General features: G+C 70.2%; 205 protein-coding genes, 2 tRNA genes and 3 pseudogenes (2 of these 210 only partly in view). 126 read left to right on the top strand and 84 right to left on the bottom strand.

The window, feature by feature from the left end; translation table 11 throughout:
• Positions 1-2,909, top strand: partial view of an FxSxx-COOH system tetratricopeptide repeat protein gene (gene fxsT, locus OHU34_RS14275; protein WP_142266144.1) — the 3' portion only. Its footprint begins 103 nt before the window's first position; the window shows 2,909 of its 3,012 coding nt (coding positions 104-3,012); the start codon falls outside the window, past its left edge; its stop codon occupies positions 2,907-2,909.
• Between the two features lie 131 nt (positions 2,910-3,040).
• On the opposite strand, the gene OHU34_RS14270 is transcribed toward fxsT, so the two are convergent.
• From OHU34_RS14270 to OHU34_RS14255, 4 genes are all read right to left on the bottom strand, one after another.
• Positions 3,041-6,856 carry a multifunctional oxoglutarate decarboxylase/oxoglutarate dehydrogenase thiamine pyrophosphate-binding subunit/dihydrolipoyllysine-residue succinyltransferase subunit gene (locus tag OHU34_RS14270; RefSeq protein ID WP_405766655.1) on the bottom strand — a complete coding sequence of 1,272 codons (3,816 nt, stop codon included), beginning with the start codon at positions 6,854-6,856 and terminating at the stop codon, positions 3,041-3,043.
• 302 nt (positions 6,857-7,158) lie between these two features.
• Positions 7,159-8,262, bottom strand: a complete 1,104-nt coding sequence (locus OHU34_RS14265) for an ATP-binding protein (protein WP_020130721.1) — start codon at positions 8,260-8,262, stop codon at positions 7,159-7,161.
• On the bottom strand, positions 8,259-8,999 hold the full coding sequence (locus OHU34_RS14260; RefSeq protein WP_020130720.1) for a response regulator transcription factor: 741 nt from the start codon (positions 8,997-8,999) through the stop codon (positions 8,259-8,261). Before OHU34_RS14260 ends, OHU34_RS14265 begins: the two co-directional genes overlap by 4 nt.
• A 122-nt stretch (positions 9,000-9,121) precedes the next feature.
• Positions 9,122-9,808: a spermidine synthase gene (locus OHU34_RS14255; RefSeq protein ID WP_142266146.1), complete on the bottom strand. Its 687-nt coding sequence runs from the start codon at positions 9,806-9,808 to the stop codon at positions 9,122-9,124.
• Between the two features lie 215 nt (positions 9,809-10,023).
• Between OHU34_RS14255 and OHU34_RS14250 the strand changes: the two genes are divergently transcribed.
• On the top strand, positions 10,024-10,854 hold the full coding sequence (locus OHU34_RS14250; protein ID WP_405766653.1) for a rhomboid-like protein: 831 nt from the start codon (positions 10,024-10,026) through the stop codon (positions 10,852-10,854).
• A gap of 39 nt (positions 10,855-10,893) precedes the next feature.
• Here the strand turns inward: OHU34_RS14250 and OHU34_RS14245 are convergent, their stop codons facing one another.
• The gene (locus tag OHU34_RS14245) at positions 10,894-11,913 is read right to left on the bottom strand and encodes a DUF5954 family protein (RefSeq protein ID WP_142266148.1); all 1,020 of its coding nucleotides are present in this window, start codon (positions 11,911-11,913) and stop codon (positions 10,894-10,896) included.
• 131 nt (positions 11,914-12,044) lie between these two features.
• Entirely contained in the window at positions 12,045-12,701 is a 657-nt protein-coding gene (locus OHU34_RS14240; protein ID WP_405766652.1) for a GNAT family N-acetyltransferase, read from the bottom strand.
• Between the two features lie 191 nt (positions 12,702-12,892).
• On the opposite strand from OHU34_RS14240, the gene lon reads away from it, so the two are divergent.
• Both lon and OHU34_RS14230 read left to right on the top strand, forming a co-directional pair.
• On the top strand, positions 12,893-15,307 hold the full coding sequence (gene lon / locus OHU34_RS14235) for an endopeptidase La (RefSeq protein WP_142266150.1): 2,415 nt from the start codon (positions 12,893-12,895) through the stop codon (positions 15,305-15,307).
• A 168-nt stretch (positions 15,308-15,475) separates the two neighbouring features.
• Positions 15,476-15,976: a MarR family winged helix-turn-helix transcriptional regulator gene (locus tag OHU34_RS14230; protein WP_142266151.1), complete on the top strand. Its 501-nt coding sequence runs from the start codon at positions 15,476-15,478 to the stop codon at positions 15,974-15,976.
• A gap of 22 nt (positions 15,977-15,998) precedes the next feature.
• Here OHU34_RS14230 and OHU34_RS14225 read toward each other — a convergent pair whose 3' ends face one another.
• Positions 15,999-16,790, bottom strand: coding sequence for a hypothetical protein (locus OHU34_RS14225; protein ID WP_142266152.1), 792 nt, complete (start codon positions 16,788-16,790; stop codon positions 15,999-16,001).
• Between the two features lie 368 nt (positions 16,791-17,158).
• Here OHU34_RS14225 and OHU34_RS14220 point away from each other — a divergent pair, with 368 nt between their 5' ends.
• The 5 genes from OHU34_RS14220 to OHU34_RS14200 are packed head-to-tail and all read left to right on the top strand — an operon-like array spanning position 17,159 to position 22,815.
• Positions 17,159-19,984 (top strand): nitrate- and nitrite sensing domain-containing protein, encoded by a 2,826-nt coding sequence (locus OHU34_RS14220; RefSeq protein ID WP_405766648.1) that lies wholly within the window; start codon positions 17,159-17,161, stop codon positions 19,982-19,984.
• Positions 19,981-20,484, top strand: a complete 504-nt coding sequence (locus OHU34_RS14215) for a hypothetical protein (RefSeq protein WP_054239956.1) — start codon at positions 19,981-19,983, stop codon at positions 20,482-20,484. The genes OHU34_RS14220 and OHU34_RS14215 overlap by 4 nt, the downstream gene beginning before the upstream one ends.
• Entirely contained in the window at positions 20,481-20,912 is a 432-nt protein-coding gene (locus OHU34_RS14210; protein WP_142266154.1) for a DUF742 domain-containing protein, read from the top strand. The genes OHU34_RS14215 and OHU34_RS14210 overlap by 4 nt, the downstream gene beginning before the upstream one ends.
• Positions 20,893-21,537 carry an ATP/GTP-binding protein gene (locus tag OHU34_RS14205; RefSeq protein WP_054239954.1) on the top strand — a complete coding sequence of 215 codons (645 nt, stop codon included), beginning with the start codon at positions 20,893-20,895 and terminating at the stop codon, positions 21,535-21,537. The genes OHU34_RS14210 and OHU34_RS14205 overlap by 20 nt, the downstream gene beginning before the upstream one ends.
• A gap of 24 nt (positions 21,538-21,561) precedes the next feature.
• A complete protein-coding gene (locus OHU34_RS14200) occupies positions 21,562-22,815 on the top strand; it encodes a styrene monooxygenase/indole monooxygenase family protein (RefSeq protein ID WP_142266155.1) in 1,254 nt (417 codons plus the stop codon).
• Here the strand turns inward: OHU34_RS14200 and OHU34_RS14195 are convergent.
• From OHU34_RS14195 to OHU34_RS14180, 4 genes are all read right to left on the bottom strand, one after another.
• Positions 22,788-24,047 (bottom strand): NlpC/P60 family protein, encoded by a 1,260-nt coding sequence (locus OHU34_RS14195; protein WP_405766645.1) that lies wholly within the window; start codon positions 24,045-24,047, stop codon positions 22,788-22,790. The genes OHU34_RS14200 and OHU34_RS14195 overlap by 28 nt on opposite strands.
• Before the next feature lie 103 nt (positions 24,048-24,150).
• Entirely contained in the window at positions 24,151-24,501 is a 351-nt protein-coding gene (locus tag OHU34_RS14190; protein WP_405766643.1) for a hypothetical protein, read from the bottom strand.
• A 14-nt stretch (positions 24,502-24,515) separates the two neighbouring features.
• Complete coding sequence (locus OHU34_RS14185) at positions 24,516-25,166, bottom strand: TetR/AcrR family transcriptional regulator (RefSeq protein WP_142266157.1); 651 nt, start codon at positions 25,164-25,166, stop codon at positions 24,516-24,518.
• Between the two features lie 46 nt (positions 25,167-25,212).
• Complete coding sequence (locus OHU34_RS14180; RefSeq protein WP_230194684.1) at positions 25,213-26,151, bottom strand: diiron oxygenase; 939 nt, start codon at positions 26,149-26,151, stop codon at positions 25,213-25,215.
• Between the two features lie 119 nt (positions 26,152-26,270).
• On the opposite strand from OHU34_RS14180, the gene OHU34_RS14175 reads away from it, so the two are divergent.
• Both OHU34_RS14175 and OHU34_RS14170 read left to right on the top strand, forming a co-directional pair.
• Positions 26,271-27,185 carry an ADP-ribosylglycohydrolase family protein gene (locus tag OHU34_RS14175; protein WP_142266159.1) on the top strand — a complete coding sequence of 305 codons (915 nt, stop codon included), beginning with the start codon at positions 26,271-26,273 and terminating at the stop codon, positions 27,183-27,185.
• Positions 27,182-27,304 (top strand): hypothetical protein, encoded by a 123-nt coding sequence (locus tag OHU34_RS14170; protein ID WP_268827180.1) that lies wholly within the window; start codon positions 27,182-27,184, stop codon positions 27,302-27,304. The genes OHU34_RS14175 and OHU34_RS14170 overlap by 4 nt, the downstream gene beginning before the upstream one ends.
• A gap of 98 nt (positions 27,305-27,402) precedes the next feature.
• Here the strand turns inward: OHU34_RS14170 and OHU34_RS14165 are convergent, their stop codons facing one another.
• The 7 genes from OHU34_RS14165 to OHU34_RS14135 all read right to left on the bottom strand — a co-directional run bounded on the left by OHU34_RS14165 (position 27,403) and on the right by OHU34_RS14135 (position 34,669).
• Positions 27,403-27,933: a DUF3291 domain-containing protein gene (locus OHU34_RS14165; protein ID WP_142266160.1), complete on the bottom strand. Its 531-nt coding sequence runs from the start codon at positions 27,931-27,933 to the stop codon at positions 27,403-27,405.
• Between the two features lie 45 nt (positions 27,934-27,978).
• Positions 27,979-29,436, bottom strand: coding sequence for a penicillin-binding protein 2 (locus OHU34_RS14160; RefSeq protein WP_142266161.1), 1,458 nt, complete (start codon positions 29,434-29,436; stop codon positions 27,979-27,981).
• A complete protein-coding gene (locus OHU34_RS14155; RefSeq protein WP_230194681.1) occupies positions 29,433-31,004 on the bottom strand; it encodes an FtsW/RodA/SpoVE family cell cycle protein in 1,572 nt (523 codons plus the stop codon). Before OHU34_RS14155 ends, OHU34_RS14160 begins: the two co-directional genes overlap by 4 nt.
• A 62-nt stretch (positions 31,005-31,066) precedes the next feature.
• Positions 31,067-31,840 carry an SH3 domain-containing protein gene (locus tag OHU34_RS14150; protein ID WP_405766636.1) on the bottom strand — a complete coding sequence of 258 codons (774 nt, stop codon included), beginning with the start codon at positions 31,838-31,840 and terminating at the stop codon, positions 31,067-31,069.
• A 70-nt stretch (positions 31,841-31,910) separates the two neighbouring features.
• Positions 31,911-33,215, bottom strand: coding sequence for an ATP-binding protein (locus OHU34_RS14145; protein WP_142266163.1), 1,305 nt, complete (start codon positions 33,213-33,215; stop codon positions 31,911-31,913).
• Complete coding sequence (locus tag OHU34_RS14140) at positions 33,212-34,021, bottom strand: hypothetical protein (RefSeq protein WP_142266164.1); 810 nt, start codon at positions 34,019-34,021, stop codon at positions 33,212-33,214. Before OHU34_RS14140 ends, OHU34_RS14145 begins: the two co-directional genes overlap by 4 nt.
• Positions 34,022-34,159: 138 nt before the next feature.
• Positions 34,160-34,669 (bottom strand): dual specificity protein phosphatase family protein, encoded by a 510-nt coding sequence (locus OHU34_RS14135; protein ID WP_082412653.1) that lies wholly within the window; start codon positions 34,667-34,669, stop codon positions 34,160-34,162.
• Positions 34,670-34,809: 140 nt separating this feature from the next.
• On the opposite strand from OHU34_RS14135, the gene OHU34_RS14130 reads away from it, so the two are divergent.
• The gene (locus OHU34_RS14130) at positions 34,810-35,613 is read left to right on the top strand and encodes a nuclease-related domain-containing protein (RefSeq protein ID WP_142266165.1); all 804 of its coding nucleotides are present in this window, start codon (positions 34,810-34,812) and stop codon (positions 35,611-35,613) included.
• Positions 35,614-35,771: 158 nt separating this feature from the next.
• Here the strand turns inward: OHU34_RS14130 and ligD are convergent, their stop codons facing one another.
• Positions 35,772-36,653, bottom strand: coding sequence for a non-homologous end-joining DNA ligase (gene ligD, locus OHU34_RS14125; RefSeq protein ID WP_142266166.1), 882 nt, complete (start codon positions 36,651-36,653; stop codon positions 35,772-35,774).
• A gap of 46 nt (positions 36,654-36,699) precedes the next feature.
• Between ligD and OHU34_RS14120 the strand changes: the two genes are divergently transcribed.
• On the top strand, positions 36,700-37,869 hold the full coding sequence (locus OHU34_RS14120) for a Ku protein (RefSeq protein WP_405766632.1): 1,170 nt from the start codon (positions 36,700-36,702) through the stop codon (positions 37,867-37,869).
• A gap of 24 nt (positions 37,870-37,893) precedes the next feature.
• Here OHU34_RS14120 and OHU34_RS14115 read toward each other — a convergent pair whose 3' ends face one another.
• A complete protein-coding gene (locus OHU34_RS14115) occupies positions 37,894-39,417 on the bottom strand; it encodes an acyltransferase (protein ID WP_230194678.1) in 1,524 nt (507 codons plus the stop codon).
• A gap of 539 nt (positions 39,418-39,956) precedes the next feature.
• Between OHU34_RS14115 and OHU34_RS14110 the strand changes: the two genes are divergently transcribed.
• The 4 genes from OHU34_RS14110 (at position 39,957) to OHU34_RS14095 (ending at position 46,693) form a co-directional block, all read left to right on the top strand.
• A complete protein-coding gene (locus tag OHU34_RS14110; protein WP_142268062.1) occupies positions 39,957-41,072 on the top strand; it encodes a sugar MFS transporter in 1,116 nt (371 codons plus the stop codon).
• Between the two features lie 247 nt (positions 41,073-41,319).
• Positions 41,320-43,074, top strand: a complete 1,755-nt coding sequence (locus tag OHU34_RS14105; RefSeq protein WP_405766628.1) for a glycoside hydrolase family 35 protein — start codon at positions 41,320-41,322, stop codon at positions 43,072-43,074.
• Entirely contained in the window at positions 43,074-45,509 is a 2,436-nt protein-coding gene (locus OHU34_RS14100; RefSeq protein WP_142266169.1) for a beta-galactosidase, read from the top strand. Before OHU34_RS14105 ends, OHU34_RS14100 begins: the two co-directional genes overlap by 1 nt.
• 95 nt (positions 45,510-45,604) lie before the next feature.
• On the top strand, positions 45,605-46,693 hold the full coding sequence (locus tag OHU34_RS14095; protein WP_142266170.1) for a LacI family DNA-binding transcriptional regulator: 1,089 nt from the start codon (positions 45,605-45,607) through the stop codon (positions 46,691-46,693).
• Here the strand turns inward: OHU34_RS14095 and OHU34_RS14090 are convergent.
• The 4 genes from OHU34_RS14090 to OHU34_RS14075 all read right to left on the bottom strand — a co-directional run bounded on the left by OHU34_RS14090 (position 46,682) and on the right by OHU34_RS14075 (position 49,670).
• Positions 46,682-47,572 (bottom strand): ANTAR domain-containing protein, encoded by an 891-nt coding sequence (locus tag OHU34_RS14090; protein WP_230194676.1) that lies wholly within the window; start codon positions 47,570-47,572, stop codon positions 46,682-46,684. The two genes, OHU34_RS14095 and OHU34_RS14090, sit on opposite strands and share 12 nt — an antisense overlap.
• A gap of 157 nt (positions 47,573-47,729) precedes the next feature.
• A complete protein-coding gene (locus tag OHU34_RS14085; protein ID WP_142266172.1) occupies positions 47,730-47,942 on the bottom strand; it encodes a hypothetical protein in 213 nt (70 codons plus the stop codon).
• 248 nt (positions 47,943-48,190) lie between these two features.
• Positions 48,191-48,913: a transposase family protein gene (locus OHU34_RS14080; protein WP_405766624.1), complete on the bottom strand. Its 723-nt coding sequence runs from the start codon at positions 48,911-48,913 to the stop codon at positions 48,191-48,193.
• A 160-nt stretch (positions 48,914-49,073) separates the two neighbouring features.
• Entirely contained in the window at positions 49,074-49,670 is a 597-nt protein-coding gene (locus tag OHU34_RS14075) for an SMI1/KNR4 family protein (RefSeq protein WP_405766622.1), read from the bottom strand.
• 240 nt (positions 49,671-49,910) lie between these two features.
• Between OHU34_RS14075 and OHU34_RS14070 the strand changes: the two genes are divergently transcribed.
• Together OHU34_RS14070 and OHU34_RS14065 are read left to right on the top strand one after the other, a co-directional pair.
• Complete coding sequence (locus OHU34_RS14070) at positions 49,911-50,513, top strand: hypothetical protein (protein ID WP_405766620.1); 603 nt, start codon at positions 49,911-49,913, stop codon at positions 50,511-50,513.
• Between the two features lie 502 nt (positions 50,514-51,015).
• Positions 51,016-51,354, top strand: coding sequence for a hypothetical protein (locus OHU34_RS14065; protein WP_405766617.1), 339 nt, complete (start codon positions 51,016-51,018; stop codon positions 51,352-51,354).
• A gap of 80 nt (positions 51,355-51,434) precedes the next feature.
• Here OHU34_RS14065 and OHU34_RS14060 read toward each other — a convergent pair whose 3' ends face one another.
• The 3 genes from OHU34_RS14060 to OHU34_RS14050 all read right to left on the bottom strand — a co-directional run bounded on the left by OHU34_RS14060 (position 51,435) and on the right by OHU34_RS14050 (position 52,771).
• The gene (locus OHU34_RS14060) at positions 51,435-51,578 is read right to left on the bottom strand and encodes a hypothetical protein (RefSeq protein WP_405766615.1); all 144 of its coding nucleotides are present in this window, start codon (positions 51,576-51,578) and stop codon (positions 51,435-51,437) included.
• A 170-nt stretch (positions 51,579-51,748) separates the two neighbouring features.
• A complete protein-coding gene (locus OHU34_RS14055; RefSeq protein ID WP_142266175.1) occupies positions 51,749-52,111 on the bottom strand; it encodes a DoxX family protein in 363 nt (120 codons plus the stop codon).
• A gap of 165 nt (positions 52,112-52,276) precedes the next feature.
• Positions 52,277-52,771, bottom strand: coding sequence for a cupin domain-containing protein (locus tag OHU34_RS14050; protein WP_200839808.1), 495 nt, complete (start codon positions 52,769-52,771; stop codon positions 52,277-52,279).
• Between the two features lie 80 nt (positions 52,772-52,851).
• Here OHU34_RS14050 and OHU34_RS14045 point away from each other — a divergent pair, with 80 nt between their 5' ends.
• From OHU34_RS14045 to OHU34_RS14035, 3 genes are all read left to right on the top strand, one after another.
• A complete protein-coding gene (locus tag OHU34_RS14045; protein WP_405766611.1) occupies positions 52,852-53,703 on the top strand; it encodes a LysR family transcriptional regulator in 852 nt (283 codons plus the stop codon).
• Between the two features lie 263 nt (positions 53,704-53,966).
• A complete protein-coding gene (locus tag OHU34_RS14040; RefSeq protein ID WP_142266177.1) occupies positions 53,967-54,389 on the top strand; it encodes a hypothetical protein in 423 nt (140 codons plus the stop codon).
• 207 nt (positions 54,390-54,596) lie between these two features.
• Positions 54,597-54,749 carry a hypothetical protein gene (locus OHU34_RS14035; protein ID WP_230194671.1) on the top strand — a complete coding sequence of 51 codons (153 nt, stop codon included), beginning with the start codon at positions 54,597-54,599 and terminating at the stop codon, positions 54,747-54,749.
• A gap of 93 nt (positions 54,750-54,842) precedes the next feature.
• On the opposite strand, the gene OHU34_RS14030 is transcribed toward OHU34_RS14035, so the two are convergent.
• On the bottom strand, positions 54,843-55,220 hold the full coding sequence (locus tag OHU34_RS14030; protein ID WP_142266178.1) for a hypothetical protein: 378 nt from the start codon (positions 55,218-55,220) through the stop codon (positions 54,843-54,845).
• Positions 55,221-55,820: 600 nt separating this feature from the next.
• Here OHU34_RS14030 and OHU34_RS14025 point away from each other — a divergent pair.
• The 3 genes and pseudogenes from OHU34_RS14025 to OHU34_RS14015 form a co-directional block, all read left to right on the top strand.
• Positions 55,821-56,402: pseudogene (locus tag OHU34_RS14025) on the top strand (DUF1877 family protein).
• Positions 56,403-56,508: 106 nt separating this feature from the next.
• Positions 56,509-57,234: a hypothetical protein gene (locus OHU34_RS14020; protein ID WP_142266179.1), complete on the top strand. Its 726-nt coding sequence runs from the start codon at positions 56,509-56,511 to the stop codon at positions 57,232-57,234.
• A 54-nt stretch (positions 57,235-57,288) separates the two neighbouring features.
• Positions 57,289-57,375: pseudogene (locus tag OHU34_RS14015) on the top strand (IS5/IS1182 family transposase); the annotation flags it as partial.
• 140 nt (positions 57,376-57,515) lie between these two features.
• Here OHU34_RS14015 and OHU34_RS14010 read toward each other — a convergent pair.
• From OHU34_RS14010 to OHU34_RS14000, 3 genes are all read right to left on the bottom strand, one after another.
• Positions 57,516-57,574, bottom strand: a tRNA-Ser gene (locus OHU34_RS14010).
• A 214-nt stretch (positions 57,575-57,788) separates the two neighbouring features.
• Positions 57,789-59,141, bottom strand: a complete 1,353-nt coding sequence (locus tag OHU34_RS14005) for a hypothetical protein (protein ID WP_405766608.1) — start codon at positions 59,139-59,141, stop codon at positions 57,789-57,791.
• Positions 59,142-59,437: 296 nt separating this feature from the next.
• Positions 59,438-60,229 (bottom strand): hypothetical protein, encoded by a 792-nt coding sequence (locus tag OHU34_RS14000; RefSeq protein WP_405766605.1) that lies wholly within the window; start codon positions 60,227-60,229, stop codon positions 59,438-59,440.
• A 917-nt stretch (positions 60,230-61,146) separates the two neighbouring features.
• On the opposite strand from OHU34_RS14000, the gene OHU34_RS13995 reads away from it, so the two are divergent.
• From OHU34_RS13995 to OHU34_RS13985, 3 genes are all read left to right on the top strand, one after another.
• Positions 61,147-61,878 carry an adenylate/guanylate cyclase domain-containing protein gene (locus OHU34_RS13995; RefSeq protein ID WP_405766604.1) on the top strand — a complete coding sequence of 244 codons (732 nt, stop codon included), beginning with the start codon at positions 61,147-61,149 and terminating at the stop codon, positions 61,876-61,878.
• Positions 61,879-61,958: 80 nt separating this feature from the next.
• Entirely contained in the window at positions 61,959-62,465 is a 507-nt protein-coding gene (locus OHU34_RS13990; RefSeq protein WP_405766602.1) for a Pycsar system effector family protein, read from the top strand.
• A 12-nt stretch (positions 62,466-62,477) separates the two neighbouring features.
• Positions 62,478-63,206 (top strand): adenylate/guanylate cyclase domain-containing protein, encoded by a 729-nt coding sequence (locus OHU34_RS13985; protein WP_405766600.1) that lies wholly within the window; start codon positions 62,478-62,480, stop codon positions 63,204-63,206.
• Between the two features lie 214 nt (positions 63,207-63,420).
• Here OHU34_RS13985 and OHU34_RS13980 read toward each other — a convergent pair whose 3' ends face one another.
• Together OHU34_RS13980 and OHU34_RS13975 are read right to left on the bottom strand one after the other, a co-directional pair.
• Positions 63,421-63,678, bottom strand: coding sequence for a hypothetical protein (locus OHU34_RS13980; protein ID WP_405766598.1), 258 nt, complete (start codon positions 63,676-63,678; stop codon positions 63,421-63,423).
• The gene (locus OHU34_RS13975; RefSeq protein WP_405766596.1) at positions 63,675-64,787 is read right to left on the bottom strand and encodes a DUF1152 domain-containing protein; all 1,113 of its coding nucleotides are present in this window, start codon (positions 64,785-64,787) and stop codon (positions 63,675-63,677) included. Before OHU34_RS13975 ends, OHU34_RS13980 begins: the two co-directional genes overlap by 4 nt.
• Positions 64,788-64,868: 81 nt before the next feature.
• On the opposite strand from OHU34_RS13975, the gene OHU34_RS13970 reads away from it, so the two are divergent.
• The 3 genes from OHU34_RS13970 (at position 64,869) to OHU34_RS13960 (ending at position 67,143) form a co-directional block, all read left to right on the top strand.
• Complete coding sequence (locus OHU34_RS13970) at positions 64,869-65,609, top strand: GntR family transcriptional regulator (protein WP_189919728.1); 741 nt, start codon at positions 64,869-64,871, stop codon at positions 65,607-65,609.
• Between the two features lie 284 nt (positions 65,610-65,893).
• A complete protein-coding gene (locus OHU34_RS13965; RefSeq protein WP_057603433.1) occupies positions 65,894-66,331 on the top strand; it encodes an ATP-binding protein in 438 nt (145 codons plus the stop codon).
• Between the two features lie 83 nt (positions 66,332-66,414).
• Entirely contained in the window at positions 66,415-67,143 is a 729-nt protein-coding gene (locus tag OHU34_RS13960; RefSeq protein WP_405766593.1) for a GntR family transcriptional regulator, read from the top strand.
• 49 nt (positions 67,144-67,192) lie between these two features.
• Here the strand turns inward: OHU34_RS13960 and OHU34_RS13955 are convergent, their stop codons facing one another.
• Positions 67,193-67,408 carry a hypothetical protein gene (locus OHU34_RS13955; RefSeq protein WP_405766591.1) on the bottom strand — a complete coding sequence of 72 codons (216 nt, stop codon included), beginning with the start codon at positions 67,406-67,408 and terminating at the stop codon, positions 67,193-67,195.
• Positions 67,409-67,772: 364 nt separating this feature from the next.
• Here OHU34_RS13955 and OHU34_RS13950 point away from each other — a divergent pair, with 364 nt between their 5' ends.
• The 11 genes from OHU34_RS13950 to OHU34_RS13900 all read left to right on the top strand — a co-directional run bounded on the left by OHU34_RS13950 (position 67,773) and on the right by OHU34_RS13900 (position 74,978).
• A complete protein-coding gene (locus OHU34_RS13950; RefSeq protein ID WP_057603435.1) occupies positions 67,773-68,129 on the top strand; it encodes a hypothetical protein in 357 nt (118 codons plus the stop codon).
• A gap of 5 nt (positions 68,130-68,134) precedes the next feature.
• A complete protein-coding gene (locus tag OHU34_RS13945) occupies positions 68,135-69,520 on the top strand; it encodes an FtsK/SpoIIIE domain-containing protein (RefSeq protein ID WP_405766589.1) in 1,386 nt (461 codons plus the stop codon).
• 3 nt (positions 69,521-69,523) lie between these two features.
• Positions 69,524-70,159 carry a DUF2637 domain-containing protein gene (locus OHU34_RS13940; protein WP_405766586.1) on the top strand — a complete coding sequence of 212 codons (636 nt, stop codon included), beginning with the start codon at positions 69,524-69,526 and terminating at the stop codon, positions 70,157-70,159.
• A 19-nt stretch (positions 70,160-70,178) separates the two neighbouring features.
• Entirely contained in the window at positions 70,179-70,370 is a 192-nt protein-coding gene (locus OHU34_RS13935; protein ID WP_405766584.1) for a hypothetical protein, read from the top strand.
• On the top strand, positions 70,370-70,561 hold the full coding sequence (locus OHU34_RS13930) for a mobile element transfer protein (protein WP_230194639.1): 192 nt from the start codon (positions 70,370-70,372) through the stop codon (positions 70,559-70,561). The genes OHU34_RS13935 and OHU34_RS13930 overlap by 1 nt, the downstream gene beginning before the upstream one ends.
• A gap of 9 nt (positions 70,562-70,570) precedes the next feature.
• Positions 70,571-70,765 (top strand): hypothetical protein, encoded by a 195-nt coding sequence (locus tag OHU34_RS13925; RefSeq protein ID WP_405766581.1) that lies wholly within the window; start codon positions 70,571-70,573, stop codon positions 70,763-70,765.
• A 13-nt stretch (positions 70,766-70,778) separates the two neighbouring features.
• Positions 70,779-71,024: a SpdD protein gene (locus tag OHU34_RS13920; protein WP_230194638.1), complete on the top strand. Its 246-nt coding sequence runs from the start codon at positions 70,779-70,781 to the stop codon at positions 71,022-71,024.
• A 130-nt stretch (positions 71,025-71,154) separates the two neighbouring features.
• Entirely contained in the window at positions 71,155-72,477 is a 1,323-nt protein-coding gene (locus OHU34_RS13915; RefSeq protein WP_405766538.1) for a replication initiator, read from the top strand.
• Positions 72,477-72,647, top strand: a complete 171-nt coding sequence (locus OHU34_RS13910; RefSeq protein WP_060900682.1) for an AlpA family transcriptional regulator — start codon at positions 72,477-72,479, stop codon at positions 72,645-72,647. The genes OHU34_RS13915 and OHU34_RS13910 overlap by 1 nt, the downstream gene beginning before the upstream one ends.
• The gene (locus tag OHU34_RS13905) at positions 72,644-74,017 is read left to right on the top strand and encodes a tyrosine-type recombinase/integrase (RefSeq protein WP_405766535.1); all 1,374 of its coding nucleotides are present in this window, start codon (positions 72,644-72,646) and stop codon (positions 74,015-74,017) included. Before OHU34_RS13910 ends, OHU34_RS13905 begins: the two co-directional genes overlap by 4 nt.
• Before the next feature lie 73 nt (positions 74,018-74,090).
• On the top strand, positions 74,091-74,978 hold the full coding sequence (locus tag OHU34_RS13900; RefSeq protein WP_405766533.1) for a nuclease-related domain-containing protein: 888 nt from the start codon (positions 74,091-74,093) through the stop codon (positions 74,976-74,978).
• A gap of 55 nt (positions 74,979-75,033) precedes the next feature.
• Here OHU34_RS13900 and OHU34_RS13895 read toward each other — a convergent pair whose 3' ends face one another.
• A complete protein-coding gene (locus OHU34_RS13895; protein ID WP_405766530.1) occupies positions 75,034-75,774 on the bottom strand; it encodes a hypothetical protein in 741 nt (246 codons plus the stop codon).
• Between the two features lie 823 nt (positions 75,775-76,597).
• Complete coding sequence (locus OHU34_RS13890; RefSeq protein WP_405766528.1) at positions 76,598-77,893, bottom strand: hypothetical protein; 1,296 nt, start codon at positions 77,891-77,893, stop codon at positions 76,598-76,600.
• 222 nt (positions 77,894-78,115) lie between these two features.
• On the opposite strand from OHU34_RS13890, the gene OHU34_RS13885 reads away from it, so the two are divergent.
• Complete coding sequence (locus tag OHU34_RS13885) at positions 78,116-78,568, top strand: GntR family transcriptional regulator (RefSeq protein WP_405766526.1); 453 nt, start codon at positions 78,116-78,118, stop codon at positions 78,566-78,568.
• The gene (locus OHU34_RS13880) at positions 78,565-79,467 is read left to right on the top strand and encodes a phosphotransferase enzyme family protein (protein WP_405766524.1); all 903 of its coding nucleotides are present in this window, start codon (positions 78,565-78,567) and stop codon (positions 79,465-79,467) included. Before OHU34_RS13885 ends, OHU34_RS13880 begins: the two co-directional genes overlap by 4 nt.
• Positions 79,468-79,472: 5 nt before the next feature.
• On the opposite strand, the gene OHU34_RS13875 is transcribed toward OHU34_RS13880, so the two are convergent.
• The gene (locus OHU34_RS13875) at positions 79,473-80,846 is read right to left on the bottom strand and encodes a hypothetical protein (protein ID WP_405766522.1); all 1,374 of its coding nucleotides are present in this window, start codon (positions 80,844-80,846) and stop codon (positions 79,473-79,475) included.
• A 555-nt stretch (positions 80,847-81,401) separates the two neighbouring features.
• Here OHU34_RS13875 and OHU34_RS13870 point away from each other — a divergent pair.
• The 12 genes from OHU34_RS13870 (at position 81,402) to OHU34_RS13815 (ending at position 91,713) form a co-directional block, all read left to right on the top strand.
• On the top strand, positions 81,402-81,719 hold the full coding sequence (locus tag OHU34_RS13870; RefSeq protein ID WP_405766521.1) for a hypothetical protein: 318 nt from the start codon (positions 81,402-81,404) through the stop codon (positions 81,717-81,719).
• Entirely contained in the window at positions 81,716-82,369 is a 654-nt protein-coding gene (locus OHU34_RS13865) for a GGDEF domain-containing protein (protein WP_405766519.1), read from the top strand. The genes OHU34_RS13870 and OHU34_RS13865 overlap by 4 nt, the downstream gene beginning before the upstream one ends.
• The gene (locus OHU34_RS13860; RefSeq protein WP_405766517.1) at positions 82,366-83,265 is read left to right on the top strand and encodes a DUF2637 domain-containing protein; all 900 of its coding nucleotides are present in this window, start codon (positions 82,366-82,368) and stop codon (positions 83,263-83,265) included. The genes OHU34_RS13865 and OHU34_RS13860 overlap by 4 nt, the downstream gene beginning before the upstream one ends.
• The gene (locus OHU34_RS13855; protein WP_405766514.1) at positions 83,265-83,654 is read left to right on the top strand and encodes an RRQRL motif-containing zinc-binding protein; all 390 of its coding nucleotides are present in this window, start codon (positions 83,265-83,267) and stop codon (positions 83,652-83,654) included. The genes OHU34_RS13860 and OHU34_RS13855 overlap by 1 nt, the downstream gene beginning before the upstream one ends.
• Positions 83,655-83,754: 100 nt before the next feature.
• Positions 83,755-85,932, top strand: a complete 2,178-nt coding sequence (locus tag OHU34_RS13850) for a cell division protein FtsK (protein WP_405766512.1) — start codon at positions 83,755-83,757, stop codon at positions 85,930-85,932.
• A 140-nt stretch (positions 85,933-86,072) separates the two neighbouring features.
• Complete coding sequence (locus tag OHU34_RS13845) at positions 86,073-86,363, top strand: hypothetical protein (RefSeq protein WP_405766509.1); 291 nt, start codon at positions 86,073-86,075, stop codon at positions 86,361-86,363.
• A gap of 5 nt (positions 86,364-86,368) precedes the next feature.
• Complete coding sequence (locus OHU34_RS13840; RefSeq protein ID WP_403035036.1) at positions 86,369-86,557, top strand: hypothetical protein; 189 nt, start codon at positions 86,369-86,371, stop codon at positions 86,555-86,557.
• A gap of 11 nt (positions 86,558-86,568) precedes the next feature.
• The gene (locus tag OHU34_RS13835) at positions 86,569-87,171 is read left to right on the top strand and encodes a hypothetical protein (RefSeq protein WP_405766507.1); all 603 of its coding nucleotides are present in this window, start codon (positions 86,569-86,571) and stop codon (positions 87,169-87,171) included.
• An 85-nt stretch (positions 87,172-87,256) separates the two neighbouring features.
• Complete coding sequence (locus tag OHU34_RS13830; protein ID WP_405766504.1) at positions 87,257-88,183, top strand: bifunctional DNA primase/polymerase; 927 nt, start codon at positions 87,257-87,259, stop codon at positions 88,181-88,183.
• A complete protein-coding gene (locus tag OHU34_RS13825) occupies positions 88,180-89,730 on the top strand; it encodes a YfjI family protein (RefSeq protein ID WP_405766501.1) in 1,551 nt (516 codons plus the stop codon). Before OHU34_RS13830 ends, OHU34_RS13825 begins: the two co-directional genes overlap by 4 nt.
• A gap of 316 nt (positions 89,731-90,046) precedes the next feature.
• Positions 90,047-90,238, top strand: a complete 192-nt coding sequence (locus OHU34_RS13820; RefSeq protein WP_019889482.1) for an AlpA family transcriptional regulator — start codon at positions 90,047-90,049, stop codon at positions 90,236-90,238.
• The gene (locus tag OHU34_RS13815) at positions 90,235-91,713 is read left to right on the top strand and encodes a tyrosine-type recombinase/integrase (RefSeq protein ID WP_405766499.1); all 1,479 of its coding nucleotides are present in this window, start codon (positions 90,235-90,237) and stop codon (positions 91,711-91,713) included. Before OHU34_RS13820 ends, OHU34_RS13815 begins: the two co-directional genes overlap by 4 nt.
• 32 nt (positions 91,714-91,745) lie before the next feature.
• Here the strand turns inward: OHU34_RS13815 and OHU34_RS13810 are convergent, their stop codons facing one another.
• Both OHU34_RS13810 and OHU34_RS13805 read right to left on the bottom strand, forming a co-directional pair.
• The gene (locus OHU34_RS13810) at positions 91,746-92,417 is read right to left on the bottom strand and encodes a GNAT family N-acetyltransferase (protein ID WP_405766497.1); all 672 of its coding nucleotides are present in this window, start codon (positions 92,415-92,417) and stop codon (positions 91,746-91,748) included.
• A gap of 207 nt (positions 92,418-92,624) precedes the next feature.
• A tRNA-Arg gene (locus tag OHU34_RS13805) sits at positions 92,625-92,696 on the bottom strand.
• 114 nt (positions 92,697-92,810) lie between these two features.
• Between OHU34_RS13805 and OHU34_RS13800 the strand changes: the two genes are divergently transcribed.
• The 26 genes from OHU34_RS13800 to OHU34_RS13675 all read left to right on the top strand — a co-directional run bounded on the left by OHU34_RS13800 (position 92,811) and on the right by OHU34_RS13675 (position 121,337).
• Positions 92,811-93,353 carry a response regulator gene (locus OHU34_RS13800; RefSeq protein WP_405766494.1) on the top strand — a complete coding sequence of 181 codons (543 nt, stop codon included), beginning with the start codon at positions 92,811-92,813 and terminating at the stop codon, positions 93,351-93,353.
• 444 nt (positions 93,354-93,797) lie between these two features.
• Positions 93,798-94,895, top strand: a complete 1,098-nt coding sequence (gene nrtL / locus OHU34_RS13795) for an ArgS-related anticodon-binding protein NrtL (protein ID WP_405766492.1) — start codon at positions 93,798-93,800, stop codon at positions 94,893-94,895.
• A 15-nt stretch (positions 94,896-94,910) separates the two neighbouring features.
• Positions 94,911-96,302, top strand: a complete 1,392-nt coding sequence (gene lysA, locus OHU34_RS13790) for a diaminopimelate decarboxylase (protein ID WP_405766490.1) — start codon at positions 94,911-94,913, stop codon at positions 96,300-96,302.
• A gap of 282 nt (positions 96,303-96,584) precedes the next feature.
• Complete coding sequence (locus OHU34_RS13785) at positions 96,585-97,883, top strand: homoserine dehydrogenase (RefSeq protein ID WP_028807061.1); 1,299 nt, start codon at positions 96,585-96,587, stop codon at positions 97,881-97,883.
• Positions 97,884-97,889: 6 nt separating this feature from the next.
• A complete protein-coding gene (thrC, locus tag OHU34_RS13780; RefSeq protein WP_142266183.1) occupies positions 97,890-98,948 on the top strand; it encodes a threonine synthase in 1,059 nt (352 codons plus the stop codon).
• Between the two features lie 295 nt (positions 98,949-99,243).
• On the top strand, positions 99,244-100,188 hold the full coding sequence (gene thrB / locus OHU34_RS13775) for a homoserine kinase (RefSeq protein WP_142266184.1): 945 nt from the start codon (positions 99,244-99,246) through the stop codon (positions 100,186-100,188).
• A 405-nt stretch (positions 100,189-100,593) separates the two neighbouring features.
• A complete protein-coding gene (gene rho, locus OHU34_RS13770; protein ID WP_142266185.1) occupies positions 100,594-102,639 on the top strand; it encodes a transcription termination factor Rho in 2,046 nt (681 codons plus the stop codon).
• Positions 102,640-102,823: 184 nt separating this feature from the next.
• On the top strand, positions 102,824-104,629 hold the full coding sequence (locus OHU34_RS13765; RefSeq protein ID WP_200839812.1) for a trypsin-like serine protease: 1,806 nt from the start codon (positions 102,824-102,826) through the stop codon (positions 104,627-104,629).
• 169 nt (positions 104,630-104,798) lie between these two features.
• Positions 104,799-105,938, top strand: coding sequence for an LCP family protein (locus tag OHU34_RS13760; RefSeq protein WP_230194629.1), 1,140 nt, complete (start codon positions 104,799-104,801; stop codon positions 105,936-105,938).
• Between the two features lie 149 nt (positions 105,939-106,087).
• The gene (gene rpmE / locus OHU34_RS13755) at positions 106,088-106,312 is read left to right on the top strand and encodes a 50S ribosomal protein L31 (RefSeq protein ID WP_020131190.1); all 225 of its coding nucleotides are present in this window, start codon (positions 106,088-106,090) and stop codon (positions 106,310-106,312) included.
• 108 nt (positions 106,313-106,420) lie between these two features.
• Complete coding sequence (prfA, locus tag OHU34_RS13750) at positions 106,421-107,497, top strand: peptide chain release factor 1 (protein ID WP_020131189.1); 1,077 nt, start codon at positions 106,421-106,423, stop codon at positions 107,495-107,497.
• A gap of 45 nt (positions 107,498-107,542) precedes the next feature.
• Entirely contained in the window at positions 107,543-108,388 is an 846-nt protein-coding gene (gene prmC / locus OHU34_RS13745) for a peptide chain release factor N(5)-glutamine methyltransferase (protein WP_020131188.1), read from the top strand.
• A gap of 53 nt (positions 108,389-108,441) precedes the next feature.
• A complete protein-coding gene (locus OHU34_RS13740; RefSeq protein WP_142266188.1) occupies positions 108,442-109,089 on the top strand; it encodes an L-threonylcarbamoyladenylate synthase in 648 nt (215 codons plus the stop codon).
• Positions 109,086-109,763: a protein-tyrosine-phosphatase gene (locus OHU34_RS13735; protein ID WP_405766486.1), complete on the top strand. Its 678-nt coding sequence runs from the start codon at positions 109,086-109,088 to the stop codon at positions 109,761-109,763. The genes OHU34_RS13740 and OHU34_RS13735 overlap by 4 nt, the downstream gene beginning before the upstream one ends.
• 130 nt (positions 109,764-109,893) lie before the next feature.
• Positions 109,894-111,156: a serine hydroxymethyltransferase gene (gene glyA / locus OHU34_RS13730; protein WP_142266189.1), complete on the top strand. Its 1,263-nt coding sequence runs from the start codon at positions 109,894-109,896 to the stop codon at positions 111,154-111,156.
• 174 nt (positions 111,157-111,330) lie between these two features.
• Entirely contained in the window at positions 111,331-112,683 is a 1,353-nt protein-coding gene (locus tag OHU34_RS13725; RefSeq protein ID WP_230194628.1) for an MraY family glycosyltransferase, read from the top strand.
• Between the two features lie 304 nt (positions 112,684-112,987).
• Positions 112,988-113,401 carry a hypothetical protein gene (locus tag OHU34_RS13720; RefSeq protein WP_020131183.1) on the top strand — a complete coding sequence of 138 codons (414 nt, stop codon included), beginning with the start codon at positions 112,988-112,990 and terminating at the stop codon, positions 113,399-113,401.
• A 222-nt stretch (positions 113,402-113,623) separates the two neighbouring features.
• Entirely contained in the window at positions 113,624-114,433 is an 810-nt protein-coding gene (atpB, locus tag OHU34_RS13715; RefSeq protein ID WP_020131182.1) for a F0F1 ATP synthase subunit A, read from the top strand.
• A gap of 74 nt (positions 114,434-114,507) precedes the next feature.
• Positions 114,508-114,753 carry an ATP synthase subunit C gene (locus OHU34_RS13710; RefSeq protein ID WP_020131181.1) on the top strand — a complete coding sequence of 82 codons (246 nt, stop codon included), beginning with the start codon at positions 114,508-114,510 and terminating at the stop codon, positions 114,751-114,753.
• 45 nt (positions 114,754-114,798) lie between these two features.
• Positions 114,799-115,347, top strand: a complete 549-nt coding sequence (locus OHU34_RS13705) for a F0F1 ATP synthase subunit B (RefSeq protein WP_142268064.1) — start codon at positions 114,799-114,801, stop codon at positions 115,345-115,347.
• On the top strand, positions 115,344-116,165 hold the full coding sequence (locus OHU34_RS13700) for a F0F1 ATP synthase subunit delta (protein WP_142266191.1): 822 nt from the start codon (positions 115,344-115,346) through the stop codon (positions 116,163-116,165). The genes OHU34_RS13705 and OHU34_RS13700 overlap by 4 nt, the downstream gene beginning before the upstream one ends.
• Before the next feature lie 134 nt (positions 116,166-116,299).
• Positions 116,300-117,889 (top strand): F0F1 ATP synthase subunit alpha, encoded by a 1,590-nt coding sequence (gene atpA / locus OHU34_RS13695; protein ID WP_020131178.1) that lies wholly within the window; start codon positions 116,300-116,302, stop codon positions 117,887-117,889.
• A 21-nt stretch (positions 117,890-117,910) separates the two neighbouring features.
• Entirely contained in the window at positions 117,911-118,828 is a 918-nt protein-coding gene (locus tag OHU34_RS13690; RefSeq protein WP_057603460.1) for a F0F1 ATP synthase subunit gamma, read from the top strand.
• On the top strand, positions 118,828-120,264 hold the full coding sequence (gene atpD, locus OHU34_RS13685) for a F0F1 ATP synthase subunit beta (protein WP_054239902.1): 1,437 nt from the start codon (positions 118,828-118,830) through the stop codon (positions 120,262-120,264). The genes OHU34_RS13690 and atpD overlap by 1 nt, the downstream gene beginning before the upstream one ends.
• Positions 120,265-120,373: 109 nt before the next feature.
• On the top strand, positions 120,374-120,748 hold the full coding sequence (locus OHU34_RS13680; RefSeq protein ID WP_057584029.1) for a F0F1 ATP synthase subunit epsilon: 375 nt from the start codon (positions 120,374-120,376) through the stop codon (positions 120,746-120,748).
• 142 nt (positions 120,749-120,890) lie between these two features.
• Positions 120,891-121,337 (top strand): DUF2550 domain-containing protein, encoded by a 447-nt coding sequence (locus OHU34_RS13675; RefSeq protein ID WP_230194627.1) that lies wholly within the window; start codon positions 120,891-120,893, stop codon positions 121,335-121,337.
• An 87-nt stretch (positions 121,338-121,424) separates the two neighbouring features.
• Here OHU34_RS13675 and OHU34_RS13670 read toward each other — a convergent pair whose 3' ends face one another.
• The 3 genes from OHU34_RS13670 to OHU34_RS13660 all read right to left on the bottom strand — a co-directional run bounded on the left by OHU34_RS13670 (position 121,425) and on the right by OHU34_RS13660 (position 125,232).
• Positions 121,425-123,248 carry a glycoside hydrolase family 18 chitinase gene (locus tag OHU34_RS13670; RefSeq protein WP_230194626.1) on the bottom strand — a complete coding sequence of 608 codons (1,824 nt, stop codon included), beginning with the start codon at positions 123,246-123,248 and terminating at the stop codon, positions 121,425-121,427.
• A gap of 113 nt (positions 123,249-123,361) precedes the next feature.
• Entirely contained in the window at positions 123,362-124,042 is a 681-nt protein-coding gene (locus OHU34_RS13665) for a response regulator transcription factor (RefSeq protein ID WP_142266194.1), read from the bottom strand.
• Positions 124,039-125,232: a sensor histidine kinase gene (locus OHU34_RS13660; RefSeq protein ID WP_405766479.1), complete on the bottom strand. Its 1,194-nt coding sequence runs from the start codon at positions 125,230-125,232 to the stop codon at positions 124,039-124,041. The genes OHU34_RS13665 and OHU34_RS13660 overlap by 4 nt, the downstream gene beginning before the upstream one ends.
• Positions 125,233-125,385: 153 nt before the next feature.
• Between OHU34_RS13660 and OHU34_RS13655 the strand changes: the two genes are divergently transcribed.
• Positions 125,386-126,027, top strand: coding sequence for a hypothetical protein (locus OHU34_RS13655; RefSeq protein WP_405766477.1), 642 nt, complete (start codon positions 125,386-125,388; stop codon positions 126,025-126,027).
• Here the strand turns inward: OHU34_RS13655 and OHU34_RS13650 are convergent.
• Positions 126,024-126,596 carry a cob(I)yrinic acid a,c-diamide adenosyltransferase gene (locus tag OHU34_RS13650; RefSeq protein WP_020131169.1) on the bottom strand — a complete coding sequence of 191 codons (573 nt, stop codon included), beginning with the start codon at positions 126,594-126,596 and terminating at the stop codon, positions 126,024-126,026. The two genes, OHU34_RS13655 and OHU34_RS13650, sit on opposite strands and share 4 nt — an antisense overlap.
• 425 nt (positions 126,597-127,021) lie before the next feature.
• Here OHU34_RS13650 and OHU34_RS13645 point away from each other — a divergent pair, with 425 nt between their 5' ends.
• Positions 127,022-127,345 carry an STAS domain-containing protein gene (locus OHU34_RS13645; protein ID WP_020131168.1) on the top strand — a complete coding sequence of 108 codons (324 nt, stop codon included), beginning with the start codon at positions 127,022-127,024 and terminating at the stop codon, positions 127,343-127,345.
• 243 nt (positions 127,346-127,588) lie between these two features.
• Positions 127,589-130,087 (top strand): ATP-binding protein, encoded by a 2,499-nt coding sequence (locus OHU34_RS13640; RefSeq protein ID WP_405766475.1) that lies wholly within the window; start codon positions 127,589-127,591, stop codon positions 130,085-130,087.
• A gap of 83 nt (positions 130,088-130,170) precedes the next feature.
• Here OHU34_RS13640 and nucS read toward each other — a convergent pair whose 3' ends face one another.
• The gene (nucS, locus tag OHU34_RS13635) at positions 130,171-130,842 is read right to left on the bottom strand and encodes an endonuclease NucS (protein ID WP_020131166.1); all 672 of its coding nucleotides are present in this window, start codon (positions 130,840-130,842) and stop codon (positions 130,171-130,173) included.
• 264 nt (positions 130,843-131,106) lie between these two features.
• Here nucS and OHU34_RS13630 point away from each other — a divergent pair, with 264 nt between their 5' ends.
• Positions 131,107-131,499: an SCO5389 family protein gene (locus OHU34_RS13630; protein ID WP_020131165.1), complete on the top strand. Its 393-nt coding sequence runs from the start codon at positions 131,107-131,109 to the stop codon at positions 131,497-131,499.
• An 83-nt stretch (positions 131,500-131,582) separates the two neighbouring features.
• Here OHU34_RS13630 and OHU34_RS13625 read toward each other — a convergent pair whose 3' ends face one another.
• Entirely contained in the window at positions 131,583-132,611 is a 1,029-nt protein-coding gene (locus OHU34_RS13625; protein ID WP_362274762.1) for an LLM class flavin-dependent oxidoreductase, read from the bottom strand.
• Positions 132,612-132,833: 222 nt separating this feature from the next.
• Here OHU34_RS13625 and OHU34_RS13620 point away from each other — a divergent pair, with 222 nt between their 5' ends.
• Positions 132,834-133,166: an ATP/GTP-binding protein gene (locus OHU34_RS13620; RefSeq protein ID WP_081547014.1), complete on the top strand. Its 333-nt coding sequence runs from the start codon at positions 132,834-132,836 to the stop codon at positions 133,164-133,166.
• A 34-nt stretch (positions 133,167-133,200) separates the two neighbouring features.
• Here OHU34_RS13620 and OHU34_RS13615 read toward each other — a convergent pair whose 3' ends face one another.
• The 7 genes from OHU34_RS13615 to mce form a co-directional block, all read right to left on the bottom strand.
• Entirely contained in the window at positions 133,201-134,082 is an 882-nt protein-coding gene (locus tag OHU34_RS13615) for an ABC transporter permease subunit (protein ID WP_142266200.1), read from the bottom strand.
• Positions 134,079-135,380, bottom strand: a complete 1,302-nt coding sequence (locus tag OHU34_RS13610; RefSeq protein WP_142266201.1) for an ABC transporter ATP-binding protein — start codon at positions 135,378-135,380, stop codon at positions 134,079-134,081. The genes OHU34_RS13615 and OHU34_RS13610 overlap by 4 nt, the downstream gene beginning before the upstream one ends.
• Positions 135,381-135,490: 110 nt before the next feature.
• Entirely contained in the window at positions 135,491-136,261 is a 771-nt protein-coding gene (locus OHU34_RS13605) for an ABC transporter permease (protein WP_142268065.1), read from the bottom strand.
• A 2-nt stretch (positions 136,262-136,263) separates the two neighbouring features.
• A complete protein-coding gene (locus tag OHU34_RS13600; protein ID WP_230194619.1) occupies positions 136,264-137,241 on the bottom strand; it encodes an ABC transporter ATP-binding protein in 978 nt (325 codons plus the stop codon).
• An 85-nt stretch (positions 137,242-137,326) separates the two neighbouring features.
• Positions 137,327-138,265, bottom strand: a complete 939-nt coding sequence (locus OHU34_RS13595) for a cellulose-binding protein (protein WP_020131158.1) — start codon at positions 138,263-138,265, stop codon at positions 137,327-137,329.
• 183 nt (positions 138,266-138,448) lie between these two features.
• Complete coding sequence (gene scy, locus OHU34_RS13590; protein WP_142266203.1) at positions 138,449-142,330, bottom strand: polarized growth protein Scy; 3,882 nt, start codon at positions 142,328-142,330, stop codon at positions 138,449-138,451.
• A gap of 231 nt (positions 142,331-142,561) precedes the next feature.
• Positions 142,562-143,002, bottom strand: coding sequence for a methylmalonyl-CoA epimerase (gene mce, locus OHU34_RS13585; protein ID WP_057603473.1), 441 nt, complete (start codon positions 143,000-143,002; stop codon positions 142,562-142,564).
• Positions 143,003-143,154: 152 nt separating this feature from the next.
• On the opposite strand from mce, the gene OHU34_RS13580 reads away from it, so the two are divergent.
• The 3 genes from OHU34_RS13580 (at position 143,155) to OHU34_RS13570 (ending at position 146,934) form a co-directional block, all read left to right on the top strand.
• On the top strand, positions 143,155-144,366 hold the full coding sequence (locus OHU34_RS13580) for an acetyl-CoA C-acetyltransferase (protein ID WP_020131155.1): 1,212 nt from the start codon (positions 143,155-143,157) through the stop codon (positions 144,364-144,366).
• Positions 144,367-144,433: 67 nt separating this feature from the next.
• On the top strand, positions 144,434-145,390 hold the full coding sequence (gene meaB / locus OHU34_RS13575) for a methylmalonyl Co-A mutase-associated GTPase MeaB (RefSeq protein ID WP_054239889.1): 957 nt from the start codon (positions 144,434-144,436) through the stop codon (positions 145,388-145,390).
• Positions 145,391-145,707: 317 nt separating this feature from the next.
• The gene (locus OHU34_RS13570; RefSeq protein ID WP_142266204.1) at positions 145,708-146,934 is read left to right on the top strand and encodes an MFS transporter; all 1,227 of its coding nucleotides are present in this window, start codon (positions 145,708-145,710) and stop codon (positions 146,932-146,934) included.
• Between the two features lie 55 nt (positions 146,935-146,989).
• Here the strand turns inward: OHU34_RS13570 and OHU34_RS13565 are convergent, their stop codons facing one another.
• A complete protein-coding gene (locus OHU34_RS13565) occupies positions 146,990-147,577 on the bottom strand; it encodes a PepSY domain-containing protein (protein WP_405766471.1) in 588 nt (195 codons plus the stop codon).
• 130 nt (positions 147,578-147,707) lie between these two features.
• On the opposite strand from OHU34_RS13565, the gene OHU34_RS13560 reads away from it, so the two are divergent.
• Both OHU34_RS13560 and OHU34_RS13555 read left to right on the top strand, forming a co-directional pair.
• Complete coding sequence (locus OHU34_RS13560; RefSeq protein WP_142266206.1) at positions 147,708-148,397, top strand: response regulator transcription factor; 690 nt, start codon at positions 147,708-147,710, stop codon at positions 148,395-148,397.
• Entirely contained in the window at positions 148,394-149,896 is a 1,503-nt protein-coding gene (locus OHU34_RS13555; protein WP_405766469.1) for an ATP-binding protein, read from the top strand. Before OHU34_RS13560 ends, OHU34_RS13555 begins: the two co-directional genes overlap by 4 nt.
• Positions 149,897-149,959: 63 nt before the next feature.
• Here OHU34_RS13555 and OHU34_RS13550 read toward each other — a convergent pair whose 3' ends face one another.
• The 4 genes from OHU34_RS13550 to OHU34_RS13535 all read right to left on the bottom strand — a co-directional run bounded on the left by OHU34_RS13550 (position 149,960) and on the right by OHU34_RS13535 (position 152,622).
• Positions 149,960-150,436 carry a MarR family winged helix-turn-helix transcriptional regulator gene (locus OHU34_RS13550; RefSeq protein ID WP_142266208.1) on the bottom strand — a complete coding sequence of 159 codons (477 nt, stop codon included), beginning with the start codon at positions 150,434-150,436 and terminating at the stop codon, positions 149,960-149,962.
• A 92-nt stretch (positions 150,437-150,528) separates the two neighbouring features.
• Positions 150,529-151,335 carry an AIM24 family protein gene (locus OHU34_RS13545; RefSeq protein WP_108222053.1) on the bottom strand — a complete coding sequence of 269 codons (807 nt, stop codon included), beginning with the start codon at positions 151,333-151,335 and terminating at the stop codon, positions 150,529-150,531.
• Between the two features lie 2 nt (positions 151,336-151,337).
• Complete coding sequence (locus OHU34_RS13540; protein WP_142266209.1) at positions 151,338-151,988, bottom strand: AIM24 family protein; 651 nt, start codon at positions 151,986-151,988, stop codon at positions 151,338-151,340.
• Between the two features lies 1 nt (position 151,989).
• Positions 151,990-152,622 (bottom strand): AIM24 family protein, encoded by a 633-nt coding sequence (locus OHU34_RS13535; RefSeq protein ID WP_037736072.1) that lies wholly within the window; start codon positions 152,620-152,622, stop codon positions 151,990-151,992.
• A 170-nt stretch (positions 152,623-152,792) separates the two neighbouring features.
• Here OHU34_RS13535 and OHU34_RS13530 point away from each other — a divergent pair, with 170 nt between their 5' ends.
• From OHU34_RS13530 to OHU34_RS13520, 3 genes are all read left to right on the top strand, one after another.
• On the top strand, positions 152,793-153,137 hold the full coding sequence (locus OHU34_RS13530; protein ID WP_142266210.1) for a DUF3817 domain-containing protein: 345 nt from the start codon (positions 152,793-152,795) through the stop codon (positions 153,135-153,137).
• Positions 153,134-153,436: an MTH1187 family thiamine-binding protein gene (locus OHU34_RS13525; RefSeq protein WP_020131144.1), complete on the top strand. Its 303-nt coding sequence runs from the start codon at positions 153,134-153,136 to the stop codon at positions 153,434-153,436. Before OHU34_RS13530 ends, OHU34_RS13525 begins: the two co-directional genes overlap by 4 nt.
• 146 nt (positions 153,437-153,582) lie before the next feature.
• On the top strand, positions 153,583-154,584 hold the full coding sequence (locus tag OHU34_RS13520) for a matrixin family metalloprotease (protein WP_230194611.1): 1,002 nt from the start codon (positions 153,583-153,585) through the stop codon (positions 154,582-154,584).
• Here the strand turns inward: OHU34_RS13520 and OHU34_RS13515 are convergent.
• On the bottom strand, positions 154,578-155,564 hold the full coding sequence (locus tag OHU34_RS13515; protein ID WP_142266212.1) for a DUF5937 family protein: 987 nt from the start codon (positions 155,562-155,564) through the stop codon (positions 154,578-154,580). The two genes, OHU34_RS13520 and OHU34_RS13515, sit on opposite strands and share 7 nt — an antisense overlap.
• Positions 155,565-155,637: 73 nt before the next feature.
• Here OHU34_RS13515 and OHU34_RS13510 point away from each other — a divergent pair, with 73 nt between their 5' ends.
• The 4 genes from OHU34_RS13510 to OHU34_RS13495 all read left to right on the top strand — a co-directional run bounded on the left by OHU34_RS13510 (position 155,638) and on the right by OHU34_RS13495 (position 159,729).
• On the top strand, positions 155,638-156,930 hold the full coding sequence (locus tag OHU34_RS13510) for an MFS transporter (protein WP_405766463.1): 1,293 nt from the start codon (positions 155,638-155,640) through the stop codon (positions 156,928-156,930).
• An 11-nt stretch (positions 156,931-156,941) separates the two neighbouring features.
• The gene (locus OHU34_RS13505) at positions 156,942-157,451 is read left to right on the top strand and encodes a MarR family winged helix-turn-helix transcriptional regulator (protein ID WP_020131140.1); all 510 of its coding nucleotides are present in this window, start codon (positions 156,942-156,944) and stop codon (positions 157,449-157,451) included.
• Between the two features lie 63 nt (positions 157,452-157,514).
• On the top strand, positions 157,515-157,853 hold the full coding sequence (locus tag OHU34_RS13500; protein ID WP_020131139.1) for a DUF3817 domain-containing protein: 339 nt from the start codon (positions 157,515-157,517) through the stop codon (positions 157,851-157,853).
• 175 nt (positions 157,854-158,028) lie between these two features.
• Positions 158,029-159,729 carry a methylmalonyl-CoA mutase gene (locus OHU34_RS13495; protein ID WP_142266214.1) on the top strand — a complete coding sequence of 567 codons (1,701 nt, stop codon included), beginning with the start codon at positions 158,029-158,031 and terminating at the stop codon, positions 159,727-159,729.
• A 52-nt stretch (positions 159,730-159,781) separates the two neighbouring features.
• Here OHU34_RS13495 and OHU34_RS13490 read toward each other — a convergent pair whose 3' ends face one another.
• The gene (locus OHU34_RS13490; protein ID WP_405766460.1) at positions 159,782-160,450 is read right to left on the bottom strand and encodes a TetR/AcrR family transcriptional regulator; all 669 of its coding nucleotides are present in this window, start codon (positions 160,448-160,450) and stop codon (positions 159,782-159,784) included.
• A 239-nt stretch (positions 160,451-160,689) separates the two neighbouring features.
• Here OHU34_RS13490 and OHU34_RS13485 point away from each other — a divergent pair, with 239 nt between their 5' ends.
• The 4 genes from OHU34_RS13485 (at position 160,690) to OHU34_RS13470 (ending at position 165,049) form a co-directional block, all read left to right on the top strand.
• Positions 160,690-161,664, top strand: coding sequence for a tetratricopeptide repeat protein (locus OHU34_RS13485; RefSeq protein ID WP_142266216.1), 975 nt, complete (start codon positions 160,690-160,692; stop codon positions 161,662-161,664).
• A gap of 644 nt (positions 161,665-162,308) precedes the next feature.
• Complete coding sequence (locus tag OHU34_RS13480) at positions 162,309-162,941, top strand: DUF6230 family protein (protein WP_057603490.1); 633 nt, start codon at positions 162,309-162,311, stop codon at positions 162,939-162,941.
• 118 nt (positions 162,942-163,059) lie between these two features.
• Positions 163,060-163,698 (top strand): DUF6114 domain-containing protein, encoded by a 639-nt coding sequence (locus OHU34_RS13475; protein WP_142266217.1) that lies wholly within the window; start codon positions 163,060-163,062, stop codon positions 163,696-163,698.
• Positions 163,688-165,049, top strand: a complete 1,362-nt coding sequence (locus OHU34_RS13470) for a hypothetical protein (RefSeq protein ID WP_405766457.1) — start codon at positions 163,688-163,690, stop codon at positions 165,047-165,049. The genes OHU34_RS13475 and OHU34_RS13470 overlap by 11 nt, the downstream gene beginning before the upstream one ends.
• Positions 165,050-165,173: 124 nt before the next feature.
• Here the strand turns inward: OHU34_RS13470 and pyk are convergent, their stop codons facing one another.
• The 3 genes from pyk to pta form a co-directional block, all read right to left on the bottom strand.
• The gene (gene pyk, locus OHU34_RS13465; protein ID WP_142266219.1) at positions 165,174-166,604 is read right to left on the bottom strand and encodes a pyruvate kinase; all 1,431 of its coding nucleotides are present in this window, start codon (positions 166,602-166,604) and stop codon (positions 165,174-165,176) included.
• 89 nt (positions 166,605-166,693) lie between these two features.
• Positions 166,694-167,905 carry an acetate kinase gene (locus OHU34_RS13460; RefSeq protein ID WP_142266220.1) on the bottom strand — a complete coding sequence of 404 codons (1,212 nt, stop codon included), beginning with the start codon at positions 167,903-167,905 and terminating at the stop codon, positions 166,694-166,696.
• Positions 167,902-169,992: a phosphate acetyltransferase gene (gene pta / locus OHU34_RS13455; protein ID WP_405766453.1), complete on the bottom strand. Its 2,091-nt coding sequence runs from the start codon at positions 169,990-169,992 to the stop codon at positions 167,902-167,904. Before pta ends, OHU34_RS13460 begins: the two co-directional genes overlap by 4 nt.
• Before the next feature lie 190 nt (positions 169,993-170,182).
• On the opposite strand from pta, the gene OHU34_RS13450 reads away from it, so the two are divergent.
• Positions 170,183-171,208, top strand: a complete 1,026-nt coding sequence (locus tag OHU34_RS13450) for an ATP-dependent 6-phosphofructokinase (protein WP_142266222.1) — start codon at positions 170,183-170,185, stop codon at positions 171,206-171,208.
• 34 nt (positions 171,209-171,242) lie between these two features.
• Here OHU34_RS13450 and OHU34_RS13445 read toward each other — a convergent pair whose 3' ends face one another.
• A complete protein-coding gene (locus OHU34_RS13445) occupies positions 171,243-171,872 on the bottom strand; it encodes an XRE family transcriptional regulator (RefSeq protein ID WP_405772249.1) in 630 nt (209 codons plus the stop codon).
• Between the two features lie 175 nt (positions 171,873-172,047).
• Entirely contained in the window at positions 172,048-172,908 is an 861-nt protein-coding gene (locus OHU34_RS13440; protein WP_405766451.1) for a 5'-methylthioadenosine/S-adenosylhomocysteine nucleosidase, read from the bottom strand.
• A gap of 45 nt (positions 172,909-172,953) precedes the next feature.
• Here OHU34_RS13440 and OHU34_RS13435 point away from each other — a divergent pair, with 45 nt between their 5' ends.
• Positions 172,954-173,499: a hypothetical protein gene (locus tag OHU34_RS13435; RefSeq protein WP_405766449.1), complete on the top strand. Its 546-nt coding sequence runs from the start codon at positions 172,954-172,956 to the stop codon at positions 173,497-173,499.
• 119 nt (positions 173,500-173,618) lie between these two features.
• On the opposite strand, the gene OHU34_RS13430 is transcribed toward OHU34_RS13435, so the two are convergent.
• The gene (locus tag OHU34_RS13430; RefSeq protein ID WP_020131125.1) at positions 173,619-174,314 is read right to left on the bottom strand and encodes a response regulator; all 696 of its coding nucleotides are present in this window, start codon (positions 174,312-174,314) and stop codon (positions 173,619-173,621) included.
• Positions 174,311-175,957 (bottom strand): sensor histidine kinase, encoded by a 1,647-nt coding sequence (locus tag OHU34_RS13425; RefSeq protein ID WP_230194606.1) that lies wholly within the window; start codon positions 175,955-175,957, stop codon positions 174,311-174,313. Before OHU34_RS13425 ends, OHU34_RS13430 begins: the two co-directional genes overlap by 4 nt.
• 122 nt (positions 175,958-176,079) lie before the next feature.
• Here OHU34_RS13425 and OHU34_RS13420 point away from each other — a divergent pair, with 122 nt between their 5' ends.
• Entirely contained in the window at positions 176,080-177,513 is a 1,434-nt protein-coding gene (locus OHU34_RS13420; RefSeq protein WP_052183852.1) for a cation:dicarboxylate symporter family transporter, read from the top strand.
• Between the two features lie 157 nt (positions 177,514-177,670).
• Here OHU34_RS13420 and OHU34_RS13415 read toward each other — a convergent pair whose 3' ends face one another.
• Together OHU34_RS13415 and OHU34_RS13410 are read right to left on the bottom strand one after the other, a co-directional pair.
• On the bottom strand, positions 177,671-178,582 hold the full coding sequence (locus OHU34_RS13415; protein WP_142266227.1) for an aldo/keto reductase: 912 nt from the start codon (positions 178,580-178,582) through the stop codon (positions 177,671-177,673).
• 1 nt (position 178,583) lies between these two features.
• Entirely contained in the window at positions 178,584-179,534 is a 951-nt protein-coding gene (locus tag OHU34_RS13410; RefSeq protein ID WP_142266228.1) for an NAD-dependent epimerase/dehydratase family protein, read from the bottom strand.
• A 117-nt stretch (positions 179,535-179,651) separates the two neighbouring features.
• Here OHU34_RS13410 and OHU34_RS13405 point away from each other — a divergent pair, with 117 nt between their 5' ends.
• The 4 genes from OHU34_RS13405 to OHU34_RS13390 all read left to right on the top strand — a co-directional run bounded on the left by OHU34_RS13405 (position 179,652) and on the right by OHU34_RS13390 (position 183,308).
• On the top strand, positions 179,652-180,095 hold the full coding sequence (locus tag OHU34_RS13405; protein ID WP_020131120.1) for an Lrp/AsnC family transcriptional regulator: 444 nt from the start codon (positions 179,652-179,654) through the stop codon (positions 180,093-180,095).
• 29 nt (positions 180,096-180,124) lie between these two features.
• Positions 180,125-180,553 (top strand): MerR family transcriptional regulator, encoded by a 429-nt coding sequence (locus tag OHU34_RS13400; RefSeq protein WP_020131119.1) that lies wholly within the window; start codon positions 180,125-180,127, stop codon positions 180,551-180,553.
• A complete protein-coding gene (locus tag OHU34_RS13395; RefSeq protein WP_020131118.1) occupies positions 180,550-180,882 on the top strand; it encodes a co-chaperone YbbN in 333 nt (110 codons plus the stop codon). Before OHU34_RS13400 ends, OHU34_RS13395 begins: the two co-directional genes overlap by 4 nt.
• Positions 180,883-181,025: 143 nt before the next feature.
• Complete coding sequence (locus tag OHU34_RS13390) at positions 181,026-183,308, top strand: AAA family ATPase (protein WP_142266229.1); 2,283 nt, start codon at positions 181,026-181,028, stop codon at positions 183,306-183,308.
• 176 nt (positions 183,309-183,484) lie between these two features.
• Here OHU34_RS13390 and glgB read toward each other — a convergent pair whose 3' ends face one another.
• The 5 genes from glgB to OHU34_RS13365 all read right to left on the bottom strand — a co-directional run bounded on the left by glgB (position 183,485) and on the right by OHU34_RS13365 (position 192,799).
• A complete protein-coding gene (gene glgB, locus OHU34_RS13385; protein WP_405766445.1) occupies positions 183,485-186,004 on the bottom strand; it encodes a 1,4-alpha-glucan branching enzyme in 2,520 nt (839 codons plus the stop codon).
• Positions 186,005-186,017: 13 nt separating this feature from the next.
• The gene (locus OHU34_RS13380; RefSeq protein WP_200839815.1) at positions 186,018-187,397 is read right to left on the bottom strand and encodes a maltokinase N-terminal cap-like domain-containing protein; all 1,380 of its coding nucleotides are present in this window, start codon (positions 187,395-187,397) and stop codon (positions 186,018-186,020) included.
• A 109-nt stretch (positions 187,398-187,506) separates the two neighbouring features.
• Positions 187,507-189,225: a maltose alpha-D-glucosyltransferase gene (gene treS / locus OHU34_RS13375; protein WP_142266231.1), complete on the bottom strand. Its 1,719-nt coding sequence runs from the start codon at positions 189,223-189,225 to the stop codon at positions 187,507-187,509.
• Positions 189,222-191,396 (bottom strand): alpha-1,4-glucan--maltose-1-phosphate maltosyltransferase, encoded by a 2,175-nt coding sequence (locus tag OHU34_RS13370; RefSeq protein WP_405766441.1) that lies wholly within the window; start codon positions 191,394-191,396, stop codon positions 189,222-189,224. Before OHU34_RS13370 ends, treS begins: the two co-directional genes overlap by 4 nt.
• Positions 191,397-191,587: 191 nt before the next feature.
• Entirely contained in the window at positions 191,588-192,799 is a 1,212-nt protein-coding gene (locus OHU34_RS13365) for a S8 family peptidase (protein ID WP_142266232.1), read from the bottom strand.
• Between the two features lie 279 nt (positions 192,800-193,078).
• Here OHU34_RS13365 and OHU34_RS13360 point away from each other — a divergent pair, with 279 nt between their 5' ends.
• The 5 genes from OHU34_RS13360 to OHU34_RS13340 all read left to right on the top strand — a co-directional run bounded on the left by OHU34_RS13360 (position 193,079) and on the right by OHU34_RS13340 (position 201,960).
• Entirely contained in the window at positions 193,079-195,703 is a 2,625-nt protein-coding gene (locus OHU34_RS13360) for a glycosyltransferase family 1 protein (RefSeq protein ID WP_142266233.1), read from the top strand.
• A gap of 200 nt (positions 195,704-195,903) precedes the next feature.
• Positions 195,904-197,355: a hypothetical protein gene (locus OHU34_RS13355; RefSeq protein WP_142266234.1), complete on the top strand. Its 1,452-nt coding sequence runs from the start codon at positions 195,904-195,906 to the stop codon at positions 197,353-197,355.
• 111 nt (positions 197,356-197,466) lie between these two features.
• Positions 197,467-198,753, top strand: a complete 1,287-nt coding sequence (locus OHU34_RS13350; RefSeq protein WP_142268069.1) for a MoxR family ATPase — start codon at positions 197,467-197,469, stop codon at positions 198,751-198,753.
• Complete coding sequence (locus OHU34_RS13345; RefSeq protein ID WP_230194595.1) at positions 198,750-200,042, top strand: DUF2201 family putative metallopeptidase; 1,293 nt, start codon at positions 198,750-198,752, stop codon at positions 200,040-200,042. The genes OHU34_RS13350 and OHU34_RS13345 overlap by 4 nt, the downstream gene beginning before the upstream one ends.
• Before the next feature lie 748 nt (positions 200,043-200,790).
• Positions 200,791-201,960 carry a hypothetical protein gene (locus OHU34_RS13340; RefSeq protein WP_405766437.1) on the top strand — a complete coding sequence of 390 codons (1,170 nt, stop codon included), beginning with the start codon at positions 200,791-200,793 and terminating at the stop codon, positions 201,958-201,960.
• Positions 201,961-202,065: 105 nt separating this feature from the next.
• Here the strand turns inward: OHU34_RS13340 and OHU34_RS13335 are convergent, their stop codons facing one another.
• The 8 genes from OHU34_RS13335 to glgX all read right to left on the bottom strand — a co-directional run bounded on the left by OHU34_RS13335 (position 202,066) and on the right by glgX (position 217,032).
• Positions 202,066-202,584: a DUF1990 domain-containing protein gene (locus tag OHU34_RS13335; protein WP_054239850.1), complete on the bottom strand. Its 519-nt coding sequence runs from the start codon at positions 202,582-202,584 to the stop codon at positions 202,066-202,068.
• A gap of 72 nt (positions 202,585-202,656) precedes the next feature.
• Positions 202,657-204,321, bottom strand: a complete 1,665-nt coding sequence (locus OHU34_RS13330; RefSeq protein WP_142266236.1) for a M4 family metallopeptidase — start codon at positions 204,319-204,321, stop codon at positions 202,657-202,659.
• 319 nt (positions 204,322-204,640) lie between these two features.
• Positions 204,641-206,692 carry a M4 family metallopeptidase gene (locus OHU34_RS13325; protein ID WP_372481699.1) on the bottom strand — a complete coding sequence of 684 codons (2,052 nt, stop codon included), beginning with the start codon at positions 206,690-206,692 and terminating at the stop codon, positions 204,641-204,643.
• Positions 206,693-207,045: 353 nt separating this feature from the next.
• Positions 207,046-208,812: an ABC transporter ATP-binding protein gene (locus OHU34_RS13320; protein WP_405772246.1), complete on the bottom strand. Its 1,767-nt coding sequence runs from the start codon at positions 208,810-208,812 to the stop codon at positions 207,046-207,048.
• Between the two features lie 2 nt (positions 208,813-208,814).
• Complete coding sequence (locus OHU34_RS13315) at positions 208,815-210,716, bottom strand: ABC transporter transmembrane domain-containing protein (RefSeq protein WP_405766435.1); 1,902 nt, start codon at positions 210,714-210,716, stop codon at positions 208,815-208,817.
• Between the two features lie 40 nt (positions 210,717-210,756).
• Entirely contained in the window at positions 210,757-212,616 is a 1,860-nt protein-coding gene (locus tag OHU34_RS13310; RefSeq protein WP_142266239.1) for an ABC transporter ATP-binding protein, read from the bottom strand.
• Complete coding sequence (locus OHU34_RS13305) at positions 212,613-214,430, bottom strand: ABC transporter ATP-binding protein (protein WP_142266240.1); 1,818 nt, start codon at positions 214,428-214,430, stop codon at positions 212,613-212,615. Before OHU34_RS13305 ends, OHU34_RS13310 begins: the two co-directional genes overlap by 4 nt.
• Before the next feature lie 370 nt (positions 214,431-214,800).
• Entirely contained in the window at positions 214,801-217,032 is a 2,232-nt protein-coding gene (gene glgX, locus OHU34_RS13300; RefSeq protein ID WP_142266241.1) for a glycogen debranching protein GlgX, read from the bottom strand.
• Positions 217,033-217,185: 153 nt separating this feature from the next.
• On the opposite strand from glgX, the gene OHU34_RS13295 reads away from it, so the two are divergent.
• The 7 genes from OHU34_RS13295 (at position 217,186) to OHU34_RS13265 (ending at position 224,495) form a co-directional block, all read left to right on the top strand.
• Complete coding sequence (locus tag OHU34_RS13295; RefSeq protein WP_142266242.1) at positions 217,186-218,430, top strand: Ig-like domain-containing protein; 1,245 nt, start codon at positions 217,186-217,188, stop codon at positions 218,428-218,430.
• A 170-nt stretch (positions 218,431-218,600) separates the two neighbouring features.
• Positions 218,601-219,854 (top strand): Ig-like domain-containing protein, encoded by a 1,254-nt coding sequence (locus OHU34_RS13290; RefSeq protein WP_028807100.1) that lies wholly within the window; start codon positions 218,601-218,603, stop codon positions 219,852-219,854.
• A gap of 129 nt (positions 219,855-219,983) precedes the next feature.
• The gene (locus tag OHU34_RS13285; RefSeq protein WP_020131373.1) at positions 219,984-220,751 is read left to right on the top strand and encodes an enoyl-CoA hydratase/isomerase family protein; all 768 of its coding nucleotides are present in this window, start codon (positions 219,984-219,986) and stop codon (positions 220,749-220,751) included.
• 288 nt (positions 220,752-221,039) lie between these two features.
• Positions 221,040-221,543: an ATP-binding protein gene (locus OHU34_RS13280; protein ID WP_142266243.1), complete on the top strand. Its 504-nt coding sequence runs from the start codon at positions 221,040-221,042 to the stop codon at positions 221,541-221,543.
• Positions 221,544-221,777: 234 nt separating this feature from the next.
• Positions 221,778-222,602, top strand: a complete 825-nt coding sequence (locus OHU34_RS13275; protein WP_142266244.1) for a polysaccharide deacetylase family protein — start codon at positions 221,778-221,780, stop codon at positions 222,600-222,602.
• Positions 222,602-223,798 (top strand): hypothetical protein, encoded by a 1,197-nt coding sequence (locus OHU34_RS13270; RefSeq protein WP_142266245.1) that lies wholly within the window; start codon positions 222,602-222,604, stop codon positions 223,796-223,798. The genes OHU34_RS13275 and OHU34_RS13270 overlap by 1 nt, the downstream gene beginning before the upstream one ends.
• 79 nt (positions 223,799-223,877) lie before the next feature.
• A complete protein-coding gene (locus tag OHU34_RS13265; protein WP_054239984.1) occupies positions 223,878-224,495 on the top strand; it encodes an ADP-ribosyltransferase in 618 nt (205 codons plus the stop codon).
• On the opposite strand, the gene OHU34_RS13260 is transcribed toward OHU34_RS13265, so the two are convergent.
• Complete coding sequence (locus OHU34_RS13260; protein ID WP_142266246.1) at positions 224,452-225,150, bottom strand: GNAT family N-acetyltransferase; 699 nt, start codon at positions 225,148-225,150, stop codon at positions 224,452-224,454. The two genes, OHU34_RS13265 and OHU34_RS13260, sit on opposite strands and share 44 nt — an antisense overlap.
• Positions 225,151-225,211: 61 nt before the next feature.
• Between OHU34_RS13260 and OHU34_RS13255 the strand changes: the two genes are divergently transcribed.
• From OHU34_RS13255 to OHU34_RS13240, 4 genes and pseudogenes are all read left to right on the top strand, one after another.
• Positions 225,212-226,126, top strand: a complete 915-nt coding sequence (locus tag OHU34_RS13255; RefSeq protein ID WP_405766426.1) for a MerR family transcriptional regulator — start codon at positions 225,212-225,214, stop codon at positions 226,124-226,126.
• Between the two features lie 62 nt (positions 226,127-226,188).
• Positions 226,189-226,401, top strand: coding sequence for an EF-hand domain-containing protein (locus OHU34_RS13250; protein WP_142268072.1), 213 nt, complete (start codon positions 226,189-226,191; stop codon positions 226,399-226,401).
• Between the two features lie 46 nt (positions 226,402-226,447).
• Positions 226,448-226,674 (top strand): annotated as a pseudogene (locus OHU34_RS13245) (GntR family transcriptional regulator); the annotation flags it as partial.
• Positions 226,675-226,748: 74 nt separating this feature from the next.
• Positions 226,749-227,459 (top strand): NADPH-dependent F420 reductase, encoded by a 711-nt coding sequence (locus OHU34_RS13240; protein WP_372481697.1) that lies wholly within the window; start codon positions 226,749-226,751, stop codon positions 227,457-227,459.
• Positions 227,460-227,498: 39 nt separating this feature from the next.
• On the opposite strand, the gene OHU34_RS13235 is transcribed toward OHU34_RS13240, so the two are convergent.
• Positions 227,499-228,041 carry an MOSC domain-containing protein gene (locus OHU34_RS13235; RefSeq protein WP_142266249.1) on the bottom strand — a complete coding sequence of 181 codons (543 nt, stop codon included), beginning with the start codon at positions 228,039-228,041 and terminating at the stop codon, positions 227,499-227,501.
• A 38-nt stretch (positions 228,042-228,079) separates the two neighbouring features.
• Positions 228,080-229,032, bottom strand: the 3' portion of a protein-coding gene (locus OHU34_RS13230; RefSeq protein ID WP_020131384.1) for an L-serine ammonia-lyase. 415 nt of this gene lie beyond the right edge of the window; only the last 953 of its 1,368 coding nucleotides appear in the window; the start codon falls outside the window, past its right edge; it ends in the stop codon at positions 228,080-228,082.

The raw sequence follows: 229,032 nt of genomic DNA, 5'->3' as shown, positions 1-229,032 counted from the left end.
TCGGCGACCGGCTGGAGCGCCGGGGGCTGCGCGTGGTGTTCCAGCGATGGGACTCGCCCGCGGATGTCCCGCTCGTGGACCTGCTGCGTCACCTGAAGATGGCCGAGGGCCGGATCCTCGTGCTCGTCAGCGAGTGGTACTTCCAACTGGGCCCGCGCACCCGCGAGGAGTGGAACGCGGCGCTGGGAGAGGTCGTGGGCCCCGACCCGTCCCGGTTCGCGGCCGTCTCCGTCACCACGGCGTCCGTGCCCACCGCCGCCGCGGTACTCGCCCCGGTCGAACTGATCAACGTGGGCGCCGACGAGGCCGAGCGGCGCCTGCTGGACCGGCTCGGCCTGCCCGCCGGACCGCTCCCGCAGACGGCAGCGGTCGAGCGCCGCGCGCCGCGCTTCCCCGCGTCCATGCCCGAGGTGTGGGGCGGGGTGCCGCGCCGCAACACGCGCTTCACCGGCCGCGAGTCCCTCCTCAACGACGCCTATCACCAGCTGCAGGGCGCGGCGCCGGGGGCGGGCGTGGTGACGTTCCACGGCATGTCGGGAGTGGGCAAGACCCAGCTCGCCGCCGAGTACGTCTACCGCTTCGGCTCCGAGTACGACGTCGTCTGGTGGGTCAACGCCGAGAAACGGGTCACCTACCGACGGCTGCTGGCCGAACTGGCCCCCAAACTGGGCCTGCGGACCGGGCAGGAGTACGGCGAGCGGCTGCGCGCGGTGCGGGACTCGCTGCGCCGGGGCGACCCCTTCGCCCGCTGGCTGCTGATCCTGGACGGCGCCGACGAGCCCGACCAGATCTGGGACCTGGTGCCCACCGGCCCCGGGCACGTGATCATCACCTCGCGCAACCCCGAGTGGAGCGAGCACAACAGCATGCTGCTGGAAGTGCCGGTGTACGCGCGTGACGAGTCGGTGGCGTTCATCCGCCGCCGCGCGCCGCGTCTCGCCGAGCCGGAGGCGGACCTGCTCGCGGAGGCGCTGGAGGACCTGCCGTTGCTGCTGGACCAGACGGCGGGCTGGCTCAACGACTCCGACCTGTCGGTCCAGGAGTACATCGGACTGCTGGAAGGCGGCATCGACCAGGACGTCGTGAAGGTCTCGGCGGACTTCCCGCTCGCCTTCCAGACCGCCTGGTCGATACTGCTGAACAAACTCCGCGAGACCGTCCCCGAGTCCGTCGACCTCCTGCGGCTGTGCACCTTCTTCGCGCCCGGCTTCATCCCCGTACGCCTCCTCAAGGAGATGCCGAGCGGCGACCTGCCCGAACAGATCGCCAGGCTGCTCAACGACCCGCTGCTGTGGAACAAGGCGATCAGTCAGCTCCGCCAGTACTCCGTGGTGCGCCTGGAGTCCCACGAGACCCTCGGCGACGAGGTGGTCTCCTCCGGTGAGTCTCTCTACCTGCACCGCATGGTCCACCAGATCGTCCAGAAGGACATGCCGGACGCGGACCGGGCCGAGTTCATCGATGTCGTGCGCCGGGCGCTGGCCGCGGCCGATCCGCGTCGGCCCACCGACACCCGCCTGTGGCAGCGGTACGCCGACATCGTGCCGCACCTGAAGTACGCGGACGTCCTCAACAGCCGGGACTCGGGTGTCCAGGGCCTGGTCCTCAACTGTCTGCGCTACATGTACTTCTCCGGCGAGTACGCGGCCGGCATCAAGCTCGGCGAACGCGCCATGGAGTCCTGGCGTTCGCTTCTCGGCGAGAGCCACCCGAGGATCTGGGAACTGACGTTCCACTACGTCAACGTGCTGCGCGCCGGCGGTGAGTACGCGCGCACCGAGGCCCTCAACCGCGCGGCCGTCGACCAGCTGCGGGAGGAACGGGGAGCGCAGGACCTGGAGCACCTGCGCTTCGCCAGCGGTCTCGCCGCCGACCTGCGCGGCCTGGGCCGCTACGAAGAGGCGCTCGAACTGTCCCGATGGAGCCAGCTGGCCTACCACGAGCTCCTCGGCGAACAGGACTCACGCACCCTCAACGCGCGCAACAACGTGGCCGTCTCGCTGCGTCTGCTCGGCGCGTACCCGGAGGCGCTGGACATCGACCGGCAGGTCATGGAGGCGCGGCGCCTGGTGCTGAAGGGGCGTCACCCGTGGACGCTCGACTCGCAGATCTCCTACTCCATCGACCTGCGGCTGCTGGGCCGCTACACCGAGGCCGAATCGATCCAGGCGCAGAGCGTCCGCGACAACGCGATCGTGATGGGGGACAGCAACCCGCAGACCCTGAAGGCCGAGTACAACCTCGCGCTGTGCCACTACCGCAACGGCGATCGCGCGCGGGCAGGCGAGCTCTTCAGCACCGTTCTGGACAACGGCGAGCGGGTCATGGGCGAGACGCACCCGTGGACCCTCATGTTCGGCTGTGCCCAGAGCTGCTTCGCCCGGGAGCACGGCGACATCGACCAGGCCCGGGAACTCAGCGAAGCCGTCGTCGCGCGCTACGAGGTGATGCTCGCCGACGACCATCCCTTCGTGGCCGGAGCCCGCGCCAACCAGGCGCTCATCCTGCGCAACGTGGGCGAACGGGAGCATGCCCACGTCCTCCTCGAACAGGCGCTGGCCGCCATGACGGAAGCGGTCGGGGAGAACCATCCCTGGAGTCTGGGGTGCGCCCTCAACGCCTCCGCCCTGCGCAACCTCGTCGGCGACACGGAGAGCGCGGCAGCGCTCAGCAGGGACACGGCGACCCGGGCCGCCGAGCTGCTCGGGCGCACGCACCCGCTCACCCTGTCGGCCCGCATCGCGTACGCGGCCGATCTGCGCGGACTGCGGGACCGGCGCCAGGCGGAGAAGGTCGAGCAGGAAGCCCTGTCGGATCTCGAGGCGACGCTGGGTAAGCAGCACGTGCACACCATCTCGGCACGCTCCCGCAACCGGCCGTACTGGGACTTCGAACCCCAGACGACCTGACCCCGGACGACCGGCCGACGGCCCGGACGAACGGCGAAGGGCCCGCCCCCGAAACCTCGGGGGCGGGCCCTTCGCCGTCGGACGGTCGTCCGACAGGTTCGTCGGACGGGTTCGTCAGGCGGTTCGCAGGCTCAGGCCTCGAACACCTCACGCACCAGCTGCTCCTGCTCCGCCTGGTGTCGCTTGGCGGAGCCGACCGCCGGGGACGAGCCGTGCGGGCGCGAGATGCGGCGCAGGCGCTCGCCGTGCGGCACGTCCGCGCCGACCGCGAGGTCCAGGTGGTCGATCAGGTTCAGGGCGATGAACGGCCAGGCGCCCTGGTTGGCCGGCTCCTCCTGGGTCCAGAGGTACTTCTCGGCGTTGGGGTACTTGTTGACCTCCGCCTGGACCTCGGCACCCGGCAGCGGGTACAGCCGCTCGAGGCGGATGATCGCCGTGTCCGTGACGCCGCGCTTCTGACGCTCGGCCTCCAGGTCGTAGTAGACCTTGCCGGCGCAGAAGACGACCTTCTTCACGGCCGCCGGGTCGGTGATCGTCGTGTCGCCGATGACCGGGCGGAACTGGCCGCTCGTGAACTCCTCCGCCTTCGACGCGGCGGCCTTGAGGCGCAGCATCGACTTCGGGGTGAAGACGACCAGCGGCTTGTGGTGCGGGTTGTGCACCTGCCACCGCAGGAGGTGGAAGTAGTTCGACGGGAGCGTGGGCATCGCGACCGTCATGTTGTTCTGGGCGCAGAGCTGGAGGAAGCGCTCGACGCGGGCCGAGGAGTGGTCCGGGCCCTGGCCCTCGTAGCCGTGGGGGAGGAGGAGCGTGACGCCGCTCGTCTGACCCCACTTCTGCTCGGCCGCCGAGATGTACTCGTCGACCACGGTCTGCGCGCCGTTGACGAAGTCGCCGAACTGCGCCTCCCACATCACGAGCGCGTCGGGGCGGGCCAGCGAGTAGCCGTACTCGAAGCCCATCACCGCGTACTCGGAGAGGAGGGAGTTGTAGACGTTGTAGCGCGCCTGCTCGTCGTTGAGGTACTGGAGCGGGGTGTGCTCCTCGCCCGTCTCGCGGTCGATGAGCACCGCGTGGCGCTGGCCGAAGGTGCCGCGCTGCGAGTCCTGGCCGGACAGCCGGACCGGGGTGCCCTCCAGCAGCAACGAGCCGACGGCCAGCGTCTCGCCCATGCCCCAGTCGATGGTGCCGTCCTCGACCATCGACGCGCGGCGCTGGAGCTGCGGCAGCAGGCGCGGGTGGACGTGGAAGTAGTCCGGGATGTTGACCTGGGACTCGGCGATGCGCTTGACGACCTCGGCGGAGACGGCGGTGTTCACCGCCACGGGGAAGTTGTCCTGCGGCTCGTGGGCGTCGCCGGCGGCGGGCTGCGCGGTGGCCTCGCGGACCTCCGTGAAGACCTTCTCCAGCTGGCCCTGGTAGTCCTGGAGCGCCTGCTCGGCCTCTTCCAGGGTGATGTCGCCGCGACCGATGAGGGACTCGGTGTACAGCTTGCGCACCGAGCGCTTCTTGTCGATCAGGTCGTACATCAGCGGCTGGGTGAAGGCCGGGTTGTCCGACTCGTTGTGACCGCGGCGGCGGTAGCAGATGAGGTCGATCACCACGTCCTTGTTGAACGCCTGACGGAACTCGAAGGCCAGCCGCGCGACGCGGACGACGGCCTCGGGGTCGTCGCCGTTCACGTGGAAGATCGGGGCCTCGATCATGCGCGCCACGTCCGTGGCGTACATCGAGGAGCGCGAGGACTCCGGGGCGGCGGTGAAGCCGACCTGGTTGTTGATGACGATGTGGACCGTGCCGCCCGTGCGGTAACCGCGCAGCTGCGACATGTTCAGGGTCTCGGCCACCACGCCCTGGCCCGCGAAGGCCGCGTCACCGTGCAGGGCGACCGGCAGGACGGTGAAGTCCGTGCCGCCCTTGTTGATGATGTCCTGCTTGGCGCGGGCGATGCCCTCGATGACCGGGTCGACCGTCTCCAGGTGGGACGGGTTCGCGGCCAGCGAGACCTTGATCTGCTCGCCGTCCAGGCCCGTGAAGGTCCCCTCGGCGCCCAGGTGGTACTTCACGTCGCCGGAGCCGTGCATCGACTTCGGGTCGAGGTTGCCCTCGAACTCACGGAAGATCTGCGCGTACGACTTGCCGACGATGTTCGCGAGGACGTTCAGACGGCCGCGGTGGGCCATGCCGATGACGACCTCGTCCAGCCGCGACTCGGCCGCGCTGTCCAGCACCGCGTCGAGCAGCGGGATGACGGACTCGCCGCCCTCCAGGGAGAAGCGCTTCTGGCCGACGTACTTCGTCTGGAGGAAGGTCTCGAAGGCCTCCGCCGCGTTCAGCCGGCGCAGGATGCGCAGCTGCTCCTCGCGCTCCGGCTTGCTGTGCGCGCGCTCGATGCGGTCCTGGATCCAGCGGCGCTGCTTCGGGTCCTGGATGTGCATGAACTCGACGCCGGTGGTGCGGCAGTACGAGTCGCGCAGCACGCCCAGGATGTCGCGCAGCTTCATCAGGGACTTGCCGGCGAAGCCGCCGACCGCGAACTCGCGCTCGAGGTCCCACAGGGTGAGGCCGTGCTCGGTGATGTCCAGGTCGGGGTGCTTGCGCTGGCGGTACTCCAGCGGGTCGGTGTCGGCCATGACGTGGCCGCGGACCCGGTAGGAGTGGATGAGCTCGAAGACCCGGGCGGCCTTGGTGACGTCGTCGTCGTGGCTGGCGTCGATGTCCTTGAGCCAGCGGACCGGCTCGTAGGGGATGCGCAGCGCCTCGAAGATCTCGTCGTAGAAGCCGTTCTCCCCGAGGAGGGAGTTGGCGACGACGCGGAGGAACTCGCCGGAGGCGGCGCCCTGGATGACCCGGTGGTCGTAGGTCGACGTGAGCGTCATGACCTTCGAGATGCCGAGCTTGTTCAGGGTGTCCTGGCTGGTGCCCTGGAACTCCGCCGGGTAGTCCATCGAGCCGACGCCCATGATCACCGACTGGCCGGGCATCAGACGCGGCACGGAGTGCACGGTGCCGAGACCGCCGGGGTTGGTCAGGGAGACCGTGACGCCGGTGAAGTCGTCCATCGTCAGCTTGCCGTCGCGGGCGCGGCGGACGATGTCCTCGTAGGCCTGCCAGAACTCGAAGAAGTTCAGCGTCTCGGCCTTCTTGATGCCGGCCACGACGAGCTGGCGGTCGCCGTTGGGCTTCACCAGGTCGATGGCCAGGCCGAAGTTGACGTGCGGCGGCTTGACGAGGGTGGGCTTCCCGTCCTTCTCCGCGTAGTGCCAGTTCATCGACGGCATGGCCTTGATGGCCTGCACCATCGCGAAGCCGATCAGGTGCGTGAAGGAGATCTTCCCGCCCCGGGCGCGCTTGAGGTGGTTGTTGATGACGATGCGGTTGTCGAACAGCAGCTTCACCGGGACCGCGCGCACGGACGTGGCCGTGGGCAGCTCCAGCGAGGCGTTCATGTTCTTGGCGACCGCGGCGGCAGGGCCGCGCAGCGTCACGAACTCCGGACCCTGCGCCGGCGCGGCCGGGGCCGCAGCCGAGGCGGGCGCGGGCTTCGCGGCGGCCGGCTTGGCGGCCGGGGCCGCCTTCACCGGAGCCGGAGCAGCGGTCGCGGGCTTCGGGGCGGCGGCCGGCGCGGGAGCCGGCGCGGCGGGCGCCGCAGCAGCGGGCGCCGCCTGGGCCGGAGCGGCCGGTGCGGCGGGCGCCGGGGGCGTGGTGGTCGCTGCGGCCCCCGCGGCCGCAGTACCCGCCGGAGCCGAGGGAGTGGCGGCCCCCGGCTTGTAGTCGGCGAAGAAGTCCCACCAGGCACGGTCTACCGAGTTCGGGTCCTGGAGGTACTGCTGATAGATCTCATCGACGAGCCACTCGTTCGGGCCGAACGCGGCAGCGGGATTCTTGCCCGCTTGGTCTGCGTCGGTCGAGATGCTCGATGCGTTACTGGGGGACTGTGGCGACACGGCGGCAACCGCCCTCTTCCGCTTCACAAGGTGATGGACAGCGGGAATAAAGGCTACGCCCCCTGGAGGGGGAAGGTCAGGCCGGGCCGGTGCATCGTCGCGTAAGTCACATCGGAAAGAGCGTTTCACGGCTGTAAATGGCGGGAAACAAGCGCGGTTGCGCGTCAAAAGGGGTGCGTTGATGCAGGTCGCGCACGCTGAGCGTGCGGACCCGTGCCGACCTGGGACGGTCCGCTGCCTGATCACACGTGTCCGACTGCGCGGACGTCGGTGGATCTTGTGGCTCCGGTTCGAACTTTACGTCAACTTGGGACGGAAAACTCTCCCGGAAGGGTGACAAGAATCCGGCAGCCCCGCTCGGATTCGGCCACTCCGATCCGGCCGCCGTGAAGATCGACCGCCCAGCGGGCGATCGCCAGCCCCAGCCCGGTACCGCCGTCGCTGCCCGGCCCGTGCGGCCGGCGGACGGCTCCCCGGTTGAACCGCTCGAACACCCGGCGCCACTCCGAGCGCGGAATGCCGGGCCCCTCGTCCAGGACCTCGAGCTCCAGCGACTCCGGCAGCGGCCCGCGCCGCGCCTTCACCGTCACCCGTCCGTGCGGCGGGCTGTGCTTGACCGCGTTGTCGATCAGGTTCGCGACGACCTGGTGGATCCGCTCCGGATCCGCGTGTGCGGTCAGCTCCGGAGGGGACACGTCCAGGTGCAGATGGACGTCGGTGCGCGTGTGGTTGCCGCCCGAGCCCATCGTGGCGCGCGCCGAGGCGACCATGTTGGCCTCCTTCAGCACCCCGGACAGGTACGGCCACACCTCGAAGCGCCGCTTGCGCAGCGGGACGACGCCGTTGTCCAGGCGGGACAGGTCCAGCAGCGTCTCCACCAGCCGCCCGAGGCGCTCCGTCTGCTTCAGGGCGGTGCGCATCGTCTCGGGGTCCGCCTCGGCGATGCCGTCGACGACGTTCTCCAGGACGGCACGCAGGCCGGCGATGGGCGTGCGCAGCTCGTGCGAGACGTTGGCCACCAGCTCCTTGCGCTGCCGGTCCTGCGCCTCCAGCTCGTCCGCCATGACGTTGATCGTCTGGGCCAGGTCGCCCAGCTCGTCGCGGCGGTTCTCGCTCACCCGGCGGGTGTAGTCGCCGTGCGAGATGGACCGGGCCACCGTGTTCATCTCGTCCAGCGGCGCGGTGAGTGAATGCGCCACGAACTGCGTGATCAGCAGTGTGGCGATCATCGAGAAGACCGTGATGAAGCGCAGCTCCGTCTTGGTGTGCACCGCGATCACCGACAGGCCGGTGGTGATCAGCACCGAGACGACGACCAGCGCACCCAGCTTGGTCTTGATCGAGAACGGCCGTACCCGGCCCCAGGGCTCCCCGGGGCTTCTCGGCCCGTCCGGCCCGGAACTCATGGCGTCGGGGTCTCCAGCGCGTAGCCCACGCCGTGCACCGTGCGGATCCGCTCCGCGCCGATCTTCCGCCGCAGCGCCTTGATGTGGCTGTCGACGGTACGGGTGCCGGAGGCGTCCGCCCAGTCCCAGACCTCCGCGAGGAGCTGCTCACGGGAGAGCACCGCGCGCGGGGTGTTCGCCAGGCAGACCAGCAGGTCGAACTCGGTGGGCGTGAGGTGCACGTCCTCCGAGCGCACCCGCACCCGGCGCTGCGCGTGGTCGATCTCCAGCTCGCCGAGCCGCAGGATCCCGCTGCGCGGAGTCGTCGCCGCGATCGCGGCCCGCTCCACCCGGCGCAGCAGCACATGCACGCGTGCCGCCAGCTCCCGCATCGAGAACGGCTTGGTCATGTAGTCGTCGGCGCCCACGCCGAGCCCGACCAGCATGTCGGTCTCGTCGTCGCGCGCGGTGAGCATCATGACCGGCACCGGGCGGGAGGCCTGCACACGACGGCAGACCTCCAGACCGTCGAAGCCGGGCAGCATGATGTCGAGGATCAGCAGGTCGGGCTGCCAGGCCTCTGCCGTGTCGACGGCCGCCGGGCCGTCGCCCGCCGTTTGCACGAGGAATCCCTCGGCGCGCAGGCGGGCCGCGATGGCGTCGACGATCGTCGGGTCGTCCTCGACCACCAGGACGCGCCGCTGCGCGCCCGGCGTCGCCGTCGCCGTGCTGTTGTGTGCGGTGTGTGTCTGCTCCATCGCCCGCCCCTGAGTGTGCTTTCCGGAACCAGTGGGGTGATCCCATGTCTGCGCATGACTGCGGTTGACGCGTAAATGATCGGCGTCAGGGGTGCAGCGTACGGGGAGTCACCACGGCTTTGCTATCCAGGTCGGACGGCAAGATGTACGACGTCCGGCACGCCTCGGGCAACCGGGATCTCTTCGGTACGCACCTGTTGGAACCCGGCATTCCCCATGGTTCCCTCGAATTCCGGAGAGGGTCGGGCGGACCACACGGCCAGTACCCCACCGGGTCTCAACACCCGTGCGCAGCTTGCGAGTCCGGCCGTGGAATAGAGGCTGTCGTTGCCCTCGGTGACGGTCCAGTCGGGCCCGTTGTCGATGTCGAGACATACCGCGTCGAACGTGTCGCATGTCTCATTGACGTAGTCGAGCAGATCCGCTTCGACGATCTTCGACCGGGGGTCGGCGAGCGCGTCCCCGGAGAGGGCGGCCAGCGGGCCGTCGAGGTGCCAGTCGATGACGGCGCGCTCGCGCTCCACGACGGTGACGGCGCCCCAGCGGGGATCGGCGGCGGCATGCGCGAGGGAGAAGCCGACGCCGAGGCCGCCGATCAGCAGATCGGGCGAGAGGCGGCCGTCCAGCGCGTTCAGCGCGGCGTCGACCAGGAGCCGCTCCGAGCGGCCGTCCGAGGTGTCCATCAGGAAGCAGCCGTTCGCGATGATCTGGAGCAACTCCCCGTGCCGGCGCAGGACGACCTCACCGTAGGGGCCCTCGCGACGGTCCAGCACTTCGGGCGCGTCGGGGATGTCGTACGGGATGGGCATCGGCCCATCCTGGCACTTCCCTGACGGTTTGTTGAGGGATTTCCGTGGGCGGCGGATGAGATTGACGTACAGCCGTTCGGAAGGGGTTCGGAGTCGCTGCTGAGCGGCTTCGGGGCGGGTGGGAACCGGCTGGGGAAAGTCTCGGAGCTTGCTGTGAATCGGCTCGGGCGTGGTGTCGGTCACAGACAGCGGACCGGCGCGGCGCGAAAGGTGGGGTGGAACGGAAGGAGCGCCGCACGGTGGAACGCACGGCCGCACCCACGAGCCCGCCGCTGCCCGACGTCCGCGGGCTGCTGGACGGCATCCCGGGCCAGCGCCCGCCGCCTCGCGGCCGGCCGCCCGCCGAGCCGCCCGCCGAGGCGGCCCCCCGCCGCCGGTACCGGGTCCCCGTCCCGTTCACCCTCTCGTACGCGGCCGTCCTCGCCGGCACCTCCTTTCTCACCGCGCACGTCGGCCCCTCCCTCGTGCACGCCCTGCACCAGGGCTCCAGTACCGATGTCGCGCATCTGGTCCGGACACCCGTGCTGGTGCTGGTGGCCAGCGCTCTCTGGGTGGCGGGCGGCCTCGCCTCCCCCTTCACGCTGGGCTTCCTGGCCGTCCTGACGACGCTGGAGCGGCGCATAGGCGGCGTCCGTACGGCCGTCGTCTTCCTGTTCGGGCATGTCCTGGCCACCCTCGCGACCGAGGTGCCGGTTGGCCTGGCCGTGCTCGTGGGCCGCCTGCCCGAGAGTTCGCTGCACCGCCTCGACTACGGCATCAGCTTCGGTGTCGCCGCGAGTGTGGGCGCCCTGGCGGGGCTGCTCGGGCCGTGGCTGCGCTGGCCGCTGCTCGCCGCCTTCGGCGGGATGCTGCTCCAGGAGCTGATCGCCTTCACCGACCCGATGACGAACTGGGGACACCTGATCGCGCTGGGGATAGGTGTCGGCACCTGGCCGTGGCTCCGCCGCCTGCCGCGGTCCCGGCCGCTTCGCCCGGCGCCGACCGTCAGCCCGGCGCTGACCGTCATTCCGGCCGCTGACGGTCACTCCGGTCACTCCGGCCGCTGACGGTCACCGCGGCCGTCGGTCGGTGCCGGTCGCTGCCGGTCAGTCGTCGTACTGGACCGTGCCGTCCGTGTGCAGGGTCGGGTGGAGCTTCATCGGGCCGTACTCGTCGAGGTCCGACGGGCGGGGCGGCTCGGGGCCGTCGGGCCCCAGGCGGACCATCCGCTCGACGCGGCAGATCCGGAACAGGCGGTCCTCCACGCTGGCCTCGTCGGCCCGGCCGGCCGCCCGGAACGTCTCCGCGGCCCGCGCGTACAGGGCCTTCTTGTGTTCGTCGAAGCGGTAGAGCATCGCCCAGACGCGGGCCATCCCCTCGTACAGCGAGCGGCGCGCCTCGTGCGGGGTCGCCGCCAGGGACCCGCACGGGGTCCAGTCGGACCCGTCGCGTTCGGCCACCGAGAAGCCGACCGGCAGCCGCACCACGTCCGGGTGCGTCCGGGCCGCCCACTCGGAGTCCGCGCGCACATCGGGAGGGAAGCGGTCACCCGTGTACGTGAAGTCGCGCAGGCCCAGCCGGAGGGCGCCCGCCATCGGGCCCTCGTCCCGGTCCGGGTCCAGGACGTACCCCACGTCCGGCGACGGGGCGGTGCCCGGGTCCTCCCACGACGGGCTCACCGGCTCCAGGTCGGTGGGCCGGGGCGGCTCCAGGCCGTCGTCGCCGGTCCGGGCGAACTCGTCGCCGCGCACCACCCGGTAGCGCACGCCCAGCGCCTCCACCTCGTCGGCCGGGGCCCGCTCCAGCACGGCCACGGCCGCCAGCAGCTCGCGCCGGGCGGCCGGGTCGTCGGTGTCGTCCTTCGCCCTGAACCACAGGTGCGAGTTGAGCCCGTCCCGGGCCTGCTGGGGCATGCCGTCCACCACCGGCTTCAGCAGCCGCCAGCCCGGCTCGGCGGCCGTCCGGTCCCGTGCGGCGACACCGAAGACGGGTCCGCGCAGCGCGATCTGCGGATAGCGGCGCGAGGCCTCGACGGCGTCGGCCTCCGTCACCCAGGCGACGGGGTCGTCACGGCGGACCAGGTCGGCGTGGAGGGCGTCGAGACGTCGCTTCCAGTCATCGGTCATACGCGCATTGTGGTCGGGTCGGCGGGCGACTTCGGGGTGAATGCCGGAAGTGGGCGGGGTACGGAGAGGGGGCGCGAGGGGCGTGCCCCGTCGTGCGGCGGCGAAGGGTGCGCCCTCCCGGCCGCCGGACGTCACCCCCGTGCGTCTCCCGTGAACTTCGCGCTGGTCAGCGATGACTCGACGCGCCAACCCAGTGACTCGTACAGTGCCCGCCCCTGCGGTGTGGCTCCCAGTACCCCGGTCCGGGCGCCCTGCGTGAGCGCCGCGTGCTGCAGAATCCGCATGACGAGGGCGCCGAGCCCCCGGCGGCGGTGGCCGGGGGAGGTCTCGATCCGGTCGACGACCGCCGTGCCGCCGGTCGGGGCGATCTGGCCGCGTGCGGCCAGAGAGCCGTCCGGTGCGACGATCATGGTGCGGGTCACGCCGCCGCGCGACCAGGTGCGGGTCCGGTAGCCGTCGGGGGCGGAACCCGGCGCGACGTCGGGGAGCGCGGCGGTCATCAGGAAGCCGGGCTCGGGGTCGATCCACCAGCCGAACCCCAGCCAGGGCCCGACCGCCGCGGGTTCGGCGAACACCTTCAGCCACACGCCGGTCCCGGTCACCGCGCCCGCCACCTTCCGGACGGCCGGCTCCGACACCGCGCTGTCCGTCGAGCCGAACACGTGCCGACTGACGTGCTGGACCCCCGTTCCCACGTCGACGGTCCAGCCCCACGGCTCGGCCACGGGGGGAGCCGCCCCGCGGGACACGACCCACCCGTCCACCCATGCCTGGACGAAACCATCCACAGGAACCCCCCCGAGAGTGGCTCGGTAAGAGCCGTACGGCTTGTTGAACCATTACCTCCGACCGTAAGGGCGAAGTCGCCCACCGTGGCAGTCGTGATCGCCCACAGCGAACGGGTCGCCTCCCGGGGAACATTCGGAGACTCACGTGCATTGAGTCGGCATAGCTCAACTTGACTGCCTAAGGGGAGATCATGGCATCGACGTCCGCTCCGCTCACCCTGCCTGTGCTGCCTCTCGACGACGAGGTCGTGCTCCCCGGCATGGTGGTTCCGCTGGACCTCAACGACACCGACGTACGCGCCGCTGTGGAGGCCGCCCAGGCCGCCGCCCGTTCAACACCGGGCAAGCCCCAGGTACTCCTGGTGCCGCGCCTCGACGGGACCTACGCGAGCACCGGTGTGCTCGGCACCGTCGAGCAGGTCGGCCGGCTGGCCGACGGCGATCCGGGCGCGCTGATCCGCGGCCGCGGCCGCGTGCAGATCGGTGCCGGCACGACGGGGCCCGGCGCGGCGCTGTGGGTCGAGGGGACGAGGGTCGACCAGACCGTCCCCGAGCCGCTGCCCGGGCACGTCGCCGAACTCGTCAAGGAGTACAAGGCGCTCGCCACCGCCTGGCTGCGCAAGCGCGCCGCCTGGCAGGTCGTCGACCGCGTCCAGGCCATCGACGACGTCTCCGCGCTCGCCGACAACTCCGGTTACTCGCCGTTCCTGACCACCGAACAGAAGGTGGAGCTCCTGGAGACCGCCGACCCGGTGGCCCGTCTGAAGCTCGCCACCCAGCAGCTGCGCGACCACCTCGCCGAGCAGGACGTCGCCGAGACCATCGCCAAGGACGTCCAGGAGGGCGTCGACAAGCAGCAGCGCGAGTTCCTGCTGCGGCGCCAGCTCGAGGCCGTGCGCAAGGAGCTGCGCGAGCTCAACGGCGAGCAGGAGGGCGAGGAGTCCGACGACTACCGCGCCCGTGTCGAGGCCGCCGACCTGCCCGAGAAGGTCCGCGAGGCGGCCCTCAAGGAGGTCGACAAGCTGGAGCGGTCCAGCGACCAGTCGCCGGAGGGCTCCTGGATCCGCACCTGGCTGGACACCGTCCTCGAACTGCCGTGGAACGAGCGCACCGAGGACCGGTACGACATCCAGGGCGCCCGCGCCGTCCTCGACGCCGAGCACGCCGGTCTGGACGACGTGAAGGAGCGGATCACCGAATACCTCGCGGTGCGCAAGCGGCGCGGCGAGCGCGGCCTGGGTGTCGTGGGCGGGCGGCGCGGCGGTGCCGTGCTCGCGCTCGTCGGCCCGCCCGGCGTCGGCAAGACCAGCCTCGGCGAGTCCGTCGCCCACGCCATGGGCCGCAAGTTCGTCCGCGTCGCCCTCGGCGGCGTCCGCGACGAGGCCGAGATCCGCGGCCACCGCCGTACCTACGTCGGCGCGCTGCCCGGCCGGATCGTGCGGGCGATCAAGGAGGCCGGGTCGCTGAACCCGGTGGTGCTCCTCGACGAGATCGACAAGGTGGGATCCGACTTCCGGGGCGACCCGGCGGCCGCCCTGCTGGAGGTCCTGGACCCGGCGCAGAACCACACGTTCCGCGACCACTACCTGGAGGTGGAGCTCGACCTGTCGGACGTGGTCTTCCTCGCCACCGCCAACGTGCTCGAAGCCATCCCGGAGGCCCTGCTCGACCGTATGGAGCTGGTCCGCCTCGACGGCTACACCGAGGACGAGAAGGTCGTCATCGCCCGCGACCACCTGCTCCCGCGCCAGCTGGAGCGGGCGGGCCTGGACAAGGACGAGGTGGCCCTCGACGAGAGCGCGCTGCGCAAGCTCGCCGGCGAGTACACCCGCGAGGCGGGGGTGCGCACCCTGGAGCGGTCCATCGCGCGGCTGCTGCGCAAGGTCGCGGCCCAGCACGAACTGGGCGAGCGGAAGCTGCCGTTCACCATCGGGGACGAGGATCTGCGCGCTCTGATCGGCCGGCCGCACCACGTGCCCGAGTCCGCCCAGGACCCGGCCGAGCGCCGGACCGCGGTGCCCGGTGTCGCGACCGGTCTCGCGGTCACCGGCGCCGGCGGAGACGTCCTCTTCGTCGAGGCGTCGCTGGCCGACCCGGAGACCGGCGCGGCGGGCCTGACCCTGACCGGTCAGCTCGGCGACGTGATGAAGGAGTCGGCGCAGATCGCGCTCAGCTTCCTGCGCAGCCACGGCGCCGAACTGGAGCTGCCGGTGGGCGACCTGAAGGACCGGGGCGTGCACATCCACTTCCCGGCGGGCGCGGTCCCGAAGGACGGCCCGAGCGCGGGCGTCACGATGACGACGGCCCTCGCCTCCCTGCTGTCCGGCCGGCTCGTCCGCACGGACGTGGCCATGACCGGCGAGGTCTCCCTGACCGGCCGGGTCCTGCCGATCGGCGGCGTGAAGCAGAAGCTGCTCGCCGCGCACCGGGCGGGCGTCACCACCGTCGTCATCCCCAAGCGCAACGAGCCCGACCTGGACGACGTCCCGGCGGAGGTGCTGGACAAGCTCGACGTCCACGCCGTCACGGACGTCCGCCAGGTCCTGGAACTGGCGCTCGCGCCCGCCACGAACGGCGCGGCGCCGGAGGTTCCGGTCGCGGCGTGACGGACGCGTCCGGAGAAGGGAAGGCCCGGGTCCCGTGAGGGAGGCCCGGGCCTTCCCGGTTCCGCCGCGGACCCGCAACGGGGTCCTGGGAAGCGCAGCCGGTCCCTGCCTGCGAAATACTCAAGAACTGCGCCGATGGCGGCGACCGGCGAGATCAGGGGTGCTGACGTGCACGAGGACACAAACGGCGACGGACGCGACAGCGGGTCCGACACGTCGTCGCGCGGTGTGGAGCAGGGCGACCGGGAGTTCCTGTCCCTGGAGCGGGAGCTCACGGTGCTGCTGCGCCGCGCCCGCGCCAACCAGGGGGAGATGGCCCGTGAGGTCCACCCGGACCTGGAGTCCGCCGCCTACGGGCTCCTCGTCCGGCTGGAGGAGTGCGGCCGCCAGCGCGCCACGGAACTCGCCGGCTACATCGGTGTCGGCAAGGCCACCATGTCCCGCCAGCTGCGTGCCCTCGAGCAACTCGGGCTGGTCGCCCGCGCGCCGGACCCGGCGGACGGCCGCGCCTGGCTCGTCGACCTCACCGAGGAGGGCCGCACCCGGGTGAGGCGGGTCCGCGAGGCCCGCCGCGAGCGGTACGTCACGCACTTCTCGGACTGGGACCGCGGAGAGGTCTCGGAGCTGGCCCGGCTGCTCCACCAGCTGAACCGGGGGATGGAGAAGTAGCGCCGAGGGCACGGCCCGCCCGTCAGAGCTCCACACACACCACCGTCGCGTCGTCGTGCGTCTTCGCCCGGCCCAGCAGCGCCCGGCCGGCGGCGTCGTCCGCCCGCTCCAGCGCCCGCACCCGCTCCACCAGCGCCTGCGCGCCCTCCTCGCGGACGAGGCCGAACAGGTCCGTCCAGTCGCCCTCCCGGAAGAGCTCCGCCCAGCGGGCGGCCCCGTCCGACAGCGCGGCCAGCGAGCGGACCTCCGCGCGCGGCGCGCTCGCGGTGACCGCGCGGGCGGCCACCCCGGGGTCGGCCGCGGCCGTGAAGAACCCGCCCTCCTGGTTGCGGAGCGTGCCGTCGACGACCTCGGCGCTCCGCAGCAGGGCGCGCGGCAGACGGGCCAGCCGGTCGTCGCGGACGGGGGTGACCGTGCCGTCCGGGGCGGTCAGCAGCAACGTCGCGTCGCACAGGACCAGGTATTCGACGGTCCGCGGTGACCAACGCGCGAGGACCACGGTGGCCTGCGGGGTGCGCGGGTGAGAAAGGTCACAGGTTTCCGCATGGGCCCCGGCGGTACGCGCGATGGCAAGGGCGAGCGCCTCGGCCAGGGGAACATCCGGGAGTGAAACGGTCAGTTCGGTCAGGGCGCCGCCGAGTCGCGCGGTGAACCAGGGGACCGAATGCAGACAGCCGGCGCCGTCCGGGGGCGGTGTCACCCCGTCCAGCAGGACGAGCGAACCGCCCTGTCCGGAGGCGGGAAGTCCGATGCTCGCGAAGTCCTCGTTGGGGCGGGCCCGGTCGCCGGCCTCCGACACAAGTTCCGTACGCATTCGGACAGTCTGCACGACCCCTTCACAGCCTTCGCGAAAGGCTGGCATCGCACCCCGAACTTACGTACCACCGCAGGTCAGGCGCCTGGTTTGGGTAGGAATGAAGCACTCCGGGAATACGTGGCGGCGAATACTGTCAAAGCCCGCCGCCCACGTCCAACCGGCCTGCCGGGCAAGGCCGCTGCACGCGCCAGAGGAACTTGCCCGCCAACTCTCTCCCGATGTTCACTCCTTCGGGTGGCGGGGCAAGCGATGCGAGGCCCCTGCCCACCGGCACTGGGAGGGTCGGAAACCGTACCGGACGTACGCGCCAGTTGACGGGGCGTCACATCCGGCCCATGGCACACGAGTCAGGAATGCGAGCACCGGTGCAGAAGACGCGGCCTCGGCGTACAGGCAGGCAGACGGCCTCCGAGGGGGGCGCGGAGCGCACCCCTGTCGGCAAGGGCCGTCCCACCCATGTACGCAACCGGCTGATCGTCGCGGTGGCCGTCGTGGCCGCCGCCGTCGCCGGGGCGGGCGCCCCCTCGATCCTCGCCGCCTCAGGGCAGCTGAAGGACTCCCAGGACCTGGTCACTCTGGCCGAACAGACCCAGGACGCCCTGGCTCTCGCCCAGTCCCTGGCGGACGAGCGCGACGAGGTCACCGCCTACGTGGCGGCCGGCCGGGTGAAGTCCAAGGCGCCCTCGGCCCAGGGCAGCGCCCGGGTGGACCGGCAGGCGGGCGAGCTGACCGCCGAGACGGACGTCTCCGCGGCGCTGCGCGAGGCCCTCGCCTCCGTGCCGTCCGTGCGCCAGTCGGCCCTCACCGGCAAGAGCACCGCGCTCCAGGCGCACGAGGCGTACTCCCGGGCCATCGCCGCCCTCCACGTGCTCGTCGACCGGCTGGCGGAGGAGATGCCGCCCCGCGCGGGCTCCGGCGCGTACGCCCTCGCCGAGCTCGACACCGTCGTCCAGCAGGCCTCCGCGACCCGGGGGCTGCTGCTCGCGGCGCTGAACGTGCCGACCAGCACCGAGACCGAATACGACCCCGTCACCGGCCGGTCGGTCACCGAGAAGGTCTCCTCGGACGCCGACACCAAGCAGCGCGACGCGCTCACCGCCGCCGCGCAGCAGGCCCGGCTGCGCTCCGACGCGGCCCTCGCCGACTTCCGGGAGGGCGCGTCGCAGGAGACGGTGGCCTCGTACGACTCCACGGTCACCGGCGGCGACGTCGACACCGCCGAGGCCTACCTCGCCGCCCTCACCGACCAGCCGAAGCTGAGCGGCGACGAACTCGACACCAGCGTCAAGAAGCTCGACGCCGCGCTCTCCGCCCGGGTCGACCTGATGCGCGGGGTCGAGTCCTCGCTGTACGGGCACCGCGCCGAGGACCTGGCCCGGATGCGGGACGACGACGTCACCGACCTGGAGCTGCGCGTCACCCTCCTCGGGGCCCTGATGCTGCTGACGGTCGTCGTCGCCACGGGCATGGCACGCAGCCTCACCCGCCCGCTGTCCGTCCTGCGCCGGGGATCGGCGCGACTGGCGGGGGCCGAGCACCCGGCGGCGGAGGAACCGGTCCGGTTCACCGGCCGCAACGACGAGTTCGCCCAGGTCGTCCGCTCCGTCAACGCCCTGCACGAGCACGCCGTGGCGCTCCACGAGCGCGTCGGCACCCTGGAGTCCGATCGCAAGCACCTCGTCGGGCAGCGCCAGCGGATGGCCGACGCCCGCGAGGAACTGCGCACCGAACTCGCCGACTCCGCGGCCCAGCTGGACGGCCTGCGGGACAGCATCGGCGGCACGTTCGTCAACCTCGCCCTGCGCACTCTGGGCCTCGTCGAACGCCAACTGGCGGTCATCGAGGGGCTGGAGGAGCGCGAGCAGGACCCCGACCGGCTGGCCACGCTCTTCAAGCTCGACCACTTCGCCACGGTCATGCGCCGCCACAGCGAGAACCTGCTGGTCCTGGCCGGTACGGAACACGTCCAGCAGCACGCGGGCCCGATCCCGCTGGTGGACGTGGTCCGCGCGGCGGTCAGCGAGATCGAGCGGTACGAGAGGGTACGCATCTCCGCGCTCCCGCCGCACGCGCACGTGGCGGGATTCGCCGCGGACGACCTCTCCCACCTGCTGGCCGAACTCATGGAGAACGCCACCTCGTTCTCCCCGCCGGACCTGCCCGTCGAGGTCTCCGGCTGGCTCCTGGAGAACGGCGAGGTCATGCTCTCCGTCCAGGACGAGGGCATCGGCGTGGCCGAGGACCGGATGAGCCGCCTCAACGCCCGCCTCGCCGAGTTCGACCCGCAGACGCCGTACGACCAGGAAGGCGAGGAGGGCCTCGGCCTCGGCCTGTACGTGGTGGCCCGGCTCGCCCACCGGCACGGGGCGCGGGTGCGGCTGCGCGAGCAGAAGCAGGGCGGGGTGGCGGCGGTCGTCGTCCTGCCGACCGCGCTGCTCGCCGCGGCCCCGGCCGCCGCGATCCCGGTGACGAACCCGGCGGCCACCCCCCAGTCCTTCTCGCTGCCGGGCGCCGACGCCGAAGCCAACTCCAATGTCCTGCCGGGCCGTAAGCCCGCGGACCCGCTGGTCGCGCTGGCCGAGAGGGCGGTACGACAGGCGGAGACCCCGGCCGGGACGCCCACGCCCACGCCGACTCCGGCGGAACTCCCGGCCGAGACGCCCGCCGAGACGACGATGGAACTGCTGCTGCCGAGCCCGCAGGGCGAGGACGCGGCGGACGCCGGGGAGACCGACGGGGCGGGGGAGACCGACGGGGCTGGGGAGCAGAGCGCCGCCGTCATCGCCCCCGAGCCGGCCACCGCCGACCGCGCGGACATCCCGCCGGGCCCACCCGTACCCGACGAAGCGCGTTCCGCGGGCGAGGCCGAGGCCGAACACGCCCGCACACCGGACGCCCCGGAAGAGCTCGTCACGGACAAGGGCCTCCCGAAGCGCACTCCCAAGATCACCGCACCCACCCAAGCCCCGCGCCAGCGGACCGGTTCCGTCGACGCGGACGCCCTCCGCCGCCGTCTGGGCGGTTTCCGCCGGGGAGCGGAGGCCGGCTACCGCGACGTGGAAGCCGAAATCGCCGAACGGACGGGCCAGAACCAGGTCCCGTCCCCCGAAGCAACTCGAAAAACAACTCAAGAAGCACGCGCACACGCCGAAGAAAGCACGGGGGGCACAGTCGAGGAGGCAAGCAGTTGACCGCGCCCAGTACCTTCGGACTGAGCAGTGAAGCCCGTAACCTGCACTGGCTGTTGACCAACCTCGTGGAGGAAGTACCCGGCATCCAGTCCGTCGCCGTCGTCTCCTCGGACGGGCTGCTCCTGCTGTCCTCCGACCCGGGCCGCAACCTGGAGGCCCGCGAGGCCCGTGAGGCGAAACCCTCCGGCCCGCGCGGCTCCTCCGCCGATCTCGCCACCATCGTCTCCGGCATCGGCAGCCTCACCATCGGCGCCGCCAAGCTCATGGCCTTCGGCGGGGTCAGGCACACCATGGTCGCCATGGACGAGGGCAGCCTCTTCGTCATGTCGATCAGCGACGGCTCGCTCCTCGGCGTGCACGGCTCCGCCGACTGCGACATGAGCGTGGTGGCGTACCACATGGCCCTCTTCGTGGGCCGTGCCGGACACGTCCTGACCCCGGAACTGCGCAGCGAGCTACGGCAGTCACTGGAGTCCGAGGAGACGGGGGGCGTCCGATGAGCGCCGTCCCGAAGCAGCCCCGCGGTGACCGGCAGCAGCTCCCCGTGCGGGGCGGCGACCGCAAGCCGGCCCGGGTGCGCCCCTACTCGCTCACCGGCGGCCGTACCCGCTTCGGGCACGTCCTGCTGGTCGAGACCTTCGTGGCGGCCCTCGACGCCCCCGAAGAACGCAAGGAACTGACGAACGGGTCCCTCAAGTCCACGGTCATGCCGGAACTGCGGGCCATCGTCGAACTGTGCCGCCGTATGCGCACGGTGGCCGAGATCGCCGCGCTGCTGAAGATGCCGCTCGGCGTGGTCCGGGTGCTCCTCAGCGACCTCGCGGACCAGGGAAAGATCCGTGTGTACGGCACCGGTACCGCTCACGGTACGGGCCGTCCCGACCGCGCTCTGCTGGAAAGGGTGCTGAGTGGACTCCGTCGTCTCTGACGCCGCTCGTGGCGTCTCCCCCTTCGTCGAGGCAGAACCCGACGAGCCCCTGCAGCCCTGGCAGACGGACCGCACCCGTGCCCCCATCGCCACGAAGATCGTGGTGGCGGGCGGTTTCGGCGTCGGCAAGACCACCCTGGTGGGCACCGTCTCGGAGATCGAGCCCCTCCAGACGGAGGCGCTGATGACCGAGGCCAGCGAGGGGACCGACGACCTCACCGGCACCCCGGAGAAGGTCACCACGACGGTCGCCATGGACTACGGCCGGCTCACCCTCGACGACGACCTGGTGCTCTACCTGTTCGGTACGCCGGGTCAGCAGCGGTTCTGGTTCATGTGGGACGACCTGGTGCGCGGCGCGATCGGCGCGGTCGTGCTGGCCGACACCCGCCGGCTGAAGGACTGCTTCCCCGCGCTGGACTACTTCGAGAGCTGCGGGCTGCCCTACGTCGTCGCCGTCAACCACTTCGACGGCAGCGAGGCGTTCGAGCCGGCGGACGTGCGGGAGGCGCTGACGATCCCCGCGCACATACCTGTCATGATCATGGATGCGCGGCGCCGGATCTCGGTGATCGAGACCCTCCTGGCCCTGGTGGGCCACGCGCTCGACGAAACCCCCGAGTAAGGCCCTTCAAGGAGAGTCCCCCGCATGCGGAAGATACTCGTCGTCGGAGCCGGCCAGTCCGGTCTCCAGCTCGCCCTCGGCCTCCAGTCGCACGGGTACGAGGTCACCCTGATGTCGAACCGGACGGCGGACGAGATCCGCTCCGGCCGGGTCATGTCGACGCAGTGCATGTTCCACACCGCCCTCCAGCACGAGCGCGACCTACAGCTGAACTTCTGGGAGCAGCAGGCCCCGAAGATCGGCGGGCTCGGCGTCTCGGTGGCGGCCCCCGGTTCGCACGACCCGGGCCCGACACAGCGCGCGATCGACTGGCTGGGCAGGCTCGACGGGTACGCGCAGTCGGTCGACCAGCGGGTGAAGATGGCCGGCTGGATGGAGACGTTCGCCCAGCGCGGCGGCCAGCTGGTGATCCACGGCGCGGCGGTCTCGGACCTCGACTACTTCTCCCGCGCCTACGACCTGGTCATGGTCTCGGCCGGCAAGGGCGAGCTCGTCCAGATGTTCGGCCGCGACCCGGAGCGCTCCCCCTACAGCGAGCCGCAGCGCGCCCTCGCCGTCGCCTACGTGCACGGACTGGGCCCGCGCCCGGAGCACCCGGACCTGGACGCGGTCCGCTGCAACCTCGTCCCCGGCGTCGGCGAACTGTTCGTCATGCCGACGCTCACCACCTCCGGTCGCGCGGACATCCTGTTCTGGGAGGGCATACCCGGCGGCCCGCTGGACGTCTTCAAGGGCGTCAAGGACCCGGCCGAGCACCTCTCCCTGACCCTGGAGCTCATGGAGAAGTTCACGCCCTGGGAGTACGCGCGGGCCACCAAGGTCGAACTGACCGACGCCGGCGGCACCCTGGCCGGCCGCTACGCGCCCACCGTCCGCAACCCCGTCGGCCGCCTCCCCGGCGGCGGTCTGGTGCTCGGCGTCGCCGACGTCGTCGTCGCCAACGACCCGATCACCGGGCAGGGCTCCAACTCGGCGTCCAAGTGCGCGGCCGCGTACCTCTCCTCGATCCTCGAGCGCGGCGAGAAGGAGTTCGACGAGGAGTGGATGCGCGCCACCTTCGACCGGTACTGGGACACCGCCCAGCACGTCACCAAGTGGACCAACGCGATGCTGGCCCCGCCGCCGGAGCACATCATCAACCTGCTGGGCGCGGCCGGGCAGCTGCCTCCCGTGGCTGATCGTTTCGCCAACGCCTTCAACGACCCGGCCGACTTCGAGAACTTCTTCTACGAGCCCGAGAAGACCGCGGCCTACCTGGGTTCGGTCGCGGGGGCCTGAGCAGAGGCCTGAGCAGAGGCCCGAGCGGGGCTCTTGACGGGAGCCCGAGCGGGAGCGGGCGGCGCGTCCGGGCGTACGGCTCCGAGGACCGGTTGGGCCGCGATCTCGGTGATCTTGACCTGCTCGCCGGTTCGCGGCGCCTGGACCACCTTGCCCGCGCCCAGATACATCGCGACATGGGTGGCCTCGGGGAAGTAGATCACCAGGTCGCCGGGGCGCAGCCGGGTCAGCGGGATCCTCGGCAGGCGCGCCCACTGCTCCTCGCTGGTCCGCGGGATCGGTGTCCCGGCGTGCCCCCAGGCTTCGGACGTCAGGCCCGAGCAGTCGTACGACCTCGGGCCTTCCGCGCCCCACTCGTACGGCTTCCCGATCTGCCGTACGGCGTACCGCACGGCCTTCTCGCCCTCCTTCGACGGCTTGCGGTCCTCGTCGAGCGCGCCGGAGGCCATGAGCTTCTCCTGCGCCCGCGCCACGCTGTCCCGTTCCAGTTCGGCGAGGGCGGTGAGTTGCTCGGCGGTGAGGGAGGCGAGGAGTTCCTCGACGTCGGCCAGGCGCCGGGTCACGTCGTCACGCTCCTTCTTCCGGCGTTCGGTGAGGGTGAGCTGTTCGTCGAGTGCGGCGCGGGCCTTGCGGGCCAGCCCGTCGGCCAGACGTTCGCCGCTCGCCAGCCGTCCGACCGTCCCGGCCCGTTCGCGCGCCAACTGGCCGATCAGATGCCCCTGGTCGAGGGCGTGCTGCGGATCGCGGGCGAGCAGCAGGCGTACGTACGGGGAGATGTCGGTGCTGCCCTGGTACTGCTGGCGGGCCAGCCGTCCGGCGGCGCCCCGGCTCCGGTGCAGGGAGAGCCGGGCCTTCACCAGGGCGGCGTCCAGCCGCCCGGTCTCGGCCCGCCGCCGCTTCAGCTGTTCCTCGGTGGCGTTGAAGGCCTCGGTGGCCCGTTCGGCCTCCTGGTACAGCCGCTGAAGCTCCGTCAGCAGTTCGGCGACGGTCCGTTCTTCGTCGTCCGGGTCGTCCGGGTCGTCCGACTCGGCCGCCGACGGTTCCTCCGGGTCCGGTGTCTCCGGTTTCCCCGGCTTCCCCGGTGTTTCCGGCTTCGCCGGTGTCGTCACCGTCCGTTCGCCGGGCTCCGGGGGCTCCGGTGCCGCCACGGCGAGCCCGGGGCCCAGGACGGCCTGTACGGCGAGCGCGGCCGTCGCGACCGTACAGGCCGGACGCAGCAGTCTTCCTGACACGCCATCACCTCCGCTGCGGGGTGGCCCCTCCATCCCGTAGGGCGAGCATCAGGCGCGCGTGCGCGGCCCGCGCGCTGGAGGTGCGCGGTTCGGCGCAACGGGGTCACTCGTCGGCGTCGTCCCGCCGTCCGCCCGGCGTGGCGTCGGGCGTGGCGCCGGACGTGGTGCCGGGTTTCGACCACGGCCACTTCAGTCCGCCCGGGCCGCCGCTCCACCTGCCCGCGCCCTTGTCGCCCTCGGTGGCGAACTCGTACTTCCAGCCCTGGGGCAGTCCGAGCTTCCTGCTGTGGCCGCGCGGCACGCGCCGGTAGACCAGGACGGTGGGCGGGCCGCCGGCCGCGTCGGGGACGGGGATGCGGTACGTCTTCGGCGGGTGTCCGGTGGGGCCCAGCAGCACGGGCAGCACCCGGCCGTCCATGGGGCCGCCCTCGAAGGGGGTGTCTTGGCTCTTCACCGCACCAGTGTCGATCAGGTCTCGGCCGCGAGCGCATCCCGGACCAGTTCGGCGGTCTGCGCGTCCCGCGCCGCGGTCACCGTGAGGACGGCGACGAACTGGTCCACCAGCCAGTCCCGCAGCTCGTCGGCGGGCGGCTGCTTGTCCTCGTCGAGCCAGATGAGGGAGGCCGCCTCGACCGCGGTGATCCACATCCGTACGGTCATCCGGAGCCGCGGCCCGGGATCCGGGACCCCCAGGTGGCTGTAGATGTGCTCGGCGGCGGCCCGCCGTACGCCGTCGACGATGGCGGTCGTCCGGGACGTCTCGACGACGCTGCCGCCCTGGAGCAGGGCACTGAAGCCGGCGTCGTGACGGCCGACGAACGTCAGGTAGCGGTCGAGGGCGCGGGCGAGGCGGGGGAGCAGCGGGCCGTCGTGGGGCTCGTCGAAGCAGTGGTGCAGCTCCTCGGCGGCGGAGCGCAGGGCCGCCTCGTAGAGCTGCTGCTTGCCGCCGGGGAAGTACCGGTAGACGAGCGGCCGGGACACCCCGGCGGCCTCCGCCACGTCGTCCAGCGAGACGTCCTCGGGGACGCGGTGCGCGAAGAGCGAGAGCGCGGCCTCGAGCAGCTGGCTGCGGCGCTCCTCGACGCTGAGGCGACGGTAGGCGGGGGCGGCGGGGGTCATGACGTGCAGCGTAATCGCCCTCCCCCGCCCCGTGCCCGCCGCCGGGTCACGCCAGCAGTCCGGACGACCTCCACAGCCGCCGCCCGACGCCCCGCAGCACCCCGATGTCGTCCAGGAAGTCCGTCAGCTTCTTCGATCCCGTCTGCATGACCTCCCGCCGGTGCCCGCTCGCCCGCACCTGCGCCACGGCCTCCCGCCGGTCCAGGCCCACGTTCGTGTAGACGTCCGGATTCACGAACGCCACGGAGAACACCCGCGCGAACTCGCCCGACGTGACCCTGGTGAACTCCTGGGACCACTTCGGCGCCGTCATCATCTGGCGGCGCAGCTCCTCACGGGCGTAGCGCACGTGCCGGGCCTCCTCCACGACGTGGATCCGGGTGACGCCCCGGACCAGCGGCTGGACCCGCTCGTCGGGGAAGGTCAGCCGCTGCATCCAGTCGAGGACCTCCTCGCCGAGCAGGGTCGCGGTGAAGGAGCCGGGGGTCGTGGAGATCGTCTTGAACAGCCGGCCCAGGTTCTGGTGGGCGCGGCTCACCGGGTAGTAGGGCGTCCCGCCCTGGGTGATCAGCCGGGCGAACATCTTCGAGTGCCGGCACTCGTCCTCGATCTCGGTCAGCGCGTACCGCACGTGCGCGCTCGTCGCCGCCTTGTCGTAGATGTGCCGGACGAGCAGCTGCATGAGGATCAGCTCGAACCAGATCCCGAGCGAGGCGAGCGCGGCGGCCTCGTGCCGGGACAGCAGGATCCGCTGTTCCTCGCTCATCCGCCGCCACATCGGCGTGTCGTACAGCGACACCAGCTCCGGCGGCCAGAACCACTTGCCCTCCTCGAAGGGGGCGTCCCAGTCCAGCTCCTTGTCGGGGTCGAACGAGTGCTTGGCGGAGGACGCGAGCAGCCGCTCGGCCACCTGCTCCCGGTCCTTGAGCAGGCCCAGCGCGTCCCGCAGCCCTTCCAGCGCGTCGGCATCGGTGAGGGTCGTCATGGCTCTTATGAGACTGCTTGTCAGCAAGGCCGTCAATCCCTCACGCACCATTTATTGATCCGGGTCCCGAACGGGTGTCTGCGAGAATCGGCCCCCACGAGCCCTTGGGGGGAACCGACTTGAGCTCCGCGCACGGAAACGACGCCGACCGCGCCGCCGCCCGCCGCAGTCTGGAGGGCCTGGCCCTCGGGGACGCGTTCGGGGAGCGCTGGTTCCCGCTCTTCCGGGATCCCCGGCAGGCGTACGAGGAGGTCCGCGCCCGCCGGATGCCCGAGGAACCGGACTGGCACTGGACCGACGACACGGCGATGGCTCTCGGCCTCGTCCGGGTGCTCGACCGGTACGGGGAGGTGCGGCAGCGGGAACTCGCCCTCGCCTTCGCGCTCGGTTTCGACGCCGACCCGGCCCGCGGCTACGGCCACGGCATGCACCAGCTGCTGCCGCGACTGCTCCAGGAACCCGACCGATGGCCCGAGTTCAGCCGCGAGCTCTTCGGCGGTGAGGGCAGCCTCGGCAACGGGTCCGCGATGCGGGTGGCGCCGCTGGGCGCCTGGTTCCGCTCCAGTCTTCGCCGGGTCGTCGAGCAGGCCACCCGCTCCGCCGAGGTCACCCACGCCCACCCGGAGGGCATCGCGGGCGCGGTCGCCGTGGCGGTGGCGGCGGCGCTCTCCACACGTCGGCAGTTGAGCATCGCCGCGGTGGCCGAGCTGACCCCGGACAGCGCCACCCGCGACGGCCTCGTCCGCGCCGCCGAACTCCCCTTCACCACCGAGCCGTGGAAGGCCTCCGACCTCCTCGGCAACGGTCAGCGCATCCGCGCCGACGACACCGTGCCCTTCGCCGTCTGGTGCGCCGCCCGCCATCCCGACGATCTCGTCGCCGCGCTGTGGGCCACCGCCGAGGGCTTCGGCGACGTCGACACCACCTGCGCCATCACCGGCGGCATCGTGGCCGCCCGCACCGGTGTCGACGCCGTCCCCGCACCGTGGCTGGAGCGCCGGGAACCCCTGCCCGGGACGGCGGGGCACGGATGACCGCGGAGGTGCTTCCCGCCTACGTCGGGGACGTCGACGGCAACGAGATCGACTGCGGCCACAACAGGCCCCGGCCCGGCGGCCCGTTCCGGATCGCGCTTCCCTGGTCCTGGTTCTAGTCCCCAGTCCCCAGTCCCTGGCCCCTCGGCCGGGCCGAAGGCGGCGGGGGAGCGGCCGGTCCGATCGGCTGGTCCGCCCGACGGGACCGGCCGACCGGCTAGACCGAGCAGCCCAGGTCCTCCGGTACCGAGAACGTCGTCGGCTCCGCGCCCTGTGCCGGGAAGGCCGTGCGCAGGCCGAAGGCATACGGGGTCGGGCCGTTCGCGCGCAGATGGAGGAGGCGGGACTCGGCCTCCGCGACGGTCGGGCGGTGGCCCGCCGGGACCCACCACAGGGCCGTCATCGCCTCCGCCACCCGCTCGAACCACTCCCGGCGGCGCGAGAGCAGCTCGCGGTGCTGCCCCTGGTACATGAACGTGGTCAGGGCGTCGATGTCCCGCCACACCGTCATGTTGATGATCAGCCAGGAGTCCCCGAAGACCTGGATGTCGGTCGCGTCGCCCCCGTCGGACTGGAGCCGCCAGACATAGCCGTCCGCCGCCTCCGCGGTGGCGTTGACCGGGTCGAGGGCGTCCACGAAGTCCTTCAACTCCGGTGAGTCCAAAGGAAACTTGAGGCGCGAGATGTTGACCTGGGCGAGTTCGAAAGCGGCGGTACCGGTGACGTTCTCAGCGCTCGTGTCAGTCATGAGCGAACCGTAGGACGCCCCTGTGCGGTCCCGGTACCCCCCGTCTCACGACTTGAGCACCGCCTCCATCACCGCCCGGGCGATCGGCGCCGCCATCCCGCCCCCGGTGATGTCCCCGCGGCGGGCCGACCCGTCCTCGACCACCACCGCGACCGCCACGCTCGGCTCCATGTCCCGCTCGCCCCGCGCCCAGGAGACGAACCAGGCGTACGGGATCCCGGCGTTGCCGAGACCGTGCTGGGCGGTGCCGGTCTTGCCGCCGACGACCGCGCCGGGGATCGCGGCGTTCGTGCCGGTGCCCTCCCGCACCACGTCCACCATCAGCTCCCGCATCAACCGCGCCGTCGAGGGGTGCATCGCCTGGCGGGACGGGCGGGAACCGGCCGTGGCCACCGTGGCCCCGCCGCGCCGTGTCGTCCGCTCCACCAGGTACGGCGTGCGCACCTGCCCTCCGTCGGCCACGGCCGCCGACACCATCGCCATCTGCAGCGGGGTCGCCCGGGTGTTGAACTGGCCGATCGAGGACAGCGCCAGCTGCGCCTGGTCGAGCGAGGTGTCGAAGGTGCTCGGCGCGACGGCGAACGGGATCCGCACGTCCGCGTCGTTGAAACCGAACGCCTGCGCCGTCCGGGTCATCCGGGCCAGGCCCGTGTCCACGCCGAGCTTCGCGAACACCGTGTTGCACGACCACTCGAAGGCGTCCCGCAGCGGCGCGTCCTCGCAGCCGGGGCCCTCGTTCGTCAGGCCCGTCGTCGTCCCGGGCAGCCGGTAGGGGGCGGGGGAGTCGGTGGCCGCGTCGAGGTCGGTGATCACCCCCGCGTCCAGTGCCGCCGCCGCGGTGACCACCTTGAACGTCGATCCCGGCGGATACGTCTGGCGCGCCGCCCGGTTCAGCATCGGCTTGTCCGGATCGCCGTTCAGCCGCACCCAGGCCCGTTCGGCCGCGGCGTCGTTCCCGGACAGCACGGCGGGGTCGTACGAGGGACTGGACACCAGCGCCAGGACCCGCCCCGTCGACGGCTCCACCGCCGCCACCGCGCCCTTGCGCCCGCCCAGCCCCTCGTACGCGGCCTGCTGGGCCCGGCGGTTCAGGGTCGTCACCACGTTGCCGCCGGGCGGCCGGCCGTGCGTGACGTCGTTCCACAGCGGGAACGGCGAGAGCATCGGATCGGCCCCCGAGAGCACGTCGTCCCCGGTGTGCTCCAGGAACGTCGTCCCGTACACCTGCGAGGCGAAGCCGGTCACCGGCGCGTACAGCGGCCCGTCGCGGTAGGTGCGCTCGTAGCGCAGCTGCTCACCGGTGTCCCGGGAGCCGGTCACGGGGGTGCCGTCGACCAGGATGTCGCCGCGCGGCTGGGCGTAACGGGCGATGGAGTCGCGCCGGTTGGCCGGGTTGTCGTCGTACCTGCCGGACTGGACGACCTGCACGCGCAGGGCGTTGACCAGGAGCGCCACCAGCAGCAGGGCGCAGAACGCGGCGGCGTGCCGGATGTGCCGGGTCAACCGGGCCTCCGTGGGTCCTCGTCGTGGAGTGGGGCGGGGGGAGAGGCGAGAGGTAGGGCGTGGGGTGGGTCGTGGGGTGTGGGGTGCGGTGTGCCGTGCGGGGTTTGGCGCGGCGCGTCGTGGGCGGCGTGGCGCGGCCGCCTCGCGGAGTCGCTCACCCGGATCAGCAGCGCCACGATCGCCCAGTTGGTCACGACCGAGGAGCCGCCCTGCGCCAGGAACGGCATCGCCATGCCGGTCAGCGGGATCAGCCCGGTCACCCCGCCCGCGATCACGAACACCTGGAGCGCCACGATCGAGGCGAGGCCGGTCGCCAGCAGCCGGCCGAAGGGGTCGCGCAGGGAGAGGCCTGCCCGGTAGCCGCGCTCCACCAGCAGGCCGTAGAGGAGGAAGAGGGCCGACAGGCCCACCAGGCCCAGTTCCTCGCCCGCCGTCGCCAGGATGAAGTCCGACTTCGCGGCGAAGCCGATGAGGACGGAGTGGCCGAGGCCGAGCCCGGTGCCGGACATCCCGCCGGCCGCGAAGGAGAACAGCGACTGCGCGAGCTGGTTGGGACCCTCACCGGCCTCGATCGTCGCGAACGGGTGCAGCCAGTCCTCGACCCTGCTGTGCACATGCGGCTCCAGGCGGCCGACGGCGACCGCGCCGAGCGAGGCGAGCAGCAGCCCGACGGCGATCCAGCCGGTGCGGCCGGTGGCGACGTAGAGCATGACGACGAACAGCCCGAAGAACAGCAGCGACGTGCCGAGGTCCCGCTCCAGCACCAGCACGCCGACGCTCAGCAGCCAGATCGTGACGATCGGACCGAGGACGCGCCCGGTGGGCAGCTGGAGCCGTTCGAAACGCCAGATCTTGCGGCCCGCGTACGCCAGCGCCGTGCGGTTGGCCGCCAGGTACGAGGCGAAGAACACCGCCAGCAGCACCTTCGCGAACTCGCCCGGCTGGATGGAGAACCCGGCGATCCGGATCCAGATACGGGCGCCGTTCACGGCCGGGAAGAGGATCGGCAGTGCGAGGAGGGCGAGGGCTGCGACCACACAGACGTACGCGTACCGCTGGAGCAGACGGTGGTCGCGCAGCGCGGCGACGACCATGATGAACAGGGCCACCCCGAGCGTGGACCACACCAGTTGGGTGGGTGCCGCCCGGTCGCCCGGCGTCTCCAGGTCGAGCCGGTAGATCAGCACCAGGCCCATCCCGTTGAGCAGTACCGCGATGGGCAGGAGCAGCGGGTCGGCGCAGGGGGCGCGCAGCCGCACCGCGAGGTGCGCCAGCAGGGCGAGCACGCCGAGCCCGGCGCCGTAACCGGCGGCGCCGGGCGGGACGGTGCCGTCCTTCGCGAGGCCGACAGCGCAGTAGCCGTACACGGAGAGCAGCACGGCCAGGACGATGAGGGAGAGTTCGACGCCTCGGCGCCGGGGGAGGAGCGCCGCGGGGGCGGGCGCGTCGGCCGCCGCCACGGTGGTTCCGGCGCTGGCGGTGCCCGCACCGGCTCCTGCTCCTGTCCCTGTTTCCGCCCCGGCTCCCGTCTCCGCTCCCGTCCCTGGTCCGACTCCGGCTTTCGTCATGCCCGGAACCTACCCAAATATGACCCCTTGTGGGCCTTGGATGCTTTCGTGTCAGTGGCGGATCAGCACCAGCGAGGTGCCGTCCCGATGGTGTCGATGTAGCGCGCCGAGCCCCAGGCCCAGGTGCCGTCCGTGAGCAGGTACCAGAGGGAGTTGCCCTGGACGTTCTGGCCCGGGGTCTTGCAGAAGATCGAGACGATCTCGCCGCGATGGGCCACACGGATCACCTGGCTGGCTCGGGTGGGCGCGCTGCGCAGGAGCAGTTCGCTCGCGGTGACGCGCCCGCGGTAGCGGCGGGAGTCGTTGTGGTTGCCGTTGCCCGACTGCCAGTCACCCCCGTCGGACTGCCAGTTGGTGTCGCTGCCGCCGGACTGCCAGTCACCCCCGCCGGACTGCCAGCTTCCGTTCTGGTTGCCTTGGCCGCCGCCTTGGTTCTGGTTGCCTTGGCCGCCGCCGTGGTTCTGGTTGCCTTGGCCGCCGCCTTGGTTCTGGTTGCCCTGGCCTCCACCGCCGGCCTGGTTGCCTTGGCCGCCGCCTTGGTTCTGGTTGCCTTGGCCGCCGCCTTGGTTCTGGTTGCCCTGGCCTCCACCGCCGGCCTGGTTGCCTTGGCCGCCGCCCTGGTTCTGGTTGCCCTGGCCGCCACCGCCGCCCTGGTTCTGGTTCCCTTGGCCCTCTCCCCCGCCCTGGTTCTGCCAGTCGGACGAGCCGTCGTCCTGGGTGGTGAGGCTGTCGCCGTCCCAGTCGTCGGCGATGGCCGGGGCGACGGCCGCGGTGGCGGCGAGGGTGCCGGCTGCGGTGAGTATGGCGAGGCGGGTGAGAGCGGTGCGCAGGGGCATGGCGATACCTCCATGAAGAGGGTGAAGCTGACTAATCGCCACATTAGGATCGGTTCGCGCGTGTCGCCCGTCACGCTGCGCCATCGGGGAGGCCGCTCCTGGCCGGAGGCGTCTGAGGGAGCGTCAGTGTCGCCACCGCGCCACCGTCCGGCGCGTTGGTGAACGTCAGCCGAGCGCCCAGCACCTCCGCCTGTCCGACCGCGATCGTCAGCCCGAGCCCGTGCCCCTTCGCCCCGCCCTCGGTACGGAATCGCTGCGGCCCGTGCGTGAGGAGGTACTCCGGATAGCCGTCCCCGTGGTCCCGAACGGTGACCACGGGCCCGTCCACCGACAGCACGACGGGCGACCGCCCGTGCCGGTGAGCGTTGGCGAGCAGGTTCCCCAGCACCCGCTCGAGGCGCCGCCGGTCGGTCTCCACGCGCGCGTCCCGGACGACCGTCACCTCGGTGCCGGTCGCCGAGGCCCCGGAGGTGCCCGAAGCCTCCGCCGTCCGCACCACGCGGGCCGCCAGCGCGCCCAGCTCCTCGTCGTCCAGCTCCAGCCGCTCCCGCCCGGTGTCCAGGCGGGAGATCTCCAGCAGGTCCTCCGTCAGCGTGCGCAGCGCCGCCACCCGGTCGCGGACCAGCTCCGTCGGCCGCCCCGGCGGCAGCAGCTCCGCCGCCGCGTGCAGCCCGGTCAGCGGAGTGCGCAGCTCGTGCGCCACGTCGGCGGTGAACCGCTGCTCGCTCAGCAGCTTGCCCTGGAGCGAGGACGCCATGGAGTCCAGCGCGACGGCGACGGCCCCCACCTCGTCCTGCGGCCGGCCCGGTTCCTTCGTGCGGGGGTCGTCCACGCGCGCGTCCAGGTCGCCGGCGGTGATCCGCCTGGCCACCTGCGCGGTGGTGTGCAGCCGCCGGGTCACCCGGGTGACCGCTACGGCGCCGACCAGCAGCGTCGCGCCGATGGCCAGGATCGACGACCACAGGATCGCGGTGTCGAGGGCCTCGATGGTGCGAGCGCTCTGCGAGTAGTCGACCGGGACCGCGAGGGCCCGCGCACCGTCGACGGGACCGGCCGCCCACATCGTCGCGCGCCCCTGGTGGTCGGCGACCATCGTGCCGCGCTCGCCGGCCAGCGCCAGGGCCCGCAGCGAAGCGGGCAGGCCCGGCGGATCGAGGCTCGCGCCCCACTCGAGGGTGTCCCCGGCCTCGAACGCCGCCGTCGCGTCCTTCAGCCGGGAGAGCGCGAGGTCACGGGCCTGTCCGGCGGTCTGGTTCGTCACCGAGACATGCACGAGTACGCCCAGCAGTGCGGCCAGCGCACAGCACATCACCGTGATGAAGACGGCGGCCTTCGCGGCGAGCGTGCCGGCCCACGAGGGGAACGCGAGCCTCATCGGCCGCTCGCCGAAGAAGAGACGGAAGAGGAGGCGGCCGGGGACGGGGTCGGGGATGCGGAAGCGGTCGAGGTCGGCGACGCGGAGGGGTGGGGTGAGTACTTCCGGCCCCCGGTGCGCAGCATCTCGTCGTGCGTGAGCAGCATCGCCCGCTGCTGCTGGTCCCATGTCCACTGGAGCCGGTACTCGTAGCCCGCGACCTCCGACGGGGCCCGGATGATCACGGACCGTCCGGCCAGTTCGACCCCGCTCACGGCGTCCTCGTAGGCCATGACCTGGACGAGTCTGTCCTTGCGCACGGTGTACACGCGAACGGCGGTCAGATTGCCGGGCAGCTGCCGGAAGCCCAGTGTCAGGTCGTCGTGGCCGTCGCCGGTGAGGTCCCGGTAGTACGCCTTGAGCACCGGGCACCGGCTCCCCGCCGCCCCGCTCCTGCCGCAGTCGGCCATCCGGCGGGCCGTCTCGGCGTACGTTCCCTGGGCGTAGTCGCCCGGATGCGTGGTGATCTCCTCGCGGACGACCGCGACCGGGTCCACCTTGCGGATGTCGCCGCCGGGCACCTTGATGGTCTTCACCACCTCGGTGTCCACCTCGCCGATGTCGAAGGCGGGACTGGAGGCGGGGGTCAGATCCGGCCAGAGCTTGTCCGGGCTGATCGCGGTCGGTGTCGCCCCGGCGCCCTGAAGCTCACCCGCGTCACCGCAGCCCACCGCGACCGAGGCCAGCATGACGACGGTGGCGGCGGCGAGCGCCCGCCGGGCGGGACGGGAGAGGCGGAAGGGGCGGGAGGGACAACGGCGGGGCACGGGACTCCTGTGACTCCTCTGGAGATACGACGGTGTCAGGCCCGTACACCTTATTCGTATGGAAGTCCGTTTTGCGTACTGGTGGGCCGGGGATGGCGAAGCATTGGAGGTGCCGGGGTCCTGACCATGGCGAAACGATTATTCGGCCAGTTCCTCCAAAAGCCTGGCCGTCGGCAGCCCCGCCCGCAGGTACTCCACGAACAACTCGTTGTGCAGGGCCCACGGTGAGCGCCGCGACCGTATCAGCCGGATCGCCTCCTCGGCCGAGTGCCCCCGGCGTACGAGTGTGTGGGCGATGACCAGGCCGGAGCGGTTGTAGCCGCTGTAGCAGCGGACGAGGACCGTCCGGCCGTCGTCCATCGCGTCCTCCGCGGCCCGCGCCAGCCGGATCACCCCGGCGAGCTGGGTCCCGTCCAGCGGACCGTCCGGAATCGGCCACACGTGATGCTGCACCCCGGGGTCGGGCCCATGTCCCTGCCGGGCCCGTGTCAACGTCTGGACGAGATCGAACTCGCCCCGCACCACGGCGAGTTCCAGTTCGCCGGAGCGTCCCCGGAACTCGTGTCCGCCCATCCACAGGCCGGGCACGATCTCGCTCCACGGACGGTCCGGAGGCGGTACGTCGAGTTGCTTCCTGCGGGTTCGCAACGGCGCCTCCCCAAACGCGCTGCCCGGTAACGGCGCCTCTCCAGACCGCTGCTCAGTGCCTGCCCAACTCCCCTCGAAGGTAACCGCCTTCTTGCCCCCGGAGCGCCCCTCCTGTTCCCATGGTCGTGGGGTGATGGTGCATGAACGGACTGCGCGTCATACCGACCTGGCGGCATGGCCAGGAGCGGCTCTACGTATGCCTCACGGACGGCAGGAACATCGCCTGGTACGACCGTGAGGCGGCCAGGGTCAACCTGATCGGGGAGAGCCGCAGAGAGGACGTCCTGGAGGCCCTCGGCCCCTTCATCACCGGCCCGGTCACGGTCGGCCCGCCCCCGGTCCCCACACCCGCGGAGCTGGCCCGGCTCTCCCTCCACCCGGACGACGACCTGGCCCCCAACCGCCCCGGCGAGGCGCTCCTGATCGACCTGGACCGCGATCCGGATACCGCCCACCGCCTCCGAGCCGATCCGCGCCGCCGCGCCCTGGCGGCCGAGCAGACCGTCGGCGTGGCCCTGGACCGCCTGGACGGCGCCGGCTGGCACACGCTGCACTCGCTGCCCCTGCCCGGCGGGGACCGCGTCCACCACCTGGCCATCGGCCCGGCCGGCCTGTTCGCGGTCCACACGCTGTACGCCCGTAAGCAGCGGGTCCGGATCTCCGACCCCCTGGTCGGCCTGGGCCGCCGGGACCCGCAGCCGCTGCTGCACCGGGTACGTGCCGACGCCGACCGCGCGTCCTACGCCCTGACGGCCGAGGTCCGCCCGGTACTGGCCCTGGTCGGCCCGACCGGCGTCTCCGTCACCGTCCCGCCGCGCGAGGTCCGCGTCCTGACCGACACCGAGCTCGCCGACCTGACCCGCCTCGGGGGCGTGCTGAAGCCGGCGGACGTGGAAGCCCTGCACGCGATGGCCCGCGACCGGGGGACGTGGGCGAGGGTGTGAATCGGCCTCGCGAGAGCTGCCGGTGATCCCTGTCGGCCCGTCCGCGCTTGAGGACGAGGCCCGTTCAGGGCCGAAGCGGGGGTCTGAGGGCGGCAGCCCCCGGAGACGGGACGGGACCGAGCGGCGGGAGCGAGGAAAGCGCGGGCCCGAGGGTCCGATCACGGCACCGCCCCCGCTCGCCCCGCATCGAGCAGCGGCGCCAGCAGATCCCCGAAGTCCTGAACCCGCGGAGCGATGTCGGAGGCCGTGAACGTGAGCGTCCCGGCGGACCGGCACTCCTCGACCTCCTCCCAGGTGACCGGCGCCGACACGGTCGGCTCGGCCCGCGCCCGCAAGGTGTACGGCGTCGCGGTCGTCTTCCGCGCCGCGTTCTGACTCCAGTCCACGAACACCTTCCCCGGCCGCAGGCTCCGCGTCATCCGGTGCAGAACCAGCCGGGGCATCGCCCGCTCCGCCTCCACGGCCAGCCGCTTCGCGTACTCCGTGACCCGTTCGGAGGAGGCACCCCGCACCGCCGCCAGCAGATGCAGCCCCTTCGATCCGGACGTCTTCGGCAACGCCTCGATCCCGTCCGCCGCGAGCCGCTCCCGCAGCCACACCGCGACCTCGCAGCACTCGACGACGGTCGCGGGAGCGCCGGGATCGAGGTCGAGGACGAGCCGGTCGGCGGTCTGAGGATCCTGGATCACCCACTGGGGCGTGTGGAACTCCGTGACGAGGTTCGCCGCCCAGACCAGACTCGCCAGATCCTGTACGACCACCATCCGGGCGGGCCCCTCCGACCGGGGCACCTCGGCGGTGGTGACCCATTCGGGCGTCCCCGGCGGCACGTTCTTGGCGAAGAAGATCTGCCCGTCGGGCCCGTCCGGGTAGCGCAGGAAGGACAGCGGCCGGTCGCGCAGATGGGGGAGCAGGGCGTCGGCGACGGTCGCGTAGTAGTGCAGCACCTCGCCCTTGGTGAAGCCGGTCGCCGGATACAGCACCTTCTCCAGATTGCTGAGCGCGAGCCGTCTCCCCTCCACCTCCGTGATCGGCGTCATACGATGAGAATCACATGAAACCGTCACATAAGGCTCATCCGGGAGGGTGCTGCACGTGAGATCCATTTGGAACGGCGCCATCTCCTTCGGCCTCGTCAGCATCCCGATCAAGCTGGTGAACGCCACCGAGAGCCACTCGATCTCCTTCCGCCAGATCCACACGGAGGACGGCGGCCGCATCCGCTACCGCAAGGTCTGCGAGCTGGAGGACCGCGAGGTGAGCTCGGCGGAGATCGGCAAGGGGTACGAGGACGCGGACGGCACGATCATCCCGATCACCGACGAGGACCTGTCCCATCTTCCGCTCCCGACCGCCAAGACCATCGAGATCGTGGCCTTCGTCCCGGCCGACCGGATCGACCCGCTCCAGATGGACGCCGCCTACTACCTCCAGGCGGGCGGCGCCCCGGCGGCCAAGCCGTACACGCTGCTCCGGGAGGCCCTGAAGCGCAGCCACAAGGTGGCGATCGCGAAGTACGCCCTGCGCGGCCGCGAGCGGCTCGGCATGCTCCGCGTGGTCGGCGAGGCGATCGCCATGCACGGTCTGCTCTGGCCGGACGAGGTCCGCGCGCCGGAAGGCGTCGCCCCGGACACCTCGGTCACCGTCCGCGACAAGGAACTCGACCTCGCGGACGCCCTGATGGACACCCTCGGCGAGGTCGATCTGGAGGACCTGCACGACGAGTACCGCGAGGCGGTGGAGGAGGTCGTGGCGGCGAAGGCGGCCGGCGAGACACCCCCCGAGGCCCCGTCCGCGCCGTCCAGCGGCAAGGTGCTGGACCTGATGGCGGCCCTGGAGAAGAGCGTGCGGGCGGCGAAGCAGTCGCGCGGCGAGGGGCCGGAGCAGGCCGCTTCGGGGCGGGAGACGGAGGAGACGGGGCAGGAGAAGGACCGGGAGCCGGAGTCGGGGGCCGAGGTCAGACACCTTTCGCAGCGCAGGTCGGCCCGTGCCGCGCCCAAGGGGACGGGTGGCAAGAAGTCGACCTCGACGGCGACGGCGAAGAAGACCACCGCGGCGCCGAGGAAGTCGACGTCGAAGACGGCGAGGTCGACGCAGCCGGCGAAGAAGGCAACGGCGAAGAGCACGGCGGCGACGAAGAGCACGGCCAAGAAGGCCGCCGCGAAGAAGACGACGGACAAGGGGACGACGGCGAAGGGGGCGACGAAGAAGTCGGCTGCGAAGAAGACGACGACGGCCCGCAAACGCACGGCCTGACCCCGTCCGAAGCCCACCCCCATCTCACCTGCGGGTCTCCCTTTCGGCAGGGGATCGCCCAAGCCGGGCAGCCTCTTCCGGCACCCTTCGCCCCCGGCGGACCCGCCCCGACGGCTGTGCCTGCCCCGACCGCCCCGACCGCCTTGCTCGCCCTGTCTCCTGGGCCTCGACGCCGCCGTCGTTGTCGTCCGCGTCGCTTCCGTCGCTTCTGCTGTCCCCGTCGTCCCGGCGGGGGAGGGCCGCGCACAGTGTGACCACGCCCAGCGTCAGCCCCACGGCCGGCCACACCGGGAATTCGCCGCCGTAGGCGAACCCGTGCCCCGCGAAATACGTCAGCGCCCAGACGCTCACGCCGAGCCCGGCCCACATCCGCCAGGCCGCCGCCCCCCGGATCCCCGCGCCGGGCCGCACGCGCACCTCCACGGAGGCCAACGCCCGCTCCACCGGCCGCAACGCCCGCACCACCCCCACCAGGACGACGCCCAGCACCAGCAGCCACGGCACCCGCAATGCCCACCATCCCGTCGAGCCGTAGCGGGGTTCGGGGGCGAGGCCGGTCAGGTAGAAGGCGGCGGCGACGATCAGCACCGGCAGCATGTGCCAGAGGTAGAGCGCCATGCTGCCGGCCCCCAGTACCCGCACCGCCCGCCGCACCCGGGCCCGCTCCAGCACCCGTCGCACGACCGGTGCGATCAGCAGCGCCACCCCGACCTGAGCCAGGCTCCACGCCAGCATGGCCGCCGACGGGGGATTGGTGTTGCTCAGTTCCTCCCCGGTCACCAGGATCAGGCTGACGGGAAACGGACCGGGCCCGACGAGCAGGGCGAACCCCGCCCCGCCCCCCACCGCCATGGCCACCGCCCGTCCCCGCGCCCGCGGCGCCGTCCCCCCGTCGCCGTCGCCGCCCAGCAGCCCGTCCCGCCAGCAGAGGCCGAGTTGGTACACGACGCCCCACACGAGCAGGTAGTTGAGCGCCCCGATCGCCTCGACGGCCGAGCCGCGTGAGGACGCGTCGCCCGCCGCCACGAGCATGCCGACACCGAGCCCCACCACACCCATGCCCACAGGGACGCGCAGGCCCCACCGTTCATGAAGGGAGTACAGCACCGGAGTCAGGGCGCTGAGCAGCAGATACACCGGCAGGAACCAGAACTGCATGGCCATCGCCCACCCCACCAGCGCGAGGGTGGCGCGGTCCACGCCGAGCGCGGAGCACACCCCGACGGCGAGCAGCACGAGGCCGCTGTACACGGCCGTGGGCAGCAGCAGTCGCACGGCGCGCTGCCCCACCCATCCCGCGGCGCTCCCGCCGGCGGCCCGGGCCCGCGCCCAGGAGCCTGCGGCGGCATGTCCACCGGCGAGGAAGAACAACGGCATGATCTGGAAGCCCAGGGTCAGCCACTGCGTCCAGGGCACGGTCGCGAGCAGCTCCGGGGCGGTGATCTCGCCGTCCGGATGCCGGATCAGCCCGGTGATCAGCCAGTGGCCCAGCACGACGAGCAGGATCGCCCACGCCCGCAGGAAGTCGACATACCGGTCTCGGCTCATACGTCGCATGCTGCCCGCCCCCCAACTTCCTTGCGGCGACTAGTCCTTGTCGCAACCAAGCCGTACCCGGGACGACACCGGCCGGCCCGCTCCCACCCGAAGTGGCGCTCGGGCAGCCGCCGTCCGCGCCGCGTCCGCGAGCCCCGGCGGCGCTTCGACCCCGCACCCATGCTGACAGCCACCACCGACAACGGCCGGAGACCCGGAGCCCAAGAGCACCGACTACGCGTCAGGCATCTTGACGCTCCGCATGTTACCGGTAACATATTTTGTCGTCGGAGCACCAACCGCCCGCCCACGCAGAGGTGGGCCGTCCGCCCTCGGGAGTCCGTGTGACCGACCACCCCACGGCGCAGCGCGCCCCGACCGGCCCGCCCACGCCGGACTCCACCGTCGGCACGCCCCATGGCCCGACCGACGACAGGACCCACGTCACCGGTACCAGCGTCGGCACCAGTACCGCCCCCGCCCCCGCCCCGGCCCCTGTCTCCGCCCCCGTCTTCACCCCGTCCGCCGTGGTCGCCTCCTGCGTCGGCTTCATGCTCATCGGCGCTCTCCAGGCGTTCTACGGCCCCGCGATCCCGGGCCTGCGCGAGGAGTTCGGGCTCTCGCCCTCCGCGGCGGGCCTCGGGCTCAGCGCGCACTTCGTCGGTGGGGTCGCGGGAGTCCTCCTCTTCGACCGGCTGTACGGCCGTATCGGCAACCGGCGGATCCTGGCCGCCTCGTACCTGCTGATGGCCGTCGGTTCGGCAGGCTTCGCGATCGCGCCGAACTGGCCGCTCGCCCTCACCGCCGCGCTCCTCGCGGGGTTCGGCTTCGGCGGAATCGACTACGGCCTCAACCAGCTCTTCGCGGTCGGCTTCGGCCGGCGTTCGACCGCGATGCTGAACGTCCTCAACGCCCACTTCGGCATCGGCGCGATCCTCGGCCCGGTCCTGATCGCGGTGGTGGGCGCAGAGCACTACCCCGTCGTCTTCCTGGTCTTCGCGCTCGCCAACCTGCCCCTGTTGTTCTGTCTGCGCGGCGTACGCGACAGCCCGTCACGGTCACCGCAACCCCCGGGGCGCCCCACGTCCACCGGGGCGTCCACGCCCGCCGGCCGCGCCCTGCGGTCCGTCCTCGCCGTCTTCGTCACCCTCTACGTCCTGCACGTCGGCATCGAAGCCGGTGTCGGCGGCTGGGAACCCACGCACCTGGAGACCGTCGGGCACGGCGCCGGCGTCGCGGCCACCGCGACCTCCGTGTACTGGCTGATGATGACCGTCGGCCGATTCGTGGTCGCACCGATCGCGCTGCGCTTCTCCGCCCAGACCATCATCACGGTCTCCTGCGCGGGCATGACCGGCTGCCTTCTGCTGGCGGCCGTTCCGGACCTGGCGCCCTTCGCCTACGCAGGCGTGGGCCTTTTCATCGCACCGATCTTCCCCACCGGACTGCCCTGGCTGCACCGGGCCGCCCCGCACGCCCGCCGGGCCGGCGCGGTCGTCATCGCCGCGTCCATGATGGGCGGCGTCGCGGCGGGCCCGGCACTCGGCAAGGTCATCGAGTGGTCCGGCGTCCGAGCAGTCCCGCTCCTCCTCGCCGCCGTCTCCGCCGTCTGCCTCGCTGCCACCCTCTGGCTGACCCGAGCGACCCGTCCGAAGCCCGCGTGGTGACCGCCCCGCCGCTCCCGGCCGCCACGCGGCATCGCCGGCCCGGGGCGGCCGAGCCCGTCGCCGACCCGCGGGCATCCCGACGCACACCCACGCGCCCGCACGTCCGCCCCGACGAGGGGGCACCCCGAAGCACAAGCACGAGACCGATCACGAGACCGCGACCGAGAGACCGCGACCGAGACCGAGACCGAGCACGAGTACGTGCACGAGACCGCACCCGCACGTCCGTTTCGACGAAGGGACCCGCATGCCAGCCCTGACCACGACCTCCGACGGTTTCCTGCTCGACGGCGAACCGTTCCGTATCCTCTCCGGCGCTCTGCACTACTTCCGCGTCCACCCCGACCAGTGGACCGACCGGCTGCGCAAGGCCCGCCTCATGGGCCTGAACACCGTCGAGACGTACATCCCGTGGAACTTCCATCAGCCCGAACCCGGCACCCTCGTCCTCGACGGACTCCTCGACCTGCCCCGCTTCCTGCGGCTGGCCGCCGCGGAGGGCCTGCGCGTCCTCCTCCGCCCCGGCCCCTTCATCTGCGCCGAGTGGGACGGCGGCGGTCTGCCGCACTGGCTCACCACCGACCCCGACATCCGCCTGCGCACCAGCGACCCCCGCTTCACGGACGCCGTCGACCGCTACCTGGACCTCCTCCTCCCACCCCTCCTGCCGCACATGGCGGCGTCGGGCGGCCCGGTCATCGCCGTACAGGTGGAGAACGAGTACGGCGCCTACGGCGACGACATCGCCTACCTCAAGCACCTCGAGCACTCGCTCCGCTCGCGCGGCGTCGAGGAGCTCCTCTTCACCTGCGACCAGACCGACGGCGACCACCTCAAGAACGGCGTGCTGCCCGGCGTCCTCGCCACCGGCACGTTCGGCAGCCGCGTGGACCAGTCCCTCCGGCGGCTCCGCGAGGCACAGCCCGAAGGCCCCCTGATGTGCGGGGAGTTCTGGATCGGCTGGTTCGACCACTGGGGCGGTCAGCACCACGGAAGGGACGCCGAGGACGCCGCCGCCGACCTCGACCGGATCCTCTCGGCGGGCGCCTCCGTCAACATCTACATGTTCCACGGCGGCACCAACTTCGGTTACACCAACGGCGCCAACCACCACCACGCCTACGTGCCCACGGTCACCTCCTACGACTACGACGCCCCGCTCACCGAGAGCGGCGACCCCGGCCCGAAGTACCACGCCTTCCGTGAGGTCATCGCCCGCCACGCCCCGGTCCCGGACGAGCCGGTGCCCGCCCCGTCGCCCAAACTCCCCCCGACCACGGTCCGGTTGACCCACCGCGCCCCGCTCCTCCCGCTCGCCGACCGCCCCGTGCACGCCACGGACCCCCGCTCCGCCGACGAGCTGAACCAACGCTCCGGGTACACCCTGTACCGGACCACCGTCCCCGCCCCCGGGGCCGGCCTCCTGCACTTCGCCGGCGGAGTGGGGGACCGCGCCCAGGTCTTCCTGGACGGCGCCCCCGCGGGTGTCCTCGAACGCGAGCGCTACGACGAGACGCTGCCCGTCCACGTCCCCCGCCCCGACGCCGTACTCGAGGTGCTCGTGGAGAACATGGGCCGGGTCAACTACGGCCCCCGCATCGGCGTCCCCAAGGGCCTGCTGGGCCCGGTCACGCTCGACGGCACACCCCTGCACGGCTGGGACTCCCACGCACTGCCCCTGGACGACGTACCGGTCACCGCCGTGTTCACCCCGGCCGAGAACCCCACCTCCGCCGAACCCGCCCTGCACCGCGGCACGTTCGAGGTGCGGACCCCCGCCGACACCTTCCTCTCCCTCCCCGGCTGGACGAAGGGCCAGGCCTGGGTCAACGGGTTCCACCTCGGCCGCTACTGGAGCCGCGGCCCGCAGCGCACCCTCTACGTCCCGGCCCCCGCCCTGCGCCCCGGCGTCAACGAACTGGTCGTCCTCGAACTGCACGGCACCACCACCCTCGATGCCCACCTCACCGACACCCCCGACCTCGGCCCGGAGCGGTCCTGATGCGGCACCGGGTGAGCGTTCCGCCTCCCTCCGGGCCCCCGCTCCGAGGCCACCTCCCCTTCGTCGACGCCCCCACCGCGCCCGACCCCGTCGAGGTGACCAGCCGCTGGCTGACCCGGGGCGGCCGCCCCTGGTTCCCCGTCTCGGGGGAGTTCCACTACTCCCGGTACCCGGCCCGGGAGTGGGAGGAGGAGCTGCTGAAGATGAAGGCGGGCGGGGTCACGGCCGTCGCCTCGTACGTCATCTGGATCCACCACGAGGAGACCGAGGGCCGCGTCCGCTTCGACGCCGACCGCGACCTGCGCCGCTTCGCCCGGCTCTGCGCCCGCCACGGCCTGGACTTCATCCCCCGCATCGGCCCGTGGTCGCACGCGGAGGTCCGGGGCGGCGGCCTCCCCGACTGGGTACTCGCCCGCACCGCGGCCCCCCGCACCGACGACCCGGCGTACCTGAGCGCCGTCCGCCCCTGGTGGGAGGCGATCGCGTCGCAACTGCACGGCCTGGACCGCGCGCACGGCGGCCCGATCGTCGCGATCCAGATCGAGAACGAGCTCTACGACCGGCCCGGCCACCTCCGCACGCTGAAGCGCATGGCCCAGGAGGCCGGCCTCAGCGCCCCCCTCTGGACCTCGACGGCATGGGGCGGAGTCCACCTCCCCGACGACGAACTGCTGCCCCTCTACGGCGGCTACCCGGAGGCCTTCTGGACCGAGGCCGACGGCGGCTGGCCCGACACCTGCCGCAAACACTTCTTCTTCACCCACCAGCGCGACGACGAGGGCATCGGCGCCGACCTGCGCCCGACGACCGTACGCGGCACGGATCCCGACACCCACGCGGACCGATTCCCCTGGGCCACCTGCGAGTTGGGCGGTGGCATGGCCGTCGCCTACCACCGCCGTCCGCGGGTCGACGCCGCCGACATCGGCGCCCTCGGCCTCACGAAGATCGGCTGCGGTTCGGTCTGGCAGGGCTACTACATGTTCCACGGCGGCACGAACCCGGCGGGGGAGCGGACGACCCTCCAGGAGTCCCACGCCACCGCCTACCCCAACGACCTCCCGGTCCTGACCTACGACTTCCAGGCCCCCCTCGGCGAATACGGCCAGTACCGCCCCTCGTACGACGAACTGCGCCTCCAGCATCTGCTGTTGGCGGACTTCGGCGAGGTGATCGCCCCCATGCGGTCGGTACTGCCGGACGGCCGTCCGCGAGGCCAGCACGACCGCGACACCCTGCGCTGGGCGGTCCGCGGCGACGGGCGCACCTCGGGCTTCCTCTTCGTCACCAACCACCAGCCGCACGAGCCGCTCCCGGACCACCCGGACACCAGCTTCACGATCGGCTTCGCCGAGGCCCCGCCGCTCACCCTCCCCAGCACCCCCGTCATCGTCCCCACGGGCGCCTACTTCTGCTGGCCGCTGCGCCTGGACGTGACGGGCCTGCGTCTGGACTGGGCCACCGCCCAGCCCGTCTGCACGATCCCGGACGACGACGGCCGTACGGTCCTGGTCCTGGCGGCGACGGACGGTATCGCGCCCGAACTGGCCCTGGACGCAAGGACGGTGAGGTCCGTCGCCACCCCGCCCGGTACGAACGTCGCGACCGTGACCGACGGCGACCGCATCCTGATCACCGGCCTGCGCCCCGGCACGGACGCCCTGGTCGAGACGGAGACCCCGGCCGGCGACCGGGTCGCCCTCCTGGTACTGGACGCGACCACCGCCCGCACCGCCTACCGGGGCGAGGCCTGGGGCGCGCAGCGGCTCGTCCTGTGCCCCGAGGGCGTGGTCTTCGACGCGCCGAACGGCGAGGTACGCATCCACCCCCGCACCTCCCAGGACGAGGGGTCCCGCGCCCGCACGGCCGTCCCTTCGGTCTCCCTCTCCGTCCTCCCGGCCCCACACCGCACGCCGACGACACCCGGTGCCACCGTGAAGGAGAGCCAGGACGGCGCCCTGACCCGCTACACACTCGTCCCCGACGAGGACCCGCCCGCCGTCCCGGCCGTCACCCTCACCGCGCTCCGCCCGGCGGGCCCGGCACCGACCCCGGAGACGGGCGTACTGGGCCGGGCGAGTGCCCCCGCCGACGAGCACTACGACACGAAGGCGGCCGTCTACCGCGTCGACGTACCGGCGGCCCGCGCCGGCACCCCGACCTCGCCCGGATCCGACCTGCTGCGCCTGCACTGGACCGGCGACGTGGCCCGCGCCTACGTGGGGGACACCCTGGTCGCCGACCAGTTCTTCACGGGCCGCCCGTGGGACATCGCGCTCGACCGACTCCCGCCCGGTGAGCCGCTCACCCTGAGAATCCTGCCGCTCGCCGCCGACGCGGCGGTCCAGCTGCCCGTCACCCCGTCGGCCGGTGTCGCCGAGCTACGGCACGCCGAACGGATCACGACCCGCACCTGGCGGCTCGGCACGACCTGACCCGCGCTTCCTCGTCCGCCCGGCCTATCCTGTGGGTCCGCCGGGCGGCCCAGCGCGACTGGCCCCGGACCAGTCCCGAGGAAGAAGCCCCCACCATGACCCGAAGCGCCGCCGACGGCCCGGCCGGCCCGGTGCCCAGGGGACGCAGCAGACGCAACTTCGCGGGCTCACGTCCGGTCATGGACGACGTTGCGAAACTGGCCGGAGTCTCCAAACAGACGGTCTCCCGGGTGCTCAACGACCACCCGGCCGTCCGCGCCGAGACCAGGGAGGCGGTCCGGGCGGCCATGCGCACCCTCGGCTACCGCCCCAGCAGCAGCGCCCGCTCACTGGCCAGCGGCCGCACCCGCATGCTCGGCGTGATCTCCTTCGACGCGGCCCGCTACGGCCCCGCCTCCACCCTGACCGCCATCAACACGGCGGCGCAGGAGGCCGGTTACCTGGTGAGCTCGATCGCGCTGGACACCGCGGACCGGGACACGGTGGTACGGGCCGCGGACCGGCTGTCGGCGGAGGGCGCGGACGGCGTGATCGCGATCGCCCCCCAGGTCCGGGTGGCCCGCGCGCTCGCCGAGGCCCATCTGGACACCCCCCTGGTCGTCATGGACAACGACCTGGGTGACGGCACCCCGATGGTCACCTCGGACGCCCGCACCGGTGCCCGCAAGGCCACACGGCACCTGCTCTCCCTCGGCCACCCCACGGTCCACCACCTGGCGGGCCCGGCGGGCTGGACCTCGGCGGACCGCCGGGCGGAGAGCTGGCGCACCACCCTCGAGGCGGCCGGAGCCGAGGTGCACACCCCTGTCTTCGGCGACTGGAGCGCGGACTCGGGCTACGACCTGGGCCGCGAACTGGCGAAGGACCCGTCCGTCACCGCGATCTTCGTGTCGAACGACCAGATGGCCCTCGGCGTCCTGCGCGCCCTGTACGAGGCGGGCCGCCGGGTCCCGGAGGACGTCAGCGTCGTCGGCTACGACGACATCCCCGAGGCCGCCCACTTCCTTCCCCCGCTGACCACGATCCGTACGGACTTCACGGACATCGGCACGATCTCCCTCCGCATCCTGCTGAACCGCATCGACAGCCCGTCGACCCCCGGAAGCCCGCTCACGCTCGTCCCCGTCGACCTGTGCGTCCGCCACAGCACCGCCGGCCCACGCCGACCGGGATCACGGGGCTGACCGGGTTCCATCGCCCGGGCCCCGCAAGGCCGCGGCGTGGAGATGCTCCAGGGCGTCCAGCACGACGGTGTTCCAGTGCCAGGCCAGCCACCGGCCGACATCGCTTCCGGTCTGCCGGAGCGCGGCCAGCTCGGCATGGGTGAAACCGGTCAGCGGCCGCTCGTGATGGGAGGACACCATTCCCAGCGGCACACCCAGCCGGTTCACCAGCGGAACACTGTGCGCGGCCCGACTGCCGGCCTGCAGGATGGCGTGCCGGGAGGCCTCGTCGAACACCGGAGCCGACTCCACGTCCCGCACGGTGACCTGCCGACGCTGGACGGCCGCCTGCGAGCAGGAGGTGGTCGGGGAGTCGACGAAGGCGAAGAAGTCGCTGAAGTACCTGTTCAGGCCGGTGTGCCGGACCATTCGGAGCCGACCTCGCTCGCTCAGCTGGACATTGCCCATGGGCGTCTGGGTGATCGACAGCACCCGTTGCAGGGTCGCCGCGACGACGGCGCCCTGGCTGGTGCCGTTGCCACGCTCCACCGGGAGCCCGGGAAGCGCGGGCGGGCCGCGCCGCACCCGGCCGGGGAACCACAGCTCGGCGTCGGCATCGGGCGCCGGTGTGCGTACGACGGCGTCGGCGAGCGTCGAGAGCTTGATGTTGAACTGCTGGGAGGCGTTCTTCATCAGCGCGAACGCCTCATCGGTGGAGCCGAGACCGTAGCGGTCGAGCAACACCCCTTCGGCACGGGCGACCCCGGCACGGCCGTACAGGCGGTTGCGCAGATCGAGATCGTCCTGCCGCCACCGCGGTGCGCTTCCCTGTCGGTACCCGGAGCCGGGCACATCGGCCGCCGAGCCTCCTTCGGCAGGGTGCCGGGACAACTGGCTCATACCAAGGGCTCCCATCCGGGTGAGTCCGAGCGACGGACGACAGTGAACCCGGCGGGCGTTTCCCCGGCCGACCGGGGGCGTATCTCCTTACCGGGCACTGCCAACGCCTAACCGGAAGGCTGCCGAGTAAACCCGCGTAAACCCGTCGGCTTTCACGTCACAGGGGATGCGGGGCGGTGTGCGGGCCGGGCGGCGTGGTGAGCGCGTAGGCGGCGACCGGCCCGGCCACACCGAGTACGCAATCCGGATAGATCGACGTGGATTCCGAGATCCCGTTCCCGGCGATGATCAGAATGACTCCGGTCACGAGAATAATTGCCAGGAATCCCATGTAGTGATCGTGAAGCACGGCCCGAAAGCTGATGCGCACGCATCCTCACCTCTTCCCGTCCTGTCCTGCCTGCGGTGAGGGCCATTCGATCAGTCCCCTTGGCGGCCGTCCACGGATTCCGGGATGTCCCGATCGACACGGCACCCGAGCGCATTCCGTACGTACGATGCCGAACGCGGGCTGTCCGCCGCCCGAAAAGACGCCGCTCCCGACCGAAGTGCAACGACGCGCAGCAAATTCCAGCGAGGTCCGGTGAACTCCGGTGAACCACTGAGCTCTTTCCATCTTCACTCTGAGCTGGCCAGATGCAGGCAGAGGACAGCCTGAACGAGACGCGTGATGCGGGTGGTCGAGCACCGGAGCTTGCGGAGGAGTCGCCAGGACTTGAGGGTGGCGACGGCCTGCTCGACGAGGGCTCGGATCTTTGCGTGGGACCGGTTGACGGCCTGCTGGCTGGTGGAAAGCATCTCCCACCTGCCGCGGCAGGGAACGCGAACTGTGCCTCCGGCGCCCTGGTAGCCCTTGTCGGCCCAGCAGGGGACGCCGGCCTGGGCAAGCGCTTCGACGATGCCGTGCTCGCGGGCCGCGCGGACATCGTGGACGGCCCCAGGCAGTGCCGGAGACGCCCACAGCAGGCGGCCGAAGGGATCGGCGATGACCTGCACATTCATTCCGTGTTTCTTGTGCTTGCCAGAGTAGAAGGGCCGGTCGACGGCGATCCGGTCGATGGGCAGCAGCGTTCCGTCAAGCAGGACGAACGCCTTCATCGAGGCCGTCCGGACCGCCTCGGCGAGTGTCGGAGCCAGTTCAGCCAGGAGGTCGACGGCCTCGGTGATGTAACGGTAGGCGGTGGTGGTGCCGACACCGAACCCGGCCCCGAGCTGGGCGTAGGGGTGGCCGTTGCGGAGATGGGCGAGGGTGAGCAGAGCCTGCCGGCGTTCTCTCAGGTGGGCGGCGAGGAAGCGAAGGGTAGAGCTGGACACGTCCAGCCCGGACGGATAGACAAGCACACGAAGCCTCTGGTGGAGAGGGATTTCTTGGTCGAGAACCCACCTACCAGGGGCTCCGCCTGCCTGTCAGGCCAACTGCTGTAACTGAGCGCCCCAACTGACGAGGTCCGTCGCTTGAAGCGCTACGTGCTGTCCAGGAAGTCGTCCGGGGCCGCTCCGTTTAGAACGGCTCGAAGCTCGGCTGGACGGGGCCAATCTCTCCGGCGGCGACCAGTTCTTCAAGGTCCTCCGGCTCCAGGTACTCCAGGGCTTCCGGGTCGATGCCGTGGTAGCGGTCCACGTCGAGCAGCCGCCGCACGAACGCGAGCGCGAAGGTCGAGAACGGGCCGTCGAAGGTCTCGCAGCCCTCTTCATGGACCATCGTGACGACCTTCCACCGGTCCGGGTCTGGGCCGCAAGGCAGGAAGAAGTGCTCGTCACCATTGTGGTCGTACCCCCACGAAATCAGTCCACCGGGTTCGGGGTGAAAGGGGTACGGGACATGCTCGGAGTCCCCAACGCTCAAGGCTCTGTCTCGACGCTCAGTGAACGTCTGGTGCGTCTTGCGCATGCGCTCCAGCAACGGGCTTGATCCATGCGGGTGGAAGACAACGAGCTCACCGGAGATGGACCCGCTGCCGTAGGCATTGAGGAACGACTTGAAGTCGCTGGGCAAAGCAGAGCCTACGTATTGCTCGACTTCGTTCCAGTCGTTCGGATTCGGTTGCCGGCCGACGGGTTCGCCCAGCAGGGCCTGCAACTCATCCAACGAGGACATGCACTGCTCCAAGACTGGTCAGCGGGGATCTGCGCCGCCAACTTAGCCGCGCCCAGCCGATGGGTCGAGTGGCTCAAGGACACCTCGGCTGTCCCATCATCAGCAGCTCAAGCCACTGCTCGACACCTCGAGCGCTCACCCGCCAAGTCAGGCACTCATTACAACTGCCCAGCCCGGCGGCAGGTTGGAAAAGGCTCACTGCACCTTTCCGAAGCGTTCCGGAAAACCGCCCGGACGGAGATGGGGTTCGACCCGAACCCTCCCGCCTTCTACACGGCCGTAGCCGATCACATTCGCGCGGCCCGATCCGAGATCCGCCTCACCTACGTACGGCTCCACCCGCCCACCCACTGGGGATCCACGGAACCCGCCTCGTGCTACGACACGGTATTGCAGTGGGCCAGGGACAATTCCGCCGAGTGCGCGAGCGTAAGGCGCATCATCGGCGTCCCCGAACGCAGGGGCGTACCGGAAGCGACCTACTTCGAGTGGCCGAGGCAACACCAGGAGGAGGTCAAGGATCTCTATACCTACGAGGCACGCGTCATGCCGTGGAGTGCTTCCTGCGCCTGGTACAACACGGGCCTCATCGACGACACGGTCACCTTTCTCTCCTTCTCCGGCGCGGGTCGCCGGCAACTCACGGGATTCAGCGTCGAAAATCCCCAGTTCCTGGCGTATTTCGCGGACAGTTCCGACCAGGCCTGGGGTGCCTTGGAACCCCTGGACACCTACGTGACCAGGCACTCCGCACCGACCCCGCACCCCGCCGGGCCCCCACCCGCCGAGGCCCGAAGGCCCGACCCGACCGCACCAGAGCCACCACCGCACAAGGGGCATTGAGTTCCCGGGCGGGCGGCAGGACGACGGCGCGCGCGCAGGGCGCGAGCCGTGGCGGGCGCCGCCGGACGATCACCGGTCCGACCACCCTGAGCACACCCCTGTGCCGGTCCGTCCCCTACGAACGGCATCGCCGTGTTCTGGCCCTTGTTCGGATGCGGTAGGCCCCGGTCGGTACGCCATGGGCGAGGCAGTAGGGCGTCAGGGCGATGACGCCGGTTCCTCGGCCGGTCGTCGGGGAGCTTGGCGCGGACGAGTCGTTCGATCGCGGCCACGTCGGCGCGGGACAGCGCCGGTTCGCCGCCCGGCTCGGCGAGCACGGTCAGCGCCCGCGCCCGCCGCCGGCCCGGCCCTCGCTCCCGGATGCGCTGGAGCAGCGCAACGACGTGCTCGCCTTGCTGTATCAGGGCGTCCTGCGCCTGCTGGGCGGCCTTCCGTCTCCATCGCCATCATCGGCAGGGTCTGGAGTGCGTGTGACATCGGCGTCAACGCACCGGCCAACAGAATGACGTTGCTGCTGCCGGCCCCTGCCGACGGGATCGACGGCCTGGCGCTCAAGCCGTCCTGGGCGGCACGACTACGGCAAGTCATCACAGAGGGCGTGGACCAGCTCTTCAAAGCCGGCGACTTCCACTTCGGCCGCTCCCAGGACTCGTCGGTCGATCTCGACCATGCGCTCTTGGGCCTCGATCGCCGCAGCGTCCGGATGCGATTCCGCCTTCAAGTGGGAGAGCTTCGCTACGTCCTCCGTCAGGTCTCTCTGAAGGCGATTCTTTCGCTGCTCTGCTTGCTTGAGTTTGGCCTTTGCTGCCTGGCACTGTTCGTGAGGCATGGTGCTCCCTAGCCGTGCGACGTTGCTTCAGCCTTGCGGGTCGGCAGTCAAGGTGCATGTCAGCTTGGCCCAAGTGGGTCGCCGGCTGTGGGTCACCGTTCGATGCGTCCGCGAATGGCGAGGACCCCGCGGGCGAGGAGGGTGGGTTCGAGGCGGCGGGAGGTCATCTTGAGGGCGATACGGTCGGTGTCGGCCTCCACACGGGAGGCCGACGCCGACGCACAGCCCTGACCCATCGCCGTGCAAGGCACGTGGTGGCTTTGTCCACGAGTGGCGACAGCAGGTGCACGCGTCGCCGAGCAGCACCGATGGCGGCGTGTTCGATGCCCAGGTGAAAGGGCGGCGGCCGGCGGCCATGCGGCGCCCTGGCTCCCCGGCGCATCCACCGGTCGAGAACCGTGTTCGGTCACAGCCAGGTGGTGGCCAGCCAGCCGGCCGCGGCCGCGGTGGCGATGAGCCCGATGTTGAGTGTGATCCGGCGGTCCTCGCCGGTCAGGTGGACGGCGATCGCACCGATCTGCAGGAGCGCCAACCCGATGGTCGCCGCCAGTGCCGGCCAGGGTGCGATGCCGGTCAGCGGCGGCAGGATCAGCCCGGTCGCGCCGAGTATCTCGACCGCCCCCAGCGCCCTGACGGCGGGCAGGGGCATGCGATCGACCCAGGCCATCATCGGGCGGAGTTGATCCGGGCTACGGAACACCTTCATCCCGCCCGCGTAGAGGTAGAAGAGGGCGAGCAGTCCGGCGACGATCCAATACGCGATGTTCATGATTCCCGTCCACGGTCACCGGCTTGCAGATGACCCGTCGATTCCCAGGGCAACCCCTGGACAAGGCCCGAGCCATTGTCTGAGCGACCCGGAAGTTGAAAGGGGGGAGCGCCCCGGCTGCGCTGGTCAGGTGAAGGACGGCCGGGTCGTGTCATCCCGCCGGCTTCAGGTGAAGTCGGCGGCGGGCTCGGTCGCGTAGCGGCCCATCGCGTGGGCGCCGGCCTCCGGCGTCAGTGGCCGGCCGCCGGCGATCACGTTCTGGAGGTCGCGGAAGTACTGCACGTACAGGTCGGGGGTGAACGTGCTGAGCATGACGGCGGGTTGGCCGGTGATGTTGGCGAAGGTGTGAGGGGCGCCGGGCGGGACCATCACGAGCGCGCCCTTGGTGGCGTCGTAGTCCTTGTCCCCGACGGTGAACCGCACCGTGCCGGAGACGATGTAGAAGCCCTCGTCGTGCTGGGCGTGACGGTGCTGCGGCGGTCCGGGGGTGTGCGGGGCGAGGACGGACTCGGCGATTCCGAGGCGGTGCCCGGTATGGCTGCCGTCTTCGAGGACGCGCATGCGCGTGGTGCCCAGGACGATCGTCTCACCGTCGCCGGGACCGACCACCGATACGGCGGGGTCGGCCTGCGGTGCGCTGGTCTTCGCTTCTTCGGTCATGCTCCGAGTGCACCGCCAGGGCCCCGCGACTGTCCAAGACCCATTCCGCACCGCCGATACCGCGTGGGTATCGTCGCAGCGTGGAGCTACGTACCCTGCGCTACTTCGTGGCGGTCGCCGAGGAACTCCACTTCGGCCGGGCCGCCACTCGACTGCACATGAGCCAGCCGCCGCTGAGCCGGGCGATCAAGCAGTTGGAGACCGAGGTCGGCGCCCCGCTGCTCACCCGCTCGCCCGTCGGCGTCACACTCACCCCGGTGGGCGCAGTGCTGCTCGACGAGGCGCGGGCCCTGCTCGACCAGGCCGACCGCCTCCGCGTTCGCGTGAGCGCGGCGGCCGGCCTCGCGACCCTCACCGTCGGCATCCTGGGCGACAGCACCGACCCGGGAGCGACCAGGCTGGCCGCCGCCTACCGTCGACGCCACCCGGGCATCGGCATCCGCATCCGCGACACCGACCTGACCGACCCGACCTGCGGGCTGCGCGCCGGACTGGTCGACGTCGCCCTGACCCGGGCGCCGTTCGACGAGACCGCCCTGACGGTGCGTGAGCTGCGTACCGATCCGGTGGGCGTGGTCCTGCGCGCCGATGATCCGCTGGCCCGCCGCGACCGGCTGCAGCTGGCCGACCTGGGCGAACGCCACTGGTTCCGGTTCCCGCGGGGAACCGACCCGATCTGGCAGTCGTACTGGAACGGCGGCGAGCCGCGCGAGGGCCCGGTGGTGCGCGTCGTCCAGGAATGCCTGCAGGCCGTGCTGTGGAACGGCACGGTCGGCCTGGCTCCGCTCGGGCACGACCTGCCCGCAGAGCTGGCCGCGGTCCCGCTGACCGACATGGCGCCAAGCCGAGTGGTGGCGGTGTGGAACGAGGGTGACACCAACCCGTTGATCCGATCGTTCATCGAGATCGCGACAGCCGCGTACCGCGATTGAGAACATCTGCTGCCCGTTCTCCGGAACGCCACGGATGCAGTTCCGCCGCAGAGGGCACCCGAGCCCGAAGCTCGGCCGATGCTGCCGCCTCTGACGTCGGCGGACGACCTGGCGCCGCCAACCTTCCCGGTGCGTCCCTCCATGAGCGTGGTCCGAGTGCTTGAGCCTCCCGGAGGTGATCATCGTCGCGAGGGGGTGCCCTGTCAGTGCCGTCTCTTATGCTCCGCTCTTGATCAAGCAGTTCGGATGGAGAGGAGACGCGGATGGGCGGCAACGCATGGAGTCACACGGGCCCGTATCAGCGTGATCTGGCGGCCGCGTTTCGGCAGGCTCAGGAAGACGAACTGGCCCGGGACAACCACGGTTTCGAGGGCCGGTCCGTTGAAGAACTGTGGCGCGCCCCGGAGTGGCAGGAGTACATATTCACCGGTGGCACGGCCACCGTGCTGGACTTCCCTCTCATGATCGAGGCCGCGGACACCGACGACGGTCCGTTCATGCGACCGCTGACGGAGGATGAGGTGCGTGCGTGGGCTCCCCACGCCCGGCCCACCTACGAGGAATGGGACGCCGCTCTCGATTCCGAGCGGTTGGACTTCCCAGGCCGCGCCCAGGGGAACTGCACGGTGCTCTACCGCGACGGCAGGCCCGAGCAAATCGGCTACTGGGGAGTCACCGCCGACTAGGGGGCCGGTGCCACTTTGCGATGCGGCCCTCGCACTCGCCCCGCGGCCACATCGCTCTGCGGCGCTCACCAGGCGTGAAGCTTCGAGATCCGATCCATGCCTCGCCCACGGACCCCGGCACAAAGCCGCCTGTTTGCAGGGTCGGCCGCAGTACCCCAGGTCTCCGTCACGCCAGAGACGTCAACCACGGAGAAGGTTGCCTCCCGCGTGAGAACCGGCGCCCCGTCCCGGGCGACGGCCGCCCTGAGGCGCCTGGCCATCGGCGCACTCCGACTCGCCGGCCGCACCGACATCGCCGGTGGCCTTCGCTACCGCGCCCCCAACCCCGCCTACTTGCTCACCACTCTGGACATCACGTGATCGAACCGGGTGAAATCGCGAGAACGACGCACCCCTGCCCGTCGTCCGGCCAGCGGGCGCGATCAGGCGCGCCTGCTGGCCTTTCCAGCGAACTCAGCAGGTGGACCTGCTGGAGATCTTTATTCCGGTGACGCTGTAGGCGTTGGCAAACACGGTCGAGTTGTTCGGCGGAAGGCAGATCGAGGTGCCGTCCTGGAGCCGCAGGTACACCACGTCGTCGTTCCGGGTGTTCATGACCCCGTAGTGCGGCCGCGGCGTGACGGCCTGGTAGGTACTGGTGACGTCCTTGTACTTCGAGATCGGCGTGCCGGCGAGCAGGGCGTTGTTGTCCACGTAGAAGCAGACGTAGGGGTACGGACAGCCGTGGGTGGGGGCCTCCGCATGGGCTGCGGATGCGCCGGTCACGGAGATGGCCGCGACGGCCACGCTCACCCCCGCGAAGCTTGCGGCCTTCCGAATGACGGACTTCATCAAACCTCCAAAAACTCGGTCAATTGTTCGATCCTGCCCGTGAGTGGCGGCGGGCATGACAAGGCACGAGCGTAGCCGGGGCAGACGTAGGCTGCTGTCGCGAACTCCCCATGCCCCCAAGGCGCTTGCGGACGGCCACGCCTGGGCCCGGCCGACGCAGCTCCGCCACTCGCTGCGGATGCTGCAACCGGCTGTACGGAAGATCTTCTGGTCGATGTGCACGTCCAGGAAGAACTTGACGGCCGGACGGGGGTGTTGGTGCACGCCCCCGTCCGGCGTCGTGGATGTCAGCCATGGATGTCAGAAGCCTTCTGATCCGTAGCTCTGAAGAGATCGATCAGTGGAGGTCATACAGGTTGCCCGGAAGCCCATGACGGCCGGTGCGGGGCGCTGCCAGTTGCTGGGGTTGCTGTACTTCGCTGCTGTACCGCAACTCCTTGCCACCGTCCCGTTGTCAGTCCCCCTTGCTAGCTTGCCTGGCGGAGTGAGACCGGTCAGAGAACCTTCGAGGTCCGCGGTCAAGGGGGGTGGGCACAAAGGTCCCCGGGAGCCACCTCGGGACCATGTTGCAGGCCATAGACCCCACCCCCCTGCACCCCCCTGCTCCGCTTCCTGCTGGCGCGCGCCGAGTTCCCCGTGAACGTGATCCATGGCGAGGAGCCGTTCACCGAGGATGAGGACTGGGGGTACGGGCCTCCGGTGTGCCTGCGGCCTGAGCGGGTCCGGCTCGCTGCGGAAGCTCTGCGGGTTACGAGCTAGACCCAGCTCATCAGTGGCGTGGACCCTGCTGAACTGACCAACGCCGAGGTGTATCCGCTCGGATGGAGTGAGCCCGGATCGCTGGAGCGGGGGCGTCCTTGGTACGACGGTCGCACAGAGTTCTTCGAGGCTGCTGCCAGGGCGGACGACGCGATGCTCGGCTGGCTGGGCTGCCAGCTCGCGTTGACGAGACCGCCCCTCCCACCACTCACCTCAGCTCCCATCCCGCCTGCCGTCGACCCACACACCGTGGAGCGGGCGTGGTTCAGGGCGTCAAGGTTCCCCACCACAGCAAACATGATCAACGATCACGGCCTCGACGTGCCACCGCCAACCGTGCACGAGGTCACAGCGGCTGTCCCGCAAATGATCTTTGAGTGTGTCACGGGCCCCATCGGTGGTCCCTCCGGCCGACGAGGATGAGTGGGGGCGGCGTATGTCAATGCCTGCTCCGGCCGAACGAGTTGCTGTTTGCCCTGACGGGCGAGCCCCGGTGCCGTGCGCGTGAGACGTGGTGCACGCTGCTGGCATGCCTGACGATGAGGCGCCCCGCACCCCTCCAGACTCCCTGCTGCAGGTGATCGACAACCTGGCGCGGTTCCATCGGGAGCATGAGAAGTACTACTCCCAGGCACCACTGCGGCAGGCGGGAGAGCTTCAGGCTCGATCTCGGGCTCTGAAGTCGCTGGCCGACCGGTGGAGCGACGTCGAAGCCGGTGAGCAGACGTCGGCGATCGCGTTCGCGGGCGCGGAGGACCTGAATGCTCCAGGGCTCGTAGCGGAGTCGGGGATCCTCTTCATGGAAGGGGAGGAGGAGCCTGCCGAACTCCGGAGGCTGAGGAACGAAGTCCACCTGCTTGCCGATGACACCGAGCAGGGCGGCGCTTGGCTGGCCCAGGCGATGGAGCAGGCGTGGGAGATCGCGGGAAGCCTGGCCGCCTATCCGGCCCTTGCCGACCTGTTGGGGGAGCGACACCGGATCATCGCCAATGACTGGCAGTCGGCGGGTCTGCAGGTTCTGGTCGCGCGGCTGTTGCGCCGCGCCCTCGACCTGCTGGCCCGGGTCGACTTCTCTCCGGCGGCGCTTCGGGCCGACCTGCGAGGCGAGCGAAAGGCCCCCGCCTACCTCTATTCGGCTTCTGAGCTGTTCGACCGCGCGGCCGATCTGATGACAGAGTCGGCGACGCTTGTGCATGAAAACGAGAGGCGCTGGCGCATGTTCCGTGCCCGGGTTCGCGAATTGCAGTCCGAGTAGGACGACGAGTGCAGGAGTGGCCCCACCACGCGGGATGATCTTCATGCGACAGGTGTGATCACGGCTTCGGAGCCGTCCTGGATAACCCCGTTCGCGGGGCTGAGCCCGCGCTGCATCGGCAAACCGCTGACCACGCTGCGGGATGCCCGAAGATTCTGTCCACGAATAGTCCAGAGACCGCGTCATAGGGTCGCTGTGGGCTGCATCTGCCTGCACATACGCCAAGACCCCGTCCTCAGCGAAAGCGCTGGTGGCGGGGTCTTTGGGCACCTCCTTCAAGGTGCCCCCGGCAGGATTCGAACCTGCGCACACGGCTCCGGAGGCCGCTTGGTACTCGGGCAACGCAGCAGGTCAGGGCATGGCTGTGGCAGATCAAGTCTGAACGAGTCCACGGATAGTCCACGGCTTGGGTGAGCATCGCATTGGCGGAGGCGGGCTCAGGGGGTAACGCGGCGACTCCCTGCCTCGTGGGATGCGGTGGCATTGGCCAGGTCCGCCAGCGAGCGGGACTGGCATGGCTGGCCACTCCGCGCTCTTTGTCTGAACTGCTGACACTAGTGGTGGTCTCGACGAACTTCGTCTGCGGCTTGTTGCGCGGCTTCGGCTTCAATGGTCCGGCCGGCGCCGGCCATTTGGTTGGCTAGTGCTCCCAAATCCCGTCCGGCACGCATCACATCCGCACCCGCCAGTCGTGCGTACTGCCGGTATCCCGTGATCGTCTCCGGCACCAGGGCGACGGCCTGATCCAGCTGGTGATCGTCCAGCAGTCGGGCGATCAGATTGTGCCGAGCCTCAGTAAACGCGATCTCGTAGATCAGTCGGTCGGACTCGCCTGGAGTGAATGTCCGGTACACTTCCGCCGCCGCCTGCTGACTTTTTACCGCTTCAATGGTCCGGCCGGCGCCGGCCATTTGGTTGGCTAGTGCTCCCAAATCCCGTCCGGCACGCATCACATCCGCACCCGCCAGTCGTGCGTACTGCCGGTATCCCGTGATCGTCTCCGGCACCAGGGCGACGGCCTGATCCAGCTGGTGATCGTCCAGCAGTCGGGCGATCAGATTGTGCCGAGCCTCAGTAAACGCGATCTCGTAGATCAGTCGGTCGGACTCGCCTGGAGTGAATGTCCGGTACACTTCCGCCGCCGCCTGCTGACTTTTTACCGCTTCAATGGTCCGGCCGGCGCCGGCCATTTGGTTGGCTAGTGCTCCCAAATCCCGTCCGGCACGCATCACATCCGCACCCGCCAGTCGTGCGTACTGCCGGTATCCCGTGATCGTCTCCGGCACCAGGGCGACGGCCTGATCCAGCTGGTGATCGTCCAGCAGTCGGGCGATCAGATTGTGCCGAGCCTCAGTAAACGCGATCTCGTAGATCAGTCGGTCGGACTCGCCTGGAGTGAATGTCCGGTACACTTCCGCCGCCGCCTGCTGACTTTTTACCGCTTCAATGGTCCGGCCGGCGCCGGCCATTTGGTTGGCTAGTGCTCCCAAATCCCGTCCGGCACGCATCACATCCGCACCCGCCAGTCGTGCGTACTGCCGGTATCCCGCGATCGTCTCCGGCACCAGGGCGACGGCCTGATCCAGCTGGTGATCGTCCAGCAGTCGGGCGATCAGATTGTGCCGAGCCTCAGCAAGCCCTACCTGCTTGTCGACGGTCTGCTTTGCGGGCGGGCTGACGGCGGGTGTCGGGGGGCTGGTCAGGGTGGGGGGTTCGTAGCACAGCACCCAACTGCTGATCTCGGCGTAGACGCCGGCGTAAACCTGAAGGAACGCGTCGGCAACGTCAACGCTGACTATCCAGCGGCCATGGTCATCGATCGCTGACTCGGCGACGATGGCGTCGACAGCCACGTGAAAGGAGGTGTTGTCGTCGGTGAAGGCACCCACCTCCGGACCGATTTGCATCATGTGCAACGTGGCCGTGCTTGAGTGAAGGACGCGTCGCTGTTCGGGTCGCCTCGGATCGTAATTAGCGAGAGTCAGGACAGTGGGTATGTCAAGCCGCCTCCTACTGAGATCTCCAGAGGCCCACGCCGAGCGAGTGACCCACGCGTTGCCGCGGACAACTGCGAGGGTGTTAAAGGGAGGGGGCCCTGCAACCGGGATGCGAACCACTGGCTGCCAGTCAATCAGCGGATATTGGTAGGGCAGAATCGGGTAAATTTGATCCCACGTCGGAGGGATGACTGGGATGGGGCTGTTCATGCCGGGCCGTGAAAGGACTCAGCGGTGAAGTCGACACCGGTGCGGGTGGGCTGCGCGACGGTCAGGGTCACGAGGTCTCCATTCGGCGTCGTAGGCCCCACGGATATGTCGGGACCTTGAAGCCCGCTCTGAGCCACGGTCACCTTCAGCTGCCGACCTTTGGGTGGTTCGGCAATCCTGTAGTGCACCTGGCAGAAGTCCTCGGCGATAATGACGGACAGAACCTCCCCGGGAGTGACGGGCGTCAGATGCTCGATCTCTCCACCGAATCCACCGGGTACCGGAGTGATTGTCCGTTCGTTCGCCAGCACGGAGAACACCCCGGATACCCCGGCGGGGCTCGCTGACGCCGGTCGGAACATCGATGTCGGCCAGCTGATAGTTCCAGTGATCTCGGTAACTACCACCCGAGTCGTCAACACGACCTGGTATGCGAAGCGGTTCAGCGTCGACGGCTCGCCCATCAAGGCAAGATTGGTAACCAAGACGAGCTGCCCGGTTTCGTTGACCTCCAAGTGGGCTTGGTCCGTAGCGAAAGCCCATGCCGTGTCGTCGTTGCCGATGCTTGCGAGTCCGACGTGAACGGTCGACTGCTCCATCGCCTCTGCTGGTTCGCGCAATTGCAGTCGGCAGACTTCCCGGTGAGTGTTGTCGTCTTTAAGCCCCCATTCCGGCCGTGCGATCCCGGAGATCACAACGAGATGCCGCCCGCCGACGCCGAGGTCAGCCTGCAGCACTGCATGGCCCGCAACGTGGGCGGGCTGGAGAACGTCAAGTTCCATGGGCATGGCTACCGCCTTCGGCGGAGTGACGAATTGGCCGCTTAGCAGCTGCGACGCTGGCTGTTGCTTCACCTCAGCAGGTCGCACTGACCCGAAGCCCTGGGGCTGCTGAATGACTACCGAGCAGGCTCCTAAATATACCTTTTCGGGATATCTCTCGCCATCTACCTGTCAGCGCGCTCGAAGGGCTGCGCTTGCAGCCGACCCGGTGCGAGTGGCGCGTCTCGACCCGGGAGCAGGCACTCGGCCTCATCAGAGGCAAGCCACTCGGCAGCCAGGAGTATCCAAGCGCGGACCCCGTCCAGCGGGTGTTGCTCGACCGATTCAACAGGCGCGTTCGAAGGTCTACATGCACCCGGCAGCGGCCTCGACGACTATGCCCGGCAGCGCGCTGCAAGTCTGAGGACAACGACGCGGGGGCCGGCATCGTGCTAGGAAACGTAGCCAGAAGCCGACCACCGCTTTAGGAGAGAGGCGGGGGCGTAGGGCCAGTGACCTGGGGCTTCGATGACTGGTGTGACACCCAGTAACTCAACCGCTAGACACTCTCGTTGACCGTGGCTGACCCCTGCATCTGGCACGGCAGTGGCACGAACCTCAGCCGACGACAGCCAGCCACGACGGCGGGTGCGTCGAGCTACCAGGCGCGCGTGTGCCTCGCTGCACCCCCACCGGCCACGGCCACGCTACCGGCTTGTGTCGTCGGTCAGGCTAGTCCGGGACGGCCGGCCCGTGAGTCCAGCGTGCGACTCCTCAACCTCTAGGGCTCGGAGTAGGCGCTAATCACGCATATCGAGGCCGATTGTCATAACCCGCTGCTAGCGTCTGTTTGAGGTACAGGACAAGCTAAGAAGCCTATTTAGGGAAGCCAACCCTAACCTGCGCCATCCGGTGCGGATCATCCGATTAAGTAATCATGGGCGGTGGATATGGACAGTAACTTCAAGCCTTACGATCACGTAGCGAGTGCTTCTCGAATTCGCCAGATATTGAATCAGTCGGATGTGAATTACAGCGAGGTGGATTCACTTCCCGATCGAGACCGACTTACATATTCGAACGGATTCTACGCTTACTGTTCAGCTTTGTTTGTTGATATTCGGGAATCTTCGAAGCTTCCTTCAAAATACAGGCGACCGACACTTGCTCGGCTCTACCGGGCTTATGTGAGTGAGGTTGTGGCCATCATGAACAGTGATCCGTACTGTCGTGAAGTAAACATCGTTGGCGATGGAGCCTGGGCTGTTTATAACACGCCGAGCGCTCGAGACATCAACGACGTGTTCCGTATCGCGTACACCATCAACTCGATGATTCAAGTGCTCAACTACGAATTGCAGCGAAGAAGCATCAACTCAATTTCGGTGGGTCTCGGCATGTCGTACGGACGCGCTCTTATGATCAAAGCCGGATACAGTGGTAGTGGTTTGCATGATGTAGTTTACATGGGTGACGTGGTTAACCATTCAGCTAAACTTGCAGCTCACGGAAATAAGACTCACTCGGATGAGCCAGTAATGGTCTCCGAATTGTTCTATGAGAACCTCACGGAGGACAACAAAAAGCTTCTGCGTTGGAATAGTCAACGCGGATGCTGGCATGGGTATGTAGTGAATTCGAGCATGGAGTCGTGGTTCGAGCAAAACTGTAAATAGATAATGTTCTGACTCATTGCGGAGGTGTTCCGTTGTCGAGATTTGGTCGGTTCGGCGGCAGGCAGACTGTGACACCAGAATTGATCACCAACCCGGATCAGGCTTGGAAAGCTCTCTCGTTGGTGGTTGATTGGATCAAGCATGCGGAAACTAAGGCGGCTTCAACTATCGCGGCTTCCGGAGTTGTCGCGACTATTTTGTACAACCTCATCAAGGATGAGAAAAAGCTAGGCTGCCTGGACTCGGCCTGCGTGATTACGTGTGCCTTCTTTGCTGCGGTTGCAGCTACTTGTGCAGGTATTGCACTACGGCCACGATTGCGATCTCAGGAAGAACCGACGAGCTCTCTCTACTACCACCATATTGCGCGGAAGCACGTGCGCCAGTTGGGGAGTGCACCGTATGTTGAGCAATTGAAGGCTTTGACGGCAGATTCTGAGTTGCTTGTGGCTGAAATTGCAGCACAGATTTGGGCTAATGCGCACGTTGCGCGAGATAAGTACCGCTGGGGGAATTACGGCTTGATGAGTCTTCTCCTAGCGCTCCCCGCGCTTGCCGCTACGGCAGTGGTGCTCTATGTGAAATAGAAAGCAGGAGAGATGGATAGCAATCACAAGCCCTATAACTACGTCTCTAGCTTTTCGCGCATTGACGATATCTTGTCAGCACCTGCCGGAAACTATGAAGAAACACACGAACTTCCTGACAGAGACAAGCTGACCTACAGCAACGGCTTTTACGCTCAATGTACCGCCGTGTTCGCCGATATTCGCAAGTCATCGAGCTTGCCGGAAAAGTACAAGCGACCGAAGTTGGCCAAACTGTATCGGGCCTACATTTCCGAGATGGTGGCAATCATGAACGGAAGTGAGCAAGCTAGGGAGGTTAATATTGTTGGTGACGGCGTGTGGGCCGTATTCAACACACCCAATAAGAGTCATATTGACGACGTCTTCGCAATGATTGCGCGCTGCAACAGTCTGATCAAGGTGCTTAACTACAAGCTAGCTAAAGCAGGTTACAGTGATCCCATTGCGGTCGGAATCGGGGCGGCTTACGGTAGAGCTCTGATGATTAAGGCTGGCTATAGTGGTAGCGGGATCTCCGACATTGTCTATATGGGAGACGTGGTGAATAAGGCGGCTAAGCTTGCGGCGAAGGGTAGCTCTGGCTTCATGGTGCCACCCATCATGCTCGACGAGAATTTCCAATGCAATTTGAAAGAGGAAAACAAAAAGCTAGTGGAGCGCAGTTGGAACTATGAGTGCTACACCGCCGATGTCGTTAATGTGGCTATGGAAGACTGGTATAAGGAAAACTGCAAGTGAAACGCCCCAAGAGGGCTCCATGGAGCAATAGAGGTAACTGCCCTCTGTCGTAACATGCTAATTTGCAAAGGAAAGAGGCCGCTTGCTATGGGCGCGGCACGGGCGCCGGCCGGGCTGGAGCGGGGCGGAGACAGGAGCGCAGGCCCGGCCGGGGGCCGGGCCGCGCGCGGGGAGCGGAGCGAGCCGCACTTGAACCCGTGAAGAAGGTTGTAACTCAGGCTCCTGGTGGGCCTGACGGGTCCTCGGTGGCTTGAGCTTCCTTGGTCATCGCAAGGCTTCGGGATTCCGCGGCTGCTCGCTGGAGTGCCTCGGCTACCTGGTCGGCGTCGTCGGCTGAGAGCTGGATTTCTTGCGTCCAGAGGATCGACAACCTGATGTTGCCGGTCGCCAGATTCAGGGCCACGTCGGTTTCCGCCCCGGTGCCGGTGGCGTCCCGTGCATCCAGGCTGAGATCGCTCCTGAAGACGCTCATCGTGGTCGTGTCTCGTCCTCAACGGCTGACAGCTCCCAGAGGGGCGCTGCGTATCGCTCCGGTCGCCTATGGATGAGCAGGGCCCGGAGGTCTTCGCGCTGGCTGCCGGGCATGCCCAAAGCTTCGGTGAGCCGGCGGAACGTGGTGTGGGTGACTCCGCGGCTTCGAGCCTCGTTCTCGAACTCGTCGAGCTGGGGCATCACAATGTCAGGATCGAGCTTCACCGTTGGCTGGTCCTTGAGCCAGGTGGCCTTGTTGCGCTCGTAGTCGATTTCCGAGTAGCCGCAGACCTCGCGGCTGTGCGCCTCGAGCTCGTCCAGGGTTGTGGTCGAGAGGATGGCGCGGGCCAGCTCGTTGCGGTGCAGGGCGTCGTCCAGGTCGATTTCGTGGACCGTCGGGCCGGCGTCCGTGAGTGGGATGGGCAGTCCGGCGTCCCGCACTTCGCAGACGCCGCGTATCCCTCGGGCTGTTGCGGCGAGCATCCCGGTTGCCTCGGACGGGTGCCACTCCAGGACTGCGCTGATCGACTCAGTGTCCTTCGCGGTGAAGGTGTGGACGAGGGGGCCAACCAGGCTGCGTACCTCGTCAAGTGGAAGTTCACCGTCCAGGCCGGGGCCTGCGACCAGGAGCCGCACGGGGGCGTTCACCTGGCAGCACGCGGCCAGAGTCAGAGCGTCGGCAAGCGGGCTCTTGAGCGTGGGCTCATCGCCTCGCGCGAGGATGTCACCTCCCACGTCCAGGAGGTCGATTGAGTCCGGCCTCAAGTGACTGATCAGCTCTTGGAGTTGGCGCGTGACGCCTTGGACGCCGTGATGCGGATCGATCAGGGCGAAGGTGTGCGGGAGCTCTGCGGCGAGCCGAGGGAGTGTGGAGCCTGCTGGAGCGATCGGGCGGGCTTCGGCCGGCACCGACCAGACAGACGGGGTGAGTGGTTCGAGTCCCGTGAAGTCGGCGGGGCCGCGGGGGCCTGGGATCGGGTCGACCAACAGGCGGTCCCACGCGTAGGTGAGGATCACCGCCTGGTCGTCGTCGCCGTACAAGGCGGCGTCAAGCATTGCGGAGGCGACCGCGTCGCCCCCTCCTCCTGCTGCGACGATCAACCGCGTCATGTGCGCAACATTACGGGTTCGGGGTCTGGCCACTCACCCTATAGTGGCTAGAGGCCATAGCCACTTGGACGAGGAGGGGACATGCCTCAGATCGAAGAGGCGCAACCGAAGTATCTCCAGATCGCTCACTACATCCGCGATCAGATCCTTCGAGGCGACCTCAGGCCGGGCGACGAGGTGCCCTCGGAGAGGCAGCTTGCGACGAACTGGAAGGTGTCCAGGCCGACGGCCGCGCGGTCGTTGGAGGCGCTGAGCAACCAGGGGCTCGTCGAGAAGCGGCAGGGCTCTGGCACGTACGTGCGCAGCCTCGAAGTGAACCGTCGGGCAAGGGAGTTGTATGGGCGGGCGCGGCAGACGGGGAAGATCTACACCCCTGGTGAGTACGCGGTCATCACCTCGGCCGGCTGGTTGGATGCTCCGGATCACGTCGCTGAGGCGCTGGGCCTGGTGAAGGATCGGCGGGCCGTGCACCGTCGGCGCGTGACGAACAACCAGGACGGGCCCATCACCCTGTCCACCTCGTGGTTCGCGCCTGACGTCGGGCAGCGGGCGCCCAAGCTCTTGGAGCCGGAGCGGATCCAGGAGGGCACCCTGATGTACGTCGAGAACATGACGGGGCGGCAGGGGAGTTACGCGGAAGACCGGATGTGCGCCCGGCAGGCGACGGATGAGGAGTCGGCAGACCTGCAACTGGACTCTGGATCAGCGGTCTTGATTGTGCACCACGTCGTCTTCGACCTCCAGGACCGGCCATTGGAGTTCGCCGAAGCCACGTACCCGCCGCAGCGCTGGGCGTTCGAGCAGGGCTACCCCCTCACCTGAGCGCACTTGATGGATCGTCATTTGGCAGTTTCGCTTGCGCAGCGTGAGTGGCTAATGCCACTATCCATTAAGTGGCTAAGGCCACTTCATGAAGGGGGCACGTTGTGACGGGTCAGCGGCCGGAGCAAGGCGCGCACTTAGCTTGCCGAGGATGCCGTGGGCGGGGCTGGAAACGCGTCAGCTCGCGCACGGCCCTGGCGCTGTCCACCGTCAACGACCGTGCCCGTGCCGCATCGAAACGGCGCTGCCTCGACTGTGACGGCAGCGGCAAGGAGTGAGCACGGATGGCCTTTACGATCGATCGCTATCCCTCTGAGGACTCGCCGCGACTCGGGGCGATGACCCTGTATCCCGTCGCCGAGTCCGTGCACCTGGCCAGGCGTTGGTTCCGGAAGTTCATCGCCCCGTACAACCCGGCCTGTTCGGTCGACGACTGCGTACTGATGATCTCGGAACTCGTGACCAACGCCATCGTCTACGGGCGGTCGGATGAGGTGTGGCGTGTCCGGGTGGAGTGGTTCCGGGACGGGGCCTCGCTCAAGGTCGAGGTGCACAATGCCGGCTTCCCGGCCAGGGTGAGGCTGCGGCAGCCTGACGCTGTCGACGCGCACGGGCGCGGACTGCTCCTCGTCGACTCCATCGCTGAGTCCTGGCACTCGGGGCCCAGTCGCTTCGGCGGGACGGTCGTCTCCTTCGTGATGGCCGATGCCTGGCCGACCTGAAGGGGGAGCCGGGTTCTTTTCTATATGCACTGTCGCTAGTCTGGTTGACCAGTTGACTTGGCCAATCCTGACGGGCGGCGTGCATGGCGTATGAAGTAGAGGCGCCGAAGTACGTACGCCTCGCGCAGACGATCCAGCAGCGCATCGAGGACGGCACGTACCCGCCGGGCACGAAGGTCCCCAGTGAAAATCAGCTGGTCCAGGCGTTCGGAATGTCCCGCCCTACCGTCGTGCGCGCCCTTGAGCTGCTGAAACGAGACGGTTGGATCGAGTCCCGGCAGGGCTACGGCACCATCGTGCGCGGACGGCCGGCCGACGTCGAGCAGAAGGAACGCCGCGGGCGCGAAGTGCTGGAGCGGGATGAGTCGCGGACTCCTGGACGCCTGGTTCTAGTGGGCCAGGTGCCGGTTCCGGCGCGTGTCGCCTCCGTGCTCGGGCTACCCAAGCGGGCCAAGGTCCTGATGCGCCGATTCCTGGTCGAGGTGGATGGCGAGGCTGTTGAACTCGCGTCCTCGTACTTCCCGCCTGGCCTCGTCGAAGGCACTGAGCTCGGGAACTCCGAACCGCTGGGCGTCGGCGTCCGAGAACACCTTGAGGGCCGGAAGAAGGTCCGATTCGACCATGTGACGGAGCGCGTCTCGGCCCGGATGCCGGATGCCGGTGAGGCCGAGCTCCTCGGCCTGCCTGATGGCGTGCCCGTCCTCAGCGTCCTGGTCGTCGCCCGCGACGCGTCCGGCCAGGCTTTGCAGGTCTCTGACGTGCTGCTTCCTGCTGATGGGCAGGAACTCGAAGATACCTACCGACTCGGCTGAGCTGTCCGGATGCGCGGGCCACATGTGCTGCGTAGTGCGGTGGCTCGTCTCAGGTGCGTCGGCTGGCGAGCCGGTAGACCACGTATGTGAAGCCGAGGATGACGTCGACGGCCGCCCATAGGCCGATGGTGAGGCCCACGCCGATTGTTGTTCCGACCTCGCTCGCGTCCTCGCACAGTTTCAGGGCGTCGCCTGTCCGGCTTCGGCAGTCTTCGGGGGTGCCGCTGGCGGTCGAAGCACCCGTGATCACCCAGATCAGGAACAAGAGCTGGACGGCAAGGAAGAGCCACAGGAAGACGCGTCGTCGCTTCTTCGGCTGAGGTGGCGTCCCGCCCTGGTAGGGACTGCTTGGCGGGGGCCCCTGTGGCGGTGTCGGCCAAGCGTTCGGTGGCGGTGTGGACCCTTGCGAGTTGCGTGGATCCCATTGCTGTGGATCTTGTGCACGGCGTCGTCGGCCCATGTCCCGCCCTCCTCTGTGCCGGCTGGCTTCATGGTGCGCTCGCGGTGCTGGTGACGCTCGTTGACGGGCACGGGAATCACTTGACAAGTCAACCTGGCATCTCTAACTTCGAACTTGCTAAGTCAACTTGTCAGGTGGCGAGTTGGTCGACTCCAAAGGAGAAATCTCTGTGCGTGTGATCCGCGTTGACGCCTCGACCGCGACGATCCTGCTCACCGAAGCGCCGGCACCGAAGGTGCGTGACCGGCAGACCGGTGAGATTGCCAAGGACGCCGTGAGCGGTGAGGCGCTGATGACCGTCGGCGTCGTCTTCATCGACGAGGGGGACTCGTCGCTCATCCAGGTCACAGTTCCCGAAAGCGGTGTGACGGAGGGCTTGACCGTCGGCGCTCCGGTGTCCCTGCCGGGGCTCATCGCCCGGCCGTGGGAGAGCGTGTTCAACGGCCAGCAGCGGCACGGCATCGCCTACCGCGCCACCGCGATCGCGCCGGGTGCCTTCCCGGTCCCGGTCGCTCAGGCGGGCTGATCGTCGTGACGGACCTGATCACGTTGGCCGAGCTGGGTGCACCGCTCGCTGCGATAGGCGGCGCGGCCTACGTCCGGCACGCCAACCCGGCCGCGTACTGGTCCACGGTCGGGCTGCCGGTCTCGGTGGCCCGGCTGCTGGCCTCGTACTCCTCGACCATGGACGCCTGCGGCCTGACTGTCGCGCCGTCCCGGTTGCGGGTGCTGGCCATCAAGGCGACCAGCCGACGGGAGATCCGTCCGGTCCCGCCTCGGCGGGGCATCATCCGGCCCACTACGACCGGCCTGCGCGTCCGGCTCCGCCTCGCTCCGGGGCAGGAACCCGCCGACGTCGCCGCCTCGGCGGAACGGCTCCGCCATGCCTGGGGCGTCCACGGCGTGTACGTGAAGGACGTCAAGCCCGGTGTCGTCGAACTGCGGCTCATCGGCTTCGACGTCCTGCGCAAGGTCCGGATGCCCCGACGGATTGAGGGCGGGTTCCTCAAGGTGCCGGTGGCGCTGCGGGAGGACGCCACGGCGTTCTTACGTGACTACCGCGCCGTTCCGCATGAACTCGTCCTCGGCGCAACGCTGTCGGGCAAGTCCATGTACCTGCGGAACCTGATCACCGGGCTTGCCCGGCAGTCCGTCGCCCTGGTCGGCGTCGACTGCAAGCGGGGCGTGGAGCTGGCTCCGTTCGCTTCCCGCTTTGCCGCGCTGGCGACCGATCCGGGAGAGGCCGCCGAGCTGCTCCCGGTCCTGGTCAAGGAAATGGAGGACCGATACGACCTGATCAAGGCTCGACAGGGGATCGCCCCCGGCATGCCCGACGAGGAGATCACCTCCGACATCTGGGGCCTGCCCGAGAGCGAACGCCCGGTACCCGTCGTGCTGTTCGTCGACGAGGTGGCCGAGCTCTTCCTCGTCGCGACCCGCAAGGACGAGGAACGCCGAGACGAGATGGTCACCCACCTCATCCGCCTCGCCCAGCTGGGCCGCGCGGCCGGCATCTACCTGGAGGTCTGCGGGCAGCGCTTCGGCGCCGAACTGGGCAAGGGCGCGACCATGCTGCGGGCCCAGCTCACCGGCCGTGTCTGCCACCGCGTCAACGACGAAGCCTCGGCCAAGATGGCCCTCGGCGACATCGCCCCCGAAGCGGTCGATGCCTCCTGCGCCATCCCTGCCGAGCTGCCGGGCCTGGCCGTGGCCGGTGACACCTCAGGCGGCTGGTCCCGCATCCGTACTCCGTACCTCTCCCTCGCCGCCGCTGCGGCCACCTGCCGGGACACGGCTCACCTCGCTCCGGACGTTGCGGCGCTCACGCCGTTCCGGCCGTACGTCCCGCCCGTAGTCCTCGACAGCCCCCAACCGGTACCCACCGCGCATCTCGCCTCCTCCACGCCGGAGGACTGAGCGATGCGCACCCACCGCATCCGCATCGACCCCGTCTTGGTCCAAGCGGCCATCGCCGCCGCGCTCTCCTTCGCCCACCTGCACGACCTCGCTGCGGCGGCCGGACAGGACGGCTGGAAGGCGTGGGCCTACCCGATCAGCGTTGACCTGCTCCTCGTCGCGGCCTGGCGACGGCTGCGCTCCGGTGCGGCGAAAGCCGCCGGCTGGTGCTGGTTCGTCGTCGCCCTGGTCGCGTCGCTGGGCGCGAACGTCGCCACGGCCGGCCTGCTCGACCTCGGGGACGTCCCGGCTTGGCTGCGCATCCTCGTCGCCGGGTGGCCCGCGGTTGCCTTCCTCGGAGGAACGCTCCTCGCGCACGGTGCCCCGGCCCCGGACCGCGACGAGGTGCCGGCCCCGGATCAGGACGAGGTGCCGGCCACGCCAGTCACGAATACCGCCCCTGCGCTGCCCGCCGCCGACCCACAACAGGCCGCACCGCCCTCCGCCGCCCCTGTCCCGCCCGCGCTCGTCGCCCTCGCTCGCAAGGTCGCCGACGACCACCGGACCCGGACCGGGACGGACATCGACACCCCGACCCTTCGCACTCGGCTCGGTGTACCGCTCCCGCTCGCCGAAGCCATCGCCGCCCAACTCGCCTGACTCCGGAGGACTTTCCACCTTGCGTCCGTCCACGCTCCGCGCGCTTAAGCGTGCCGCCGAGCTGACCCGACAGAACCGCCTCACCGAAGCCGTGCTCATCGCCGAACCGGTGATTCTCACCGCCGACAGCTACGAGGGCGACGAGATCTTGCGCTGGCTTGCCGACCACGTCGCCGACTTCACCGGCGAGAACCCTGTGGAGCTCCCCTGATGCCCGCCAACCGCCGCTTCCGCAACGTCGTCCGCATCGGACCCGTCCAGGTCGGCACCGCCTACGACGGCCGCGGGCGCGAGAAGCACACCGCCGTCTGCACCGCCCCGCGCTGCGGCTTCTCCAACGACTTCGACACCCGCGCCGCCGCCGAGCTCGCTGCCCGCACCCACCGCTGCCGCGTCCGCTGAGGAGATCCCGTGACCGTCTCGCTCCCGCTCGTCTTCGTCCTGGGCGTCATCGCCTGGGCCGCGATCAAGTTCCTGGGAGTCCGCATGTGGGTCGCCATCGTGATCGCCCTGTTCGGCTTCTGGCTCTCGCACACCTTCCTCGCCCCCGCCATCGGGTCCGGCACCCGCTCCGGGGTCGGCGTCGTCAACGGCGACAACCGCTGAAAGGAGCTCCGTCATGTTCCGCCCCAAGCTGCCCGACGTTCCTGTTCCGCCGTCGGCCTTGACTCACCACGAGCAGCATCACGACCCGGCGCCCAGGGCCGGCCGCTCGCTCAGCCCCTACGCGGGCCCGGTGGCCGCTGTCCTGGTCGGCGGTGTCGTCCTCACCGCGCTCCTGGCGGCGGTCGCCATCACGGCCATCTCCGTGGCCATCTCTGCCGTGGTCCTGCGCTCGCTCCTGAACAACGCCAACAGGCGCTGACCGGCCGCCGGGGCGGCAAACGCCGCCAAGCATCCCGCCGCCCCGGGGCCGTCCCTCCCAACCGCCGAAACAGCCGAAAGGAACACCCATCATTACCCGGCAGACTCCGCCCCCGCTGGCGGAACTCTCCATGCTGGCCTCTCTCGGCACCATGCCTGAGCTGGCCCGCCAACTCTCCGGCCTGGGCGGCTGCACCCACCCTGTCCGCCTCGACGGCCACCGCACCGAATACGCCGTCGCCACGACAACCGGAGAGATCGGCCGCACCCTGCACCACCTCGACTCGACCGCCCTCCCGGCCGGCCAACTCCTCGTCCGCTGCAACAACCGCCGCGCGACCCGATGCCCGGCCTGCGCCGAGACCTACCGCCGCGACACCTACCACCTGATCACCGCCGGACTACGCGGCGGCAAAGGCACCTCGCACCAGGTCGCCACCCACCCGCGCGATTTCGCCACCTTCACCGCACCCGGCTTCGGCCCCGTCCACAACCGCCGCACCGACGGACGCCCCTGCCGCTGCGGTGCCCACCACGACGAGAACGACAACTCGTTAGGCACGCCCCTCGACCCGGACCGGTACGACTACGAAGCAGCCGTGCTCTGGAACGCCCACGCCGGGCACCTCTGGCGGCGCTTCTCCATCTACCTCCGCCGGGAGACGGCCAAGCGCGCCGGCCTCACCCAACGCACCTTCCGCGACCACGCACGCGTCTCCTTTGCGAAGGTCGCCGAGTATCAGAAGCGCGGTGCAGTGCACTTCCACGCGGTCATCCGCATCGACGGCCCGGAAGGCGGCGACACGGCACCGCCCACCTGGGCGACGGCAGAGCTCCTGACGGACGCCATCCAGGCCGCAGCCACCGCCGCTCGCGTCGAGGGCCCGACCGTCGACGGACGCGCACACGCCTTCGCCTTCGGCCGCCAACTCGACGTCCGCACGATCCGATCCGCCGACTTCGACGACGGCCAGGAGCTCACCGAACGAGCCGTAGCGTCCTACATCGCGAAGTACGCGACCAAGGGTGCCGAGACGGCGACCGGCACGCTCGACCGCCCACTCAAATTCCTCGCCGAACTCGCCCAAGCGCGCATCTCAGACCACGCCCGACGCATGATCCGCGTCGCCTGGTCCCTCGGCGCACGCCCTGAACTCGCCGAGCTCCGACTACGGGCATGGGCTCACATGCTCGGCTTTCGCGGCCACTTCTCCACCAAGTCCCGCCGCTACTCGACCACTCTCGGCGCACTCCGCGACGCCCGCGCCGAATGGCGACGCGCACAAGCTGCTCCGGCCGTCGAGGCAGAGCCCACGGAATCGACCCTCGTCCTCGGCCACTGGGTGTTCGCCGGAACAGGTCTCTCCCGCGCCGAAGCCTGGCTGGCTGCATCCCTCGAACCCGCCCCCGGAACGGAAGGAGAACCGACGTGGACGCCCGTCGAGACGAGCTGATGACCGTTCGCCAGGTCCTGGACGAGCTGGGCGGCGTCTCTCGCCGGACGTTCTACCGCTGGCGGGAGCTGGGATACGGGCCGGCCGCGTTCAAGCTGCCCAACGGAGAGCTCCGGGTGTGGCGGAGCGACTTCACCACGTGGCTTCGACAGCTGGAGGCAGCGGCGTGAAGTCCCTTGACGTGAAGGTCTGGGCGGTTCGCAAGCGGGACACCAAAACGCCCTCGTACGGTGTCCGCTGGTCCGTTGCCGGCAACGTGCTCTCGGAGTCATTCCGCACGAAGGCGCTCGCCGACCACTTCCGCACGAAGCTCATGCGAGCGATGCGCGACGGTGAAGAGTTCGACACCGAGTCGGGCCTTCCGGCCTCGCTGGAAGAGAAGAAGTCGGCCGTGTCCTGGTACGCCTTCGCCCTCAGATACCTCGCCATGAAGTGGCCCCATGCCGCCCCCAATACGAGGGACGGCATCAATGAATCCCTCACCAGCGTGACGCTGGAGCTCCTCGACGAGCGTGCCGGACGGCCGTCCGATGAGGTGATCCGCAAAGCATTGCGCAACTGGGCCTTCGTGTTGCCGGGGCCCGACGATCGGGAAGTCCCGGACGACGTGCGGAACGTTCTGCACTGGGTGTCCAAGGCCTCCCGACCGCTCGCCGATCTTGCTGAGCCCGCCACGGCCCGCGCGGTCCTCGACTCGCTGAAGCTCAAGCTCGACGGTACGGCGGCAGCGGCAGAGACCGTGCGGCGCAAGCGTCGGACGCTCGTCAATGCCGCGAACTACGCGGTCGACCTGGGGGAGCTGCGCGAGAACCCCATCACTGCGGTTCGCTGGCAGAAACCGAAGGTGTCCAATCAGGTGGACCCGCGCGTAGTCGCCAACCCGGAGCAGGCTCGCAACCTCCTGGCGGCCGTCTCCTACGTGGGCGGATACCGACGTGCCCGCGGCCGTCGTCTCGTGGGTCTGTTCGCCGCGATGTACTTCGGTGGCCTCCGGCCGGCTGAAGCGGTCGGCCTCGCGGAGACGGACCTGATCCTCCCCGAACAGGGCTGGGGCTCGGCGGTGCTTCACCGAACGCGCCCGTCGGTCGGCAAGCAGTGGACCGATTCTGGGGAGACCCACGATGACCGCGGGCTGAAGAACCGGCCGACCGAGGACGTCCGGCGGGTACCTATTCCGCCTCACCTCGTCGCCGTGTTCCGTGAGCACCTGGCCACCTTTGGTACGGCGGACGACGGGCGCCTCTTCTTCAGCGAGAAGGGCTCGGTCGTCCCGTCCTCCACCTACTACCGCGTCTGGCAAGAGGCCCGGCTCCTCGCGCTCCCGCCGGCCGCCGCCTCCTCGCCGCTCGCGAGTCGGCCGTACGACCTCCGTCACTCCGCACTGTCCACGTGGCTCAACGCCGGCGTCGACCCGACCGAGGTCGCTGAGCGCGCCGGCAACAGCGTCGAGGTGCTGCTGACCCGCTACGCGAAGTGCCTCGACGGACGGCAGGACGTCGCCAACCGGCGTATCGAGGACCTTCTGCGCGAGTACGAGTGAGACACCCTGCACCCCACCGAGGCCCCGGGCATCTTGTCCGGGGCCTCTCTCGTTTTGAGCGCTACCTGCTGCGATGCTTCGAGCCGAGAGCGGACGAGGGGGGCTCGTGGAGCTGAGGGTGACGCGCTGGAAGCGGTACGGACAGGATCGTCTGTACGCGAACCTGCCGGATGGCACCGCGGTTGGCTGGGCGGACGTTAGGACGGGGGACATCACGGTCCTGGTCGCCGAGTATCGCGACGACGTGGTTGCCGTGCTGACACGCCACTTACGGAACGACTCCGAGTCGGTCATGCCGCAGGGGGCACCTGAGGCTGAAATGCGCCCCATGCTGCCGCCGTTGACGTCGGCCGACGACCTGTCCACCAACCGCCCTGGTGAGTCCCTCCGGGACCTGCTCGACAAATCCGGGGTGGGTCTGATTGAGCGGCTCGTCTCACAGCTCTTGCGGCGTCGCACAGAGTGGGACTCCTGGCGCAAGGGACTGGCGGGGGAGAGGAGAGTGGGAGCCGAGCTGAACCGTTTGGTGCGTCACGGCTGGCGGGTCCTGCATTCCATCCCCCTGGCCGACAAGGTGGACGTCGATCACTTGCTGGTCGGGCCCGGCGGCGTGTTCAGCATCAACACCAAGCACCACCACAAAAAGGCTGTATGGGTCGGCGACGATTCCGTGAAGGTCAATCGCGGAAAGTCGGCGCCCTACGCGCGCAAGAGCCGGGCGGAAGCGAAGCGAGTAGCTCGAGTGCTTGAGCGCTATTGCAACTTTCCCGTACCGGTGGAGCCCGTGCTCGTCTTCGTCGGCGTGACCGATCTGAAGGTGGTTGCCACACAGCTCAGCGTGCGCGTGTACCAGGAGCGTCAGGTGGCGGCACTGGCGCCACTCTCCGGGGTGCTGACGGCCGAGCAGGTCGAGCAGGTGTACAGCGTCGCTCGCCATCGACAGGCTTGGAGCCAGGCCTGAGCCGCCCGTCTCAACGAGGTGTCAGTCATACCTGGGGGGGAGTGGTTCACCTGTTTCAGCGTGTTGCAATGGCATCTGCGACGCTGAAGACAGCGTCGCACTCGGCGCATTGCGCCTTGCCGAAAAGATAAGTCAACTTGCCCGCGACATCGGCCTGGTTGTCGGCGAGCGCGCGACTGTGCAGTTTTTGGGCAAGGCCCTCCAGCGCTGAGGAGTCTGCAGGCTGAAGAGGGATCTTCTTTGCCGCGGTCTCGTTCATGTACATGCTGTCTGTGGTCGAGAAGAAGCCGTACTCACCGAAGGCTATGAAGTTCTCGGCGCCACACGCGGGGCAGGGCACTTCGTACTCGTCATCGTTCAGGCCGTCGAGTTGTTCGCCCCAAACCGCGACATCTTCGAAGCCGAGTAGTGCGGCGAGCAAGTAGACATAAGTTCCGGGGTCATCGCTGAGGCTCGGATCCCGAAGAGCTTCCTCAGTCAGTCGCAGCAGATCGGACATCTCCGAGGCGTAGGCCACGTGGGGATCTTGCTCGCCGTATGGCTGGTCAGTACTGGCCGCGATGGCGCCGGCCAGCAAGAGTGGTTGCTGTCTGTCCGCAGGCGACCACTGGCGCGCCATGTCTCGTAGAGCCGGCAAGGCCGCGTGGCTTGCTGAGTAGACGGTGCCCTGATGGCACAGTCGGGACCAGAGCTCGGTCCAGTCTGAATCGTTCGGGGCTTGGCTCACCGCTTCGAGCAGACCGGGAATGTCTTCTGCCGTGCCGTAGGCGTGGTTGAGCTGCGACCAGTCCGTCATGCCAGCGATCTAAGCAGTCGGGCGCCGCAGACTTCACGGCTGGGGGCGTGCTAGTCGCCTGTCGTCGGAAGTAGTCGGCGACCTGCGGCGATGCTCCAAGATCCCGTCCACGCCTCGTCCACAGACCTCGACATAGGGCGGCTTCGGGCTGCATTTGCCTGCACATACGCCAAGACCCCGTCCTCAGCGAAAGCGCTGGTGGCGGGGTCTTGGGGCACCTAATCCAAGGTGCCCCCGGCAGGATTCGAACCTGCGCACACGGCTCCGGAGGGCGTGATCAGCTAGTGCTGCATTGCACGCCTGACCTGCGGAAACGAGACACCAAGATCACGCAAACGGGACTTTCACTCGTCGCTCACTCGGAGGCCTTCTGTGAGACGGACAACGACGAAGGGCCCCACCGCGAACGGTGGGGCCCTTCCACATCGTGCCCGATGAGGTACTGGCACCGGATACGAGCGAACGGTTCAGGCCGAGGCCGCGGCTCAGACGCGAGGGACGACGCCGACGAATTCCTCGCCCTTGTGATTGCCCACAATGAAGGCGAAGCCGTGGCCAGCCGCGCAAGTGAGGTCGACCCGTACGTATCCGCCTCGGGTGCCAAGGGGGCTGTCGTAGTCGTCTCTGTCAGGCTGGACGGTTACCGCCCCGTGGTCACCTCCGTCGGCCGCCCGTTCGACCTCACAGATTCCACAGGCGGGGCACATGAGCTTCCACTGAAGGTTCCACGAGCCGGGGGCACTGTCCGTGGGTACGAGGGTGCCCGCGTGGGACATTGGCATGGCATCTCCCTGAAGCTGGGTCTCTATTGGCGTCCGGATAGTCACAAAACTTTTCCCTGAGCAATTACGATCTGCTCTGCCGTGAATCGCATCAGGGGAATTTCGCGGGCCAACTCCTCGTCATGCGCGAAGGGTGCATACTTTGGCAGTTCTCCTTCTTTGGCGTGCACCAGGGCATTCCTGACTTTGTAAATCCTTTTGGCGATTGCGCCACGCGCCGCCTCTTCGTCATTCCCGCGAATGCTCACTTTGCTTGCGCCAGCAAAAGGTACGTCACTGGTTGCGTAGTGGTTGACCAAGTCGGCGTCGTAGGCATCGAGGTCGGCTACGAGGCGAGGGATGCTGACGAATCTATCGAGCACCAATTGCAGTGCCCGCTGTTCGTTCACCCCGCCGTCGTCCTTGATTTGGCCCTTAACTTTGGTGACGATCTTGACGATGGACTGAATATCCTTGTTCCGGCGAGCAGAGAAAGACGGGTCGGTAATACCCGACCGCACCTGGTTTATCAAATCCTCATTGAACACCTTCTCGAAAAAATGCTCAGCGATGTGATAGTAGGCCAGGTATTCCAATAGCGGGATTTCTGCGGCGACGCCCATGAGGTAGTGGTGCACCAGGTCCGCGTCGTAGGTCTGTCTGGGTGCGTCAAGAGAACCGTTTTGACTCCTCCGTACCCGCTGGATAGCTTGCGGCCGAAACATTGCTTCTAGTCCGATACGAGCTGCCGCATCCGTGTTGTAAGCGGCATGGAAAAGGAATGAATTGGCGAGTGTCTCAAAGTCCGCACGGGATTTGACGGCTGTGATTTGCAACGTAGTGGCGCGGAGACCTTCGGCGATGACATCAAAGAGTGTGTCGCCTTCGACCGGACTCAGTGCCACGCGGCCGTTGCCTGCTTGGCGTATCCTGTTCAGTATCATCCTGGATCTCCCGGAAGTCAGGAGAACCGGATTTTGTGCAAACTTACACAATAGATAGGCGGCGAATTCTCGGGAGGGCCTACCGACTTTAAAAGTGACGGGGTTGTCGCCCTGTCCCTCAAATGTCTTGTCTTCGAAAAATCTATCGAAAGCGCCGACCTGATCGAGCGAAACCAGGGAAAACTCGGCTTCGTTTTCCCACTGGAACGAGCTTTCGGTCTTCGATTTTGCGCTGTTAAGACGAGTCGCGATTTCGCTTATTTCGATACTGCTTGCGCCATTGATTGTCCCGCCGTCGGCTAGCGGGATGGGGTCCCGCAGGGTGAAGTCACCGTTTACCGCCCCATCGCTGCGGAATACTCGTCGAAGCCCCTCCGTGATGGATGCTTCGTTTATGACTGGTTGTCCGCTCATGTCTACCCTTTTGTATGCTCGTAAAAGCGTTCCTCTTTGCGCCCCTTCTGTAGAAGCATTGTGACTAGCGGAAAGCCCGCGTGGCGGGAGATTGAGGAAAGTCGAACATCAGTGCGTATCTTGGAGGGCGGTTTGGATGCCCTACTAGCTGACAGCACGTCCGTGGGAAGCTGGAGTGAGGCGCCACCGGGACGCCAGCGAGGTCGAGGTAGGGGAGGCGAAGTGCCGCAGGGCAGTCCGCGAGGTACGTACCTGGAGGTCTCGGAATCTCTCCGCGAGAAGATCAGGAGGGGAGAGATCGCCGAGGTACTGCCTTCTCAGGCGGCACTCGTGAGCGAGTACAGCGTGAGCCGCAGCACTATTGAACGGGCCCTTGCCGCGCTCAGAGCTGAGGGCGCCATCGAGTCGGTACAGGGTGCCGGGTGGTTCGTGGCGGGGACCGGTGACCGCCGGCCGTTGGTCGAGAAGGTGACCGACCTGTTGCGGGCCGACGGGGTGAGGGTCGGCGATCGCTTCCCTACCGAGAAGGAGCTGTGCGAGCGCTTCGGAGCGTCGCGGACTGCCGTCCGTTCCGCCATCGCGCAAATGGAGGGGCAAGGGCTCATCGGCAAGGGTGCGGGGCGAGGCCGGGAAGTCCGCATGCTGCCTGTTGGACGGGGGACTCAGACGGCATGACGACGACCGAGCGTACCGAGTTCGATGCGGACGCGGCAGGTGCCATTCTGCGTAAGGCATGCGAGGCCGCCGACGTGGACCCAGACGGAATTGAGATGCTGCGATTCGGGGACCATGCGGTATTCCGAATCGACGGCGGCCGGATTATCTCACGGGTGGGCCGGAGCCCCGATCGCCTTCCCTCCGTCCAAAGGGAAGTGGCCGTGGCGGAATGGCTCGCGGCTGAGGGATACCCGGCGGCACGTCTCGTCACAGAGGCCGAACAGCCGGTCGTCGTTCAGGGGCATCCTGTGACATTTTGGGAAGGTCTCGCCAACGGAGAAAACTACGCAAGTACGGGCGAGATGGGTGACCTGTTGCGGCGGCTTCATAAACTGGATTCGCCACCTTTTCCTCTCCCACCCCTTCAGCCCTTCGACAGGGTCGCGCAGCGTTTGAAGCGTGCCGCCATCCCGGACACAACCCGCGCATTTCTTCGGTCCATGGCTGACGACTTGGAAGCCGAGTACGGCCGTATCCGCTTCGCGCTTCCGACGGGTCATCTACACGGTGACTTCAACGTCGGCAACGTTCTGCGTGACACGGCCGGCCACCCCAAGGTCATCGACCTGGACGGCTTCGTCACAGGCCCGCGAGAGTGGGACCTCATGCAGACCGCTATGTACTACGACAGCTTCGGTTGGCACACAGAAGCCGAATACGCCGATTTCGTCGATGGGTACGGGTTCGACGTGAGGGGATGGTCCGGGTATACCGTCCTCCGCAGCGTCCGCGAGCTGCTGATGGTTACGTGGCTTTCGCAGAATGCTGGTACCGACCCGCGCGCGGCGGATGAAATTGAGAAGCGAGTGGAAAGTCTCCGGTCGGGTGGCTCTCGCCGAGGTTGGGCGCCTTTCTAGGCGCGTCAGCCGACCTGTTGCCAGAGGCGGAATCCACGGGCCTGTTCCTCGAATTCGCGGAACTCCGTGGCCCGCCTCATTCCGTCCGTGACCCGCTCCTGGAACTCCCGCACGTACTGAACGCAGCGCGCAGACTTCAAACCCTCGCCGAGTCGTAGCGCGTTCAGACCGATAGTGAATCCTTGGCTGATTTCCCCTTGGTTGATGTACGCCTCAGCCTGAACCATCGTTGCGAAGAAGTCGCTTCGGTTGTTCAGGCCGTCGCCGAAGATGGAGCCCGCGCCCCGTTCCGTGGCTTCGACGGAGCGCCCCAGATCGCGGAAGCAGTGGCCTATCTCGGCTGCAAGTTCCACTTCGTCGAAGTACGAGATGTACGGCGGATCGCTGTCTGAGGTCCGTTGGCCAAGCCGGAGTTCTGCCTCCGCAAGGGCTAGGTCGCAACCTCGTTCATCCCCGAGACGGGCGAGGGCCCGTGCCTCCATCGCGCGGAACTGTGCTGCCATCGTCGGTCCCAGGATGCCGGCGGGCCCCGTGTACGCGGCACGGGCGAGCGTCGCCGCGTCCTGGTATCGCCCCAGGAAGGTGGCCTGATGGCTCATCGCCGACAGGACGCTTCCGCCGAGAAGCCTGTCACCGGCTGCTTGCGTCATGCGAAGCGCTTGGATGAGGTACCGCTGAGCGATGCCGTGAAGGCCGCTGTCGTAGGACATCCAACCGGCGAGTAGGAGCGCTTCGGCCACAGCCGAATGCAGTTCCTTGCCCACGTCGTCGGAGTACTTCCCGTCAAGCATCGGGCGGACGTCCGTGTGCAGGTACTGAATCAGGGCCCGGCGGGCGTGGCCGCCGCCGAACTTCCCGTCAAGCATGCTGAACGCCTCGGCTGTCGAGCGCACCATGTCCACGTCCACGGCGCCGATCGCACGGTTGCCTGTCCGCGTCAGTTCACCGTCCGGAGGGGCGACGATCCAGCGTAGGGAAGCGGCGTTCCAGGCTGCGGAGTCCGGCTGTGCCCGTACCAGCGCCTGAGCGTCGGCGAGATCGGCACGCCAAAGGTCGGCCACGGTCTTGGCTGTGGTCTCCGGCTTGTCCGCGAACTCAAGGCCCAGATCCGTCTGCACGGCGGACACCGCCGCGTTGCCCATCCCGATGTCGTCGATCGTGAGTTGGCGCCCCAGCTTGCGCCCGATGGCGTCGGCGATGAACCGGGGCATGTTGCCGCGGGGTATGGAGCCCTTGAGCCACCTGGTGACGTACGTGTGGTCACAGGTGATGACCTCACCTGACCTAGCGGCGGCGGCCACCACCGCGCGGGCAAGCGACTTGTGTGAGAGGTCGGCTTCCTGCATGAGCGCGGCTAGTCCGGCGTTCTGGTCTGCCATCGAACCCCCAGAGGACGGCCGTAGTGCCAGCTTGACTCAACGTCACTCTACGCAGGTCAGGGCCGGGCTGTAGAGGTATTACACGTAGAAGTGCACGAGTGCACCCCCAAGTGCACGCTCCCGAAGTTCCGGCTGGTTGGCGACAGTTGAACCACCACCGCACGGAACAGGTCGGCGGGTCCGAGTCAAAAACTACGGGTTGACGGCGCGGAATCCTTCTGCCAACGTGAGTGGTAGGTAATACACACCACGCATTGCGGTGTGGCGGTGCCGCATCAGCCGGAAGACCTGGGAAGGCGACGTTGTCGCACGCCAACGGGCTGGGAGCGGTCGTTCCTTGAGAACTGAACAGCGTGCCAAGAACGAGTGATTTTGGCTGCTGATGGCTCCTCTGTGGAGGCGTCAGCAGCAATGACCGCTCGTCTTCGACGAGCGGTCGCCGTAGCCCGGATTCCTAGGGTTCACGGCTCGCTCAGCACATTCCTGCCGGGGCGGTCGCCTCTCGCCAAAGACCGAGGCTGCCCCGGCTCCCTTCGCCATTCAGGAGAGATCCAAATGCGTACGTACATCGGCAACCATCAGGTACTGAACCCCGCCGAGTTCGAGGAACTGGCGCTCGGCTTCGACGAACTGCCGCTCGGTATCGAGCGCGACCTGTTCCGCGGTCCGCTCGCCCCGGAGTCGCCCGAGGAGCGGGCGGCCCGTCTGGACGTGGCCCGTGAGGTCATCGCGGACCTGGCCCGGCAGGGCGAGGGCGGTGACGAGGTCGCCGCGTGGGACGCGCTGTACGCCGACGCGCTGACCCGCACCGTGCCGTTCCTGCGTGCCGCTCGCACCGCCGGCCGTTCGGCTGGAACGGAGGAAGCGGCATGAGCCACACCCTTACCGCCCTGGCCGCAGCCCTCCCGCTCGCGTCCGGCTGGTCCATCCATAGTCTGTGGATGCGTCGCCGGATCGAGGCGGCCCGCCGCGACCCGCTGACTGGCCTTTGGACCCGCGACGCGTTCACCGAGCGCGCCGAGCGCCGCCTCTCGTTGCGGCCTGGCGCGGTCTATCTCATCGACCTCAACGGGTTCAAGCAGATCAACGACACGCACGGGCACGCCGCCGGGGACTCCGTCATCCGCTCCACCGGCAAGCGCCTGCGCGAGTGGGCCGTGAACAACTCCGCTGTCGTGGGGCGCCTGGGCGGCGACGAGTTCGCCGTGATCGCAGCCGTCTACAGCCTCGATCACCTCACCCGCACGCTCAACGCCCTCACCGAGGAGCTGGAGCAGCCGGTCGAGGCGGTGGGGCACACGCTTGAGATCACCGCGTCGATCGGAGCGGTCGGCTTCGACCCGCGCACGGACGTGGCGGAGCTCTCGGAGTTGCTGCGGCTGGCGGATGAGCAGATGTACCGGGCCAAGCGCACCGGCGCCCCGTGGCTGACCGCGCTGAGCCTTGAGAAAGAGTGCGCCACAGTCAATGGCCGCCGTGCCGGCCGCCGTGGCACGGCGAACGGAACGGGGGCAGCAGCATGAACCGCTTCGCGAAAACCCTGCTGGTCGCTGCTCTGGTCGGCGTGGTCGGCATGGCCTTCCGCGTCTCGTGGAACGCACAGCGGGACGTGGCCCGGACGGTAGGCGCGGACGGCACGGCTGCGCTGCTCTACCCGTTCGTGGTCGATGGCCTAATGGCCCTCGCCCTGGTCGCCACCCTCGTGCTCACCGGCAAGGACAAGACGTTCGCCCTGCGGGTGCTGGCCGGTTACACGGTCGCCTCGCTGGTTCTCAACTACGTGCACGGCCTGGTTCCCGCACTGCACGGCGGGGGCGAGCGGATGCAGTTGGCCGACTGGGACCCCGCCAACTGGGTCCTTGTACTGCTGGCCACCTCGCTGCCGGTCGGGTCGATTTTCTTCGGCTCGGACCTCGTGGCGAAGGTTCTGCACCACCGAACCGCCCCGGTCACAGATCAGGATGAATCAGAGCATCCCACAACAAACCGGTTGGGGTCTGACCTGCACGAGTCGACCCCCGAGGCACCGCCTGCGGTGCCCGAACTTCCGGTCCCCGAGTCGGCCGGTCCCGTACCGGCGACCGAGCCGGTAGCGGCGGTTGATTCGGCTCCGGTAGTCGAGCCGGTGGAGCCCGCCGAGTCGGTTCCGGTGAAGGCTGTCGCCGCTGTGGAGTCGGCTCCGCGTCGGGCGACCGGTCGGGTACCGCAGTCGGCTCGCACGCCCCGACCGACCCGCACCCCGGACGAACTCCTTGCCGAGGCCCGGTCGGTCACGGCCGACTGGTCGGATGGTGAGCTGACGGCCGAGGCGATCCGCAAGGCGGTCCGTACATCGTCGGCCAACGGCCGCACGCTGCGGGACGCGCTCAAGGCGGAGCGCGCTGAGCCGGATGACGGTGCTGAGGCGACGGCCGCGTAATGGGGGCCAGCCGCTTCTACGACCCCACCGGCGCCCGCTACGGAGTGCCTACGTTTCCGTGGCGGATGGCTCCGGACGGGATGGTGACCCGCCGACAGCTCCGTACCAAGGGGCTGCGGCCCGGCGGGCAGGACGTCGCCGCTCAGGTCCTGTGGTACTCGCGCCGCTACTCGCGCAAGGGCACGAGCCCGATCCGTGTCGCCTACCTGTACCGCGTCGACCTGGCCAAGACGGTCCGGCCGATGACGCCGGCCAAGTGGGCCGCGCTCGCCAAGGCGAACGCCGCCCGCCGGGTCTGTCCCGAGTGCCGTACCGATGCCGGATACCGCATCCCGACTTCGCTCGGCATGTGCGTGAGCTGCGCGGACGCACCCCGGCTCGCTGCCTGACCTCCCACAACTCCCGCTCAGCGGGGGCCCGGACGGCTCGCCTGCCAAAGCACCGTCCGGGCCCTTTCCCACCCCACTCGACAAGAGGGAGCAGACCCCCGTGTCTGAGAACACCGTCACTGGCCAGCCCGAAGAGCCCGAGCGTCCCGACGCCGAGGTCTTCGACATCACCACCAAACGACCCGCTGCCGCCCCGGCCCCGGAACCGGCCGAAGCGCCCGTTCCCACCCCGCCGGCCGAAACGGACGACGACGAAGACGAGTCGCCCCGACTGCGGCCGGTCGACTCGCTCAACCTGCCCGCCCCAGGCATCACGAACTACAAGCGACTGCCGATCCTGCCGAGCTGGCTGACGTCCAAGCCGGGGTTCGTCTCCACCACCCAGCGCGCGGCCAGCAACGCGTTCTACTCCACCGCCTTCCACGGCATCCGCACCCCCTGGTACGCGCTGCAGCTCGGGCTGAACGCCCCGCGCGGTGCGGCCCGTCTGGTCCGCGACACCAACCGGTGGATGTGGGACGCCGAGGCTGCCCCGCTACGCGCCTACGAGGTCTACAAGGAGAACACCGCCGAGTACCTGAAGCTGTCGCGTCAGCGGGACAGCCGGGTTCGGCTGCGGGTGTTCGTCACGACAGTCGCGCTCGTCTTCGGTACGGCGTTCGCGCTGACCATGTACGTGATGGCCCCGGGCTGGCTCGCGGTGCTGGCGTCGGCTGCGGTGCTGGTCGCCGGTTTCTGGGGAGCTCCCAAAGACCAGCCCGTCATCGGGCCCGCGGTGCTCAAGACCGAGATCCAGAAGCTCACCGGGGCCATCGTGCTGCGCGCGCTGGACAACATCGGCAACCCGAGGCTGACGGCCGCCATCAAGAAGGGCGGTGACATGAACGGGATGCGCTTCACCAGCGAGATCACCCGGGACGGCCCCGGATATCGCGCTGACCTGGACCTTCCTTGGGGTGTCACCCCGGAGGACATCATGGAGGCGCGTAAGCCGCTGGCGTCCGGGCTACGCCGCAAGGTCGGATGCGTGTGGCCATCGGCGGACCCCACCGAGCACGAGGGGCGGCTGATCCTGTGGGTGGGCGACAAGCCCATGAACGAGACGACCAAGCCCGCGTGGCCGCTGCTGAAGTCCGGGCAGGTGGACCTGTTCAAGCCGGTCGTGTTCGGCAACGACCAGCGCATGGGCGACGTGGCCGTGACCCTGATGTTCGCCTCCGTCGTCGTCGGCTCCATCCCGCGCATGGGCAAGACGTTCCTGATGCGCCTGTTCCTGCTCATCGCAGCCCTCGACCCGCGCGCGGAGCTGTACGCGTTCGACTTCAAGGGCACCGGCGACTTCGGCGCCCTGGAACCGGTCTGCCACCGCTACCGGGCCGGTGACGAGGACGAAGACATCCTGTACGTCCTGGAATCGCTGCGGGAGCTGCGGGCGGAGCTGCGCAGGCGAGCGAAGGTCATCAAGTCCCTGCCGCGCTCGCGCTGCCCGGAATCGAAGGTCACCCCGGCCCTGGCCAACGACAAGTCCCTCGGCCTGCACCCGATCGTCGCCGGATTCGACGAGTGCCAAGTCCCCTTCGAACACGAGAAGTACGGCAAGGAAATCGAAGAGATCGCCACCGACCTCGGCAAACGCGGCCCCGCCCTGGGCATGGTGACCCTGTTCGGCACCCAGCGCCCCGACGCGAAGTCGCTGCCCACCGGCATCTCAGCCAACGCCGTGCTGCGGTTCTGCCTCAAGGTCATGGGCCAGCCCGCCAACGACATGGTCCTCGGTACCTCGATGTACAAGGCCGGATACCGGGCCACCATGTTCTCCCGCACCGACCGCGGTATCTGCTGGATGGCCGGTGAGGGCGATGACCCGCGCATCGTCGCCTCAGCGTTCGTCGATGCACTCGGAGCCGAACAGGTCGTCGTGCGGGCCCGCAAGATGCGCGAGGAGTACGGCAACGTCACCGGCCACGCGATCGGCCAGGAACCGGAGAGCGGTGAGGCCGCCTTCGATCTGCTGGCCGACATCCTCAGGGTCGTTCCGGCCGACGAGGACAAGGTGTGGAACGAGAAGGTTGCCGCGCGCCTGGCCACGCTGCGCCCGGAGGTCTACGGCGGCTGGAAGGCCGAGACGGTCACCTCGAACCTCAAGCCCCATGGCGTCACCGCGCAGGACGTATGGGGCACGAGCGACAAGGGCAAGGGCACCACCCGCCGGGGCATCGCCCGAGCCGACGTCACCACGGCCATTACTGTGCGTGACGAAAAGCGGTCCGAGGGCTGACGCGCACCGCTGCTAGACCTAGCAGTCATCGCTGCTAGGTCTAGCAGCTCCACTAGCAGCCCAAACCGGCCCTCATCAGCGATCTCGCACCTAGCATCCCACCTGCGGAAACGCCGAAAACCCTGCCTGGAAGGCACCCCATGACCCTCACCCTCCTTGCTAGCACCTGCCTGCTCATCGTCACTCTCGGTTACGCGAGCCTGTGTGCGGGCAGCCCGTTCGGCAACTGCCGCAAGTGCCGCGGCTTCGGCTTCGCGATGAAGACCGACCGCAAAGGCCGCCTCATGCGCGGCAAGCCGTGCCGCCGCTGCAAGGGCCACGGCAAGCGCATACGGATTGGCCGCCACCTCTACAACCTGTGGCTGCGCCTGTACCGCGACGGCACCGATACCACCAAGAAGCCCGCCTTCAAGCCCGCCTCGAAGGGATAACCCCGATGGCCATCACCGTCTCGCTCGTCGCCCTGTTCGGACTCGTCCTGTTCTTCCTGCTGCGCTCCAAGACCCTCGGCTACGGCTCCGCGTTCATCGCCATGATGTTCGGCTTCTACCTCGCCTCCACCGGCGCCTCCAAGCCGATGAACGACCTCACCACCGCCGTCGTCAACGCCATCGGCAACCTGTAGAGGAGCTGGCCATGAACGAACCGATCATCGCCCGGCACTGGCTCGCCATCGTCGCGCCCAAAGCTGCCCCCGCCATCGCCACCTCCACCGTGCTCACCCTCGGTCGGATCTGGAACGCCAACGGCGCCGAACACTCCGTAGGCAACGCCGCCCTCATGGTCGTGCTCGCCACCGGGGCCGCGACCGCCGGCGCTTTCGCGTCGGCCGGTCGCGGCGGTGACCCCGTCATCGCCGGAACCGCGTTCGCCGCCTCCGGCGGGCTCGCCCTGGCCGGGGTCGCCGGATACGCGGACGGCCTCTCGCTGCCGCTGCTGCTGTGGGCCCTGGCCACCGCCGTCGCCTACGGGCTCGCGGCCCGCTACTGGCGCACCGACCGCCGCGCCACCCTCGCCCATCACCGGCACACCGCCGAACGGCGCGAGGAACACGGCCACATCGAACGCGTCGAAGCCCTGCGCGCCGGAGCACAGATCGAGGTCGCCCGCTCCGGCGCGGCCTACGCCGAACAGCTCGCCACCGCACTCGTCACCCGCGCCGCACTGCCCGGCTTCAACCCGAAGGCGCTCACCGACGCGGGCCTGCCCGAACTGCCCGCAGTCACCGAGCACGAGTAGCTATGCCCGGGGCGGTCGCCTCTCGCCAAAGACCGCGACCGCCCCGGTTCCTCTGTCCCTTCGCAGAAACAGGAGAACCCTCAGCATGACACCAACCTTCGCCTCGGCGCTGCTGCGCGCAGCCCTGGCCGCCGCTGAGCGCGGCTGGCCCGTCTTCCCCCTGCGCCCCGGCGACAAGCGGCCCGCCGGACACCCCGAACGCAACTGCCCGGCCACCGGCCGGTGCGCGGACGGGCACCGCACCCCGGAACAGCGCGCCACCCTCAACCCCGAGCACATCTCCCAGTGCTGGCAGGCGGCCCCCTACAACGTCGGCATCGCCACCGGCCCCGCAGGGCTCGTGGTCGTAGACCTCGACATCCCCAAGGACGACAACGACACCGCACCGCCCGAATGGGCGGGCATGGCCGATGGCCTGGACGTGTTCGCCACGCTGTGTGAGCGCGCTGGCGAGCCGCTGCCGACCGAGACGTACACGGTGCGCACCCGCCGTGGCGGACAGCACCTGTACTTCACCGCACCTGCCGAAAAGCGGCTACGCAGCACGGCGGACGTGCTGGGGTGGAAGGTCGACACCCGGGCCTGGGGCGGGTACGTGGTTGCGGCCGGCAGTGTCGTGGGAGGAGCGCCGTACGAGATCATTCACGACGCGCCCACGGCCCCCCTCCCTGCGTGGCTTGGTGACCTGCTCACCCCCAAGCCCGCACCGGCCCCGATGCCGCTGGCGGAGCTGTCGGCCCGGATGCGCAACGCCACCTCCTACACCACCGCAGCACTGCGCGGGGAGCTGGAAAAGGTGCTGTCCGCCCGTCAGGGCGGTCGTAATCGTGCGGTGTACTTCGCCGCCTACGCCCTCGCACGGATGATCCGCAACGGCGATCTCACCGAGGCCGCCGTCACCGGCGAACTCATGAGCGCCGGGCAGTCCATCGGCCTGCCCACCGGAGAGTGCCGCACCGCGATCCGCTCCGGACTCGTCCGCGGCGGCGCACTGGAGGCGAGCGCGGCATGAGCACACAGCCCGTGGACAACTCGGAACTGTGGGCCGGATTCGAAGCCCTGGACGCACAGCAGGCAGCCGCCGCGCCCTGGGAGGAGCCGATCCCGCTCACCGCACGCCGGGAACTGCCCGCCTTCCCCACCGAGGTCTTCCCGGCCTGGCTCGGAGACTTCGTGAGGGCGGTGGCGGAGGAGACACAGACGCCCGTGGACATGGCCGCCTCCCTCGCGCTCGCGGTGCTGTCGACCGCTGCCGGGGGCCGCGCCGTGGTCCACGTCCGGGGCCGCTGGCGTGAGCCCACCAACGCGTTCGTGGTCGTCGCCCTGCCGCCGGGCAACCGGAAGTCGGCCGTGTTCTCCCTGATGACCAACCCGCTCTACAAGTCGGAAGCGCTGCTGTCCGCCGCATCGGCCAGCACCATCATCGAAGCCGAGATCACAGCGAAGCTCGCCAAGGAGGTCGCTGACAGTGCCGCTGCCAAGGCGGCCCGCGCGGACGCCGACAAGCGAGACCAGCTCGTTGCGGAGGCCATCAGCCTCGCGCAGACCGCCGAATCGCTCACCGTGCCCGCCAAGCCCCGCCTGCTGGCCGACGACGCGACGCCGGAGGTGATTGCCTCGCTGCTGGCCGAACAGGGCGGCAGGCTGGCCGTGATGAGCGCTGAGGGCGGCATCTTCGACATCATCGCCGGACGCTACTCCGGCACCCCCAACATGGAAGTCTTCCTGCGAGGGCAGGCAGGCGACCGGCTGCGCGTGGACCGCCGGGGGCGTGAGGAGTTCATCGAGGCGCCCGCGCTGACCATGGGTCTGACGGTGCAGCCGTCCGTCCTGGAAGACATCGGTCGCATCAAAGGAGCAGGGGACCGAGGCCTGTTGGCCCGGTTCCTGTACTCGCTGCCCACCTCCCTCGTGGGGCATCGCAAGATCCTGCCCGACACCATCCCCGACGAGGTGGCCGACACCTACGAGGAACGCGTCATCGCGCTGACCATGTCCCTCGCGGACTGGACAGACCCGGCAGTTCTTCAGCTCTCACCCGAGGCGAACGATGCGCTGGTCGCCTACGAGAAGCGGCAGGAACCGCGACTGCGCAAGCGCGGCGGGGACCTCGGGCACATCGGCAACTGGGCCGCGAAACTGGGGGGCGCGACCTGCCGCCTCGCTGGGCTGCTCCACCTCGCCACGCACACCGAGAACGGGCACACCCAGCCCATCACCGCCGACACCATGCGCGACGCGGTGAAGCTCTCGGACTACTTCACCGGCCACGCCCTGGCGGTCTTCGACCTCATGGGCGCCGACCACACCGCCAACCGCGCCCGCATCGTCTACGAGCTGCTGCGCGCCAACCAGTGGACCGAGGTCAGCAAGCGCGAGGTCATGACGAAGCTCTCCCGCTCGGAGTTCCCCACCGTGGCGGACCTCGACCCCGCGCTGAACCTGTTGGAAGACCACGGATACATCCGGGTCCAGCCCGTTCACCGCTCCGGGGGACGCGGCCGACCACCCTCGCCGCGCTACCTCATCCACCCGCAGCTCAGCGAACCCACCGTCTGACCCCGCCACAGAAACCACAGAATCACAGAAATAACCCCGCACCGCCCCTGACCTGCACGAACACAGTCAGGGACGGCAGGGAGGTGGCTGCCACAGAAACCCGCAGAAGAACCACACAAATACGAGCCCACCCCGGCCCGCTTATTTCTGTGGGACTTCCCGCGCTTTCTGTGGCAGCCCGCCCAACCACGCCCGGACCGCTGTTTTCCCAGGTCAGAGCACCCGCCCCGGCTTTCTGTGTATTTCGTGGTTTCTGTGGCGGGCCCTCAGGCGCTCCGCTCCCCATCTGCCTTGCTCTCTCGCCCAAGGAGGAGTCGTGGCCAAGCCCCGCGACGAGAAGTTGACCATCCCCGAAGTCATCGAAGAGATCGGCGTACCACGCTCCACGTTCTACCGCTGGCGGCAGCTCAGGAAGGGTCCCAAGGCCATCAAGCTCCCGAACGGCTCGGTGCGCATTCGTCGCTCGGAACTGGACCGCTGGATGGAGACACTGGAGGAATCCGCGTGAACCACCGCAGGGCCAGCGAGACCCCGGGCGCCCGCAACAGCGGGCGCCCGTCCGGGCCTGAGGCACCAGCCGCCACACTTTCCACCGACGTACGGGTGTGGAAGGTCAACAAGGTGAGGAGCAAGAGGGCGCCGTACCAGCTCCGTTGGACGGTCGCGGGCAAGGTGAAGGCGGCCAGCTTCACCACGGTCGCGCTCGCTGAAAGTCGCCGCTCGGAGTTGTGGCAAGCCATGCGGAAGGGCGAGGCGTTCGACGTAGACACCGGCCTGCCAGAGTCTGAACTCCGGGCCGCAGCGGCGAAGGAGAACACCAAGCCCGACCCGTCATGGTGGGACTTCTGCCGCGAATACATGGCGGCACGGTGGCGCACCACAGCAGCGAAGACGCGTGAAGGCATCGCCGACAGCCTGGCCACGGTGGCACTTGCCATGATGGGCGACGGAGCGAAGGCACCGACACCTGAGGAAGTGCGGCTGGCCGTGCGCTGGGCTGTCGTACCGGCCCACAGCGGCGAAGAGCCCCCGCCCGACCTCGTGGCTGCCTGTACGTGGCTCTCCAACCGCTCGCTTCCGCTGTCCTCGCTGACGGACCCGAGAATTCTCCGGGACGTCCAGTACCGGCTCTCCTTCAAGTTGGACGGCACCCCAGCGGCAGGGGAGACGTACAAGCGCCGCCGCCGCGGCTTCAACACCGCTATGGAGCACGCGATCGAGGCGGGTTACTTGGATGAAAACCCGCTTGCCAACGTGAAGCGGGTCGGATCCACGGGCGGTGACGTGGTGGATCCTCGGATTCTGGTCAACGCGGCTCAGGGGACTTCACTTCTCACGGCCGTCTCGTACGTGGGGTCCGTGCACCGCAATCGCGGCCGTCGACTGGTCGCGTTCTTCGGCTGCCAGCTCTACGCCGCAATGAGGCCGGCGGAAGCGGTCGGGTTGCGAGAGAAGGACTGCTATTTGCCCGAGACGGGGTGGGGGACACTCACCCTTCGGGAAACCCGTCCGGTGTCCGGCAAGAAGTGGACCGATTCGGGGCAGCGTCACGACAAGCGAGGGCTCAAGTCGCGTGAGGTCAAAGCTGACCGGCCTGTCCCTATACCGCCGCTGCTGGTTGCGATGCTCCGGGAGCACATCACCGAGTTCGGCACAGCCAAGGACGGCAGGCTTTTTGCCAACGAGCGCGGTGGCGTGCTGGGTACGTCCAGCTACTGGAGGGTGTGGCAGGAAGCAAGGCACATCGCACTCCCACCGGACAAGGCGGATTCCCCGCTTGCGCATCGGCCTTACGACCTCAGACATACGTGCATCACGAATTGGCTGAACGCAGGTGTGCCTGTTGCAGAAGTTGCGCGTCGTGCGGGCAACTCGCCGGAGGTGATCCACCGCCGGTACGAGGGTTGCATTGACGGTCACGAGGCGCTGAACAATCAGAAGATTGAGGAAGCGATGGGATGGAGAGACGGGATGTCCCAATGAGTGTTTGAAGTCGATGGAGGGCGTAAGTGCCCCTATTGGAAATCGCGGATCGCCTGCTCGATTAGGCGCTCCCCTTCTGCTGCTGAGACGGCAGAAAAGTTCACTACCTTCACTCCTGAGCTTACGGCTTTCCAGATAGCGCTTGCGCCATTGTGCGGTTCGAGCGGGCACATTAGCTGTTCGCTGAAAACCATCACAACTAGGCCGCCGGGCTTCCCGATCTCGAAGCCAGCCTCACGGTAATAGTCCCGCAGGTGCGTTTGCTTTGCGGTGAACTCTCCAGAAAGACAGCGGTACCCAGCTGACGTGTAGCGTTGCTCGGCTTCCGCTAGGAGGCGGTGCCCCAAGCGCTGCCCTCGCGCATCACGATGTACTGCAAGGTTGATGAATTCTGCGTGGGCGCCGAGCATCGCTTCAGCCTGAGGCTGTTCCCGGACTTCTGGCTTGCTGAATATGTCACCTGCGGTCAACGCGCCTACGAGGAGTCCGTCTCGCTCTGCGACCAGCTGCACCCACAGCCCAGGAGGTGACGTGCGAGGGTGGTCGATGCGCGACACCACGTCAGCCGTGCCCTCTCCGCCAATGTAGCGATCAAGGAGATGCCGCACCCGTTGCCCCTCGCCCGGAGCTGCGTCGCGAATGGTGATCTCTCCAGTGGGTTGGCGGCTGGCCAATGCCGCCTTACGTCGTGCTGCTTGTCCCATGGGCGCATCCTGCCGCAAACCAGGCCCCTGGGTGATGAGATCGGTACGCGTGGTGCAGGAGAAGGAGGCAGTGGGAAACTCACTCGCCACTCACTCGGGATCAGTGACAGACAACGACAAAGAGCCGGACTCAGTGGGACTGGGTCCGGCTCTTTATGCGTGGCACTCGTGCAGGTCAGCGACTTGATCGCGCTGGTAGCTGCGAAGTGCCCCCGGCAGGATTCGAACCTGCGCACACGGCTCCGGAGGCCGTTGCTCTATCCCCTGAGCTACGGGGGCGTGTCGGTCGTGAGGTGTTGCTCGCGGCGACGGGTAGAACACTACCAGCTCGCTCGGGGTGTTCATGAACGGGTTTCTGCGGGTCCGGGGCGGGGTGTGGGTCGCCCGCACGGGGTGGAAGTGGGGAAAACCCGGACGCGGTGGCCGGTCCGGACCTACTCTCGAGTTGTGCCAGGCGCGTCGGGCCGGGTGCTTGTTGTGGACGACAACAAGGTCATCCGGCAGCTGATCAGGGTCAATCTCGAGCTGGAGGGCATCGAGGTCGTGACCGCGGGCGATGGTGTCGAGTGTCTGGATGTCGTTCATCAGGTGCAGCCGGATCTTGTGACGCTCGATGTCGTCATGCCCCGGTTGGACGGGTTGCGTACCGCCGCTCGGTTGCGTGCCGATCCACGTACGCGTGATCTCCCCCTTGTCGTCATCAGTGCCTGTACGCAGTACGAGGTCGAAGCCGGTCTCGAGGTCGGCGTCGACGCGTTCCTCGCCAAGCCCTTCGACCCTGCCGAACTCGTTTCAGTCGTACGGGAGTTGATGGAGCGTAGGGAAGGTCCGGGTCTGGAGCGGGGGATCGGGACCGTGCGTGTGGCAGAGGAAGGCGTAGGCGCGGGGAAGGGTGTAGGACCGGGGCCGGGCACTGCGGGCTCAGGGGCCGAGTAGAGCCGTTCTGTCGGCCTGGCTGGCATCAGCGCATCAGGCGCATCAGGCGCATCAGGCGCATCAGCGCTTCGGTGCTTCCGTGCTTCGGTGCATCAGCGCGTTGGTAGGTCAGTTCCGGTGTCCGTCCTCCCGGTCTGCACGGTCCCCGTGGCTCTGCCCCCCGAAGGTGCGAAGGCGCGAAGGCCCGAAGGTGCGAAGGCGCCAAGGCCCGAACCCGTTCACCAGCTCGCCCGGACCATTGCCCATTAGCGGTCCGCACGGCCCCACAGTCGGCACCCCGCTCCTTCCATCCCTTCCACGCCCAGCACCCCGCCCCCTCCGAGCCCGAGGCCCCGCCCTCACCGCAGCCAGGGCCCCGCCGCCCCCATCCCCTCCCCGTCCACATCCCGGACCTCTGGTAAACCGGGTCGCCTACCCACCCCCCTCCTCCCCTACGCTTGTCCCGTGACCCCCGTCGAGCTCTCTCGTACCGTGCTGTGCGCGGTGCGTCGTGCTGTCGATGACGGGGAGCTGAGTGTGGTCGTACCCCCGCAGGCCGTGGTCACCGTTCCGGGGCCCGGTGGCTGTGGGGACTACGCGACCAACATCGCCCTCCAGCTCGCGCGGCCGGCCGGGCAGCCGCCGCAGCGGGTCGCCGAGGTTCTCCGGCCGTATCTTCTCGGTGCCGCCGGGGTCAGTGACGTCGTCGTCACCGGGCCCGGGTTTCTCAATATCAGCCTGCAGGCGGCGCAGGCGGCGCAGGGGTCGGTCGCGCTCGTCAGCGAGATCCTGCGGAGCCAGAGCCAGAGCCAGAGCCAGAGCCAGGGCCGGAGCGGGGTTGGGTTCGGGTACGTCGATCGGCCCACCGGGCAGGTCGTGCAGCTGCACGCCGCTCATGAGATCCGTGCCGTCGTCGTCATGGACGTCGTGGCCCGTGTGCTGCGTTCGCAGGGCGCCCTCGTCCGTACCAGCTGTGTGGCGCGTCCCGAGCGGGAGTGGACCGAGGTGCTCGGGGTCGAGGTCGACGCGTACGGCACGCCCGACGCGCCGGCTCCGCTCGAGGTCAACGTGCGTCCCGTCCCCGCCGCCCCGGCCGATCCCGTGTCGCTCGGTCGCGACGCCGGTCGTTGGGCCCTGCTCCACCCCGCCGTTCATGACCGGCCCCGCGTCACGTCCGAGTATCTGTCCCAGCGGGAGGGCAACCCGCTCTTCCGGGTCCGTTACGCCCATGCCCGTACCCGGGCGCTCAGCCGTAACGCCGCCGACCTGGGTTTCGACGCCCACCCCGGAGTCGTCCAGGACGTACGCGCACTCGAGATCGCCCTCGCCGACCATCCCCGCATTCTGGCCGCGACGGCGACACAGCATGCTCCCGACCGTCTCGCCCGGCATCTCCTCGCCGTCGCCGACGCCGTCACCCCTCTTCTCCCCACCGTCCTGCCCCGTGGTGAGGAGAAACCCTCGGCCGCCCATCGTGCCCGGCTCGCGCTTGCCGAAGCCGCCGGGACGGTGCTGGCCGGCGGCCTGTCCCTGCTCGGCATCGACGCACCCGACCATCTCTGAAAGAGCACGCCAAAGATGAGCCGTTCCGCCCACCCCGCCGGGCCCCGTCACGCCGACGTCTTTCCGGAGGGGCACTACTCCGCCCCGCCCGCCGATCTCAACGCCCTGCACCCGAAGGTCTGGGCGCACACCGTCACCCGTAACACCGACGGTGTGCTGACCGTGGGCGGTCTCGACGTCGCCGCCCTCGCCGAGGAGCACGGCACCCCCGCCTACATCCTCGACGAGGCCGACTTCCGCGAGCGGGCCCGTGCCTGGCGTACCGCCTTCGGGGCCGACGCCGACGTCTTCTACGCAGGCAAGGCGTTCCTGTCCCGGGCCGTCGTGCGGTGGCTGCACGAGGAGGGGCTCAACCTCGACGTCTGTTCGGGCGGCGAGCTCGCCACCGCCCTCTCCGCCGGCATGCCCGCCGATCGCATCGCGTTCCACGGCAACAACAAGTCCGTCGACGAAATTCACCGGGCCATCGACGCCGGGGTCGGCCGTATCGTTCTCGACTCCTTCCAGGAGATCGTGCGCGTCGCCCATGTCGCGCAGGCCCTCGGTAAGCGGCAGCGGGTGCAGATTCGTATCACCGTCGGCGTCGAGGCCCATACGCACGAGTTCATCGCCACCGCGCACGAGGACCAGAAGTTCGGGATTCCGCTCGCGGGCGGACAGGCGGCGGAAGCCGTCCGGCGCGCCCTTCAGCTCGACGGGCTCGAACTCATCGGGCTGCACTCCCACATCGGGTCGCAGATCTTCGACATGTCCGGCTTCGAGGTCGCCGCCCACCGGGTCGTCGGACTGCTCAAGGACATCCGTGACGAGCACGGCGTCGAGCTGCCGGAGATCGACCTCGGTGGTGGGCTCGGGATCGCGTACACCAGCGACGACGATCCCCGCGAGCCCCACGAGATCGCCAAGGCGCTCACCGAGATCGTCACCCGTGAGTGTGAGGGCGCGCGCCTGCGCACTCCTCGTATCTCCGTCGAGCCGGGGCGCGCCATCGTCGGTCCGACCGCCTTCACCCTCTACGAGGTCGGCACCATCAAGCCCCTCGACGGGCTGCGTACGTACGTCTCCGTCGACGGCGGCATGTCGGACAACATCCGTACCGCGCTGTACGACGCGGAGTACAGCGTCGCGCTGGTCTCCCGGACCTCCGACGCCGAGCCGATGCTCGCGCGGGTCGTCGGCAAGCACTGCGAGAGCGGCGACATCGTCGTGAAGGACGCGTTCCTGCCCTCCGACCTGGCACCGGGCGACCTGATCGCCGTGCCCGCCACGGGCGCGTACTGCCGGTCCATGGCCAGCAACTACAACCATGTGCTGCGGCCGCCCGTGGTCGCCGTGCGCGAAGGGGAGTCGCGTGTCATCGTGCGGCGGGAGACCGAGGAGGACCTGCTGCGACTCGACGTCGGCTGAGAGCAGCCGGAAACAGCCGGGAACGGATGGGAACAGCCGGGAACGGCTGCAGACAGGGGACGGAACGCACGGCCGGGCGGCGGTTACGACCACTGCGGAAACGACTGCCGGAAACGGTCGGCATACGCCGAGGAAAAGGGCGGAAGATCTCCTGTCTGCCACCCCTGTGAAAATGAAATAGATGTCTCACGATCCGGACCAGGGATAGAAACTCCGGTCCGGTGAGTGAGACTGGGGCAACCGGAAACAACGGTAGACGGTATGAGGAAACGAGGTCGGATGATGCGTACGCGTCCGCTGAAGGTGGCGCTGCTGGGCTGTGGAGTGGTCGGCTCAGAGGTGGCGCGCATCATGACGACGCACGCCGACGACCTCGCCGCGCGGATCGGGGCCCCGGTGGAACTCGCCGGTGTGGCCGTTCGGCGGCCCTCCCGGGTCCGCGAGGGCATCGACCCCGCCCTCGTCACCACCGACGCCACCGCCCTCGTCAAGCGCGGCGACATCGACGTCGTCGTCGAGGTCATCGGGGGCATCGAGCCCGCTCGTACGCTCATCACCACCGCTTTCGAGTACGGCGCCTCCGTCGTCTCCGCGAACAAGGCGCTCCTCGCGCAGGACGGTGCCGCGCTGCACGCGGCCGCCGAGGAGCACGGCGAGGACCTCTACTACGAGGCCTCCGTCGCCGGTGCCATCCCGCTGATCCGGCCGCTGCGCGAGTCCCTCGCCGGTGACAAGGTCAACCGGGTGCTCGGGATCGTCAACGGCACCACCAACTTCATCCTCGACAAGATGGACTCCACCGGCGCCGGGTATCAGGAGGCCCTCGACGAGGCCACCGCCCTGGGATACGCCGAGGCCGACCCCACGGCCGATGTCGAGGCGTTCGACGCCGCCGCCAAGGCGGCCATCCTCGCCGGGATCGCCTTCCACACGCGCGTGCGCCTCGACGACGTCTACCGCGAGGGCATGACCGAGGTGACCGCGTCCGACTTCGCCTCCGCCAGGGAGATGGGCTGCACCATCAAGCTGCTCGCCATCTGTGAGCGGGCCGCGGACGGCGGGTCGGTCACCGCGCGCGTGCACCCCGCGATGATTCCGCTGAGCCACCCGCTGGCCTCCGTGCGCGGCGCCTACAACGCCGTGTTCGTGGAGTCGGACGCGGCCGGGCAGCTCATGTTCTACGGTCCCGGCGCCGGCGGTGCTCCCACCGCCTCCGCCGTGCTCGGCGACCTCGTCGCCGTCTGCCGCAACCGGCTCAGCGGGGCAACGGGGCCCGGCGAGTCGGCGTATGCCGCCCTGCCGGTGTCGCCGATGGGCGACGTCGTCACGCGCTACCACATCAGTCTGGACGTCGCCGACAAACCGGGTGTTCTCGCCCAGGTGGCGACCGTGTTCGCCGAGCACGGGGTGTCCATCGATACGGTGCGCCAGCAAGGGCGACAGGACAGCGACGGCGAGGCCTCTCTCGTCGTCGTCACCCACCGCGCGTCCGACGCCTCCCTCACCGGGACCGTCGAGGCGCTGCGCAAGCTCGACACCGTGCGGGGTGTCGCCAGCATCATGCGGGTTGAAGGAGAGTAACCAGCAATGACCCACCAGTGGCGCGGAATCATCGAGGAGTACCGGGACCGGCTGCCGGTTTCCGACAGCACGCCCGTCGTGACGCTCCGTGAGGGCGGCACGCCCCTCGTGCCCGCGCAGGTGCTCTCCGAGCGCACGGGCTGCGAGGTCCACCTGAAGGTGGAGGGAGCCAACCCCACCGGGTCCTTCAAGGACCGCGGCATGACCATGGCCATCACGCGGGCCAAGGAGGAGGGCGCGCAGGCCGTCATCTGCGCCTCCACCGGCAACACCTCCGCGTCCGCCGCCGCGTACGCGGTGCGGGCCGGCATGGTCTGCGCCGTCCTCGTCCCGCAGGGCAAGATCGCGATCGGCAAGATGGGCCAGGCCCTCGTCCACGGCGCGAAGATCCTCCAGGTCGACGGCAACTTCGACGACTGCCTCACGCTCGCCCGTGCGCTCAGCGACAACTACCCGGTGGCGCTGGTCAATTCGGTGAACCCGGTGCGTATCGAGGGCCAGAAGACGGCCGCGTTCGAGATCGTGGACATGCTCGGCGACGCCCCCGACATCCACGTCCTGCCGGTCGGCAACGCGGGCAACATCACCGCGTACTGGAAGGGGTACCAGGAGTACGCCGCCGACAAGATCGCCGTACGGACCCCCCGTATGTGGGGATTCCAGGCGTCGGGCAGTGCCCCGATCGTGCGCGGCGAGGTCGTCAAGGACCCGTCGACCATCGCCACCGCGATCCGCATCGGCAACCCGGCCTCCTGGAAGTTCGCGCTGGCCGCGCAGGAGGAGTCCGGCGGCTTCATCGACGAGGTGACGGACCGTGAGATCCTGCGCGCCTACCGGCTGTTGGCCGCACAGGAGGGCGTCTTCGTGGAGCCCGCGTCCGCCGCGTCCGTGGCCGGTCTGCTGAAGGCCGCCGAGCAGGGCAAGGTCGACCCGGGGCAGAAGATCGTGTGCACCGTCACCGGCAACGGCCTGAAGGACCCCGACTGGGCCGTCGCCGGCGCCCCGCAGCCGGTCACCGTCCCGGTCGACGCGGTGACGGCGGCCGAGCGCCTCGGCCTCGCGTAGACGGACCGTGCGTCGCCCGTGGGTCACTCGCGGGCGACGCGCAGAGGGCTTTCCCGCGCAGGGGTGCACAGGGGGCTTACGACACGCATCGTGCGCCGCCCGTGCGCCCTATGTCGCCACGGAACCTTCCTTCGATAGGCTGTACTGAATCCGCCCGCCGCATATGCCGCAGTGCCGCGTTGTCGCCGTGTCGTTGCCGCGTCGTCTCCGCGGACTCCAGGGTTCTCCGTACAGGTCTCCCGTACATATCGAATGTCATTCGACAGTCCCGCAGCTCAAGGAGAGTCATCGCGAGATGGCCGGTCCCGCCTTCCGTGCCGCCCCCGTCCGGGTGCGCGTTCCCGCCACCAGCGCCAACCTCGGCCCGGGCTTCGACGCCTTCGGCCTCGCGCTGGGGCTCTATGACGACGTCGTCGTCCGGGTGGCCGACTCCGGGCTGCACATCGACATCGCGGGGGAGGGCAGCGAGACGCTGCCGCGCGACGAGAAGCACCTGCTCGTCCGTTCCCTGCGCACCGCCTTCGACGTCCTGGGCGGCCAGCCGCGCGGCCTGGAGATCGTCTGCGCCAACCGCATCCCGCACGGCCGCGGACTCGGTTCCTCCTCCGCCGCGATCTGCGCCGGAATCGTCGCCGCGCGCGCGGTGACCATAGGCGGCGAGAGCAAGCTCGACGACGCGGCCCTGCTCGAGCTCGCGACCGAGATCGAGGGTCACCCGGACAACGTGGCGGCCTGTCTGCTGGGCGGGTTCAGCCTGTCCTGGATGGAGGCGGGCGCCGCGCGGGCGATCAGGATGGAGCCCGCCGATTCCATCGTTCCGGTGGTTTTCGTGCCCGGGAAGCCGGTTCTCACCGAGACCGCGCGCGGTCTGCTCCCGCGCTCCGTCCCGCATGTCGACGCCGCCGCCAACGCGGGGCGGGCCGCACTGCTCGTCGAGGCCCTCACCCGGCGCCCCGAACTGCTGTTGCCCGCCACCGAGGACCGTCTGCACCAGGAGTACCGCGCACCGGCGATGCCCGAGAGCGCGGCACTGGTGGAAAGGCTGCGCGCCGACGGGATTCCCGCCGTCATCTCCGGCGCCGGACCCACCGTGATGGCGCTGGCCGACGCGGGCACGGCCGACAAGATCGAGGCCTCGGCCGGCGCGGACTGGGCCGCGAACCGCCTGGCCCTGGACCTGAAGGGCGCGTGCGTACTGCCGCTCGCACCCGCTGGTGAAAGCCACTCCGGCGACATTTAGGCGCACGGTTGCCGGATTTCGAGAGGGGGAATGTTTGTTGGATCCGGTAGTGTTAACCTCAAGTCTGCACCCGACCCCACCATGGCGAGGTGCTTCGTGTCCCCCTTCGGGACAGACATTCTTCCGGGAGCTCCCCAAGCCGCACTGCGTTCCGTACGTCGTACCTGGGCAGTACGCAGTACAGCGACGCTGAGTGGTCCACAGGGCACGCTCCGGAATTGGTGCGACCACGCCGCGTGACACTGAGTGTCATGGCTCGTCGCGGTAGCGCCGTCACCAGCAAATTCTCTTCCGCCGCTTTGGCGGACCACCGCCCCGGCTTCGCCACAGCAAGGACCGAAGTCGGACAGCACAACCGGTCGCCGAGCCAGACAGGCCGACGTCCGCTCCAGGGAAGGACCCTTCGTGAGCGACACCACCGATCTGATGGGCGCACGTGTCGAGGAGACCGCTGCCGCGCCCGCCACGGACGCCTCCGCGCCTGCCACCGGTGCCGGCTCCCGGCGGCGCCGCGGTACCGGCCTCGAGGGCATGGTGCTGGCCGAGCTTCAGCAGGTCGCATCCGGCCTCGGCATCAGGGGCACGGCGCGTATGCGCAAGAGCCAGCTGATCGAGGTCATCAAGGAGGCGCAGGCGGGAGGCGGAGCAGCCGCTCCCAAGGCCGCGACGACCCCCGCGGGGGACGCCGCCGAGACCAAGCCCAAGCGCCGCGCCACCTCCAAGGCGCGCACCGGCGACGAGGCCGCCGAGAAGAAGGCGGACACCGCCCAGGCCGAGGCCCCCGCCGAGAAGGCCGTGGCCCAGCAGCAGATCGAGATCCCCGGTCAGCCGGCCAGCAACGACGCGCCCACCGAGCGCCGTCGTCGTCGCGCCACCGCCGACGCGGGCAGCCCGGAGACGGTCGTCGCCGAGGCGAAGGCCGCCCCGAAGGCCGAGGCGTCCGCCCCGGCGCAGAGCGAGTCCCAGGCGCAGCCGCAGGGCGACGCCGACGGTGGCGAGGGCCGCCGCCGCGACCGCCGTGAGCGCGGCCGCGACCGCGGTGAGCGTGGCGACCGAGGCGACCGCGGCGACCGCAGCGACCGTCGCAAGGGCGACGACCAGCAGGGTGGCGGCCAGCAGCAGCGGGGTGGCCAGCAGCAGGGTCAGCAGCAGGGCGGTGGCCGTCAGGACCGCCAGCAGCGCGACAACGGCCCCCAGGACGACGACGAGTTCGGCGATGGCCGGCGTGGCCGTCGCGGCCGCTACCGCGACCGCCGTGGCCGTCGTGGGCGTGACGAGATCGGCGCCGCCGAGCCGCAGGTCGCCGACGACGACGTCCTGATTCCCGTCGCGGGCATCCTGGACATCCTTGACAACTACGCGTTCATCCGTACGTCGGGCTACCTGCCGGGTCCCAACGACGTGTACGTCTCGCTCGCCCAGGTCCGCAAGAACGGTCTGCGCAAGGGCGACCACGTCACCGGCGCGGTCCGTCAGCCCAAGGACGGCGAGCGCCGCGAGAAGTTCAACGCGCTGGTCCGGCTGGACTCCACCAACGGCATGGCGCCCGATTCCGGGCGCGGGCGACCGGAGTTCAACAAGCTGACCCCGCTCTACCCGCAGGACCGGCTCCGTCTGGAGACGGACCCGGGCGTGCTGACGACCCGCATCATCGACCTCGTGTCGCCGATCGGCAAGGGCCAGCGCGGTCTGATCGTGGCCCCGCCGAAGACCGGCAAGACCATGATCATGCAGGCGATCGCCAACGCGATCACGCACAACAACCCCGAGTGCCACCTGATGGTCGTCCTGGTGGACGAGCGTCCGGAAGAGGTCACCGACATGCAGCGGTCGGTGAAGGGCGAGGTCATCTCCTCGACCTTCGACCGCCCGGCCGAGGACCACACCACGGTCGCCGAGCTCGCCATCGAGCGCGCCAAGCGTCTGGTGGAGCTGGGCCACGACGTGGTCGTGCTGCTCGACTCGATCACGCGTCTGGGCCGTGCGTACAACCTCGCCGCCCCGGCCTCCGGCCGCATCCTGTCCGGTGGTGTCGACTCGACCGCGCTGTACCCGCCGAAGCGCTTCTTCGGTGCGGCCCGCAACATCGAGGACGGCGGCTCGCTGACCATCCTCGCCACCGCTCTGGTGGACACCGGGTCCCGCATGGACGAGGTGATCTTCGAGGAGTTCAAGGGCACCGGCAACATGGAGCTCAAGCTCGACCGGAAGCTCGCCGACAAGCGCATCTTCCCGGCGGTGGACGTCGACGCGTCCGGTACCCGTAAGGAAGAGATCCTGCTCGGCAACGAGGAGCTCGCCGTCACCTGGAAGCTGCGCCGGGTGCTGCACGCGCTCGACCAGCAGCAGGCGATCGAGCTGCTCCTCGACAAGATGAAGCAGACGAAGTCGAACGGCGAGTTCCTGATGCAGATCCAGAAGACGACGCCGTCGACGGGCAACAACGACTGACGACCGACGTCCGACGGCTGACGTAGTTCCGCCGAAGACCGACCGAGGGCCACCCCCCCCGCACGGGGGGTGGCCCTCGGTCGTGTCGTACCCGCGGGATACGATCTCGCCCTTCACACAATTCTCAGATTTCGAACTGCTTCGCAATCACTGATCCCGAGGGGGGACTTGAGTGGGTACACCCATGTCAGGGGGCGGTCGCCACAGACGCCGGATACGGATCGCGCTGCCCGTCGCCGCGGCCGGGCTGGCCGCCGCCGTCGCCGGAGCGCTGTTCCTGTCCTCGGCCGAGGCCGCCGAGGCGCCGCCGTCGCGGGCGCACGGTACGACGCTGTCGACCGAGCGACTCGAGAAGCTCGCCGCCGTGGCGGTCGCCGGTGACGACATCCCGGGCGAGACCTCCAAGGCGTCCCAGAGCGCGAGCGACAGCGCGAGCAGCAGCGCCACCAAGGTCGACCCGAAGATCATCGGCGGTACGACCACGACCATCACCACCGCGCCGTGGATGGCCCAGCTCTGGTACGGCGACGACCGGGGCACCACCACGACCAGCGACGACATCGGCTTCTTCTGCGGTGGCTCGGTCATCTCGCCGACGAAGATCCTCACCGCCGCGCACTGCGTCAAGGGCTACAACTGGAACGCCCACGGCTTCGTCGTCACCGGCAGCACGCAGCTGCTGTCCGACGACGGTGACCTGCACGGCGGCACCGCCACCGGCGTCTGGCGTCAGTGGAACCACGCGTCGTACAGCGCCACCACCCTCGACAACGACATCGCCGTGCTGACCCTGCCGAACCCGGTCAAGGCCACGCCGATCCGGATGACGACCAACACGGACAGCGCCTCGTACGCCACCGGCACCAAGGCGACGCTGTACGGGTGGGGCCGCACCACCTCCACCACGCAGGACATCTCCGAGACGCTGAAGACGGCCGAGCTGCCGATCCAGTCGAACACCACCTGCTCGGGCTACTACGGGGCCGAGTACCTCAAGGGCCACATGATCTGCGCGGGCACGCCCGCGACCGGCAGCGACACGGGTACCACCACCGCCTGCAACGGCGACTCCGGCGGCCCGCTGATCGTCAAGAACGCGGCCGGCGAGAACCGCATCGTGGGCGTCGTCTCCTGGGGCGTGAAGGACTGCGTCGAGAGCGGCGCGTACAGCGTCTTCAGCAAGATCTCCACGTACGCCGCCAGCGCCTACCCGCGCGTCGACGACACCAATCTCAACGGTGACCACCTCGCCGACCTCTGGGTGCGCAACGCGTCGACCAAGGTCGCGCGCGACCTGTACTCCAAGGGCACCTCGCTCGCCGGAGGTGACTCCTGGGGTTCCATGAGCGCCTACAACCTCGTCGTCCAGACCGACCTCGACCGGGACGGTTACCAGGACCTGATCCTGCGCCGCGCCTCGGACGGCGACGTCTTCTGGAAGCACTGGGTGCCGTCCAGCGGGACCTGGGCGACCAAGCTGATCGGCGACAACTGGAAGACCCGCACCCAGATCGTCGCTCCCGGCGACGTCACGGGCGACTACCTTCCGGACCTGGTCGCCGTGGACTCGGTCGGCGCGCTCTGGGTCTACCCCGGCAAGGGCAACGGCACCTTCGCCGCGCCCGTCAAGAACGGCACGGGCTGGAACGCCTACAACGTCGTGCGCGGTCACGGCGACTTCAGCTTCGACGGCAAGACGGACCTGATCGCCCGCGACAAGGCCACCGGCGCGGTCTACCTCTACAAGGGCAACGGCACCGCCACGAGCGCCTTCGCGGCCCGTATCAAGGTCGCCACCTGGAGCAACACCACGTACAACGTCATCGCCGCCGTCGGCGACGTCAACGGCGACGGACTCGCCGACCTGCTGGCCCGCACTCCGGCAGGCACCCTGTACCTGTACAAGGGCACCGGAAAGGCCACCAGTGCGATCTTTGCCACAAGGGTCTCACTCGGGACGTCTTTCAAGCAGTACGACCTGTTCGGCTGAGTCCGGCCGAACCCGCAGGTGAGCGGGGGTAGACCTCGCTCACCCGGGTCACGCGGCGTGCCCGGTCCCTCACGGACCGGGCATGTCGCGTTGTGCAACCCTGTCCCGAGTTTCCCCGTCTGACCTGGCGGAGTGACGATGGTGAGGTTGCACGAGAACAGAGGAGCACATGTCCGCCGAGAGCACGCCGGAGCCCGGAACCCCGGGTGAGACCGGCACGACGAGCGGGGCGGCCGACCGCAACGGTCCGCGCCACCGCAGGCAGCGTGGCCGGCGCAAGGGGGTGCTGATCGCCGCGTGGACCGCCGCGGGCATCCTCGTGCTGGGCGGTACCGGTGTCGGCTACCTCTACTTCAAGCTCAACGGCAACATCAAGAGCGTCGACATCGACCAGGCCCTGGGCACCGACCGGCCCACCAAGGTCGACAACGGCTCCGAGAACATCCTCGTGCTCGGCTCGGACACCCGCTCCGGCTCCAACAAGAAGCTCGGCGGCGGCACGGACGACGGCAGCGCCCGCTCCGACACCGCGATGATCATCCACGTGTACGAGGGCCACAAGAAGGCCAGCGTGGTCTCCATACCGCGCGACACGCTCATAGACCGCCCCTCCTGCACCGACACGAGCGGTGCCACGCACGACGCCGCGTCCGACGTGATGTTCAACTCGGCGTACTCGACCGGTGGTGCCGCCTGCGCGGTGAAGACGGTCGAGTCGATCAGCGGCGTCCGTATGGACCACTACCTGGAAGTCGACTTCTCCGGCTTCGAGAAGCTCATCGACGAACTCGGCGGCGTCGAGGTCACCACGACCAAGGCCATCGACGACCCGGACAGCCACCTGAACCTCAAGGCCGGCACGCACACGCTCACCGGCGAGCAGGCCCTCGGCCTGGTCCGTACCCGGCACGGCGTCGGCGACGGCTCCGACCTCGGCCGCATCCAGCTCCAGCAGGCCTTCATCAAGGCCCTGGTCAACCAGGTCAAGCACGTCGGACTGTTCACCAGCGGCACCAAGCTGTACGACCTCGCCGACACCGCGACCAGGGCCGTCACGGCCGACTCCCGGCTCGGCTCGCTGAACTCCCTGATGTCCTTCGCGAACGGGCTCAAGGGCATCAGCGCGGACAACATGAACATGGTCACGATGCCGGTCCGGTACGACCCGTCCAACCTCAACCGGGTCATCGTCGCCGAGGCGAAGGCCGAGCAGGTCTGGACGGCCCTGAAGAACGACCGGCCCATCCCGAAGGCCGCCACCGAGGGCACCGCCACGGGCGAGGCGGCGGGGGTCGTGACGTCGTCCTGACGGCCTTCGCGCACCCAGGGGAATAGATCCCCCCGCCCCCCGGTTTTGGGGGATGCGGCCAGTCCTGGCAGACTGGTACGTCGGCTCCGGTTCACGTTGGTCGTATCCCGCGACGACGACCCGGCGCCCTCCCGAAACTAGGAGACACCTTGAAGCGCGAAATCCACCCCGAGTACGTCGAGACGCAGGTCAGCTGCACCTGTGGCGCCTCGTTCACCACCCGCAGCACGATCGAGAGCGGTTCCATCCGCGCCGACGTCTGCTCCGAGTGCCACCCGTTCTACACGGGCAAGCAGAAGATCCTCGACACCGGTGGCCGTGTGGCCCGCTTCGAGGCCCGCTTCGGCAAGGCTCCCGCCGGCTCCAAGAAGTAGCGAGCCCCTCTTCGCCGGTCCACGGCAGTGTCCCCGCCCAGGGGCACGCCGGGACCGGCGTTTTTGGTCGCCCGCCCTTCCCCCACGCACGTCATTCAGGAGCGCATCATGTTCGAGGCCGTCGAGGAGCTGCTCGGAGAGCACGCCGACCTGGAGAAGAAGCTCGCCGACCCGTCGGTCCACTCCGACCAGGCCAACGCGCGCAAGCTGAACAAGCGCTACGCCGAGCTGACGCCCATCGTCGGCACGTACCGCTCCTGGAAGCAGACCGGCGACGATGTCGAGACCGCGCGCGAGTTCGCCTCCGCCGACCCGGACTTCGCCGCCGAGGTCAAGGAGCTGGAGAAGCAGCGCGAGGAGCTCACGGAGAAGCTGCGGCTGCTGCTCGTGCCCCGGGACCCGTCCGACGACAAGGACGTCATCCTCGAGATCAAGGCGGGCGCGGGCGGCGACGAGTCGGCCCTGTTCGCCGGCGACCTGCTGCGCATGTACCTGCGGTACGCCGAGCGCGTCGGCTGGAAGACCGAGATCATCGATGCGACCGAGTCCGAGCTGGGCGGCTACAAGGACGTCCAGGTCGCGGTGAAGACCAAGGGCGGACAGGGCGCCACCGAGCCCGGGCAGGGCGTCTGGGCGCGCATGAAGTACGAAGGCGGCGTGCACCGGGTGCAGCGGGTCCCCGCGACCGAGTCCCAGGGGCGGATCCACACCTCCGCCGCCGGTGTGCTCGTGACGCCCGAGGCCGAGGAGGTCGACGTCGAGATCAACGCGAACGACCTCCGCATCGACGTCTACCGGTCCTCCGGACCCGGCGGGCAGTCCGTCAACACCACCGACTCCGCCGTGCGCATCACGCACATTCCCACCGGAGTCGTCGCCTCCTGCCAGAACGAGAAGAGCCAGTTGCAGAACAAGGAGCAGGCGATGCGTATCCTGCGCTCCAGGCTGCTCGCAGCGGCGCAGGAGGAAGCGGAGCGGGAGGCCGCCGACGCCCGTCGCAGCCAGGTCCGCACCGTCGACCGCTCCGAGAAGATCCGCACGTACAACTTCCCGGAGAACCGCATCTCGGACCACCGCGTCGGATTCAAGTCGTACAACCTGGACCAGGTCCTGGACGGCGACCTCGACGCGGTGATCCAGGCCTGCGTCGACGCGGACTCGGCCGCCAAGCTCGCAGCCGCGTAAGCGTTGTAGGACGTACGCACGACGAGTACGACACGGAGGACTTGCGTGAACCTGCTGCTCGCAGAGGTGGCCCAGGCCACCCAGCGGCTGGCCGACGCCGGCGTGCCCTCGCCGCGCAACGACGCGGAGGAGCTCGCCGCGTTCGTGCACGGCGTGAAGCGCGGTGAACTCCACTCCGTGAAGAACTCCGACTTCGACGCCCGCTACTGGGAGACCATCGCCCGGCGGGAGCAGCGCGAGCCGCTCCAGCACATCACCGGGCGGGCCTTCTTCCGGTACCTGGAGCTCCAGGTCGGCCCCGGAGTCTTCGTACCGCGCCCCGAGACCGAGTCCGTGGTCGGCTGGGCCATAGACGCGGTACGCGCCATGGACGTCGTCGAGCCCCGCATCGTCGACCTGTGCACCGGCAGCGGCGCCATCGCGCTCGCCCTCGCCCAGGAGGTGCCGCGCTCGCGTGTGCACGCCGTGGAGCTGTCCGAGGACGCCCTGCGCTGGACGCGCAAGAACATGGAGGGGTCCAGGGTCGACCTGCGTCAGGGAGACGCCCTGGACGCCTTCCGTGACCTCGACGGCCAGGTCGACCTCGTCATCTCGAACCCCCCGTACATCCCGCTCACCGAATGGGAGTACGTGGCGCCCGAGGCGCGCGACTACGACCCCGAACTCGCCCTGTTCTCCGGGGAGGACGGCCTCGACCTGATCCGCGGCATCGAGCGCACCGCGCACCGGCTGCTGCGTCCCGGCGGTGTCGTCGTCATCGAGCACGCCGACACCCAGGGCGGCCAGGTGCCGTGGATCTTCACCGAGGAGCGGGGCTGGGCCGACGCGGCCGACCACCCCGACCTCAACAAGCGCCCGCGTTTCGCGACCGCCCGCCGGGCGACGCCGTGAGCACCCCCCACACTTTCGACCCGCAGCAGTACGTGTACGAGGAGGCCCGCTAGATGGCACGGCGATACGACACCAACGACGCGACCGACCGTGTGACCGGTCTGCGCGAGGCCGCGTCCGCCGTCCGCCGTGGCGAGCTCGTGGTCCTCCCGACCGACACGGTGTACGGCATCGGCGCCGACGCGTTCTCCTCGGAGGCCGTCGCCGACCTGCTGGCGGCCAAGGGCCGGGGCCGCAACATGCCCACCCCTGTCCTCATCGGCTCCCCGAACACGCTGCACGGGCTCGTCACGGACTTCTCCGAGATGGCCTGGGAACTGGTCGACGCGTTCTGGCCGGGCGCGCTGACGCTCGTCGCCAAGCACCAGCCGTCCCTCCAGTGGGACCTGGGCGACACCCGCGGCACGGTCGCCGTCCGTATGCCGCTGCACCCGGTCGCCATCGAGCTGCTGACGGAGGTCGGTCCCATGGCGGTGTCGTCGGCGAACCTCACCGGGCACCCGGCGCCGGAGAACTGCGACTACGCCCAGGAGATGCTCGGCGACTCCGTCTCCGTCTACCTCGACGGCGGCCCGACCCCCGGCAACGTCCCCTCCTCGATCGTCGACGTCAGCCGAGAGGTGCCGCTGCTGCTGCGTGAGGGCGCGATCTCCGCGGACGAGCTGCGCAAGGTCGTACCCGACCTCGAGGTGGCGAATTGACAGCCCCTGACGCGGGGCGTGGCATAGGCAACGGGGAACGTGCCGCGGAACAGACGACGACGTTCGGATTTCCGCGCGACAGCTTCCGCATCCTCCACGTCAGCACCGGCAACGTCTGCCGCTCGCCGATCACCGAGCGGCTGACCCGGCATTTCGTGTCGCAGCGGCTCGGGGTGCTGGGCCGCGGGCTGATCGTGGAGAGCGCGGGCACCTGGGGTCATGAGGGCGCGTCCATGGAGGCCAACGCGGAGACCGTGCTGGCCGACTTCGGCGCGGACGCCACCGGGTTCACCGGCCGCGAGCTCCTCGACGAGCACGTCATCATGGCCGACCTGGTCCTGACGGCGACCCGCGACCACCGTGCCCAGGTCATCTCCATGGGCCACTCGGCGGGCCTGCGCACCTTCACCCTGAAGGAGTTCACCCGCCTGGTGAACGCCATCGACCCGGCCACCCTGCCGCCGCTGGACGAAGGCGTGGTGATGCGCGCCCGGGCCCTGGTCCGCGCGGCGGCGGCGCTACGCGGGTGGCTTCTCGCCCCGACCCTCGAGGCGGACGAGGTCTACGACCCGTACGGGGCACCCCTGCCGTTCTTCCGCTCGATCGGCGACGAGATACACCAGGCCCTGGATCCGGTGGTCACAGCGCTCACCGGGGTGCCCACACGCGCCTGAAGGCGGCCGGCGATCGGCCTCCGGTCGGCACCGCTCTCACCGGGGTTCGCGCGAGGGCGTAGCGGCCGCGCGCGCCCCCGAGCCCGGGCCTACATTGGACGTACGTCACCGTCGACGCCCGGAGCGCATCATGTCGGTCACCCGTGTCCCCGAGGCCGATGTCCTGCGCCGGCAGGACCCCGAGCTGGCCGAGATCCTGCTCGGGGAAGCGGAGCGGCAGGCGTCGACGCTCCAGTTGATCGCCGCCGAGAACTTCACCTCGCCCGCCGTGCTGGCCGCGCTCGGCTCGCCGCTCACCAACAAGTACGCGGAGGGCTATCCCGGGGCCAGGCACCACGGCGGCTGCGAGATCGTCGACCTCGCCGAGCGGATCGCCGTGGACCGGGCCAGGACGCTGTTCGATGCCGAACACGCCAACGTCCAGGCCCACTCGGGTTCCTCCGCGATGCTGGCGGCCTACGCCGCCCTGCTCCGGCCCGGCGACACCGTCCTGGCGCTGGGCCTGCCCGACGGCGGCCATCTCACGCACGGGTCGCCGGCCAACTTCTCCGGCCGCTGGTTCGACTTCATCCCCTACGGGGTGGACGCGGAGACCGGGCTCGTCGATCACGAGCAGGTCCGCACGCTGGCCCGGGGACACCGGCCCAAGGCGATCGTGTGCGGGTCCACCTCCTACCCCCGCCACATCGACTATGCCTTCTTCCGCGAGGTCGCCGACGAGACGGGCGCGTATCTGATCGCCGACGCCGCCCATCCCATCGGGCTCGTCGCCGGGGGAGCGGCGCCCAGTCCGGTGCCGTACGCGGACATCGTCTGCGCGACCACGCACAAGGTGCTGCGCGGGCCGCGCGGCGGGATGCTCCTGTGCGGCGGTGAGCTCGCCGAGCGGGTGGACCGGGCGGTCTTCCCGTTCACCCAGGGCGGCGCGCAGATGCACACCATCGCCGCGAAGGCGGTCGCGTTCGGCGAGGCGGCAACCCCGGCGTTCGGCGTGTACGCCCATCAGGTGGTCGCCAACGCGAGGGTTCTCGCGGCGGCCCTGGCGGCGGAGGGGCTGACCGTCACCACCGGCGGGACCGACACCCACCTCATCACCGCCGACCCGGCACCGCTGGGTGTCGAAGGGCGCACCGCGCGCGGGCTGCTCGCGGCCGCCGGGATGGTGCTGGACTGCTGCGCACTCCCGCATGCCTCGGGCACCGATGTCATTGCCGCGCACGCCCGTGGCCTGCGCCTGGGCACTGCGGCGCTGACCACGCAGGGCATGGGGGAGGAGGAGATGGGGCGGGTCGCCGCACTGCTGGCGGGGGTGCTGCGGGACGAGGTCGAGAGCAGGAAGGCCCGCGAGGAGGTGCGCGAGCTGGCGCTGGCCTTCCCGCCGTATCCGGGCTGAAACGGGGTAGGCGCCTCGCGTACACGCCCTCGTGCGCACCCCCCGTGCGTCCCCGCGCACAGCCTCACGTGAAACCATCGTCACTACCCGGTTGTCCTTACACATATGCGCCGTGCGGTAGTCGATCGCTAGGGTGTGGGACTGAGATGGCCAGCGAGACCTGTGGGGAAGCCCGTGCGTGAATACCTGCTGACGCTCTGCATCACGGCCGCGGTGACGTATCTGCTGACAGGGCCGGTACGGAAGTTCGCGATCGTGGCCGGAGCGATGCCGGAGATCAGGGCCCGTGACGTGCACCGGGAACCCACTCCGCGACTCGGCGGGATCGCCATGTTCTTCGGCCTGTGCGCCGGTCTGCTGGTCGCCGACCATCTCACCAACCTCAACGAGGTCTTCGAGAAGTCGAACGAGCCGCGCGCCCTGCTCTCGGGGGCGGCGCTGATCTGGCTGATCGGCGTCCTGGACGACAAGTTCGAGATCGACGCCCTGATCAAGCTGGGCGGCCAGATGATCGCCGCCGGCGTCATGGTCATGCAGGGTCTGACGATCCTGTGGCTGCCGGTGCCGCTGGTCGGCACGGTCGCGCTGACCCAGTGGCAGGGCACCCTGCTGACGGTCGCGCTGGTGGTCATCACGATCAACGCGGTCAACTTCGTGGACGGCCTCGACGGCCTGGCGGCGGGCATGGTGTGCATCGCCTCGGCGGCGTTCTTCATGTACGCCTACCGCATCTGGTACTCCTACGGCATCGAGGCCGCCGCGCCGGCGACGCTCTTCGCGGCGATCCTGATGGGCATGTGCCTGGGCTTCCTGCCGCACAACATGCATCCCGCGCGGATCTTCATGGGCGACTCCGGCTCGATGCTGATCGGGCTGGTGCTTGCGGCGGGCGCGATCTCCGTGACGGGTCAGGTCGACCCGGACATCATGCGGCTGTTCTCCGGTTCCGAGCGCAACGCGGTGCACCAGATGGTGCCGGTCTACATCCCGCTGCTGATGCCGCTGACGATCATCGCCATCCCGGCGGCCGACCTGATCCTGGCGATCGTGCGCCGTACCTGGCGCGGTCAGTCGCCGTTCGCCGCGGACCGGGGGCATCTGCACCACCGGCTGCTGGAGATCGGCCACTCGCACAGCCGCGCGGTGCTGATCATGTACTTCTGGTCCGCGCTGATCGCGTTCGGCGCGCTCACCTACTCCGTCAACGCGGCTTCCATGTGGATCGTCCTCGGCGTCGTGATCCTCAGTGCGATCGGTCTGGCGCTGCTCCTGCTGCCGCGCTTCCGGCCGCGCACCCCGCGCTGGGCCGAGGCCTTCGTGCCGCCGCGTTACCGGCGGCGGAGCGGCCCCCCGGCCGAGGCGCAGGAGGCCCAGGCGCAGGACCCGGAGGCGGCGGCCGGGCAGTACGGGCCGGCCGGTGCCGAGCAGCCCGCCGTCGACGCGCAGAGCCCTGTGACGGTGGGGGTGGCAGGGGCGAACGGGGCCACCGCGATCGGTGGCCGGGGCAGCTCCAAGGTAAGAATCTGACTAGAGCATTGCCAAGTCGTGGGAGAACCGGTACAGGGCAAAGTACCCCAATACCAGACAAGCCCTCCCAGTTTCTGCACAGACGCGCACTGTCACTCTCATGTGTGACAGCGGGCACACCTGCCAGGTAAAGACCTCATCAAATAGTTTGTGATACGGTTCACGAGAACCCCCCGGACAGAGCCGAAGGACCGCACTACGACGGTTCATTGGAGTGAGGTGGCGTGAGGTCTCTCGCCCCTCGGGCCGGGACTACGCTCGTCCATGACGACACCCTGCCCCCCTTGAATGCGGAGTTGCCGCCATGCAGTCCAACGACGTACGAACACTCCTGCACTGTGCCCTGCCCACCGCAACCGCGGGTGTGGCGGGAGTCGCGGTGAGTGCCGCCGTTGCCGGCGGCAAGGGAGCGCTCGGCGCCGTGTTCGGTGCGGCTCTCGTCCTGCTGTTCATGGGTGGCGGTCTGGTGGTGCTGCTGCGCACCGCGCGCCAGCTTCCCCATCTGTTCCAGTCGATGGGGCTGTTGCTCTACACCACCCAGATCCTGCTGCTGATGATCGTGCTGATCATGTTCAAGGGGACCTCGGTCTTCAACCCGAAATGCTTCGCCTTCACGCTGCTGGCGGCCACCCTGGTGTGGATCGCCGCCCAGGTGGTCTCGCACATGAAGGCCAAGGTCCTCTACGTCGAGCCGGATTCCGCTCGGGCGTCGTCGTGACCTGTAGGGCCGGTGTAAAGGGACTTCCGCTCTTTTGCTATGGTCTCGCCACAACTGCGGCAGAGCTGGCGCGGGCGGCAGTCGAGCCTGTGACGTCTCACGGTTCGGAGCCCAGTCGCCGCCCCCACATCCGCAAGTCCAGTCCAGTGCCGTCCCGCGGTCGCAGGCCGCGCCGACACATCGAGGTTGCCGTACCCATGCGCCACGCTGAAGGAGCTCGCGGTGAGTAACGCCAAGACGCTCGCCTTCGAGACCGACTGTCATATTTTCGACGGGTGCGGTTTCCCGACCCCCGGCCTGCACTCGTTCCTCTTCGAACCGCTCTTCACCGTCGGCGGCATCGAATTCAACAAGCCGATGCTGCTCTCGCTGGTGAGCACCGTCATCGTCATCGGATTCTTCTGGGCGGCCTTCAACAAGCCGAAGCTGATCCCCGGCAAGCTCCAGATGGTCGGCGAGGCGGGTTACGACTTCGTCCGTCGTGGCGTCGTCTACGAGACGATCGGCAAGCGCGAGGGCGAGAAGTACGTCCCGCTGATGTTCTCGCTGTTCTTCTTCATCTGGATCATGAACCTGTGGTCGATCGTCCCGATCGCGCAGTTCCCGGCCACCGCGGTCATCGCGTTCCCGGTCGGTCTCGCGGCTCTCGTCTACATCGTGTGGATGAGCGTGACGTTCAAGCGCCACGGTTTCATCGGTGGTTGGAAGAACATCACGGGCTACGACCCGTCGCTCGGCCCGGTGTTCCCGATGGTCATGTTCTTCGAGTTCCTGTCGAACGTGTTCATCCGGCCGTTCACCCACGCCGTCCGGCTCTTCGCCAACATGTTCGCCGGGCACGTCCTGATCCTGATCTTCACGATCGGGACCTGGTACCTGCTCAACGGCATCGGCATCGCCTACTCGGCGGTCTCGTTCCTGATGGTCATCGTGATGACGGTCTTCGAGCTGTTCATCCAGGCCCTTCAGGCCTACGTCTTCATCCTCCTGTCCTGCAGCTACATCCAGGGCGCGCTCGCCAAGCACCACTGAGCACCTGATCAACATCCCCTGAACTTCCGGTGGCCAACCCCCACCGGCCTGTGTAAAGAGAAGGAAGTTACGGCATGTCCGCTCTCGACACCCTCGCCGCGGTCGAAATCAAGGGCAACCTCGCTGCCATCGGCTACGGTCTCGCGGCCATCGGCCCCGGCGTCGGCGTTGGCATCATCTTCGGTAACGGCACCCAGGCGCTGGCTCGCCAGCCCGAGGCCGCCGGCCTGATCCGTCAGAACCAGATCCTCGGCTTCGTCCTCTGTGAGGCGCTCGCCCTGATCGGTCTGGTCATGGGCTTCGTCTACCCGACGTCCTGATCCGGTCTACGCCGACGAGAGAATTCCACGGAAGGAACTGATGTGATCTCGCCCTTGCTGCAAATCGCGGCTGAGGAGGAGGCCCAGAATCCTCTGATCCCGGAGATCCCCGAGCTCGTCATCGGTCTGATCGCGTTCGCGATCGTGTTCTTCGTCCTGGGCAAGAAGCTCCTTCCGAACATCAACAAGGTTCTGGAAGAGCGTCGCGAAGCCATCGAGGGCGGGATCGAACAGGCCGAGATTGCTCGCACCGAGGCCCAGAGCGTCCTGGAGCAGTACAAGGCCCAGCTCGCCGAGGCCCGTCACGAGGCCGCGCGGCTGCGCCAGGAGGCGCAGGAGCAGGGCGCCGCACTCATCACCGAGATGCGTGCGGAAGGCCAGCGCCAGCGCGAGGAGATCGTCGCCGCCGGGCACAGCCAGATCGAGGCGGACCGCAAGGCCGCCGCGTCCGCGCTGCGTCAGGACGTCGGCAAGCTCGCCACCGAACTGGCCGGCAAGCTCGTCGGGGAGTCCCTCGACGACCACGCCCGCCAGAGCCGCGTCATCGACCGCTTCCTCGACGACCTCGAGGAGAAGGCCGAGGCGTCTCGATGACCGCACACGGAGCGAGCCGCGAGGCATTCGCAGCAGCCCGTGAGCGTCTCGACGCGCTGACGGACTCCACGTCCGTGGACGCGGCGCAGCTCGCCGACGAGCTGGCGGCAGTCACCGCGCTGCTCGACCGCGAGGTCTCGCTGCGTCGGGTCCTCACCGACCCGGCGCAGGCCGGCGAGGCCAAGGCCGAGCTGGTCCAGCGCCTGCTCGGCGCCCAGATCAGCGGTGCCACCGCCGACCTGGTGTCCGGCACGGTGCGTTCCCGCTGGTCGCAGTCCCGCGACCTGGTGGACGTGCTGGAGGAGCTGGCGAACATCGCCGACCTCACCGCCGCGCAGAAGGCCGGCACGCTCGACAACGTCGAGGACGAGCTGTTCCGCTTCGGACGGATCGTCTCCTCGAACACCGAGCTGCGCGCCGCACTGACCAACCGGAAGGCCACCGCCTCGGCGAAGAGCGAGCTGCTGCGCAGCCTGCTCGGCGGCCGGGCCGACGCGGCCACCGAGCGACTGGTGACGCGCCTCGTGACCGCGCCCCGGGGACGTAGCCTGGAAGCGGGCCTCGAGTCCCTGTCCCGGCTCGCCGCGGAGCGCCGGGACCGCATGGTCGCCGTCGTCACCTCGGCGGTACCGCTGAGCGACCCGCAGAAGCAGCGCCTCGGCGCCGCCCTCGCCAAGCTCTACGGCCGCCCGATGCACCTCAACCTCGACGTGGACCCCGCGGTCCTCGGCGGGATCCGGGTGCAGGTCGGTGACGAAGTGATCAACGGCTCCCTCGCGGACCGCATCGAGGACGTCGCCCGCCGCATGGCGAACTAGCAGCAACTCAAGACCGCAGTACGAACTGATGGCGGCCCTGGTTGGGCCGTGCAGAGGATTCACCTCTTTCAGGGGGGAGTCCCCATCCCCCCAAAGTGAAACTTCGGGCCCAACAAGGAGAGCAGGGAACCCAGATGGCGGAGCTCACGATCCGGCCGGAGGAGATCCGGGATGCGCTGGAGAACTTTGTCCAGTCGTACAAGCCGGACGCGGCCTCGCGCGAGGAGGTCGGTACGGTCACCCTTGCCGGCGACGGCATCGCGAAGGTCGAGGGCCTTCCCTCGGCCATGGCCAACGAACTGCTGAAGTTCGAGGACGGCACCCTCGGCCTCGCGCTCAACCTCGAAGAGCGCGAGATCGGTACCGTCATCCTCGGCGAGTTCAGCGGCGTCGAGGAGGGCCAGCCGGTCACCCGCACGGGAGAGGTCCTGTCCGTCGCCGTCGGCGAGGGCTACCTCGGCCGTGTCGTCGACCCGCTCGGCAACCCGATCGACGGCCTCGGCGAGATCGAGACGTCCGGCCGCCGTGCCCTGGAGCTCCAGGCTCCGGGTGTCATGGCCCGTAAGTCGGTCCACGAGCCGATGGAGACCGGCTACAAGGCCGTCGACGCCATGACCCCGGTCGGCCGTGGTCAGCGTCAGCTGATCATCGGTGACCGCCAGACCGGCAAGACCGCCCTGGCCGTCGACACGATCATCAACCAGCGCGACAACTGGCGCTCCGGTGACGTGAAGAAGCAGGTCCGCTGCGTCTACGTCGCCATCGGCCAGAAGGGCTCGACCATCGCCTCCGTGCGTGGCGCCCTCGAAGAGGCCGGCGCGCTGGAGTACACGACCATCGTCGCCGCCCCGGCGTCCGACCCGGCCGGCTTCAAGTACCTGGCGCCGTACACCGGTTCGGCCATCGGTCAGCAGTGGATGTACGAGGGCAAGCACGTCCTCATCATCTTCGACGACCTCTCGAAGCAGGCCGACGCCTACCGCGCCGTGTCGCTGCTGCTGCGCCGCCCGCCGGGCCGTGAGGCCTACCCGGGCGACGTCTTCTACCTGCACTCCCGTCTGCTGGAGCGCTGCGCGAAGCTCTCCGACGACTTGGGCGCCGGCTCGATGACCGGTCTGCCGATCGTCGAGACGAAGGCCAACGACGTCTCGGCGTTCATCCCGACCAACGTCATCTCCATCACCGACGGCCAGTGCTTCCTGGAGTCGGACCTGTTCAACGCCGGTCAGCGCCCCGCGCTGAACGTCGGTATCTCCGTCTCCCGAGTCGGTGGTTCCGCGCAGCACAAGGCGATGAAGCAGGTTTCCGGCCGTCTGCGCCTCGACCTCGCCCAGTACCGTGAGCTGGAGGCGTTCGCCGCCTTCGGTTCCGACCTGGACGCCGCGTCGAAGTCCCAGCTGGAGCGCGGTCAGCGACTGGTCGAGCTGCTCAAGCAGGCTCAGTACCAGCCCATGCCGACCGAGGACCAGGTCGTCTCCGTGTGGGCCGGTACCACCGGCAAGATGGACGACGTTCCGGTCGCCGACGTCCGCCGCTTCGAGAAGGAGCTCCTGGAGTACCTGCACCGCAAGGAGCAGGGCCTCATGACCTCCATCAAGGAGGGCGGCAAGATGTCGGACGACACCCTCATCGCCATTGCCGACGCGATCGCCGAGTTCAAGAAGCAGTTCGAGACCTCGGACGGCAAGCTTCTCGGCGAGGACGCCCCGGCCGCGGCCAAGTGACGTAAGGAAGGGACCTGACTCATGGGAGCCCAGCTCCGGGTCTACAAGCGTCGCATCCGATCCGTCACCGCGACCAAGAAGATCACCAAGGCGATGGAGATGATCGCCGCCTCGCGTGTCGTCAAGGCACAGCGCAAGGTGGCGGCCTCCACGCCGTACGCGACCGAGCTCACCCGCGCGGTCACGGCGGTCGGTACCGGCTCGAACACGAAGCACCCGCTGACCACGCAGGCCGAGACGGTCGTGCGGTCCGCGGTGCTGCTCCTGACGAGCGACCGTGGTCTCGCCGGTGCCTTCAACTCCAACGCCATCAAGGCCGCGGAGCAGCTGACGGCACGCCTCGAGGCCGAGGGCAAGCAGGTCGACACGTACATCGTCGGCCGGCGTGGTCTCGCGCACTACAACTTCCGTGAGCGCAAGGTCGCGGAATCGTGGTCGGGCTTCACGGACGAGCCGACGTACGCGGACGCCAAGAAGGTCGCGGGTCCGCTGATCGAGGCGATCGAGAAGGACACGGCCGAGGGTGGCGTGGACGAACTCCACATCGTCTTCACCGAGTTCGTCTCGATGATGACGCAGACGGCGCTCGATGACCGTCTGCTGCCGCTCAGCCTCGACGAGGTTGCCAAGGAGTCGGCGCCGAAGGGCGAGATCCTTCCGCTGTACGACTTCGAGCCCTCGGCGGAGGACGTCCTCGACGCCCTTCTGCCGCGGTACGTGGAGAGCCGCGTCTACAACGCTCTCCTCCAGTCGGCAGCCTCGAAGCACGCCGCCACGCGGCGCGCGATGAAGTCGGCCACCGACAACGCAGGAGAGCTCATCGAGACGCTCTCCCGCCTTGCCAACGCGGCCCGCCAGGCCGAAATCACCCAGGAAATCAGCGAGATCGTCGGTGGCTCCGCAGCCCTGGCCGACGCGACCGCGGGGAGTGACAGGTAATGACGACGACAGTTGAGACGGCCGTTGCCACGGGCCGCGTCGCCCGGGTCATCGGCCCGGTCGTCGACGTGGAATTCCCCGTCGACGCCATGCCGGAGATCTACAACGCCCTTCACGTCGAGGTGGCCGACCCGGCCCTCGCCGGCGAGAAGAAGACGCTGACCCTGGAGGTCGCCCAGCACCTGGGTGACGGCCTGGTCCGCACGATCTCCATGCAGCCCACCGACGGTCTGGTCCGCCAGGCCGCCGTCACCGACACCGGAACGGGCATCACCGTCCCGGTCGGCGACTTCACCAAGGGCAAGGTGTTCAACACCCTCGGTGAGGTGCTGAACACCGACGAGACCTACGACGGTGAGCGCTGGACCATCCACCGCAAGGCGCCGAACTTCGACGAACTCGAGTCGAAGACCGAGATGTTCGAGACCGGCGTCAAGGTCATCGACCTGCTGACCCCGTACGTCAAGGGCGGCAAGATCGGTCTGTTCGGTGGTGCCGGCGTCGGCAAGACGGTGCTCATCCAGGAGATGATCTACCGCGTCGCCAACAACCACGACGGTGTCTCCGTGTTCGCCGGTGTCGGTGAGCGCACTCGTGAGGGCAACGACCTCATCGAGGAGATGGCGGAGTCGGGCGTCATCGACAAGACCGCCCTGGTCTTCGGCCAGATGGACGAGCCCCCGGGCACCCGTCTGCGCGTGGCCCTGGCCGGTCTGACCATGGCGGAGTACTTCCGCGATGTGCAGAAGCAGGACGTGCTGTTCTTCATCGACAACATCTTCCGCTTCACCCAGGCCGGTTCCGAGGTCTCGACCCTGCTCGGCCGGATGCCCTCCGCGGTGGGCTACCAGCCGAACCTGGCCGACGAGATGGGTCTCCTCCAGGAGCGCATCACCTCGACCCGTGGTCACTCGATCACCTCGATGCAGGCGATCTACGTCCCCGCGGACGACCTGACCGACCCGGCCCCGGCCACCACGTTCGCCCACCTCGACGCGACGACGGTTCTCTCCCGTCCGATCTCCGAGAAGGGCATCTACCCGGCCGTGGACCCGCTGGACTCCACGTCCCGCATCCTGGACCCCCGCTACATCGCGGCGGACCACTACAACACCGCGATGCGCGTCAAGACGGTCCTGCAGAAGTACAAGGACCTCCAGGACATCATCGCGATCCTCGGTATCGACGAGCTGGGCGAGGAGGACAAGCTCACCGTCCACCGTGCCCGTCGCGTGGAGCGCTTCCTGTCCCAGAACACCCACGTCGCCAAGCAGTTCACCGGCGTCGACGGGTCGGACGTCCCGCTGGACGAGTCGATCACCGCGTTCAACGCGATCATCGACGGCGAGTACGACCACTTCCCGGAGCAGGCGTTCTTCCTGTGCGGTGGCATTGAGGACCTCAAGGCCAACGCCAAGGAGCTCGGCGTCTCCTGAGCCTCGTGCTCTTGAAGAGGGGCGGGTGCGTCCCGCCCCTCTTCGTACGCCCATTAGACTTGTAACCAACACCCGGCAGATCCGCCGGGTGGTGACCCGAGGAGCCACCTTGGCTGCTGAGCTGCACGTCGCGCTGGTCGCGGCCGACCGAGAGGTCTGGTCCGGCGAGGCCACTCTGGTCGTCGCGCGCACCACGTCGGGCGACATCGGCGTCATGCCCGGTCACCAGCCGCTGCTCGGTGTGCTGGAGTCGGGCCCGGTGACCATCCGTACGAGTGATGGTGGAACGGTCGTCGCCGCGGTGCACGGCGGTTTCATCTCGTTCGCGGACAACAAGCTGTCGCTGCTGGCCGAGATCGCCGAGCTTTCGGACGAGATCGACGTCCAGCGCGTGGAGCGGGAACTCGAGCGCGCGAAGGCGGAGGGCGATGCCGCCGCCGAGCGTCGCGCGGACGTACGACTGCGTGCGGCGGCCTCGCGCTGAGCCAGCGTGTAACCGCTTGACGTCACTCAGCCGCGGTCGGCACCGGAGCAATCCGGAGCCGACCGCGGCTGAGGCAGATATGGATGTTTTTTCCGTTCCGTTACCTATTTTCGGTACCTAGGAGACGAGGAGGTCGGTGTCGATGGTCCTCGCTCTGACTGTGTGCGGAATCGTCGTGGCCCTGGTGGCGCTGGGATTGTTCGTCTTCGGCCTGCGCCGCAGACTCATCCAGCGGTCCGGCGGCACCTTCGACTGTTCCCTGCGCTGGGACGTCTCCGAGAATCCGGACACGAGCGGAAAGGGCTGGAGCTACGGGGTCGCCCGCTACAACGGCGACCGCATCGAGTGGTACCGCGTCTTCTCGTACGCCTACCGCCCGCGCCGGGTTCTGGAGCGCGGCTCGATCGAGGTGGCCGGCCGCCGTCTTCCCGAGGGCGAGGAGGAGCTGGCGCTGCTGTCCGACGCGGTGATCCTCACCTGTGTGCACCGGGGCACGCGTCTCGAACTCGCGATGAGCGAGGACGCGCTGACCGGTTTTCTCGCCTGGCTGGAAGCAGCCCCGCCCGGACAGCGAGTGAATGTGGCGTAGCCGCATTCACTCGCTGGGTGGGGGTCCCCCGGACGAAGTCTGGGGGAGCGTCAATGTCGCTCAGCTACACGAACAGTTCTGCGACGGCTACGACAGTCCGCTGTTGATGGCGCTCACCAGCTCGCCGTTGCTGGTGTCTCCGCTGAACTCCCAGAAGAACGCGCCGCCCAGACCCTGGTTCTTGGCCCAGGTCATCTTGCCGGCGATGGTGGCCGGGGTGTCGTAGGACCACCAGTTGCTGCCGCACTTCGCGTACGCCGTGCCGGCGATGGTGCCGGTGGCCGGGCAGGACGTCTTGAGGACCTTGTAGTCCTCGATGCCCTGCTCGTACGTACCGGCCGCCGGGCCCGTGGCCGTGCCGCCCGGGGCGTCCTGGGTGACACCGGTCCAGCCGCGGCCGTAGAAGCCGATGCCGATGAGCAGCTTGCTCGCGGGTACGCCCTTCGCCTTGAACTTGGCCATCGCGTCGGCCGTGGTGAATCCGGCCTGCGGGATGCCGCTGTACGAGGTGAGCGGGGAGTGCGGGGCCGTCGGGCCCTGGGCCGCCCAGGCGCCGAAGAAGTCGTACGTCATCACGTTGTACCAGTCGACGTACGCCGCCGCGCCCGCGTAGTCGGCCGCGTCGATCTTGCCGCCGGAGGAGCCGTCGGCGGTGGTGGCCGCGGTGACCAGGTTGCCCGTGCCGAACTTGGCGCGCAGGGCCTGCATCAGGTTCTTGTAGGCCGCCGCCCCGCTGGTGTCACAGGACAGGCCGCAGGCGTTCGGGTACTCCCAGTCGATGTCGATGCCGTCGAAGACGTCGGCCCAGCGCGGGTCCTCGACCAGGTTGTAGCAGGACTGCGCGAACGCGGCCGGGTTGGCCGCGGCCTGGGCGAAGCCGCCGGACCAGGTCCAGCCGCCGAAGGACCACAGCACCTTGATGTTCGGGTACTTGGCCTTCAGCTGGCGCAGCTGGTTGAAGTTGCCGCGCAGCGGCTGGTCCCAGGTGTCGGCGACGCCGCTGACCGACTGGTCCGCGGTGAAGGCCTTGTCGTAGTCGGCGTAGGAGTCGCCGATCGCGCACTGGCCGCCTGTGACGTTGCCGAAGGCGTAGTTGATGTGCGTGATCTTCGCGGCCGAACCGGACGTCACCAGGTTCTTGACGTTGTAGTTGCGGCCGTAGATGCCCCACTCGGTGAAGTAGCCGAGCTTGACCTTGGAGCCGGTGGTCGGGGGAGTGGTGCCGCCGCCGGTGGTGTGGACCGCGACCGCGCCGCTGACCGGGCCGGTCTGGTCGGCGGTGTCACGGGCCTGGACGGTGTAGGAGTAGTCGGTGCCGGCCGTCAGACCGGTGTCCGTGTACGAGGTCGTCGTGACCGTGGCGACCTTGGCGCCGTCGCGCAGGACGTCGTAGTTCTTGACGCCCTTGTCGTCGGTGGCGGCGGACCAGGTCAGTTTCACCGAGGTATCGGTGAGGGCGGAGGCGGTCGGGGTGCCCGGGGCGGACGGGGAGGCGTCGCCCGGGACCGTCGTGCCGTCGCAACTGTCGCCGTTGAGCTTGCAGTTGGACGGGGAGCCGGCGCCCGCGCCGTTGAAGCCGAAGGAGACGGAGGCGCCTGCGGCGAGGGCGCCGTTCCAGGACTTGTTCTTGGCGGTCCAGTGGGTGCCGGAGGACGTGACGTCGGCGTCCCAGGCGGAGGTGACGGAGGTGCCGGAGGGGAAGTCCCACTCGACCGTCCATGAACTGATGGCGGTGGTGCCGGTGTTCTTCACCGTCCACCTGCCCTCGAAGCCGGTGCCCCAGTCCGATGCCTTGGTATAGGTGGCGGTGGCGGTCGTGGCGGCCTGAGCGGGGCTCGCGAGGCCGACCAGGCCGGCCAGCGGGAGCAGCAGCGTCGCGAATCCTGCCGCGGCTCTGTGTCTGAAGCGCATCCTGCGCCTCCTCGGGGGGAGTCGGGGGGCGTGACTGAGCCTTCACGCCCACGGTGCCGCGAGAATAGAAAGGTCTGGACCACAGGTCAATAGGTCTGGACCACTGCGGCCCGCTAAACCTCCGGAGCCCCTTCGGATCCCGCCCGGATCCCCAACTCCTGTGCCAGCACCGCCGCTTGCACCCGACTGCGCAGCTCCAGCTTCCCCAGCAGTCGGCTGACGTGCGTCTTCACCGTCGCCTCCGCCATGTCGAGGCGCCCGGCGATGCCCGCGTTGGACATCCCCTCGCCCAGACAGGCCAGCACCTCGCGCTCGCGCCGGGTCAGGGCGTCCAGGACGGCGGGGTCCGCCTTCGGCGCCCGCACCGGCTTCGCGGCGAACTCGGCGATGAGCCGGCGGGTCACCGCGGGAGCGATCAGGCCCTCCCCGGCGGCCACCGTACGGACCGCCGCCAGGAGGTCCCCGGCCTCCGTGTTCTTCAGCAGGAACCCCGCCGCACCCGCCCGCAGCGCCCCGAACACGTACTCGTCGAGGTCGAAGGTGGTCAGCACCAGCACGTCGGCGAGCCCCTCCTCGACGACCTTCCGGGTCGCCGACACCCCGTCGAGACGCGGCATCTGAACATCCATCAGGACCACGTCGGGCCGCAACTCCCGGGCCAGCGCCACCGCCTGCTCCCCGTCCGCCGCCTCGCCCACCACCTCGATGTCGGACGCGCTGCCCAGGATCAGGACGAGCCCGGCGCGTACGGCGGACTGGTCCTCGGCGACGAGGACCCGGACGGCGGAGCTCATACGGGCTCTCCTTCGGTGAGGGGGAACGTGGCACGCACCGTCCAGCACGAGTCCTCGGGCCCGGCGTCGAACGTGCCGTCCAGCAGCGCGGCCCGCTCCCGCATGCCGACGAGCCCGGCGCCGGAGCCGGGCGCGCGGGGGCCGTCCCGATGGCCGTACGGACTCCGCACCCGCACGTCGAGCACCCTGTCGCGCCGGACGAGGGCGACGGTCACCCGGCCCGGACCGGCGTGCTTCAGCGCATTGGTCAGCGACTCCTGGACGATCCGGTAGGCGGCGAGTTCGACGGGGGCCGGCACCGCACCGGGCTCGGAGTCGAGGGCGACGTCGAGACCATTGGCGCGGGCATTCTCGACGAGAGCCTCCAGGCCGTCCAGGGTGGGGGCCGCGGCGGGCTCGCGGTCCCCGCTGCCGTCGCGCAGGATCCCGATCAGCCGCCGCATCTCCGCCAGCCCCTCGACGCTGTTCTCGCGGATGACGGACAGCGCCTGCCTGGAGGTGTCCGGGTCGTCGATCGAGAGAGCCGCCGTCGAGTGGATCGCGATCGCGGACAGGTGGTTGGCGACCATGTCGTGCAACTCCCGTGCCATCCGCGCCCGTTCGGTCGTGACCGCCTGGGTACGGTCCATCTCGGCCAGCAGCGCGGTCTGTTCGGCCCGTAGCCGGGCCGCCTCGGCCGCGTCGCGGTGGTTGCGCACGATCCAGCCGGTGGCGGCGGGCGCGTAGGCCACGATGCCGACCACCACCCCGATCAGCAGAGCCTCCGGCACCCGCCACACCGCGAAGGGCACCAGCGTCCCGGCCACCGTCAGCAGTCCGGTGATCCACTGGATCCGGCGGGCCGACGCGAGCGGGCCGTACAGGACGGCCGCGTACATCAGGTCGGTGTACATCAGCACCGTGAACAGGTTGCCCTGGGTCAGGGTGTCCAGGACGATCGCGGCCGTGCCGGTCAGCAGGGCCGTGCGCGGCGCGACCCGGCGCAGCACCTCGCAGCCGGCCATCACGCAGAGCGGCACCAGGACCGGCCAGGGGCCGTCGAGGAGCGTGATCGGATCGTCGGACGGCCGGGTCCCCAGACCGATGGCGACCAGCAGCAGCCCGCCGAGCAGCCCGCCGACCGCGATGTACACGTCGAAGCGGTGCGGGCGGCGCGGACGGCGCAGGCGGTGCGGGTCTCGGACGGCCATGCCTTCCATCCAACACGCCTCGCCTCCCGTCCGCCTGCTTCTCGGGAACGGTCCCGAACTGCATCTTTCGATGTACCGCGAGTTCGTCACCGCCGACGACGAGACGCGCTCTCCCGGCCGGGAGCCTGGAAGGGTGAGCGAGAGGAGCGAACCGTGATCGTCGGACTGATCATCGCCTGCGAGGTGGCCTTCTGGGTGCTGCTGGCCGCCGGACTGGCCTTCCGGTACGTGTTCCGGATGCCGCGGCTGGGGCTGGCCCTGCTGCTGTGCGAGCCACTGCTGGAGGTCGTGCTGTTCGTGGTGACCGCGATCGACCTCAAGAACGGTGCCGAGCCGGACTGGCGGCACGGCCTCGCCGCGGTCTACATCGGCTTCACCGTGGGCCTCGGCCACTCCACCGTCAGGTGGGCGGACGCCCGGGTCGCCCACCGGTTCGCCGGCGGCCCGCCGCCCGTGCGGCCGCCGAAGTACGGCAGGGCCCGCGCCGTCCACGAATGGAAGGTCGCGGGCCGCTGGACCCTCGCCGCACTGGTCGCCGTGGCGCTGCTCCAGGCGGCCGTGCGGTACGTCGGCGGGGACGGCGAGACCGACTCGCTGCGGGCGTGGCAGTCGCGGATGCTGTGGGTGATCGGCATCAACCTCGTCATCGCGGGGAGCTACACCCTGTTCCCGAAGTCGGAACCGAAGCCGGAACCGAAGTCCGGACCGGACGGCGGACCGGACGGCGGACCGGACGGCGGACCGGACGGTCGATCGGACGGCGGGTCGGAGCGGGAACCGGCCAAGATGCGCTAGCGCTCCCCGCCCGGCACCCAGAGCACGTCGCCGACCGCCTTGTTCGCGGTGCGGGCCAGGATGAACAGCAGATCCGAGAGCCGGTTGAGGTAGGTCGCGGTGAGCGGGTTCATCCGCTCACCGTGCACCTCGAGCGCCGCCCAGGTGGAGCGTTCGGCCCGCCGGACGACCGTGCAGGCCTGGTGGAGCAGGGCCGCGCCCGGGGTGCCGCCGGGCAGGATGAACGACCGCAGCTTCTCCAGCCGCTCGTTGAACCGGTCGCAGTCCGCCTCCAGACGGTCGACGTAGAACTGCTCGACCCGCAGGGGCGGGAACTCCGGGTTCTCCACCACCGGCGTCGACAGGTCCGCGCCCACGTCGAACAGGTCGTTCTGGACCCGGGTGAGCACCCCGCCGAGCTCCTCGTCCAGTCCGCCCAGTGCGAGCGCCGTGCCGAGCGCCGCGTTCGCCTCGTTGACGTCGGCGTACGCGGCGATCCGCAGGTCGGTCTTGGCGACCCGGCTCATGTCGCCGAGAGCGGTGGTGCCCTGGTCGCCGGTCCTCGTGTAGATGCGCGTCAGATTGACCATGCGGCCAATCTAGACCGTCCCGGAGGATCCGTTCCGTTCCCTTCGTCACTGCTGTCGGCGCCTGGTCGGTTCCGGTCCAATCGGCGTGAATCGGACAGTAATTGACGACGTGACCGGCGTCTCACGCCCTGAGACGTGAGCCGCGTTACTAACCGGTCACACAGCGCCTCACGCCCGCTAATCTCCCGCCGAGAGGCATGCGGAGCGGCTGCGCCGGATGGTTGACGCCGGTGACATCGGACGCCTGAGCGGGCAGGGCTTCTACAAGCACCGAAACCGCACAGGCCCCATGGGCCTCACCCCTGCGAGTGAATTGGGTATCGGTTCGCTCACAGACGGCAACCTCCGACCGCTTCCCGCAGTCAGAGGATGCAACACCGGACACCACCACCGCGGAGCACGAGACGCACGCTTAGGGGAGCGCTATGCACATCAGGGGCGACCACGTAGAGCTGGTCGTCGGGGGTCGTCTCGACGTTCGCAGCGCGGCGGATGCCCGTACGGCTCTGCACACGGCCGTGGACGACGGAGTCGGCGACCTGGTGCTCGACCTGTCCGAGTTGGACTCCTGGGACGCCACCGGACTCGGCGTCATCATGGGCGTCCACCGACGGGCCGGCCGGTGCGGCCGACGCCTGGTGCTGCGCGGGGTGCCTCCGCAGATGCAACGCCTGCTGGTGGCCACCCGACTGCACCGGATCCTCGCGATCGAGGGCGGTATCGGAGTGGAGTCCCTGCCCCGGGTCTGAACCCCGAGGCGGCGTGGCCTGCGGCGGACGCGGGAAACATGCGACGGGCGCAATCCTCACGAGACTGTGACGCTTCGGGCGGCCCGGCACCCCGGGCTGTCGTAGATACTGTGCGAAGGTTTACGGTTCGTCTGCCCGCCGCTCTCAGCCCTCGAGCGGGCACCGGACCAGAAGCGACAGCGCAGTGTGCAGCAAGGCCGGGAGGGGCTACCGCCACACGACGCTTTTGGGGGGCTTGAACCTATGGACCCGAACACCCGGGGACCCGAGGAGTACGGCCAGGACGACGACGGCGGCACGCCGCGCCCGCGCCCGTCCAGGGACCCCCTCACCCCCGACTTCGGCCAGCACACGCCGACGCTGGTCCGCACCGTGCGGCTCGTCGCGGGCGAACATCTGCTCACCGTCAATCCGGTCGACGGCAGCGAGATAGAACTCTGCCCACCCACCGAGATACCGGAGCGCCCCGCCAAGCGCACCACGGAGCAGCGTGCCGAGGCCGAGCGCGCCGCCCGGCCGCCGGCTCCCGCCGGAACCGCCCGGCCCGCCCAGCCGCTGCTGGGCCGCCAGGACGAACGCGAACAGCTGGTCCGCCTGCTGGCCCGCGGCCGCTCCGTCCGCCTCACCGGCCCGCCCGGCTCCGGCCGCACCAGCCTGCTCGACCTCGTCGCCGAGGACTGCGAGGACCTCGCCCCCGACGGCGTCGTCCGCCTCACCGGCTTCCGCCGCACCTCGGCCGACCTCCTGCACGACCTCTTCCACGCCGTCTACGACGCTCCCCGGTTCCGCCCCGAGAGCGACGACCTGAGTGCCCTGGTCCGCGAGATCGGCGCGGTCGTCGTGGTCGACGACCTCGGCCTCGGCGGCGCCGACCTCGACGAACTCCTGGACGCGACGCCCGAGTGCGCCTTCCTGCTCGGCGCGACCCCCGACACCCCGCTGCCCTCCGCGGAGTCCGCCGTCGAGGAGGTCGTCCTCACCGGACTGGACCGCGCGGGCGGCGTCGAGGTGATCGAGCACGCCGTCGGCCGCGTCCTCACCGAGGAGGAGGCCAACTGGGCCGGCGACCTGTGGTTCGAGTCCGAGGGCCTGCCGCTGCGGTTCGTCCAGGCCGGCGCCCTGCTCTCGCAGCGCGACCAACTGCGGGCCGGCGCCGACGCGGTCGACGTGTTCGGTGTCTTCGAGGACGCCCGGCCGCTCGCCGACCCCGTCGACGGTCTCGCCGGAGCCGGTGAGGCCGAGGAGATACCCCTGCCCTCGCTCGGCGAGGCGGCCGCGCCCGCGCCGCTGCTCGCCGCCCGCCTCAGCGCCTCCGCCCGCGCGACGCTGCGCTTCGCCGTCGCCCTGGACGGTGAGGTCCCGCACCAGGCGCACCTGCCCGCCCTGGTCGGCGACACCCACGCCGACGCCGCCCTCGGTGAACTGGCCGCCTGCGGACTCGTCTCCCCCGTCGGCGCCCGCTATCGGCTCGCCGCCGGCGTCCAGACCCAGCTCGAGGCCGCCGGATACGCCGACGACGTCGAGACCCGCGCCCACTCCGCCGCCCAGCACTACGCCTGGTGGGCCGGGCACCCCTCGGTCACGCCCGAGCGGGTCTGCGCGGAGGCCGACGCGGTTCTCGCCGCCCTCGTCGTGATCGTCCCCACGACGACCCGAACCGGCGAGGACGAGGAGGCGCCCGCCGTCCGGCTCGCCCGCACCGCCGCGCCCGCCTTCGCCGCGGGCCTGCGCTGGAGCGCCTGGGAGAGCAGCCTGCACGAGGGTGCCGAAGCCGCCCGGCTCGCCGGGGAGTCCGCCGACCGGGCCTACTTCCACCACGAAATGGGCGTCCTCGCCCTCTGCGGCGGAGACCTCGACCGGGCCCGCTCCGAGCTGGAGGCCTCCCTCGCCCTGCGCGGGGCGATCGCCGACAAGCGCGGGACCGTCGCAGGCCGCCGCGCCCTCGCCCTGGTCACCGACCGCTCCGGGGACGTACCCGGCCTGGCGGCGGCGACGGCCGGCGAGGAGGTGCCCGACGCCCGCCACGAGGAGTCGGCGTCCCCGCCGCGCGGCGTCCAGGCGGTTCTCCCGACCTACCCGCCGGAGGCCGAGACCGTCGTCGCCCGCCGTGAGCCCGCCGGCCCGCCGGCCCGTCACAACCGGGGCGGCCTGAAGAGCCTGGCCAAGCGCAACCTGGTCGCGGCCGGCGCGGGCGCGCTGCTCGTCGCCGTCCTCGGCACGGTCGTGACGCTCGGCGCGACCTCCAACAACGACGCCAACGACCCCTCCGACCGGGTCGGCGTCAACCCGTCCGCCAGCACCGGCCCGGATGACGGCGGCCTGGACTCCGACGCCCCCGGCGACGACAGCGGTTCCGCCGACACGGGCGAGGCGACCAGCAGGCCGACGGACCCGGGCCCGGACGGAACGATGGGCACCTCGGACGACCCGTCCCCCACGGGGGAGGCGGAGCCGTCGTCGGAGGCGAGCAGCTCACACGGGTCGGGGGGCGGTGGGTCGTCCTCGACGCCGACCTCGAAGCCGTCGCCGAGCACGAGTCCGAAGCCCTCGTCATCACCGTCGTCGTCGCCGAGTTCGTCCAGCTCGCCGAGCACGACGCCTCCGACCGAGAGCCCCGACCCCAGCGGAACTCCCACCGGAGACCCGTCCACCGGGACCTCGGCCAGCGGGACCACCTCAAGTGCCCCGGTGTCGCCGAGCAGGGCGGACAGCACGCCCTCCTCCTCGGACCCGGTGATCTGAGCCTCTGATCTGAGCCTCAGGGCACAGGAAAAGGCCGGGTTCCTCTCCGGGAACCCGGCCTTCTCCTCGTACGGGTGGGTGGGTCAGAACAGCCGCAGCTTGTCGTCCTCGATGCCCCGCATCGCGTTGTAGTCCAGGACCTGGCAGCCGATGCCGCGGTCGGTGGCGAGCACGCGGGCCTGAGGCTTGATCTCCTGGGCCGCGAAGACACCGCGCACCGGGGCGAGGTGCGGGTCGCGGTTCAACAGCTCCAGATAGCGGGTGAGTTGCTCGACGCCGTCGATCTCGCCGCGTCGCTTGATCTCCACCGCGACTGTCTGTCCCTCCGCGTCCCGGCACAGGATGTCGACCGGGCCGATGGCGGTCATGTACTCCCGGCGGATGAGGGTGTAGCCCTCGCCGAGGGTCTCGATGCGGTCGGCGAGCAGCTCCTGAAGGTGTGCTTCCACGCCGTCCTTGATCAGGCCGGGATCGACGCCGAGTTCGTGCGAAGAATCGTGGAGGATCTCCTCCATCGTGATGATGAGCTTCTCTCCGCCCTTGTTGACGACGGTCCAGACGCCTTCCTCGTCGCCCGCGCCCTCCTTCAGCGTGCAGGGCGGCGACATCCAGTTCAGGGGCTTGTAGGCCCGGTCGTCCGCGTGGATCGAGACGCTGCCGTCCGCCTTCACCAGGATGAGACGGGGCGCGGAGGGGAGGTGGGCGGTGAGCCGGCCGGCGTAGTCCACGGAGCACCGGGCGATGACGAGACGCATGGTGCGCAACGCTATCCGACGCCCCACCAAGCACGCGATTCGCCCTGGTAACCCATCGTTCGCCAGCTGCTCGACAGTGGCCGATTGTGTGCCTACTCGGAGTTCCCTATGTGCCCATTCTCCTGGTGCGGTCACGGTCCGTTGCCTACCGTAGTGAACGGGAGGTCGCGATGCGTGTACTCAGCGTGTGCGGTGTTTCGGCATGCGAACTCCCTTTCCCTGTCCGGCAACCCCTGATGTTCCGGGGGTGCGAGAGGAGTACCCATGTCGCTCGACGTCTCACCGGCCCTACTCGAACAGGCCGAGCGAGGCGAGGTCGACGAAGCAGAATTCGTCGACTGCGTCCGGACCTCCCTGCCCTACGCATGGGAGATGGTCAGCTCCCTGGTGGCCCAGCTGAAGGTGGACGGCGGAGACTTCGCCGACAACCAGACGCCCCCGCCGGACGAGCAGGCACGCGGGCAGTTGCTGCGCGCGCTCGCGAGTGACGCCATACGCGGCGCGCTGCAGCGGCACTTCGGCGTGCGGCTGGCCTTCCAGAACTGCCACCGGGTGGCGGTGTTCCCGTTGGAGCCGGCTGTCGACGAGAAGCTCGCCCGATTCACCTCGGTCCGCAGCCAGGTGCTGAACCAGTCCCCGGAATTCCGGGACTGCTGACACGTGAGCCTGTTGCTTGCCGCTCCTGACGCGGGAGGTTCCATCAGTACGGGAGCGGCAAGCCTCTCGGTCGGCTGGGCTGTTCACCGGAGGTGGGGGAGCACCTCCGAGCCCAGCCGCCGTACGTTCTCCTCGGTGGCCGCCAGGTCTCCGGAACCCTCGACCAGCAGGGCGAAACGCGAGATGCCGGTCCGCTCGCCGGTCGCCGCGAGACGGTCGACGCACAGCCGTGGGGTGCCCACCGGGTGCAGCCCGCAGAGCAGTTCGGTGTATGCCACCGGGTCCCGCATGGAGCGGGCCCGGCCGTCCACCGTCACATGCGCGTCGAGCCCCTGCCGCAGCCAGCCCGGCATCGCCTTCACCAGGGTCTCCACCGCGTCCGTGCGCCGGTCCGCGATCTGGCAGACGCCCGCCGAGACATGCGCCGCGCCCCGGATCTCGTCCCCGGACCGCCCGGCCGCGCGCGCGTACTGCCGCCACGCGGCGACCATCTCGGCCTTCTCCTCGTCCCCCACGTGCATGCCGAGGAGCATCGGCAGCCCACGCTCGGCGGCCAGCCGTACGCTCGCCGGCGAGGTGCACGCGACGACGACCTCCGGGCCCGACGCGTCCGTCAGCGCCTCCGACGGCCTGGGGACGACGGGGACCTCGCGGAAGCGGAACCGCTCGCCGTCGGCCCCGACCGAGGGGTCGCGCAGCCAGCGCACCAGCAGATCGAGTGATTCCGGGAACCCCCGCTCGTACGCCTCCAGGCCCGCGCCGAACACCTCCAGGTCGACCCACGGGCCGCCGCGCCCCACGCCCAGCGAGAAGCGGCCGCCGCTCGTCACGTGCAGCAGCGCGGCCTGCTCGCCCAGGGCTACGGGGTGGACGGTGGGCAGTACGCTGACCGCCGTGCCCACCCGGATACGGCGGGTGCGGCCCAGCAGCAGCGCGGCGAGCGTGACCGCCGACGGGCACGTGCCGTACGGCACGAAGTGGTGCTCGGCCAGCCAGACCGAGTCGAGGCCCGCCTCCTCGGCCACCTCGGCCGAGCGGACCGCGCGGTGCAGCGCCTCTCCCTGACCCTGGCCGGGGAACTGGGCTCCCAACACGAAACTTCCAACGCGCATGGACTTTCCTGCTTCCTTGGCTCCGACACGGAGCTCCCCCACCCGGCATAACCGTCTGACACGTGCCGAGGACACGGCCTGGCGGAGAGATTTGCGGATTGTCTGGAGAATGGGACGTCCGGGAGGGCGACTTGTGGGGATCGCTGCCCTACGGGTACCCACGCGCACGCCGCGTAGGCTGGTCGGCAATCCTGATCCCTGTATAGCCCCGTGAGGTGTCCCGTGTCCCCGCGTCGCAACCGCCCCAAGGGTGAGGGCTCGTCCGGCCGGAGCGCCGAGGACGATCGCGCGAGCCGCTACGGCGGCTGGCAGTCGGGGGAGAGCTGGCAGGGCGAGCAGTGGAGTGTGCGGCATGTGGCCGGCGCGAGCGCCCAGGGCAAGGCGTACCGGTGCCCCGGCTGCGACCAGCTGATCCCCGACGGTGTGCCGCATGTCGTGGTCTGGCCCGAGCACGCGGGCGTCGACGACCGCCGGCACTGGCACAAGGCGTGCTGGAACGCACGGGACCGCCGCACCCCCGGGGTGCGGCGGTCCCGTAACGCGCCGAAGTTCTAGCGGCCGTCAGTCGTCGGCCGTGAGTCGTCGGCCGTCAGACGTCGCGCTTCTCCAGCAGGGCGAAGGCGCCGCCGAGCACGACGGCGGTCGCGCCGAGCGCGATCCACAGCGGGTCCCAGCCGCTCGGCCCGCTGTCGCTGAGCGAGGACGAGTAGAAGACGCTCAGCTGGTTCGGGATCGAGTACTCGAACAGGGCCTGGCGCAGGTCCTCCAGCGAGGACGAGAACATGAAGATCGCGATGACCAGCGGGGCCAGCAGGACACCGATCATGATGGTGATGGCGCCGGCCGAGTGCCGGATGATCGAGCCGACGGCCAGCGAGATCAGCCCGAGCAGCGCGATGTAGAGGGACACTCCGAAGGTGGCCTTCAGCCACTCCGAGCCGGTCGGCTGCCGGGCGTCGCCCAGCATGCCCACGTCCACCATGGCGACGAAGCCCGAGGACACGAGCGTCACGACGAACGCGACGGCGAAGAACACGACCGCCTTCGCGGCGAGCACCCGGCCGCGCGACGGGCAGGCCACCATCGTCGTGCGGATCATGCCGGTGCCGTACTCCGAGGCCGTGGTCAGCACGCCGAGCGTGATGACGCACATGCTGCCCAGGAGCAGCCCGAAGAAGCCGAACGACAGGGCGGTTTCGCCCGCGAGGTCGCCCTCGGTCGCGTTCGCGGCGACGACCGCGCCGGCCAGCAGTCCGATGCCGATGACGAGCAGCACGAACACGCCCAGCGTCCACATCGTGGAGCGCACCGAGCGGATCTTCGTCCACTCCGAGGCGATGGCGTGCCCGAGGTGCGTGCGCACGATCGGGATCGGCGAGGTGTAGGCGGGGCCGGCCGCGGCGTAAGCGGGACCGGGCGCCCCCTGCCAGGCGGGCGCGGCCTGCGGCGACGGGTGCTGCGGGGTGCTCATCGGGCGTCCTCGGACTTGGTCGGGGCGGCGTCGGGGGCGGGAGCGGCGGGAGCGGCCGGAGCCGGTTCGGCCGGGGCGGCCACCGGGGCGGGCGCGGGCGGTGCCGCCGGCGACGCGGCGGCCGGCTGGGCCGGGGCCTGTGCGGGCGCCTGCGCGTACGGGTTGGCCCCGTTCGGGCCGGGTGCCGGGGCGGGGGCCCCGGGGGCGCCGTACGCCCCGTAGGAGGCTGCCGGGGGCGCCTGGGCCGGCTGCTGCGGCGGCGCGTATCCGGGGTGCTGCGGGGGCGGCGGGGCGTACCAGCCCGGCTGGCCCTGGCCCGGCACCGGCATGGGCGGCTGCGCGCCGGGCGCGAGCTGCTGCTGGAGACCGGCCTTCTGGTCGATGGTGGACCGGTAGTCGACGGCGCCCTGCGTCATGCGCATGTACGCCTCTTCCAGCGAGGCCTGGTGCGGCGACAGCTCCCACAGGCGTACGTCGCTCTCGTGGGCGATGTCGCTGATGCGGGGCAGCGCCAGCCCGGTCACCCGCAGCGCGCCGTCCTGCTCGGGCAGCACATGGCCGCCCGCCTCGGTGAGCGCGGAGGCCAGCTTCTCGCGCAGCTGGGGTTCGGTGTGCGGGGTGCGGACCCGCGCGAAGTCGGCGGAGTTGGCCGAGATGAAGTCCTTCACGCTCATGTCCGAGAGCAGTTGCCCGCGCCCGATCACGATCAGGTGATCGGCGGTCACCGCCATCTCGCTCATGAGGTGGGAGGAGACGAACACCGTGCGGCCCTCGGCGGCCAGCGACTTCATCAGGTTGCGGACCCAGAGGATGCCCTCGGGGTCGAGGCCGTTGACCGGCTCGTCGAAGAGCAGCACCTGCGGGTCGCCGAGCAGCGCGGCCGCGATGCCGAGCCGCTGGCCCATGCCCAGGGAGAAGCCCTTGGAGCGCTTGCGTGCCACGTCCTGGAGGCCGACCACGCCGAGCACCTCGTCGACCCGCCGGGCCGGGATGCCGGACAGCTGGGCCAGGCTCAGCAGGTGGTTGCGGGCATGCCGGCCGCCGTGCACCGCCTTGGCGTCCAGCAGCGCACCCACCTGGCGGGCGGCGTTCGGCAGCTTGCGGTACGGGTAGCCGCCGATCGTCACCGTCCCGGAGGTGGGGTTGTCCAGTCCCAGGATCATCCGCATGGTGGTCGACTTGCCCGAGCCGTTCGGCCCGAGGAAGCCGGTGACGGCGCCGGGCCGCACCTGGAAGGAAAGGTTGTACACAGCGGTCTTGTCGCCGTAGCGCTTGGTCAGGCCGACTGCTTCGATCATGCTCCGCACCCATCGAAAGGTTCAGGACAGCAGGGCACACGCCCCCGTAAGGGTTAGGAGGATATCGGGGCGCTGACGGTTCCGCTCAAATGAAAGCAAAGACCAAAGCGTTACGCGTCGCGTTTCTTCAGCAGGAGGTAGCCGCCCGCGAGCGCGGCGAGGGCCCACAGGGCCATGATGGCGAACCCGCCCCAGGGCCCGTACGGGGTGTCGTCGTCGATCGGCGTGACCACCTGCATGATCTTGCTGCCGGCCTGGTCGGGCAGGTACCGGCCGATCTTCTTCGTCGCCGAGACGTTGCCGAGGATGTTGGAGATCAGGAAGAAGAACGGCATCAGGATGCCGAGCGACAGCATCGGCGAGCGCAGCATCGTGGCCACGCCCATCGAGAACACGGCGATGAGCGTCATGTACAGACCGCCGCCGATGACCGCCCGCAGTACTCCGGAGTCCCCGATCGACGCCTTGTGGGAGCCGAGCATGGCCTGCCCCAGGAAGAACGTGACGAAGCTGGTGGCCAGCCCCACGGCCAGCGCGAGCCCGGTGGCCACCGCGATCTTGCTGAACAGGAAGGTGCCACGCTGCGGCACGGCGGCCAGCGAGGTGCGGATCATGCCGGTGCTGTACTCGTTCGACACGACCAGCACTCCGAACACGATCATCGCGAGCTGACCGAGGCTCATCCCCGCGAAGCTGATGAAGGTGGGGTCGAAGGAGAGCCGGTCGTCGCGGCTCATGTTGTCGAACTCGTTCCTCGACAGCGCCGAGATCAGCATGCCGAGGGCGATGGTGACCACCACGGCGAGCGAGAGCGTCCACACGGTGGAGGCCACCGACCGGATCTTGGTCCACTCCGACCGGATGACCTGGGTCGCCGCCATCATCAGCTCCTCGTCCAGTCGTCGCCCCACTGCGGTCCGGGCTGCTCGAACTGTTCGAGAGGGCCGGGGGGTGTGTCCGTGTGCGCGTGGTACTCCACCGACTCCGCGGTCAGCTGCATGAACGCCTCCTCCAGGGAGGCCCGCTGGGGACTCAGCTCGTGCAGCACGATCTGGTGCTGCGCGGCCAGCTCCCCGATGCGCTCGGACTTGTCGCCGTCGACCTCCAGCACCCCGCTGCCGGACTCGACGACCAGGACCCCGGCGCCGTGCAGCACGTCGAGCAGCCGCTCCCGCTGCGGGGTACGGATACGCACGTACGAGCGCGAGTTCTGCGCGATGAAGTCGGCCATCGAGGTGTCGGCGAGCAGCCGCCCCTGCCCGATCACGATCAGGTGATCGGCGGTCAGCGCCATCTCGCTCATGAGGTGGGAGGAGACGAACACGGTCCGCCCCTGCGCGGCCAGCGACTTCATCAGGTTGCGGATCCAGTGGATGCCCTCGGGGTCGAGGCCGTTGACCGGCTCGTCGAACATCAGGATCCGGGGGTCGCCGAGGAGCGCGCCCGCGATGCCCAGCCGCTGGCCCATCCCCAGCGAGAACCCCTTGGCCTTCTTCTTTGCCACGGAGGTGAGACCGACGGTGTCCAGCACCTCGTGCACCCGGCTCTTCGGGATGCCGTTGCTCTGCGCCAGGCACAGCAGATGGTTGAAGGCGCTGCGCCCGCCGTGCATGGCCTTGGCGTCCAGCAGGGCGCCGATGTACCTGAGGGGGTCCTTCAGCCGGTCGTAGTGCTGTCCGTCGATGCGGACGTCCCCGGCGGTCGGCCGGTCGAGGCCCAGCATCATCCGCATGGTGGTGGACTTGCCCGCGCCGTTGGGACCGAGGAAGCCCGTGACGATGCCCGGTCTGACGGTGCAGGTGAGGTTGTTCACCGCGACCTTCTCGCCGTACCGCTTCGTCAGGCCAGACAGCTCGATCATGCGGCCACGCTAAAGCGCGACAAAGCCCTCTGCCACCGGAATGGCAAAGGGCTTCGCCGATGTTCGGTCGCCGTACCCGTGGACGTTACCGGGACTGCTGCGCCGGGACCCCGCGGGAGATCGGCTCGTCGTCCGTGGACGGCGTGCCGGCCGCGGCCACCGCGGCGCCGGTCAGCGTGGCGAGCATCTCGCGGACGTTCGTCAGCTGGGCGTTGATCGAGTCGCGGCGGTTGGTGAGGGCCGCCAGCTCGCGCTCGGACTCGGAACGGATGCGGTCCGCCTTGGCATTGGCGTCGGCCACGATGTCCTCGGCCTGGCGCTGCGCCGTCTCGACGGTCTGACGGGCCCGGCGCTCGGCGTCGGTACGCAGCTTCTCGGCCTCCAGGCGCAGCTGCTCCGCGCGGTGCTCGATCTCCGCGAGACGCTTCTCCGCCTTCTGCTGACGCGACGCCAGGTCGCGCTCCGACTGCTCGCGGCGCTTGGCGAGGTTGGTCTCGAAGTCGGCGGCGGCCTGCGCGGCCTTGGCGCGGGTCTCCTCGAAGAGGGCGTCCGCCTCCTCACGCTTCGACTGCGCGTCCTTCTGCGCCTCGGAACGCAGCTGCGACGCGTCGCTCTTGGCCTTCTCGACGATCCGGACGCCCTCGTCCTCGGACTTGGCCTTGCGCTCCGCGGCGAACGACTCCGCGTCGTTGCGCACCTGCTGAGCCGCCGACTCGGCGAGCTCACGGTGCTGCTCGGCCGCGCGACGGGCCTCCTCGCGCAGATCCTTGGCCTCTTCCTCGGCGAGGCGGAGGATCTTCTCGACACGCGCGCCGAGACCGGCGTACGACGGCTCCGCGTCGCTTACCTGAGCCTGGGCGTTCTGCGTCTCGAGGTGGAGCTCCTCGATGCGCTTTTCCAGAGCAGTGATACGAGCCAGAGCGCTGTCACGGTCGGAGACGAGCTTCGAGATGCGTTCGTCCACCTGAGCGCGGTCGTACCCACGCCGCACAAGCTCGAAGCCGTAGGGGGAAGTGTCGCTCATGGGGTTCCTGTCGAATGAGACCGGTGAGGTGATAGGTGGAATCCTAGGGGCCTGAGCGGTGTGTCATCGAGCGTATGCGTGTTTGATCTGGAGAATGACACCCCTTTTGGGTGGCTGAGCGGCAGAGCGCTTGCCAAAGGTCCGGTCAAAGGCCTCAGACTTTAACGCAATTCACACATTTCGCTAGCCGTCCGACGCCTTCCCACCCGATCGGGGAGCTCCGATGACGGCGCCCGCCTTGACGCCCCCGTCCTTGCCGCCGGTCGGTACCTCGAAGGATTCCAGCGCCTCCAGCACGTCCTGGACCCGGGAGATCTCGGCGTTGATGTCCTCACGCCGGCGCACCAGGACCTCCAGCTCGCGCTTGCCCTCCTCGACCGTGCGCCGCGCCTCGCGGATCGCCTCGGCCTTGAGCTCCTCGGCCTCCCGGACGAGCGTCGCCTTCTTCTGCTCGGCTTCCTTGAGGAGCCCCTCGGCCTTCTTCACGGCGGCGATACGGACCTTGCCGGCCTCGGAGTTGGCGTCCGACACCAGCTCCTTCGCCTTCGCCTGCGCCTTGGCGAGCTGCTCCTCGGACGCCTTGATGAGCGCGTCGCAGCGGTCGCCGGTCGACTTCATCGTCTCGGCGGCCTCGCGGCGGGCCCGCTCGTGCAGCCCCTCGATCTCGCTCGTGATGCGGTCGCGCAGCTCCTCCGCCCGCTCCCTTATGGCGGTCGCGTCCCGGCGGGCGCCGACCAGCAGTTCGTCGGCGTCCGTACGGGCCTTCTCCACCCGGGAGTTCCCGTCGACGGTCGCCTCGGAGACCAGCCGCTCGGCCTCCTTGCGGGCCGCGCCGACCATCGAGTCGGCCTGCTGCTCCGCGTCCGCCGTGACCTGCTGCGCCTGCTGCTGCGCCTCCGTGAGGAGCTTGTCCGCCTCGGCCGCGGTCTCCGTGATGAGCGTGTCGACCTGCTCGGCCGCCTCGGAGCGCCGCTTGTTGGCCTCCTTGCGGGCCTCGTCCAGCGTCGAGTCGGCCTCCTCGCGGGCGACGCTCATCAGACGGTCGGCCTCCGCCGCCGCCGACGCCCTGACGCGCTCGGACTCGCTACGGATCCGCTCGGCGGCCTGCTGCGCGGAACCCACCGTCTCGGCGGCCTCGGCGCGCAGCCGCTCCGCGTCCCCGGCGGCGTCCGAGATGAGCTTCTCCGCCTTGGCGACCGACTCGGCCCGCAGCCGGTCGGCCTCCGTGATCGTCTCGGACTGGAGGCGCTCGGCCTCCGCGATGGTCTCCGTCTGGAGCCGCTCCGCCTCGTTGCGGGCCTCGGTGATGAGGGTGTCGGCCTGCGTCGCCGCGTCCGAGCGGATGCGGTTGGCGTCGTCACGGGCCTCCGCGCGGGTGCGCGAGGCGTCCTGGTCGGCCTGGGCGATGGCGTCCGAGACCTCGGTGCGGACCCGCTGGGCGTGCGCGGACGCCTCCGAGCGCAGCCGCTCCGCCTCCGCGATCGCCTCACCGACGGTCTGCTCGGCCAGCGCCTGCGCCGCCTCCGACGCCTCGCTCGCCTCACGCCGGACCCGGTTCGCGTCCTCGGCCGCCCGCTCCTGCACCGCGTAGGCGTCGGAACGGACCCGGTCCGCCTCCTCCTCGGCCTCGCGCCGGGTGCGCTCCGCCGCGTGCTCGGCGGCGGACCGCAGCCCGTTGATCTCGTCCTGCGCCTGCTCGTGCAGCCCGGCGACGGACTCCCGCACCTGCTGCGCGTGCTGCTCGGCCGCCGACACCATCTCGTTGGCCCGCCGGTCGGCCTCCTCGACCAGCCGGACGGCCTCGGTCTGTGCCTCCTCCACGCGCTTGCGCGCCGAGGCCAGCAGTTCCTCGCTCTGCCGACGGGCCTGCTCGCGCTCCTGGTCGGCCTCCTGGCGGGCGGAACCGAGGAGCTCCTCGGCCTCGCGGCGGCGCCGGAGCGCCTCCTCCTGGGCGGCGGCCAGCGTCTCGGACGCCTCGGTGGCCAGCCGCTCGGCGGCGGCCTGCGCCTCCGCGCGCATCCGGTCGGCGGTGTCCTGCGCCTCCGACTTCAGCCGCTCCGCCTCGGCGGCGGCCTCGGAACGCAGCCGTACCGCGACGGCCTCGCCCTCGGCGCGCGAGGCGGACGCGTCGGCGGCGGCCTCGTTGCGCAGCCGGTCCACCTCCGCGGCGGCCTGCTGCTGGAGGGTGCGGATCCGCTCCGTGGCCTCCGAGCGCAGCCGGTCGGTCTCCTCGCCGGCCTCGCGGCGGATCCGCGCGGCCTCCTCGCGGGCGTCGGTCAGCGCCTGCTCGGCGGAGGCGAGCCGGGCCTCCGCCTCGGTGTGCAGCCGGTTCAGCTCCTCGGCGGCCTCCGCCTGCCGGGCCTCGACCCCGCGTTCGGTCTCCTCGCGCAGCTCGCGCGCGGCCTCCTCGGCGTTCGAGGTGATGGTCTCGGCCAGCTCCACCGCCTCGTCGCGCTGGCGCTCGGCCTCCGCGCGGGTGCGCTCCAGGGTCTCCTCGGCCTGCCGGCGCAGCGTGGTGGCGCGCTCGATGGCCTCGGTGCGCACCTTCTCGCTGTCCGAGGTGGCCTTCTGGCGCAGCTCGTCCGCGTCGGCCTTGGCCTTGGACAGCAGTTCCTCGGCGGTCCTGGCCGCCTCCTCGATCTGCTGGACGGCCTCCTTGCGGGCCTCCGCGCGGATCTTCTCGCCCTCGGCGACCGCGTCGGCGCGCAGCTGCTCGGCCTCGCCGCGCAGCCGACGGGCCTCCTCCTGGAGCTCGACCGTCTTGGCGCGGTACTCCTTGGTGTCGTCCTTCGCCGAGCCCTTGAGCTGCTCGGCGATGTCGTGCGCCTCGGCCCGCAGCCGGTCCGCCTCGGTCTCGGCCTCACGGCGGATCCGCTCGGCCTCCTCGGCGGCGGCCTTGGTGGTGTTCTGCGCGTCCTCCTGCGCCCTGTTCAGGACGTCCTCGGCGGTCTTCGCCGCCTTCGACAGCTGGGTCGCGCTCTCCTCGGCGGTGAGCGTGCGGGCCTTCTCCGAGGCCTCCGCGACGATCTTCTCGGCCTCGGTGCGTGCGTCGGCGACGAGCTGCTCGGCGGCCTCCTTGGTCGCCTCGGCCTCCTTGGTGGCCTCGGTGACCAGCCGGGCGACCTGCTCCTTCGCCGTACGGGTGCGCTGCTCCTTGGCCGCCTCCGCGCCGGCGAGCGCCTTCTCGGCGGCCGCCTTCGCCTCCGTGAGCACCTTGTCGGCCTCGGCCTGCGCCTTGCGCAGCGCCTCCTCGGCCTCGGACATGCGCTGCTCGGCGGCGCGGCTGAGCTCACCGGCCTGTCGGCGGGCCGCGTCGGACTCCGTGACGGTGGAGGTGCGCAGCTGCTCGGCGTGTTCGTTGGCCTCCTGGGCCTGGCTGGAAGCGGCGTTCAGCAGCCGTTCGGCGTCCGTGCGGGCCCGCAGCAACAGCTGCTCGGCCTCCGCGCGGGTCGCCTCGGCGTCCGCCTGGAGCCGCTGGCGGGCCTCGGTGGCCACCCGTTCGGCCTCGGCGCGGGCGGCCGTCAGGGCCTGCTCGGCCTCGGCCCGCGACTCGTCGAGCAGCCGGCGCGCCTGAGCCTCGGTGCGGGCCCGCAACTGCTCGGCCCACGCCACGTTCTCGTTGACGTGCGACTCGACGTTCTGCCGGCGCTCGGCCAGCTCCTGGTCGAGCTGCTGACGACGGGCCACCGCCTCCTGGTGCAGCTCCGCCTGGAGCCGGGCCGCCTGCTCGGCGTGCTCCTGGAGGATGCGCTGCGTCTGCGCCCGGGCCTGACTCAGCTCCCGTTCGGCGTCCTGCCGCAACTGGTCGGCCTGCATCTGCGCGTTACGCAGCATCTGCTCGGCCTGGTACCCGATGTCGCCGCCGTCGAAGGCGGGCCGGGACATGATGGTGCGCCGCGCCTCGTGCAACTTGGCGCGCAGCACCTCGACCTGGTAGCCGAGGTCCTCGGCATGCTGGATCGCCTTTTCCCGCTCGGTCTTCAGCCGCTTCATCTCGGCTTCGAACCGAGTCAGGTGGTCGACGTCAGCCGCCGGTTCCCGCTCCTGGCTCTCGTAGCCCCGCACTGCGCGGTCCCATCCGTCCCTGGTCGCAAGCTTCCCGAACGAGCTCCGTCCATCCGCCGAACGGGGCTCCCGGGGAATGGTGTCAGATCAACGGCGGAGCACGGGCTGCTGCCCCGCGCTCGCCCCCCGAAACCCGGACCCCGGCCGCGTCCCGCCGCCGTACGGCAGGACCGGGTCGCCCCGGTGTGAGCGGCGACCGCCCCCAACCCTACCGGCCCATATGTACGAGGGTCAGTGCTCAGGTGACTCAACGGGTGCCGATGTGACCAGTTCTGTCAGTACTCCGTGGCAATCCTTTGGATGCAGGAAGGTGATTCGTGACCCCATGGAGCCGCGTCGAGGCTCTTCGTACAGAACGCGTACGCCCTTGTCCTTGATGTCCGCGGCGTCCGCGTCGACATCCGCCGTACCGAAAGCGATGTGATGGACGCCCTCGCCGTTCTTGTCGAGCCACTTGGCGACGGTCGAATCCGGCCGTGTCGGCTCCAGGAGCTGCAGGTACGAGGCCCCGCCGTCGGACGTATCGTTGATCTTGAGCATGGCTTCGCGCACGCCCTGCTCCTCGTTGACCTCGGAGTGGAACACCTCGAAGCCGTACGTGGAACGGTAGAACTCGACGGTCGCGTCGAGGTCGTGGCAGGCGATCCCGATGTGGTCGATTCGCGTCAGCATGTTGTTAGTGGAGCGCGGCCGTGATGGTTACGCAACGTGCGCGCGATCACACTGACGGCCCGATGACGGCACGGAGTGCCACTCAGTACATTCGAAGTAAACCCTCGTTCACTCCTCGGCCCGTGCAAGGCCGGTAAGGGGAATCGCAGCTCATGACTGACTCGACTGGTTCCAACGGCACGACCTCGGTGATCGTCGCGGGCGCGCGGACGCCCATGGGACGACTGCTGGGCTCCCTGAAGTCCTTCTCCGGAGCCGATCTCGGCGGCTTCGCGATCAAGGCCGCCCTCGACCGTGCGGGGATCGGTGGCGACCAGGTGCAGTACGTGATCATGGGGCAGGTGCTCCAGGCCGGGGCGGGGCAGATCCCGGCCCGTCAGGCCGCGGTCAAGGCCGGCATCCCGATGAGCGTCCCGGCGCTCACCATCAACAAGGTGTGTCTGTCCGGCCTCGACGCGATCGCGCTGGCCGACCAGCTGATCCGCGCGGGTGAGTTCGACATCGTGGTGGCCGGCGGCCAGGAGTCCATGACCAACGCCCCCCACCTGCTGCCGAAGTCCCGCGAGGGCTTCAAGTACGGCGCGATCGAGATGCTCGACGCGATGGCGTACGACGGTCTGACCGACGCCTTCGAGAACATCGCCATGGGCGAGTCCACGGAGAAGCACAACACGCGGCTCGGGATCGCGCGTCCCGAGCAGGACGAGATCGCCGCGCTGAGCCATCAGAGGGCCGCCGCCGCGCAGAAGAACGGCATCTTCGAGGCCGAGATCACCCCGGTCGAGATCCCGCAGCGCAAGGGCGAGCCGGTCGTCTTCAGCAAGGACGAGGGCATCCGCGCCGACACCACCGCGGAGTCCCTGGGCAAGCTCCGCCCGGCGTTCACCAGGGACGGCACGATCACGGCGGGCACCTCCTCGCAGATCTCCGACGGCGCGGCGGCCGTGGTCGTGATGAGCAAGGCCAAGGCCGAGCAGCTGGGTCTGTCGTGGATCGCCGAGATCGGCGCCCACGGCAACGTGGCCGGGCCGGACAACTCGCTCCAGTCCCAGCCTTCCAACGCCATCCTGCACGCCCTGAAGAAGGACGGCCTGGAGGTCTCCGACCTGGACCTGGTCGAGATCAACGAGGCCTTCGCCGCCGTGGCGGTGCAGTCAATGAAGGACCTCGGCGTCTCCACGGAAAAGGTGAACGTGAACGGCGGTGCGATCGCCCTCGGCCACCCGATCGGCATGTCCGGCGCCCGCCTCGTCCTGCACCTGGCCCTGGAGCTCAAGCGCCGGGGCGGCGGTGTGGGCGCGGCCGCGCTGTGCGGCGGCGGCGGTCAGGGTGACGCGCTGATCGTGCGGGTACCCAAGGCCTGAGCACGGACGCGCCGCTCGTGCACGTCTCACCCACGTCTCACCCTGAACGGATCTGAACGGAGCTGTGATGCAGGACGTCTCCTCGCTGGTCGCCCAGGCCAGGGAAGGCCGGCCGCGGGCCGTGGCCCGGCTGATCTCCCTGGTGGAGGGGGCGTCCCCGCAGCTCAGGGAGGTCATGGAGGCGCTGGCCCCGCTCACGGGCAACGCGTATGTGGTGGGCCTGACCGGTTCACCGGGCGTGGGCAAGTCCACGTCGACGTCCGCGCTGGTCACCGCCTACCGCAAGCAGGGCAGACGGGTCGGGGTGCTGGCCGTGGACCCGTCCTCGCCGTTCTCCGGCGGCGCCCTGCTCGGCGACCGGGTCCGGATGTCGGAGCACGCCTCCGATCCCGGCGTCTACATCCGATCGATGGCCACCCGCGGCCATCTGGGCGGCCTCGCCTGGTCGGCCCCGCAGGCGATCCGGGTCCTGGACGCGGCCGGCTGCGACGTGATCCTGGTCGAGACGGTCGGCGTCGGCCAGTCCGAGGTCGAGATCGCCTCGCAGGCGGACACCAGTGTCGTCCTGCTGGCCCCGGGCATGGGCGACGGCATCCAGGCCGCCAAGGCCGGGATCCTGGAGATCGGCGACGTCTACGTCGTCAACAAGGCGGACCGGGACGGCGCCGACGCCACCGCCCGCGAGCTGAACCACATGCTCGGCCTCGGGGAGGCCCGCGGCCCCGGGGACTGGCGCCCGCCGATCGTGAAGACGGTCGCCGCCCGCTCCGAGGGCATCGACGAGGTCGTCGAAGCGCTGGAGAAGCACCGCGCGTGGATGGAGGAGCACGGCGTCCTCACCGAACGGCGCCGCTCCCGAGCCGCCCGCGAGGTCGAGACGATCGCCGTCACGGCCCTGCGTGAACGCATCGGGGACCTGCACGGCGACCGTCGGCTGAGCACGCTCGCCGAGCGCATCGTCGCCGGCGAACTGGACCCCTACCGGGCGGCGGACGAACTGGTGGCGGGACTGACGCAAGGCTGACGCACGGCTGACGCGGGGCGCCCGGGGCAAGGCGGCGATGCGGACGTCGGTGCGTGTGCGTGTGCGTGGCCGGTGGTCGCGGTCGTGACGCGGTGCGGCCGGGTGGCGTGTCGGCGCGCGCCGGACGCCGGGACGAGTCGACGAGCGCCTCGCAAAAGCACTCGTCGGGCGTCGGGCCGCGCTGATACGGTCGCGTTCATGTTCCTTCTCTTGGCATAGGGCCCGCCTCGGCCCGTGATCGGAGAGCGGCTCACGGCCGCCCCGCTCGCGGCGATCAGGCGTCCCCTTTTCTCCTGCCATGAGTCGAGGAACTCCTCATGTCCGCTTCGCCTGCCGTGCGGCCTTCCTATGCCGTCGTCCTGCGCGTTCCGCACGCCCGCCGTACCTTCGCCGCCGCCCTGACCGGACGGCTGTCGTACGGGATCGTCCCGCTGTCCCTGATGCTCGCCGTGACCCGCTCCTCGGGCTCGTACGCGGTGGCGGGCACCGTGATGGCCTTGTTCGGAGCCACCACCGTCTTCCTGTCGCCGGCCCGGGCGGCCCTCATCGACCGGCACGGGCCACGCCGGGCACTCGTCCCGATGACCGCCGCCTACCTCGCCGTGCTCGTCCTGCTCACCCTGGCCCTGGCGCGCCCGGCCGGTGCCCCGGCTCCGGTGCTGGGCGCCCTGGCCGCCACCGCGGGCGCCTGTGTGCCGCCGCTGGGACCGACCATGCGGGCGGTGTGGGGGAGGCTCACCCCGGACCGCGCCCTGTTGCAACGCGCGTACAGCCTCGACGGGGTCGCCGAGGAACTCCTCTTCGTCACCGGGCCGTTGCTGGTCGGCGTGCTCGTCGGCTTCGCACCGCCGGCCGCGGGGATCCTCGTCGGGGCGGCCCTGATGGCCGGGGGCACGGCCGGGTTCCTGTCGTCGCCGGCCGTGCGGGCGGTGGGACCGGGGAAGGCCACCGTGCGGCGGGCCGGCGGCGGTCTGCGCGGGCTCGGGCGGCCGGTGGCCGCCATCGCGGGCGTGGGGCTGGCGCTGGGCGTGGTCGATCTGCTGGTCGTGGCGTTCGCCGAGCGCCACGGGCACGGGTCCGGCGGGGCGAGCGCCGCCTGGGTGCTGGCCGCGCTGTCGGCCGGCAGCGCCGTCGGCGGGCTGCTCAACGGGGCCGTCACCTGGCGGGCTTCGGCCGGGGCGCGGCTGCCGCTGCTCACGGCGGGGCTCGGGCTGACGTTGTGCGGGGCGGGACTCGCGCCGGGGCTCGGCACCCTGGCCGTCGCCGTCGCGGCCGCCGGGTTCTTCGTGTCACCGGCGATCACCACGGCGTATCTGATCGCCGACGAGATCGCCGCGCCGGAGGCCCGGGTGCGGGCCGGGGCGTGGGTCAACACGGCCGTCAACGCGGGCAGCACGGCCGGTACCGCGATCGCCGGAGCGCTGGCCGGGGGGCTGCCGGTGGCAGCGTGCTTCGCGCTGACCGGAGCGGTGGTGCTGATGACGGCGGCGGCCGTCGCCGGAGGCGCCCGGAGGGGCACGAGCGATCTCGTGCCCCTCGCCTGACGGCCGGCGGGTCGGTCAGCCGGACGGACGGTCGGACGGTCGGTCGGACGCCAGGTCAGTCGTCGAGCTCATGGGTGACCTTGCCCGTGCGTACGTCCACCTGCCACTCGCCGGCCTTGGCGGTGTCCACGCTCCAGACCGTGGCGCGGTCGTCGTCCAGGTCGACGTCGGTCACCGCGCCCTTGGCCGCGACGGCCAGCGCTGCCTCGCGGGCGTCCACGTCCGCGCCCTTCAGCGCGGCGAGGTCCGCACGGGCTTCGCCGGCGTCGTCATCGGCGTCAGCGGAGTCATCGGCGTCCTCGGTGTCGCGGTGGACGCCGAGGACCTTGCCGGTGTCGGGGGAGACGGCGACGGTCTGCTCGACGCCGTCGGCCTGGACGACGTCCACGTGCCAGGTGCCCGCGTCGGCGCCGTCGTCCTCCCGGTCGGCGCCGACGGCGGTGCCCGGCGTGTGCCGCAGCGCAGCCGCGATCACCTCGGCGGCGGTGGCCTTCGAGGAGCTCGCCGTGCTCCCCTCGGCCCGGTCGGCGGCCCGCACCTCGGCCGCGCCGGTTCGCGCCTCGTCGTCCGCGAAGGCGACCGCCGCACCTCCGCCGATCACGACGGACGCGGCGACGGCGGCGATGACGAGCTTGCGCTTCATGGGGTTCCTCCCGATCGGTGTGCTCTCGGCCTGCTTCGGCTTCGACGGGGACCACGCTGCCTGAACGCGGCTGAAGGCAAGCTGAAGCAGCCTGAAGATCACTTCAGGTTCGGTTTGGGACCCTGATGCCATGCGGCTGTTGATCGTGGAGGACGAGAAGCGACTGGCCCGGTCGCTCGCCGGCGGCCTGACCGCCGAGGGCTACGCCGTGGACGTCGTCCACGACGGCCTCGAAGGGCTGCACCGGGCGAGCGAGTCGCCGTACGACCTGGTCATCCTCGACATCATGCTGCCCGGCATGAACGGCTACCGGGTCTGCTCCACCCTGCGCGCCGCCGGCAACGACGTCCCGATCCTCATGCTCACCGCCAAGGACGGCGAGTACGACGAGGCGGAGGGCCTGGACACGGGGGCGGACGACTACCTCACCAAGCCGTTCTCGTACGTCGTCCTGGTCGCCCGCGTGAAGGCGCTGCTGCGCCGGGGCGGACAGGGCACCGGGGCCCCGGCCGTGCACGTCCTGGGCGACCTCAAGGTCGACACCGCCGCCCGGCGGGTGTTCCTGCGGGACGGCGGAACGGAGGTCGAAGCCGCGCTGACCACCAAGGAGTTCGCCGTGCTGGAACAGCTGGTCGTGCGGGCGGGCCAGGTGGTGTCCAAGACCGAGATCCTCGACCACGTCTGGGACTTCGCCTACGACGGCGACCCCAACATCGTCGAGGTGTACGTCAGCGCGCTGCGCCGCAAGCTGGGCGCGGGGCTCATCCGGACGGTGCGCGGCGCCGGGTACCGGCTGGAGCGGCCGGAGGCGGCGCGATGAGCCGCCGGTTCGGGTCCGTGCGGGCCCGGGCGACGCTCGGCGCCACGTTCGTGGTCGCGGTGGCGCTCCTCGCGGCGGGGACGGCCTTGCTGCTGTCGCTGCGCTCCAGTCTGACCGGCCAGGCCGACGGACAGGCGGAACGCTCCGCGCGGACCGTCGCCGCCCAGCTGGCCCTCGGTACGCCCTACGACAAGCTCTCCTCGCTGGACGACGACGAGCGGGTGGTCCAGGTCGTCGACGCGAACGGCGGGCAGGTCGCCGCCACCGAGGACCTGGAGCGGATCAGCGGCGCCGGGCCGAGCGTGCCGCGGGCGCAGGAGGACACCGCGGACGACCCCTCGGAGGAACCGGGACAGGAGGCGGGGGAGGAAGCGGGGGAGAAGCCCGGGGAGGACGGCGGGGAGGAGGGCGCGAGCGGCGGCCTCGGCGACGACTCCGCAGAGGACTCGCCCGAACCCGGCGAGATCGGCGACGAGACCCGCTTCGGCGACGGCTCCGCGACCGTCGACGGCGACACGGCCGACTACCGATTCGCCGCCGTGGACGTCCGGGATCCGAAGAAGGGCCTGCTCACCGTGTACGCGGGTGCGTCCCTGGCGGCTGAGCAGAGCGCCGTGCGCACCGCGCTCACCGTCATGCTGATCGGCTTCCCGCTGCTGCTCGCCGTGGTCGCGGGAGTGACCTGGCTGGTCACCCGGCGGGCGTTGCGCCCGGTCGAGGACATCCGCCGGGAGATGGCCGCGATCACGGCCGCCGCCGAGCTGACCCGGCGGGTGCCCGAGCCGGACACCCACGACGAGGTCGCCCGGCTCGCCCGTACGACGAACGAGACGCTGGCCGCGCTGGAGACCTCCGTGGAGCGTCAGCGCCGGTTCGTCGCCGACGCCTCGCACGAACTGCGCAGCCCCATCGCCTCGCTGCGCACCCAACTCGAAGTGGGTGTCGCGCACCCCGGGCTGCTGGATGTGCCGGGCGCGGTCGAGGACACCGTACGGCTCCAGCGGCTGGCCGCCGACCTGCTGCTGCTCGCCCGGCTGGACGCGGGGGAGGGGCCGGTGGCCGGCGCGCGGGTGGATCCGGCGGCGCTGGCCCGGGAGGAGGCGGCCGGGCGGCCGGAGGTGACGGTGGTGGTGGAGCCGGGGGAGACGGGGCCCGGTGAGGTGGCCGGATCGCGGGGGCAACTGGGGCGGGTGCTGGCCAACCTGCTCGACAACGCGCACCGGCACGCCCGTTCGGCCGTCACCGTGACCGTGCGGGGGGCGGACGGGCAGGTCGTCGTCGAGGTCGCCGACGACGGGGACGGGGTGCCCGAGGCGGACCGGGAGCGGATCTTCGAGCGGTTCGTACGGCTCGACGACGCCCGCGGCCGTGACGACGGCGGGGCGGGCCTCGGCCTGGCGATCGCCCGCGACGTGGCCGTCCGGCACGGTGGCACGCTCACGGTCCGCCGGACGCCGACAGGCGGAGCCCTGTTCGAGCTCCGCCTGCCGACCGTCTGAACCCGATCACCCGGACCGATCACCCGGACCGATCGCCTGAACCGATCGGTCGCCGGGAGTTCCTCACGGGCGTCCCCGCTGCCCGCGGAGGTGTTCCGCGACGGGCTTCAGGGCCTGGGACAACTCTGTCGTGGCATCGGGGGCGAGGAGGTCGATGAAGTGCCGCCGCACGGACTCCACATGATGGGGAGCGACCTTCTGCATCGTCTCCAGGCCGTGCTCGGTCAGGACCGCGTACAGGCCGCGGCGGTCGGACTCGCAGTTCTCACGGCGCACCAGGTTGGCGCTCTCCATGCGGGTGATCTGGTGCGAGAGACGGCTCTTGGACTGGAGGGTGGCGGACGCGAGGTCGCTCATCCGCATCCGGACGCCCTCCGACTCGGAGAGGTTCACCAGGATCTCGTAGTCGTTCATGGTCAGGCCGAACGGTTGGAGATCCTTTTCGAGCTGGTACGTCAACAGCCTGTTGACCTCCAGGTGGGTGCGCCAGGCGCACTGCTCCGCATCGGTCAGCCAGCGCGTGGCCGTTTCGGTCTCCATAATTGAAGTCTACCTAAAATGTTGAAAGGCGAACTAGTGAGGGCGGTGTGACGGTGCGCACGCGTTCGATGTCACACTCCGCAGACTACCGCTCACAGCCCGAAGCGACGCTGGAGGTCCCCCAGCTGTCCGGGAAGGCGCGGTGCGCCGGTTTGCGCGCCGGGGCCGCCCCGCCCACCGGGGACGCCGCCCCCGCCGGGCACTCCCGGCTCGTGCGGAACCGCCCCCGTCGCCTGCTCGGCCATGAGCAGCTCGGTCGACTGGAGCAGCACCGTCCCGGCCCCCACGAACTCGAACTGGTGCTCCTCGCCGGAAGCCCCTCCGAGGCCTGTCAGCGCACGTAGACCGCCCATCAGGCCGGTCATGTACCCGTGGTCGTAGTGATGGCACGGGGAGGGGCAGTCGGCCCAGCCGACGAGCGCCTGCGGATCGACCCGGATCGGCGGCTCCATGAACACCACCGGGCCGTTAGATGCCGCGACGAACTTGCCGGTTCCGATCAGCGTGAGAAATCCCGGCACGATCGACTGCTTGAGCGACAGAGTTGGCTGAAAAGCGAGCAGATTGCCCGAGCGAATGGTCAGGTTGCCGTCGTCGAGGTCGTACGAATTCACGTCGAAGGCCCGGTCGGCGAGGAGCATCTTGCCCGAGCCCTCCGCCACGACCCAGTCGCTGGCGTGCAGAGGCGAATGGAATGAAGTGCGCACCAGACGGTCCAGTCGGCCGTGTCCGATGCCGTTGAAGTCGATCGACCCGTAGTAGGCGATCATCTTCCCCTTCTGGAGGAACCACTGGCTCCCCTTGAGCTCCACGCAGAAGGTGTAGCTGTTCACGTTGTCGTCGACCGGCAAGGTCATCGGGTCGTGCACCGTCGGGCCGCCGCCCGGAGCCCCGTACATGCTCACAGCTTCTCCTCCGACGCCTGGACGTACACCGCACCGCTGCCGCTCAGCTCCAGCTGGAACGCCTCGCCGGAGCCCCGGCCCACCATGTCCCGCCAGCCCAGCGCGGTCGACAGCTTGTTGCGGACGTCGCCGTGGTGGGCGACATAGGCCTGGGGGTCGACATGGACCGGGCGCTGCGGGGTGATCGGCACCTCGAAGACGCCGCCGTGGGCCATCACGGCGACGGCGCCGTGCCCCTGGAGGGTGGTGGTGAACAGGCCCTGCCCGCTGACCTGGCCGCGGACCATGCCCATGACCCCGCCCTGGGAGCCCAGGAACATCGTGCCCTGCTGGAGGGTGCCCTCGAAGGCGAGCAGCCGGTCCGCCTCGACGTACAGCGTGTCGCCGGTGAGCCGGATCACCTGGACGTGGTGGCCCCCGTGCCCGAAGAGGACCGTGCCGCTGCCCTCGACGGTCATCAGGGGGGTGTCCTCGTTGGCGAGCCGCCGCCCGATCATGGACATCACCCCGCCCTGCCCGCCCTGGACGTTCGGGGTGAAGGCCACCTCGCCGCGGTAGGCGAGCATGGCGCCGCGCTGGCTGAAGAGCCGTTGGCCGGGGACGACCGTCGCCTCGACCATCTTGGAGTTGATCTCGCGGAAGGTCATCTCACACATCCCCCGCGATCGTGTTGCGCTCGCTCGGCTGGACGTACACCAGGCCGTCCCCCTCGAACCGGATCTGGAAGGCCTCGCCGCCGCCCTCACCCATGAACGTGCGGAAGGTCACACCGGACTGGAAGGTCTGCCGGACGTTGCCCTGGTGCGCGACATAGGCTCCGGGGTCGACGGTCAGCGGGTACTGCGGACTGACCCGCAGCACCACGGCCGGCCCGTCCGAGGTGATGGCCGCCTGGCCGGTGCCCTCGACGGTCGTCGTGAACAGTCCGTTGCCCTGGGTCGCGCCGCGCAGACCGGTGAAGCTCGTCCCGGTCCTGAGTCCGGCGTCGGTCGCGAGCAGGTTGCTCGACTCGACGTAGAGCTTGTCCCCCTGGAGCTGCACGAGATTGATCTCGGAGGCACGATCGGCCAGCCAGCACGTGCCCTGCCCCCTCACCTCCATCATGGTCATCTGCTCGCCGGTGAGCCGCCGGGTGACCATCCCCCGGATGCCCTCACCGCCGCCGCTGAGCTTTTTGAACGCCATCTGCCCGTCGTACGCGACCATCGAGCCGTTCTTCGCCTTCACGGCGTCCCCGGTCACGTCGACGGCGAGCACTTTGCTGCCTTGCAGTCGAAACATCGCCACGCTGCGAAAGGTATCGGCCGTACGGGTGCGTCGAACAGCACCCGGGGGTGGAGAACGACCCTGAACGCACCCTTAGGTGGACCGTTTGCCACAATGGGCGAACGCTTGTGCGTGCATTCACAAACCGACCTGTTCGTCGCCGTACCTCCCCCCGAAGGTGACTCGTGGACCTGAAGACAGCCTCCGCCCTCCGCCGCCTGCGCCTGGTCTCCGCCCCCGAGGCCGTTTCCTTCCTTCTGCTGCTGGTCTGCTCGGTGCTGAAGCGGACCACGGACTTCAACGCGGTGCCCGTGATGGGCATGGTCCACGGCGTGCTGTTCGTCCTGTACGTGCTCTTCTGGGCGGACGCCTGGAACCGCGCGAAGTGGTCCCTGAAGACCGCGGCCCTCTACTTCGTCCTGTCGGTCCTGCCGACCGGCGGCTTCTTCGCCGAGCGCAGGCTGCGCCGTGAGGCCGAGGACGCGGTCATCGCCTCCCGCGCCCGCCGGGAAACGGTGGCGAAGGCATGATCGTCGCGTTCTCCGTCACGCCGCTGGGTGTCGGCGAGGACGTCGGTGACTACGTCGCCGACGCCGTCCGGGTCGTCCGCGCGTCCGGCCTCCCGAACCGCACCGACGCCATGTTCACCTCCATCGAGGGCGAATGGGACGAGGTCATGGACGTCGTCAAGCGCGCCGTCGCCGCCGTCGAGGAACGGGCTCCCCGGGTCTCGCTGGTCCTGAAGGCGGACATCCGCCCCGGTGTGACGGACGGCCTGACCTCCAAGGTGGAGACGGTGGAACGGCATCTGGGGGACCGCTCGGCCTAGCGGGCGGGACGGTGACGGAACACCTGTTTGAGCAGTCGCTCCAACGGGTGATATCGGATGGGGTTTTCGGCCGGTGCCGCCTGGCTAATGTCTCCCGAGGCCGATCAAGTTCCGCGCGGTGGCGTGGCATTGAAGGGGAGTGTGCGGTGGCAGGGCGGCGCGGACCGGGACTGGTCGGCAGGGCGGTCACGGCGCTCCTGGTGGCGGCATCGCTGTCGGTGGTCTGCGTGGGGGAGGTGCCCAGGGCGTCCGCGTGCGCACTCGCCCGCGGCGAACTGACCGTGGACGACCTGCCCGCCGGCTCGTCCGTCCTCGACTGCCGCGCCGTCGGCCGGGTGGTCACCCACGAGGGCGCCGGGGTGGCGGTGCCCGAACCCGGCACGACGGTCAGCGTCGACGCGCTCACGGCGGACGGCTCGGCGCACGGTTTCACCCTGACGGTCGCCGCCGACGGAACGGTCTCCTACGTCTACGAGGAGGCCCATGAGGTGGCCCACGAGGCGACCCGTGCGGCGGCGGCCGCGTCCAGGGCCCGCGCCGACGCCCCCGCCCCCTGTGCCGACGGCGCCTACTCCACCGCGGGCCGCAAGGAGTACGGCACGTACGAGTGGTTCATCGGCGACGGGCCCCTGCCGGGCCGGTTGTCCCACGCCGAGGGCCGGCGGGCCTTCGAGGACGCCATCGCCACCATCACCACCAGCCGCAACGACTGCGGCTACGACGACACGGTCAAGGCGAAGGCCAGGTTCCTGTCGAGCACCGGCAACGAGGCCGGCATCGACCGCGCGGCCCGCTGCACCCGCCGGGACGGTCTGAGCGTGTGGGACGCGGGCGACATCGGCGGCGAGGCCGTCGCGACGACCTGCTCCTGGAGCCGTCCGGTGCCCGACGGACCCGAGGAACTGCTCGAGGCCGACGTCCGCTTCAACACCCATGACTTCCCGTTCACGAACCGTCCGTCCGGCGCCTGCACGCACGCGTACGACATCCGCAGCGTCGCCACGCACGAGGCCGGGCACGTCTTCGGCCTCGGCCACTCCGGCGCCGGACACGAGAACCTGACCATGTACGCGAACTCCTTCGCCTGCTCCACGGACGCCCGCACCCTCGGCAAGGGCGACGTCCTCGGCCTGCGCAGCCTCTACTGAGCGTCGCCCGACACCAGCGCCATCCCCAGCGGCGTCCGCTCGTACAGCACCTGGTGGCCGTAGCGCCGGGACACCAGCAGCCCGGAATCGCGCAGCACCGTCAGGTGGGCGGAGACCGAGGACGGGGCGAGACCGAGCCGGTGGGCGAGGGCGGAGGTGGTCGCCGGATCGTCGAGCGCGCCGAGCACCCGGGCCCGGCCCCGGCCCAGCAGCCGGACGAGCGCCGCGGGGGAGGGGGCGGTGGTGTCGGTCCACAGGCCGCCGATGCCCCGCGCCGGGTACACCAGCGTCGGCTGCCACGGAGGGTCGAAGCCGCTCACGACGTCCGGCCACGAGAACACGCTCGGCATCAGCACCAGCCCCTGCCCGCCCAGGTGCCGCTCGTGCTCGCCGTTCGAGTCGACGGTCAGGGTCCCGGCCCGCCAGCCGCAGCGCCGGTTGATCTCCGGCAGCAGCCCGCCCAGGCCCACCTCGGCCAGCCGCCGGGAGTGGAAGGCGACATCCGCCTCCAGCAGGGCGCGCAGCCGGGGCCAGTCCGGTGCGAGCAGGATGTGCCAGATCTCCTCCAGTACACCGGTCAGCTCCCGGATCATCCGCTCCGGATCCGCAAGCCAGGCCCGGCCTCGAGGCGAGTCCAGTGCGCCGGGGGTGTCCGCGAGCGAGCGGGCGGTGTCCGCGAGGGCTGCCTCGGGGTCGGCGGCCCGGACCGCGGCGAGCTCCTCCTCGAACCCGGCCGCGGGCCCGACCGGCGGTGGGCACAGCCAGTCGGGGGAGTGCCCCCGGCGCGGCATCAGCAGCCACAGACCGGTCAGGTCGAGCGCCTCCGCGGCGGTACGGATCCGGCGCAGCCAGGGCGCGTGGTAGCCGTGCCGGTCGGGCCGCTTGAGGGTGCGCGCGACCTCCTGCGCCTCCCACAGCGGGGACACGGCGAAGCGGCAGCGCAGGAAGTCGTCCTCCCCGAAATGCAGGTACGACGGCACGACCTCACCTCTCGAACATTCGGCGGTGACCGAAACACTAGGGCCTGCGTGGTCCGCCGAGCACGCTGCTGCCATGTCAGAAGTCACGACGCCCTCCACGCCCTCCACGCCCGCGACACCGGCGACACCCACGACCGGGACGCCCGCCGCCGGCTACCTGCGCGTCTTCGCCGTCCGTGAGTTCCGGGCCGTCTTCGCCGCCCATCTGCTGTCCATGCTCGGCGTGATCGTCGCCGAGATCGCGCTGTCCGTCCTCGTCTACGACCTGACCGGCTCACCGCTGATGAGCGCCCTGGCCTGGGCCCTCGGCTTCCTGCCCTACGTCGTCGGCGGCACCCTGCTCGCCGGGGTCGCCGACCGCTTCCCGGCCCGGCGCGTGCTCGTGGGCTGCGACCTGGTGTGCGCGGTGTGCGTGGTACCGATGACGGCGCAGGGCGCGCCCCTCGCCGTGCTGCTCGCCCTGCGCTGCTGTCTCGCCGTGGTCTCGCCGATCTTCGCGGGCACCCGGATGGCCACCCTCGCGGACATCCTCGGCGACGGCGACCTGTTCGTCCTCGGCCGCTCCCTGCTGCGCATCACCGCGCAGAGCGCGCTGCTCGTCGGCTTCGGACTCGGCGGGCTGCTGCTCACCGTCGCCTCCCCGCGCCAGGCGCTGCTCGTCACCGTCGGCACCTTCCTCGCCTCCGCCGCGCTGCTGCGGCTCGGTACCCGCCGCCGCCCGGCCCGGGCCGGGACCGGCGGCGCCCTGGTCACGGACTCCCTCAAGGGCGCCCGGCAGATCCTCGCCGACCGGCGCGTACGGGCGCTGCTGCTGCTCTTCTGGGTGCCGCCGGCCTTCACGGTCGCCCCGGAGGCGCTGTCCGCGCCCTACGCCGACGGCCTGGGCGTCGGCCCCACCGGCCTCGGGCTGCTGATGTGCGCGCTGCCGGTCGGCGCGATCGCCGGCGAGTTGTACGCGGGCTCCCGGCTGCGCCCGGTCACCCGTGAGCGCATCGCGCTGCCGCTCGTCTGTGTGACCCTGCTGCCTTACCTCGGCTACGCCCTCCACCCCGGCCTCGCCGTCTCGCTGCTCCTGCTGGTGGTCTCGGGCGCCGGGTCGGCGTACACCCTCGGCCTCGACCAGTGGATCGTCCGGGACGTGCCCGAGGAGCTGCGCGGACGGGCCATGACACTGCTCACCGCCGGGCTCATGACGTTCCAGGGAGTCGGCATGACGCTCGCCGGGGTGGCCGCGGAGCTGGTGGGTGTGGCGGCCGCGGTCGCGGGGGCCGGAGTGCTGGGGACGGTCTGCTGCGTCCTGTCCGCCCTGGAGGTCCGGCGGACCGAAGGCCGAGACGGGGCTGACCACGATATGACCGGCCGGTAAGGTCTGGAGGCGTGCCGAAACCGCCCAGTCTCCCGTTCGACCCCATCGCCCGCGCCGACGAGCTCTGGAAACAGCGCTGGGGGAACACGCCGTCCATGGCCGCGATCACCTCGATCATGCGCGCGCACCAGATCCTGCTCGCCGAGGTGGACGCCGTGGTCAAGCCGTACGGCCTGACGTTCGCACGCTTCGAGGCGCTGGTGCTGCTCACCTTCTCCAAGGAGGGCGAGCTGACCATGTCGAAGATCGGCGAGCGGCTCCAGGTGCACCCCACCTCGGTGACGAACACCGTCGACCGCCTGGTGAAGTCGGGCCTGGTCGCCCGGCGCCCCAACCCCAACGACGGCCGCGGCACCCTCGCCGTCATCACCGACAAGGGCCGGGAGGTCGTCGAGGAGGCCACCCGCGACCTGATGGCGATGGACTTCGGTCTCGGGGTGTACGACGCGGAGGAGTGCGGGGAGATCTTCGCGATGCTCCGGCCGCTGCGGGTCGCCGCACAGGACTTCGACGAGGAGTGACCCGGCTCCGGCAGGGGTGACCCGGGGCAAGATCTCCCGGAACGGGTCGTTACGCTCGTCGGCATGAAGAAGAGCGTGCTGACCCGCTACCGCGTCCTGGCCTATGTCACCGGTGTGCTGCTGGTCCTGCTGTGCCTGGGCATGATCGCCAAGTACGGCCTGGACGTCGACGGGGCCGCGGACTTCACCCGCGTCGTCGCCATCGCGCACGGCTGGCTCTACGTCCTCTACCTGGTCTTCGCCTTCGACCTGGGCTCCAAGGCGAAGTGGCCGGTGGGCAAGCAGCTGTGGGTGCTGCTCGCCGGGACCGTCCCGACCGCCGCCTTCTTCGTGGAGCGCAGGATCAGCCGTGAGCTGGAGGGCCGGGTCGCCGACGAGGCTCCCGTGGCCGCCAAGGCCTAGATCCGGCGCCGATTCCGGAGTCGAATCCGACGCCGGTTCCCGCACCGATCCCGCCGCCGTACCCGTGCCGCACGCGCGCGTGTACGGCGGTTTCGGCCTTCGGACACGCACGGTTACCAGGATGTCCTACCGATAGCCATCGACATTTACTTGGACGTCCTAGTAAATTTGAGGCATGGACGCTGACGCCATCGAGGAGGGCCGCCGTCGCTGGCAGGCCCGGTACGACGCTTCGCGCAAGCGTGAGGCCGACTTCACCACGCTCTCCGGGGACCCCGTGGAGCCGGCGTACGGGCCCCGGCCCGGTGACACGTACGACGGCTTCGAGCGGATCGGCTGGCCCGGGGAGTACCCCTTCACGCGCGGCCTGTACCCGACCGGCTACCGGGGGCGCACGTGGACCATCCGGCAGTTCGCCGGGTTCGGCAACGCCGAGCAGACCAACGAGCGCTACAAGATGATCCTGGCCAACGGCGGCGGAGGGCTGTCCGTGGCCTTCGACATGCCCACGTTGATGGGGCGCGACTCCGACGACCGGCACGCGCTGGGCGAGGTCGGGCACTGCGGGGTCGCCATCGACTCGGCCGCCGACATGGAGGTCCTGTTCAAGGACATCCCGCTGGGTGACGTCACGACCTCCATGACGATCAGCGGGCCGGCCGTACCGGTCTTCTGCATGTACCTCGTCGCCGCCGAACGGCAGGGCGTCGACCCGGGCCTCCTCAACGGCACACTCCAGACGGACATCTTCAAGGAGTACATCGCCCAGAAGGAGTGGCTCTTCCAGCCCGAGCCGCATCTGCGTCTCATCGGCGACCTGATGGAGTACTGCGCGGCCGGCATCCCCGCCTACAAGCCGCTGTCCGTCTCCGGCTACCACATCCGTGAGGCCGGCGCGACGGCCGCGCAGGAGCTGGCCTACACGCTGGCGGACGGCTTCGGGTACGTGGAGCTGGGGCTCAGCCGCGGTCTCGACGTGGACGTGTTCGCACCCGGGCTGTCCTTCTTCTTCGACGCGCACGTCGACTTCTTCGAGGAGATCGCCAAGTTCCGCGCGGCGCGCAGGATCTGGGCGCGCTGGATGCGGGACGTCTACGGGGCGAAGTCCGAGAAGGCGCAGTGGCTGCGCTTCCACACCCAGACCGCCGGGGTCTCGCTGACCGCCCAGCAGCCGTACAACAACGTGGTGCGTACGGCCGTGGAAGCCCTCGCGGCGGTGCTCGGGGGGACCAACTCGCTGCACACGAACGCCCTGGACGAGACCCTCGCGCTGCCGAGCGAGCAGGCGGCGGAGATCGCGCTGCGCACCCAGCAGGTGCTGATGGAGGAGACCGGCGTCGCCAACGTCGCCGACCCGCTGGGCGGTTCCTGGTACGTCGAGCAACTGACGGACCGGATCGAGGCCGACGCCGAGAAGATCTTCGAGCAGATCAGGGAGCGGGGGCTGCGGGCCCACCCCGACGGGCGGCACCCGATCGGGCCGATCACCTCCGGGATCCTGCGCGGGATCGAGGACGGCTGGTTCACCGGGGAGATCGCGGAGTCGGCCTTCCGGTACCAACAGGCTGTGGAGAAGGGCGAGAAGCGGGTCGTCGGCGTCAACGCGCACACCGGGTCGGTGACCGGGGACCTGGAGATCCTGCGGGTCAGCCACGAGGTGGAGCGGGAGCAGGTGCGGGCGTTGGGCGCCCGCAGGGCCGCCCGGGACGAGACGGCCGTGCGGGGCGCGCTCACCGCCATGCTGGGCGCCGCCCGTGACGGCTCCAACATGATCGGGCCGATGCTGGACGCGGTGCGGGCCGAGGCGACGCTGGGCGAGATCTGTGACGTGCTGCGGGACGAGTGGGGGGTGTACACCGAGCCCGCGGGGTTCTAGACGGCGCAGGCAGGGGCGTCGGCGGGGGCGGGGGCGTCGGCGGCCCCCGCCCTCAGACGTGTTCGCCGGGGAGCTCCTCGGACGCGCCGGTGTCCTCGGACGGGCCGGTCGTCGCGGTCAGGCCCAGGAGCAGGACCCGGGTGAAACTGCGTACCCATTCCTCGTCCGCGGGTTCCGCGCTGACCAGGGTGCGGTGGACCACCGCACCCGCCACGACGTCGAAGATGAGGTCGACCGTGCGGGCGGCCTCGGCCGGGTCGGCCTGCGGGGGGAGTTCACCGCGCGCCTGGGCGCGGGCGCGGCCCTCCAGCACCAGGTCCTTCTGCGGGTCGACGATGGAGGCGCGGATGCGCTCGCGCAGGGCGTCGTCGCGGGTGGACTCGGCGACGGCCGCCATCAGGCCGCTCTTGGCCTCGGGTCGGGCCAGGATCGCCGCGAACTGCAGGACCACACCCTCGATGTCGGCGGCGAGGCTGCCCCGGTCGGGGAGTTCGAGCTCACCGAAGAGTTCCGCGACCGCGTCGACGACCAGTTCGTTCTTGCCGGCCCAGCGGCGGTAGAGAGTCGTCTTGGCGACCCCGGCGCGCGTCGCCACATCCCCCAGCGTCAGCTTGGACCAGCCCAGCTCGACCAGCGCCTCCCGGGTCGCGGCCAGGATCGCCGTGTCGGCCGCGGCGCTGCGCGGACGGCCCGTACGACAGGCGGGGGTGCGGATCTGCATTCCCCGACCATAACCGGCGGTTTGTCATGGGCTTCCGTGAGGGAGATCACCGAGGCGGGGTGTTGCGGAGGCACTCGGTGCCATTACGCTACGACTCGTAGCGAAAGCTCGCGCGGGGCGTGCGCGGGCCGCCTTCCGGGCAGGGTGCGGGGTGGGGACCCCGGCGCTCATGTTCGGGATGTTCGGGACGTATTCGGAACGCTTTTCACGCAGGCGCGCGGACGGGGGAGGATAGACGCATGCAGCCACGGAACATGTCCATGAGCGGAGTCGTCGACCTCGCCGCGGTGAAGGCGGCCCAGGAGGCCAAGGCGAAGGCGGAGCAGACGCGCGCCGAAACGGCACGGCAGGGCGGCGCGGGGGCCGTCTCCCCGGCCGATCTCGTCATCGACGTCGATGAGGCGGGCTTCGAGCGGGAGGTCCTTCAGCGGTCCGCCGAGGTGCCCGTCGTCATCGACTTCTGGGCCGAGTGGTGCCAGCCCTGCAAGCAGCTGAGCCCCGTACTGGAGCGCCTCGCCGTCGAGTACAACGGCCGCTTCCTGCTCGCCAAGGTCGACGTCGACGCCAATCAGATGCTGATGCAGCAGTTCGGGGTGCAGGGCATCCCGGCCGTCTTCGCGGTCGTCGCCGGACAGGCGCTGCCGCTCTTCCAGGGAGCCGCCGGCGAAGCGCAGATCCGGCAGACCCTCGACCAGTTGGTGCAGGTCGCCGAGCAGCGGTTCGGGCTCACCGGCCTGACCGTCGACGCCGACGCCGAGCCGGGCGCCGTGGACGCGGTCGAGGCCGAGCCCGTCGGGCCGTACGACGCGCTGCTCGAAGCCGCCGTGCAGGCGCTGGACGCCGGTGACTTCGGCGGTGCCGTGCAGGCGTACCGCAACGTGCTCGCCGACGACCCGGGCAACAGCGAGGCCAAGCTCGGGCTCGCGCAGGCCGAGTTGCTCCAGCGGGTGGGCGGTATGGACCCGCAGCAGGTGCGCAAGGACGCCGCCGACAAGCCGGAGAACGCGGCGGCGCAGATCGCCGCGGCCGACCTGGATCTGGTGGGCGGTCATGTCGAGGACGCCTTCGGACGGCTCATCGACACCGTGCGGCGCACGGCCGGTGACGACCGGGAAGCCGTACGGCTGCGGCTGCTCGAACTGTTCGAGGTGGTAGGGCCGGACGACCCCCGGGTCGCGGCGGCCCGGCGAGCGCTGGCGCGCGCCCTGTTCTGATCCGGCGGAAGCCGGGTTCTGACCAGTCACTAAACGTCAGAGCCCGTGGTGTCGGAGTGAAAGTTCTGCCGATGTGGTTCCTCTGCGGCCGCGCTTTACCAAATCTTGGTAATCGCGGCCGCTGTTACTGCAAGTAAGACTTGGGCGTTGTTCTGTCGGATTCTGTCCAGCGATCAACAGCTTTGTCCCCGGCGTCGGAGACACCCTGTGTTGCCGGTCGAGACCTATGGGTCGTTGTTCGGTTATCCGGCCGTTACTAGCGAGTAACGAACCCCCTTGTGCGGGCGGCGAGAATGCACCACGATCGGCCACGCTCGGTCCAATCCCGTACCCCGACAGCCGGTTGGGTCAACGGGTTTTCCTGGGTCCCCACCGAGCAGAGCCGACGGCAGTGGAGTCGGCTCTCGGACAGGGGGGTCTTCGCTGCGGTGAAGCCTGTCCAGCAAGGTTGTGCGTGATGCGTGTCAGGCGCGACCAGTGGTTGTCGCTCGGGGGTGATCGCCGGTGATCGGTGCGCGGTTCGCGCCTCCGAGACAGGCGCTCCCCTTCCCGAGGACGTAGCACTTCTCCCATCCCTGCCCGGCTGAGCCGCCGTCCGAGGGGGCTCACGGGATCAGGAGATGTACGTCCGAGAAGGAGGAAATATGGAGTCCCAGGTGCGTGGCGGGACCAGATGGAAGCGCTTCGCTGTGGTCATGGTGCCCAGCGTCGCCGCTACGGCATGTATAGGTGTCGCCCTCGCGCAGGGTGCACTGGCCGCGTCGTTCAGCGTGTCCGGTCAGTCGTTCAAGGTGACGGCCGACAAGCTCGAAGGCACGGGCTTCTCGCAGTACGGCGCGATCGACTCGGGTTACACCCTCGACGGCAAGAAGACGGCTCACGCCGTTGCCGTCTCGGCGTTCAAGAGCGCCTCGATCACGAACATGTGCCAGTCCGTGGTCACCCCGAACATCCCGCTGCTCGGTTCCGTCAGCCTCACGCTGAAGGCGGGCGGCGGCGGTAAGCCGGTCGAGGCGGAGAACCTCTACATCGACGTCGAGGACCTGAGCGCGGACGCCGTGTTCAAGGGCATCGACATCGGTGTGGCCGCGAAGGACGCCAACAAGGGTCCGGGCCTCAAGAGCGGTGACACGGCCAACCCGTACGGGTTCGCCCAGCAGGCGGACTCCGCCACGCTGACCGACGTGAAGCAGACGGCGTGGGCCACCACCGCCGGAACCTTCAAGCTCAGCGGCCTCAAGATGTCGCTGTCGACGGGTGTCAAGGAGTGCTACTAAGCACTCTCTGACGGGCGGGGGGGCCGGTGGCGCCCCCGCCCGTCCAGTCTGAAGCCCGGGGCTTCACCAGCACTTCGACCCACCACCACAGAAACGCCGCACCAGGGAGCTGTTTTCCATGAGCGCCGAGACCCCTGTCGCCCCCGGTCAGTTCACCCGCCGGAGGCAGCAGTTCCGCGCCTGGCGGGGCACCAGGCCGTTCTGGGCGGGCTTGTTCGTCCTCCTCGCCGGCTTCCCCATCGCCTACTTCCCTTACGCGCACCTCCAGGTGGGCCACCTGACGCTGGCGATGGCCACCACCGCGGGCGCGGGGTCGCTGATCATCGGCGTGCTGCTGGGCGTTCTGGGCATCAGTCTGTGGTTCCAGAAGCACGTACAGGTCTTCGCGGGAGTCGCGGCGATCCTGCTCGGTCTGGTCTCCATCCCGGTGTCGAACCTGGGCGGCTTCCTCATCGGCTTCCTGTTCGCGCTGATCGGCGGGGCGATGGCCGTGTCCTGGGTACCGGGCGCACCGCCCGCCCGGGCTCCGGGGCCGGAAGCCGGCGCGACCGCCGGAGGCGCCCCCGAGGGCGCGTTCCCCGCACCTCCCGCCGACGCGGGCGACCTCACCGAGAACCCGTACAGCACGGGCCCGGCCCCCACCGTGAAGCCGTCCTTCACGAAGGACGACCACGGGGCGGGCGAGCCGCACGATCTGCACGATCTGTCAGGAACGAGCCCGGCCAACGGGGCGAACGGGAGGCACAGTGCCGGCTGACGAGGTTTCCACCGGGAGCGATGTGGACGCTGCCCGCGTGAGAACCACCGGGCCGCGGCACGCGGCACCCAAGAAGCCGATCTTCACCAGGTTCCACATGCCGGCCGGCAAGGCGATAGCCCTGGCGGCCATGCCGACGGCGGTCCTGATGGGCATGGGGTTCACGCCGACCCTCGCCAACGCCGAGGACCAGCCGGCGTCCAAGAGCCTCACGATCGACGAGTACAAGGACTGTGTGGCGGCCCTGGAGGGCGCGGACGCCTCCGCGTCGGCCTCCCCGTCGCCGTCCGCCTCGGCGAGCGCGAGCGAATCGGCCGACGACTCCAAGGACGACTCCAAGGACGACTCGAAGGACACGTCGAGCGGCTCGGGCGACACGGGTGACTCCGGTTCGTCGGATTCAGGTTCCGACGACACGGCAGAGCCCGCTCCCGCCGCGTCCTCGGCGGCCGCCGCGCCCGACAAGTCGTCGACGTCCGGTGACACCGCGACGGCGAGCCCCTCGGCCTCCGCGACGGACAAGAACGTCCTGGAGACCATCGGCGACGCCATCACGGACCTCTTCGACGGCAACGACTCCGCCGCGACGGCCGGTTCGAGCCCGTCTCCGTCGGCTTCGGCCTCGGAGTCGGCGCCGTCCGGCGACTCGTCGGCGGACTCCGGCTCGGGCTCCTCGGACGACTCGGGCTCCTCCGGCTCCGGCAAGGACTCGTCCGGCACTACCAAGGACACCACCGACGCCGTCACCGACACGGTGAAGGACACCGTCAAGGACACCGCCGACGAGGCCGAGGACACCGCGAAGGACACCGAGGAGGCCGCCGAGGACGCCACGGCCTCGCCGAGTCCCTCGGAGAGCGCCACCACGGACGCCGACGACTGCCCCGCCGCCACGGACGACGAGGGCGGCATCGACAACAAGATCCGGCTGCCCGACGACCCCTGGTACCTGAACGCCAGTTCGCTGCTCCTCAAGGGCGCCGACTACCAGGGCATCGTCAAGGTGAAGACCGCCAACGGCACGGTCAAGGAGGTGCTGAAGTACGTCATCTCCGACGGCACCGACATCGGCGACCTGCACCAGACGGTGGACGACAAGCAGTCCGGCAAGACGTACCACGTACAGGCGGGCAAGGGCACCACGTCCACCATCCGTGACGGCGACACGATCATGTACACGGAGAGCATCTCCGGCAACCTGTTCGGCCTGATACCCATCACGTTCAGCCCGAAGAGCCCGCCGCCGCTGAACATCCCGCTGATCTACTTCACCAACGTGAAGGTCCAGCAGGCGGGCCAGCTCGGCGGCACGCTGACCGTCCCCGGCCTGCACCAGTTCACGACCGGCTGAGCAGTACCGGCCGATCGTCCCCAGACCCGTCCGGGAGCCGCAACAACGCTGAGGGCGCCCCCTGTTCCACAGGGGGCGCCCTCAGCGCCGTACAAGCCGCCTCGGGCGGCCGGGGTCACCCCGCTCAGTCGCGGGAGCCGCCACCGAGGTGGTGGACACGGAGCATGTTGGTGGTGCCGGGCACGCCGGGGGGCGAGCCGGCGGTGATGATGACGATCTCGCCCGGGTTGAAGCGGTTGATCTTGGCGATCTGCTGGTCGACCATGTCGACCATCTCGTCGGTGCTGTTCACGAACGGCACGATGTGCGACTCGACACCCCAGCTGAGCGCCAGCTGGTTGCGGGTGCCCTCGTCGGTGGTGAAGGCGATGATCGGCTGGGAGGCGCGGTAGCGCGAGAGCCGACGGGCGGTGTCGCCGGACTGGGTGAAGGCCACCAGGCCCCGGCCGCCCAGGAAGTCGGAGATCTCGCACGCGGCGCGCGCGATCGAACCACCCTGGGTGCGCGGCTTCTTGCCCGGCACGAGCGGCTGGAGCCCCTTGCTGAGCAGCTCCTGCTCGGCCGCGGTGACGATCTTCGACATCGTCTTCACGGTCTCGATCGGGTACGCGCCCACGCTCGACTCGGCGGACAGCATGACCGCGTCCGCGCCGTCCAGGATCGCGTTGGCCACGTCGGAGGCCTCGGCGCGGGTCGGACGGGAGTTGGTGATCATCGACTCCATCATCTGGGTCGCCACGATCACCGGCTTGGCGTTGCGCCGGCACAGCTCGATGAGGCGCTTCTGCACCATGGGGACCTTCTCGAGCGGATACTCGACGGCCAGGTCGCCACGGGCCACCATGACGGCGTCGAACGCCGCGACGACGTCCTCCATGTTCTCCACGGCCTGCGGCTTCTCGACCTTGGCGATGACGGGGACCCGGCGGCCCTCCTCGTCCATCACCCGGTGGACGTCGGCCACGTCCTTGGCGTCCCGCACGAAGGACAGCGCGACCAGGTCGGCGCCCATCCGCAGCGCGAACCGCAGGTCGTCGATGTCCTTCTCGCTCAGCGCGGGCACGTTGACGGCCGTGCCGGGCAGGTTGATGCCCTTGTGGTCGGAGATGACGCCGCCCTCGATGACGATCGTCTTCACCCGCGGGCCCTCGACGTCCAGGACCTTCAGCTCGACGTTGCCGTCGTTGATGAGGATCTGGTCGCCGCGCGAGACATCGCCCGGCAGGCCCTTGTACGTCGTGCCGCAGATCGTCTTGTCGCCGGGGACGTCGTCGGTGGTGATGGTGAACTCGTCACCGCGCACCAGCTCGACCGGACCCTCGGCGAAGGTCTCGAGGCGGATCTTCGGGCCCTGGAGGTCGGCGAGGACACCGATGGCCCGGCCGGTCTCCTTGGCGGCGGCCCGGACCCGGTCGTAGCGGCCCTGGTGCTCGGCGTGGGAGCCGTGGCTGAAGTTGAAGCGGGCCACGTTCATGCCGGCCTCGATCAGCGACACGAGCATTTCATGGGAGTCGACCGCGGGGCCGAGAGTACAGACGATTTTCGAACGGCGCATGGGGCGATCCTATCGGTTTGTTTCGCTACGGAATATTCCGTCTGGTGGAAGATACAAATGAGAGGGGTTGTGCTCAGTTGCTTTCCTGCTCAGTTTGTCTTTTTCACCAGTGCGTAGGTCTGTGTGGCGATCTCCAGTTCCTCGTCCGTCGGCACCACGGCGACCGCCACCCGCGCGCCGGCGGGCGAGATCAGCCGCGGCTCGTCACCGCGTACCGCGTTCAGTTCGTCGTCCACCGCCAGGCCCAGGGAACCCAGGCCCGCCACGGCCGCCTCCCGCACCGGCGCCGCGTTCTCCCCGACCCCGGCGGTGAACGCGACCGCGTCCACGTGCCCGAGTACGGCGTAATAGGCGCCGATGTACTTCTTCAGCCGGTGAATGTAGATGTCGAACGCGAGCTTCGCCCGCTCGTCACCCTCGTCGATCCGGCGCCGGATCTCCCGCATGTCGTTGTCACCGCACAGCCCGATCAGCCCGCTCTTCTTGTTGAGAAGAGTGTCGATTTCGTCGATGGACATTTCACCAACACGTACCAAATGGAAGATGACGGCCGGATCGGTGTCCCCGGAGCGCGTACCCATCACGAGCCCCTCCAAGGGCGTCAGCCCCATCGAGGTGTCCACGCACCGGCCCTTCTCGACGGCCGAGGCGGATGCCCCGTTGCCGAGGTGCAGCACGATGACATTCACCTCTTCGGGTGCCTTGCCCAGCAGCTTCGCCGTCGCCCGGGAGACGTACGCGTGCGAGGTCCCGTGAAAGCCGTAGCGCCGCACCCGGTGCGCGTCCGCGGTCTCGACGTCGATCGCGTAGCGGGCCGCGGCCTCCGGCATCGTGGTGTGGAACGCGGTGTCGAAGACGGCGACCTGGGGCAGGTCGGGACGCAGGGCCGTCGCGGTGCGGATACCGGTGAGGTTGGCCGGGTTGTGCAGCGGGGCGACCGGGATCAGCCGCTCGATCTCGGCGAGGACGGCGTCGTCGATCACGGTCGGCTCGGTGAAGCGCTTGCCGCCGTGCACGACCCGGTGCCCGATGGCGGCGAGTTCGGGGGAGTCGAGGCCGAGCCCGTCCTTCGCGAGCTCCTCCGCCACGGCCTTCAGCGCGGCGTCGTGGTCGGCGATCGGCCCGGTCCACTCACGGCTCCCGCCGCCGGTCGCGAGGGGCGTGTGCTTGAGCCGGGAGGACTGCTCACCGATCCGCTCGACGAGCCCGTTCGCCAGCCGGCTGCTGTCCCGCATGTCGAGCAGCTGGTACTTCACCGACGAGGAGCCGGAGTTGAGGACGAGGACACGGGTCGCGGTCACTGCAGGGGAGCCTTCTCGTTCGGGGTCTGGGCCTGGATCGCCGTGATGGCGACGGTGTTGACGATGTCCTGGACCAGGGCGCCCCGGGACAGGTCGTTGACCGGCTTGCGCAGGCCCTGGAGCACCGGCCCGACCGCGATCGCGCCGGCCGAACGCTGCACGGCCTTGTAGGTGTTGTTGCCGGTGTTCAGGTCCGGGAAGATCAACACGCTTGCCTGGCCGGCGACTTCGGAGCCCGGCAGCTTGGTCGCGGCGACGGTCGGCTCCACCGCGGCGTCGTACTGGATCGGCCCCTCGATCCTCAGGTCGGGGCGCCGCTCGCGGACGAGCTTCGTCGCCTCCCGCACCTTGTCGACGTCGGCGCCCGAGCCGGACGTGCCGGTGGAGTACGACAGCATCGCGATCCGCGGCTCCACCCCGAACTGGGCGGCGGTCGCGGCCGCCTGGATGGCGATGTCGGCGAGCTGCTCGGCGTTCGGGTCGGGGTTCACCGCGCAGTCGCCGTACACGAGGACCTTGTCGGCCAGGCACATGAAGAAGACGGACGAGACGATGTCGGCGTCCGGCTTGGTCTTGATGATCTCGAAGGCCGGGCGGATCGTGGCGGCCGTGGAGTGCACCGACCCGGAGACCATGCCGTCGGCGAGACCCTCCTGGACCATGAGCGTGCCGAAGTAGTTCACGTCCGAGACGACGTCGTACGCCAGCTCCACCGTGACGCCCTTGTGGGCCCGCAGCCGGGCGTACTTCTCGGCGAAGGAGTCGCGCAGCTCGGAGGTGGCCGGGTCGATCAGCGAGCAGTCGCCGAGGTCGATGCCGAGGTCGGCGGCCTTCTTGCGGATCTGGTCGACGGGCCCGAGGAGCGTGAGGTCGCAGACGCCCCGGCGCAGCAGCACCTCGGCCGCGTGCAGCACACGCTCCTCGGTCCCCTCCGGCAGGACGACCCGGCGCTTGTCGACGCGGGCCTGCTCCAGGAGCTTGTGCTCGAACATCATCGGCGTGAGGCGGTCGGTGCTCGGCGCGGAGACGCGGCTGAGCAGATCGACCGTGTCCACGTGCCGCTCGAACAGCCCCAGCGCGGTCTCGGCCTTGCGCGGGGTGGCCGCGTTCAGCTTGCCCTCCAGGGAGAACAGCTGCTCGGCCGTGAGGAAGCTGTTGCCGGGCACCGACACGACGGGCGTGCCCGGGGCGAGGCGGGCGGCGAGGGTGAGGATCTCGGTGCTCGGCACCTCGTCGAGGGTGAGCAGCAGCCCGGCTATCGGTGGGGTGCCTGCGCTGTGCGCGGCCAGCGAGCCGATGACCAGGTCGGCGCGGTCTCCCGGGGTGACGACCAGGCAGCCCGGGGTCAGCGCGTTGAGGAAGTTCGGCAGCATCGCCCCGCCGAAGACGAAGTCGAGCGCGTCACGGGCCAGCCCGGAGTCGTCGCCGAGCAGCACCCGCGCGCCCAGCGCGTGACTGATCTGCGCGACGGTCGGGGCGGAGAGCGCGGGCTCGTCGGGCAGCACGTAACAGGGCACGGGCAGCCGCGTCGCGAGCCGGGCGGCGATCTCCTCCCGGTCGTCCGGGGCCACCCGGTTCGTCACCATGGCGAGGACGTCGCAGCCGAGGACCTCGTACGCCCGGTAGGCGTTGCGGGTCTCCGCGAACACGGACTCCACCGTCTGCTTGCGGCCGCCGACGACCGGGATCACGGACGCGCCGAACTCGTTCGCGAGGCGTGCGTTGAGGGCGAGTTCGTCCGGGAACTGGGTGTCGGCGTAGTCCGTTCCCAGGACGAGGACGACCTCGTAGTCGCGGGCGACGCGGTGGAACCGCTCGACGAGGGTGGAGATCAGCTCGTCCGTCCCCTGTTCCGCCTGGAGGGCGGAGGCCTCGTGGTAGTCCATGCCGTAGACGGTGGCCGGATCCTGCGCCAGCCGGTAGCGCGCACGCAGCAGCTCGAAGAGCCGGTCGGGCCCGTCGTGGACGAGGGGACGGAACACGCCCACCCGGTCGACCTGCCGGGTCAGGAGCTCCATGACTCCCAGCTCGACGACCTGACGGCCGTCGCCGCGGTCGATTCCGGTCACGTACACGCTGCGGGTCACGCGAGCTCTCCGTCTCTGTACAGGGGTCTGGGGGCACGGGGCACAAAAATCGCCCACCTAGGTGAGCAGATCCCTCTTGACAATACCTCTGGCCGTAGTTAAGGCGCCCGTCAAGAGACAGCCCGCTCGGCGGCGTGAAACAATCGAATCCGGCTCCCCGGTACCAACAGCGAGCAGGAGACACAGCACGATGCGCATCGGAGTTCTCACCGCAGGTGGCGACTGCCCCGGCCTGAACGCAGTGATCCGGTCGGTCGTGCACCGCGCCGTCGACCATTACGGCGACGAGGTGATCGGCTTCGAGGACGGCTACGCGGGTCTGCTGGACGGCCGTTACCGCGGCCTCGACCTCAACGCGGTGAGCGGCATCCTGGCCCGCGGCGGCACCATTCTCGGCTCGTCCCGCCTGGAGCGCGACCGGCTGCGCGAGGCTTGCGAGAGCGCCTCCGACATGATCCACGACTTCGGCATCGACGCGCTGATCCCGATCGGCGGCGAGGGCACGCTGACGGCGGCGCGGATGCTGTCGGACGCCGGCCTTCCGGTGGTGGGCGTGCCGAAGACGATCGACAACGACATCTCGTCGACGGACCGCACGTTCGGCTTCGACACGGCGGTGGGCGTCGCGACGGAGGCGATGGACCGCCTCAAGACCACGGCGGAGTCCCACCAGCGGGTGATGGTCGTCGAGGTGATGGGCCGGCACGCGGGCTGGATCGCGCTGGAGTCCGGCATGGCCGCGGGCGCGCACGGGATCTGCCTGCCGGAGCGGCCCTTCGACCCCGCCGACCTGGTGAAGATGGTCGAGGAGCGGTTCGCGCGCGGCAAGAAGTTCGCGGTGATCTGCGTCGCGGAAGGCGCGCACCCGGCCGACGGCACCATGGACTACAGCAAGGGCGCGATCGACCAGTTCGGTCACGAGCGCTTCCAGGGCATCGGCACGGCGCTGGCCTACGAGCTGGAGAAGCGGCTCGGCAAGGAGGCCCGGCCGGTGATTCTCGGCCACGTCCAGCGTGGCGGTGTCCCGACGGCGTACGACCGTGTCCTGGCGACCCGCTTCGGCTGGCACGCGGTGGAGGCGGCGCACCGGGGCCAGTTCGGGCGGATGACCGCGCTGCGCGGGACGGACGTGGTGATGGTGCCGCTCGCCGAGGCGGTCACCGAGCTGAAGACGGTGCCCAAGGACCGGATCGTCGAGGCGGAGTCGGTCTTCTAGGGCAGGCCCCGGGGCGCTGCCTCGCGGGCGGGCCCTAGGCTGTCCGGCTCTCGAGGCTCGTCCAGAAGGTGTCGACGATCCGGTCGAGGAAGTCCCGGCCGACGTCGCTCGCCTCCCCGGCCGCGCTGCCGTCGCCCCAGCTCAGCGTGGCGACCATCTGCCCCTGGTAGTCCTGGTGCAGCTCCTGGAGGGTCTCCTCCAGGAGACGCCGGTCCAGGGGCACGATCCTGCCCACGGGCCTGACGTACGCCTGCCAGCGGGTGCGGGCGGCGGTGCGCAGCAGGTCCGCCAGTTCGGCTTCGAGGCCGGTGACGGTGACCAGGTCGGGCAGTGAGAGGTCGAGCAGCTCGGCGAGTGCCGCGGACTGCCGGTCCGTGCCGCGCCACTGCCCGCTCTCCTCCATCCGCGTGTACGCGAGGAACTCGTGCCCCACGGCCCGGGCGACGTCCTCGGGGGCGAAGCCCTGGGCGACGCGGTGTTCGCGCAGGGTGCGCGGCCTGCCGATGAGTTCACCCGGGGAACACCACAACACGCCCGCGAGAGCGGTGAGTTCGGGATGCGTGGGGGTGAGTGCCCCGCGCTCCCAGGCGATGACGAGATCGGGGGTGGCGTGCGGCAGGGCGTAGGAGGTGCGCAGTCCGTGGGCGACGTGGTCCGGGGTCATGCCGAGGGCGGCGCGGAGCCTGCGGGCGGCGGGAGCGTTGAAGGGGGGACCTGGCTGACGGGTGTGGGCTGGAGGTCTGGGCACGGGGGACAAGCTAGGGGGCGCGGGGAGTGGTGACTACAGGGTGTTCGGACATAGTCACCGGTTGTAGGAACCTACGGTGGTGACCGGTCGGTCAGTTGTGCCGGGTGACCTTTCCGACGACCGGCCCGTAGTACGTACCGCCCTGAAAGGTGATGGTGTCGCCGCCTGTGCCTGAGCCTGTGCCTGTGCCGGGTCGGGGCTCCGCCTGGGCGCTGGTGGCGTTCCGTGGGCGAGGGGCGTGCTTGCGCAGGACCGCCAGCGCGACCTTGGCCGCCTGCCCCGCCGCCAGCTCCTGCGAACCCTCCGCGTCGGCCGTGCTCTTCCCGGCGTCGGCGAGGTCGCTGATGCCCCGGACGACGAGGGCGTCCAGCCCGCCGCTGAGATGCGCCGCGTGGGACGCCCCTGAGCCCTCCATCTCGATGGCGTACGCGTCGTTGTACGTCCGTCGGATGTGATCCCGCAGCGCGGACCGGTCGTCGGCCAGCACGACGTCCCCGCAGGCGATCGGCTTGCGGTGGGCCCGCACCCCGTCCAGGTCCCGCAGCGCCGAGCGGGCGGCCTGCACCAGGCGGTGCGAGCCGTGCCAGACCTCGGGGCGGGCCAGAAAACCCTGCGGGGTCTGCTTGCCGCCGTGGACGGCGTAGACCTTGGTGCCGACGACGACGTCACCGAGGCGCAGGTCGTCCTTGAGGCCGCCCGCGACGCCCACGAAGAGCAGGCATTCGGGGGCGAGTGCGGAGACGATACGGGTGGTGAGCGCGGCCGTGTTCAGGGCACCCTCGCCGAGCTCGGCGAGCGCCACCGTCCAGCCCGTACCGGAGAGCCGTCCCCGTTCGAGACGGGTTCCGTCGTCGAGGACGACTTCGTCGAGGGATTCCAGGAGGGCGCGCACGGCGTCGTACTCGACGGGCAGCGCGGTGAGGACCACGGCGATGGGTTCGGTCTCGGGCACCCCTCTAAGGTACTGCCAGGATCATCGGGGGAGGGGGCGGTCACCATGGCCGAACGGGACGTCACTGCCGGGCAGTTGTTGCTCGCCGAGTACCAGACCGTCAAGGACGAGCAGAAGGCGCGGATCGGGTTCCGGGACAACCTGCTGTACGTGACCCTGGCGGTGGTGGCGGCGGTGATCGCCGCGGCGGCCCAGGCCGAACAGACGTCCATGCTGCTGGCGTTGCCGCCGGTGTGCGTGGTGCTGGGGTGGACCTACCTGGTCAACGACGAGAAGATCTCGGCCGTCGGGCGGTATGTGCGGCAGGAGTTGGCGCCGCGGCTCGCCGAACTGGCCGGGACCGAGGCGGCGTTCCGGTGGGAGACGTACCACCGGGCCGACCCCGGGCGGATCTCGCGGAAGATCGCGCAGTGCGTGGTGGATCTGCTGGCGTTCTGTGTCGTGCCGACGGCCGCGCTGGTCGTGTACTGGGGCGGGGGACAGGTGTCGGCGGGGCTGCTGGTGCTGTCCGTGGCCGAGGCGGGGGCGGTGGCGGGGCTGGGCGTGTTCGTCGTGCGGTACGCCCTGCCGTTCGGGGGCGGCGGTGAGTGAGGGAAGTGGCGGCGGGTGGGGGTCGCGGCGGTGAGCGACGGCGGCCGCGATGCGTCGGGGTGGTGACGGCGGGCGGCAGCAGGTGAGGGTCGTGGCGAGTGGTCAGGGCGGCGTGGAGGTCACTTTCCGCGAGTCGTCCGGACCCAGCGGTAGACCAGTTCCGGCCTTCCCACCTGCCCGTACAGCGGTTTCCGCTCGGCTCTCCCCGCCTCCACCAGATGCTCCAGATAGCGCCGGGCCGTGATGCGTGAGATGCCCACCGACTCGGCGACCCCCGCCGCGGTCAGCCCCTGCTCCGCCTCCCGTACGGTCTCCGTCACCCGCTCCAGCGTGGGCGCGCTCAGCCCCTTGGGCAGCGCGGCGGGTCCCGGCGCGCGCAGGGTCGCCAGCGCCCGGTCGACCTCGTCCTGGCCGCTCGCCTCGCCCGCGGCCCCCCGGAACTCGGCGTACCGCACCAGCCGGTCCCGAAGCGTGGCGAAGGTGAAGGGCTTCAGTACGTACTGCACGACGCCGAGCGACACGCCCTCGCGCACCACCGTCAGGTCCCGAGCCGACGTCACCGCTATCACGTCCGCGTGATACCCCGCCGCCCGCAGCGAGCGGGCCAGCTGGAGCCCGTGCGCGTCCGGCAGGTGCAGGTCCAGCAGCAGCAGGTCGACCGGCGTGCGGTCGAGCAGGCGCCGGGCCTCCGCGCCGGTGTGCGCCTTGCCCACCGCGACGAACCCCGGCACCCGGCCCACGTACATCACATGCGCGTCCGCGGCGACCGGATCGTCCTCCACGACCAGCACTCTGATCGGCTCTTCGCTCGTCATCCGTTGCCTCCGGACCCCGACGCGGACCCGGTGGCGCCGGAGGCCGCCGTCGCCGGCAACGGCAGGCGCACCAGGAACTCCGCTCCGCCGCCCGCGGCCTCCGCCACCGACAGCGTCCCGTCGTGCCGCTGTACCGCCTGACGGACCAGTGCCAGCCCGAGGCCCCGCCCGCCCGGCCCGGCCGGCTTCGTCGAGAAGCCGCGCTCGAAGACCAGGGTGGCGTGCGCGGGATCCACTCCCGCTCCCGTGTCCGCCACCCGCAGCAGCAGCTCGGCGCCCTCCGTGGCGGCGGTCACCGTCACCTGCGCCCGGGTGCTGCCCTGGGCCGCGTCCACCGCGTTGTCGATGAGGTTGCCCAGGATCGTCACCAGGTCCCTGGCGGGGAGCGACTCCGGCAGCAGACCGTCGTCCAGGCTGCTCTCCTGGGACACCACCAGCTCCACGCCCCGCTCGTTCGCCTGGGCCGTCTTGCCCAGCAGCAGGGCCGCCAGGACCGGCTCGCTGACCGCCGCGACCACCTGGTCCGTCAGCGCCTGGGCCAGTTCCAGTTCCGCCGTGGCGAAGTCCACCGCCTCCGCCGCCCGGCCCAGCTCGATCAGCGACACCACGGTGTGCAGCCGGTTCGCCGCCTCGTGGGCCTGCGAGCGCAGCGCCTGCGTGAAGCCGCGTTCGGAGTCCAACTCTCCCATCACGGACTGGAGTTCGGTCACATCGCGCAGGGTGACCACGCTGCCCCGGCGCTCGCCGCCCGAGACCGGGGAGGTGTTCACCACGAGCACCCGGTCCGCCGTCAGGTGCACCTCGTCCACCCGGGGCTCCGAGGAGAGCAGCGCACCCGTCAGCGGGGCCGGCAGACCCAGTTCCGCGACCGACATGCCCACCACCTCTCCCGAGACGCCCAGCAGCTCCCGGCCCCCGTCGTTGATCAGCGCCACCTTGTACTGTCCGTCCAGCATCAGCAACCCCTCCCGCACCGCGTGCAGTGCGGCCTGGTGGTAGTCGTGCATATGGCTCAGCTCGGTCGCGTTCATGCCATGGGTGTGGCGGCGCAGGGACGCGTTGATGACGTACGTGCCGATCGCGCCGAGCGCGAGGGCACCGCCGGCCACCGCGAACAGGGCCGTCACCTGGTCCTGCACCCGCTTGCTGATCGACTCGACCTTGATCCCCGCGCTGACCAGCCCGATGATCGTGCCGTCGTCCTCGATCGGGGTGACCGCGCGCACGGACGCGCCGAGGGTGCCGGTGTAGGTCTCGGTGAAGGTGTCGCCCTCGAGGGCCTTCGCGGTGTTGCCGCGGAAGCGCTGGCCGATCTGGGTCCTGTCCGGGTGGGTCCAGCGGATGCCCTCCGGGTTCATGATCGTGACGAAGTCGACCTCCGTGTCCCTCATGACCCGCAGGGCGTAGGGCTGGAGCTCGGCGGTGGGCTTCGCGGTCCGTATCGCCGCCCGTACGGAGGGTGAGTCGGCGACCGAGCGGGCCACGGCCGTGGCCTGGCGGCCCGCCGCCTCCTCGGCCTGGTTGCGGTCGCTGACGTAGGTGAACAGCGCGTATCCCGCGACGAGCACCGCTATCAGCACCGCCTGCATGGCGAAGAGCTGGCCGGCCAGGCTGCGGGGTCTCGGCAGAGCGGGGATGCGCATGTCGTCAGTGTGCCCCCGGCGTTAAGTGTGAACTAAATGAACGGAAGGGTGACCGCCCTCACAGGGCGGGAGATAGTCACGGCAATCCCCCATAAACCCCGGACGTGAGCCGCACGCCGGTGATGCCGACGAAGACGTCAAGGAGGGCAGCCGTGGCCGCCAGCAGCACCCCCGACAAGGCACCTGCCGCACCCGCGGTCAAGCGGGACCGCACCCACTACCTGTACATCGCGGTGATCGTCGCGGTCGCCATCGGGATCGCCGTGGGTCTCGCGGCCCCCGATTTCGCCGTGGAGCTGAAGCCCATCGGGACCGGCTTCGTCAACCTGATCAAGATGATGATCTCGCCGATCATCTTCTGCACGATCGTGCTGGGCATCGGGTCCGTACGGAAGGCCGCCAAGGTCGGCGCCGTCGGCGGTATCGCCCTCGGCTACTTCATGGTCATGTCGCTGGTCGCCCTCGGTATCGGCCTCGTCGTCGGCAACATCCTGGAGCCGGGCACGGGCCTCGCCATCACGGACGCCGTGAAGGAGACCGGGCAGGCGCAGGTCTCGCCGGAGGCCAAGGACACCACCGAGTTCCTGCTCGGCATCATCCCCACCACGATCGTGTCCGCCTTCACCGAGGGCGAGGTCCTCCAGACCCTCCTCATCGCCCTGCTCTGCGGCTTCGCGCTCCAGGCCATGGGCAAGGCCGGCCAGCCGGTGCTGCGCGGTGTCGAGCACATCCAGCGCCTCGTCTTCCGCGTCCTCGCGATGGTGATGTGGGCCGCTCCGATCGGTGCCTTCGGCGCCATGGCCGCGGTCGTCGGCTCGTCGGGCGTGGACGCGCTCAAGAGCCTCGCCGTGCTGATGCTCGGCTTCTACGCCACCTGTTTCCTGTTCGTCTTCATCGTGCTCGGCGCGCTGCTGAAGATCGTCTCGGGTCTGAACATCCTCTCCCTGTTCAAGTACCTGGCCCGGGAGTTCCTGCTGATCCTGTCCACCTCCTCCTCCGAGTCCGCGCTGCCGCGGCTCATCGCGAAGATGGAGCACCTGGGTGTCAGCAAGCCCGTCGTCGGCATCACCGTCCCGACCGGCTACTCCTTCAACCTCGACGGCACCATGATCTACATGACCATGGCGTCCCTGTTCATCGCCGACGCCATGGGTACGCCGATGTCGCTCGGTGAGCAGATCCCGCTGCTGCTCTTCCTGTTCGTCGCCTCCAAGGGCGCGGCCGGTGTCACCGGCGCCGGCATGGCGACCCTGGCCGGCGGTCTCCAGTCGCACAAGCCCGCCCTGGTGGACGGCATCGGCCTCATCGTCGGCATCGACCGCTTCATGAGCGAGGCCCGCGCCCTCACCAACTTCGCGGGCAACGCCGTCGCCACCGTCCTGATCGGTACCTGGACGAAGGAGATCGACAAGGAGCGTGTCCAGGTGGTGCTCGCCGGCGGGCTGCCCTTCGACGAGAAGACCCTGCTCGACGACGACGGGGACGATGTCGAGACCGCCCCGGCGGACGTGCCCGAGCAGCGCGAGGGCGGCGAGAAGGAACTCGCCAAGGCCTAGGCCTCCCGACTCCGGGTGTCCGGCTCCGCCTGAACCGGAGCCGGACACCCGGGCCACCACCCCACCCTCTCCGGGCGGCCGAGCACTCCCCCGTGGCCCGGCCGCCCGGTCTCCCCTCCCCGGGCCTCCCGTCCGGCCCTCCCCCGGCGACGCCCCGCTACGCGGGGCGTTGCCGTTGGCGTCGCACCGACTCGTTCAGGCGGGTCAGCGCGTCCTCGGGCAGGGTCAGGTCGGTTGCCGCTGCCGAGTCGCGTATCGACCGGGGGCGGCTCGCGCCCGGAATGGGGATCACCGTGGGGGAGCGGGTCAGGAGCCAGGCGAGGCAGAGCCGTTGGGGGCTGACCCCCAGCTCGAGGGCCAGCTCGTGGAAGGTGCCGAGGGCGTCCGAAAGCCGCTCGGCGGGCCCGTCGAGGGAGCTGCGGGAGATGCCGCCCAGGGGGCTCCACGGGAGGAACGCCAGTCCCCGTTCGGCCGCCAGCCGCAGTTCGGGCTCGCTGTCGCCGACGGCGGGGGAGTAGCGGTTCTGGACCGACACGAGCCGGTCGCCGAGGATCGCGTGGGCCCGGCGGATCTGGTCCGTGTCCGTGTTGGAGAGGCCGGCCAGCCTGATCTTCCCCGCGTCGAGCAGGTCCCGCAGCGCGCCCACGGACTCCTCGAAGGGGATCGCCGGGTCGGGCTTGTGGAGCTGGTACAGCCCGATCGCCTCGACGCCGAGCCGCCGCAGGGAGGCCTCCGCGGCCGTCTTCAGATGGCGGGGATCGCCGTTCACCGTCCAGTCCGCCGCGCCGCCGCCCGGTCTGCCCCGGCCGCCCTTCGTCGCCACGAGCACGCGGGAGGTGTCACCGCCGTAGGTGGCGAGCGCGCGGGCCACGAGCCGCTCGTTGTGGCCGGGCTCCGCACCCGGCAGGTGGTAGGAGTCGGCCGTGTCCAGCAGGGTCACGCCCGCGTCCAGCGCCGCGTGGACCGTGGCCAGGGCACGGGCCAGGTCGGGCCGGCCCTCGATGGACAGCGGCATCGCGCCGAGCCCGATCGCGCTCACGCGGATGTCGCCGAGGGTGCGCTGACGCACGTCAGTCCACCTTCCCCAGGGTCTCGTCGGCCGCGCGCCGCAGCCATTGCCGTGCGTTGCCGAAGGTGAACCCGAGCCGGGTGGCGCGGGTGTTGTCCATGCCGTAGAAGCGGCGGAAGGAGAGCGGGGACACCTCACCGACCTCGACCTCCCGGAACACCGCCCGGCCGGCCGGGACATGCGCGGACACCGCCTCGCACAGCTCGTGCGTGGTCAGCGTCCCGTGCGAGGCCGCGTTGACCGGGCCGGTGAAGTCCTGGCCCACCGTCCAGAACAGGAAGTCGGCGATCTCCTCGACATGGATGTACGTCGCCGGACGGTTCACCGTCGGCACGGTGATCGGCTCGCCGGCGCGGATGCGGGAGGCGTAGTGCTCCAGCCGCCCCGTGAAGTCGTCGTCCCCGCCCAGCACATGGGCGACCCGGACGGCCACATGGGGGAACGCCGGCTCCGCGGCGAGCACCGCCTCCGCCTGCCGCTTGCCCTCGCCGTAGTGGGAGTCGAGGAACTCCGTTTCGTCCCAGGGGAGTTCGAGATCGACCCGGACGCCCAGCGGATCGACGTCCTGCTCCCGCACGAAGGCCACGGAGTCCTCGTACTCGTAGACCTCGACCGTCGACGTCAGCACGTACCGTCCGGTGCGGCCGGCGAACACCCGGCGGGCGATCGCCGCCTGCCGCGGGGTGTAGCAGACCTGGTCGACGACGACGTCGAAGGAGCGTGCCCCGAGCACCGAGTTCAGCGCGTTCTCGTCGTCGCGGTCGGCGATCAGGTGGGTCGCGCCCGGAGGCGGCGCGGACGAACCGCGATTCAGTACCGTCACCCGGTCCCCGGCGGCCAGCAGTCGCGCGATCAGCCGCTTTCCGAAATAGCGGTTTCCGCCGATGACCAATACCTCACGGGCATTTACCTGCCGGGCCGCCACCTCCCGGGCCTTTACCTCCTGCGTCATTTCCATGACCATGATTCTCCCGGCGTACACGCCTGTCCTGAAGGGGTAACCATGGGAGTTCCGGCCGTCGTACCGAAAGAACCTCGGCATTCACGGGCCGCCGCCGACGAAACATCGGTGGCCTTCGACACGCTGGACCGGCAGATCCTGGAACTGCTCCAGACCGACGGCCGGATCAAGCTCAGCGAGCTGGGCCGCCGGGTGCGGCTGAGCCCGGCGGCGGTGACGGAACGGGTGCGGCGGCTGGAGGCCGCGGGGGTCATCAGCGGCTACGGCGCACATGTCAGCCCCGCCCGGCTCGGCTACGGCATCCAGGCGTTCATCCGGGTCGACCCGCACGGCGGCTACACCCTGAAGCACCCCAGGACCCTCGAACTGATCGAACGCCCCGAGATCACCGAGGTCCACCACGTGGTGGGGGAGGACTGCTGGATCCTCAAGGTCGCCGTCCGGGACACCGTCCACCTGGAGGACGTCCTCGAGGCGGTCTCCGCACTCGGGCGCACGACGACGTCGATCGTGCTCACCTCGCCGGTAGAGCGGAAACCGCTCTTGCCTTGACGTGGGCGTCAAGCCTTACGTTCGTAGGCATGCGCATCGGCGAGCTGGCCGCACGGGCCGGGACCACCACCCGGACGCTGCGGTACTACGAGTCGCGAGGGCTGCTGCCCGCGCGACGCGGCGACAACGGGTACCGGACGTACGACGAGGGCGATCTGCGGCTGTTGCGGCAGATCAGGACGCTCCAGGACTTCGGGTTCGACCTGGAGGAGACCCGTCCCTTCGTGGAGTGTCTGCGGGCCGGGCACCCGGAGGGCGACTCGTGCCCGGCGTCGCTCGCGGTCTACCGGCGCAAGCTGGACGAGCTGGACGCGCTCATCGGCGAGCTGCGGGCGGTGCGGGAGACGGTCGCCGGGCAGCTCGTGCGGGCCGAGCTGGCGCGCGACGAGCTGGCCGCCGAGGCGCGGGTTCCGGGGGGTCCGGAGCCCGAGTGCGAACTGGGAGGGCAGGAACGGTGATCAAGGCGGACGGGGTGGCCGAGGTGACGGACGCGGATTTCGGGGCGGAGGTGCTGGGGGCGGACCTGCCGGTGCTGGTGGAGTTCACGGCCGACTGGTGTCCGCCGTGCCGGCAGATGGGGCCGGTGCTCACCGCACTCGCCGCCGAGGAGGGCGAGCGGCTGAAGGTGGTGCAGCTGGACGTGGACACCAACCCGGAGACCACCCACGCGTACAAGGTGCTGTCGATGCCGACCTTCATGGTGTTCCGGGCCGGGGAGCCCGTGAAGTCGATGGTGGGCGCCAGGCCCAAGCGCCGGCTGCTGGCGGAGCTGGACGAGGTCCTGTGAGCGCGCGGTGAACTGACCGGAGGAGATCGCGCACCACAAAGAAATCCCCCGAGCAATTGCGCTCGGGGGATTTCTCTGCGTATATTCGATGGTTCGCGACTTCACATGAATGAGGTCGCAAAGAAGCTCAGTGAGCACAGTATATGCGGGCGGGAGTGGAATTGTCAAACGCCGACTTTCCGGACAGTGAATTGCGCTGCGAGCAGGAATTCATCGACAACCTGTACGCGCGCGTGGACGCCCTGCGCGGCGACACCGAGGGCGCCGTCACCGACGCGCTGGCCCAGGGCAACACGCCCATGCAGGCCCGGCTCGAGCGGGACATCCTCGTCGCCGAGCGCTCCGGGCTGCTCGCCGCGCTGAACGCGGTGGACGGCTCCCTCTGCTTCGGCCGCATCGACCTCACCTCCGGCACCAACCACCACATCGGACGCATCGGCCTGCGTGCCGAGGACACCGAGCGCACCCCGGTCCTCATCGACTGGCGCGCCGACGTCGCCCGCCCCTTCTACCTGGCCACCGGTCACACCCCGATGGGGCTGCGCAGGCGCCGGCACCTCACCACCGAGGGCCGCCGGGTCACCGCCCTGCACGACGAGATCCTCGACATCGGCGACGCCACCCGTACCGGCCACGAGGACCCGACCGGCGACGCCGTGCTGCTCGCCGCGATCGACTCCGCGCGCACCGGCCGGATGAGCGACATCGTGCAGACCATCCAGGCCGAGCAGGACGAGATCATCCGGGCGCCCCACCGAGGGGTCCTGGTGGTCGAGGGCGGCCCCGGCACCGGCAAGACGGCCGTCGCCCTGCACCGCGCCGCCTTCCTCCTCTACGAACACCGGGAACTGCTCGCCAAGCGGGCCGTCCTGATCGTCGGCCCCAACCCCGCCTTCCTCGGCTACATCGGCGAGGTGCTGCCCTCGCTGGGCGAGACCGGTGTGCTGCTGGCCACGGTCGGCGAACTCTTCCCCGGTGTGAAGGCGACGGCGGCCGACACCCGGGCGGCGGCGGCCGTGAAGGGCCGCGCCGACATGGCGGACGTGCTCGCCGACGTCGTACGCGACTGGCAGGCGCTGCCCGATCCGGTGATCGCGATCGGACACGACCGCGAGATCCTGATGCTGGACGACGGCCTGGTGAACATGGCCCGCGAACGCACCCGGGCCGCCCGGCTGCCGCACAACGCGGCCCGCGAGATCTTCGAGGGCCACATCCTCAACACGCTCACCGACATGGTCTCCGAACGCATCGGCACGGACCCCTACGACGGCTCCAACCTCCTCGACCCGAGCGACATCACCCAGATCCGCGACGAGCTCGCCGACAACCCCGAGGTCTGGGCCGCCATCGACCAGCTGTGGCCGCGCCTGACCCCGCAGCGCCTGGTCGCCGACTTCCTCGCGGACCCCGTGGGCTACGTCTCCGACGACGACGCGGCCGCCATCCGCCGTCCGGTGACCCGGGCCTGGACCGTGGCCGACGTACCGCTGCTCGACGAGGCGGCCGAACTGCTCGGCGAGGACGACCGGGTGGCGCGGGCCCGCGCGGACCGCGAGCGGGAGACCCAGGTCGCCTACGCGCAGGGCGTCCTGGACGTCTCGTACGCCTCGCGCACCTACGAGTTCGAGGACAAGGACGAGGAGGACTCCGAGGTCCTGTCCGCGCACGACATCATCGACGCCGAACGCTTCGCCGAGCGTCACGAGGAGGACGACCACCGCAGCGCCGCCGAACGCGCCGCCGCCGACCGCACCTGGGCGTTCGGGCACATCATCGTCGACGAGGCGCAGGAGTTGTCGCCGATGGCCTGGCGGCTGCTGATGCGGCGCAGCCCCACCCGCTCGATGACCCTGGTCGGCGACCCGGCGCAGACCGCCGAGGCGGCCGGCGTCGGCTCCTGGTCCAAGATCCTCCAGCCGTATGTCGAGGACCGCTGGGAGCACACCCGGCTCGGCGTCAACTACCGCACCCCGGCCGAGATCATGGACGTGGCCGCGGCGGTGGTCCGTGCCGAGCACCCCGGCTTCGAGCCGCCGAGTTCGGTGCGGTCGACCGGCGTACGACCGTGGGCGCGTGCCACCGACGACCTCCCCGGCGCGGTCGCCAAGGCGGTCGGTGAACTCACCCCCGCGGAGGGCCGGCTCGCCGTCATCGCCCCGCGCGACCTGCACCGCAGGCTCGCGGCCCGGCTGGACGGGGTGACGGCGGGCGCCGAGCCGGACCTGACCCGGAGCGTCGTCCTGCTCGACCCGCGCCAGTCCAAGGGCCTGGAGTTCGACTCCGTGCTGGTGGTGGAGCCCTCGCGGTACGGCACCAGCGACCTGTACGTGGCGCTGACCCGGGCGACGCAGCGGCTGGGTGTGCTGCACAGCAGGACCCTCCCGAAGCCGCTGGCAGCGGCCCTCGGGGAACCTCCGGCGTAACGCGGGGAACCCGGGATCGGCAGGGCATGCCGGTCGCGCCGTGAGCACTGCGGTGCCCGGCCGGTGCGGTGAGCGTGTGAGGCGGGGATCCCCGCCTCACACGCTCACCGCACCGCCCGCACGCCCCCGCGCCGGCCGACGGATTCGTACCCGGGGCCGTTGCCCCGGGGCAGGGCTCAGGCAGGCCGCAGCCACAGCGTCGCGAGCGGCGGCAGCGTCAGCCGGACGCTCGCCGGCCGGCCGTGATGACCCTGCGGCTCCGGCTTGACCGGGTCGGGATGGGCGACACCGCTGCCGCCGTACCCGGCCGCGTCGGTGTTGAGGACCTCGTGCCAGGCCGGGACGTCGTCGGGTGCCCCGAGACGGTAGTCGTGGCGGACGACCGGGGAGAGGTTGGAGACGGACAGCAGCGGGGAGCCCTCGGCGTCGTACCGCAGGAAGGCGAAGACGTTGTCCTCGGCCGCGTCCCCGACCACCCACTGGAATCCGGCCGGGTCGGTGTCCTGCTGCCAGAGGGCCGGCGCCGCGCGGTAGACGGTGTTCAGGTCGCGGACCAGGTCCCTGACGCCCCGGTGGTCGGCCTCGGCGCCGTACGCCGGATCCAGCAGCCACCAGTCGGGGCCGTGGGCCTCGGACCACTCCGCGCCCTGGGCGAACTCCTGGCCCATGAAGAGGAGTTGCTTGCCCGGGTGGGCCCACATGAACGCCAGGTAAGCCCGCAGCGCGGCGCGCTGCTGCCACCAGTCACCGGGCATCTTCGACACCAGCGAGCGCTTCCCGTGCACCACCTCGTCGTGGGAGATGGGCAGCACGTAGTTCTCGCTGTAGGCGTACACCATCGAGAAGGTCATCTCGTGGTGGTGGTACCTGCGGTGCACCGGCTCGTGGCTCATGTACTCCAGCGAGTCGTGCATCCAGCCCATGTTCCACTTCAGCCCGAATCCGAGCCCGCCGAAGCCGCTCGGGCCCGCGTGGTGCGTGGCCCGCGTGACACCGTCCCAGGCCGTGGACTCCTCCGCGATCGTGACGACCCCGGGGCTGCGGCGGTAGACCGTCGCGTTCATCTCCTGGAGGAACGCCACCGCGTCCAGGTTCTCCCGGCCCCCGTGCTCGTTCGGGGTCCACTGACCCGGCTCGCGCGAGTAGTCGAGGTACAGCATCGAGGCGACGGCGTCCACGCGCAGCCCGTCGATGTGGAACTCCTCGCACCAGTACACCGCGTTGGCCACCAGGAAGTTGCGTACCTCGCGCCGCCCGAAGTCGAACTCCAGCGTCCCCCAGTCGGGATGGGCGGCGCGCAGCGGGTCCTCGTGCTCGTACAGCGGACGCCCGTCGAACTCCGCGAGGGCCCACTCGTCGCGCGGGAAGTGCGCCGGCACCCAGTCCATCAGGACGCCGATGCCGGCCCGGTGCAGCGCGTCCACCAGGTACTTGAAGTCGTCGGGTGTGCCGAGCCGGGCGGTGGGCGCGTAGAAACCGGTGACCTGGTAGCCCCACGAACCGCCGAAGGGATGCTCGGCGACCGGCATCAGCTCGACGTGAGTGAAGCCGAGGTCCCGGACGTACGCGGGCAGTTGGTCGGCCAGTTGCCGGTACGTGAGCCCCGGCCGCCAGGAGGCCAGATGGAGCTCGTAGACGGAGAACGGGGCCTCGTGCACGGGTATCTCTGCCCGCCGGGCCAGCCACTCCTCGTCGCCCCACTCGTAGTGCGAGGCGTGCACGACCGACGAGGTCGCCGGCGGCACCTCGGTACGCCGCGCCATCGGGTCGGCCCGCAGGGTGTGCGAGCCGTCGGGGCGGGTGATGTCGAACTTGTACAGCTCGCCCTCGCCGATCCCGGGCACGAACAGCTCCCACACCCCGGACGAACCCAGCGACCGCATCGGGTACCCCGTGCCGTCCCAGAAGTTGAAGGTGCCGGCCAGCCGCACCCCGCGCGCGTTCGGCGCCCATACGGAGAAGGCGGTGCCGCTCACACCCTGGTGGGTCGTCGGACGCGCGCCCAGCACCGTCCACAACTGCTCGTGCCGGCCCTCGCCGATCAGGTGCAGGTCCAGGTCGCCCAGCGTCGGCGGGAAACGGTAGGCGTCCTCGGTCTCCACGGTGGTGCTCTCGTAGGTCACCAGGAGCCGGTGGACCGGGGCCTCGGTCAGGGGCAGCAGGCCGGAGAAGAAGCCGTCGCCGTCGTCGTGGAGTTCGGCGCGCAGGTCGCCCGAGAGCACCGTGACGGACAGCGCGTACGGGCGCAGCGCCCGGAAGACGACCCCGCCGGGCACGGGATGCGCGCCCAGCACGGAGTGCGGGTCGTGATGGGTGCCGTGCAGCAGGCGTTCACGGTCGGCGGGGCCGATGGCGGGGTCGATGGCGGGGCCGACGACGGCGTCCGGGGCGAGGCCGGCGTCGGAGTCGGCTTCGGCCTCGGGGTTGGCGTCCACGGGGAGGCTCACCGGCTCCGGCGCGGCGACGTCCTTGGCTGCCGCTGCCGACGTCTCCTCCGCCTCCGGCGCCGCCTTTGCCGCCGCGGCCGTCGCCTCTGTCGTTCCCGCCGGCGAGGTCTCCTCGGCCCTGGCCTTCTTGCTCGCCGTCTTCTCGACCGCCGCCTTCTTGCCCGTCGTCTTCTTCCTCGCCGCCTTGTCGGCCGCCGCCTTCTTGGTCACTGCTTTCTTCGCGGTGGCCTTCTTCTTCGGGGGAGTCACGTACGGAGCCTCCTCAAGGCAGGTCGGGTGCGGCGAGGCGGTGTATCGCGGAAAGGGGTACGGGGAGCCAGTCGGGGCGATGCCGCGCCTCGTAGACGACCTCGTAGACCGCCTTGTCCGTCTCGTGGGCCCGCAGCAGCACGGGGTCGGTGCGCGGATCGACGCCCGCCACCTCGGCGTACCCGGAACAGTAGGCCGCCCGGCAGGCATGTGCCCAGGCCGGGGCAGGCGGATCCGCCGAGCGGGCGGCGTAGTCGAAGGAGCGCAGCATGCCCGCCACGTCCCGCACGGTCGGCTGGGGCATCCGCCGCTCGGCCAGCGGCCTGGCCGGCTCCCCCTCGAAGTCGATCAGCGACCACTGCCCGGAGGGCGAGCGCAGACACTGCCCGAGGTGCAGATCGCCGTGGACGCGCTGGGCGGTCCAGGTGTGGCCCTCGGCCGCGAGGCCGGCCAGCGCGGTGAAGGCGGTGCGCAGCGCCGGCGCGTAGGGGCGCAGCGCGGGCACCGCCTGCGCGGCGGCGTCCAGCCGCCCGGTCATGCCGTCCACCATCGGCCGTATCTGCGCCTGCCCCAGGGTCGCCGTGGGCAGCGCCCGGGCCAGCGCCCCGTGCACCTCGGCGGTGGCCCGCCCCAGCGCTCGCGCCTCGGCGGCGAAGTCCTCGCCCTTGGCCAGTTCCCGCAGCGCCAGCTCCCAGCCGTCCGCCGCGCCCTGCACATACGGCTGGAGCACGGCCAGGACGTACGCATCACCCTCGCCCTCACCCGGGTCCCCGTACATCCACGCGGTCGGCGCGGGCACCCGGGGGCAGCCCTCGCGGGCCAGCGCCAGCGGCAGCTCCAGGTCGGGGTTGACGCCCGGCACGACCCGGCGCAACAGCTTCAGAATGAACGTATCTCCATAGATGACGGAAGAGTTCGACTGCTCGCCGGTCAGCCGGCGCGGGACCAGCCCGGACCGGATCTCCTGCCCGGGATCCCGCTCGCAGCGCAGCCCGCCGATCCGGGCCCCGGTGCGCAGCGCCTCCAGCAGTACCTCGGCGGGCCGGGTGTCGTACAGGGCGTCGAACACGGTCCGCCCGGCCAGCGGACCCTGGGTCACATGGCCGATCAGCGCGGGCGCCAGCCGGGGCGGCAGGGCCTCGCGTGAGCCGATGAGGAGCTGGTAGCAGTCGCCGGGCGTGGCCGGCTGATGGGCGCGTACCAGCAGGTGGTACAGCCCCAGTCTGGTGTGGGCCGGCAGCAGCTCGGTGGCCGCCACCAGCGAGAACCCGGTGACCGGGCGGCCCTTGCCGGCGAACCAGCGCTGCCGGGGCAGCCACTCCCGCAGCAGGGGGTCCAGCGAAGCGAGGAGGCCGGGGTCGGTCCGACCGGAAAGTGTGACAGTCGCCGCCATAGGTGTCACATTCCTTTCCCCGGGTGTCGGGGTCGGGGCGTTACTGATGCGTGCCCCGGGCGGGGCGGCGGAAACCGCCCCGCCCGGGGTTCGGGGCTGTGGACGCGGCCTAGGCCGCGTCCCTGCGCAGCCTGAACCAGTAGAAGCCGTGGCCCGCCATGGTGAGCAGGTACGGCAGGTCACCGACCGCCGGGAAGCGCACCCCGCCGAACAGTTCCACCGGGTACCGCCCCTTGAACCGGCTCAGGTCCAGCTCCGTGGGCTGCGCGAACCGCGAGAAGTTGTGCACGCACAACACCAGGTCGTCCTCTCCCTCCTTGGTCAGGGGGGCCTCGCGAAGGAAGGCGAGGACGGCCGGGTTGGAGGACTGGAGTTCGGTGTAGGTCCCGAGGCCGAAGGCGGGGTTCTGCTTGCGGATCTCGATCATGCGCCGGGTCCAGTGCAGCAGCGAGGAGGGCGACGACATCGACGCCTCCACGTTGGTGACCTGGTACCCGTAGACGGGATCCATGATGGTCGGCAGAACGAGCCGCCCGGGGTCGCAGGAGGAAAAACCTGCGTTGCGATCGGGTGTCCACTGCATGGGGGTGCGGACGGCGTCGCGGTCGCCGAGCCAGATGTTGTCGCCCATGCCGATCTCGTCGCCGTAGTAGAGGATCGGCGAGCCGGGCAGGGAGAGCAGCAGGGCGGTGAAGAGCTCGATCTGGTTGCGGTCGTTGTCGAGGAGGGGTGCGAGCCGGCGGCGGATGCCGATGTTGGCGCGCATACGCGGGTCTTTCGCGTATTCCGCGTACATGTAGTCGCGTTCCTCGTCGGTGACCATTTCGAGGGTGAGCTCGTCGTGGTTGCGCAGGAAGATGCCCCATTGGCAGCGGGAGGGGATCGCAGGGGTCTTGGCGAGGATTTCCGAGACCGGGTAGCGGGATTCCCTGCGGACGGCCATGAAGATGCGGGGCATGACGGGGAAGTGGAACGCCATGTGGCATTCGTCGCCGCCGGAGGCGTAGTCGCCGAAGTAGTCGACGACGTCCTCGGGCCACTGGTTGGCCTCGGCGAGGATCACCGTGTCCGGGTAGTGGGCGTCGATCTCCTTGCGGACCCGTTTGAGGAACTCGTGCGTGGCCGGCAGGTTCTCGCAGTTCGTGCCCTCCTCGGCGTACAGGTAGGGCACGGCGTCGAGGCGGAAGCCGTCGATGCCCAGGTCCAGCCAGAATCGCAGCGCGGAGATCATCTCCTCCTGCACGGCGGGGTTCTCGTAGTTGAGGTCCGGCTGGTGGGAGAAGAAGCGGTGGAAGAAGTACTGCTTGCGGACGGGGTCGAAGGTCCAGTTGGAGACTTCGGTGTCGACGAAGATGATGCGGGCGTCGCCGTACTGTTTGTCGTCGTCGGCCCACATGTAGTAGTCGCCGTAGGGGCCGTCGGGGTCTTTCCTCGATTCCTGGAACCACGGGTGCTGGTCGCTGGTGTGGTTCATCACGAAGTCGATGATGACGCGCATGCCGCGTTGGTGGGCGGCGTCGACGAATTCCACGAAGTCGGCGAGGTCGCCGAATTCGGGGAGGACGGCGGTGTAGTCGGATACGTCGTATCCGCCGTCCCGCAGGGGTGATTTGAAGAAGGGCGGCAGCCAGAGGCAGTCGACTCCCAGCCATTGCAGGTAGTCGAGTTTGGCGGTGATGCCTTTGAGGTCGCCGACGCCGTCGCCGTTGCTGTCCTGGAAGGAGCGGACGAGGACCTCGTAGAACACGGCGCGTTTGAACCACTCGGGGTCGCGGTCCTTGGCGGGGGTGTCCTCGAAGGTGTCCGGAACGGGCTCGTTGACGATCATGGTGTGGGTGACCCTCCGATCTGCGGGTTGGACGGTCGCAGGACGGTGAGTACGTGCGCGGGCCGGGTGCCCGGTTCGAGGCGCACGTAGTTGGCCCTGCCCCAGTGGTAGGTCTCGCCGGTGAGCTCGTCGCGCACCGGCACCGACTCGTGCCAGTCCAGGCCGAGTTGCGGCATGTCCAACGAGACCGTCGCCTCCTGGGTGTGGTGGGGGTCGAGGTTGACGACCACCAGAACCGTGTTCGAACCGCTCTTCTTCGAGCTCCTCTTCGAGTAGGCGATCACCGCTTCCTTGTCGGTCGGATGGAAGTGCAGATCGCGGAGTTGGCGCAGGGCCGGGTGCGCCCGCCGGATCTCGTTGAGCCGGGTGAGCAGCGGGGCGAGGCTGCGGCCCGCCCGCTCGGCGGCGGCCCAGTCACGGGGTTTGAGCTGGTACTTCTCCGAGTCGAGGTACTCCTCGCCGCCTTCCTTGAGCGCCGCGTTCTCGCAGAGTTCGTAGCCGCTGTAGATGCCCCAGGTCGGCGAGAGGGTGGCGGCGAGGACGGCGCGGATCTCGAAGGCGGGGCGGCCGCCGTGCTGGAGACAGGCGGGCAGGATGTCGGGGGTGTTGGCGAAGAAGTTGGGCCGCATGTAGGAGGCGGCGTCCCCCGAGAGTTCGGTGAGGTACTCCGTCAGTTCCTGCTTGGTGTTGCGCCAGGTGAAGTAGGTGTACGACTGCTGGAAGCCGATCTGGCCGAGGGTGTGCATCATCGCGGGACGGGTGAAGGCCTCGGCGAGGAAGATCACGTCGGGGTCGGTGCGGTTGATGTCCGCGATGACCCGCTCCCAGAACACGACCGGCTTGGTGTGCGGGTTGTCGACCCGGAAGATCCGCACGCCGTACGACATCCAGTGCCGCAGAACCCGCACGGTCTCCGCGACGAGACCGTCCAGGTCGGCGTCGAAGGCGATCGGATAGATGTCCTGGTACTTCTTCGGCGGGTTCTCGGCGTAGGCGATGGTGCCGTCGGGCCGGTGGTGGAACCACTCGGGGTGTTTCTGCACCCAGGGGTGGTCGGGGGAGCACTGGAGGGCGAAGTCGAGGGCGATCTCCAGGCCCAGCTCGGCCGCCCGCTCCACGAACCAGGCGAAGTCCTCGATGGTCCCCAGGTCCGGGTGGACGGCGTCGTGACCGCCCTCCGGCGAGCCGATCGCCCAGGGCACGCCGACATCGTCGGGGCCGGGGTCGAGCGTGTTGTTGCGGCCCTTGCGGAAGGTCGTGCCGATGGGGTGGATCGGCGGCAGGTAGACGACGTCGAAGCCCATGGCGGCGATGGCGGGGAGCCTGCGCGCGGCGGTGCGGAAGGTGCCGTGCGGGCGCTCGGGGGTGCCCTCGGAGCGCGGGAAGAACTCGTACCAGGCTCCGTACAGGGCGCGTTCCCGCTCGACCAGCAGCGGCAGCGGCTCGGACGCGGTGACCAGCTCCCGCAGCGGATACCGGCCGAGCACGGCGTCGACCTGCGGCGTCAGCGCCGCCGCCAGCCGGGAGACGGCCGGGCGGGTCTCGTCGCGCAGCGCCTCGGCGGCCGCCAGCACCAACGTGCGGTCGGGAGCCTCCGGCACTCCGCCGGCCGCCCGTTCGTACAGCCGCGCGCCCTCTTCGAGGACCAGCTCGGTGTCCATCCCCGCGGGGATCTTGATGCGGGCGTGGTGCCGCCAGGTGGCGACCGGGTCGCTCCAGGCCTCCACGGTGTAGGTCCAGCGGCCCGTCGCGTCCGGCGTGACGTCCGCGCCCCAGCGGTCGGTGCCCGGGGCGAGTTCACGCATCGGCGTCCAGGGGCCCGGGTTGCCGTCCGGATCCCGCAGCACGACGTTGGCGGCGACGGCGTCGTGCCCTTCCCGGAACACGGTCGCCGAGACCTCGAACGTCTCACCCGTGACCGCCTTGGCGGGCCGGCGACCCTGCTGGACGAACGGGCGGACGTCCAGGACGGGTATGCGCCCGACGGCGGTGGTGTCGCCGCCCGAGGAGGATCGCTCCGGGGCCGGCGGACCGGGTGCGGGCGTGAGCACCGGGACGGCGGTGTCCTTCTCGGCGTTGCCGGCGCCGTCGGTGCTCTTGCCGTTCCTGCTGCTCTTGTTGTTCTTGGTGCGAGGCGTCGGGGGTGATGACGGGTGGTGCCTTGCTGGCATGACCGCTCCTGTCCGCATCAACGGGGGGTAGGCGGATGGATGTGGTGGGGAGGGGGTCCTGCGGGGGAGTACCGGAGGAGCCTTCCACCCTATGCGGGTGAGCAATCCGGCACGTTGCTAACTACCCGTGCGTTTGTCAACGCACAAGACCGGCCCCGTTCGAGGGGAACGGAGCGGGTCTCGGCGCCCCGTCAGGTGAACGGTGGAACCTGGAGGATTTTGTTCGGCGAACCGGGCCCCCGGCCGGAAACCTTGCCGTTCGCCGACCCCGCGACCAGCGCCCGCGCCACCTGCGCGGGCGTGGCTTTCGGATGGTCGGCGAGATGGAGCGCGGCCGCCCCCGCCGCGTGCGGCGCCGCCATCGAGGTACCGGAGCGGGTCACCCGGCCGGTGTCGTTCGCGGACGAGGCGGAGGTGACCGACACTCCCGGCGCGAACAGGTCCAGAGCCGAACCGTAGTTGGAGAAGCCCGCCCTGGCGTCCCCCCGGTCGGTGGCGCCGACCGTGATGGCCTCCCGCACGTCGGCCGGGGAGTACAGGGCGGCCGGCTGTCCCACGTTGCCCGCGGCGACGGTGTAGGTGACACCGGACCGGATGGAGGCGCGGACGGCCGCGTCCAGCGCCGCGTTGTAGCCGCCACCCAGGCTGAGATTGGCGACCGCGGGCCGGCGCGCGTGCCGGGTGACCCAGTCGATGCCCGCGATGGCCTGCGCGGTGGTGCCCGCACCGGCGTTGTCGAGCACCCGTACCGCGACCACCCTGGCCTTCTTGGCGACGCCGAGACGCGTGCCCGCGACGGTGCCGGCGACATGCGTGCCGTGGCCGTTGCCGTCGGCGGCGACACGATCGCCTCCGACGAAGTCCCAGCCGTGGCTCGCCCGGCCGCCGAAGTCGGTGTGCGTGATCCGGATGCCGGTGTCGATCACGTACACCGTGACCCCGGCGCCCGCCGACTTCGGCCAGTTGTAGCTGTTGTCCAGTGGCCGGCCCGGCTGGTCGACGCGGTCCAGCCCCCAGGACGGCGGATTCTTCGCGACCCCGGCCGCATCCAGGGTCACCCGGGTGTCCTGGACCACCGAGGCCACCCGCGGATCGGCCGCGAGGCGCCGGGCCTGTCTCTCGTCGGCCTCGACGGCGAACCCGTTGAGGGCCGTGTCGTAGGTCCGGTTGACGGTCGCCCCGTACGAACCGAGGAGACCGCGCCCGGCCTTCGACGCCGCGGCGGTGTCCTCCTTCAGCGTGACCAGATAACTTCCGCCGACGGAACCGGGCAGACCGGCGCCGAGTATCTTCCCCTCCGGTGCGGCGTGCGCGGGCAGGGTGACGGCCGAAAGGACCACGCTCGTGACGACCGCGGTCAGGCCCCCCACCCGGCGCAGACGCCGCTTTCGCGTCCGTGCCATGGTTCGAGTTCCCCTCCTCGACTCGGCGCACGACGGCTCCGCCGACCTATCCGACTTCGCCGGGTACGCCACCGGGCAGCCTCTCGTGCGGGGCGAAAGGCCACAAGGTGGCCTACCGGGACGAAACAGGGTTTCGGCCCGTTGTCGCGGGTCGGGCCGAAAAGCGAGGGCCCGCGGGCGGCCAGCCCTCAGCGAGGCCCGCGTCGACGCCGGTACCTTCGTAGACGACGTGGACGCACACCGCCGTGCGTCTCTTCCTCACGCACGCCGAGGTGGAATGTGAAGGCGATCCGTCGATTCACCGTCCGACCCCTCCTCCCCGACCCCCTCCGGCCACTCAGCGATCTGGCCCGCAACCTGCGCTGGTCCTGGCACGCGGAGACCCGCGACCTCTTCCAGTCCGTCGACCCCGAGCGCTGGGCCGTCTCGGACGGCGATCCGGTGCGGCTCCTGGGCGGCGTCCGCCCGGGACGCCTCACCGAGCTCGCCGGGGACCGCCGTTTCCTGCGCAGGCTGAGTGCCGCCGCCGACGACCTGCACGACTACGTGACCGGCGACCGCTGGTACCAGGCGCAGCCCCGTACCGCCGGGCTGCCCGCCGCCGTCGCCTACTTCTCACCCGAGTTCGGCGTCACGGCCGCGCTGCCCCAGTACTCCGGCGGTCTCGGCATCCTGGCCGGCGACCACCTCAAGGCGGCCAGCGACCTGGGCGTCCCGCTGATCGGCGTGGGGCTGCTCTACCGGCACGGCTACTTCCGCCAGACGCTCTCCCGGGACGGCTGGCAGCAGGAGCACTATCCGGTCCTCGACCCCAACGAACTCCCGGTGACCCTGCTGAAGGAGGACGACGGCACCCCCGCGCAGATCTCGCTCGCCCTCCCCGCCGGCAAACAGCTGCACGCCCGGGTCTGGCTGGCGCAGGTCGGCCGGGTCCCGCTGCTCATGCTCGACTCGGACGTCGAGGAGAACGACCTCGGCGAACGCGGGGTGACCGACCGGCTCTACGGCGGTGGCAGCGAGCACCGGTTGCTCCAGGAGATGCTGCTGGGCATAGGAGGTGTCCGGGCGGTACGCACGTACTGCCGGCTGACCGGTCACGCCGCGCCCGAGGTCTTCCACACCAACGAGGGCCACGCGGGCTTCCTCGGCCTGGAGCGGATCGCCGAACTCGCCGACACCGGGTCGGACTTCGACTCCGCCCTCGAGGCCGTCCGGGCCGGCACGGTCTTCACCACCCACACCCCCGTCCCGGCGGGCATCGACCGCTTCGACCGTGAGTTGGTCGCCCGCCACTTCGGCCCCCAGGCCGAGCTCCCGCGCATGGACGTCGACCGCATCCTGCGGCTGGGCATGGAGACCTACCCGGGCGGCGAACCGAACCTCTTCAACATGGCGGTGATGGGCCTGCGGCTGGCGCAGCGCGCGAACGGCGTGTCCCTGCTGCACGGCCAGGTGAGCAGGGAGATGTTCTCCGGCCTGTGGCCCGGCTTCGACCCGGAGGAGGTGCCGATCACCTCCGTCACCAACGGCGTGCACGCTCCGACCTGGGTGGCCCCGGAGGTCCTGCGGCTCGGCGCCCGCCAGTTCGGCTCCGGGCGGGCCGAGGACGCCCTGAGCGTCGGCGGCTCCGACCGCTGGGACGCCGTCGCCGACATCCCCGACCAGGACATCTGGGAGCTGCGCCGTGAGCTGCGCGAGCAGCTGGTGGTGGAGGTACGGGAGCGGCTGCGCGCCTCCTGGCGCCAACGCGGCGCCGGAACGGCCGAGTTGGGCTGGATCGACGGCGTGATGGACCCGGATGTCCTCACCATCGGCTTCGCGCGCAGGGTCCCCTCGTACAAGCGCCTGACCCTGATGCTGAGGGACCGCGACCGGCTGATGGACCTGCTGCTGCACGCGGAGCGGCCGATCCAGATCGTCGTCGCGGGCAAGGCGCACCCCGCGGACGACGGCGGCAAACGGCTGGTCCAGGAACTGGTCCGGTTCGCCGACGACCCCCGTGTCCGGCACCGCCTCGTCTTCCTGCCCGACTACGGCATGGCGATGGCGCAGAAGCTGTACCCGGGATGCGACATCTGGCTCAACAACCCGCTGCGGCCCCTGGAGGCCTGCGGCACGTCCGGCATGAAGGCGGCGCTCAACGGCTGTCTCAACCTCTCCGTCCTGGACGGCTGGTGGGACGAGTGGTTCCAGCCCGACTTCGGCTGGGCGATCCCCACCGCCGACGGCGTCGGCACCGACCCCGACCACCGCGACGACATCGAGGCGGCGGCCCTCTACGACCTCCTCGAACAGCGAATCACCCCCCGCTTCTACGAGCGCGGCCGGGCGGGTCTGCCCGACCGCTGGATCGAGATGGTCCGCCAGACCCTCACCCTGCTCGGCCCGAAGGTGCTGGCGGGACGCATGGTCCGCGAGTACGTCGAACGCCTCTACACGCCGGCCGCCCACGCGCACCGGACGATGACGCCCGACACCGCCCGCGAACTCGCCCTCTGGAAACAGCGGGTGCGCTCGGCCTGGCACGCGGTGCAGGTGGACCATGTCGAGACGTCGGTGGCCACCACCACCGCCGAACTCGGCACGACCCTGGCTCTGCGGGTCCGCGTCGGCCTCGGCGACCTCACCCCCGACGACGTCGAGGTGCAGGCCGTCTCGGGCCGGGTCGACGAGGAGGACCGCATCACGGACGCGACGACGGTCCCCCTGAAACCGTCCGGCGGCCCGGACCTGGACGGCCGCTGGCTCTACGAGGGCCCCCTGTCCCTGGACCGCACCGGACCCTACGGCTACACGGTCCGCATCCTCCCGGCCCACCGCCTCCTGGCCTCCGGCGCGGAGCTGGGCCTGCTGGAGGTGCCGTCGGAGGAGGCGGTGGAGGGGGCGGGGGTGCTGCTGCGATAACCGCTCACCGCTGACTGACCCGAGGCGCCGGAGAGTGGACGCCGGCGCCTCGGGTCGGGCTGCGTCCTCCCCCGTCACGGAGGAGGGGCTCGTCCCGCGATATCCGGTGGGCAGATCGTCGTCGGAGGGTTATGCTCCCCGGCGATGACTACTTCTTCTGTAGACAGATCGGGGGCCCCGTCCGCGCAAGGTGAGTGCTGATGCTCACTCGGATCGCGAACGAGGACTCCCGACTTTCCTTCTGGCTGCGCGTGCGCGAGTTCGCCGTGCCGGCCTCCATGATCGAGACCGCGACCGCCCGCCGCCGCGTAGGGGACTGGGCCGGGGCTTGTGCCGCCGCAGGTGTCGACATCGATCTCGACCTTCGTACCGTGGCGCGGACGTACGGTCGTGCCTTTGCTTCCCTGCTCCGGTCCGATCTGCGTCACTTGGCGCCTGATCTGCTGCGATGGCACCTGCCAAGGGTCGCTCCCGACGGACTGCTGCGGCCGGGGGTGACGGTCTCCCTCGCTCGGTACGAGGTCGAGGGCGCCGTCGGGGGTGCCGGGCGGGACGACACCCGGTGGCCCGTGCACCTCGTGGTGCGGACTCCGCCCGCTTGGGCGGATGCCGGGCAGCGGGTCGGTCTCGCGCTGTGGGACGCGTCCGGCTCGGTGGCGGGTGACCGCCGTCATCCGCATCCGCGTCCCGACCGGCGGTTCCGCCTCGACCTGCACCGCCATCTGTGGGACGCGCGCAGAGCGGGTGAGCTGCGGGTGAGGTGTGGCGCCGATCGACCGCCCGGAGACGACCCGCCCACCCTGCACCCGTCCGTGCCGGACCCGCCCGCGTCGGAGCCGGAACTGCCGGGGCCCGGCTGTGCCGTGGACCGGTGGGCGGCCGAGGCGGGGATCGTGCTGCGGGCCGAGGGGCGGACCACCGGTTCCGTCCTGGTGCGCCTCGGGGCCGGCCGGCGGCTGGTCCTGGACCGGGCCGAGCAGGGCGAACCTCGCGACGCGCGGCCTGTCCTGCGCGCTGCGACGGGCTGTGTCTCCGCGCTGCCGGTACTGCCCGACGCGGCGACCTGGGTGCTGCCCGACCTGGAGTTGATCCGTACGGGAGCGATCGCGGCCGAGCGACTGCATCCGCTGGTCGCCTCGGCGCTCGTACCGGAGCACGTCGTGCCGGAGCACCTCGGAGCGGAGCGCGCGGCGCCCGTACCGGGCCGGGTTCCCGACCGGGCGGGACGGGCCCGGCTCGTGGAGTGCAGGGGAGCGACGCACCGGATCGGTCTGGTCGACGGGGTACTGGCTCCGCTGGACCACGACCCGGCCGAGATCCGGCGCGAGGAGCTGCTGGCCTCGTTGACCGGCACTCCGCTGCCCTGTCTCCAGGCGATCGACCGGGCGCACCGGCGTCCGGACTGTCTCGTCGGCGTGCGTGAACGCCTCGTCCACGGTGATGTCGCCGGTGCGCTGGCCGTTGTCGAGGGGCTGCTGGGCCCCGAGGCGGTCCTGCGCGACGGCGCGTTGAGGGACGAACTGGAGGCGGCCGCGCAACGGCGGATCACCTACGGACTGTTCAGGGCCGGCCTGATCGGTCCCGGGCCCGGCCAGGACCGCCGCCGTCCCGGCCATATGCGCGCGCACCCACGCCACGGCGTTCCTCGCTGACCCCACTTCTCGTCCTACGAACTCCCGCGAACTCCCGCGGATTCCTGCGAACTCCCGCGGATTCCTGCGAACTTCTACGAACCCCCAAGGTGATCACTCATGCCCACACCCATGCCCACGCGTACCCCCTTCGCCACCCCGCCCTCTTCCGTCCCGACTTCTTCCGTCCCGGCTCCCGCCTCTCAACTCGACGTGGCGAGCGAGCTGTTGGCCCTGTTGCGCGACTCCACCACCGAACCGCGTCCCGACAGCCAGCTGGAGGCCCTCACCCTGGCCGTGGCCGCCGACCTCCCCGTGTTGCTGTGGGGCGAGCCGGGGATCGGCAAGACCGCCGCGCTGACCCAGCTCGCGGAGGCGCTGGACCTGCCGCTGACCACGGTGATCGCCAGCGTGCACGAGCCGTCCGACTTCTCCGGGCTGCCCGTCGTCGGGGACGATCCGGCGGAACAGGGCGTCCCGATGGCCCCGCCGGACTGGGCGGTGCGCCTGGTGCGGGCGGGCCGGGGGCTGCTGTTCCTCGACGAGCTGTCCACGGCGCCGCCGGCCGTGCAGGCCGCCCTGCTCCGGCTCGTACTGGAGCGCCGGATCGGCACGTTGACCCTGCCGCCCGGGGTGCGGATCGTGGCCGCCGCCAACCCGCGGGGCTCGGCCGCCGACGGCTGGGAACTGAGCCCGCCGCTCGCCAACCGGTTCGTCCATCTCCAGTGGACCCACGACCACGAGGTCGTCGTCCGCGGACTCGGTGGGACCTGGCCCCGGGCGACCCTGCCCCGGCTCGACCCGGCGAAGCTGCCGGAGGCCGTGGACTTCGCTCGGCGCGCGGTGTGCGGACTGCTCGCCGCGCGTCCCAAACTCGTGCACCAGCTGCCCAGCAGTGAAGCGCGCCGGGGCGGCGCCTGGCCGTCGCCGCGCAGCTGGGACATGACCCTGAGTCTGATCGCCTTCGCGACAGCGGCCGGCTCCTCCCGCGACGTACTCTCGCTGCTGGTCAGGGGCACGGTCGGCGACGGTCCGGGACTGGAACTGCTGGCGAGCCTGGACCGGATGGACCTCCCGGACCCCGAGACACTGCTCGCCGACCCGGCGGGAGCCGACCTGCCCGAGCGGGGCGATCTGCGCCAGGCCGTGCTGGACGGTGTCGTGGCGGCGGTCCGCACTCGCCCCGACAGGTCCCGCTGGGACGCGGCGTGGGCGCTCCTCGTACGGGCGTTGGAGACCGGCGCCCCGGATCTGGTGGTCGTCCCCGCGACGACGCTCGCCTCCCTGCGCCGGGAAGACTGGGACGTACCGGCGTCGATCGAGAAGCTGGCCGGAGTGGTGACCCTGTCCCGGCGGGCGGACCGGGCGGCGGATCGCGCGACGGCGCGGACCACGGCCGCCGCGAAGGCGGGCCGATGAGCCCGGACGAGCCGCTGGGCGCCGACGAGGCGCGGGCCGTCACCGGCAGGCCCCGGGGCACGGTGGAGCCGAGGCCCCTGGACCTCGACAAGCTCTTCGCCGCCCGGTTGCAGGCCGCCCGGGCCCGGCCCTACCTGGCGACGGCCCTGTTCGCCCTGCACCCGGTGGAGTCGCGCCGGGTGCCGACCATGGCCGTGGACCGGCACTGGCGGTGCTATGTCTCACCGGCGTTCGTGGACCGTATGCCGGTGGAGGAGCTGGCCGGGGTGTGGGTGCACGAGGTGTCGCACCTGCTGCGCGACCACCACGGGCGCAGTGAACGGGTGGCCCGGGAGCGGGGGTTGACCGGTGCGGGGGAGCGGTTGCGGATGAACATCGCCGCCGACTGCGAGATCAACGACGACGCGTTCGGGGACGGACTGGTCGAGCCCGAGGGCGCCGTCACGCCGGACTCCCTCGGACTGCGGCCGGGCGAGTTGATGGAGGACTACCTGCGCCAGTTCCGGCTCGGGCCGCACACCCAGAACCTGGTCTGGCTGGACTGCGGCAGCGGCGCCGACGGAAGGGAACGGGAGTGGGACCTCGGCCCGGACGGCGCGCACGGCCTGAGCGAACAGGAACGGGACGCCGTCCGCTTCCGGGTGGCGCAGGGCATCGCCGGCCGCCGGGGTACCGCCCCGGCGGGGTGGCGGCGGTGGGCGGAGGAGGCCTTCCATCCGCCGCAGCCGTGGCGGGATCTGCTGGGCGCGGCGGTCCGTTCGGCGGCCTCGGCCCCGGGCGCGGGGGAGGACTACTCCTACGGCCGGCCGTCCCGCCGCTCGGCGGGCGTCCCGGGCACGGTCCTGCCGAGCCTGCGCCGCAGACCGCCGCGGGTGAGCGTGGTCATCGACACCTCGGGATCCGTCAGCGACGCCGAACTGGGCAGCGCGATCCTGGAGGTCGCCGCGATCTCCCGGGCCGTGGGCGGCCGACGCGACCTGGTCACCGTGGTGCCGTGCGACGCGGCGGCCCGCATCGTGCACCCGCTGTGCCGGGGCGAGGGCATCCCGCTGATGGGCGGAGGCGGTACGGATCTGCGCGCGGGCTTCACCAAGGCCCTCCGCGCGCGGCCCCGCCCCGACGTCATCGTCGCCCTGACCGACGGCCAGACCCCCTGGCCGAGCACCCGCCCGCCCTGCCGCACGGTGGTGGGCCTGTTCCCCCGCGGCTCGGCGTCGTACGACGAGGACGACCCCGACTACGTACCGGACGAGCCGCCTGCCTGGGCCCGGGTGGTGGAGATCGGGTGACCGGGTGAGGGCGTTCTGTGGGGATTGTCGTGTGATCACGTTCACTTCGACCGAGGGAACTGTGTGAATATCTTGTGCTCCCGCTGGGAGATCCTTTAGAACTTGCCCATTCGTGATCGTTTGGGCGGGGGGATTCCGCGCGTTCGGCACGTCGGAGCAGCGGATGAGCGGAATGAAGCAAGTGAGCGAAGTGAGACCCGAGAGGTCCGGAGTCCGTCGTCGTGGGGCGGGTGTCCTCGGGGCTGTCGTGGTGGTGGCCGGTCTGTGCCTGGCGGGGTGTTCGGCTGCCGGGGGTGCCGACGGGTCGGCGGACAGGGAGAGTTCACCCTCGGGCTCGGTGTCCGCGTCGGTGAGTTCGTCGAGCGGTGCCGCTTCACCGAGCCCTGCTCCGAGTCGTTCGGCGACCGCGGCGGCCTCGCCGTCGCCGTCGAAGACCTCGGCTCCGCGGGCGACGAAGGACTCGTCGGCGAAGGTGGGCAGCGGTTCCGGCGGGTCGAGTGGTTCCGGCGGGTCGAGTGGTTCCGGTACGACCGGGGGTGGCTCGGGCGGATCGGGTTCTGTCGCGCAGAATCCCAACCGGGGGTCCAATCCCCCGCCCGCGCCGGCCCGTCCGTCGCCCACGCCGGAGTGGAGCTCCGAGGAGTGGCAGCCCGGGGATCCGGTCGAGACCAGGCCTCTCGCCACGCCTGAGCAGGGCTGACATAGGCTGTGCCGCCCGTTGTTCGACGCAGAGAGAGGCCGACGGCGCGTGTCTGACAGACCGTCCGAAGAGCACAGATCCGGTTCGGAGAAGGGGGACGACAGCTCCATCTCCGACGAGGAATGGACGAAGTTCGTCCGGGACAGCGAACGCGGGATACCCGACTCCGCGCCGAAGGAACCGTCCGCGCGGGCCCGCGAGGTCACGGAGCGGCTGCGGCGGCAGGAGGCGCGCGGGGTGACGCCCAAGGGGTGGCGCACCGTTGCGGATCTGCAGGAGACACAGGAGCGGGCGTCTCGCAGAAGGCGGCGGCGGTGGGCCTTCCTCGGGGTGCCTGTCGTGATCACTCTGGTCGTCGTGGCGATGCGACCGTCGTTGTTGCCGGGTAACCCCTTCGGTGTCGGCGAGCCCGAATCCGCCGTCTCAGCCTCGCCGTTGCCCATGGAGACCGCCGCCCCGACCGGCGCGCCCGGCTCGGCCGGCGTCGCGATTCCCACGATCGAGCGGCCGTTCGCGGGCTCCCCGGCGTCGCAGTGGGCCGACGGCGCGGCCGGCATCGTCCCGCCGAAGGCGACCCGCGTCGGATCGCTGTCCAAGGCCCAGGTGGAGCAGGCGCTTCAGCAGACCAGGAAGCTGCTGATCGACGCGAACCTCGATCCGGCCACCTTGCGCGGCGGACGTCCCGAGACGGCGCTCTCCGTGATCGAGCCACGGCAGAAGGAATTGCTGGACCTGCTGGACACCTCGCTGAGCAAGCCGGACGAGGAGCACGACCCGGTGCTGATGTTCAGCCGCTTCGACCCCGCCGAACTGCGCCTGGCCGGTGACGTGGTCAAGACGCGGGGACGGATGACGTTCAAGGCGGGCGAGAGTTCCTCCGTCGTCGTGCACGCCGACTACACCTTCGTGTATCCGCTGGTGCGCGTCGACAAGGACGCCCCGACCGAGGTGGAGCGCACCATCGTGCGCCGGGTCCTCGACATCGAGCTCTTCGATCCCGCCAAGTGGGTCGTCACGCCGGGGAAGATCACCGTCACGCGGTACGACCAGGAGATCGGCAACTCCGCCTGCGACGTCTACGACGGTTATCTGCATCCCCAGTTCGCCACGGACCAGCCCACGGGCGCGCCTGCGACCGGCCCGACGACGGACCCGTACGACCGCAGCCAGGACCTCGCCGGGCACTCCGAGGGCTGCGGTGTGGTGTCCCGTACCTGACCTCCCCGACCCATCGGCGCACGGTGCGCGGGGGCGGGGGGCGGCCCGCCCCCGCCATGACCGGTCCTCGGTTGTGACTCGGCCTCGGTTGTGACTCGTCCTCGGCTACGACTCGTCGCCCCCGCACAACCCCCGCAGCACCACCCCGCACCGCCGTGCGTACGCCTGCTGCAGGCCGCGGGTCGCCGGGCCGCCGGCCCTCGCGTACCACTTCGCGCCGCGGCTGAAGGCGGAGACCGTCAGCCAGACCGTGCCGTCTCCCGTGCGGTCGACGACGAAGGACTCCTCGCCGCATTCGGGGTGGCCGGGGAGGGTGCCGTACGCCCAGCCGGCCCGCCGGTGTTCGTCCACCGTCCAGACCACGCGGCAGGGGGCTTTTATGAGGCCGGCCAGGGTGACCGTGACATCGACGTCGGGGGCCGCCCGGTCCGCGGTGGTGTCCATGCCCACGCCCAGGGCGCGGTGCATCTCCCAGGTCAGGACCGCTTCGGCGGCTCGGCGGAAGACCTCGTGGCCCTCGCCGAGGCGGGTGCGGACGTGGAGGGAGTGGAAGCCCGCAGGGCAGTGGCCGGGGCGGTCGCGGGTCGCGCCGACATCGTCGTACGTGAAGTCCTTCGAAGACATGGGAGCCAAGAGTAGGGCGGTACCCGGGGATGCCTTCGTCCCGGGTACCGCCCTGTCCCGACTACGTGGTCGTCAGGCGACGTTGACGGCCGTCCAGGCCGCCGCCACCGCCTTGTACTCGGTGCTGGTCGAGCCGTACAGCGCCGATGCCGCGCTCAGGGTCGCCGTGCGGGCGCCCGAGTAGGTGGTCGTCGAGGTCATGTAGGTCGTCAGCGCCTTGTACCAGATCTGGACGGCCTTGGCGCGTCCGATGCCGGTGAGGGTCGAGCTGTTGTACGTCGGGGAGTTGTAGCTGACCCCGTTGATGGTCCGGCTGCCGCTGCCCTCGCTGAGCAGGAAGAAGAAGTGGTTCGCCGGGCCGGACGAGTAGTGCACGTCCAGGTTCTTCAGCGAGGAAGACCAGTAGTTGGCCGAGCCGCCGTCCTTGCTGGGCTGGTCCATGTAGCGCAGCGGGGTGCCGTCGCCGTTGATGTTGATCTTCTCGCCGATGAGGTAGTCGCCGACGTCGGAGGTGTTCGCCGCGTAGAACTCGACGGCGGTGCCGAAGATGTCGGAGGTCGCCTCGTTGAGGCCGCCGGACTCGCCCGAGTAGTTCAGGCCCGCCGTGTTGGAGGTGACGCCGTGCGTCATCTCGTGGCCGGCCACGTCCAGCGAGGTCAGCGGGTGGGTGTTGCTCGACCCGTCGCCGTACGTCATGCAGAAGCAGCTGTCGTCCCAGAAGGCGTTCACGTAGGCGTTGCCGTAGTGGACGCGGGAGTACGCGGCGACGCCGTTGTTCTTGATACCGCTGCGGCCGAACGTCGACTTGTAGAAGTCCCACGTCGCCTGCGCGCCGTACGCGGCGTCGACCGCGGCCGTCTGGTCCGTGGTCGAGCTGGAGGCGGCGCCGGTGCCCCACGTGTCGTCCGCGTCGGTGAACAGGGTGCCCGCCGAGGAGCTGGTGCCGTGCGCCTTGTTGTACGTCTTGTGGCCGCCGCGCGTGCCGTCGGTCAGCTGGTACGTCGAGCCCGACAGGGTCGTGCCGAGGGTCACCGTGCCCGAGTAGAGGCTCTTGCCGGTGCCGGTCTCGATGCCCTGGTACTCGTACAGCTTCTTGCCGGTGGCGGCGTCGGTGATGACGTGCAGCTCGTTCGGGGTGCCGTCGTCCTGGAGCCCGCCGACGACCGTCTCGTAGGCGAGGACCGGCTTGCTGCCGTTGCCCGCCCAGATCACCTTGCGGGGCGCGTCGCTGGCCTCGGTGCTGGCGGAGCCGGCGTCCTTGGCGAGGGTCAGGGCCTGCTTCTCGGCCTTCGCGGCGGTGACGACGGGGGTGAGCGAGGCGACCTTGATGGTGGCTCCGGTCGCCTTGGTGACGCCCTTGCTCGCGCCCGCGGCCGACTCGTGGACGACCAGGTCGCCGCCGAGGACCGGCAGACCCGCGTAGGTCCGCTCGTAGCGTGTGTGGACCGTGCCGTCCGCGTCCTTCACGACGTCGCGCACGACCAGCTTCTCCTGGGCGCCGAGGCCTATCTCCTGCGCCGTCTCGGGCGCGTCGGCCTGCTTGTCCTGGATCAGGGCGGTGCGGGCGGCCGGGGCCAGCGCGGTGGGCACGGCGAGGGGCGTCGCACCGGTGGCGTCCGCCGGGGCCTGGGCGGCGGCGGTACCGGCGGTCAGGCCGGTGGTGACCAGGGCTCCGGCCGCGACGGCGGTGGCGATGGCCAGAGTGGTGCGCTTGTGACGCGCGTAGAGGGAGGTCACACAAGCTCCTTGGATATGGGGGTGCCCGGGCAGCGTGGGGTGGCTGTCCGTGACTGCTGTGAAGTTGTGCGGCGGGTGACAGGAAGACTGGCATCAAGGCGCGTACATGTCAGGACCCCGAAGTGATGTTGGCTGAAAATCAACGGCCGGATGAACGTTGCCGGAATGTAAACGGACTTGACCTGGGTCAAAGGCCAACAGGGCGTAGGTAAGGCGCTGGCAAAAAGGGGACGCCGCCCCGGAGGAGTCGAGACTCCGGGACGGCGTCCTGTGCGAGGCCCGTCGGTCGGCTGTGCGCGAACCCTGTGGGGCCTGTGACCTACGGGAAGGTCACTTTCCAGCTGTTGATGTAGCCGGTGTCCTGGGCCGCGTTGTCCTGGACCCGCAACTTCCAGACCCCGTTGGCGACCTCGGAGGACGCGTTCACGGTGTACGTGGTGTTGATGTTGTCCGTGCTGCCGCCGGTGCCGTAGGCCTTCAGCGTGTAGGCCGTGCCGTCGGGGGCGAGCAACTGCACCTGGAGGTCACCGATGTAGGTGTGGACGATGTTGACCGCCACCGCCAGGTTCGAGGGCGCGTTGCCGGTCCGGCCGGAGACGGTGACCGAGGAGGTGACCGCCGCCCCGTTGTCCGGAATCGATACGTCGGCGGTGTTCTCGAAGGAGGTGCCGCCGCCGCCCCCGCCGTCGGAACGGGCGCCGACCGCGACACCGGCCCACGCGTCCTGTACGGCCTTGTACTCGGTGGAGGTCGTGCCGTACAGCTCACCGGTCGCCGCCAGCGTGCCGGTGCGGGCCGCCGCGTAGTTGGTGGTCGTGGTGAACTTCGTGGTCAGCGCGCGGAACCAGATCTTCTCCGCCTTGTCGCGACCGATGCCGGTGACCGGCAGGCCGTCCGCGGTGGCCGAGTTGTAGGTGACACCGTTGATGGTCTTGGTGCCACTGCCCTCCGACAGGAGGTAGAAGAAGTGGTTCGCCGGGCCGGACGAGTAGTGGACGTCGACCGATCCGATCCCCGAGTACCAACTGTCCTTCGACGCGCCGTCCTTGCTCGGCTTGTCCATGTACCGCAGCGGCGAGCCGTCGCCGTTGATGTCGATCTCCTCGCCGATGAGGTAGTCACCGACGTCGGAGGCGTTCTGCGCGTAGAACTCCACCGAGGTGCCGAAGATGTCCGAGGTCGCCTCGTTGAGGCCGCCGGACTCGCCGCTGTAGTTGAGGCCCGCGGTGTTGGAGGTGACGCCGTGCGTCATCTCGTGCCCGGCCACGTCGATGGACGTCAGCGGGTGGGTGTTGCCGGAGCCGTCGCCGTACGTCATGCAGAAGCAGCTGTCGGACCAGAACGCGTTCACGTACGCGTTGCCGTAGTGCACGCGCGAGTACGCGCCGACCCCGTCGCCCCTGATGCCGCTGCGGCCGTGCACGTTCTTGTAGTAGTCCCAGGTCAGGGCCGCCCCGTAGTGCGCGTCGGCGCCCGCGGTCTCCAGGTTGGACGCGGCGCCGGTGCCCCAGACGTCGTCGGAGCCCGAGAAGAGCGTGCCGGTGCCGGAGGTGCCCCGGTTGAGGTTGTACGTCTTGTGGCCGCCGCGCGCGCCGTCGGTCAGGTTGTACGTCGACCCCGACTGCGTGGTGCCCAGGGTCACCTGGCCGCTGTACATCGTGTTGCCGGTGCCGGTCTCGATGCCCTGGTACTCGTAGAGCTTCGCGCCGGTGGTGGCGTCGGTGATGACGTGCAGCTCGTTCGGGGTGCCGTCCTCCTGGAGGCCGCCGACGACCGTCTCGTACGCCAGGACCGGGGTGCCGTTGGCCGCCCAGATCACCTTGCGCGGGGCGCGGTCGGTGTCCGCCTGCTCGGCGCCGGCGGCCTCGGCCAGGCTCAGCGCCTGCTTCTGGGCCTTGGCCGCGCTGACGGCGGGCGAGAGCGAGGCGACCTTGATGGCCGTCCGGGTGGCCTTGGTGACACCCTCGGTGGCACCGGACTTCGCGGTCTCGACGACCAGGTCGCCGCCGAGGACCGGCAGACCGCCGTAGGTGCGCTCGTAGCGGGTGTGCAGGGTGCCGTCGGCGTCCTTGACGACGTCACGGACGACGAGCGCCTCCTTGGCGCCGAGGCCCAACTCCTTGGCGGTGGCCGCCTTGCCGGCGTCCGCGTCGCGTATCAGCGCGGCACGCTGGGCGGGGGTGAGGCGTACCGACTCGGCGCCCGGGTCGGCCTGACTCGCCGCCTGCGGTGCCTTCACCGGGGCGGCGGTCGCGGCGCCGGACTGCACGGCGGCGGCGATGAGCGCGGAGACGCCGACGAGGGCGACGGCCGCGGCACGACGGGAGGTGCTGTGGGGGGTGCGTCTGCGAGAGGGACTGCTGCTCAACACTGACTCCTTCTGCGCGGCCACGGGTCACGCGGCCAGGGGAGACCCGACGGCGGGTGAGCCGTGCGGGCACGACAAAGGCGGTACGCAGAACAAAGGCGGAACGTGGAGCGGGCTTAGCTGTGGGGTTGCTGTGAACCAGCAGTGGGAAGAGTGGCAGTGGATTGCGCTATCTGTCAGGAGCGCGTCAGGAAGTTGGCCGGAAACAGTTCGTTGTCCGGTAGTTCATGTTCGATATGCGGTCGATTGGCCGACAGGTCAGGTCGCGCGGAAGGCAGGACGTGGCGGGCCGGTGGTCCGGCCGGGCGGCCCGGCACGGCTACCCTGTCCGATTCCTGGCCGGGGCGAACGGCGGCTCAGGGTTCGGTCCGCTCCCCGTGCCAGGTCCGCCACAGTGCCGCGTACGCCCCGTCCGCCGTCACGAGCGCCTCGTGCGTGCCGAGTTCGGTGAGACGGCCGTCCTCCATCACGGCGACCCGGTCCGCGTCGTGCGCGGTGTGCAGGCGGTGGGCGATGGCGATGACGGTCCGGCCCCGGAGCACGGCGGCCAGTGCCCGCTCGGTGTGCCGGGCGGTCGCCGGATCCAGCAGCGCCGTCGCCTCGTCCAGGATCAGCGTGTGCGGATCGGCCAGCACCACCCGGGCCAGGGCGAGTTGCTGGGCCTGCGAGCCGTCCGTACGGACACCGTCCCCGCCGAGCGCGGCGTCGAGGCCGCCGGGCAGCTCCCGGACCCAGTCGGCGGCACCGACCGCGGCCAGCGCCGCCCACAACTGCCCGTCGCTCGCCGCCGGTTCGGCGATCAGGAGGTTGTCGCGGACCGTACCGAGGAAGACGTGGTGCTCCTGGGTGACCAGCACGACCTGCCGGCGCAGCGTCTCGGGCGCCAGCTCCGCGACCGGCACCCCGCCCACCGTCACCGTGCCCGCGCTCGGCGCGTCCACGCCCGCGAGCAGCCTGCTCAGCGTGGTCTTGCCCGCGCCCGACGGGCCGACCACCGCGAGCCGCTCACCGGGCCGCACCGTCAGATCGACCCCGCGCAGCACCTCGCCGCCGCGCTCGTAGGCGTACCGCACGCCCGTCACGTCGATCCGGTCGTCCGCCGGCGCGGGCGCCCCGCCGTCCGGCTCGGCGCGCGGCGCCCCGGCCAGGCCCTCCACCCGGGCGAACGAGGCCCCACTGCTCTGGAGCTGCTCGACACGCAGCAGGATCTGGTCGAGCGGTTCGGTGAACTGCCGCAGATACAGCGCGGCCGCCACCACCGCGCCCAGGCTCATCGCGCCGCGCGCGTGCAGCGCGCCGCCCAGCAGCAGCACGCCCGCCACCGGCAGCGAGTACGACACCTCGATCACCGGGAAGAACACCGAACGCAGGTGGAGCGTACGGAAGCGGGTGCGGCGCGAGATCTCCAGCGCGTCCCGGCTCGCCGCCGTCCGCCGCTCCTGGAGCCGGAACGCCTCGACCGTGCGCGCCCCGGACGCGGTGGCGGCGACGATCTCGGCGACCTCGGAGGTGGCCGCGCCCTCGGCGAGGTAGGCCGCCCGCGCCCGCCGCAGATACCAGCGCAGCGCGAACCAGATCGGGGTCAGCCCCAGCACCCCGATCGCCCCGAGCAGCGGGTCGATCACGAACACCGCGCCGAGCGTGAACAGCGCCTGGACCGTGCAGACCAGCAGCTCGGGCCCGGCGTCCCGCAGGGTGGTGCCCACGGCCGCCACGTCGGCGGTGCCGCGCGTGGTCAGATCGCCGGTGCCGGCCCGCTCCACGACCGACGCGGGCAGCGCGAGCGCCCGCCCGACGAACTCCTCCCGCACCCGCGCCAGCGTCCGCTCACCGAAGCGGTGGCCCGCGTACCGGGCCCAGCGGGCCAGCAGCAACTGCGCCAGCGCGCAGACCAGGATGGCCGCCGCGAGCCGGTCCACGGCCCCGGTGCCGTGTCCGGCCCGCACCTCGTCGATGATCCGCCCCAGCAGCCACGGCCCGGCCAGGCCCGCCCCGGCGGCGAGCACGTTCAGGGCGAGGGCGGCTCCGAAGGCCCGCCGGTCGGCCCGCAACAGCCGGACCGCCGCCCGCCGCACGTCACCGGGCTCCGCGACCGGCAACCGGCCCGAGCCCTCGTCGACCATCGTCACCGCACGACCTCCTCGGCACCGGCACCGGCACCCGCTCCCGTGTCCGAATCCGAATCCGAATCCGAATCCGAATCCGAATCCGAATCCGAATCCGAATCCGAATCCGAATCCGTGCCCTTGTCCCCACCCGCATCGTCAACCGGGTCCGGTTCCGGGTCCGGACCGAGGCCGTCGGTGTCGTCGGTGTCGTCCGCGTCTCGTGCCACCAGGGACCGGTATCCCGGTTCTCGTTCCAGCAGGTCGTGGTGGCGGCCGGTCGCCGTCACCTTTCCGTCGACCAGGTAGTGGACGGTGTCCGCCTGGGCGAGGAGCAGCGGGGAGGTGGTGGTCACCACCGTGGTCCGGCCGGTCCGTGCCGCGCGCAGCCGCTGGGCGACCGCCGCCTCCGTGTGCGCGTCGAGCGCAGATGTCGGCTCGACGGCCAGCAGCGTCCCGGGGTCGGCGAGCAACGCCCGTACCAGTCGGACCCGTTGTCGCTGGCCGCCGGAAAGGCTGCGGCCCTGCGCGGTCACGGGTGACTCGAGTCCCTCCGGCAGGCCCTTCACGATGTCGTCGGCGGCCGCCGCCCGCACCGCCCGTCCGACGTCCGCCGGGGAGGGCGCACGCCGTCCGCCCACCACCTCGCGCAGACTCCCGGCGAACAGGTCGGCCTCGTTGTCGGCGACCAGGATCCGCTCCCTGACCTGGTCCAGCGGGACGGCGTCCAGCCGTACCCCGCCCCAGGTGGCGTCCGTGGGGCCGTACCGGCCGAGCCGGTCCACGACGGCGGTCACCTCCGTGTGCCGGGCGCCGACCAGCGCGGTCAGCCGGCCCGGTGCCACCCGCACACCCGAGACGGGGTCGTGCAGCACCGACGGCTCGACGGGCGCCTCGGCGACACCGCTGCCGGCGTCGGCGTCGGTGTCGGGGGCCGGCTCCAGCCGCAGCAGCCGTACGACCCGCCGGGCGGCCACCACGCCCCGGCTGAGCTGGTAACCCATGTCGACGAGGAACGCCACCGGGCCGATCAGGACCGCGACATAGCCGTACACCGACACCAACTCGCCGACGGTCATGTCCCCCTGGGCGGCGAGCCGGGCCGCCAGCCAGGTCACCACGGCGAGGAACAGCGTCGGCAGGCCCACCCCGAGCGCCTGCATCCAGCTGGTGACCGCGCCGACCCGGTAGCCCTGCGCCCGCAGCCGCTGCGAGTCGCGGTCGAAGGAGGCCGCGAACAGCTCCTTGCCACCGAGCCCGTTGAGCACCCGCAGCCCGCCCGCGAGATCTCCGATCCGCGCGGTGAGCACTCCCTGCCGCTCCCGGTACTCGGTCTCCGTGCCCTGCAACCGCGACATCAGCGGCCCGACCAGCACCGCGACCACCGGCATCCCCAGCAGCACGACCGCCGCCAGCAGCGGTGACACCGACAGCAACAACCCGGCGACGAAGACGTAGACGACGACCGAGCCGACGCCCGGCCCGATCACCGTCAGCGCGCCCGCGATCGTGTGCACGTCGCTCACCCCGATGGTGACGACCTCCGCGGCCCCCACCTGGCGCGGCAGCGCGGCGCCGAGCCGCAGCGTGTGCCCGACGACGACCTTGGTGGTGCGGAAGTACCCGTCCATGCGCACCCGGGTCATCGTGCGGTGCCGCATGATGCTCACCCAGGCGTTGAACGCGCCCACCGCGAACAGGGCCGCCGTCCAGCCGGCCAGCGCCGCCGTGTCACCGGGCTCGAGACCGTCGTCCACCGCCTTCGACAGCAGGTACGGCGCCACCGCCATCAGCACCATCCAGACGCTGGCCAGCACCGCCCCGGCCAGCGCCCGCCACGGCTGGCAGCGCACCAGCCACGCCAGGTACGCCCAGCCGCCGCGGCTGTCGGGCGTGCCGGGATCCTCGTACGCGTCGATCATCCACTCGTCCTTCCGGCCCCCGTGGTCTCCCCCTGGACGTTCACGCCAGACTGTCCCGCCAGGCCCGGTGCAGGTCCGCGAACCGGCCGGTGCCCGCGATCAGTCCGGCCGGGCTGCCGTCCTCGACGATCCGCCCGTGCTCCATGACCAGGACCCGGTCGGCGATCTCCACGGTCGACAGCCGGTGCGCGATCACCACCGCCGTACGGCCCTTCAGCACCGTCGCCATCGCCGCCTGCACGGCCCGCTCGCCCGGGATGTCGAGCGAGCTGGTCGCCTCGTCGAGGATCAGCACCGCCGGGTCGGCCAGCAACGCCCGCGCGAACGCGACGAGTTGTCGCTGCCCGGCGGAGATACGACCACCGCGCTTGCGGACGTCGGTGTCGTAGCCGTCGGGCAGGGCGCTGATGAACTCGTGTGCGCCGATCGCCTTCGCCGCCCGCTCGATCTCCTCCCGGCTCGCGTCCGGCCGGCCGATGGCGATGTTCTCGGCGACCGTGCCGGAGAACAGGAACGCCTCCTGCGTCACCATGACCACCCCGCGCCGCAGTTCGGGCACGGCCAGCTCGCGCAGGTCGATCCCGTCCAGCAGCACCCGCCCCGCGGAGGGGTCGTAGAAGCGGGCGAGCAGCTTGGCCAGCGTGGACTTGCCCGCGCCGGTCGAGCCGACCACGGCGACGGTCTGTCCGGCGGGCAGGGTCAGATCGAAGCGCGGGAGGATCTCGCCACCGGTGCGGTAGCCGAAGGACACCCCGTCGAAGACGACCTCCCGGCCGGGCAGTTCGCCCGCCAGCGGCGGGAGTTCCCGCGGCGTGGACGGCTCGGGCACGGACGGCGTCTGTGCGAGCAGCCCCGCGATCTTCTCCAGCGAGGCGGCCGCCGACTGGTAGGAGTTGAGGAACATGGCGAGCCGGTCTATCGGGTCGTACAGCCGCCGCAGATACAGGACGGCAGCCGCCAGCACCCCCAGCTCCAGTGAGCCGTCGGTCACCCGGGTGGCGCCCCACAGCACGATCACCGCGACCGCCGCGTTGGCGACCAGCCGCGATCCGGTGACGTACCGGGCCATCTCCAGGAGCGCGTTGCCGTTGATCCGTTCGTGTCGCTGGTTCAGGACGCGGAAGTCGGCGTCGTTGAACGGCTCGCGGCGGAACGCGCGCACCGGGCGGATGCCGTTCATCGTCTCGACGAACTTCACGATCACGGCCGCGATCGCGGTGGAGCGGGCCCGGAACACCTGCCCGGCGCGCCGCTGGTAGATCCTGACGAGGAGGTACAGCGGCACGAAGGAGGCCACCGCGACGGCCCCGAGGCCCAGGTCCAGCCAGAGCAGCATGGCCGAGATGTAGAGGAAGGAAAGGATCACCGTCACGAGTTCCTGGAGGCCCTCGCTGAGCAGTTCGCGCAGCGACTCCACATCCGTGGTGGAGCGGGAGATCAGCCGGCCCGAGGTGTAGCGCTCGTGGAAGTCGAGGCTCAGCGCCTGCGCGTGCCGGAAGATCCGTCCGCGCAGATCGAGCAGCGCGTCCTGGTTGACCCGGGCGGAGGCGATCAGGAACGCGTACTGAAGTCCGCCGGAGACCAGCGCGCACAGCAGATAGCCGACGCCGACCGCGACCAGCGGCCCGTGGTCGTCGGCCCGGAACGCCGGTACGGCGCGGTCGATGGCGTACGCCACCAGCAGCGGGCCGGCCTGCACGGCCGCCTGCTGGAGCAGCAGCAGGAGAGAGGTGAAGGCGACCCGTGCCCTCATGGGCGCGAGCAGGGAACGCAGCAGTGCGCCCGTGGCACCGGGCGGGGTGGGCAGGACGTCCTTGTCGAAAGGGTCGTCGACGGCGGTCCGCGGGGGGACTTCGGGGTCGTCGTCGGTGACGGGGGAAGCGGTGGTGGGGGCGGTCATCGGCGGTCGGCCTCCTGTTCCCCGAAGTGAGTTCCGGACGGTGATCCGGACGGCTCTCCGGACATGAGGTGCGCGTACTCGGTGTTGCTGCGCAGCAGTTCGTGATGGGTGCCCACGGCGGTGACGCGCCCGTCGGACAGCAGGGCGACACGGTCGGCGAGGAGCACCGTGGACGGGCGGTGCGCCACGATCAGCGCGGTGGTGTCGGCGAGGACCTGCCGCAGAGCCGCCTCCACGGCCGCCTCGGTGTGCACGTCCAGCGCGGACAGCGGGTCGTCCAGGACGAGGAACCGGGGCTGCCCGACGACGGCTCTGGCCAGTGCGAGGCGCTGCCGCTGCCCGCCGGAGAGACTGAGCCCCTGCTCGCCGACCTGCGTCTCGACACCCTGCGGCAACGCGTGCGCGAAGTCCGCCTGGGCCACGCCCAGTGCCCGCTCCAGCTCGGCGGCGCCCGCCCCGTCCGCCGCTCCCATGAGGACGTTCTCCCCGACGCTCGCGGAGAACAGGGTCGGCTCCTCGAAGGCGACGGCGACCCGCGAGCGGAGCTCCTCTCGGGACAGCGCGGTGATGTCCTCGCCGTCGAGCGTGATGCGGCCGGCGGTCACCTCGTGCAGCCGGGGGACCAGGGCCGTGAGCGTGGTCTTCCCGCTGCCGGTGGCCCCGACCAGTGCCATGGACTCGCCGGGCCGGATGTGCAGATCGACGCCGTCGAGGGTGGGCGGGGAGTCGGGGGAGGCGTCGGGATAGCGGAAGGTGACACCGTCGAAGCGCAGACCGCCGTCGGCTGCGGCGGCCCGCCCGCCCCGCCCGTCGGGCTCCTCGGGCGCCTCGTCCATCACCTCGAAATAGCGCTCCGTCGCCGTCGCCGCCTCCTGGCTCATCGCCAGCAGGAAGCCGATCGAGTCCACCGGCCAGCGCAGCGCGAGCGCCGTGGACAGGAAGGCGACCAGGGTGCCCGCGGACAGCTCGCCGTCCGCCACCTGCACCGTGCCGAGCACCAGCGCCGCTCCGATCGCCACCTCCGGAAGCGTCACGATGACGGCCCAGATCGTGGCCAGCAGCCTCGCCTTGCGCAGCTCGGTGCCGCGCAGCGTCGAGGACAGCTCCCGGAAGGCCCGCGCCTGGCTGCGGTGCCGCCCGAAGCCCTTGATGATCCTGATCCCGAGGACGCTCTCCTCGACCACCGTCGTCAGGTCCCCGGCCTGGTCCTGGGCGCGCCGCGCCACGACCGCGTACCGGTGCTCGAAGTACACGCACATCACGACGACGGGGACGGCCGGACCGAGGATGACCAGCCCGAGCGTCCAGTCCTGGAGCAGCATGATGACCACCCCGAAGAGGATCGTCACCGAGTTGACCAGCAGGAACGTCAGCGGGAAGGCGAGGAACATGCGCAGCAGACCCAGGTCGGCGGTCGCCCGGGACAGCAACTGCCCCGAGGGCCACCGGTCGTGGAACGCCACCGGCAGCCGCTGGAGCCGCCCGTAGAGATCCGCCCGCATCTCCGCCTCGACATGCGACAGCGGACGCGCCACCAACCAGCGCCGCAACCCGAACAGCAGCGCCTCCGCGAACCCGAGCAGCAGCAGACAGAGCGCGCCCAGCCAGACCCCGGCGGTGTCCCGGTCGGCCACGGGGCCGTCCACCATCCACTTCAGGACGAGCGGGATGACCAGCCCCGTACAGGAGGCGAGCACGGCGACGAAGGCGGCCGCGAACAGCCGTATCCGCACGGGACGGACGTACGGCCACAGACGCAGCAGGGAGCGTACGGCGGAGCGGTCCTGGGAAGCGGTTGCAGGTGTCCTGGGCATCACCGCGAGCCTACGGACCGGCACCGACAACGCCCACCGAGTTTTGGCCGGACCGGACTCCGCCGCCGGTCCTACGACCTGCGTGTTCGAGGGGTCGTACCCGGCACGTCCACCGATCGGCCGAGGCCCGTTCGAGCGAGTCGGCCGATCCCCTCGCCGCCGGAGGCCGCCCCGGGCGCCGCTCGGTCCGGGGCGGGTCGGCCTGTTCACGCGAGTCGGCGGCCAGGCTCTCCACCATCTGCGCAGGTTGTCGAAGAACTCTTCCCAGCCGGACCTGGTGGGGCTGTACAGGGGGTGGCTTCAATGTGATCAGCCGGCCGGCCTCAGGGCCAGGAATCCGCGGGGGAGTTCATGGCACTGAAACGTTGTCCTACCCGACCACCCGCAGCAGCAGTACCGTCCGTCCCGGCACCGTGACCGGCATCCCCGCCCGGTGCGTCATTCCCGGCGCCTCCCCCTGCTCCTCGCTCGACGTGTCGACGACCACCTCGTACCGCTCCGCCCACGGCGCCCCCGGCAGGACGAAGCGCACCGGCCGGTCCCCGGCGTGCAGGACGGCGAGGAAGCTGTCGTCGGTGATCGGCGCGCCCCGCTCGTCCCGGCCGGGAATGTCCCGTCCGGACAGGTACATCCCGAGGGTCGCCGCGGGCGCGTACCAGTCCCCTTCGGTCATCTCCGCGCCCCGCTCGGTGAACCAGGCGAGGTCCCGCAGCCCGTCCGCCGAATGCGCCCGCCCGGAGAAGAAGGCGCGGCGGCGGAGCACCGGGTGCCGGTGGCGCAGCGCGATCAGCCGGGCGGTCAGGTCGAACAGGGCCCGCCACCCCGGCTCCTCGAGCAGCCCCCAGTCCACCCAGCTGATCTCGTTGTCCTGGCAGTAGGCGTTGTTGTTGCCCCGCTGGGTGCGCCCCAGCTCGTCGCCCGCGACCAGCATCGGCACGCCCGTCGACAGCAGCAGCGTCGTCAGCAGGTTCCGCAGCTGCCTCCGCCGCAGCGCCAGGACCGGTTCGTCGGCCGTCTCGCCCTCGGTGCCGCCGTTCCAGGAGCGGTTGTCGTTCGTACCGTCCCGGTTGCCCTCGCCGTTGGCCTCGTTGTGCTTGCGGTCGTACGACACCAGGTCTCGCAGGGTGAAGCCGTCGTGCGCGGTCACGAAGTTGACCGACGCGTAGGGCCGGCGTCCGCCCCACGCGTACAGGTCGCTCGACCCCGACAGCCGGTAGCCCATCTCCCGCACGTCCGGCAGCGACTGCCGCCAGAAGTCCCGTACGGCGTCGCGGTAGCGGTCGTTCCACTCCGTCCACAGGGGAGGGAAGGCGCCCACCTGGTAGCCGCCCGAGCCCACGTCCCAGGGTTCGGCGATCAGCTTCACCCGGCGCAGCACCGGGTCCTGCGCGATCACCGCGAGGAACGGGGACAGCATGTCGACGTCGTGCATGGAGCGGGCCAGCGCCGCCGCCAGGTCGAAACGGAAGCCGTCGACGCCCATCTCCGTCACCCAGTAGCGCAGCGAGTCGGTGATCAGCCTCAGCACATGGGGCTGGACCACGTGCAGGGTGTTCCCGCAGCCCGTGTAGTCGGCGTACCGGCGCGCGTCCGACTGCACCCGGTAGTAACCCCGGTTGTCGATGCCCTTCAGCGACAGCGTCGGCCCCAGCTCGCCGGCCTCCGCCGTGTGGTTGTAGACGACGTCGAGGATCACCTCGATGCCGGCCGCGTGCAGGGCACGCACCATCCGCTTGAACTCGCCGACCTGCCCGCCCGTCGTCCCCGCGGAGGCGTAGGCGGCGTGCGGGGCGAAGTAGCCGATGGAGTTGTAGCCCCAGTAGTTCTTCAGCCCCCTGCGCAGCAGATGGTCCTCGTGCGCGAACTGGTGGACGGGCAGCAGCTCCACCGCCGTGACGCCCAGCTTCACCAGGTGCTCCACGGCCGCCGGGTGCGCCAGACCGGCGTACGTGCCGCGCAGTTCCTCCGGGATCCCCGGGTGCAGCCGGGTGAAGCCGCGCACATGCAGCTCGTAGATCACCGAGTCCGCCCAGGGCGTCTTCGGGCGGCGGTCGTCGGCCCAGTCGTCGTCATCGTGCACGACGACGCCCTTGGGGACGTGCGGTGCCGAGTCCCGTTCGTCGCGCACGGTGTCGGCGACCTGCTGCTGGGGCCAGTCACGGACATGCCCGTAGACCTCCGGCGGCAGGCTGAACTCGCCGTCCACCGCCCTGGCGTACGGATCCAGGAGCAGCTTCGCCGGGTTCCAGCGGCCGCCGGTCCACGGGTCCCAGCGGCCGTGCACCCGGTAGCCGTAGCGCTGACCCGGCATGATCCCGGGCAGGAAGCCGTGCCAGATCTCGTGCGTGAGCTCGGTGAGGCGGGCACGGGTCTCCCGGCCGGCCTCGTCGAAAAGGCACAGTTCGACCGACTCCGCCCCACCCGCCCACAGCGCGAAGTTGGTGCCCGCCACCCCGTCCGGGCCGACCCGGAACCGGGCGCCCAGTGGTGTGGACGCGCCCGGCCACACGGGTGGACCCGGCACCTTGCGCGACGCACCGTTCATGACGGTGTCCGGCGTGGCGCGTTCCGCCACCGCCTCCTGCTCGGCTGCGCTGGACACCGTTCAGCCTCCCGCGGCTCATGGAACGACGTGGGAAAAGAGCGCGCGGTGTCCCGGCCGCGGCTCCCCGTCGCGTCGTCCTCCCCCCATTTCTGCCCAGAGCGGCCCTCGCACTCACGTTTCCCCGAGGCGTGCCCGGTCGTTGGGCACGATGTGAGGCACGTACAAGGGCGCGCACGGCGCGCGGGGGTCGCACTGGCCGCCGTACTGACATGGGCAGGACTACTGGCCGGGGCCGCCGGTTGCACCGGCGAGGACAGCCGGAGCGGACTCGACCGGGTGCTCGGCAAACCCCCGGCCCCCGAGGACGTCATCCGCGTCACCCCGGCGGACGGAACGAAAGGGGTGGGGCCCGAGGAGCGGCTGTTGGTGCGGGTGCCGGGTGGGCGGCTGGAGTCCGTGAAGGTCGTCAGGTCGCAGGACGCCCAGGAGACCCCGGTCCCGGGCAGGATCACCGCGGACGGATCGAGCTGGCGGCCGGACGACGACCGGCTCGGGCTCGCCGCCCGCTACACCGTCGACGCCGTCGCCCTGGACGGCGACGGGAACCGCTCGGCCCGGCACACCACCTTCACCACCTACGTCCCCGAGGAGCGCTTCATCGGCTACGTCACCCCGGAGAACCGCTCCACCGTGGGCACCGGGATGATCGTCTCGCTGGAGTTCAACCGGGAGATCGACAACCGGGCCGCGGTCCAGCGCGCCATCCGGGTCACGGCCGAACCCGCGGTGGACATCCGGCCGCACTGGTTCGGGGACACCCGGCTCGACTTCCGGCCCGAGGAGTACTGGGAGCCCGGCACCCGGGTCACCGTCACGCTCGGACTGCGGGACGTCGAGGGGGCGCCCGGTGTCTACGGGCTCCAGGACAAGTCGTTCTCCTTCACCGTCGGCCGCAGCCAGGTGTCCCTGGTGGACGCGGCGAAGCACACCATGCAGGTGCGGCGCGACGACGAACTGCTGGCCACCGTGCCGATCACGGCCGGGGCGCCGAAGAACACCACCTACAACGGGAAGATGGTGGTGACCGAGATGCTGGAGCTGACCCGGATGAACGGCGCCACGGTCGGCTTCAAGAAGGCGAACGGCAAGGGCGAGTACGACATTCCGGACGTGCCGCACGCCATGCGGCTGACGAGCTCCGGCACCTTCCTGCACGGCAACTACTGGGCGGAGGACGTCTTCGGCCGGGTCAACGTGAGCCATGGCTGCGTGGGCCTCAGGGACGTCAAGGGCGGCGCGTCGGACACGCCCGCGGGCTGGTTCTTCGACCGCTCGCTCGTCGGTGACGTCATCGAGGTCGTGCACAGCAAGGACAAGCAGGTCGCCCCGGACAACGGGCTCGGCGGCTGGAACATGACCTGGAAGGAGTGGATCGCCGGCGGCGTCCTGAAATGACCTCGCCCCCCGATGCAACCTTCCCCGCGTTCGCACGGTCCTAGTTGGGACTGAACGGTGACAATCTTGGCCCGTCCAGGCCGTTGACCTTGTGGTTAATATGCGGCGAACGCGGGGGACGCGTCGCGGTGCGGGCCCGGGGAGGGCCCGGGGGAGTGGGGAGAACGACTTTGAACGTGCGACCGATATCGGGGGCGTCGGTTGGGGGGCGCTCGCGCGGCCGCGACAAGCGGTTGGCGCTGATCGTCGGCGGGCTGCTGCTGGCCGTCACGGCCTGCGGCGGGGGCGGGGACGCGGACTCCGGGTCCGCGAAGGACGCGGGCTCCGAAGGCAAGGGCGCTTCGGCCACCGCCGAGAGCAAGCAGTCCGAGGCGGTCGTGACCATCGCCCCGAAGACCGGTGCCAAGGACGTCGACACCAGCGGCGCCCTGAAGGTGACGGCCGCCAAGGGCAAACTGACCGAGGTCGTCGTCAAGGACGACAAGGGGACGGCGGTCGCCGGCGCGATCTCCGCGGACGGCGTCGGCTGGACGCCGGCCACGCACCTCGCCGGGTCCACCAAGTACCAGGTGCACGCGGTCGCGAAGGACTCCGAGGGCCGCACGGCCGCCGAGGACTCGTCCTTCACCACGCTGAGCCCGCAGAACACCTTCACCGGCAACTTCACGCCCGAGGACGGTTCCACGGTCGGTGTCGGCATGCCGTTCTCGGTGCGCTTCACCCGGGGCATCACCCACCCGGACGACGTGGAGAAGGCCATCTCCATCACGACCGTGCCGGCCGTCGACGTCCAGGGCCACTGGTTCGGCAACGACCGTCTCGACTTCCGTCCCGAGAAGTACTGGAAGGCCGGTACCAAGGTCACCGTGAAGCTGAACCTCGACGGCGTCGAGGGCCGCAAGGGCGTCTACGGCAAGCAGGCCAAGACGGTCTCCTTCACCATCGGCCGCGACCAGGTGTCCGTCGTGGACGCCAAGAAGCACACGATGAAGGTCACGCAGGAGGGCAAGGTCGTCAAGACCATTCCGGTGACCACCGGCAAGTCCGGCTACGCCACCTGGAACGGCCAGATGGTCATGAGTGAGAAGTTCACCGTGACCCGCATGAACGGCGACACGGTCGGCTACGACGGCGAGTACGACATCAAGGACGTCCCGCACGCCATCCGCCTGACCGACTCCGGCACCTTCGTGCACGGCAACTACTGGGGCGGCGACGCCTTCGGCAACTACAACGCCAGCCACGGCTGCATCGGCCTGCGGGACGTGCGCGGCGGCTACGACAGCGGCGTGCCGGCCGCGTGGTTCTTCAACCACTCGATGGTCGGCGACGTGGTGGTCGTGAAGAACTCCACCGACCCGACGGTCAACCCGGCCAACGGCCTCAACGGCTGGAACATCCCGTGGGCGGAGTGGACGAAGTAGCACCCGCTCGATGACTCCAGGAAGGGCCCGGCGCCGCGACCCACGGCACCGGGCCCTTCGCCGTCCGCTCCCCCCGATGTGACCGACCGCACCGGCCCCGCGTCCGTTAGTCCCCGTTAACCTGCTGCCATGACCGTGAATCTCGAAGTCGCCGACGGCGTCGGCACGCTGCGTCTCGACCGCCCGCCCATGAACGCGCTGGACGTGGCCACCCAGGACCGGCTCAAGGAGCTCGCCGAGGAGGCGACCCGTCGTGACGACGTACGCGCGGTCGTCGTGTACGGCGGCGAGAAGGTGTTCGCGGCGGGCGCGGACATCAAGGAGATGCAGGAGATGGACCACACCGCGATGGTCCTGCGCGCCCGCGCCCTCCAGGACTCCTTCACGGCGGTGGCCCGCATCCCCAAGCCGGTCGTCGCGGCGGTGACCGGCTACGCGCTGGGCGGCGGCTGCGAGCTCGCGCTGTGCGCGGACTTCAGGATCGCCGGGGACAACGCCAAGCTGGGCCAGCCGGAGATCCTGCTCGGGCTGATCCCCGGCGCCGGCGGCACCCAGCGCCTCTCCCGGCTGGTCGGCCCCTCCAAGGCGAAGGACCTGATCTTCACGGGCCGGATGGTGAAGGCCGACGAGGCGCTGACCCTGGGCCTGGTGGACCGGGTCGTCCCGGCCGCCGACGTGTACACGGAGGCGCACCGCTGGGCCGCGAAGCTGGCGCAGGGTCCGGCGATCGCGCTGCGGGCCGCGAAGGAGTCGATCGACACCGGTCTGGAGACCGACATCGAGACGGGTCTGGCGGTCGAACGGAACTGGTTCGCGGGTCTGTTCGCGACCCCCGACCGCGAGATCGGCATGCGCAGCTTCGTCGAGGAGGGCCCGGGCAAGGCCAAGTTCCTGTGAGGGAGGTCTCCTTCAAACTCCCTGTAATCACTTGCAATTGACGGGGTGTCTCATTCGGGTCCCTCGATGGGGCGGTTTATGGGAACCTTAAGGCCACCTTAAGCCTGCCTTGTCGAGTGGCCCCGCCGAGCGTCTCCCGGTGAGTTGTCGCCGCAGGTCAGTCCCGGTTTGTCGGGCTTTGAGCTGCCTCCGGCATATGCCGTTCCATCCATCCGGAGCGGTCGATTCCGGGGTGCGTATTCCGTCGGAACGGCCCCGGAGGGGGCTCCGGGCGGCCATGATGGGGGCATGGCGGGGCTGGAGGGCATCGAACAGCCGCGGGGACCGAGCCGTGCGACCGCGGCGCGCTGGTCGCCTGCGGTCGAGGACGAACGGGCGTTGAAGGCGCTGGAGTTGTTCGGCAACCCGACGGACGGCGAGGTTCCGCTGCCGTCCCGCCCCGAGTCCGCCGCCACGGCCCGCCGGCTGGCCCAGGTCGTCGTCCTGCGTCAGTGGGGCCTGACCCCCAAGATGACCGAGGACGTGGTCCTGCTCGTCTCCGAACTCGTCGGCAACGCCGTACGGCACACCGGTGCCCGGGTCTTCGGCCTCCGGATGCGGCGGCGACGCGGCTGGATCCGGGTCGAGGTCCGCGATCCCTCCCGGGGGCTGCCCTGTCTGATGCCGGTCCAGGAGCTGGACGTCAGCGGGCGGGGGCTGTTCCTCGTCGACAAACTCTCCGACCGCTGGGGCGTGGATCTGCTGCCCCGTGGCAAGACGACATGGTTCGAGATGCGGGTCGCCGACCGCTGACGCCTCCGGCGGTCGGCCATGTGTGTGCGGGTGTGCCCCGTGGCCGTCATCCGGGCCCCCGCCCCCTGGCCCCCGCCCCCGGGGCCCGCCTCGGCCCTGAAGGGGTCTCGTCCTCCATCGCCGGACGGGTTCGACGCGGTGCCGCCGTCCCCGGAGTCGCGCGCTGGGTGTGGAGTTCTCGGTCGGCGGGACAGGTGCCGTCAATGGGCGGAAATGCCGCGTAACGGGCCTTAAATGGTGCGGGTGACCACATCCGACCGTCGTTCCGTGCTGCGGGCGGGCGCCGGGCTCGTCGCCGGGGGTGCGTTCGCGGCCGCGTGCTCGCCCTTCACATCCCCCTCCGGCGCCGTCGCCCCGCATGCCCCCGCCTCCGTCTCCCCGGGCCCCGCGTCCTCCAGCCGCGCGCCCAAGGCCCCCGCCCGCCCGCTCGCCGCCCCCGCGCCCCGTGCCTTTCCCCGGCAGCCCGTTCAGATCAGTCACGGGCCGAGCGGTCGGTCCCGGGTCGCACTCACCTTCCACGGTCAGGGGGAGCCCTCCGTCGCCCGGGCGCTGCTCGGGGAGGCCGAGCGGCACGGCGCGCAGGTCACCGTGCTGGCCGTCGGGTCCTGGCTCGACGCCCACCCCGACCTCGCCCGCCGGATCCTCGACGGCGGCCATGACCTCGGCAACCACACCCAGCGCCATCTGGACATCAACGCCATGCCGGAGGCCGAGGCGGCGGCCGAGATCACCGGATGCGCCGAGCGGCTGCGCAGGCTCACCGGGTCCATCGGCACCTGGTTCCGGCCCTCCCGCGCCACCCGCGCCTCCCCGCTCGTGGCGACGCTGGCCCGCCGCGCCGGCTACCCGCACGTCCTCTCCTACGACGTCGACTCCCTCGACTTCACCTCGCCCGGTGCCGCCGCCGTCGCCCGCAACGTCCTCGGCGGGATCCGGGACGGGTCCGTCGTGAGCCTGCACTTCGGGTACGCGGACACGGTCGCCGCGCTCCCCGCCGTACTCGACGAACTCGACCGCCGCGGACTGCGCGCGGTCACCACCACGGAGCTGATCGGCTGATGCACCGCAACCTCGTGAAAAGCGCCCTGCTCGCCGGCGCCGCGCTCACCGTCCTCGCCGCCTGCGGCACCGGCGGCGGGGGCGGGGCGGCCAGGGAGGAGGGGAGCGGCGCCAGCAAGGCGGCCGCTCCCGCACCGGCGAAGAAGGCCCGCGGGCCCGTCGTCGAAGGCCTGCCCGGCATGCCGCCGGTGCTCGACCCGAAGGACGTCTACGCCGCAGACCGCCCGGGCAGGCTCTCCCCGGTGGTCAAGGACTTCCCGTCCCGGGTCTACGTCCCCAACACCGAGTCCGACACCGTCTCCGTCATCGACCCGAAGACGTACGAGGTGATCGACACCCTCCGGGTGGGGCGCCAGCCCCAGCACGTCGTCCCCTCCTGGGACATGAAGACGCTGTGGGTCAACAACAACCGGGGGCACACCCTCACCCCCATCGACCCGAAGACCGGCAAGGCGGGCAAGTCGGTCGAGGTGCACGACCCGTACAACCTCTACTTCACGCCCAACGGCAAATACGCCGTCGTCATGGCCTCCCTCGACCGTGAACTCGTCTTCCGTGACCCGCACACCATGAAGCGGATCAAGACGGAACCGGTCACCTGCTACGGCGTCAACCATGCCGACTTCTCCCTCGACGGGAGGTACTTCATCGTGTCCTGCGAGTTCAGCGGTGAACTGCTGAAGGTCGACACCGAGAAGATGAAGGTCGTCGGACAGCAGAGACTGCCCTTCAAGGGCGCCATGCCGCAGGACGTGAAGGTCTCGCCCGACGGGAAGCGGTTCTACATCGCGGACATGATGGCCGACGGGATGTGGATCGTCGACGGCGACACCTTCGGAAAGCCGGAGTTCCTGCACACCGGCAAGGGCTGCCACGGGCTGTACATCGGCCGCGACTCCCGCGAGATGTACGTCTCCAACCGCGGCGAGGGCACCGTCTCCGTCTTCGACTTCCACGAGAACGCGCTCACCGAGAAGTGGCGCCTCCCGCACGGCGGCAGCCCCGACATGGGCGGCGTCTCGGCGGACGGCAAGGTGCTGTGGCTGTCCGGGCGGTACAACTCCGAGGTGTACGCCATCGACACCGGCACCGGAGAGCAGCTCGCCCGGATCAAGGTCGGCAGGGGCCCGCACGGTCTGGCCGTCTACCCGCAGCCGGGCCGGTACTCGCTCGGCCACACCGGCATCTTCCGCTGAGGCAACCCAGGTCGGGGACACGCCGCCGATCGGGTGATGATCCACGGCTCGCCGTCGGGGAACCGACATCGTGCTGCGCATGATCATCAATCGCGTCCGGCGGCGGGTCGCCGCCGCCGTCCTCTCCCTGGGTGCCGTCCTCGCGACCACGGCGGCCGTGCCCGCCGCCGCACCGGCCGAGGCTCCCGCGAAGGCGAGGACGAAGGCCGCCGCACCCGCCTGTCCCCAGTTCGACGACCCCGTCAAGGCCGCCGCCGACCGGCAGGTGGACGTCCCGCGCATCACTCCGGCACCGGTCTGGCGCAAGGCCTGCGGCACGCTGTGGCGCAGCGACAACCGCGCGCCCGAGGTCATCTTCGACGAGGGCTTCCACCCCAAGGACGTCGTCGACGGCCAGTACGACATCGAGAAGTACGTCCTGCAGAACCAGCCCTCCCCGTACGTCTCCACGACCTACGACCACGACCTCTACAAGCGCTGGAAGTCGAACTACAACTACTACATCGACGCCCCGGGCGGCATCGACGTCAACCGCACCATCGGCGACACCCACAAGTACGCCGACCAGGTCGAGGTGGCCTTCCCGGGCGGCATCGCACGGCAGTACGTCCTCGGCGCGTGTCCCGTCGACAAGGCCACGAAGACCGAGGTGCTCAGCGGCTGTGTGAGCAACCTGAACTACGTACCGTGGCACTGACCGCCCCGACGCCCGGCTCCCGCCGGGCGGTGAGCAGCGCCTCCGCCCCGACCGGCAGATAACCCGCCGCCTGGAACGCCCGTGTGCTGCGGGCGTTCCCCGGCGAGATCTGCGCCCACACCGGCTCACCCCCGCCCAGGTGCCGCGCCGCGCCCACCAGGGCCCGGCCCAGCCCCCGGTGCCGTACGCCCTCCTCGACCTCCACGGCGACCTCCAGCCGGCCCGCGACCCCGCGCCCGAGGACGACCACGCCGCCCTCCGCGGCCCACACCCGCACCTCGTCGCGCCGCCTGCGTGAGCTGACCACCCGGGGATGGTCCGGGTCCTCGATCTCCGTCAGCGCGAGGGGCGGCGGGCCCGGCAGCGGGGAGCCGACCACCAGCGCGTCGACCGTCTCCGCGACCCGGCCCGTGCGGTCCAGCAGGGCCGTCAGGAACCGGGGGCTCATCGACGCGGCGAGGGCGTCGCAGTCGGCGGCGCCGAGTGTGTCGTACACCCACGCGGGGTCCTCGTCGACGAAGACCACCGAGTGCGCGGTGAAGGAGAGGACGCCCGCGTCGCGCGGGGAGGGCTGGGACAGGACGGTCGTGCGGCCGTCGGGGGGAGGGAAGACACCGCGCGCGGCCGCGTCGAGAATGTCCCGCAGGTTCCCCACCGCACCGGTTCCCTTCGCGCGCCTTGAGTCTCCACCCACTGGAAGGCCCACACTCACACACATGATCGACGACGGCACCGGACTTTTCACCATCGGAGAGCTGGCCCGCTCCACCGGACTGACCGTGCGCACGATCCGCTACTGGTCCGACGAAGGCGTGCTGACCCCGGTGACCCGTTCGGCCGGCGGCTACCGCCTCTACGACGCCGGGTCCGCCGCCCGTCTCGAACTGATCCGCACCCTGCGCGAGCTGGGCCTCGGTCTGGCCGACGTGCGCCGGGTGCTGGCCGGGGAGCGGACGGTCGCGGAGGTCGCGGCGGCGCACGTGACGGCGCTGGACGCGCAGATCGGATCGCTGAAGGTGACCCGGGCCGTGCTGTCGTCCGTGGCGCGACGCGGCTCGACCGCGGAGGAGATGCCCCTGATGAACAGACTGGCCCGGCTGTCGGCGGCCGAACGCAAACGGCTTCTCGACGACTTCACGGCGGAGATCTTCGACGGCCTCGACACCGCCGACCCCGACATCCGCACCCGGCTGCGGTTCGCCGCGGCGGACCTGCCGGACGATCCCGCTCCCGAGCAGGTGGACGCCTGGGTGGAGCTGGCCGAGCTGATCCAGGACCCGGAGTTCCGGGTGCTCATGCGGACGATGGTCGAGTTCAACGCGGCGGACCACGGGCCGGACGTCCCGGCGGGCACGTCCCTGTGGTTCATGAGCCGACTCGTGCACCTCGGCGGCGAGGCGCTGCGGCAGGGCCTCGCCCCCGGCGACCCGGCGGCCGAGGAGCTCCTGCGGGACCTGCTGGGCGACGCCGACCGGGCCGCCGTCCTGGACCGGCTGACCGCCGCCTCGAACGTACGCGTCGCCCGGTACCGGCACTTGTCGGCGATCGTGAACGGCGTCGGATGCCAGCCCTCCTACGACGAGGAGTTCTCCTGGGTGGTCGCCGCACTCCGCGTTCACCAGGGCCGTTAACCTGACCTGCGTCAGTAGAACAGCGAGTATGACCGCAAGGCATGACGAAGAGGGGCGGATCGGTGGCCGACATCGAAGAAGCGCGCAAGGAGTTCCAGCGGATCGACACGGACGGTGACGGGTTCATCACCGCGGCCGAGTTCAAGACCGCCCTGGCCCAGGGGGGTGACTGGAACGTCACCGAGTCGGTCGCCGAGGTCATCATCAAGAGCCGCGATCTCGACGGTGACAAGCTCCTCTCGTTCGACGAGTTCTGGGTGCACCTGAGCAAGTGAGACGAGGGGAAAGGGGGCGCCTCGCGATGCGGGGCGCCCCCTCCTCATGACCGGCGCCCGATGCGCACGGTCCACCGGCCGCCGTCCCGTTCCAGCGCCGGCCCCCGGCGAGACCACGCTCGCGAAGGAGCTCGGCGTCGGCCGCCCCACCGTCCGTGAGGCGCTGCGCGCGCCGGCCGGTGCGGGCCTCGTCCGGCCCCGGCAGGGCGCCGGCGTCTTCGTCGTGGCGACTGCCCGGCCGAGGACTGGCCCACCCGGCTGCGCCGGGCCGCGGAGAATCTCGAAGGGATCGTCGCGGAGCCGGAATAGCCCGCCGCCGGCCGGGGTTGCCCCCATCAGGTGCATGCATGTGCATCGAATCCGAATCGTCTCGGTACCGGAAGGCAAGGCCTCTCATGAAGATCGGCATCATCGGCGCGGGCAACATCGGCGGCAACCTCACCCGGCGCCTCGGCGCGCTCGGTCACGACGTCTCCGTCGCGAACTCCCGCGGCCCGCAGACGCTCAAGGACCTCGCCGAGGAGACGGGAGCGACCCCCGTAACCGTCGAGGAGGCGGCGCGCGGAGCCGAGGTCGTGGTGGTCACGATTCCGCTCAAGGCGATCCCGAGCCTGCCGTCCGGCATCCTGGACGGCGCGGCCGACGGGGTGGCCGTCATCGACACCAACAACTACTACCCGCAGCAGCGCGACGGCCGGATCGCGGAGATCGAGGACGAGGGCCTCACCGAGAGCCGCTGGACCGAACGCCACATCGGCCACCCCGTGATCAAGGCCTTCAACGGCACCTACGCCCAGGACATCCTGGACCGCCCGCTCGCCGCGGGCGACCCCGACCGCATGGCGCTCCCGGTGGCCGGCGACGACGAGGCGGCGAAGGCGAAGGTCCGCGCCCTGATCGACGAGCTCGGCTTCGACACCGTCGACGCGGGCGGCATCGACGACTCCTGGCGCCAGCAGCCCGACACCCCCGTCTACGGGCTGCGGGCCGGCGCCGAGGCCGTCGCCAAGGCCCTGGCCGAGGCGAGCCCGGAACGCCCGGCGGCCTTCCGCGGCTAGGGCGCGCCGGCCATTCCCGCCGGCGCGCGAGAAGGGGGCCTAGACGATCCGCAGGGGGTGGTGCGGCCCGTCCGGCAACTCGACCGTGATCGAGTCCCCGGGCCGCACCACACCCCCGCTGAGCACCACACCCATGATCCCGGACCGGAAGGCCGGCCGGCCGTCCGGGCCCCGCCCGACGACCTGCTTCATCAGGCCCTTTCGGAAGTCGTCGATCTGCTTGCAGGGATTCCGCAGCCCGGTCACCTCGACCACGGCCTGTCCGCCGAGCCGCAGCCGCGTCCCGGTGGGCAGCCCGAGCAGGTCGATCCCGCGCGTGGTCACGTTCTCCCCGAGCTGTCCGGCGGTCACCTCGAACCCGGCCGTACGCACCTCCACGAACAGCTCCTCGTGGATGAGGTGCACCTGCCGCAGATTCGGCTGCGAGGGATCCTTCGCCATCCGGAACCGGTGCTTCACCGTGGCCCCGGCATGCACGTCCCCCGCCACCCCGACCCCGGCGACCAGCGTGACGCTGTCCCGGTTCGGCTTGGTGAAGGAGTACGTGCCGCTGCTGCTGACAGCGCTGACCGACCCGCTCATACGGCGAAACTCCCCTGTCCCCGCGACCCGCTGCCGGGTCAGCACTCGATGATGTTCACCGCGAGCCCGCCCCGGGCCGTCTCCTTGTACTTGACGCTCATGTCCGCGCCCGTTTCCTTCATCGTCTTGATGACCTTGTCCAGGGACACCTTGTGCGAACCGTCGCCGCGCATCGCCATCCTGGCCGCGGTGACCGCCTTCACCGAGGCCATGCCGTTGCGCTCGATGCACGGGATCTGGACCAGGCCGCCCACCGGGTCGCAGGTCAGGCCGAGGTTGTGTTCCATGCCGATCTCGGCCGCGTTCTCGACCTGCTCGGGGGAGCCGCCGAGGACCTCGGCCAGCGCGCCCGCCGCCATCGAGCAGGCCGAGCCGACCTCGCCCTGGCAGCCGACCTCGGCGCCGGAGATGGAGGCGTTCTCCTTGAAGAGCATGCCGATCGCGCCGGCCGCGAGCAGGAAGCGGACCACCCCGTCCTCATCGGCGCCCGGCACGAAGTTCACGTAGTAGTGCAGGACCGCCGGGATGATGCCGGCCGCGCCGTTCGTGGGGGCCGTCACCACCCTGCCGCCGGCCGCGTTCTCCTCGTTCACCGCCATCGCGTACAGCGTGATCCACTCCATGGCGAGCGCCAACGGGTCGCCCTCCGCCCGGAGCTGACGCGCCGTCATGGCGGCCCGGCGGCGGACCCGCAGGCCGCCCGGCAGGATGCCCTCGCGGGACATGCCCCGGGACACGCAGGCCTGCATCACCCGCCAGATCTCCAGCAGCCCGTCCCGGATCTCGTCCTCGGTGCGCCAGGCGCGCTCGTTCTCCAGCATCAGAGAGGAGATCGACAGGCCGGTCTCCTTCGCCAGCCGCAGCAGCTCGTCGCCCGTGCGGAAGGGGTACTTCAGGACCGTGTCGTCGAGTTTGATGCGGTCCGCGCCGACCGCGTCCTCGTCCACGACGAAGCCGCCGCCGACCGAGTAGTACGTCTTCGCCAGCAGCT

Source organism: Streptomyces sp. NBC_00080, assembly GCF_045041255.1.
GTDB classification, from domain to species: Bacteria; Actinomycetota; Actinomycetes; order Streptomycetales; family Streptomycetaceae; genus Streptomyces; species Streptomyces coriariae.
The sequence above is the reverse complement of the archived record's forward strand: the minus strand, read 5'-3'. Positions and strand labels throughout refer to the sequence as shown.

Bases quoted from the DNA above. Each gene is read 5' to 3' on its own strand.
- OHU34_RS14265 (WP_020130721.1), bottom strand. From the start codon at position 8,262: ATGAGTTCCGGGCCGGACGGGCCGAGAAGCCCCGGGGAGCCCTGGGGC.
- OHU34_RS14260 (WP_020130720.1), bottom strand. From the start codon at position 8,999: ATGGAGCAGACACACACCGCACACAACAGCACGGCGACGGCGACGCCG.
- OHU34_RS14255 (WP_142266146.1), bottom strand. From the start codon at position 9,808: ATGCCCATCCCGTACGACATCCCCGACGCGCCCGAAGTGCTGGACCGT.
- OHU34_RS14245 (WP_142266148.1), bottom strand. From the start codon at position 11,913: ATGACCGATGACTGGAAGCGACGTCTCGACGCCCTCCACGCCGACCTG.
- lon (WP_142266150.1), top strand. From the start codon at position 12,893: ATGGCATCGACGTCCGCTCCGCTCACCCTGCCTGTGCTGCCTCTCGAC.
- OHU34_RS14225 (WP_142266152.1), bottom strand. From the start codon at position 16,790: ATGCGTACGGAACTTGTGTCGGAGGCCGGCGACCGGGCCCGCCCCAAC.
- OHU34_RS14210 (WP_142266154.1), top strand. From the start codon at position 20,481: ATGAGCGCCGTCCCGAAGCAGCCCCGCGGTGACCGGCAGCAGCTCCCC.
- OHU34_RS14200 (WP_142266155.1), top strand. From the start codon at position 21,562: ATGCGGAAGATACTCGTCGTCGGAGCCGGCCAGTCCGGTCTCCAGCTC.
- OHU34_RS14185 (WP_142266157.1), bottom strand. From the start codon at position 25,166: ATGACCCCCGCCGCCCCCGCCTACCGTCGCCTCAGCGTCGAGGAGCGC.
- OHU34_RS14180 (WP_230194684.1), bottom strand. From the start codon at position 26,151: ATGACGACCCTCACCGATGCCGACGCGCTGGAAGGGCTGCGGGACGCG.
- OHU34_RS14170 (WP_268827180.1), top strand. From the start codon at position 27,182: ATGACCGCGGAGGTGCTTCCCGCCTACGTCGGGGACGTCGACGGCAAC.
- OHU34_RS14165 (WP_142266160.1), bottom strand. From the start codon at position 27,933: ATGACTGACACGAGCGCTGAGAACGTCACCGGTACCGCCGCTTTCGAA.
- OHU34_RS14155 (WP_230194681.1), bottom strand. From the start codon at position 31,004: ATGACGAAAGCCGGAGTCGGACCAGGGACGGGAGCGGAGACGGGAGCC.
- OHU34_RS14150 (WP_405766636.1), bottom strand. From the start codon at position 31,840: ATGCCCCTGCGCACCGCTCTCACCCGCCTCGCCATACTCACCGCAGCC.
- OHU34_RS14145 (WP_142266163.1), bottom strand. From the start codon at position 33,215: ATGAGGCTCGCGTTCCCCTCGTGGGCCGGCACGCTCGCCGCGAAGGCC.
- OHU34_RS14130 (WP_142266165.1), top strand. From the start codon at position 34,810: ATGAACGGACTGCGCGTCATACCGACCTGGCGGCATGGCCAGGAGCGG.
- ligD (WP_142266166.1), bottom strand. From the start codon at position 36,653: ATGACGCCGATCACGGAGGTGGAGGGGAGACGGCTCGCGCTCAGCAAT.
- OHU34_RS14115 (WP_230194678.1), bottom strand. From the start codon at position 39,417: ATGAGCCGAGACCGGTATGTCGACTTCCTGCGGGCGTGGGCGATCCTG.
- OHU34_RS14110 (WP_142268062.1), top strand. From the start codon at position 39,957: ATGCTCATCGGCGCTCTCCAGGCGTTCTACGGCCCCGCGATCCCGGGC.
- OHU34_RS14105 (WP_405766628.1), top strand. From the start codon at position 41,320: ATGCCAGCCCTGACCACGACCTCCGACGGTTTCCTGCTCGACGGCGAA.
- OHU34_RS14100 (WP_142266169.1), top strand. From the start codon at position 43,074: ATGCGGCACCGGGTGAGCGTTCCGCCTCCCTCCGGGCCCCCGCTCCGA.
- OHU34_RS14095 (WP_142266170.1), top strand. From the start codon at position 45,605: ATGACCCGAAGCGCCGCCGACGGCCCGGCCGGCCCGGTGCCCAGGGGA.
- OHU34_RS14090 (WP_230194676.1), bottom strand. From the start codon at position 47,572: ATGAGCCAGTTGTCCCGGCACCCTGCCGAAGGAGGCTCGGCGGCCGAT.
- OHU34_RS14075 (WP_405766622.1), bottom strand. From the start codon at position 49,670: ATGTCCTCGTTGGATGAGTTGCAGGCCCTGCTGGGCGAACCCGTCGGC.
- OHU34_RS14070 (WP_405766620.1), top strand. From the start codon at position 49,911: ATGGGGTTCGACCCGAACCCTCCCGCCTTCTACACGGCCGTAGCCGAT.
- OHU34_RS14065 (WP_405766617.1), top strand. From the start codon at position 51,016: ATGACGTTGCTGCTGCCGGCCCCTGCCGACGGGATCGACGGCCTGGCG.
- OHU34_RS14060 (WP_405766615.1), bottom strand. From the start codon at position 51,578: ATGGGTCAGGGCTGTGCGTCGGCGTCGGCCTCCCGTGTGGAGGCCGAC.
- OHU34_RS14055 (WP_142266175.1), bottom strand. From the start codon at position 52,111: ATGAACATCGCGTATTGGATCGTCGCCGGACTGCTCGCCCTCTTCTAC.
- OHU34_RS14050 (WP_200839808.1), bottom strand. From the start codon at position 52,771: ATGACCGAAGAAGCGAAGACCAGCGCACCGCAGGCCGACCCCGCCGTA.
- OHU34_RS14040 (WP_142266177.1), top strand. From the start codon at position 53,967: ATGGGCGGCAACGCATGGAGTCACACGGGCCCGTATCAGCGTGATCTG.
- OHU34_RS14030 (WP_142266178.1), bottom strand. From the start codon at position 55,220: ATGAAGTCCGTCATTCGGAAGGCCGCAAGCTTCGCGGGGGTGAGCGTG.
- OHU34_RS14020 (WP_142266179.1), top strand. From the start codon at position 56,509: ATGCCTGACGATGAGGCGCCCCGCACCCCTCCAGACTCCCTGCTGCAG.
- OHU34_RS14005 (WP_405766608.1), bottom strand. From the start codon at position 59,141: ATGCAAATCGGTCCGGAGGTGGGTGCCTTCACCGACGACAACACCTCC.
- OHU34_RS14000 (WP_405766605.1), bottom strand. From the start codon at position 60,229: ATGCCCATGGAACTTGACGTTCTCCAGCCCGCCCACGTTGCGGGCCAT.
- OHU34_RS13985 (WP_405766600.1), top strand. From the start codon at position 62,478: ATGGATAGCAATCACAAGCCCTATAACTACGTCTCTAGCTTTTCGCGC.
- OHU34_RS13980 (WP_405766598.1), bottom strand. From the start codon at position 63,678: ATGAGCGTCTTCAGGAGCGATCTCAGCCTGGATGCACGGGACGCCACC.
- OHU34_RS13975 (WP_405766596.1), bottom strand. From the start codon at position 64,787: ATGACGCGGTTGATCGTCGCAGCAGGAGGAGGGGGCGACGCGGTCGCC.
- OHU34_RS13970 (WP_189919728.1), top strand. From the start codon at position 64,869: ATGCCTCAGATCGAAGAGGCGCAACCGAAGTATCTCCAGATCGCTCAC.
- OHU34_RS13965 (WP_057603433.1), top strand. From the start codon at position 65,894: ATGGCCTTTACGATCGATCGCTATCCCTCTGAGGACTCGCCGCGACTC.
- OHU34_RS13960 (WP_405766593.1), top strand. From the start codon at position 66,415: ATGGCGTATGAAGTAGAGGCGCCGAAGTACGTACGCCTCGCGCAGACG.
- OHU34_RS13940 (WP_405766586.1), top strand. From the start codon at position 69,524: ATGCGCACCCACCGCATCCGCATCGACCCCGTCTTGGTCCAAGCGGCC.
- OHU34_RS13930 (WP_230194639.1), top strand. From the start codon at position 70,370: ATGCCCGCCAACCGCCGCTTCCGCAACGTCGTCCGCATCGGACCCGTC.
- OHU34_RS13920 (WP_230194638.1), top strand. From the start codon at position 70,779: ATGTTCCGCCCCAAGCTGCCCGACGTTCCTGTTCCGCCGTCGGCCTTG.
- OHU34_RS13915 (WP_405766538.1), top strand. From the start codon at position 71,155: ATGCTGGCCTCTCTCGGCACCATGCCTGAGCTGGCCCGCCAACTCTCC.
- OHU34_RS13910 (WP_060900682.1), top strand. From the start codon at position 72,477: ATGACCGTTCGCCAGGTCCTGGACGAGCTGGGCGGCGTCTCTCGCCGG.
- OHU34_RS13900 (WP_405766533.1), top strand. From the start codon at position 74,091: ATGCTTCGAGCCGAGAGCGGACGAGGGGGGCTCGTGGAGCTGAGGGTG.
- OHU34_RS13895 (WP_405766530.1), bottom strand. From the start codon at position 75,774: ATGACGGACTGGTCGCAGCTCAACCACGCCTACGGCACGGCAGAAGAC.
- OHU34_RS13890 (WP_405766528.1), bottom strand. From the start codon at position 77,893: ATGAGCGGACAACCAGTCATAAACGAAGCATCCATCACGGAGGGGCTT.
- OHU34_RS13880 (WP_405766524.1), top strand. From the start codon at position 78,565: ATGACGACGACCGAGCGTACCGAGTTCGATGCGGACGCGGCAGGTGCC.
- OHU34_RS13875 (WP_405766522.1), bottom strand. From the start codon at position 80,846: ATGGCAGACCAGAACGCCGGACTAGCCGCGCTCATGCAGGAAGCCGAC.
- OHU34_RS13870 (WP_405766521.1), top strand. From the start codon at position 81,402: ATGCGTACGTACATCGGCAACCATCAGGTACTGAACCCCGCCGAGTTC.
- OHU34_RS13865 (WP_405766519.1), top strand. From the start codon at position 81,716: ATGAGCCACACCCTTACCGCCCTGGCCGCAGCCCTCCCGCTCGCGTCC.
- OHU34_RS13860 (WP_405766517.1), top strand. From the start codon at position 82,366: ATGAACCGCTTCGCGAAAACCCTGCTGGTCGCTGCTCTGGTCGGCGTG.
- OHU34_RS13855 (WP_405766514.1), top strand. From the start codon at position 83,265: ATGGGGGCCAGCCGCTTCTACGACCCCACCGGCGCCCGCTACGGAGTG.
- OHU34_RS13845 (WP_405766509.1), top strand. From the start codon at position 86,073: ATGACCCTCACCCTCCTTGCTAGCACCTGCCTGCTCATCGTCACTCTC.
- OHU34_RS13840 (WP_403035036.1), top strand. From the start codon at position 86,369: ATGGCCATCACCGTCTCGCTCGTCGCCCTGTTCGGACTCGTCCTGTTC.
- OHU34_RS13835 (WP_405766507.1), top strand. From the start codon at position 86,569: ATGAACGAACCGATCATCGCCCGGCACTGGCTCGCCATCGTCGCGCCC.
- OHU34_RS13830 (WP_405766504.1), top strand. From the start codon at position 87,257: ATGACACCAACCTTCGCCTCGGCGCTGCTGCGCGCAGCCCTGGCCGCC.
- OHU34_RS13825 (WP_405766501.1), top strand. From the start codon at position 88,180: ATGAGCACACAGCCCGTGGACAACTCGGAACTGTGGGCCGGATTCGAA.
- OHU34_RS13810 (WP_405766497.1), bottom strand. From the start codon at position 92,417: ATGGGACAAGCAGCACGACGTAAGGCGGCATTGGCCAGCCGCCAACCC.
- lysA (WP_405766490.1), top strand. From the start codon at position 94,911: ATGAGCCGTTCCGCCCACCCCGCCGGGCCCCGTCACGCCGACGTCTTT.
- OHU34_RS13785 (WP_028807061.1), top strand. From the start codon at position 96,585: ATGCGTACGCGTCCGCTGAAGGTGGCGCTGCTGGGCTGTGGAGTGGTC.
- thrC (WP_142266183.1), top strand. From the start codon at position 97,890: ATGACCCACCAGTGGCGCGGAATCATCGAGGAGTACCGGGACCGGCTG.
- thrB (WP_142266184.1), top strand. From the start codon at position 99,244: ATGGCCGGTCCCGCCTTCCGTGCCGCCCCCGTCCGGGTGCGCGTTCCC.
- OHU34_RS13765 (WP_200839812.1), top strand. From the start codon at position 102,824: ATGTCAGGGGGCGGTCGCCACAGACGCCGGATACGGATCGCGCTGCCC.
- OHU34_RS13760 (WP_230194629.1), top strand. From the start codon at position 104,799: ATGTCCGCCGAGAGCACGCCGGAGCCCGGAACCCCGGGTGAGACCGGC.
- prfA (WP_020131189.1), top strand. From the start codon at position 106,421: ATGTTCGAGGCCGTCGAGGAGCTGCTCGGAGAGCACGCCGACCTGGAG.
- OHU34_RS13740 (WP_142266188.1), top strand. From the start codon at position 108,442: ATGGCACGGCGATACGACACCAACGACGCGACCGACCGTGTGACCGGT.
- glyA (WP_142266189.1), top strand. From the start codon at position 109,894: ATGTCGGTCACCCGTGTCCCCGAGGCCGATGTCCTGCGCCGGCAGGAC.
- OHU34_RS13720 (WP_020131183.1), top strand. From the start codon at position 112,988: ATGCAGTCCAACGACGTACGAACACTCCTGCACTGTGCCCTGCCCACC.
- OHU34_RS13710 (WP_020131181.1), top strand. From the start codon at position 114,508: ATGTCCGCTCTCGACACCCTCGCCGCGGTCGAAATCAAGGGCAACCTC.
- OHU34_RS13700 (WP_142266191.1), top strand. From the start codon at position 115,344: ATGACCGCACACGGAGCGAGCCGCGAGGCATTCGCAGCAGCCCGTGAG.
- atpA (WP_020131178.1), top strand. From the start codon at position 116,300: ATGGCGGAGCTCACGATCCGGCCGGAGGAGATCCGGGATGCGCTGGAG.
- OHU34_RS13690 (WP_057603460.1), top strand. From the start codon at position 117,911: ATGGGAGCCCAGCTCCGGGTCTACAAGCGTCGCATCCGATCCGTCACC.
- atpD (WP_054239902.1), top strand. From the start codon at position 118,828: ATGACGACGACAGTTGAGACGGCCGTTGCCACGGGCCGCGTCGCCCGG.
- OHU34_RS13675 (WP_230194627.1), top strand. From the start codon at position 120,891: ATGGTCCTCGCTCTGACTGTGTGCGGAATCGTCGTGGCCCTGGTGGCG.
- OHU34_RS13670 (WP_230194626.1), bottom strand. From the start codon at position 123,248: ATGCGCTTCAGACACAGAGCCGCGGCAGGATTCGCGACGCTGCTGCTC.
- OHU34_RS13665 (WP_142266194.1), bottom strand. From the start codon at position 124,042: ATGAGCTCCGCCGTCCGGGTCCTCGTCGCCGAGGACCAGTCCGCCGTA.
- OHU34_RS13660 (WP_405766479.1), bottom strand. From the start codon at position 125,232: ATGGCCGTCCGAGACCCGCACCGCCTGCGCCGTCCGCGCCGCCCGCAC.
- OHU34_RS13650 (WP_020131169.1), bottom strand. From the start codon at position 126,596: ATGGTCAATCTGACGCGCATCTACACGAGGACCGGCGACCAGGGCACC.
- OHU34_RS13645 (WP_020131168.1), top strand. From the start codon at position 127,022: ATGCACATCAGGGGCGACCACGTAGAGCTGGTCGTCGGGGGTCGTCTC.
- OHU34_RS13640 (WP_405766475.1), top strand. From the start codon at position 127,589: ATGGACCCGAACACCCGGGGACCCGAGGAGTACGGCCAGGACGACGAC.
- nucS (WP_020131166.1), bottom strand. From the start codon at position 130,842: ATGCGTCTCGTCATCGCCCGGTGCTCCGTGGACTACGCCGGCCGGCTC.
- OHU34_RS13630 (WP_020131165.1), top strand. From the start codon at position 131,107: ATGTCGCTCGACGTCTCACCGGCCCTACTCGAACAGGCCGAGCGAGGC.
- OHU34_RS13625 (WP_362274762.1), bottom strand. From the start codon at position 132,611: ATGCGCGTTGGAAGTTTCGTGTTGGGAGCCCAGTTCCCCGGCCAGGGT.
- OHU34_RS13615 (WP_142266200.1), bottom strand. From the start codon at position 134,082: ATGAGCACCCCGCAGCACCCGTCGCCGCAGGCCGCGCCCGCCTGGCAG.
- OHU34_RS13610 (WP_142266201.1), bottom strand. From the start codon at position 135,380: ATGATCGAAGCAGTCGGCCTGACCAAGCGCTACGGCGACAAGACCGCT.
- OHU34_RS13605 (WP_142268065.1), bottom strand. From the start codon at position 136,261: ATGGCGGCGACCCAGGTCATCCGGTCGGAGTGGACCAAGATCCGGTCG.
- OHU34_RS13600 (WP_230194619.1), bottom strand. From the start codon at position 137,241: ATGATCGAGCTGTCTGGCCTGACGAAGCGGTACGGCGAGAAGGTCGCG.
- OHU34_RS13595 (WP_020131158.1), bottom strand. From the start codon at position 138,265: ATGAGCGACACTTCCCCCTACGGCTTCGAGCTTGTGCGGCGTGGGTAC.
- mce (WP_057603473.1), bottom strand. From the start codon at position 143,002: ATGCTGACGCGAATCGACCACATCGGGATCGCCTGCCACGACCTCGAC.
- OHU34_RS13580 (WP_020131155.1), top strand. From the start codon at position 143,155: ATGACTGACTCGACTGGTTCCAACGGCACGACCTCGGTGATCGTCGCG.
- meaB (WP_054239889.1), top strand. From the start codon at position 144,434: ATGCAGGACGTCTCCTCGCTGGTCGCCCAGGCCAGGGAAGGCCGGCCG.
- OHU34_RS13570 (WP_142266204.1), top strand. From the start codon at position 145,708: ATGTCCGCTTCGCCTGCCGTGCGGCCTTCCTATGCCGTCGTCCTGCGC.
- OHU34_RS13565 (WP_405766471.1), bottom strand. From the start codon at position 147,577: ATGAAGCGCAAGCTCGTCATCGCCGCCGTCGCCGCGTCCGTCGTGATC.
- OHU34_RS13560 (WP_142266206.1), top strand. From the start codon at position 147,708: ATGCGGCTGTTGATCGTGGAGGACGAGAAGCGACTGGCCCGGTCGCTC.
- OHU34_RS13555 (WP_405766469.1), top strand. From the start codon at position 148,394: ATGAGCCGCCGGTTCGGGTCCGTGCGGGCCCGGGCGACGCTCGGCGCC.
- OHU34_RS13550 (WP_142266208.1), bottom strand. From the start codon at position 150,436: ATGGAGACCGAAACGGCCACGCGCTGGCTGACCGATGCGGAGCAGTGC.
- OHU34_RS13545 (WP_108222053.1), bottom strand. From the start codon at position 151,335: ATGTACGGGGCTCCGGGCGGCGGCCCGACGGTGCACGACCCGATGACC.
- OHU34_RS13540 (WP_142266209.1), bottom strand. From the start codon at position 151,988: ATGACCTTCCGCGAGATCAACTCCAAGATGGTCGAGGCGACGGTCGTC.
- OHU34_RS13535 (WP_037736072.1), bottom strand. From the start codon at position 152,622: ATGTTTCGACTGCAAGGCAGCAAAGTGCTCGCCGTCGACGTGACCGGG.
- OHU34_RS13525 (WP_020131144.1), top strand. From the start codon at position 153,134: ATGATCGTCGCGTTCTCCGTCACGCCGCTGGGTGTCGGCGAGGACGTC.
- OHU34_RS13510 (WP_405766463.1), top strand. From the start codon at position 155,638: ATGTCAGAAGTCACGACGCCCTCCACGCCCTCCACGCCCGCGACACCG.
- OHU34_RS13500 (WP_020131139.1), top strand. From the start codon at position 157,515: ATGAAGAAGAGCGTGCTGACCCGCTACCGCGTCCTGGCCTATGTCACC.
- OHU34_RS13495 (WP_142266214.1), top strand. From the start codon at position 158,029: ATGGACGCTGACGCCATCGAGGAGGGCCGCCGTCGCTGGCAGGCCCGG.
- OHU34_RS13490 (WP_405766460.1), bottom strand. From the start codon at position 160,450: ATGCAGATCCGCACCCCCGCCTGTCGTACGGGCCGTCCGCGCAGCGCC.
- OHU34_RS13485 (WP_142266216.1), top strand. From the start codon at position 160,690: ATGCAGCCACGGAACATGTCCATGAGCGGAGTCGTCGACCTCGCCGCG.
- OHU34_RS13480 (WP_057603490.1), top strand. From the start codon at position 162,309: ATGGAGTCCCAGGTGCGTGGCGGGACCAGATGGAAGCGCTTCGCTGTG.
- OHU34_RS13475 (WP_142266217.1), top strand. From the start codon at position 163,060: ATGAGCGCCGAGACCCCTGTCGCCCCCGGTCAGTTCACCCGCCGGAGG.
- pyk (WP_142266219.1), bottom strand. From the start codon at position 166,604: ATGCGCCGTTCGAAAATCGTCTGTACTCTCGGCCCCGCGGTCGACTCC.
- OHU34_RS13450 (WP_142266222.1), top strand. From the start codon at position 170,183: ATGCGCATCGGAGTTCTCACCGCAGGTGGCGACTGCCCCGGCCTGAAC.
- OHU34_RS13445 (WP_405772249.1), bottom strand. From the start codon at position 171,872: ATGACCCCGGACCACGTCGCCCACGGACTGCGCACCTCCTACGCCCTG.
- OHU34_RS13435 (WP_405766449.1), top strand. From the start codon at position 172,954: ATGGCCGAACGGGACGTCACTGCCGGGCAGTTGTTGCTCGCCGAGTAC.
- OHU34_RS13430 (WP_020131125.1), bottom strand. From the start codon at position 174,314: ATGACGAGCGAAGAGCCGATCAGAGTGCTGGTCGTGGAGGACGATCCG.
- OHU34_RS13425 (WP_230194606.1), bottom strand. From the start codon at position 175,957: ATGCGCATCCCCGCTCTGCCGAGACCCCGCAGCCTGGCCGGCCAGCTC.
- OHU34_RS13420 (WP_052183852.1), top strand. From the start codon at position 176,080: ATGCCGACGAAGACGTCAAGGAGGGCAGCCGTGGCCGCCAGCAGCACC.
- OHU34_RS13410 (WP_142266228.1), bottom strand. From the start codon at position 179,534: ATGACGCAGGAGGTAAAGGCCCGGGAGGTGGCGGCCCGGCAGGTAAAT.
- OHU34_RS13400 (WP_020131119.1), top strand. From the start codon at position 180,125: ATGCGCATCGGCGAGCTGGCCGCACGGGCCGGGACCACCACCCGGACG.
- OHU34_RS13390 (WP_142266229.1), top strand. From the start codon at position 181,026: ATGCGGGCGGGAGTGGAATTGTCAAACGCCGACTTTCCGGACAGTGAA.
- OHU34_RS13380 (WP_200839815.1), bottom strand. From the start codon at position 187,397: ATGGCGGCGACTGTCACACTTTCCGGTCGGACCGACCCCGGCCTCCTC.
- treS (WP_142266231.1), bottom strand. From the start codon at position 189,225: ATGATCGTCAACGAGCCCGTTCCGGACACCTTCGAGGACACCCCCGCC.
- OHU34_RS13370 (WP_405766441.1), bottom strand. From the start codon at position 191,396: ATGCCAGCAAGGCACCACCCGTCATCACCCCCGACGCCTCGCACCAAG.
- OHU34_RS13365 (WP_142266232.1), bottom strand. From the start codon at position 192,799: ATGGCACGGACGCGAAAGCGGCGTCTGCGCCGGGTGGGGGGCCTGACC.
- OHU34_RS13355 (WP_142266234.1), top strand. From the start codon at position 195,904: ATGCTCACTCGGATCGCGAACGAGGACTCCCGACTTTCCTTCTGGCTG.
- OHU34_RS13350 (WP_142268069.1), top strand. From the start codon at position 197,467: ATGCCCACGCGTACCCCCTTCGCCACCCCGCCCTCTTCCGTCCCGACT.
- OHU34_RS13345 (WP_230194595.1), top strand. From the start codon at position 198,750: ATGAGCCCGGACGAGCCGCTGGGCGCCGACGAGGCGCGGGCCGTCACC.
- OHU34_RS13335 (WP_054239850.1), bottom strand. From the start codon at position 202,584: ATGTCTTCGAAGGACTTCACGTACGACGATGTCGGCGCGACCCGCGAC.
- OHU34_RS13320 (WP_405772246.1), bottom strand. From the start codon at position 208,812: ATGGTCGACGAGGGCTCGGGCCGGTTGCCGGTCGCGGAGCCCGGTGAC.
- OHU34_RS13315 (WP_405766435.1), bottom strand. From the start codon at position 210,716: ATGATCGACGCGTACGAGGATCCCGGCACGCCCGACAGCCGCGGCGGC.
- OHU34_RS13310 (WP_142266239.1), bottom strand. From the start codon at position 212,616: ATGACCGCCCCCACCACCGCTTCCCCCGTCACCGACGACGACCCCGAA.
- OHU34_RS13305 (WP_142266240.1), bottom strand. From the start codon at position 214,430: ATGCCCAGGACACCTGCAACCGCTTCCCAGGACCGCTCCGCCGTACGC.
- OHU34_RS13285 (WP_020131373.1), top strand. From the start codon at position 219,984: ATGACCGTGAATCTCGAAGTCGCCGACGGCGTCGGCACGCTGCGTCTC.
- OHU34_RS13280 (WP_142266243.1), top strand. From the start codon at position 221,040: ATGGCGGGGCTGGAGGGCATCGAACAGCCGCGGGGACCGAGCCGTGCG.
- OHU34_RS13275 (WP_142266244.1), top strand. From the start codon at position 221,778: ATGGTGCGGGTGACCACATCCGACCGTCGTTCCGTGCTGCGGGCGGGC.
- OHU34_RS13270 (WP_142266245.1), top strand. From the start codon at position 222,602: ATGCACCGCAACCTCGTGAAAAGCGCCCTGCTCGCCGGCGCCGCGCTC.
- OHU34_RS13265 (WP_054239984.1), top strand. From the start codon at position 223,878: ATGATCATCAATCGCGTCCGGCGGCGGGTCGCCGCCGCCGTCCTCTCC.
- OHU34_RS13255 (WP_405766426.1), top strand. From the start codon at position 225,212: ATGATCGACGACGGCACCGGACTTTTCACCATCGGAGAGCTGGCCCGC.
- OHU34_RS13240 (WP_372481697.1), top strand. From the start codon at position 226,749: ATGTGCATCGAATCCGAATCGTCTCGGTACCGGAAGGCAAGGCCTCTC.
- OHU34_RS13235 (WP_142266249.1), bottom strand. From the start codon at position 228,041: ATGAGCGGGTCGGTCAGCGCTGTCAGCAGCAGCGGCACGTACTCCTTC.